This window comes from Azonexus hydrophilus (assembly GCF_001956855.1).
In the GTDB taxonomy this organism is placed as follows: domain Bacteria; phylum Pseudomonadota; class Gammaproteobacteria; order Burkholderiales; family Rhodocyclaceae; genus Azonexus; species Azonexus hydrophilus_A.
In genome coordinates this window covers 172,078-398,426 of sequence record NZ_MTHD01000002.1, presented here as the reverse complement: position 1 = coordinate 398,426, position 226,349 = coordinate 172,078, and the positions used below count along the sequence as shown (strand labels likewise).

Genomic DNA, 226,349 nt, shown 5'->3' with positions numbered 1-226,349 from the left:
CCACCCAGCACCCCGACCAGGGAGCCGATCAGTATTTGGGTATTCAGGGACAACCAGGGCATGATGGACTCACAGACTCGCCAGAAGGCCGGTTATTGCACACCCCAGGATGACCGGAATCACCCCGAGCTTGAAACGCAGCAATGCGATCGCCGCCAGCAGCGCGATCAGCGCCGAAAAAATGTCGAAATCCCCGGCAAACCCTGTCGGCCAGAAGACATGATAGGCAAAGAAAAGTGCGAGATTGACGATGACACCGACCACGGCAGCGGTCACCGCGACCAATGGCGCCGTAAACTGCGGCACATCATGCGTACGCTCGACCAGCGGACCACCGGCCAGGATGAACAGGAATGACGGCAGGAAGGTAAACCAGGTCACCAGCACCGCCGCCGCGCATCCCGCCAGGAACAGCGCATCCGGCCCGAAGAATCCCTCGGCGTATGCACCGACAAAACCGACGTAGGCAACCACCATGATCAACGGCCCCGGCGTCGTCTCCCCCAGTGCCAGACCGTCGATCATCTGGGTTGGCGTCAGCCAGGCAAAATGCTCGACCGCTCCCTGATAGACATAAGGCAAAACGGCGTAGGCGCCACCGAAGGTGAGCAATGCCGCCTTGGTGAAGAACAGCGACATCTGGGTCAGCGTATGCTGCCATCCCAGCGTCGCGACGAGCAGTCCGACCGGCACGATCCACAACAGCGCGCCGATCAGCGCGATGATCCCCAGGCGTGGCCAGGAAAAGCGCGCATGCGCCGGCAGCGGGCTATCGTCATCAATCAGCGCAGGCGCACCGGGTTTGCCTGCTGACGCAGCAGATACGCCGCCGACCCGAAAATGCTGCCCGCCCAGCCGGCCGCCGACCCAGCCGGTCAATGCTGCCGCGGCGACGATGGCCGGGAAAGGAATGCCCAGCAACAGGATGGCCAGCAGCGCAACGAGCGCGATCGCCATCAGGCGCCAGTTTTTCAGGGTGCGCGAGCCAATCCGCCAGGCCGCCTGGACGACGACTGCCGTGACGGCCGGCTTGATGCCATAGAACAATCCGGCAACCAGCGTGGTATTCCCGTAGGCGACGTATACCCAGGACAGGATAACCAGGATCAGCAGCGACGGCAGGACGAACAGCACCCCGGCAACAATGCCACCCCAGGTCCGGTGCATCAGCCAGCCGATATAGGTTGCCAGTTGCTGCGCCTCCGGACCGGGCAGCAGCATGCAGTAATTGAGTGCGTGCAGGAAGCGACGTTCGGAGATCCAGCGCCGCCGCTCGACCAGCTCCTGATGCATCAGCGAAATCTGCCCGGCCGGCCCGCCAAAGCTGACGAAACCCAGCTTGAGCCAGAACAGCAGCGCGTCCCGAAAAGGAACGCCAGCCGCCGTGCCAACACCATTGCCATCAAGCTTTTTCCCGGCAGCGATTTCGCTCATGTACCTATTCCCGGATCAGGATCGTTGCGGATTTTATCGCCTTCCCCGGCAAGGCGGACAAAACAAAAGGGCCAATCCGAAGATTGGCCCTTTTGCCTGATTCCATTGGTCGGGGCGGCGGGATTCGAACTCGCGACCCCTTGCACCCCATGCAAGTGCGCTACCAGGCTGCGCTACGCCCCGACAAGCCGAGCATTATATCGTAAATCCAGCCGATTTAAACCGCCAACATCTCGATAATCGCCTTCAATTCGCTACGCAAATCCGTCGTCATTTTATTGTCGGATTCGACGTCGACCGCAGGACGCTCATGCCCTGCGCCATCATCCAGTCGATTGCGCGCACCGCTGATGGTAAAACCCTGATTATAAAGAAGTTCGCGAATCCGGCGCACCAGCAGTACTTCATGATGCTGGTAGTAACGGCGATTACCCCGCCGCTTCACCGGCTTCAGCTGGTTGAATTCCTGCTCCCAGTAGCGCAGCACATGCGGCTTGACGCCACACAACTCGCTGACTTCACCAATGGTGAAGTAGCGCTTGGCGGGGATCGGGGGCAGATCTTCGCTGCCCGGACTCTTAGGCCGCGATTCCATCGAAGGCAAGCTCGACATCGGACTTCAGTTTCTGGCTGGCGTGAAAAGTCACCACACGCCGTGCGGTAATGGGAATTTCTTCACCGGTCTTGGGGTTGCGCCCCGGGCGCTGGGGCTTGTCACGCAACTGGAAGTTGCCGAAACCGGACAGCTTGACGCCATCACCGGTTTCCAGGGCATTGCGGATTTCCTCAAAGAAGGCTTCGACCATGTCTTTGGCTTCGCGCTTGTTGAGTCCCACTTTTTCGAACAGCAGGTCGGCGAGTTCGGCTTTGGTCAGCGTCATCGTTATGTATTCTTTCGTCAGGCTCGCAGTTGGGCGCCGAACGTCTTATCCAGACAGGCGATCACATGCTGCATCGCAACATCCACTTCCGAATCTTGCAAAGTGCGTTGAGTATCTTGCATAACTACCCGTAACGCAAGACTTTTCTTGTTTTCAGGGACGCCCTTTCCGGCGTACACATCGAACAACTGAAGATCGATGACGAGTGCCGGCAGATCCTTTTTCAGACCATCGAACAAGGCCTGCAGCGCAAGGTCGCGATCGACGACAACCGCCAGGTCGCGAACCACTGCCGGGAACTTGGAGACCTCGGCGTAAGCCGGTACGACAACCGCCTTCAGCGCATCGAATGCCAGTTCGAAAAGCACGGGTGCTGCGGTCAACTCGTATTTCTGCACCCATTCCGGATGCAGTTCGCCGATACAACCAATTTCCTTGCCGTCGACCAGGATGCGCGCCGCCCGTCCCGGATGCAGTGCCGGATGGGCGAGCTTCTCGAAACGCAGCGCGGCCGGGGCCAGCAAGGCTTCGATATCGCCCTTGACGTCGAAGAAATCGACCTTGCGGCCATCGCTCGCCCAACCATCCGGCAAGGCACCGCCAAAAGCCAGGCCGGACAGTTTCCACGGCTGGTGGAAGCCCTGCACCGGCTGCGCTGCCGCATCGCGGTGGAAGGTACGACCGACTTCGAACAGGCGAACGCGGTTCTGCTTGCGCTTGAGGTTGGTCACCAGATTGGCAATCAGGCCGCCGAACAGCGTCGACCGCATCACCGCCATCTGGCTGGCAATCGGGTTGGCCAGGCGGATCAGGTCGGCTTCTTCGGTCTTCGCCGCGAAATCGGCTTCCCAGCCCGCTTCGACGAAGGCGAAGTTGACCACTTCCTGGTAGCCGCGGTCGGCCAGCATCTGGCGCACGCGGAATGCCGGACGCTGCGCCTCGCGCTGCAACTGCATCTTCAGGCGGCCACGCGGGGCCGGCGACGGGATGTTGTCGTAACCGTACAGGCGGGCGATTTCCTCGATCAGGTCTTCCTCGATTTCCATGTCGAAGCGCCACGACGGCGGCGTCACCAGGAAATCATCGCCCTGCTGTTCGAACGACAGCGCCAACCCCTTGAACAGGCCAGCGATGCGCTCGGCGCCGAGCGGCAGGCCGAGCACCTTTTCGGCGCGGGCGGTGCGCAGGCGCACCGGCTGACGGACCGGCAATGCCGCCTTGGCTTCGACCACCGGACCGGCTTGGCCGCCACAGATTTCCAGGATCAGTTGCGTGGCGCGCTCGATGGCACGACGCGCGCCGCCGAAATCGACACCGCGCTCGAAGCGATGCGAAGCATCCGAACCAAAGCCGTAGCGACGGGCACGACCGGCGATGGCCTTGGGCGCAAAGAAGGCCGATTCGAGGAACAGCTCGCTGGTTTCCAGCGTGATACCGCTCTCCTCGCCGCCCATGATGCCGGCCATGGCCAGCGGCTTGACGTCGTCGGCAATCATCAGGATATCGGCGTCGACCGCAATCGTCTGCTCGTTCAACAGCAGCAGCTTTTCTTCCGGCTTCGCCAGGCGGGCATGCACCACGCCTTCCAGCTTCGTGTTGTCGAAGGCGTGCAGCGGCTGGCCAAGTTCGAGCATCACGTAATTGGTGATGTCGACCAGCGCCGAAATCGCCCGGATGCCGCTGCGTTCCAGCCGGCGCTTCATCCATTCCGGCGTCGGCGCCTTGGCATTGACGGCCTTGACCACACGCCCGCAATACAGCGGGCAGGCTTCCGGAGCGTCGAGCACGATGGCGCGCATATCGGCGATGGTCGCCGGCACTTCCGGCACCACCGGCAGGCTGGTCGCCGCACCGGTGATAGCACCGACTTCGCGGGCGATACCAAGCAGCGACAGGCAGTCGGCACGGTTCGGCGTCAGCTTCAGCTCGAACTGGTTGTCGTCGAGATCGAGATACTGGCGAATGGACTGACCAACGGGTGCGTCGGCCGGCAGGATCAGCAAACCGGAAGCCTCTTCGGCGATACCCAGTTCCTTGGCCGAACACAGCATGCCCGAGGACTCGATGCCCCGTACCTTGGCAATTTTGATGGTGAAATCGCCAGGCAGTTGAGCGCCAGGCAGCGCGCACGGCACCTTGAGGCCAACGGCGACATTCGGCGCACCACAAACAATGGTGGTCGGCGTGCCGCTGCCAGTATCAACCTTGCAGACGTTCAGGCGATCAGCATCGGGATGCTTGACGACTTCCAGCACATGGGCAACGACCACACTGTCGAAAGCCGGGGCAACCGGGTCCAGCTCCTCGACTTCGAGGCCGGCCATGGTCAGCAGATGGGAAAGCTCCTCACTCGTCAGCTTGGGATCGACGAGGGTACGCAGCCAGGATTCGGAGAATTTCATGCGAATTGCCTCAGGAAACGCAGGTCGCCTTCAAAGAACAGGCGAAGATCATTGACGCCGTAGCGCAACATGGTCAGACGGTCGGGGCCGAAGCCGAAGGCGAAGCCGGTGTATTTTTCCGGATCGATGCCGGCGATCTTCAGCACGTTCGGATGAACCATGCCGCAGCCAGCGATTTCCAGCCAGCGGCCCTTCAGCGCGCCGCTCATGAAGGCAACGTCGATTTCGGCCGACGGTTCGGTGAACGGGAAGAAGGATGGGCGGAAACGCACGGTCAGATCGTCGGTTTCGAAGAAACTCTTGAGGAAATCGGCGATGACACCCTTCAGGTCGGCGAAGGAAACATTCTCGCCAACCCACAGGCCCTCGACCTGATGGAACATCGGCGAATGCGTTGCATCGGAATCGACGCGATAAACACGGCCCGGCGCGATGATGCGGATTTCGGGCATTTTTTCCAGTTGACCGTACTTGGCGACATGCGCCTGCATGTAACGCGCCTGGATCGGACTGGTGTGCGTACGCAGCAGCACCTTGTCGGCCAGTGAGCCGTCCGGGTTCTGCAGGTAGAAGGTGTCGTGCATCGAACGCGCCGGGTGATCCTCGGGCGTGTTCAGCGCAGTGAAATTGTGGAAATCCTCTTCGATTTCCGGGCCGTCGGCGACTTCGAAGCCGATCGAGGCAAACAGCGATTCGATACGCTCCAGCGTCCGCGTCACCGGGTGCAGGCCACCGCGCGCTTCGGCGCGACCGGGTAGCGTGACATCCAGCGCTTCTTCAGCCAGGCGCGCTTCCAGCGCCGCCTTGCGGATCGCCTCACGACGTTCGTTCAGCGCATTTTCGACGGCAGTCTTGGCGACATTGATCGCTGCACCGGCGGTTTTCTTCTCTTCAGGCGGCAACTTGCCCAGCCCCTTCAGGAGCTCGGTGATCTGGCCGCTCTTGCCAAGGAAACGGGCCTTGGCCTGTTCCAGCGCGTCCGGGTCGGAAATGGCGGCGAATGCGGCACGCGCTTCGCTAACGATTTGATCAAGATTGTCCATGGACTTGTACCAAACAAAACTACCGACTAAACCAGCGGAAAAACAGCACCAACAAAAAAGGAGGCTTGCGCCTCCTTTTTTTCTTCAAGCTTTTGCTCAGGCGTCGAGCTTGGCCTTGGCTTGTGCAGCCAGGGCGGCAAAAGCCGGCTGATCGAAGACGGCCAGGTCGGCCAGGACCTTGCGGTCGACTTCGATGTTGGCCTTCTTCAGACCGTTCATGAAGGTGCTGTACTTCATGCCCAGCTCGCGAGCTGCAGCATTGATACGGGCAATCCACAGGGCACGGAACTGACGCTTCCGCTGACGACGGTCACGGTACTGGTATTGACCGGCCTTCATCACCGCCTGTTTGGCGATGCGGTATACGTTCTTGCGACGACCACGGTAACCCTTGGCCAGTGCGAGGACTTTCTTGTGACGGGCGCGAGCCGTTACACCACGTTTAACTCTGGACATATGCTATCTCCTTACGCGTACGGCAACATGGCGCGCACGGATGCGACGTCACGCTCGTTGACTGCTGCGGCACCGCGGAGGTGACGCTTCACTTTGGTGGTCTTCTTCGTCAGGATGTGACGCTTGAAGGCCTGACCACGCTTGATGGAACCACCAGCGCGGACCGAAAAGCGCTTTTTGGCGCCGCTCTTGGTCTTCATCTTGGGCATTTTGATGCTCCTTAATGTCATGCCGTCAGGTGGTTCCCGGCGGGAACGCTTGTACTACCCGAAAGCACTAATAACTGCTTTTACAACACTTACACTACTTGCTTCTTCTTGGCCGGCGCGATGATCATGATCATCTGGCGCCCTTCCATCTTCGGCATCTGTTCGACCGCACCGATGGCGTCGACATCTGTCTTGATCCGTTCCAGCTGGCGCATGCCGAATTCCTGATGCGCCATTTCGCGGCCCCGGAAGCGCAGGGTCACCTTGACCTTGTCGCCCTCTTCCAGGAAACGCGTCATGTTCCTGAGCTTGATCTGGTAATCGTTTTCGTCGGTACCCGGGCGCAGTTTGATTTCCTTGACCTGCACCTGTTTCTGCTTCAGCTTGGCTTCGTGTGCGCGCTTTTGTTCCTGGTACTTGAACTTGCCGTAGTCCATGATGCGGCAGACCGGCGGTTTCGCCGTCGGCGCGATCTCGACCAGGTCAACCCCGGCTTCTTCTGCCATCTGCAACGCAGCACGAATGCTGACTATGCCAAGCTGTTCACCTTCCACACCCTGGAGACGAATCTCCGGCACTGTAATCTCATCGTTTAAACGATGGGCCTTGTTCTGAGCGATGGTAAAACCCCCGAAATATCAATAATTAAGCCGTGCCACTACGCGCCGCGACTTCCTCATGAAGTCGCCCGACCAGAGCCTCAACAGTCATCTGTCCGAGATCCTGACCACCGCGTGTACGCACGGCTACCAGTCCGTCCGCCTTTTCCTTGTCGCCTACAACAAGCTGATAAGGCAGCCGGTTCAAGCTATGTTCGCGGATTTTATAGGTAATTTTCTCGTTGCGCAAATCCGCTTCAGCCCGGAAGCCCGCCCGGTGCAGCTTTTGCGCAACATCCGCCGCATAATCCGCCTGCTTTTCCGAAATATTCAGCACCACGGCCTGTACCGGCGCCAGCCACAGCGGCAAGGCCCCGGCAAAGTTCTCGATCAGGATGCCGATGAAACGCTCGAGCGAACCAAGGATCGCCCGGTGCAGCATTACCGGCACCTTGCGCTCGTCGTTGCCGGCAACATACTCGGCGCCGAGACGACCCGGCATCGAGAAATCGACCTGCATCGTGCCGCACTGCCAGGAACGGCCGATCGCATCCTTGATGTGGAATTCGATCTTCGGGCCATAGAAGGCGCCCTCGCCCGGCAACTCCGTCCATTCCAGACCGGAAGCGCGCAGACCGCAACGCAGCGCATCCTCGGCCTTGTCCCAGACTTCATCGGAACCGACACGACTTTCCGGGCGCAAGGCCAGCTTGACGGCGACGTCGTTGAAGCCGAAATCGGCATAGACCTGCTTGACCAGCGCATTGAACGCCGTGACTTCGGACTCGATCTGGTCTTCGGTACAGAAGATGTGACCATCATCCTGGACGAAGCCGCGCACGCGCATCAGGCCATGCAAGGCGCCGGTCGGCTCGTTGCGGTGGCAGGAGCCGAATTCGCCGTAGCGCAGCGGCAGTTCGCGATAGGAACGCAGATCCGAATTGAAGACCTGCACGTGCCCCGGGCAATTCATCGGCTTGACCGCGTAGTCGCGGTTTTCCGACGAGGTCGTGAACATGTTGTCCTTGTAATGCTCCCAGTGCCCCGACTTTTCCCACAGGGACTTGTCGAGGATCTGCGGGCAACGGACTTCCTGATAGCCGTTGTCGCGGTACACCTTGCGCATGTACTGCTCGACTTCCTGCCACACCGACCAGCCCTTGGGATGCCAGAAGACCAGACCGGGGGCCTCGTCCTGCATGTGGAACAGGTCGAACTGCTTGCCGAGGCGGCGGTGGTCGCGCTTTTCCGCCTCTTCGAGCATGTGCAGGTAGGCATCGAGGTCTTCCTTCTTCGCCCAGGCGGTGCCGTAGATGCGCTGCAACTGTTCGTTGCGATGATCGCCGCGCCAGTAGGCACCGGCCACCTTCATCAGCTTGAACACCTTGAGCTTGCCGGTCGACGGCACGTGCGGACCACGGCACAGATCGATGAAATCGCCCTCGCGGTACAGCGACACCTGCTGATCGGCAGGAATTGCTGCAATCAGCTCGGCCTTGTATTTCTCGCCCTGACCGAGGAAGAAATTCACTGCATCGTCGCGATTCCAGACTTCGCGCGTCACCGGAATATCCTTCTTCGCCAGTTCGCCCATGCGCTTTTCGATGGCCACCAGATCTTCCGGGGTGAACGGACGCTTGTAGGCAAAATCGTAGTAGAAGCCGTTTTCGACGACCGGACCGATGGTCACCTGGGCTTCCGGAAACAGTTCCTTGACCGCATAGGCCAGCAGATGCGACGTCGAATGACGGATCAACTCCAGTGCGTCGGCATCGCGATCGGTGACGATGGCCAACTCGACATCTTCCTCGATGCGGAACGAAGTATCGACCAGCTGGCCATTGACCTTGCCGGCCAGCGCGGCACGCGCCAGGCCGGCGCCGATGCTGGCCGCCACCTCGGCGATGGTGACCGGCTGCTCGAAGGAACGGATGGAACCATCAGGAAGCTTGATATCTGGCATGACAGGATTCTCTGGACGAAAAAAAAGTGCGGGCTGAGCCGCACTTTTTTTGAATGAACGAAAGCCGACTCGATTAGAGTTTCTGAACTGCAGTGCAAGTTCGGAAAGTGATCAAAACGACTCCGTCAGGAATTTGGTAGGCGGTATTGGAATCGAACCAACGACCTCCACGATGTCAACGTGGCGCTCTAACCAACTGAGCTAACCGCCTGAAGAAGCGCGCATTATAGACGCCCCAAGGGATTTGTCAACATTCCGCGCCAAGTTTTTTGATCCGAAGTAACATTCACCCCTCCTGAGCCAATACAGAAGCCCACGATGGAATCACGCCTGACCGAACTGGAAATCAAGATCAGCTTCACTGAAGACCAGCTGGAGGAACTGAACAAGGTGGTCTATCGCCAGCAGCAACAGATCGACCGGCTGATCGGCGAAGTGCGCGCCCTGCGCGACCAGGTCGTCAACAATGACCAGCCGCAGGAGCAGCGCAACCTGCGCGACGAAATCCCGCCGCATTACTGAACATGGCAAGCACCATCTATTACCACGCCGACTGCCTCGACGGCTTCGGCGCAGCCTTCGCCGCCTGGCGGCACTTCGGCGACGCCGCCACCTACCGCCCGCTGCATCATGGCGAACGCTGGCTGGCCGATGAAATCCGCGGTCGCGACGTATACATACTGGATTTTTCGTTCACGCCGGAAATTCTCGGCGAAATGGCCGAACTCGCCGCCTCGGTCACCCAGCTTGACCACCACGCCTCGGCCATGCGGCACTGGGCCGGGCAATTGCAGGGGCAAACCGGCGGCATGCGGCGCTACCACGATGCCGCCCGCGCGCTCGACATCCGCTTCCACATGGAACAATCCGGCGCCCGGCTGGCCTGGGAGCATTTTCATGGCGAACAGGCCATGCCCCTGTTGCTGCAGCACATCGAAGACCAGGATCTGTGGCGTTTTGCCTTGGCACACACCCGCGCCTTCTGCCGGCAGTTGCGCCTGCAACCTTTCGATTTTTCCGGCTGGCAGACACTGGTCGCAGCAACGACCGACGCCAACACAGCGCGCTATCGCGAGATGGTGCTGCAGGGCGAAGCGATCGATCAATTCTTCCGCATCGAATCCGCCCGTCTCGCCGACAGCCAGCTGTTGTGTCGCGCCCGCCTGCGCGGCGAGCCGGTCGATGCCGTACAAGCCCGGCGCCACAACCAGGAGATCATCAGCGACGCCAGCGGTACCTGGCTGGTTTGCGAGGGGCTGGCGGTCAACGCAAATGGCCTGTTCGCTTCCGAACTGGGCAACCTGCTGGCGGAAAAATCGGGAAGTTTTGGGATGATCTGGCAGATATCCGCCGACGGCGACGCCAAGATCTCGCTGCGCTCGAACGGTGACTACGACGTCGCGGCCATCGCCGTTCGCTACGGCGGCGGCGGCCATCGCAATGCCGCCGGCTTTCGCCTGCCGGCCGGGCAGTTCCTTGCGGAAGTGCTGGACCTGGTGCCCAGGAAGGGACTCGAACCCCCACGTATTGCTACGCCAGAACCTAAATCTGGTGCGTCTACCAATTTCGCCACCTGGGCGGGCGGGGCGCATTCTAACACCGAGCAGGATTAACGCCCATGCCTGTCGATCATTACGAAAATTTCCCCGTCGCCTCGCTGCTCGTGCCGGCGCGCATGCGCCAGCCGATCGAGGTCATCTACCGTTTCGCGCGCAGTGCCGACGATATCGCCGATGAAGGCGACGCGACGCCGGCGCAGCGCCTGGCCGACCTCGCCGCCTACCAGGCCGAACTGGACCGGATCGCTGCCGGCGACACGCCGCAGACGCCGCTGTTCGTCGAACTGGCCCGGGTGATAGCGGCGCACGCGCTGCCGATCCAGCTGTTCCGCGACCTGCTCGATGCCTTCGCCCAGGATGTGGTCAAGAAGCGCTACGCCGATTACCCCGAACTGATCGATTACTGCCGGCGCTCGGCCAACCCGGTCGGCCGCCTGGTGCTGCACCTGTTCGGGCGCACCGAGTGCGAACACCTGGAACAATCCGACTGCATCTGCTCGGCGCTGCAACTGATCAACTTCTGGCAGGATGTTGCGGTCGACTGGCAAAAAGACCGGGTTTACCTGCCGCAAACGGATTTCCCGCACTTTCGCGTCAGCGAGGAAGACATCGCCCAGCAGCGTTGTTCGGCCAACTGGGCGGCGTTGATGGATTTCCAGATCGACCGCGCGCAGGCGCTGATGCTGCGCGGCGCGCCGCTGGTCCATGCCCTGCCCGGCCGCCTCGGCTGGGAAATCCGCCTGACCGTGCAGGGCGGCCTGCGCATCCTCGAGCGCATCCGCCAGGTCCGTGGCGATGTCTTCCGGCACCGGCCGACGCTGAAAAAGGCGGACTGGCTCGTGCTGCTCGCCCGTTCCTTTAGAATGTGAGCCCATGAGCCCAGACCAATACTGCCAGGAGAAGTGCGCCAAGAGCGGCTCCTCCTTCTACTACAGCTTCCTCTTCCTGCCGCCCGAGCGCCGGCAGGCGATCATGGCCCTTTACGCCTTCTGCCGCGAAGTCGACGACATCGTCGATGAATGCAGCGATATCTCGCTGGCGTCGACCAAGCTCGTCTGGTGGCGCATGGAAGTCGAGCGCATCGCCGAAAAGCAGGCCACGCATCCGGTCGGCCTGGCGCTACAGGCGGTCGCTCCGGGCATCAACCTGCCGAAGGAGCAGTTGCTGGAAATCATCGACGGCATGGAGATGGACCTGCAACAGTCGCGCTACCTCGACTTCAAGGGCCTGTCGCTGTACTGCTACCGCGTTGCCAGCGTCGTCGGCCTGCTCGCCGCCGAGATTTTCGGCACCGAGGACCGGCAGACGCAGAAGTACGCGCACGATCTCGGCATGGCCTTCCAGCTCACCAACATCATCCGCGACGTTGGCGAAGACGCGCGGCGCGGCCGCATCTACCTGCCGATGGACGAACTCAAGCAGTTCAACGTGCCCGCCGCCGACATCCTCAACGCCAAGTATTCGGACAACTTCACGGCGCTGATGCAGTTCCAGTACGAGCGCGCCGAGCGTTATTACGATCAGGCTTTTTCGCTGCTACCGGCGGTTGACCGCAAAAATCAGCGCCCGGGCCTGATCATGGCGGCGATCTACCGGACGCTGCTGGCCGAAATCCGCGACGAAAACTTCCAGGTCCTGCACCAGCGCATTTCGCTGCCGGCAACGCGCAAGCTGTGGCTGGCGACGAAGACCTGGATCAAGGGCTGAGGTGATACGCGTCGCGGTCATCGGCGCCGGCTGGGCCGGGCTGGCTGCGGCCGTCGAACTGACCGGGCACGGTGCTGCCGTGACGTTGTTCGAAGCCGGCCGTGTAGCAGGCGGCCGGGCGCGTTCGGTGGAAATCGACGGACGCAGGCTCGACAACGGCCAGCACATCCTGCTCGGCGCCTATCGCGAAACGCTGGCGCTGATGCGCAAGGTCGGCGCCGATCCTGAATTGCTGTTCGAGCGCCGGCCGCTGCAGGTCGTTGGCCCCGGCGGTTTCCGGCTGACCCTGCCGAAGTTGCCGGCACCGCTCAATGTCGCCTGGGGGCTACTTGGCGCTGCTGCGGTCGACCTGCCGGAAAAGCTGAAAACCGCGCTGTGGATGCAGGGTATCAAATGGCGCGGCTTTCGCCTGACGCGCGACGAGAGCGTCGCCGACTGGCTCGATGCCGCCGGCCAGACCGGCGTCCTGCGCCAACAATTGTGGGAACCGCTCTGCCTGGCCGCACTGAACACGCCAGCCGAACGCGCTTCGGCGCAACTGTTCGCCAATGTGCTGCGCGACAGCCTGGGCAGTTCGCGCCGCACCGACACCGATCTGCTGCTGCCACGCGTACCTTTCGGCGAACTGCTGCCGGAACCGGCCTGCCGCTGGCTGGCGGCGAATGGTGCAACGCTGCGCTTCGGCCAACGGGTACGCACCGTGGACGCCGGCTGCGTCGATGGCGAAGTCTTCGACGCCGTCATTGTCGCCGTCGCGCCGCAACATCTCGGCGCACTGCTGCCGGAAATCGCTGCCGATTTCGCTTACGAGCCGATCATCACGGTCTACCTGCAGGTTCCGGCAAAAACCGGGCTGCCCTTCCCTTTACTGCACCTCGGCGGCAACACCGGCGCCTGGGCGGTCGACCGTGGACACGGCCTGTTCGGCTGCGCGATCAGCGGCCACGGCGACTGGGAAGCGCTGTCCGACGACGCCCTGGCCGCCGCCATGGAAGCCGCGCTCGGCCTGGGCAAGGCGGACTGGCACAAGGTGGTGCGGGAGAAACGGGCAACTTTTTCCTGTCGACCGCAACAGCCACGGCCCGATCACCGCAGCGCCGATCCGCGTGTCTTCCTTGCCGGCGACCATACCTGGGCCGACTACCCGGCGACGCTCGAAGGCGCCGTCAGGAGCGGCCTGCGCGCCGCCCGCGCCGTCTATCCGGCCAGCCGGCCCGACTGAATCCGCAGCACGCGGCCACAGCGGGCGGCGATCGCCTCGTCGTGGGTGACCAGGATCAGCGTCGTGCCCTGCTTCGCGTTCAGGTCGAACATCATCTCGATCACCTGCGCACCGGTCGCCGCGTCGAGGTTGCCGGTCGGCTCGTCGGCCAGCACCAGCCGTGGTTCCGGCGCGAAGGCACGGGCCAGTGCAACGCGCTGCTGCTCGCCGCCGGACAGGTGTTTCGGATAATGCTTCAGGCGGTGACCAAGGCCGACGCGTTCCAGCCAGTCGCCGGCAATCCGGGCGGCTGCCTTGTTGCCGGCCAGTTCCAGCGGCAGCATGACGTTTTCCAGTGCGGTCAGCGACGGCAGCAACTGGAAGGACTGGAAGACGAAGCCGAGCAAGCGGCCGCGCTGCACGGCGCGCGCATCCTCGTCGAGCGTGGCCAGCGACAGGCCGTCAAGGCGGATTTCGCCGGCCGATGGAACGTCCAGCCCGGCCAGCAGTCCGAGCAAGGTGGATTTGCCCGAACCGGAAGCGCCAACGATGGCCACCGTCTCGCCGGGCATGACCGCGAAGGAAATATCCTGCAGAATCGTCAACGGCTCGCCGCCGTTATCGACGGTCTTGCCCAATCCCGTTACATCAACTACTGGTTTTTCTGCCATGCGGCTTGTCCTTGTGCTGTTTTCGCTGTGCTTCCTTGCCCCGTCGGCCGTCGCCGCCAAGACCATCCTGGTGCTCGGCGACTCGCTGTCCGCCGGTTACGGCATCCGTCCGGAACAGGCCTGGCCGTCGCTGCTGACGCAACGACTGGCCGAAAGACGCATCGATTATACCGTCGCCAACCTGTCGATCTCCGGCGAAACCACGGCCGGCGGGCGTTCCCGGCTGGCTGCCGCGCTCGCCACGCACCAGCCGGCGGTCGTCGTCCTCGCCCTCGGCGCCAATGACGGCCTGCGCGGCCTGAGCATCGAGCAGATGCGCGGCAACCTGGAAGCCATGATCAGCGCCGCGCAGAAAGCCGGGGCCCGGGTACTGGTGGCCGGCATGCGCCTGCCACCGAACTACGGACCGTATGCCGACCAGTTCGTTCAGAGCTTTGCCGATATTGCAAAAACAAAGAAGACCGCCCTGCTGCCCTTCCTGCTCGAACCGGTGGCGACCCGCCCCGAACTGTTCCAGGCCGACCGCCTGCACCCGACGGCGGAAGCCCAGCCGCTGCTGCTCGAACACGTCTGGCCGAAGCTGCAACCGCTGCTCAGATAGGCCGGATGGCGACGATGGCCTGGCGCATGCAGGGTTTCGGCATCTCGGCGTAGCCTTCGGCAAAGGCGATTTCATGCAGGCCGGCGGCAGCGGCAATTTCCCGCAGTTCCCCCGGGGCAAGCAGGAAATCGGGATTCGACGGCTTGCCGTAGGCCGCGTTGCCGAGCATGAAGGTTTCGTAAATCAGCACCCCACCCGGCGCCAGCATGGCCAGTGCATCAGGCAGACGCGGCCGCCACAGGTAGTTGGTGACGACGATGCCGGCAAAGTGCTGGCCAGCCAGCGGCCAGTCGTCGCCCTCGAGATCGAGGCAGGCGGTTTCGATGCCGGGCACACCGGCCAGCGTGGAAAGTGCCTCGCTATTGCGGTCGACCGCAAGAATGGCGAGATTCTGCCCGGCCAGCAGCCGGGCGTGGCGGCCGCTGCCGCAGGCCAGATCAAGCACGCGGCCGGATGCCGGCAGGTGTGAACAGTAATGTTCGACCCACGACGAAGGGCGTATGATTTCGGGCAATTCATTCACGGAGCGTGTCATGTCGGGAACAGTGATCGTCAGGGAGAACGGGCTGGGAAGATACCAGCAGGAAGTCATTGCCGGCCAGCACAGTTTGCTCGCCGACGAGCCGGTCGACATGGGTGGCAACGACGCCGGTCCGGCGCCTTTCGATTTCCTGATGGCCGGCCTCGGCGCCTGTACGTCGATGACGCTGCGCATGTACGCCGAACGCAAGGGCCTGGCGCTGCGCAATGTCAGGGTCGAACTGGCGCACGCCAAGGTCGAGATCGATGGCGTCGCCCGCGACTGCATCCGCCGCAACATCACGCTGGACGGTGACTTGACCCCGGAACAGCGGCAGCGCCTGCTGGAAATCGCCAACAAATGCCCGGTACACAGGGCGCTGTCGCAATCCTTCCAGCTCGATTGCGAACTTGCCGACTAAGTGAAATCCGCAAGTAATAACCCACCCTTCCACGTGGTATTGCCAGCACCGGTGTGAGAAAATATTGCACCGCACAATCAACGTAGAATAACAGCCTGAAAAGAGACGAATCATGTTGGAACAGCATTATCTGACTGCGCTTTTCGAACCGAAATCGGTTGCCGTGATCGGCGCCTCCGACCGTGAGAACTCGGTCGGCAACATCATCTTCAAGAACATCCTCGGTTCGGGCTACAAGGGGCGCCTCTACGCGATCAACCCGAAACACGAGACGATCCAGGGCCAGCCGGCCTACAAGTCGATCGAGGAAATCGGCGCCCGCGTCGAGATGGCCGTCATCGCCACCCGCCCGCAGACCGTGCCGCAGATCATCGAACAGTGCGGGCGCAGCGGCGTGCGCAACGTCATCGTCATCGCCTCGGGTTTTTCCGAAGCCGGCCACATCGGGGCGGCGCTCGAACGCAAGGTCATGGAGATTGCCCGTTCCTACAACGTGCGCGTCCTTGGCCCCAACTGTCTGGGCATCATCCGCCCGGAACTCGGCCTCAACGCCACCTTCACCAAGATCACCGCCGATCCGGGCAACCTCGCCCTGGTTTCCCAGTCCGGCGCCATGTGTTCGGCCGTGCTCGACTGGGCGAAGGCCAACCAGGTCGGTTTCTCGTCGGTGATCTCGCTGGGCATGACCGCCGACGTCGATTTCGGTGAAATCCTCGATTACCTGATCTACGACAGCCGCACCCACTACATCCTGATGTACGTGGAAGGCATCCGCAACGCCCGCCGTTTCATGAGCGCGCTGCGTTCCGCTGCCCGCATCAAGCCGATCATCCTGCTCAAGGCCGGTCGCCACGAAGCGGGTTCGCAGGCCGCCACGGCCCACTCCGGCATGGCCGCGATTTCGGATACCGTCTTCGACGCCGCCGTGCGCCGCGCCGGCGTCGTTCGCGTCAAGAACGTCGGCCAGCTGTTCTATGCAGCCAAGGCCCTGGCCTCCAAGTTCCGTCCGCAGGGAGATCGCCTGGCCATCATCACCAATGGTGGCGGCCCGGGTGCCATGGCTGCCGACCGTGCCGGCGACCTCGGCATCCCGCTGGCACAGCTGTCTACGGAAACCATGGGCAACCTGAACAAGGTGCTGCCGACCAACTGGTCACACAGCAATCCGGTCGACATCGGCGGCGACGCAACGCCGGAACGCTACCGCGACGCGCTGCTGTCGATCTCGCAGGACCCGAATGTAGACAGCACGCTGGTCATGCTGTCGCCGCAGGCCATGACCGATCCGCTTGGCGTCGCCCAGGCCATCATCTCGATTTCGGACAAGCTGAACCGGCGCATCATCTGCTGCTGGATGGGCGAAGCGCAGGTTGCCGAGGCCCGCAAGCTGCTCGAAGACAGCGGCATTCCGGCGTTCCGCATGCCGGAAACCGCGATCGAACTGTTCCATCACATTTCCAAGTACTACCGCAACCAGAAGCTGCTGCTGCAGACACCCGAACCGACGCGCCAGCACGGCCGGCCGGAAACCGAAGGCGCCAAGATGCTGATCGAGGCGCTGCTCGCCGAACGACGCAAGGTGCTCTCGGAAATGGAATCGAAGGCCATCCTGCGCGCCTTCAAGGTGCCGGTCGCCCAGACCATGGTCGCCCGCACCGCCACCGAAGCCCTGCTGCTGGCCGAACAGATCGGTTTCCCGGTGGCGATGAAGGTCGATTCGCCGGAACTGCCGCACAAGTCCGATGCCGGCGGCGTCCGCCTGAACATCCAGAATGCACCAGCGGTGCGCAACGCCTATCACGACATCATCGACACCGTGCAGAAGCGCCACCCGACGGCGAAGATCAACGGCGTCTCGATCGAACCCTTCCTGTCGCGTCCGCACGGCCGCGAAATCATGATCGGCGTCATCCGCGACCCGATCTTCGGGCCGGTCATCACCTTCGGCGCCGGTGGTTTCGACAACGAAATCTTCAGCGACCGTTCGGTCGCACTACCGCCGCTGAACAAGTTCCTGGCCAAGGACCTGATCGAATCGACGCGTACATCGAAGATCCTCGACCAGTTCCACAACATGCCGCCGGTCGACCGCGAAGCGATCAAGGAAGTACTGCTGTGCATCTCCGAAATGGTCTGCGAACTGCCGTGGATCATCGAGCTGGACATCAACCCGCTGATCGTAGATGAGCACGGCGCCATCGCCGCCGATGCCCGCATCGTCATCGACCACGCCGCCAACAGCTCCGGCGACCGCTATGCGCACATGGCGATCTACCCCTACCCGGTGCACCTGATCCAGGACTGGACGATGAATGACGGCAAGGTCGTCACCATCCGCCCGATCCGTCCGGAAGACGCCGACATGGAGCAGGAGTTCGTCAAGGCCATGTCCGACGAATCGCGCTACTACCGGTTCATGGACACGCTGCGCGAACTGACGCAGACGATGCTGGTCCGCTTTACACAGATCGACTATGACCGGGAAATGGCGCTGGTCGCCACGCTGCCTGATCCGGAATCCGGCAAGGAAAGCCAGATCGGCGTCGCCCGCTATGTCCTCAATCCGGACGGCGAATCGGTCGAATTCGCACTCGCCGTCGGTGACGACTGGCAAAAATGCGGCGTCGGCCGCAAGCTGATGACGGCACTGATCGACTGCGCCCGGATGAAGGGCTATCGCGCCGTCGTCGGCGACGTGCTGTCGACCAACAGCAAGATGTTCCGCCTGATGACCAGCCTCGGCTTCACCATCCACCCGCACCCGGACGACACCGCCGTCAAGCGTGTGGTCAAGCCGCTGACGGGCTGAGTTTCACCCGGGCACAAAAAAGCCGAGGTCGATGCCTCGGCTTTTTTACGTCCGGCGCGCTTTATTCGCCGAAGAAATTCACGTCGTAAGGGTACGGCTTCTGCGCCACCTTCGACTCGGCATTGCGCGACGTTGCATCGGTTTCCTGCTTTTTGTCCCACCACAAGGCGCGACCGGCCTTCTGGTCTTCAACCCACTCAGGGTTCTTGGCAAGCTGCTCGTTGATCCACTGCGTGTGATCGGATACGTATCCGCTATTGACGACACCCATTTGCAACATCCTCAGGCTGGTTCCAGACAAGCGCGAATTCTAGCATGGCAGCACAGGCCGGCAGGCGTAGTCCGGGCGGTGATATTTGTCATTTTCCCGAGGTCGACCGCAATAATTGCGCAACAATTTGATCAAGATCACTTGCCAAATATCAGTTCTTTCTTATAATCCGCCGCTGGCAAGCCTGCGATTGCGGGATGTTCCGGCTTGGGGAGGCTGGACTCCCGAGCATGAAACACTGGAGATCACATGAAACGTCATGTGCCCTTGTTCGCCGGCCTGTGCCTGTCGTTCTGCGCCTTCATCGCGCAGGCCGCCGACATTCCGGTTTCGCCCGCCCTCGCCGCAACGGCGAAGGTGCCATCCGGATCCACCACCGACCACAGCCAGCTGGAAGCCCTGAAGGGCCCGTTCAAGACCGGCCCGGAAGTCACCAAGGCCTGCCTCAGTTGCCATAACCTGGCCTCCCACCAGGTCATGAAGAGCATTCACTGGACCTGGGAAGCCACCAGCAAGACCACAGGCAAGACGCTCGGCAAGAAATGGGCGGCCAACAACTTCTGTGGCTCGCCGCTTTCCAACGAAGCACGATGCACCAGTTGTCACGCCGGCTACGGCTGGACCGACAAGAATTACGACTTCACGCAACAGGAAAATGTCGACTGCCTGGCCTGCCACGACACAACCGGCGGCTATCGCAAATTCAGCACCAATGCCGGCCATCCGCTGTACGAGGACCGTGAATTCGAGCCGATGGAAGGACCACCGGGCAAGAAACAGTTCAAGGCTCCCGACCTGACCAAGATCGCGCAACATGTCGGCAAGCCCGGTCGCAGCAACTGCGGCAACTGCCATTTCAATGGCGGCGGCGGTGATGCGGTCAAGCACGGCGACCTCGACACCTCGTTGAAGAATCCGTCGCGCGAACTCGACGTGCATATGGCCAAGGACGGCGCCAACATGGTCTGCTCCGACTGCCACACCTTCAACGCGCACCAGCCCTCGGGCAGCCGTTACGCGGTCAATCCCAAGGACCAGCACGGCTTCGACCTGCCCAAGGACGACCACAACCGTGCCACCTGCGAATCCTGTCACAGCCAGGCGCCGCACAAGCAGGCCAAGATCAACAACCACGCCAACAAGGTCGCCTGCCAGACCTGCCACATCCCGGAATTCGCCCGGGGCGGCGTCGCCACCAAGATGCTCTGGGACTGGTCCACCGCCGGCAAGATGGGGACCGACGGCAAGCCGCTGTTCATCAAGGACGACCACGGCCACCTGAAGTACTCGGCCGCCAAGGGCGACTTCGAATACGGTGAGAATGTCCGGCCCGAGTACAAGTGGTACAACGGCACCGTCGAACAGGTCTCGATCGTCGACAAGCTGGACAAGTACATCAGCGCCGATGGCGTCCTCGAACTGAACCGCATCCAGGGTTCGGCCAGCGACGAAAACGCCCGTATCTGGCCGTTTAAGGTCATGCGCGGCAAGCAGGCCTACGACCCGGTCAACAACACGCTGGTGGTCAACCACGTGTACGGTGACGACGATACGGCGTTCTGGAAAAACTACGACTACGCCAAGGCGATCCAGTCGGGCATGGAAACCGCCGGACTGCCCTACAGCGGCAAGTTCGATTTCATCGAGACGCGGATGAACTGGTTCACCACCCACATGGTGGCGCCCAAGGAAAAAGCCGTGCCCTGCGCCGAATGCCATACCCGTGGCGAAACCGGCCGGCTGGCGGCGATCACCGACATCTATCTGCCCGGTCGTGACCGCAATCCGTGGGTCGACCTGCTCGGTGGTCTGGCCATCGTCGGCGCCATCGGCGGCGGCCTGATCCACGGCCTGGTCCGCATCATCACCCGTCGCAAGGAGAATTCACAATGAGCGCCGAACGCATCTACATCTACAAGCGCTACGAGCGCTTCTGGCACTGGTCACAGGCGCTGCTGATCATCGGCATGATGATCACCGGTTTCGAGGTCCATGGCAGCTATGCGCTGATCGGTTTCCAGAAGGCGGTCCAGCTGCATACGCTGGCCGCCTGGACACTGCTGACGCTGTGGGCATTCACGATCTTCTGGCAATTCACCACCGGTGAATGGCGCCAGTACCTGCCGTCACTGAAGAACGTGCTGGCGATGGTCAATTATTACGTGATCGGGATTTTCCGCGATGCCCCGCACCCCTTCCGCAAGACCGTGGTACAGAAGCACAATCCGCTGCAACGCCTGGCCTACCTCGCGCTGCTCGCCTTCATCTCGCCGCTGATCTGGATATCCGGGCTGTTTTACCTGTTCTACGGCAACTGGCCGGCGCTTGGCATCGACCAGTACCTCAGCCTGGAATGGGTCGCCATCGCCCATACGGCCGGTGCCTTCATGATCACGGCCTTCTTCTTCATCCACGTCTACCTGACGACCACCGGCCACACGGTCTTCGCCCACATCAAGGCGATGATCACTGGCTGGGAAGAGGTCGACGAGCATCCGAAGAAGCACTGAGCCGGGCAAATTACTTGCGTGTTTAGGGCGGGGAGTTCCCCGCCCTTTTTTTGCCCAGACGAAACGCCGGAGCATGCCGGCGTGACGATTACAGCAGTTCGGCCGGAATGTTGCCGCCGTTTTCTGCCAGTTTCTGCAGGACCGTCTTGTGCAGCCACATGTTCATCCGGGCCGAATCACCCATGTTGTCGGCAGGACAGCCCAGTTCGGCCGCCAGTTCCTTGCGGGCAGCCAGGCTGCTGTCGAGACCGAGCAGCTTGAGCAGGTCGACGATCGAGACCTTCCAGTTGAGCTTTTCCGGATTGGCCTTGGCCAGCGCTTCCAGTTTGGCCACGACATCGACGACGGTGATCGCCACCGGCGCAGCGGCGACAGGTGCCTCGACGGCGACCGGTGCGGCGGCGACCTCGGCGACGACTTCCGGTTTGTCATCGCCAAAACCGAGTTTGGCCAGAATGTTGCTGAAGATTCCCATGGTCTTTCCTTTGCAAGCGATTGAAAAAGCGGCATCCGGATACGCTCCGGATGCACAGCCATGCTAAAGGCAAGCCTTGACGGAATGTGTGAATTTATATGAAGGCTGTTTTACAAATGCCTATTTCAGCGCCCCCTGCAGGCTCTGGGCATCGCAGGCGAACACCGCCTCACCCAGTTTTCCCGCACTGACCGGCAACAGCGTCACACAGTCCTTTTTCCGGGGAAAGGCAGCCAGATCGGCCTCCTCGCGGCCGAGCACGATCGGATAGGGCTTGTCGCGCAGCTTCGGCAGTGCAAACATCCGCGTGATCAGGCCCGGCATCTTGTGGATATCGGCCAGGTAGATCCGCTTCGTCTGCTGCAGCCAGTCTTTCGGCTGCGCATCCAGCCAGCCGGTGACCAGACCTGCCCCGCCATTGTCGGCAGCAAAGACGACCTGGCGCAGATCGGCAGGAACAACGGCAGGCTTGTCGTGCTGGTCCTTGAGCGTCAGCGCCGGCAGCGCATCGCCGGCACGCAGCGGGGTGGTCTGGGCCTGCGCGCTCAGCGAGCAGGCAACGAACAGCAAAGGCAGTAAGGTTTTGGCTTGCATGGCTACTCCTTGAAGGGGATGGTCAGGGTATATGATCAGCTGCGGATCAGGTGATCGAATGCGCTGAGCGAAGCCGTCGCGCCGGCGCCCATGGCGATGATGATCTGCTTGTACGGCACCGTCGTGCAGTCGCCGGCGGCGAATACGCCAGGCACCGAGGTGTGGCCCTTGGCGTCGATGACGATCTCGCCGAACTTCGACAGCTCGACCGTGCCCTTGAGCCAGTCGGTGTTCGGCAGCAGGCCGATCTGGACAAAGATGCCTTCGAGTTCGACGCGCTTTTCCTCACCACTGACGCGATCCTTGTACACCAGCCCGTTGACCTTCTGGCCGTCGCCGGTGACTTCCGTGGTTTGCGCCGACTTGATCACGGTGACGTTGGCCAGGCTGTAGAGCTTCTTCTGCAGCACGGCGTCGGCGCGCAGGGTGTCGGCGAATTCGAGCAGCGTCACGTGGCCGACGATGCCGGCCAGGTCGATCGCCGCTTCAACGCCGGAGTTGCCGCCGCCGATCACCGCCACGCGCTTGCCCTTGAACAGCGGGCCGTCGCAGTGCGGGCAGAAGCACACGCCCTTGGCCTTGTATTCCTTCTCGCCGGGCACGTTCATCTCGCGCCAGCGGGCGCCGGTAGCCAGAATCACCGACTTCGACTTCAGCGAAGCACCGTTTTCCAGCTGCACTTCAACCAGGCCGCCTTCCTCGGCCGCCGGGATCAGCTTGGCGGCGCGCTGCAGGTTCATCACGTCGACCTCGTAGGCCTTGACGTGCTGTTCCAGTGCGGCGACCAGCTTCGGTCCTTCGGTTTCCTTGACCGAGATGAAGTTCTCGATGCCCAGCGTATCCATCACCTGACCGCCGAAACGCTCGGCCAGCACGCCGGTGCGGATGCCCTTGCGCGCCGCGTAGATGGCAGCCGCGGCACCAGCCGGGCCACCGCCGACGACGAGCACGTCGAAGGCGGCCTTGGCAGCCAGTTCCTCGGCCGCACGGGCGGCGGCGCCGGTGTCGACCTTGGCCAGGATTTCCTCGATCAGCATGCGTCCGGCGCCGAATTCCTCACCGTTCAGGTAGGTCGTCGGTACGGCCATGATCTGCCGTTCATTGACCCGATCCTGGAACATCGCGCCATCGGTCATCGTGCTCGTCACGTTCGGGTTGAGCACGGCCATCAGGTTCAGCGCCTGCACGACGTCGGGACAGTTGTGGCAGGACAGTGAAATGAAGGTTTCGAAATTGAAATTGCCTTCGAGCCCCTTGATCTGATCGATCACCGCCTGCTCGACCTTGGGCGGATGGCCGCCGGTCTGCAGCAGTGCCAGCACCAGCGAGGTGAATTCGTGGCCCATCGGCAGGCCCGCGAAACGGATACGCGGCGCTTCGCCGGGGATGCCGATGGCGAAGGACGGGCACAGTTCGCTGCCATTGTCCTCGCGCAGGCTGACCTTGGTCGAGCAGTCGAGAATGTCGTTGAGCAGGGAACGCATTTCCTCGCCCTTGGCGCTGTCGTCCAGCGTCGCGACCAGTTCGATCGGGCGTTGCAGGCGTTCGAGATAGGCCTTGAGTTGGATCTTGATGGCGGCGTCGAGCATGATGTTCTCCCTGGCAATAAGTGAATTTGACGAATCAGGGAGCATGTTAGAAAGCCCGGATCGATTGATCCAATTGATTAAGCAAATTTCATCGATACGGAATTGCTATAACAAACCCGCCATCTTCAAGCGCCGGTACAAGGTGCGCTCAGACAGACCCAGTTGCTGCGCCAGGGCCTTGCGGCTGCCTTTGAAATTGCGGGCGAGCGTGGCGAAATCCGGGGGCGGCGGTTTTTGGGCAAATATTGCGGTCGACCGTGAAAATTCGACATTTTCGCTGGCCGGCAGATGTTCGCGCTGGATCTCGTCGCCATCGCAGAGCAGACAGGCGCGTTCAAGGAGGTTGCGCAGTTCGCGCACGTTGCCCGGATACGGGTAGCCGACCAGCCAGGCCTGCGCCGCTGCCGACAGCGTCAGCTTGCGTCCGCCGGCAACTCGGGCAAGCAGCGCCTCGGCCAGCAGCAGCACGTCGTCGCCGCGCTCGCGCAGTGGCGGCAGGAAGATCGGGAAGATGTTCAGCCGGTAGAACAGATCCTGGCGGAAGCTGCCGGTCTCGACCATCTCGGCCAGCGGCCGGTGCGTCGCCGAGATGATGCGGATCTCGGCCTTGCGCAGCTCCGGCGAACCGACCCGGCGGTAGGTGCCGGTTTCGAGCAGGCGCAGCAGCTTGACCTGGATCGACAGCGGAATGTCGCCGACCTCGTCGAGGAACAGCGTGCCGCCGGCTGCCGCCTCGACCAGCCCGGTCTTGCGCGCGGTGGCGCCGGTGAAGGCGCCGCGCTCATGGCCGAACAGTTCGCTCTCGAACAGCGTTTCCGGCAATCCCGAGCAGTCGACCGCAACAAAGGGCTGATCGGCGCGCTTGCTGATCCGGTGGATGGCGCCAGCGACCAGTTCCTTGCCGGTGCCCGATTCACCCTGCAGGAGCACGGCGGCGTCGGACGGCGCGACGCGGGCGACCATTTCCATCATCCGCACAAAGGCCGGCGAACGGCCGATCAGCCCCTGCGCGTGAGCCTGGCTGCGGGCCCCGGGCAGCGGTTCGAGCTTCTCGATGTAATAGACGATCTCGCCACTGGCATCGCGGATCGGCGACAGTTCGATGTTCTCGAAGCTCTCGCCACGCGGCGTGTGGTGCAGGTGCAGCACGCGCTCGCGCTGGCCGGAGCGCAGGCTGCGCTGCAGCGGGCAGAACTCGCCGGCCTGGTCGCAGGGCACATCGTAGCGGTGCGAGACCTCGTAGCACTTGCGCCCGACGACATCCTGCTGATCCAGCCAGTTGGCGCGGTAAGCGTCGTTGGCGGCAATGATCCGGTAGTTGCGGTCGCACAGGATGTGCGGCTCGGGTAGGGTCTGCAGGAAGGAAACCAGTTCGCTGAGTTGGGGGCTGTCTGCCACGTTGTTGTCTGCCATTTTACTGCCACCTTCTGCCATCAATCACTGCCACACGCTGCCACAGATGGCAGAAAAAAGCCAGAAATCGACCTGCGACGTAATGTCGCAGGATTTGAAATCAATGCCTTGGCGCAACTTTTCGCCCCCGGCGATGCTGGCACGGCTCTTGATAAGTAAACGCTGTTATTCAACCACAGGAGCCTGCCATGGACCGACGCGACCGCCGACTCAGACGCGAACTGATCCTTCTCGTCATCGCCAAGCTGATCGTCCTGACGGCGATCTGGTGGCTGTTCATCCGCGACGCGCGGGTCGCTGTCGACGACACGACCGCCGCCCGCCATTTCACCACCGCCCAGCAAGGAGAAACCGATGCTCAGTGAAGAGCTCGTCGACCTGTCCCGTCTGCAGTTCGCGATCACCGCGATGTACCACTTCCTGTTCGTGCCGCTGACCATCGGCATGACCTGGATCCTCGTCATCATGGAATCCGCGTATGTCATGACCGGCAAGACCATCTACAAGGACATGACCCGCTTCTGGGGCAAGCTGTTCGGCATCAATTTCGCGCTCGGCGTGACCACCGGCATCACCATGGAGTTCCAGTTCGGCACTAACTGGGCCTACTACTCGCACTACGTCGGTGACATCTTCGGCGCGCCGCTGGCGATCGAGGGGCTGATGGCCTTCTTCCTGGAATCGACCTTCATCGGCCTGTTCTTCTTCGGCTGGGACCGCCTGTCGCGCAAGCAGCATCTGCTCGTCACCATCCTCATGGCCGTCGGCACCAACCTGTCGGCGCTGTGGATCCTGATCGCCAACGGCTGGATGCAGAACCCGGTCGGCGCCGAGTTCAGCTACGTGACCATGCGCATGGAAATGGTCGATTTCTGGGCCGTGCTGTTCAACCCGGACGCCCAGGCCAAGTTCGTCCATACCGTGTCGGCCGGCTACGTTACCGGCGCCATGTTCGTGCTGTCGATCTCGGCCTTCTACTTGCTGCGCGGCCGCAATGTCGACTTCGCCCGCAAGAGCTTCCGCATCGCTGCCGCCTTCGGCTTCGCATCGATCTGCTCGGTCATCGTGCTCGGCGATGAATCCGGCTACACCGTCGGCGAAGCCCAGCAGACCAAGCTTGCCGCGATGGAGGCGATGTGGGAAACCGAACCGGCACCGGCCGGCTTCAACATCATCGCCATCCCCAACGAAGCCGAGATGAAGAACGACTTCGCCATCGAAATCCCGTGGGTCATGGGCATCATCGGCACCCGTTCGCTCGACAAGCAGATTCCCGGCATCAAGGAAATCCGCGAGAAGAACCGCGAACGCATCCTGTCCGGCCAGATCGCCGTCGGCGCCCTGGAAAAGCTGCGCAAGAACCCGGCAGACGCCGAGACCAAGGCACTGTTCGAACAGCACGTTGCCGACCTCGGCTTCGGTCTGCTGCTGAAGAAGTACGTCGTCGATGTCGGCACCGCGACGCCGGAAATCATTGAAAAAGCCGTCGCCGACACCATCCCGCGCGTCGCTCCGCTGTTCTGGACCTTCCGCCTGATGGTCGCCTTCGGCTTCCTGATGCTGGCCTTGTTCGGCGCCGCGCTGTGGTACTCGGTCAAGGGCAATTTCGCCGAGAAGCGCTGGCTACTGCACAGCGCACTGTGGATGCTGCCGATCCCGTGGATTTCCTGCGAACTCGGCTGGTTCGTCGCCGAATACGGCCGTCAGCCCTGGACCATCTACGGCGTGCTGCCGACCCACATGTCGGTATCGACGCTGTCGGTCGGCAACCTGTACGGCTCGCTGGCCGGCTTCATCGGCTTCTACACGCTGCTGCTGGTGGTCGAGATGTACCTGATGGTGCGCTTCGCCAAACAGGGACCGGGCAGCCTCGGCACCGGCCGCTACGACAACGAAACCGCACACGCTCACGCCTGAGGAAAGCATCATGATCTTCGATTACCCAACGCTGAAACTCATCTGGTGGCTGCTGGTCGGCGTCCTGCTGGTCGGCTTCGCCATCATGGACGGCCACGACATGGGCGTCGGCACGCTGCTGCCCTTCGTCGGCAAGGACGACGTCGAGCGCCGCGTCGTCATCAACACCGTCGGCCCGCACTGGGACGGCAACCAGGTCTGGTTCATCACTGGCGGCGGCGCCATCTTCGCTGCCTGGCCACTGGTTTACGCAACCGCTTTCTCCGGCTTCTACTGGGCGATGCTGGCCGTGCTCTGGGCGCTGTTCTTCCGCCCGGTCGGCTTCGACTACCGGAGCAAGATCGCCAACCCGACCTGGCGCAACACCTGGGACTGGGGCCTGTTCGTCGGCGGCGCCGTGCCACCGCTGATCTTCGGCGTCGCCTTCGGCAACCTGTTTCAGGGCGTGCCCTTCAGCTTCGCCGACAACCTGATGTCGACCTACACCGGCAGCTTCTGGGCCCTGCTCAATCCCTTCGCCCTGCTCTGCGGCGTCGTGTCGACGGCGATGATCACCTTCCACGGCGCGGTGTACCTGATGCACCGCACCGAGGGTGCCATCCAGCGCCGCACCCAGGTTGCCATGCTGGCTTTCGGCAGCCTTCTGCTGGCGACCTTCTCGGTGGCCGGCATCTGGCTGTGGCAGGGCATTGACGGTTTTGCCATCGTTTCTGCGGTCGACCCCGCTGCGCTGCCCAATCCGCTGGACAAGGAAGTCATCCGCCAACCGGGCGCCTGGCTTGCCAATTACGGCAAGTATCCGCTGACCATGGCGCTGCCGGCGCTGGCTTATGCCGGCACGGCGGCGGCCATGCTGCTGGCAGTCAATGGCGCGACGCTGGCCGCCTTCGTCGCCTCGTCGCTGGCCATCGTCGGGGTGATCGGCACCGCCGGTGTCTCGCTGTTCCCGTTCATCATGCCGTCGTCGACCGACCTGCGCGCCAGCCTCACCGTCTGGGACAGCGTTTCCAGCCACCTGACGTTGAACATCATGCTCTGGGCGACGCTGATCTTCATGCCGATCATCATTGCCTACACCGGCTGGGCCTACAAGGTGATGGCCGGCAAGGTCACCGCTGCCTACATCCGTGAAAACGACCATGCCGCTTATTAAAGGAGATGCACATGTCCGAATGCCTTTGCTCGGGTGAATCCTTCACCGTCTGTGACAGCCCGGCCCGCCGCCAGTGGATGATGGCCACTGTCGGCGCCGGCGGCGCGCTGGCACTGACCGCCATCGTGCCCTTCGTCAGCAGCCTGATGCCGTCCGATCGCGCGCTCGCCGCCGGCGCGCCGGTCGAAGTCGATATCGGCAATCTGGCCCCGGGCGACATGATCGTCGTCGAATGGCGCGGCAAGCCGGTGTGGATACTCAACCGCACGCCGGAAATGCTCGCTGCGCTGAAAAAGGCCGAGCCAATGCTGGCCGATCCCGGCTCGGCCGTCGCTTCGCAGCAGCCGGCCTACGCCGCCAACGAAACGCGCTCGCGGGTGCCGGAAATGCTGGTCGCCGTCGGCATCTGCACCCATCTCGGCTGCTCGCCGTCGAACGTGTTCACGCCCGGTGATCCAGCGCTCGGCGCTGACTGGCCGGGCGGCTTCTTCTGCCCGTGCCACGGCTCGACCTTCGACTTCGCCGGCCGCGTGTTCAAGAACAAGCCGGCCCCGACCAACCTGGAAATCCCGCCGCACCAGTATCTGACGGATACCCGCCTGATCATCGGCAGCGACGAATTCGACAAGACCTGAAAGGAAAACATCATGTGGTATTTCGCCTGGGTACTCGGCATCGGCTTCGCCGTGCTGCTCGCCATCCTCAACACGCTGTGGGGCGACTTCGAGGAAGAACGCAATGGGCGCTGACGCCCTGCCCGAGCCGGCGGCAGGACCCGGCCTGGCCTGGCTGCCACTGACCATCGCCCTGCTGATCCTGGTGGTGATGACCGTCCTCCCCGGCATCGCCACCGATGCCGCCGGCCACGCCGACCACACGGCGGCGATGCTGCTGTTCTGGTCGATGAGCGCCGGCTTCGTCCGCGGCGTCGGCTTCGTTCCGCTGCACTGGCTGCCGCGCTGGCTGCTCTCCGCCACCGCCTGTGTCGCCGCCCTCACCCTGGCCGTCATCCGTCTGGACAGCATCGGCCACTCATTCCTTCCTATTTGAGGCACATCATGCAAATCGCCATCACCAGCCAGAATCGCAAGACGATCACCGAACACGCGGGCAAGTGCCGCAAGTTCTGGCTTTACGACATCGACGCCGACCGCATTGCCGGCAAGCGCCTGGTCGAACTGCCAATTGAACAGAGCTTCCATGCCAGCCACGCCGGCCTGCCCGACGCACTGGCCGGGATCAACGTGCTTATCACCGGCGGCATGGGCAGCAATCTGTTCCGCCGTTTGATCGACCTCGGCGTGCAACTCCTGCTCGCCTGCGAAGAAGACCCCGACCGCGCCATTGCCGATTTTCTCGCCGGCTGCCTGCTGACGCGCAGTCTCGTTTTCGCCTGCGACGACGAACACCACTCCCACTGAGCCAAGGACCCAGCCATGAAACAGAGCCTGTTCAACGACAAATACCCGGTTTTCGTCGCCGAGATCGGCAAAAACGAAACCAGCTTCCAGTCCGTCCCGGCGCTGGTCGATTACTACAAGGCCAAGATCGCCGAAAACCCGAAGGTGCATTTCATCGCCGTCTTCGACCACCTTGCGCACACGACGAAAATCGGCGGCGAGATCATGCCGGGCCTCGTCGCCGCCGTCGATATCGTCTTCTGCTTCGGCTTCGCCATTCCGAATCCGCAGGTCCTCGCCGTCCGCCCGCGCTCGATCGGCATCGCCGACCTCGGCGAAAAATTCGTCATCAGCTTCATGGAAGCCCCGATGCAGCCCGCCAACCAGGCCATGGAAGCCTGGACGCTGGCACTGAGAAACGTCTAGGCAAATCCACCTCCGCCTTCACGCCTTGGCCCGGTTTCGTACCGGGCATTTTTTTGCCGATCTTGCGGTCGACCGCAAGATTTTCGCAATTTCCACTGAGCGACTCACGCAGCGCCGAAAACCATAGCCAGTCCCTATCGAGAAAATCTGCTTAATCAATTAGCTAATCCATAGCTAACTATCTACCATCAGTTTGTCGTCACTATCAACGCGGCATAAACAGGAGAGAAAAATGACTATGGATGGAAATCACAAGGCATCTGGCGGGCAATGCCCGGTAATGCACGGCGGCGCCACGTCGGCAAGCACGGCGAGCATGGATTGGTGGCCCAAGGCCCTGAACCTCGACATCCTGCATCAGCACGACAGCAAGACCAACCCGATGGGTGCCGGTTTCAACTACCGGGAAGAACTGAAGAAACTCGACGTCGCCGCACTGAAGAACGACGTCAAGGCGCTGATGACCGACAGCCAGCCCTGGTGGCCGGCCGACTGGGGCCACTACGGCGGCCTGATGATCCGCATGGCCTGGCACTCGGCCGGCACCTATCGCATTGCCGACGGTCGTGGCGGTGGCGGCAAGGGCAACCAGCGCTTCGCACCGCTGAACTCCTGGCCCGACAACGTGAACCTCGACAAGGCCCGCCGCCTGCTGTGGCCGATCAAGAAAAAATACGGTAACAAGATCAGCTGGGCCGACCTGATGATTCTCGCCGGCAACATGGCTTACGAATCGATGGGTCTGAAGACCTTCGGATTCGCCTTTGGCCGCGAAGACATCTGGCATCCGGAAAAGGACATTTACTGGGGTTCGGAAAAGGAATGGCTGGCCCCGACCGGCGCCGCCGGCAGCCGCTACTCCGGCGAACGCGATCTGGAAAACCCGCTGGCCGCCGTGATGATGGGCCTGATCTACGTCAACCCGGAAGGCGTCGACGGCAAGCCAGATCCGCTCAAGACCGCCCACGACATGCGTGTCACCTTCGCCCGCATGGCCATGAACGACGAAGAAACCGTCGCCCTGACGGCCGGCGGACATACTGTCGGCAAGGCGCACGGCAATGGCAGCGCGGCCAATCTCGGCCCGGCGCCCGAGGCCGCCGAACTGGCTGAACAAGGCATGGGCTGGAACAATCACAGCAGCCGTGGCATCGGCCGCGACACCGTGACCAGCGGCATCGAAGGCGCCTGGACGACACATCCGACGCAGTGGGACAACGGCTATTTCGACCTGCTGCTTGGTTACGACTGGTGGCTGACCAAATCCCCGGCCGGTGCCCACCAGTGGGAGCCGATCAACATCCGCGAAGAAGACATGCCGGTCGACGTCGAAGATCCCTCGATCCGCTGCAAGCCGATGATGACCGACGCCGACATGGCCCTGAAGTTCGACCCCGAGTACCGCAAGATCTCCGAGCGCTTCCATCAGGACCCAGCCTACTTCTCGGAAGTCTTCGCCCGTGCCTGGTTCAAGCTGACCCATCGCGACATGGGACCGAAAGCCCGTTATATCGGCCCGGATGTGCCGCAGGAAGACCTGATCTGGCAGGACCCGGTGCCGGCAGGCAATGCGGATTACGACGTCGCAGCCGTCAAGGCGAAGATCGCTGCCTGCGGCCTGAGCATCAGCGACATGGTGGCGACCGCCTGGGACAGCGCCCGGACCTTCCGCAACTCCGACAAGCGCGGCGGTGCCAACGGTGCACGCATCCGCCTGGCCCCGCAAAAGGACTGGGAAGGCAATGAGCCAGCCCGCCTGGCCAAGGTACTGGCCGTCCTCGAAGGGATTGCGGCACAGACCGGCGCCAGCATCGCCGACGTCATCGTGCTCGCTGGCAATGTCGGTGTCGAACAGGCCGCCAAGGCCGCCGGTTTCGATGTAGTCGTGCCCTTCGCGCCCGGACGTGGCGAAGCCACGCAGGAGATGACCGATGTCGAATCCTTCGCAGTGCTCGAACCCGTCGCCGACGGTTTCCGTAACTGGCTGAAGAAGGATTACGTCGTCAGCGCCGAGGAATTGCTGCTCGACCGCAGCCAGTTGCTGGGGCTGACCGCACACGAAATGACCGCGCTCGTCGGCGGCATGCGGGTGCTCGGCACCAACCACGGTGGCAACCGGCACGGCGTGTTCACCAATCGCGTCGGCACCCTGAGCAACGACTTCTTCGTCAACCTGACGGACATGGCCTACACGTGGAAACCGGTCGGGCGCAATCTGTACGAAATCTGCGACCGAAGCACCGGTGTGGCCCAATGGACCGCTACCCGGGTCGATCTGGTCTTTGGTTCGAACTCGGTGCTGCGCGCCTACGCCGAGGTCTATGCCCAGGATGACAACCAGGAGAAATTCGTCCGTGACTTCGTCGCCGCCTGGGCGAAGGTCATGAACGCCGACCGCTTCGACCTGGCCTGATTCAACCGGCCAAAGAAAATCCCCGTCCCGGAAACAATTTCCGGGGCGGGGATTTTTTCATCCGGATCAGCCGACCTTCTTGCCGAACAGGCGATCCGTCAGCTTCACATACCAGGCCGCCGACTGCACCTGGATGATGTAGGCCAGCGTGATCACCAGCGCGGCATCCGAGCCGGCCGCACCGAAAGCGTTCATCGCCAGCGCCAGCGCGATCGACAGGTTGCGCATCACCGTGCCATAGACCAGCGCAATGGCGTCACCGCGTGGCAGCAAGGCTTTGGCGACAACACTGCTGAGCAGGTAGTTGATCCCGTACAGCGCCAGCAGCGGCCAGGCCAGGTGCAGCAGTTCTTCCGGCCGGGCCAGCAGTTGTTCGGCCTTGAGCGCCATGGCGACAAAGACGATGCCGAGCACGCCGAGCGTCGAGAACGGCGGGAAACGCGGCGCCCATTCGCTCTGGAAAGCTTTCTGGCCGTATTTCTTCAACAACCGGGACTGCGTCAGATGGCCGGCAAGCATCGGCAGGAAAACGATGAAGACGATCTGCAGGAAGACCGCCCACAGATCAACCGGTACCGTCGCCCCCATCAGCCACTGGACGTAGAACGGCGTCGCCAGCGAACCGAGGATCAGGCCGAGCACCGTCATCTTGACCGCCGCCCCGAGGTTACCGCCGGCAAAACCGGTCCACGAGATGGTCATGCCCGAGGTCGGCAGCAGCGCCGCCAGCAGCAGGCCGATGGCGTAGTACGGCTGATCAGGGAAGAAGAAGCGGCCGAGCGCGAAGGCGACAAAGGGAATGATCGCGAAGTTGATCACCTGCGCCAGCACCTGTGCCTTGCCGTCGCCGCCTTCGAGCACCTTGGCCAGTTTCAGGCTGACCATCATCGGATAGACCATCAGGAAGGTCAGCGGCACGATCAGCGACTTCATCCAGGCGCTCGGCGCCAGCAGGCCGGCCAGGAAACCGAGCAGCATGGTCACCGGAATGGCCAGGATCAGATTTTTCGACAACAGGGAGAGCAGGCTGAGCATGGCCGGTCCACATAGCAATATAAGAGTTCAATTATAAACCGGGCGAATACATTCCGGAACCCTGGCAGCAGCCGACAAAAAAGTACTGTACATAACAACAGCCATGCACTAATCTACAGACACTGTTCGTTTATCCAGTACATCACGCAAGGAGAATCACATGAAGCAACTGCAAAAATGGTTCGACCTCATCGCCGGCATTTCCGAGGAAGAACAAAAGCGTCTGGCCATGGCCCATGCCATCTTCGGCGACCGTGGTCCCGACCTCTCCGCATTGGCCAAACCAGCCTGCTGGCGTCGTCCCTGTCACGTCCAGTTGCGTCGCGGCTGAGCGGCAGGAGCGATACGCTTTCCCCACTGCCGTTGAGGCAGTTGTCGCCGGCTGCGGCATAATGGCGCCTTGGCAGAACAAAAGCGCCGACAGCGGCCATCACACTCCGGGGAAAAGCACTCATGAAGCGTATCGACATCGACGAAGCCATACGCCTGCACAACAAATGGCGTCGCCAGTTTCTCAATGCATTTGCCGGTGGCAGCTATGCCGACATGCCGCTCTCGGAGCATCGCAGCTGCACCCTTGGCGCTACCTTTGCCGCTTGCCGGTGCACCGCCGGAACACCGGAAATCCCGGCCAGCCTGCATGCCCTGCATGACCGTTTTCATGATCTGGCCAACGAGGTCGTCGAGTTGAGCCAGAACGGTCTTGGCGACTCGGCCGACCTGTTGCTGCCGGAACTCAACGAAGTCGAGCACCAGTTGGTGGCAGCCCTCGACGAATTGCGCGAGCAACTGCCCGCCTGATCGGCGTCGTTCCCGGCTAAACCAGGGCGGTGCGCCAGAGCGCCAGACCGATCCACAGCAGGAAGAGCAGGACGAAGCACAGTACGCCCGCCAGCACTGGCCGTTCGCGCCCTGGCAGCAGGCTGCCGGCCAGCCGGCGCGGGGCCCTGGTGATCAGCGCGAACAGGCGATAGATCGGATTGCTGTCGCGACGATTGCCGGCGAACACAGCCATCAGCGCCAGTCCGATCAGACTGAGGCCGAGCATTTCGACAATGGCGCGCAACGCGCTGATCAGGAAAAGCAGCACGCCGCCCTACTCTTCCGTTTCGTATTCAGTATCGAGCGCCTGCATGCGCCGGCTGTAGTGAACGATGATCCCGAGATAGCACAGCAGAATCCCCTGAGCAGCGAAATAAAAGCCGAAGGGGAAACCGAAGAACGAAAACTCGTTCAATTCGCGGGCAAACCAGCTGACGCCGAAAGTCAGGATGACCCAGACGACCAGCAACCACGCGGTCAGCCAGCGCGTCTTGCGCCAATAGGGAGAAATTCCGCTCATGGCCCCTCCACCTGATTACCAGGTCGCCGGATGCGTTCAAGAAACGCCGCGGCCTGCGGTGACGGCCGGGTCAGCAGGCTGACGGCAATATTGGTGGCAAACCCTGCGGCAATGCCGAACACGCCAGCCGATGTCGACTGCAGGTGGAACCAGGGATCGAGCCGGCCACCGTCGAAACCCAGCCAGGAATAACCGCCGAATTCGAGGCGCAGGATGTAGTACAGCGTCAGCAGCAGACCGACCAACATGCCGGCAATGGCCCCGGCGCGGGTTGCCCGCACCCAGAAAATCCCCAGCACCAATGCCGGAAAAAAGGCCGAACCGGCGATCGAGAAAGCCCAGGCGACCATCGACAGGATGGTGCCGGGTTTTTGTGCGGCCACCGTCGCGGCAAAGACTGCAACAACCAGCAACAGCGACTTGGCGATGACCAGCCGGAACTGGGTGGACGACTGCGGCCGGAAGACCCGGTAATAAACATCGTGCGACAGCGCGCTGGTGATCGTCAGCAACAGGCCATCGGCAGTCGACAGGGCCGCCGCCAGCGCACCGGCGGCAACCAGGCCGGAAACCACGTAGGGCATGCCGGCGATTTCCGGCGTGGCGAGCACAATGACGTCCGGATTCAGTGCCAGTTCGGCAAACTGCAGGATACCGTCGCCATTGATGTCCTCGATCGACACCAGGCCGACCTTGGTCCACGCCGCGACCCAGCCGGGCAACTTGGCAATCGGGATGCCGGCCAGATTGGAGAGCACTTCAAACTTGGCGAAAACCGCGTAGGCCGGTGCGGTGACGTACAGGATGGTGATGAACAGCAGCGACCAGAATACCGACTGGCGAGCCTGCGCGACCGTCGGTGTCGTGTAGTAGCGCATCAGCACATGCGGCAGCGCGGCGGTGCCGATGGTCAGGCAGAAGATCAGCGCCAGGAAATTGATCCGCTGTGCATCGCGTTCCTCGACGCTACTCCCGGGAAAGGGTTCGGCGTGATGAATTGGCGGTTTGCTGCGGTCGACCGCAAGAAACATCTCTTTTTCCCAGCGCTCGCGGGCCTGTTCCGGATCCTGCGGTAACTCGCGCCGCTGCCGCTCCAGCGCGACGATTTCGCGCATCTGGACATCACTGGATTTCAATTCGTTGATCTGGATCGACAGCCGTTCGCGTTCCTGCGTCAGCGAATGCGGCAACTGCATGATCTTCTGCGCATACAGATCGGCCCGTTCGCGGTAAAGCTCGCGCACCTCGAGCTCGCTCGGCGCATCGAACAACTGGTGTTCGAGCTTGGTCACCTGCTCCAGCACCTGGCCGTAAACCATCTGTGGCACCGGAACGCCGGTAACGTTGTACGACAGGATGGCAACCGGCGTGATGTAGGCGACGATCAGGATCAGGTATTGCGCAACCTGCGTCCATGTCACCGCCCGCATGCCGCCGAGGAAGGAACAGACGAGGATGCCGGCGAGACCGACGAAAACACCGACCTCGAACTGCAGGCTGACGAAGCGGCTGGTGATGACGCCGACGCCGTAGATCTGCGCCACGACATAGACGAAGGACGCCAGGATCGCCGCGAACACGGCAATCAGCCGGATCGTGTTGCCGCCGTAGCGGGCGCAGAGAAAGTCGGGAATCGTGTACTGGCCGAAGCGGCGCAGGTAGGGCGCGAGCAGCAAGGCCACCAGCACGAAGCCGCCGGTCCAGCCGATGACGTAGGCCAGCCCCTGGAAACCCTGCAGATAAAGCGTCCCGGCCAGGCCCATGAAGGACGCCGCGCTCATCCAGTCGGCGCCGGTCGCCATGCCGTTGAAGAAGGCCGGAATCCGCCGCCCCGCCACGTAGTACTCGGAAACGTCGGTGGTCCGGCTGAAGACGCCAATGGTGGCGTACATCGTCACGGTGAATACCAGGAAGGCGTAGCCAACCCAGCGCGGCGGCATGCCGTTGCGTTCCAGCAACGCCAGGAGAAGGACGAACAGCGCGAATACCCCTGTGTAATAGAGGTAGTAGCGCTGCAGCCGGGTCAGCGAGGAGAGCATCCGGGCGTCAGCGGGTACGACGCAGGAGGCTGCTTGCCTTCGATTCGCCGATCAGCTCGTCGACGTTGTCCACGCCCTTGGCATGGGCGCGGACGACCAGCATCTGCAGCAGTCTGGCGAGCAGCATGTTGTTCTCGCTCGGACTGCGCCGGCCCTCGCCGACATCGAGGCCGAAGGCAGTCAACCAGTCATCGAGCGGCATCGGCTTGTGGCTTTTCTCGCTGAACATCGCCGGCAGCAGCCAGGCGAGATCTACCCAGCGCGGCTGGAAGGCGATACCCAGACGCTTCTTCAGCAACTGCTGCAGGAAGGTGCTGACGAAGGCGACATGGTAGGAAACCAGCGGCGACTTGCCGATGAACAGCAAAAATGCCGCCAGTTGGCGGTCGACCGCAGCATCGTCTGCGGTCGACTGCGTCAGATCGACATAAATGCTCTGCTGCGGCGACACGATGCCCTGGTGCATCACCGTCGCGGCAATGCCGGTGAGGTGGTCGCTCTCGGGATTCATGCCGTCGCTGGCGATGTCGACGACGACGTAGCGGGTCAGAAAATGTGACGACTCCAGCCCGGCGGACTCGCCTTCGATCCAGGTCGTCACGGCAGCCTTGACGTCGGCCGGGAGATTTTCGTTCGGACCTTCCCCGAACAGGAATTTCTTGATGCCGAACATGATCAGTGATTCACCTGGTAGTCGAGCTTCAGGCGCGACTGAATCTTGCGCGCCTGACGGAAGGATTCCTTGAGGATGCGGCGGTCGAGCTCGTTGAGCTTTTCCGGATCGATCAGGTTGTCACCCTGGCGACCCGGCTCACCTTCCAGGTACTGGTGCTGCAGGCGCAGCAACTGGATGAAGTTGAGGCCGTCGAGCACGGCGTTGATTTCCTCGCCCTTGATGTTCATCTTCTGTGCCGACAGGCGCAGACGCTGGATGGTGTTGGTGCCATGCACACCTGCCGCCAGCGCGTAGATACGGGCAACGTCGACGAAGATGCGCGAGCCGTACTTCTTGAGGTCGATCTTGCCCGGGAAATCGGCTTCCAGATCGGTGACGAAATCGCGGATCTTGCCCAGCGGCGGTCCGACTTCCAGCGCATTGCGCGCCATCGCCTGCAGGAAGATCGGCGTCGCCGAGGCCTGCGACAACAGGTGCCGGCGCATGCTGTCGGACAACTCGCTCTTGCCGTAGAGCGGCCGGAAATCGAAGAAGATCGTTGCATTGAGCAAAGCCACCGGCTCCGGCGTACGGATCCACTTGCTGAACTGTGCGCGCCACTCGTCCAGCGTCAGGCACCACTGCGGGTTGCTGGCCATGATGTTGCCCTTGCACAGCGGGAAACCGACCTTGTCCAGATCCTTGTTGGTATCCAGCGCAAAGGCCAGGAAGCGCTGCTTCAGGGCTTCCTGATCGCCGCCCTCGGGCACCAGATAGACGATGCCGTTATCCTGGTCGGTACTGAAGGTCTGCTCATCGCGGCCTTCCGAACCAAAGGCCAGCCAGCACCAGTCGATGCCGGAGAAATCGTGATTTTCCAGGTTGAGCTGGATGACGCGCCGGGTCAGTGCGTCGTTGAGTGCCGAGATGAACTGCGTCAGCTGCTCGGCACCGATACCCTGGGCCAGCATGTTGAACGACAGCTGACGGACATCGGCGGCCGAGGCCTTGAGCGCCTCGACATCCGGCGCCGACTCGATGGCCTGGCGGATCTGGCGCAGGCCGACGCGCTGCAGCGCGAACAGGTCACGCTCGGAAACAACGCCACTCAAACGACCATGGTGATCGGTAACGAGCACGTGGCGGATGCCGTGCGTGGCCATCGCCAACATCGCATCGTAGGCCGTCGCATGCTCGTTGAGGGTGAACGGCGCCGCCGACATCGCCTGGCTGATCGGCGAATTCAGGGGCAGATCGGCGAGCACGACACGGTCGAGCAGATCGCTGCGGGTGAAGATGCCAACCGGCTTCTGCTCGGCATCGGCCACCACCATCGAACCGATGCCCAGTTGCGACATCGATTCCAGCGCGGTGCGCAGCGGCGTTTCCGGCAGCACCGAGGTCGGGTTGCGGGCGCCGATACCGACCAGCGGCGAGTTCAGCGTCTGCTGCTCGCTCGCCTTCTGCGCGAACTGGGCCTGCAGTTGCCGGCGCGACTGGTCGAGCAGGCTGGCGATGTACTGCGTGCAGAACAGGTTGAATTCCGGGCTGGTCGACATCAGCGTCAGGTAGTCTTCCGCCGGCAGGTGATAGCAGAAGGTATCCTCGACCGCCGTGTAGATGTTGGTCGACGGCCGGCCAGCGGTCACCGCGCCGATCGGAAAGCTCTCGCCCGCCCCCAGGCTGAGGATGGAATATTCGGTGACGGTCACTTCGCCGGCCTGACGCGCCTGCACCTTGCCCGACTCGATCAGGTAGAAGAAACGGACATTGCCCGAATCCGGCCCGACAATCAGGCTGCCGGCCGGGTAGAAGGCGATGTGTGCCTTCTCGGCAAACAGCTGCAACGCCGCCGGCGTCATCTTGTTGAATGGCGCGTGCTTGGCCAGGAAAGCCTGCGTGTTGCCCGCCGCCCGGTGTCGTCCTTCCTCGCGCAGCATCGCCTCCACCTGACCCACGTCGACACCGCCATTGCTCCCGCTGTTTTCTTGTTGTGCGTTCACGGCAAACCCTTCCTGATTGACAGTCATAAAGAATAGTTTAACTTGAGTCGCTGCTGCAGACGCCGGGCCTGACGCAGCGATTCCTTGAGGATGACACGATCCATGTCGTGCAGATCGGCCGGCTTGAAACCCGCCGCCTCGGCACCGTTTTCCGTTGCCGCCTGGGCGGCCAGACGCAGACTCAGGATGTGCCCGAGCGCCGCTTGCGCAGCAGCGATTTCCCGTGGCTGCATGCCGGCGGCAACGCCAGCCTCGTGCAGGCGGTCGAAGGAATTGACCGACGGCGTGCCGACCGCCAGCGACAGGATGCGCGCGACATCGACAAAAATCCGGCTGCCCAGCTTTTTCAAATCCACCGTTTCCGCATCGTCGACCGCAACATCACCAAGAAAACCGAGCGGCGGGCTGACCTGCAGCGCGTTGATCGACATCAGGTGCAGGAAGGCCGGCGTATCGACGGTCAGGCGCAGGATCTCGGCACGCAGCGCAGCCCCCAGCGCGGCATCGCCGTAGAGCGGGCGCAGGTCGAAGAAGATGGTCGCATTGAGCAGCGCCGTCGGGTCCGGGCAGCGAACCCAGTCAAAGAACTTTCCGCGCCATTCATCGTAGGACAGGCACCACTGCGGGTTGCCGGCCATGATCTCGCCCGGGCACAGCGTGAAACCGCAGGCCGCCAGTTGCTCGTTGGCCGCCTGGGCGAAAGGCAAGAACATGCCACGCAATGCCTGCGCCTCGGCGATACCGCTGGCGGCAAAAACCAACCCGTTGTCCTGATCGCTGACCAGCGTCTGCTCGTCACGGCCCTCCGACCCCATTGCCAGCCAGCACCACTCGGTCGGCGGCAGACGGTGACGGCGGGCGACCAGTTCGACGACGCGTCCGGTCAACCGGTCGTTGAGCCGGGAAATCAGCCGCGTCGCCGTTTCACCGGACAGACCGATCGCCGGCAAGGTGCGCAGGAAATCGTGCAGCCGCGCGGCCAGCGCCGGCGCCCGTGCCAGATCGTCGAGCGCCGCCAGATCGCCGGCCATCGCGGTCAGTTCGGCACACGGCAAGGCCGGCAGCGGCAATGCGTCCATGTCAGTACTTGATGCGGGCGAAATAGGTTTTTTCCGCTGCTTCCAGCGCCTGACGGACGGTGACGATGCCCTTCTCCTCGAGCAACGGCAGCAGCTTCAGGAAGACCTCGCCGGTCGCGACGGCATCTTCCAGCGCATTGTGCCGGGTGCCGATCGAGATGCCGAGCCGTTCCAGGATGACGTCGAGCTTGTGCGATTCCTGGTTGGGATGAACGACCGCCGACAGCAGCAGCGTATCGAGCACCGGCTGGGTGAAGCGCAGGCCGGTGCGATCTTCCTTCAGTTGCAGGAAGCGCATGTCGAAAGCGGCGTTGTGCGCGATCAGCACGGTTTCCTCGCAGAAGGCGTGGAAGGCCGGCAGCACGATGTCGATGTTCGGCTGGCCACGGACCATGTCTTCGGTGATGCCGTGGATCGGAATCGACTCCGGCTTCAGCGGCCGCTCGGGATCGACGATCTGGTTGAAGACTTCCTGCTTGAGCAGCCGGTTGTTGACGATGCGGGCAGCACCGATCTGGATGATTTCGTCGCCCTTCGACGGCTCCAGCCCGGTGGTTTCGGTGTCGAACACGGTGTAGGTCAGTTCGGACAGCTTGCGGTCGAGGTCGATCGACTTGTCCTCGAACTTGAACAGGTCGAAGTCGTAGTACTCCGGCCGACCGGTGCTGCGCCGTTCGTCGTGGATCTCGGCTTCGGGAATGGCCACCGGCAGCACGAAGCGGAAGAAGGCGCGGTGCGCTGCCTTTTCGCGCTGGTACCAGATTTCACCACCATGGCGGTCGATGACATCGCGCAAGGACAGCGACGAGGTCTCGCCGAGCGCCTGCATGGTTTCCATTTCCCAGGTATAGAAAGTCTCGGAGGAAATCGCCTGGCCGACCCAGATCAGGTCGAGGTAGGCCAGCTTGCCTTCGCAGACGGTACGGAAGCGCAGGTCGCGGATCTGGTAGTGATCCTGCAGCCGCTCGGCGATGAAGACCAGCGCGAACACCAGCGAGAAGCTGTCGGCCTTGATCCACAGGCTTTCGTCGACTTCCTCGGTCTTCGTCGGCAGTTTCAGCTTGTCCTCGATGCGGCGCTGGGCGGCGCTGATGATGTCCATCGCCAGCACATCCTCAAGCGGCCAGCGCGTCTTCATCGAGTCGGAAAAATCATGCATGGTCTGGTCGAGACGTTGACTCATGCGCGCCGCCTCGTCATCGACGACCTTGACGAAACGCTCGCGCAACTCCGCATCCATTTCCGGGTAATCGATCAGGTTGGCGACCGCCGCCCGGATGCTGCCGAGCGCCGCCCGGCTGCCTTCGGTCAGCGAATGCAGCGCCTGGTCGCGGCGCGCTTCTTCTTCCAGCGTGCGCGTGATGTTGTCCACGGTCAGCACGTAGCCGGTCATCTGCCGCTCGCCCTCTTCCTGCGCAGCAGCCAGCACCGGCACCATCTGCACGCGCAGCAACTGGCCACCGCGTGTCGTCGTGACGAAATTGGCCAGCGCCGATTTGCCGCTGATCAGGCGCTGGCGGATGATTTCCTGCGAATGCTCGACCTGGTTCTTTTCCAGGATCGAAAAGATCGAGCGGCCGAGTCCGATCAGTGCACCGCCAGCGACCGTCGTCGGGCCCTGCGACAAGGCCTTGAACTGCAGCCGGGCGCGGTTGTTGTAAAGCAGGATGCGGCCGTCGAGATTGCATACGACCACGGCCTGAGCCAGTTCCGACATCAGCGCCGCCAGCCGGTTCTTCTCTTCCTCGACCGAGGCATTGGCCTGGGCGATGCGCGAATCGACATCGTCCATCAGCATGTCGCGCTGCGCCGCCAGATCGTTGGCGGCCTGCGCCAGTTGCTGTACTTCCGGCGGACCGTCGAGCCTGACCCGGAAATTGCGGTTGGCGCTGAGCATCAGGCGCAGTTGTTCGGCCATCCCGAGCAGGCCTTCGACGTACTGCTTGAACAGTTTGTGCAGCACGGCGACGCCGATGCCGAAACCGAAAATCGTCATCATCGTACCGATCGGCAGCCGCGACATCAGCAGCTCGAGCAGCATGTTGCGCTCGGTTTCCTCCATGCCGGCCCAGACCAGCAGCGAGGTGACGACGAAAGGTCCGGTCATCAGCAGACCGAGGACAATAATGGCGAGCAGAAAGCGGACTTTGGCCTTCATGGCAGCTACCCCGTGCAAGTATTTTTTTGCCGAAAACGGCGTCGACCGTAATAACCGGACCGGCGCACCGGCCGGCAAACGGAATCAGGCCAGGCCGAGCATGTCCTTGACCTTGACGACCAGTTCCTTGGTCGAGAACGGTTTGGTCACGTAGGCGTCGGCACCGATCGCCAGCCCCTTGGCGACTTCGGTATCGCGGCCCTTGGCGGTCAGCATGACGATCAGCAGACCGGCACGGTCCGGGTCGGCACGCAAGGCCTCGCACACCTCGAAGCCGGATTTCTTCGGCATCATCACGTCAAGCAGCAGCAGATCGGGATTGAATTCGGCCACCTTGGCCAGAGCCTCGTCACCATCAGTGGCGACCGCAACCTCGAAGCCTTCCTTCTTCATCAGGAACTCAAGCGAGATGACGATGTTGGGTTCGTCATCGACAATCAGTATTTTTTTTGACATCTGGTTTAGTCTCCCATCCTTATGCTTCCGGTCCCGGCAAGGGGACCGTGAAAATGAAGGTGGCACCGGCACCCGGCGCACTTTCTACCCAAAGCTTACCACCAAAATACTCGACGATTTGCCGGCTGATTGGCAGTCCCAGACCGGTGCCCTGCGGCTTGTCGGTCATCGTGTTTCCGCCCTGGCGGAATTTCTCGAAAATGACGCCACACTCCTCGGCAGTCAGGCCGGGACCGTTGTCGGCAACCGTTACGCGCACCGCCTTTTCGTCGGCCGAAACACCGACGCGGACACGTCCCTTGCCGCCGCCCGGCACGAACTTGACGGCGTTCGACAGCAGGTTGACGACAACCTGGGTCAGCCGGTCCCGATCGGCCTGTACCGGCGGCAACCGGTCCGCCAGATCGCTGTCGAGATGCACGCCTTTTTCGTGGAACAACTGTTCCAGCGCGTTCATCGACTCACGTACCACTTCGCTGACATCGACATCGGCAGTCGTCCATTCGGCACGCCCGGATTCGAGCTTGGCCATGTCCAGAATCTGGTTGATCAGGCGGGTCAGGCGCTCGGTCTCGCTGACGATGATGCCGAGGAAACGCCGGCGTTCTTCGAGTTCCAGCTTCGGGTCCTCGTGCAGCATTTCCGACAGCGCACGGATCGAGGTCAGCGGCGTGCGCAACTCGTGCGTCACCGTCGAGATGAAATCGTCCTTCATCCGGTCCAGTTCGCGCAGCCGTTCGTTGGCCTCGCGCAACTCGCCGGTGGCCACTTCCAGCGCTTGCTGCTTGGCCTCCAGTTCGCGGCTGTAAGCGCGCACCTGGGTGGCCTCGTCGAGGATGTCGAGCACTTCCTCGAGGCCGAGATCCTCCTCGCGGGTGACGCTGGAAACCATCGCCCGCGCGCTCGCCGAACCGATGGCCCCGGCCAGTTCACCCTCGGCAAAATGCACGAATTCCGCGTCCGGCGGCAGGCCGTGCCAGTCGCGCTGGCCCCGGCTGCGCGCGTAGGCTGCCAGTTGCTGGCGCGCCCGGGCCGGTCCGAGAAAACGTTCAAGCAGATCGACCAGCTCCTTGAGCGACGCATTGCCGCGCCACAAGCGGGCATCCGGCGCCCGTTGCGCATGCCGGAAAACATCGACGAAACGCTCGGCCTGGCCGGCCTCCAGCGCATCGGGCACAGTACTCAAGGAAACCACGACATAGGCGCCAATGTTGGCCAGCATGCTCCACCACAGGCAATGCGAAATCTCGTCCAGCCCGGTCAGGCCGAACAGCGCCTGGGCGCGCAGCCACTCGATGCCGAACAGGCCGTGCTCGACGAAGCCGTTGCCGATCCAGCCCGAGCGGGCAAAGGACGGCAGCAGCAGCGTGTACAACCACACCGAGAAACCGGCGAGCAGACCGGCCAGCGCACCGGCCCGCGTCGCCTGCTTCCAGTACATGCCGCCAAACAAGGCCGGCGCGAACTGGGCGACGGCGGCAAACGAAATCAACCCGATACCGACCAGCGCATAGGCTTCGCCGGCGGCCTTGAAATAGACATAGCCGAGCAGCAGGATGAGCACGATGGCGACCCGGCGAATGCCGATCAGCAGCCCGGACAGGTCGCCGCGTTTTTCCATTTTCAGCCAGGTCGACCGCAACAATGCCGGCATCACCAGGTCGTTGCAGATCATCGTGGACAGCGCGATGGTTTCGACGATGACCATCCCGGTCGCTGCCGACAAACCGCCGATGAAGACGAACAGCGCCAGTGATTCGGCCCCTTGCGACAGCGGCAGCGTTAGCACGAAGGTATCGGGATTCGCCCCCTGCCCGCTGAAATGCATCAGGCCACCGAGCGCCACCGGCAACACGAAGATGTTGATCAGCAGCAGATACAGCGGGAACAACCAGACCGCGCGCTTGAGGTGCGATTCGTCGACGTTCTCGACGACCATCACCTGGAACTGGCGCGGCAGGAAAACGATGGCCAGCGCCGACAGCAGGATCATCGCCGCCCAGGTGCCGGCACGCGAAGCATCCAGTTCAAGCAGCCCGGCCAGTTCCGGATGGGCTGCCGCACGCCGGAACAGGTCGGAAAACCCGTCGAACATGCCGTAGGTGACGAACACGCCGACAGCGATGAAGGCCACGAGCTTGACCACCGATTCGAAGGCGACGGCAGCAACCATGCCTTCGTGGCGCTCAGTCGCATCCAGGTGGCGGGTGCCGAACAGGATCGTGAACAGTGCCAGCACCGCCGCCACCAGCAGCGTCGAATCGATGCCCCACAGGTGGATGGCATGCCCCGGCTGGTCGAACAGCACATCCAGGCTGGCGGCCACGGCTTTCAGCTGGAGCGCGATGTAAGGCACGATGCCGATCACCGCGATCACCGTCACCAGTCCGGCCAGCAACTGACTCTTGCCGTAACGCGAGGCGATGAAGTCGGCAATGGACGTGATGCGCTGCGCCTTGGCAATGCGGATCATCTTGACGATGACGCCGACGCACAGCAGCATCAGCGTCGGCCCGAGGTAGATGGTCAGGAAGGACAGCCCGCCCGAGGTGGCCCGGCCGACGCTGCCAAAAAACGTCCACGACGTGCAGTACACCGCCAGCGACAACGCATAGACGTTGGCCGAAATGATCGAACGGCCGGCATCGGCGCGGGCATCACCAAAACGGGCGACGGCAAACAGCACACCGATGTAGGTGGCGGACAGCAACACGATGAACCAGCCGGACAGCATGCTACTTGCTCCGCCGCTCGGCCACCCGGGCCGCCAGCAGGATGAGGCCGCCCCAGACGCCGAACAGGTAGAGCACGACAACCGGGATATCGGCCAGCGTGCCCCCCGGCAAACCAAGGATCGGATAGGTCAGCAAGGGAATGCCGAACAGGCACAGTGCCGTCAGGCGCTGCCGCGTTGGACTGCCTCGTTTCACCGGACCCCCTGCAAAAAAATGAAAACGGCCGGCACGCCAAGCGTGCCAGCCGTTGTTGGCATGCAGTCTGATGCGACCACACGGGAGGCCACCTTATGGGCGACCATTGTCTCCTCCTTGCCCTTTTTGTCTGTCGAAGCAAGCTGGCAAGCGTGCTGCTCCGTGAAATGTTGCGGTCGACCGCCGGCCGACCGCAAATACTGCTTAGCCCTTCAACTGCTCCAGAATCGCCGGATTCTCAAGCGTCGAGGTGTCCTGCGTCAGTTCCTCGCCCTTGGCCAGGCCACGCAGCAGACGGCGCATGATCTTGCCCGAACGGGTCTTCGGCAGGTTGTCGCCGAAGCGGATGTCCTTCGGCTTGGCGATCGGACCGATCTCCTTGCCCACCCAATCCGACAGTTCCTTGATCATCTTCTTGGCATCGTCGCCGGTCGGGCGCTGGCCCTTGAGGACGACGAAGGCAACGATGGCTTCACCGGTCAGGTCGTCCGGACGGCCGACCACGGCAGCCTCGGCAACCAGCGGATTGGCAACCAGCGCGGATTCGATTTCCATCGTACCCATGCGGTGACCGGAAACGTTCAGCACGTCATCGATACGGCCGGTGATGGTGAAGTAGCCGGTGTCCTTGTCGCGGATCGCGCCGTCGCCTGCCAGGTAGTACTTGCCCTGGAAGTCGGCCGGGTAGTAGGACTTGATGTAGCGTTCGTCGTCGTTCCAGATCGTGCGGATCATCGACGGCCACGGCTTCTTGCACACCAGGATACCGCCCTGGCCCCACGGCAGGTCGGCGCCGGTCTCATCGACCACGGCGAACTGGATACCCGGGAAGGGCAGCGTGCAGGAACCCGGCACCAGCGGGGTTGCGCCCGGCAGCGGGGTGATCATGTGACCACCGGTTTCGGTCTGCCAGAAGGTATCGACGATCGGGCAGCGGTCGCCGCCGACGTTGTGGTGGTACCACTCCCAGGCCGCCGGATTGATCGGCTCGCCGACCGAACCGAGGAGACGCAGCGAAGACAGGTCGAAGCTCTTCGGATGCACTTCCGGCTTGGTGTCGGAGGCCTTGATCAGCGAACGGATGGCGGTCGGCGCGGTGTAGAAGATGCTGACCTTGTGATCCTGGATCATCTTCCAGAAACGGCCGGCATCCGGGTAGGTCGGCACGCCTTCGAAGACGACTTCGGTAGCGCCGCAGGCCAGCGGGCCGTAGGTGATGTAGGTGTGGCCGGTAACCCAGCCGATGTCGGCCGTGCACCAGAAGACATCGTTCGGCTTGATGTCGAAGGTCCATTGCATGGTCATGATGGCGTGCAGCAGGTAACCACCGGTGGAGTGCTGGACGCCCTTCGGCTTGCCAGTGGAGCCCGACGTGTAGAGCAGGAACAGCGGGTGTTCTGCACCAACCCATTCCGGTTCGCAGGTTTCCGGCTGATTGGCCAGACCGTCGTGCAGCCATTCGTCGCGACCGGCAACCATGTTGCACTCGACGCCGGTGCGCTTGAAGACGACGACGCCCTTCAGCGTGTCGCAACCGCCCATGGCGATGGCTTCATCGGCGATGGTCTTCAGCGGCAGGGCCTTGCCACCGCGGAACTGGCCGTCGGAGGTGATCAGCAGGGTGGCGCCGGCATCGTTGATGCGGTCGCGCAGTGCCTGGGCGGAGAAGCCGCCGAACACGATGGAGTGCGGTGCGCCGATACGGGCACAGGCCTGCATGGCGACGATGCCTTCGACGGTCATCGGCATGTAGATAACGACGCGGTCACCCTTCTGCACGCCCTTGGCACGCAGCAGGTTGGCCATCTTGCAGACCTTGGTCAGCATCTCCTTGTAGGTGACCTTGGTCACGTCGCCATTGTCGGCTTCGAAGATGATGGCGACCTTGTCGCCGAGACCGGCTTCGACCTGACGGTCGAGGCAGTTGTAGGAAACATTGAGCTTGCCGTCGGCAAACCACTTGAAGAACGGAGCGTTGGACTCATCCAGCACCTGGGTGAAGGGTTCCTTCCAGGTGATCAGTTCGCGGGCCCGCTTGGCCCAGAAACCTTCGTAGTCGGCTTCTGCTTCCGCGCACAGCGCCTTGTAGGCGTCCATCCCCGAAACCGCCGCGTTCTTGACGATTTCGTCAGACGGATAATAAAACTGCACGGACTCATTCGACATATTCTTCTCCTCTGCGGTACTTCGCATTTATGTTGAAACAACCGATCGGGCCTCGGGGCAGAACCCCGGGATGTAACCAAGCCGTACGCGCCAAAACCACTTGCTCCCTGGTCCAGCGTCAAGCCAGCATTACACGACGATAATCTTACAAAGGCCTTACGAAATCACGCTGCGGCGCAGCAATTCGGCATATCGAAGCAGGCCGGCCGGCGCATGCTAAACTTGCCGCCCCGAAATGCCCTCGCCTCGCGCATGAATCCGAACAAGCTCCTGCCGACATTCCTCTTCGCCAGCCGCTGGCTGCAGGCTCCGTTGTATCTCGGGCTGGTCATCGCCCAGGCATTTTTTGTCTGGATGTTCATGATCGAGCTGACACATCTGGTGCACAGCTTCTTCTCCGGCAGCCCGATCACCGAAGCCGACGTCATGTTGATCGTGCTCGGCCTGATCGACATCGTCATGATCGCCAACCTGCTGATCATGGTCATCGTCGGCGGCTATGAAACCTTCGTTTCCCGGCTCCATCTCGACGAGCATCCCGACCAGCCGGAATGGCTCAACCACGTCAATGCCGGCGTGCTCAAGATCAAGCTGTCGACAGCCATCATCGGCATCTCGTCGATCCATTTGCTGAAGAGTTTCATCAATGCCGGCAACCTGCCGGAACACACCCTGCTCTGGCAGGTAGTGATCCACCTGGTCTTCATCATTTCCGCGCTGGCCATGGCCTGGGTGGACAAGATCATGACCCAGACCCTCATTCTTCAACACAACAACCACTGACCCGGAGTTGCGCATGACCGCCATCAAGCAGGAAGACCTGATCCAGTCCGTCGCCGATGCCTTCCAGTACATCAGCTACTACCATCCGCTCGATTACATCAAGGCGCTGGGCGAAGCCTATGACCGCGAGGAATCCCCCGCCGCCAAGGACGCCATCGCCCAGATCCTGACCAACTCGCGGATGTCGGCCGAAGGCCATCGCCCGATCTGTCAGGACACCGGCATCGGCATGGTCTTCATCAAGGTCGGCATGCAAGTCACCTGGCCGGATGCCACGATGAGCATCCAGGAAATGATCAATGAAGGCGTGCGTCGCGCCTACGGCAACCCGGACAATCCGCTGCGCGCCTCGGTGCTGGCCGACCCCGCCGGTGCCCGCAAGAACACCAAGGACAACACCCCGGCCGTGGTGCATTTCGAGATCGTCGAAGGCCATCACGTTGAAGTGATCTGTGCCGCCAAGGGCGGCGGTTCGGAAGCCAAGTCCAAGTTCGCCATGCTCAACCCGTCCGACGACCTGGTCGACTGGGTCTTGAAGAAGATCCCGGAAATGGGCGCCGGCTGGTGCCCGCCCGGCATCATCGGCATCGGCATCGGCGGCACGCCGGAAAAGGCGATGCTGCTGGCCAAGGAATCGATCATGGCTCCGGTCGACATCCACGAACTGAAGGCCAAGGCTGCGACCGGTGCGACATTGACCCGTCCGGAACAACTGCGCCTCGAACTGATGGAAAAGATCAACGCCCTCGGCGTCGGCGCCCAGGGCCTCGGTGGTCTGACCACCGTGCTCGACGTCAAGGTGCTGGATTACCCCTGCCACGCCGCCAACCTGCCGGTTGCGCTGGTGCCGAACTGCGCCGCGACCCGCCACTGCCATTTCCACCTCGATGGCTCCGGCCCGGCCAAGCTCGAAGTGCCGAAGCTCGAAGACTGGCCGGCCGTGACCTGGACACCGGACCTCAAGTCGGCCACCCGCGTCGATCTGAACACGCTGACCAAGGAAGAAGTCGCCGCCTGGAAACCGGGCCAGAAACTGCTGCTGAACGGCAAGATGCTGACCGGCCGTGACGCCGCGCACAAGCGCATTGCCGACATGCTGGCCAAGGGCGAAAAGCTGCCGGTCGACTTCACCAACCGCGTCATTTACTACGTCGGCCCGGTTGATCCGGTGCGTGACGAAGTCGTCGGACCGGCCGGCCCGACCACCGGCACCCGCATGGACAAGTTCACCCGCATGATGCTGGAACAGACCGGCCTGATCTCGATGATCGGCAAGTCCGAACGCGGCCCGGTTGCCATCGAGGCGATCAAGGACAACAAGTCGGCCTACCTGATGGCCGTCGGCGGTGCCGCCTACCTGGTCGCCAAGGCCATCAAGTCGGCCAAGGTCGTCGGCTTTGCCGACCTGGGCATGGAAGCCATCTACGAGTTCGACGTCGAGAACATGCCGGTGACCGTTGCCGTCGATTCCTCCGGCGTCAGCGTCCATGAAACCGGCCCGAAGGAATGGCAGGTCAAGATCGGCAAGATCCCGGTCAAGACTGCCTGATTTACTGCCGCGCCAGCAAAAGCCGTCCGTCACCCGGACGGCTTTTTTCATTGTTGCTGCGGTCGACCGCAAAATTTCGTAACAATTCGTCGCACAACAGCTGATGGAAAAACGGCGGTGGTGAACAAACATACGGATCACCCAATTTCTCACTGGAGATCCGCATGTCCCTCAACCGGCTGAAACTCACCGTTGCCGCCGTCGCCGTCTCGGCAGCCATCGGCGGTGCCTATGCCCTCGGTCAGAACCCGTCCGGCAATGCCCCGGCAGCCGTGCCACCACCTGTTGCCGTCGCCGCCCCTGTCGTCACGCCTGCTATCGTCCCGACACCGGCCGGCTATCCGGACATGCGCAGCATCGTCGCCGCCAACGCCCCGGCCGTCGTCAACATCAGCGTCACCGGCAACCGCAAGACCGCAATGAGCGGCCCGCAGATCGACCCGGACGATCCCTTCTTCCAGTTCTTCCGCCAGTTCCGCGGCATGATTCCGCAGGACAACACGCCGACGCGCGGCCTCGGCTCCGGCTTCATCATCACCGCCGACGGTACCATCCTGACCAACGCGCATGTCGTGGCCGACGCCGAGGAAGTCATCGTCAAGCTCAACGACAAACGCGAATTCACCGCCAAAATCCTCGGCCTCGATCCGGCAAGCGACGTCGCCGTCCTGAAGATCGACGGCAAGAATCTGCCCACCGTACGCATCGGCAACTCCAAGGCCACCCAGGTCGGCGACTGGGTCCTGGCCATCGGCTCGCCCTTCGGCTTCGAATCCAGCGCCAGCGCCGGCATCGTCTCGGCCAAGTCGCGCAGCCTGCCGGACGGCAGCTACGTGCCCTTCCTGCAGACCGACGTCGCGGTCAACCCCGGCAATTCCGGCGGCCCGCTGTTCAACCTGCAGGGCGAAGTGATCGGCATCAACTCGCAGATCTACTCGCGCAGCGGCGGCTACCAGGGCCTCTCGTTCGCCATTCCGGTCGAAGTCGCGATGGGCGTCGAACGCCAGATCGTCGCCCACGGCAAGGTCGAGCGCGGTCGCCTTGGCGTCGCCATCCAGGAAATCAACCAGTCGCTGGCTGACAGCTTCGGCCTCCCCCGCCCTGCCGGCGCACTGGTCTCATCCGTCGACAAGGACGGCCCCGCCGCCCGCGCCGGCCTCGAAGCTGGCGACGTCATCGTCGGCATCGACGGTCAGACGGTCGAAGCATCCGGCGAACTGCCCGCCATCGTCGCCGCCAAGCGCCCGAACGAATCCATCCGCCTGCAGGTCTGGCGCAACAAGGCAATGCGCGAGATCCCGGTGAAGCTCGGCGCCTTCCAGGAAGAAAAACTCGCCGCCGCAGAACCCCCGGATGCCGACCGCGGTCGCCTCGGCGTCGCCGTCCGCCCGCTGACGCCGGAAGAAAAGCGCGGCAGCGGCATCGATGCCGGCCTGCTCGTCGAGCGCGCCGGCGGCCCCGCCGCCCGTGCCGGCATCCGGCCCGGCGACGTGATCCTGGCGGTCAATGGCGAAGCCGTCGGCAGTGCCGAAAAACTGCGCGCCCTGCTCGCCAAATCCGGCAAGAAAGCCGCCTTGCTGGTCGAACGCGGCGACACCCGCCTGTTTGTTCCGGTCGACCTCGGCTGAAAGGCAAAAACCGGGGCCAACGCAACGTTGGCCCCGGTTTTATTCAAGCATCAACGACTGACTAGCCGGCACTGAGCGCGATAGTGCTGCTCCGAACTGCTCGACAAGCGCATCGTTGCAGCAACATTCCGCTCGCAATCATCCGCCATGAATCGCGTGCCCTGGTAGCAAACCACCTTGCGATGCGCCTCCTGAGCAGGCGACAGACCAGAAGTTGCCGTCACCTTCATCAGGCATCCGCTGACATCACGACCACCACCCTGAACTTGCCTCGAAACCGGCACTGACTCGACCTGTCGCGAATTCTCCGCACGCACGACAAAAGCCTTCTGACGGTTCAGATCGTCAATCGCAGCCTGCCTCTGACTCGGCGAAATCTGCTCCTGCTGCTGCACCGACACAGTCTTCGCCCGTTCATCGCAAGGCGTGCTGGAAATGAGCACCTTGCCATCGGGCATCCTGCACTTGTAGGCATTGGCCAGTGCATGCTGGCAGCCGACAAGCGCCAGAGCAATCAGCAATCGCTGGATCATGTTCTTGAATGTCATAGCCCGCGATCATGCACCAGCGACATGAAGGCGGCAAGCGGGAGCATCTCTGAAGAAGACTGAATGGCCGCAGTCAGGCAAAGGCGTCGAAAGATGACAAGTGGCAGCGAGGCAGGCACAATCTTTTCGTCATTAACAGGTGTGCCGCGCATGACCGCCATCCATTCTCGTGAATATTGCCAGGAATCAGCCAAGCACCTGCACCGGCCGACGCTCCAGACTGCCACCTCATCGAGGGTGCCAGCTTATGCGGCAATAACGCCGTCCACTTTACGTTGGGCCGCAAGGTGAAAACTATGGTTAAGCAAGCCGCAATCGCCGTCGGAAAGCTTCTCGCTCTGTACTTGGCGATCCCGTTTCTTTGGGTCGATCTAGTCCTAATGTATACGGCGATACCGCGCTTCCTCTTCATTGAAAGAGCGTTTGTCCTTTCCGTACTTCTCGTTGTCTTGGGTGCTGCGGCTATATCGATACGCTTAGGCTCAAAGCTGCCAATGCTATTCGCTGTGCTTTGCCTAACGTATAGCTCGGTCTTCCTGGTCGCCCCCCTCTACTCCGTAGCACTGGTCGGTTTATTGATAGTGGCTGCTGCAATACACTTTGTTCATGCTAATCGCGTTACCAAACCACTGCTTGCGCCCATTCCAATGGTCGCCGGCGCATGGATATTCCTAACCCTGATCTATTTGCCATCTTCGCTCTGTTGGGCAAATTACGCTACCGACCGAATGGGTTATTTCGCGTCAGCTATTGAGGGCATCGGGTCGCTTAAGGTCCAGTCTATTCAAGCTCTGATAGTGGTACCGTTACTGGTTATGTATTTTCTTGCAAAGAAGGGTCATATCCGCCTCTTGGTATGGGCACGGTCGTTGCGCCCCAACCTATCATTACACCGGACGCTGCGCGATAAAGCCGCGCATCGCCGGTGAATTCAGACGTTGCCCCCAATTTCCCCTCAAAAACGGCGCCATTTTCCCCGCGCTATTTTCCTTTTTTTATCCGTATCCAGGGTCGACCGCAAAAATCCGGCATTTTCCCGCCACCGCACGCGCCCCTCAACACCTGACGGACTTACGCCAGCTTCTGCTTTTGATCTGCATGGTCCGCTCCGCTGTCGCAGCCGATTGATGCCATGCGGCAGCGCTCAAAGTACTCCAGGCATGCGGGCTCGGTGAGCGGCGGGCTGTAGAGATAGCCCTGAAAAACGTCGCAGCCCATGTTGATCAGGGCCTGCATTTGTTCGCGGGTTTCGACGAACTCGGCGACGACTTCGACCTGCCGTGCCTTGCCGAGCGCACAGATGGCCCGAATGATGTCGGCGTTGGCCGGGTTGCCTTGCAGGTCGCGGGTCAGCGAGCCGTCGATCTTGATCGAGTGGATGCCGAAGCGGCGCAGGTGCAGCAGGGACGAGTAGCCCATGCCGAAGTCGTCCATCGACAGGCGCACGCCGTTTTCCGACAGCGCCTGCAGCGTGGTATTGGTTGATGCTTCGTCCGGGATCGCCTGCGATTCGGTGATTTCGATTTCGATCTCGTGGCAGTTCAGGCCGTGAGCCTGCAGGGTCAGGGCCAGTTGCCCGGCAAATCCGGGGTCGGCGAGTTGGGATGGGGAAACGTTGATCGCCAGGGTCAGTTCGCCATGACCAAGGGCATTCCAGCGGGCTTTCGCGGCACACGCGGTGTTGATTACCCAGTAGCCGAGTTCGCGGATGCAGCCGCCATCTTCGGCAAGGTTGACTGCCACCTGAGCGGGAATCGGACCGAATTTACGGCTGTTCCAGCGCACCAGCGCCTCCAGGCCGACCAGCGCCCCTGCCCGGTCATGCTTGGGTTGGTAGCACATGGACAGCGCACCTTTGCGAATGTCGGCGCGCAGGGCGGCGAGCAGTATCCGACCCATGATGCCGAGTTCGTCGCGACGCCTGATCACCATCGCCCGCACCGGCGCCTCGGTTCTCACTGCTTCGATCACTTCGCCGAGCAGGCGGGCGTGACTGGCTGCCCGCCCTGCTTCTGCACGGCGCACGAAGGGCAGATAGAACAGGGTTGCCAGCCCGATTTCCATGACCTGCCAGAGCACCCCGCGCCAGGAACCACTGAGCAGCCAGCCGGATATCAGCGGCGGCGTCGTCCACGGGATGCTGACTGCCTGCAATTCGAACAGGCCGCCGTTGACGGCGAACAGCGTCAGCAGGCCGAGGGCCAGCGGCACCAGGATGAAGGGCACGAGATAGCGCGGTGACAGCACGACCGGCAGGCCGAAAAGGATCACTTCGTTGATGTTGAACATCGACGGCAGCAGACCGAGCCTGGCGATCCGCCACTGCGCCCCGCCCGCTGCCGCCAGGCGGATGGCCACGATCAGGCCGAGCGTGGCCCCGCTGCCACCGAGCAGGACGAATGAGTCGACCAGCGGCCGCCAGGCCAGTTGCCCATCCGGCGCCAAACCGGGTGCAACGAAGAAATCGCCGGCATAAAGGTCGAGCAGATGCCCGCCGTGAACGCCAATGGACCAGAAGGCCTGGTTGACCAGGATGGCGACACTGGTTGCGAGGTATTCACCGAGCACCGATACCGCCAGCCAGTCGGCGAGCACGGCGAGGACGGGCGCCAGCAATGACAGCCCTGACAAGGCGCTGGCCAGCAGCAGGATGAAGATGCCGCAGAAGATCACCGGGGTACAGAAACGCAGGGCGTGGATCAGTGACTTGTCGGCATCCACCGGCACATCGACGAACATCAGCCAGCGCTGCCCGGCGGACCAGCGCAGCAGTTCGGCAGTGCCCAAGCCGACGATGATGCCGAGCAACATCGCCTCGTAGCCCATCGCGCCGCCCCCGCCCAGCGACAGCCCCATGGAACACAGCATGAAATTGACCAGCGCGGCGGCACCAACCATCATCGGTGGCGGATTGTCATCGGGATCCTGAAGGCTCGGCAGACGGGGTACCAGATGCAGCGCTACCACCACCGCCAGGGCCAGGCCGAAAACACCGTGGCTGGCCGCGATGATCTGTTCCAGGCTGGCTTCCCAACTGGCGGCAAAGGAGGCACTGGGATACAGCCAGTCAAGGCCGCCGGGAAAATGTCTGAGCAGCGTCGCGGCAACGCCGAACAGCGTCAGGGGCAGCAAGGAGACAAATGCGTCCCGGATCGACAGCAGCCATAGCCCCAACCGGATTTTCATCGCCCCGCACCCTTGTCATCAGGCGCGTTGTGCGCCTGTCATCTGAAGCGGGGAATTATCCGCTTGCGACAGGGCAGCAAACAAGTCTTTCCTTGCTTTCCGGCACCCGGAACAGGGCGATGGTGCTGTCAATCATTGGAAAATCGCAGCGCTGCATGTACAGTCCGCAGCTTTGCCGTTATCCGAGCCATCATGAAACAAGCCAAGCGCAGAACCCGCTATCCGGAAATTTCCTTTCCCGCCGAACTCGATGCCATCGTCGACGCCGAGGTTCAGGAGAAGGGTTACAGCAACAATACCGAGGCCATGAAGGCGTTTACCGCTTACCTTCACCGGGCGGTAGCGTTCGAGCAGAAGCAGCGTTACGGCCGCCAGTAAAAAAGGCCAACACCGGGTTGGCCCTTGCTGTTCCGGTCACGACCGCGCTGATTTCAGTTCAATTTGTCCGGTCGACCGCAACATTGCTTGAATTTCTTGCCGCTGCCACACGGACAGGGATCGTTGCGGCCTGACTTCGGTTCTTCGTGCTGAACAGTCACCCCGCCCCGTTTGGCCCGCCAGAAGTTGTAGAGCGTTTGCACGATGACCGGCAGGTTTTCCTGGATATCGGCCATCAGGCGGGCTTCCTCGGCCGGCAGGAACCAGCGTTCGCCGTTCTTTTCGGCGTCTTCCTTGAGCATGCCGTTGAGCATGAACATCGGTTCGAGCAGTTCCGACAGGTCGTCTGCATGCTTGCCGGCCAGTTCGTACCAGTCACCGCCAAGCCCTGCGCCATACACGTAGGCATCGGCCCAGGCGGCGAAATCGTACTCTTCGGAGTTTTCGTCAACCGGATAGAGCAGCGGCGACATGGTTTCGTCGGCGAGCAGCGACTTGGCGATATCGTTGTTCAGGCGCATCAGCAACTCGACCGTTTCCCCGACCAGCGCGTTGTCGCCCTTGTCGGCACCGGCCCCCAGCACCTCCGGCAGCCAGACACCCGGCTGGATCGGTTCCGGGCTGCTGACGACAGCGCAGATCAGCGCCTGGGCTTCGTCGAGGCGCATCGCTTCCTCGCCGAAAATCTCCGCCTCGAGCAATTCTTCAAGCCGATCGAGATCGGCCTCGGTCAATGGATTCGGGTTCATGGGCTGTTCCTTGGCAATGGGCGAATGATAGCCCAGTTTCGCGCTCACAGAACTTGGCCCCTCCCCCCGCTCAGAATCGGTATCCGGCACTCGCCCAGAATTGCGGACTCCGGTCACGCGTGTCGGACTGCGGCTCGCCGCCATGACTACGCCAGGCGACATTTGCATCAAGGTTCCAGTTGTCACGCGTGTAACGCAGACCGATGCCCTCGCCGCTGATCGAACGATGATTCGGACTGGCCGGCGCTGTCAGGCCGGCGTTCCTGGCATTGAGCCGGACACGGCCGCTGTCATGGAAGATATAAGGGCTGTAGGCACCCATGTTGTAGCGCACTTCCAGTTGCACCAGCCAGCCTTCATCGCCGTTGCCTTCGCCGGAAGGATAAGCGCGCACGCCGTTGGCACCGCCAAGGCTGAAACCTTCCGAGCTGTCGAGGTTGTCGCCCGCCCACTGCGACGAAACACGGCCGAACAGCACCAGATTGGCCACCGGCGTAGCCTGGACCCGGGCGATGTCGAGATTGACCTTGTCGAAACTGCCGCGTGTGTCCTGACGACTGGTGCGGTCGGTGTTTTCCAGCGCATTGCCCAGTTTCAGGTGTCCCGCCGTATAACTGAGGCTGCCGTAGGTGATGCCGCCGCCCCACAAAGCGTCGCGACGATCGAAGTTGAGTGCGATGGGCAGGCTGTCGCTGGATTTGCTGTCATCCGTACCAGCCACCTTCTGCCGGTCGTTGAGCCGTTTGTGCTGATAGGTCGCAGCAAGCGTCAGGTTGGCTTTTTGCGAACGGATGATCGGGTAGGTAAAACCCACGGTGCTGACCTTTGCCGTACCTCTGGCACCAAGGTTGGCAAAATCCTTGGCCAGTTCGTAGTAGGTATGCGCGTAACCGACATTGGCACGCAAGCCGCTGCTCCCTAACGGCAGGCTGTAGCCGACACTGCCCAGCCACATGTCTTCGCTCGAATAGAGCAGGCGCGCCGTCACCTGGTCGCCAAAGAGGAAGGGACTGTCCCATTGCAGGTTGGCCCGGGCACGGTATTCACCGGTATAGCGATTGCCATGGTTGTCGAGCCCGACATCGCCGCTGAAGCCCGGTGTACGTTCGACCCGCACGTCGAGATCACCGGTACCCACCTCCTGCCCCGGGCGGATGATCGGTGCCGCCTTGATGCCCGGCTGATCATCGAGAATCAGGGTGGCCCGCTCGAGCGGTGCCGAAGAAATCACTTCACCAGGACGCAATGGCGCCAGAAAACCCTGGGCGGCATCCGCCCGCTCGCCAGCGGCGCTCACCTTGCCATAGCGGCCCTCGACAACCTCGATGCGCAGCTTGCCTCCAGCCATTGATTGCTGAGGAATGAACGCCCGGGCAAACGGGTAGCCATTGGCCCGGTAATGCGCCGAGACACGCTCGGCCAAGCCGCGCAGGCCGGCCAGATCGTAGGATTTGCCAGCAAAGTCGCCAAGCGTGGCAAGCAGTTCGGTTTCATTGAAAATGCTGGCCCCGGAAAAACTGACGCTGGACAGCGTCACCTCGACACCGCCCGGCAAGGCCTGAACAGTTGCCGGCGCCTGCACATCGATGGCGGGACCAGTGCGTGGCAGTTGTGGTGCCGGTTGCTGCTGTTGCAGGATCTGACCGGCATCGGGCTGTTGCTGAGCAAGTGCGATTCCAGGGAAAGCCGCAGCAAACGAAGCGGCCAGAAGGGAAAAGCGGAAAGTCGTCATAACGATGAATTCCTGTTGTTATTTGTTATTGGTTGGCATCATTCTGGCGATTCTGGCCGAGCGCACCCAGTGCCACATCCGGCAGATTCAGGCCACCATTTACGACGAAAACACGCATGAAACCAAACGGATCCCGACCACCGGAATCCGCAGAACCGGGTAGACCATTGCCTTGACCGCCAGCGCCGTTCCCGCTGCCACCTTGGCTGTTACCTGAACCTGAATCCGTTGTTCCCCCGCCTAGTCCAGTCGTCAAAGTTGTGCCATTACCTGCCGTTGGCCCAGATACCTGGACAAATGCCAAACCGCCATTGACATCAAAGACCGGCAATGTGCCCTGATTGGAAAGAACGACTGTTGGCGGTGGCGCAACCGGAGAAACCAGATTCGACGGCACGGTAGTGTTCACCACGGGCGGCAACACGGTACTCTGGACGCTTGAAATGGCCGTATCTTGAGGAATCGTATTGGTCGTGGTCGTGGTCGTGGCCGCGGTGCCGAGAATGGTCGCTATATCGCGGTTATCCAGTATGGTCTTGTAAGTAAAGCTCTTGGAGGCACCCGCTGCCATGGTACCGGCGTTGTAGATGATACCGATGCCAGCGTCGGCAGTTGCCGAGTTGCCCTTGCTCAAGGCGTTGGCGGCAGTAACCATGGCATTCATGTCAGAACCGCTGAAGAAAGCGCCACCATGGCCAACCTGGGTCGACGCGTCACTGGACGAATAGAGAATCTTTGCCGTCTTGTTTCCAGAAGCGGTGTAGTAGGCGCCACTCGCCGCACTGGTCGCACTCACGACGTTCGCCGCATCACCGGCAGCCAAGGTTAGCTCGATTTTCTGGGTATTGCTAAAGCCCCCGCCCCCATCCTTGTCGACCGTATTATCCGGATCAAAGCTTCGGGCAAACCGCACCCCATCAAGAGAAGCTGCATCCACGTTAGTCAGGGTCACCGTATTGGTGAATTCCAACTCATCGGGTTTGAGGGCGATTGCCTGCTCAATCTTGAGCTTGCTTTCCTGTACTGCCGAGTACTTCAGCGTAATCGTCCCATCGGCTCCCAATGCTTCGAAAGCAAAGGTGCCTGAGTTTGCGGCTGTTGCAAAGTTGGTGGCAGTACCGGAGGCACCGGTAAAGAAACTGGAAAACTGCTCTGCAGGGGTTCCCGGCAGGAAGTAGTCAACCCTCAGGTCCGCGCCAACCCCAAAGCCATCTGCGTCACCGACCATGCCGATACCACTGCCTGATGAACGCCCGAAGAACAGAGAAGGCACGTTTGATGTACCAAACTTCCCAGACTGACTCCCACCGCTCGTGCAATTCGCAATGGCCGCTGCGGAGGAACCGCACATTCCCAATTCAATGTATTTATTTCCGAGGAAGAAATTACCACCGACGATCGCATAGCGCGTGCTATTGGCATCACTTCCCTTGCGCCACTGAACCGAGGGTGATGTCACTGTCCCGGTTGCCGTATAGGTACTGTTTCCACCGTCTCCCGTAGCCTGACCGTAAAGGAAGATCACGCCCCCTACGGAGGCATGGCCATGGTTGATGTTGGCATTAACGCTAATGTTGTTGTCGGCCCGAAGCGTCAGCGTTTTGTCCGTGACCCAGGTCACGTCATCGGACACGGTGATATTACCTTCTGTGCCACTCTCGCCCGCAGCAGTATCAGGGGTGTTACCGCCAGCGGTGGAAATCGTGACATTGGTCGTACCCAGCGCAGTTTCAATAGCACCGACCAGACCGTTGGCCGTGCTGATCTCGATGTCCACTGGGTCGATCAACCAGTCTGCTGCAATAACAGTAGCACCGGGCATTACGGCAAACTCCTTGCCCGACGTCTCGATAAAGCCGCCTTCCGCCTTGAGCGTGCCACCAATATTCATTTGGCCGTCATGGGCAAACAGGATGATCTCGCCCTTCTCGCCGGTTGTCAGCGTCTGCGCCTCGATCAGGCCGGTGTTGTTGATGACGCTGCTAGCCAGGTTGTTGGCGGCCTGTGAGGTGAGCCACACCACGCCGCCGTCGGCCTTGATGACGCCGCCGTTCTGGATCAGGGTTTCCAGCGCGTCGTTTTCGATCTGCAGTTTGACCGGGCCGCCCATGTCGAGCGTGACCTTGCTACCAGCGCCAAGCAAGACGTTGCCGCCGTTGGCGGTGAGCGTGCCATCGTTGGTGATCTTGGCAGCGATCAGGGCAATGGTGCCCCCCGGTGCGGCGGTGATGTTGCCCTGGTTGATGATGGCGTTGCTGCTCGTACCTTCGAATTTGTAATTGCCGGCCATGAAGTCGGCGTTGCCGATGTTCAATGTGGAAGCGACGAGACCGCCCACATCGACCTGTGCGCCGGGTGCAAACAAGACACCATTCGGGTTGACCAGGAAGACCTGGCCGGTTGCCGTGAGCCTGCCGTAGATCTGGCTGGCGTTGGTATCAAGGACGCGGTTCAGCGCGACGCCACCGGCAGGCTGTTCGAAGTGCACATGGGCAGCGCTGCCGATGTTGAAGGTCTGCCAGTCGATCGCGGTACGCTGCGTGGTCTGGTTGATGTCCATGCGGCTGCCACTGCTGCTGATGGTAGCGGCGCCATCGGTCACCACGCCCCCTGTCGGCAAGGCATCGGCAGCAGGCGCTGCCTGGACGGGCAGTGCCAGCACCAGCATGGTACCGGCGGCAAAGGAGGAAAGCGTCAAGCCGCGTCGTGCCAGACGGGCCGCCTTGCCGGAAGTACCCTTGCCCTGTCCGCTGGCAACCTCAGAGACTGCCTGCCAGGAAGCCTTCGCGGCATTCCAGATCACCCTGAAAATACGATTCATCGACCCGTTGCTTTTCATACTCCGCTCCTCGATTCTGTTTTTTTGGCCTCGCACAGGAAGATTGAAGGCCTTTAACTGCTAAGGGTATAAAAGACAAGGGCGAAAAGGCTCTCAAAAACTCTCACAAATGAGAGCATCAAAAATCAGGATATCGGCAACAATACGGTTATCCGTGTCCCTTTGCCCGGCTGACTGTCGATCTCGATACTGCCTTCATGCAGTTCGGCGATACGCTTGGCCAGCGGCAGCCCAAGCCCCAGGCCAGTATTGGGTGGAGAGTTTTTGCCGCGCATGAACTTGTCGAAGACATGCGGCAGTTCTGCTTCAGAAATGCCACATCCCCGATCACTGACGATCACACGCAAAAACTTGTTTTCATTCACGAAGTCGACACTGACCGAACTCTTCGCCGGCGAGTATTTCAAGGCATTGGAAAGCAGATTGCCGAACAGTATCTGCAGCAGTACCGGGTCACCAAGCATGACTGTTTCCGGTGCCGGGCAATGGAACAATACCTCGCGTTCGGGACCCTCCAGCAACAACTGCCCTCGCAGGCTGGCGATCAGGTCAACAACAGCGACAGCCTCCTTTTCGAGCGGCAGATCGGTCTCGAGCCGGCTGTCAGCCACGCATTTTTCCAGCATGTCACCAAGACGGCGCGTCGCCTGACGGATATTGCCGCAGCGACTCGCTGCCTCGTCCGGCAGGGTCGGCAACATGGATATCGAGCGCGCCGAGGCGTCGATCACGGCCAGTGGCGTACGGAATTCGTGGGAGATCAGGCGCACGAACAGGCGCTGCTGCTCGGCCACGCGATGTTCGCTGGCAAGCGCGGCCTCCAGGGCCTGAGTACGCTGGGCAACCTCGCGGTTCAAGCCCTCGGTTGCTCGCCTGTCTGCGGCCAGCGCCTGCTCGCGAGCCAGGTCGTAGGCCCGCTTGGCAGCAAGCACCCGGTCGTTCACGGTCATCTGCATCAGGACCATGTGCAGCAGACTGCCGACCAGCGGCATGACGGGGCCGAGTGCCGGATCGGGCAACCAGCCGAGATTGCCGAGAACGGAAAACACCCCGCCCAGGAGTAGCACACCGAAAGCCAGAAGATAGAAACGGGCGCCGCGGTTGCCGCGAATGGACAGCCAGGCGGCCAGACCAATGTTGATCGCCATCTCGACGAGGAAGAGCTTCCACAACCAGGGCTTCAGGCTGTCGGAAAACCCCAGCGGCACAACCAGCACCCCCAGAGCACAGATGAACAGCACAGCGCGTACGTAGACGCGATCAATGCCCGGCGCACTGTCCCACAAGGCAACAATCTCACGGAACAACAAGGCGATGGTCAGCATGACCAGTGGATGAAGGAGCGAAATCCACGCTTCGACCCGTAATGGTTCGGCCGGCATCACGATGAAATGCAGCATTCCCTCGACCAGAAACATCATCCCGGCAAAAACGAGCAGATTGAGGCTGTAGATCAGATATAGGCGTTCGCGCAGATACGCGGCCATCAGCAGGTTGATCAGGATGATGACGACGATGGCGATGGCAAAGCCACTGACCAGCACCATGTCGAGTGCCGCATTGCTGGCGAAAGCCGAAGGTTGCCAGAGGGTCAGACGGGCGGCGCTGCTTGAGGTCGTGTGAATGCGTACAAAATATTCGCTGCCCCCCGGTGCGATATCCAGAACAAAAACGCTGTTGCGATTGCGGACCTCGCGCCCGGCCCAGGGACGATTGTCGCCCTGTTCGATACGCTGCCAGCCATCCGGTGCGCGCCGGAACAGATCGACTTCATCCAGTGCCGGTCGCCGAACCTCCAGCCACCATGTCGAAGGTACATCGGAAGCCCGGTCGACACTGAAACGCAACCAGATCGTTCCCGGGACATAACCCAGGCCGTCGTTGCGATTGATGGTTTCAAACTTTCCGTCACGAGCCAGTCGCAGCACGTCGTCAAACGTGCGTTCATTGCTGGCGTCGTAGTAACGTTGCAGCTTTCCCAACAGCGGTTGACGCCCCTGTTCGGCGACCAGTTCAAGCGAAATTTCGTCAGCGAAAGCTGGTGGCATCAGCCAGGCAAGCATGAACAGCCATGGCCAAAGCAAGACAAAACGCCGGAGACAGGGTTGAATTTTCATCATCGGATGGATGATAGCCGAGCCATTGCTATACTGTGTTCCCGCTTGAAAACAGGCTTGGCAGCGCCATGCAGGAACATATCCGGCTTTTCAACATTGCCATTGTCGAGGACGAACCCGTCCTGCGCGAGGAACTCGCCTTTCAGCTACGCCAGTTCGGCCACTCGGTGGACACCTTCGCGTCGGCCGGGCAGTTTTATCGGCACCTGGCAGTCAGCCGCGTTGCCGTCACCATTCTCGACATCGGCCTACCCGATGAAGACGGCCTGTCCATCTGCCGCCACCTGCGCGCCCACGACAAACAGATGGGCATCGTTTTCGTCACGGCACGCAGCCAGCGACAGGATCGCCTGCAGGGCCTGGAAGGCGGCGCCGATGCCTACCTGGTCAAGCCGGTCGATCTGGATGAGTTGATCCTGACGCTGAATCGCCTGCGCGATCGTTTCGATGGTGCCGGCGATACGAAAACGGCCGGCTGTAATGCAACGACGGGCGACTGGCAACTCAACCTGGACACCGCTGGCCTGATCGCTCCCAACGGCAGCCGCGCCGCACTGACGCTGAACGAACTGCAGTTGATGCGCCTGCTCCATGCCCGCGCCCCGCTGCCATGCTCGCCGACGGAGCTGGGTCTTGCCATGGGCATACTGCCCGACGAATTCGACAAACACCGCATCGAGGTCGTGATCAGCCGTCTGCGCACCAAGATTGTCCGGATCACGGGCATGAATATTCCGATTCGCGCGCATCGCGGTCAGGGGTACAGCCTGAGCGACGACAGCCGGACCGAGAGCCGGGTCTAAAGCCCCCGCGCCCAGGCCGGGCGCAGCGGCGCCTGGCCGGCAATCGCCTGGCGTACCTGCGCCAGCATCCGCGCCTTGTCGGCGCCGAGCGTGCCCTTGAGGACCAGCCAGTTCGATGCGTGATCGGAGCGGAAGACGGTGCGCTTCAGTTCCAGGCCGGACAGGAACTGCTCCATCTCGACGAAGAGTTCATGCTGTTCCAGCGGCTCCCAGCCGGGGAAGCCGGCGCGCAGGCGCTGTTCGCCGAGCGGGAAGCTGACCACCAGCGTCGCCAGGTATTCCGGTTGCGTGGCATTGGCCAGCCGGGCCGAGTTCTCGGCATGCTGGCGCGACAGGGCCTTGCCGCCGAGGCCGTTGAGGATCATCACCGAACGCGTGATGCCGGCGGCGCCGAGCTTGTTCAGCGCGTCGACGGTGGTTTCGAAGGTTTCGCCCTTGTCGACCGCAGCAAGTACCGCGTCGTCGCCGGATTCGGCGCCGACGTAGACCATCTTCAGGCCGGCGGCTGCCAGTTCGTCGATTTCCTGCTGACTTTTCTTGCGCAGGTTGCGCGGCAGGCAGTAGCTGGAAATCCGGCGCACCGCCGGCAGGTGGGTGCGGATCGCATCGAGTACGGTCAACAGCCGCTTGGTCGGCAAAACCAGCGCATCGCCATCGGCCAGGAAGACCCGGCGGATATCGTCGCCGTAACGTTCGCCGGTGACGCGGATGCTCTCCAGCACCTCGGCTTCGTCGCGGGCGCGGAATTTCTTCTGCGGCGCTGTGTACATCTCGCAGAAGGTGCATTTGTTCCAGGAACAGCCGTCGGTCACCGGCAGGATCAGCGACTCGGCCTCGCTCGGCGGCCGATACACCGGCTCGACGTAGCGGATCGGTATCATGCGCCGCCGACCTTGGCGAGGAAGGCCGCCGGCACGGCTGCCTTGGCCCGCGCCGCGTAATCGAAGAAGACGATGCCGTGCTTGCCACGCGCCACTTCGCGGCCGCTGGCCTTGTCCGACAGGCGCCAGAGCAGATCGCAGCCGTGTTGATGGAAATCGCCGGCAGCGAATTCGGCCAGCAGCGTTTCGCCGTGAAAAGCTTCCGAACGGTACTGTGCGGCGACGTCGGCAACGATGACACCGACGCCTTCGACGTCGAGCTCGGAGTAACCGAGCGAGCGGAAGAAGCGGACGCGCGCTTCCGAGACCAGCATCAGCAGTGCGGCATTGTCGAGATGGTTGCCGTAGTTGATGTGGTTGATGTAGATGGGCACTTCGGTGGCAAAGACGAAGTTTGTCGGCAGTTCGATCTTGATGCGGGCCATGGCGATTCGTGGGCGAAAAAGGAAAACCGCATTCTAGGCCCGTCGACCGCAATCCGTCGCGCCGGTCTCAGGCGGAATTGCCGGCCATTGGCGGAATCAGGTGATCGGCATGGATCACGTGCTCGACAATGATGTGCAGCAGGTCGCGGGTGATGTCGGCGACCGTCTTCGGACCATTCTCGCCGATCTGGTTCATGCTCAGCGCGACGACCCGTTCGAGCAAACGCGAATGCTCCTGGAAATGCGCCAGGCGCTGCGCCTCGGGCATGTCGAGGCGACGCATCAGCAATTCTTCGGTTTCAAAATGCTGCGCCAGCAGGCGGTAGAAGACCTGGAGAAAACTGGTTCCGGTCTCCGAACCGAGTGCCGTTCGGGGATCGCGTACGAGTCGGTCACCGAGTTCGGCAATCGCCCGATGTTGCTCGTCAATAACCGGAATCCCGGTTTCCAGGTCGGCGCTCCAGAAAGAAGTCGCGGACTGGCTGTTGTACTCCTCCACCGCAGGTGGTCTCCGTAAAAGTCATGAACAGGACAATCGATGAAACAGCAATCAGCGTGCACCTCGGCCGGCGCTTGTGCAATCCGTGAAAATACTTAGGACAGATGACCCCGGCCTACTTGCCCAGCAGTCCCTTGAGCTTGTCGCCCAGTTTTTCCTTGAGCTTCTCGCTGGCCTTTTCCTTCAACTCCGCCTTTTTCTCGTCGAGCTTCGCCTTCGCCACCTCTTCCAGCAGCTTGTCCACTTCCAGCGAATAGGAGAGCTTGTCGAACGGACCGCGCAGGCGCAACGGGATGGTGATGCCGCGCAGGTCGTCGAGCTCCTTGCCCTGCTGGCCGGTGCTGGTATTGACCACGGTGATCTTGGCCAGATAGTCGATGCGCGAGTTGCCGATATCGATATCGCCGGCGCCACCCAGCCGCAGGAATGGCGATTTCATGGCCAGGTCGTCGTTGCTGGCGACGCCGCCGACAATGCGGAAACTTGCGGTCAACTCGGAAAAATCGGTCTTTTCCGTACCATCCGCTGCCGCCGAAGTATTCTGCCGGCCGCGCAAGGCGGCCTTGGCGTCGCGCAGCATCTTGGCAACATTGACGCCGCGCACGGCGCCGTCGCGCAGATCCAGCGCCGCCTGCCCGGCCAGCCCGCGTTTGAGCGCATCGGCGGTAGCACCGCGCGTGGTCAGATCGAGCGACAGCGAACCACGGCCTTCCAGCGGCTCCTTCTGCAGCAGATCCTTGAGCAACGGCTGGATATTGATGCCTTCGAGGTTTTGCCGGACGCTGAACGCATTGCTGCCGGCATTGACGCCCAGGCTGCCATTCAGGCTGCCGCCGTAGAGTTTCGCCTGCAGCGGCGCCACATCAAGACGGCCGCCGGCCGCGATGATGCGGGCGTCCAGTGCCGAAACCTTCAACCCGCGCGCCTGCAACTGGCCGATCGCCAGCTTGCCGCGGAAGTTCAGGCCCTGCAGTGCCGACAGGTCGATTTTCCCGGCATCCTTGTTGCTGGCGGGGGCTGCCGGACCGGCCGGCGCCTCGGCCTTGGCGACCGGCGCAACCGGTGCCACCGCTGCCGGCGCCGGCACCAGATAGCGGTCGACATTCAACTGGTCGATGGCCAGATCGAAATTGAAAAACAGCGGCGTGAAGCGGTCGACCGCAAGTTTCAGCGCAATCTTCGATTCATCGAGCCGGGTATCCAGCGTCAGGTCGGCGCTGGATTTGGCCAGATCGAGCGCCAGGTTGCCGGCCAACGGCAGCTTCAGCCTGTGCATCGGCAGACTCGGGCTGTCCACATCGAGCGCGCCGGTGAAGCGGCTTTCCAGACGTTTGTCGGCCAGCCGGATCGCCGGCAGTTCGATGGCGAAAGCGAAGCTGTCGGCACCGCTGCTGCCCTTGAGCGCCAGTTTCAGCGCATCGACGGACAGCGTGCCAAGCGCGGTGTCGGCGATCAGGCGGGCGGTGGAAAAATCGAGCGCAGAGAGTTTCGTCGTCTTGCCGGCGACCTCGTCCTGCCAGGTAAAACGGGCATTGCGCAGCGCCAGGGCGGCGATATCGACATGCAGGAACTGGCTGGTTTCCGCCGTGACCGGGCTGGCCGCAGGCTTGGGCTCGACCTGCGCGGCGGCCTGCTTGGAAGCCTTTTCGCTCCCCAGCAGATCGTCGATGTTCAGCGTGCCGTCACGGCGCTTGATCAGTGTCAGGTCCAGTCCATCGACTTCGATCTCGCGTGCTGCCAGTCGGCCGGTCAGCAGCGGCATCACCGCCACGGCAAGGCGCAGCGATTCGATGGCGGCAAAGCCGGTCTTGCCGTCGGCCTCGGACAGCTTCACGCCCCCCGCCCGCACGGCCACGTCGGGCCAGACCGACAGGCCGACCGGGCCGTCGATGGTCAGCGTCCGCCCGGTCTTTTCGGCAACCTGGGCAATGATCTGCTGTTTCAGCATGGCTTCGTCGACGACGGCGTAGAGCACGGCGATGCCGATACCAATCAGCACCACCAGCGAAGCGACGATAAGGACAAGACGGCGGATGATCTTCATGCGGAGGACTCCCGGGCAGTGGCACCACAGGCGTGGCAGAAACGGGCGAAGGCGCTCTTGCGCTCGTTGCAGGCATGACAATGGTCAAACAGGCAGATGCCGCAATGCGGGCAGAAATCGATGGCGGTGTTGGTCAGGTCGACGCTGCGCTCGCATCCGGGACAGACCTTCTTGCCCAGTCGCGCCAGCGCCACGTCGTAGGACAGTTCCTTGCGCCGCTCGACATCGGGCATCGCCTCGGCCAGCTTCTGCTTTTCCAGGTAACGGTTCAGCGCGATGATCGCGTAGCGGCCGACCAGCACCGTCAGCGCGATGCCGACGACGTAGCGCACCCAACCGCCGTAACTCGGAATATAGGGCACCAGTTCGACGAAGAAGGCGAATAGCGCGAAATAAATGAAACCCCAGACAAACGGCCACCAGGTGCTCTTGCGCTTCTTCGCGAACAGCCAGCCGGCGACGCCTAGCAGTGGCAGCGTCAGCAACAGCCGGTAGCCGAAGACGCGCAATTCCTGGCTGCGCATTTCCTCGTGGTATTTTTCCGTGGCGACTTCGCGCATTTCGCGCAGCGTTTCCTCCGCCCGCGCTGCCGCCTGTTGCTGGTCGAGCAGCGCCTGCTGCTGCGCCTGGACGGCGGCCAGCGCCTGCCGTTCGCTGGCTTTCAGGGCATCGAGTGCGGCCGTGCGGGCAATCAGCTCGGCGTCCTGTTCGGCCCGCTGCGTCGCACTGCGCGTTGCCAGCCAGTTGTTGAAGGTGTCTCTTGCGGTCGACGCGTCGGAACGGGCGGAATTCAGTTTCAGTTGCGCCTGATCGTGCGCATCCTGAGCGACCTGGCGGGCTGCCTGCGCCGCCTCGATCTCGCCGCGCAACTTGCCGGCGACGGCCTGATCGAGAAAGCTGTCCACGGTCAGCCGCTGCTCGACCCGCGGCAGGTTCTCGACGATATTGCCGCCCAGCCCGATCAGGAAACTGGCAAACACCACGGCCACGATCCACAGGCCAAAGCGGAACCAGCGTTCCGACCAGCGCAATGCCTTGCTCATGTCGTCATCCTCGCACAGGGTTGAAGACGTCATGTTACCCGCGATTGACTTCGCTTTCGTGATCCCTACAATCGCGACCAGCCATGATGCCGAACACTACTTTCACGCTGCGCCCGATGCTGGCCGACGATCTGCCGGCGATACTCGCCGTCCAGCGCCAGTGCTATCTGCCGGAAATGAACGAGGATGGCGCCACCTGGTGCGGTCGACTGGCCGCCGCGCCCGATTTTGCCTGGGTCGGCGAGCGCGACGGGAGCGTCTGCGCCTATCTGGCGACCTATCCGTCGCAACAGGGCAAGATCACGCCGCTGGGTGGCGATTTCATCGTCGCCGAAGCCGCCGACTGCCTGTATTTTCACGATCTGGCAGTGGCGCCCGCCGCCGCTGGCAGCGGGCTTGGTGCTCAGCTGGTCGGACATGCGCTCGCTGCCGCCCGCCAGCAGGGACTGGCGCAAGCAGCGCTGGTCTGCGTGCAGCAGGCCTTCGCTTTCTGGCAGCGCAACGGGTTTGTCGAACAAACGGCGCTGACGGCGGCCGGCCAGGCAGCGCTGGCCACCTATCCGGGGCCGGCACGCTACATGTTGCGGTCGACCGCCTGAAAACTCAGATTTCGCTGATTACCGATGCTGCCGGCAGCCGGGATTTCGGCAACTTGGCATTGAAGTCCTGCTCGCTGCTGTAGCCAAGCGCAGTCAGAACGACACAGCGCAGCCCTTGCGCCTCCAGATCCAGCGCAGCATCGATGGCGGCAGCGTCGATACCTTCCATCGGGCAGGCGTCGATACCGAGTGCGGCGGCACCAAAGAGCAAGGAGCCGAGGGCAATGTAGATCTGTTTTTCTGTCCACCGCGGCAGATCGTTCAACTGGTCGCGGTGCAGTGTCGTGTAGAAGACGCGGGAATTGTGCTGGGTTTCCTTTGCCTCCGGCGTGGCGAAGCGACCGTCGCGCTCTTCCTGCTCCACCAGCGCCTGCAGGTGGGCATCTTCGAGGTCGCGGCGAACGCAGAGGACAACAACGTGCGAGGCATTGCGCACCTTGGGTGCGTTGTATTCGAAACGACCGGCCAGCGTCGTGGCGATCTTTTCCTTGCCTTCGACGCTGCTGGCGATGATGTAGTGCCAGGGCTGCGAATTGACCGACGACGGGGCGAAGCGCAACAGCGTCTTCAGTTGCTCGATGGCGGCGGGATCGATCTTGCGCGCCGGATCGAAGGCCTTGCAGGTACGACGGGAAGTGGCGATTTCAGCAATGTTCATGCGGGAACTCCGGAATGGAAACGACAACAGGATTGAGCACAGGCCGCGAGACGGAGAGGAAGTTCCCCGGCCGGCAATTCAGGGGCAAAGATTACTCGTCCAGTGCAAACAATTCCATGCCGGATTTCCCTACACCAACAGCGCAGGCGCCGTGCTCGCCGACGACGCGATAGCACAGGTTGCCGACATGAACCTCGACCCCTTCGAGCAGCAGTTCCTGGGCAACCAGGCGGGATTGCTGTGACAGTTCGATCTTGTGCGCCAGTTCATCCTGCTCCTCGCGCATCGCCGCAATCGCGGCTGACAACTGGGCGGCAGTCGCCCTCGCCTTTTCCAGCATGTCGGGCCGCAGACGCCCCGGGTTCTTGCTGGAAAAATCGAGCAGCTTGGCGATTTCGAGCAACTGGGTTTCCTTTTCATCGCGGGCCTTGCTCATCTGCAGCAGTTGCTTGTGCATCAGCGGATTGACGCCGATTGCACAGTATGTAAGCACGCGGTTGGGTGAGCCGACGACCTTGCCGGTGATCGACAGCGTCGCCTGCAGGTGGCCGCCGATGATGTGGCCACGGCGCTTGCCGCCGATGCGGATGTGGTTGATCGCCGTCAGCTCGCACTGCATCGCGGTGTCGTCGATGAAAATGCTGTCGCCAGCCTCGACCTTCGCCTGCTGCGCGTAAGCCGCATGAAAACTGGCACCACAGCGGATATGGCAGTCCTCGCTGGTCTTGCGCCCGAGCGAGCCCATCGCACCGCCCTTGACGACGATGCTGCCTCCGGCTTCCAGCGTCCCCATGTCGACGACGCCACCGACCTCGATATCGCCGCTGGCGCGCACCGTCATGCCGGTACAGACGTCACCGCGGATTACCACGCTGCCATCGAAATCGATGTTGCCGGTTGCGGTCGACACCTTGTCGACGCGATAAACCGGCTCGACCATCATGCCGCCGGCGACGACGACCGGCTGCCCGGTGATTGCGGCAACCAGCAGATCGGGATTGGCCGGGTCGAAGGCAGTGCCTGGCAAGGAGGTCGCGTACATCACGGCTTTGCCGGGTTGGGGCGGAATCGTTTCGCCCAGCAGGCTCTTGCCTGGTTTGCCGTCGGTTGGCGGATGTCGCAGCATCAACCAGTCACCGGCGTGCACGACGAAAATGTCGCCGAGATCACGGTAATCGGTATGACCACTGTCATCGACCTTGGGTCGGCGATCGCGCACTTCCGGAATCAACGACTCCAGCCAGCCGTCGACACCATGCTCCGGCGGCACACCGCGCGCCACGACGACGTTTTCGGCGACGCCGGCAGCAACCGCGGCAGCGATGGCATCCAGCAGGATGCCGTCGCCGATGCCATTGTCGGCCAGCAGCGCCAGCACCGCCTCACGACTGACCGGCACCCCGCCCTCCGCCGGAACAATGTTCAACAAGGCTTCGACGGCATCCGGTGAAATCTCGATCGTCAGCGTGGCGTCGATGCATTCGGCAATGGCAATCGAACACGCCGTCCCGGCATTGTAATTGGCGAGCAGGCCGATGGCCGCTTGCGGCAGGTAGCGCAGCGCGGCATACCCCTGCCCGGCCAGGTATTCACGCAGGCGAGGCTCGTTGATGGTCGGTGCGCCCGGGTCCGGGACTACCGACGCAATCAGCTTTTTCGTCTCTTCGTCCAGACGCAATTGCAGGCCTTGCCCGATGTCTTCTTGTCCGTCCATCTCTCTCCCCCGCTCCCCACGGTTGATACTGCAGCGTTCATCCGCTGATCGGCAAACGTCTTTTCGGACACAATACGCCATTTTTGCGAAAAATGGGAACGTGCAAAATCCAACGCGACGGCCGACTCAGGCGCTAAAATCCCGCAGCCCTGCCGCACTTCTGCGGTCGACCCTGCATTTCAGCCGATTTTCACCACGATGACCGATTACTCCGCCGCCTCGATCCGCGTATTAAAAGACCTCGAACCCGTCAAGGAACGCCCCGGGATGTACACCAGGACGACCTGCCCGACGCACATCGTCCAGGAAGTCATCGACAATTCCGCCGACGAGGCGCTGGCCGGCTACGCGAAGAAGATCTCGGTGCGCATCGACGGCAACGGCATCATCGAGGTTTCCGACAACGGCCGTGGCATCCCGGTCGAGATTCACCCCGAAGAAGGCCGGCCGGCGGTCGAACTGGTGTTTTGCAAGCTGCACGCCGGCGGCAAATTCAACAAGAAGGAATCGGGCAACGCCTACCGTTTCTCCGGCGGCCTGCACGGCGTCGGTGTTTCAGTGACCAATGCGCTGTCGACGCGCCTCGAAGTCGAGATCAAGCGCGGCGGTGGCGTGCACAAAATCGTTTTCGCCGACGGTTTCGTCATCGAACCGCTGACCCGCATCGGCGATGTCGGCCAGCGCAACACCGGCACCACGGTACGCATCGCGCCCGACCCGAAGTATTTCGATTCGCCGAAGGTGAATCTTGGGCAACTGGAGCATCTGCTGCGCTCGAAGGCGGTACTGATGCCCAATGTCACTGTCGAACTGGACATTGAAGGCCAGGAGAAGAAAACCTGGTGCTACCAGAACGGCATGGCCGATTACCTCAACGAAATGATGGTCGGCACGCCGGTGGCGCCGATCTTTGTCGGCGAGAAGTACGTCACCACGGCCAACGGTTTCGCCGTCGGCGAAGGCGCCACCTGGGCGCTGGCCTGGTTCGAGGAAGGCGGCGGCAAGCCGGAATCCTACGTCAACCTGATCCCGACGCTCGACGGCGGCACGCACGAAGCCGGGCTGAAAGCCGGCGTGTTCGAGGCGGTCAAGGCCTTCGCCGAACACCACGCGATCCTGCCAGCGAAAGTGAAGCTGGCGCAGGAAGACGTCTGCGGCAAGATGACCTATCTGCTCTCGGCCAAGGTACTCGACCCGCAATTCCAGGGCCAGACCAAGGAAAAACTGACCAGCCGCGACGCCTACAAGCTGGTCACGCAGATGGTGCGCGACCCGTTCGAGCTGTGGCTGAACAGCCACGCCGATTTCGGCAGGAAGATCGCCGAACTGGCGGTCAAGGCGGCGCAGAACCGGCTGAAATCGACGCAGAAGGTGGAAAAGAAGAAGTCTTCGGGGATTGCCACGCTGCCCGGCAAGCTGACCGACTGCGAATCCGATGACATCGGCCGCAACGAACTCTTCTTGGTCGAGGGCGATTCCGCCGGCGGCTCGGCCAAACAGGGCCGCGACAAGGAAACCCAGGCGGTGTTGCCGCTGCGCGGCAAGGTGCTGAACACCTGGGAGGTCGACCGCGGCCAGTTGTTCAAGAACAACGAAGTACACGACATTTCCGTCGCCGTCGGCGTCGACCCGCACGGCATCGAGCAGATCGACAGCATCGACGTGTCCGGCCTGCGCTACGGCCGGATCATCGTTATGTCCGATGCCGACGTCGACGGCTCGCACATCCAGGTGCTCTTGTTCACGCTCTTCCTCAAGCACTTCCCGGCGCTGGTCGAACGCGGCCACATCCACGTCGCCCAGCCACCGCTGTTCCGCGTCGATGTCGAGGCGCGCGGCCATACGCGCAAGATCTACTGCCTCGACGAGAACGAGAAGGTCCAGACGCTGCACAAGCTGCGCGAGGAAGGCATTTCGGAAAACAAGATCAGCGTTTCCCGCTTCAAGGGTCTCGGCGAAATGAACCCGGACCAGTTGTGGGAAACCACGCTGTGCCCGGACACCCGCCGCCTGGTGCCGTTCCGGGCCAGCCGCCAGATGATCGAGGAAATGACCGCCACCTTCACGCTGCTGATGGGCAAAGGCGAAGCCGCCGGCCGCCGGGCGTGGATGGAGAAGGACGGCGGACTGGTCGAAACCGACGTCTGAGCGGACGACTCAGCGCTTGCCCGTGACCGGGCCGGCGCCGTAGTCGCGGGCGTATTGCGCGCTGGCCTCGTCGAGCATCTGGGCAATCCGTTCGCTGCTCGTCGCGACATTGCGCGCCGCCTGGCCGTCCTTGCGGACAGCCGGGTCCAGCTGACTGATCGCGATATCGAAAAATATCCACTGGTTGCGGGCGAGCGCGATGGCCTGCCGGCTGGCGGCCGAATTCTCGCGCGCGGCATCGAGTTCGCCGAGGCCGGTGGCGAATTCCCGGCGTGCCTGCTCGACATCCAGCCGCACGCCCTGCGAACGGTCGCCGGCCTGAATCTGCAGATACAGGCGAGCCAGGCGCTGGCCGAGCATGTTCAGCCGCGTCGACAAATCGAGCAGACGTCCGCCCGACACTTCGGCCTGGGACTCGATCTGCAACACCAGCTTGCCGCTGGCGATCATCAGATCATCAGCCAGCTGGTTGATCCGCTCGTCCCGCGTTGCTGCCGGCGTCCGCAGCAGGACTTCCCGCAGTTCCAGCCAGACCGTTGCACAGCGCAGGTAGGCGCGTCGTGTTTCCGGCTTCTGCGCGTAACCGGCGAGGCGTCCAAACAAGGCATCGACGCTGTCGCTGCCGCTCTGCACATCGCGCCGGGCACGCACGGCATCGATTCCCATGGCTCCCTGCAGGTGCAGTTTGGCCAGACGCTGCGACTGCGTGCGCAGGCTGCCCGCCGCCGCGATATCCTGGGCAATCCGGGAAGCATCGGGCGGGGTACCCTGGGCAATGGCCGCGTGTGACAGGAACAACGCGACAGACAGCAGGCAGATGCTGGACAGTATCCGGATTCGGGACATCGGGGAAACAACAAATGGCAAGGGAATGGCATTAACGCACGCAGGGATTGCGCGCTTGTTACAAAAACACCGAGGAATCGTACGCATGCCCCCTCCTCTTCACCGCCTGCGTCACCTATCATTGGCGCCACCATGAGTCACGCCAAGAATCACCTGCCCGCCAGCAGCCGCCGTGCCCTGCTGGCCGCTGCCGCATTACTGCTCGCCGGCTGTTCGGTCCTGCAGCCCGCCAGGCCCGAACCACCGCCACCACTCCCCCTCGCCGCCAAGAAGCCGAAGATCGGCCTCGCGCTCGGCGGCGGCGCGGCGCGCGGTTTCGCCCATATCGGCGTGATCAAGATGCTGGAATCGCAGGGCATCGTGCCCGACTACATCGTCGGCACCAGTGCCGGCGCCGTAGTCGGCTCGCTGTATGCAGGTGGTTTCGACGCCTTTGCCATGCAGAAGCTGGCAATCCAGCTCGACGAGACGCTGTTTGCCGACTGGACGCTGCGCGGCAGCCCCGGGCTGCTCAAGGGCGAGGCCCTGCAGTCCTTCGTCAACCAGCACCTGAAACGGCTGCCGCTGGAAAAACTGCGCATCCCGTTCGGCACGGTCGCGACCGACCTCAACAGTGGCGAGCGGGTCGTCTTCCGCAGCGGCGACACCGGCATGGCCGTACGCGCTTCGGCGGCCGTGCCCGGCGTTTTCCAGTCGGTGCAGATCAATGGCAAGAGCTACGTCGATGGCGGACTGGTCAGTCCGGTACCGGTTGTCGCGGCGCGCGAGATGGGGGCCGATTTCATCATCGCCGTCGACATCTCGGCGATTGCCGAAGGTCAGCCGGTGGACAGCCTGAGCGCCATCCTGTGGCAAACGACGACGATCATGGGCAGCGTCATCGGCAAGCATGAACTGGCCAGTGCCGACATCGTCATCCGGCCGCGCCTGCCCTACGTCAAGTCCTGGGATTTCACCGCCCGCCACGACGCCATGCTCGAAGGCGAACGCGCCGCGCTGGCCGCACTCCCTGCCATCAAGCAGAAATTGGGGCGTTGAGGGCGTCGACCGTGACAATCCGTACCGTGCACATGCCGAAGTACCCGGAATGCTGGCAAAGCTGCGGCTCCTGCGCCAGCGGCGACGTCTTCATCCTGGAAGTGCTGGTCCAGCCGGGCGATGTACTGAATTTCGACGACAACATCCTGACGCTGGAAACCGGCAAGGTGGCGCTGGATATTCCCAGCCCATGGGCCGGACGCGTTGTCGAAATCCACGTCACGGCCGGCGACAACGTCGCCGAGGGCGCGCCGCTGATCACGCTGGAATGCGACTGATCCCCGGCTGACCGGCTATCATCGGGCCTGACGATTTTCCGGGAGTGCCAGACCGTGTCCGAACCCAGAATCAATCTTGCCCTGCAAGGTGGCGGCGCCCACGGCGCCTTCACCTGGGGCGTGCTCGATGCATTGCTCGAAGACGGCCGCTGTGATTTCGAAGGTGTCAGCGGCACCAGCGCCGGCGCGATGAATGCCGTCTGCCTCGCCCACGGCCTGCTGGCCGGTGGCCGGGACGGTGCCCGTCAGGCGCTGAGCGACTTCTGGCTGGCGATTGCCGATTCGGCCCCGTTCCAGAGCAAAGCTGCCGCCAGCGCCAGCATGGCACCGGCACTGAAGATGATGCTGCAGTGGGCCGACCACCTGACGCCGGAACAGCTCAACCCGTTCGATCTCAACCCGCTGCGCGACATCATCGAGCAACAGATAGACTTCGCCCGCCTGCGTGCGGAAAGCCCGGTCAAGCTGTTCATCGCCGCCACCCACGCCAATTCCGGCAAGCTGCGGCTGTTCCACAATCACGAACTGTCGGTCGACGCCCTGCTCGCCTCGGCCTGCCTGCCGACCATCCACCGCACCATCCACATCGACGGCCAGCCCTACTGGGACGGCGGCTACAGCGCCAATCCGGCAGTATTCCCGCTGGTCTACCAATGCACGTCAGCGGACATCCTGCTCGTCCTGCTGACGCCGCTGCGTTATAGCGAAACGCCGGACACCGCGACCGAAATCCGCGAACGCCTGCGCGAACTCGCCTTCAACTCGACTTTCCTGCGTGAAATGCGCATGTTTGCCCATCTGCGCGAACAAATCGGCGAAACCACGCTGCCCGCCTGGCTGCTCGACCGCCTGCCGGTTGCCCGGCTGGAGCGCCGTTTCAGCCAGCTACGCTTTCATGCGATCTGCGCCGACAGCGCCTTGGGCGATCTACCTGCCGACAGCAAACTTGCGGTCAACCGTCCGTTTTTCGAAAAATTGCGCGACCAGGGACGCGAGCATGCGCAGCGCTGGCTCGACACGCATCGCGCTGCCATCGGCCGGCGTTCAACCCTGGATCTGGGCAAGCTCTTTTATTGACGAGGCGGATTGCTGCGGGCGGCAAACGCCACGCCGCAAGGCACGATCAGGCAAATTTCTGCTGATGTGCAGCGACGGCCTTCAGGCGTGCCTGCTTGAGCCGAAGCTGAACCGATTCCGACAGCGCCTCGCCGTCGTCCTGCACCTGGTTCAGCGCGTGGGCTTCAACAGCCTTGAGCCGGGCCATCAGCAAACGAAACCTGACGTGCTCGGAAAGCCCCTGTGAGTCATCCTCGGCAGCGATGACTTCGGCCACCACCTTGGGACGGCTGTAAGAACGGTGAAAGTCGAGTTCGCCCAGCGAACCCTGACTGTCATCCTTCTGATCGTATGAACGCTCGGACGACGTACCGGTCTGCGTACCGGTAACCAGCACCTGCAGCTGGCGTCGCTCGGTGCGCGACAGCATCATCGTCGGTGCCGGCTTCTTCTTGGCCAGACGTTGCTTCCTGGCCGACTTCGCCCGGGCGATCGGATCGCTCGGTTTCAGGACTTCGATCACCGGCGCAGGCACCGGAATGGCAGACACGATCACGCCCGGTGCCATCTCGGAGGCATCGATGATCGACGGCAGGTCTTCGCTCATCGTTTCCGATGCGAAAGCCCCTACCGGCGAAAATGCAGCCAAAGCCGCGACCAGAATCCAGCGCATTCAGATAACCAGAAAAAACCAATGCGTTATTTTAGCAGGACTTTTCCGGAAAATCTCAATGCCAATGCGTTAACAAACAGCCCCCTGCCGCCTGCCGACCCGGTTGATCCACAGCGACAACATGATCACACTGCCGCCCAGGGCGATCTTCGCCAGATCGGCATCGCGATTCCAGATCAGCAGATTCACCAGCAACCCCAGCGGCACATGCAGCTCGTTCATCACCGCAAGCGTGCCGGCATCGACCTGGGTACTGCCCTTGACCCACCAGAATAAGCCGAGGGCCGTGGCAAACAGGCCCATCCACAGCAGCACGCCCCATTGCACAGCCGTCTGCGGCAGACGGCCGGCGTCGCCAAAAATCAGGAAGGATGGCAACACCAGCACCAGCGCACCCAGGAAAAAATGGCCAAAAAAACGGTACAGCGGCAACTCGGTCGGATATTGCACCAGCAGGCGACGACACAGCACCTGCCCGGCAGCGAAAGTGGCATTGGCCAGCTGCAGCAACAGGAAGCCCCAGAGGAAATCGCCGGCAAGCGGCTGAAAACGGATCAGGACCCCACCGCCGACCGCAACGGCAGCGGCAAGCAGCGCCCAGCGATTGAAACGGCCGACCAGCGCGTCTTCGAGCAAGGTGACGTAGATCGGGGTAAGCACGGTGAACAGCAGAACCTCCGGCACCGTCAGCACGCTGAAGCTGCGGTAAAGGCACAGATAGGTCACGCCAAACTGCAAGGCCCCGGCCAGCCAGAAGCCGGCAATCAGCCGTGATGGCAGCCCCCGCCAGCAGATCATCGGCAGGAAGACCAGCGCGGCAACGGCAACGCGGGCCAGAACAGCAAAATCGCTATCGACCTGCCCGGCCAGATACTGGCCGATGAGGCTGAAGGAAAACGCCCACAACAGATTGACGACAAGCAGGTAGTTCATGAATGGCGTGTTTCGACAAAGGGGCGAATGATAAATGCTGGCGCCGGGCGCGTCCTAACCCAGTTGCAGTTCCGCCTGCACCTTTTCTGCCGGCTTCTCCGCTTCGACCAGCGGCAACAAGCCGGATGCCCGCACGCCGAGCAGGCGGATGCGCTGTTGCAGCGGAATGCGCTTGAGGCACTGGCCGGCCGCCTGGCGGATCGCCATGGCTTCGGCGAGCGGCGTCGGCAAGGTGATGTCCCGGGTGACACTGCTGAAATCGGCAAAGCGCAGCTTGACGCCGATGGTGCGCGCGACAAAGCCCTTGCGCGCCAGATCCTCGGCAACGCGCTGGCACAGCGCGGTAAAGAAAGCCGACAGTTCCGGCCGGTCGCGGACGACATCAAGGTCACGCTCGAAGGTACTTTCGCGACTGATCGACTTGGGATCGCGCTCGGTGACGATGGGACGCTCGTCGATGCCGTGGGCCACCTGATGCAGCCAGCGACCGCTGCTCCGGCCGAAGTGGCGGACCAGTTGCTCGACCGGCACTGCCGCCAGATCACCGACCGTCGTGACCCCCATCCGCCCCAACCGTTCGGCCGCCTTCGGACCGATACCGTTGATCTTGCGCGCCGGCAGCGGCCAGATCCGCCCGGGAATTTCGTCCATGCCGAGAATGGTGATGCCGTCCGGCTTGTCGAGATCGGAGCAGATCTTGGCCAGCAGCTTGTTCGGCGTGATGCCGATGGAACAGCTCAGACCGGTGGCGGCCACAACTGCCTGCTTGATACGTCGGGCCAGCGCCAGGCTTTCTTCCGCAATGTCGCTGAGATCGATGTAGATCTCGTCGATGCCCCGATCCTCGATCATCGGGGCAACCGTCGCGACAGCGGCCTTGAAGCGACGAGAGTAATCACGGTAAGCATCGAAGTTCGCCGGCAGCAGGATGGCGTCGGGTGCCAGTTGCGCAGCCTTCATCAGGCCCATGCCGGAAAAGACACCGAGCGCGCGCGCTTCGTAGGTCGACGTGGTGATCACGCCACGCCCGGCGTAGTCGCGCAGACGGGCAAATTTCCTCGTGCCGTCGGCCTGCGGACGCGGCTGGTCCACCCGGCGACCACCAACGACCACCGGCTGTCCGCGCAGTTCGGGATAATGCAGCAACTCGACCGAGGCAAAAAAAGCATCCATGTCGAGATGGGCAATTCGACGATTACTGTTCATATCAACAGTATAGCGCTTCAAAACAGCGGATAGCCACGCCCGGAGCACCATGAAAACTCCCGGCAAATGCTTGAAAGCTTGACCACAGTGACATTGTCATGATGCAATCGCCATTCCGTCGTCATCATGACTCCAGCAATGTCCAGCCTGAACCCCTTCGCTGCCCTGCTCTCGCAACACGCCCGCCTGCTGGAGATCACGACAGCCCTGCCGGAGGCGGCGCTGCTGGTTGAACGTTTTTCCGGGCGCGAAGCGGTCAATGAACTGTTCCGTTTCGAAATCGATTGCATCTCCACCAGCGCAACGCTCGAACCGCAGGCGCTGACCGGCGAGGAAATCACCCTGCGCCTGTTGCAGGCCGACGGCAGCAAGCGCGTCTGGCACGGCTACGTCACCGAAGCACTGCAACTGGGGGCCGATGGCGGTCTTGCCCGCTACCGGCTGATCATGGAACCGTGGCTCGCCTTCCTGCGCCTGCGCTGCGACAACCATGTCTTCCAGGACAAGAACGTCATCGGGATTCTCGAGCAGGTGTTCAGCGACTACACGCAAGCCAACTGGGCGCAGAGTGTGAGCCAGCGCTTGCGCCATTACAGCCTGTCGATGCAGTATCGCGAAACCGACCTCGACTATCTCCGCCGCCTGCTCGCCGAGGAAGGCCTGTCCTTCCGTTTCAGCCACGACCAAAGCGCGACGGCCGGCGATGATGCAACGCATGCACGCCATCGCCTGGAGATTTTTGATCGCGACAGCGAGTTACCGACACTGGCGCAGCCGGTCCTGCGTTTTCACCGGAACAACGCCACCGAAGCCAGCGACACCATCCAGACCTGGCAGGAAAGCCGCACCGCCCTGCCCAACGCCGTCACCGTCGCCGGCTGGGATTACAAGACACTGATCGCCACCGGCGCCGAAACCTCTTCCGCGCTCGACAACGGCGAGGTGCCACGCATGGAAATCCATGATGCCGCCCGCCCCTACCGCTTCACCGACGGCGACGCCGCCCGTCGCCATGCAGATCAGCGCCTGGCGGCCTGGGAATCAGCCTACCGCCGCTTTGCCGGTGACAGTACGGTACGCCAGGCCGCTGCAGGCCAGGTCTTCACGCTGGCCCAGCATGAGGAATACACCGCCGACGACGCCCGCTTCACGATTCTTGCGGTCGACCATCACGGCGCCAACAATCTCGGCACTCAGGCGGCGAAGCTGCTCGGCAGCACCGATGTCGAGGCCGGCACCTACCGCAACTGCCTGGCCGCACAGCCGGCCGTGCTGCCGCTCGTCCCGCTGCCGCTGGACAAACCCGTCGCCTTGCCCCAGATCGCCCTGGTCGTCGGCCTCGACGATAGCGTCCTGACTACCGAACGTGACCACCGGGTCAAGATCCAGTTCCCCTGGCAACGCGGCGACACCCCCAATGCCGGCGGGCTGTCAGCGACTGCGCCCGGCAAACGCGGCAATGCCCCGGGCAACGAACAGTCGGGCACCTGGGTGCGCGTTGCCGAATGGCTTTCCGGCCCCAACTGGGGCAGCCATTTCCTGCCACGCATCGGCACCGAGGTACTTATCGATTTTCTCGATGGCGACATCGACCGCCCGGTCATCGCCGGCCAGTTGCATAACGGCGCCGACCTGCCACCTTTCTCCGCCGGCCACGAAGCCAGCGCCAATCATCCCGGCGTGCTGTCCGGCTGGATGAGCCACAATTTCGAGGCCGGGCACAACCAGTGGGTCATCGACGATGCTGCCGGTCAATTGCGCACCCGGTTGTCAAGTAGCGAGAACGCCAGCCAGCTGGCGCTCGGCCACCTGATTCACCAGCAGCCCGAATCGGCCACCCGCGGCAGCTGGCGTGGCAGCGGCTTCGAACTGCGTACCGACGCCTGGCTCGCCGTGCGCGCCGGTGAAGGCATCCTGATTTCCAGCACCGCCCGTCCCAATGGCGTCTCCAGCCAGATGGACATCGCCGAGGCAGTGGCCCAGATGCGTGCCGGCGAAGAAACCGCCACTGCACTCAGCAACGCCGCCCGGGCGCAGCAAGCCCTGCCACTCCAGGCCAACGACAGGCAGCGTGATTTCATTATTGCGGTCGACCCGCAAAAAAACGGCAAATTCACTGCCCCGGTCAGCACTCAGGAAGCGAAGAAAACCCAGCCGGGCAGCCGCACCCCGGGCGACCCGACCGAGCGCTTCGCCGAAGCCGCAATTCTCGCCGAAAGCCCCAGCGACATCGCCCTGGCCAGCCCCGCCAGCACCCTGCTCTTCGCCGGCGCCAACCTGCACGCCACCATCCAGCAGGACTTCCACATCGCCACCGCCCACACCCTGGCCATCACCGTCGGCGAAGCCGTCAGCTGGTTCAGCCACGCCGGCGGCATCAAGAGCATCGCCCAGGCCGGCAGCCACACCATCCAGGCCCACACCGACCAGCTCGAAATCCTCGCCGATCAGTCCGTCACGATTACCAGTTCGAACGACGAAATCCACATCCTCGCCAACCAGCAGATCCGCCTCGTCGGCGGAAAATCTTCAGTCACCCTTGAAGGCGCCAACATCACCTTCGCCTGTCCGGGAACATTCTCGGTGAAGGGGAGTAACAACGCGTTTGTCGGGCCGGGGAGAGGGGCGGCGGTGATGGAGGGGTTGCCGGATTCGCGGGTGAAGATGTATGACGAACAGGCTCGCGCCATCAATTCGCTGACTGGAGAAGCCATCCCGGATTTGCCTTACAAGATTGAGACGGGCGATGGTGATGTGTTCTATGGCCTCACCGACTTCGAAGGGAAGACCATGCGTATAGCGACGATGAATCCCGAACAGATCAAGGTGTACTGGGGAGAGTTACCGCCAGAAGGATTGCGGCATGGATAAGTCAAAGCCGTTTCAGCCATTGACCAATGATCGTCGTGGCAGCGTTGCCGATGACAAGCTAACGCCGTCATCGGAAATGCATATTCTGGTAGGAGGGCCCTATACTTTGGATCGAACCGAGCATCGATACGGCCACACGGCAATTCGCGTCAAGACAAGGGGCTCAGACACTATCTATGACTTTGGCAGGTATGGGCGGGTTACTGGTGACTTTGGTGCTGAGGGAGAGGGCATTCTGCGTGTCTGGTCTAATTTCTCACTGTATATTGCGGGCGAGAATGCCACTGGCAGGCGAACTTCCGGCTTTGTTTTTTTGATTTTTGATCACCAGGCATCGGCAATCAACAATTACTACAAGTCCATTATTGATGGGGCTACTCCACGTCCAGAGGCGGAGAGGGGGCGTAATGGTCTTAAGGTTTATCGTCTAAAAGCGAACTATCAGGCCCTTGGCTACAACTGCACGACTCTCAGCTTGGATGGGGCTGAAAAGGCCATTCCGAATTTTGAAGAGGGTAGTTCATCGTTTATCAAACCGGACGCTGTTATGACCCTCAGCGAACGATTGGCAATGAGAACAGTGGGCGGAGGAACCCCCACAAGGATGTTTTTACCAGCAAATCTCGAAACGTTTCTTTCGACAAAGCCAGTACAAAAACCTGCGCGCATCGATACCTATGGCGGCACAAAATAAGGCTTTCAATCATGGAAGATAGAGGTTTTTTCCATTATGTGGTCATAGCTGCCCTTGCTTTCTGTTTCGGCACATTTTTGACCTATCAAATTATCAAGGAGCAATCCATGCCTCTCGTTCACAAGCTTCAAGCTCCGCTACTATTCAATGGCTCAGGTGCTGAGAACCATCAATACATATTACCTGCGGGAACCAGTCTTTATTTCGACCAAGCGTTTCCTGAGGGATTCGTGCGGTACAAGGTTTATTTCAATGTTGAAGGGGTTCGTCTTGATTCCCAAGAGGCAACAGATAAATTCTGGCTCGACCCACTAACAGCTTTTCCTCCAGATCAGGGCGAGGTAAAAAAGCTGTTGACTGGATATCCACTTGGCAAAAGTGAACTCGCTGCAATTTTGAAATCTAGCTATCTAACGAAGGATGAGATTCGAGAGCTTCTGCTGGAGTACAGCAAATAGTCTTCAACACCCTATGAAATTACACGCCAAATCACTGCTGAATAGCTGGCTTTCCCTGTTTGAATCGCCGCCGGCGCCGAAACTTTTTTCGCTCTCGACGAGGCCGCGCCCTGCGCGTTGATGCAGCATTCCGGTGGACCGCAATCCAACGCCGCAACAGCGAACTGTCGATGTTGATGGCAGTTGGTGCGCCAGCAAGGGCGGTTCACCCAGCAAAAACCATCCAGACTTTGCACATTCGCAGGTGATGGCATACAGTATCAATGTATCCCTGTCAGTCGACAGTCGATAGCGTATTTTCCAGTCAGAGGCAATCATGTCTACCGCCATCAATTCAAGCACTTCCAGCCAGGAAGCCTATCGGAACCAGCGTGCCGAAAGGTCGATGACTTCGCTGACCAGCAGTCTCAAGTCGGCTGAAAAAATGGCATCGGCCATCGGTGCCGATACTTCGGGTTTGCAAAGTGCCTTGCAGAAGGTTTCCGGTGGACAGGCGCAGGGCAGCACGTCATCCACCAAGGTCACGCTGAGCCCCGAGGGCGTCGCCAGGGCGCAGTCGGAAAATACCCAGCGCAGCGCTTCCGCAGGTTCCAGCGCCACGACTTCACGGCCGGAAAGACAGCAATTTGCCTCGGTTGATGAAGCCATTGCCTATGGCACCAGTCGCGCTGCGGAACAGGCTTCTGCCAGGACGACGAGACAGACGGCTGCAAACGACAACGCCACCACGACAGAACCGGCACGCAGCACGACAGCCAGCAATCGCAGCGAACGCAAGCAGTTCGCCTCGATCGACGAGGCCCTCGCCTACGGTGCCAGCCGGGCTGCAGAACAGGCTGGCAGCGTACGCCAGACAGGCAATGAAACAACAGCCAGCAATCAGGCATCGAGCACCAGCGAAGCCAGCAATCGGTCGACGCGTCGCCAGTTCAATTCCGTGGAAGATGCGATTTCCTACGGTACCCAGCGCGCACTTGAGCAGTACAACAAGCAGAAACAGGCATCGGCTGGCGTGTAAAACGGCAAGCGCCGCCTGGTTTCTCGCTTTTCACCGGAAAGCGGTCCCTTTGCAGGACCGCTTTTTTTATGCTCGCCAGCCATCCCGGCTTGCGCCGAACCCAGGCTGGCACAGGTAAACTGTCGGCCATGACTGTCGCTTTCCCTGCCTGCCCCCGCATCCTGTCGCTCATCCCGCCGATGACGCAATTGAACACGCCCTACCCGGCAACGGCGTATCTGACCGGTTTCCTGCGTTCGCGTGGTTTCGTCGCCGAGCAGGCGGACCTGGCACTGGCTCTGGTCCTCGATCTGCTGTCACCGGCCGGACTGCCGAAGATCAGGGCGGCGGCCGAGGCGATTCCCGGCAAGAAGCGCTCGCCGACGCTGAAGACCTTCCTCAATCAGTTCGACCGCTACCTCGCCACGATCGGCCCGGCGATCGCGCTGCTGCAGGGACGTGACGGCTCGATTGCGCACCGCATCTGCACCCGCGCCTTCCTACCGGAAGGCCCGCGTTTTGCCGCGCTCGACAATTACGTCGACGACGACGGTGGCGACCCGCTGGCCTGGGCTTTCGGCGCCCTGGGTGTGCAGGACCGGGCACGGCACCTGGCAACGCTGTATCTCAACGACCTGTCCGACGTGCTGCGCGAAGCCGTCGACACGCGCTTCGAATTCGTCCGCTACGCCGAGTCGCTGGCGCAGAGCCAGGCCAGTTTCGAGCCGCTGGCCAGCGCGCTGGCCGCGCCCAGGACGTTGGTCGATGAAACGCTGGAAAAACTGGCAATTGCTGCGGTCGACCGCAACAATCCGGATATTTTGCTGATTTCCGTCCCCTTCCCCGGCTCGGTCTATGCAGCCTTCCGCATTGCCCGGACGATCAAGCGCAAGTACCCCCGCATCGTCACCGTACTGGGCGGCGGTTACGTCAATACCGAATTGCGCGAACTGGCCGAACCCCGGGTCTTCGATCATTTCGATTACGTCACGCTCGACGATGGCGAGACGCCGTTGTTGGCGCTGTTCGAACACCTGTCCGGCAAGCGCCCGCGGCTCAACCTCGTCCGCACCTTCACCCGGGTCGATGGCGAAGTCCGTTATTTCAACTGCGGCGAACCGGACATTCCCTTCGACGAGGTCGGTACGCCGACCTGGGATGGCCTGCCGCTCGACCGTTACCTGTCACTGCTCGACATGCTCAATCCGATGCACCGGCTGTGGTCGGACGGGCACTGGAACAAGCTCACCGTGGCCCATGGCTGCTACTGGAAGAAATGCAGCTTCTGTGACGTCAGCCTCGACTACATATCGCGCTTCGAAGCGGCCAGCGCCACGACGCTGGTCGACCGGATCGAGCGCATCATCGACGAAACCGGCCATACCGGCTTCCATTTTGTCGATGAAGCCGCGCCGCCCAAAGCCCTGCGCGCCATGGCCGAAGAGTTGCAACGGCGCAACCTGGCGATCTCGTGGTGGGGCAACATCCGCTTCGAGAAGTCGTTCACGCCGGAACTCTGCCTGCAACTGGCCGACAGCGGCTGCATCGCCATATCCGGCGGTCTGGAAGTGGCCTCGGATCGTCTGCTGCAACTGATGAAGAAAGGCGTCTCGGTCGATCAGGTTGCCCGTGTCACCCGCGCCTTCACCGATGCCGGGATACTGGTCCATGCCTACCTGATGTACGGCTTCCCGACGCAAACACAGCATGACACTGTCGACGCGCTGGAATACGTGCGCCAGCTATTTGCCGAAGGCTGCATCCAGTCCGGTTACTTCCACCGTTTTGCCTGCACCGTGCATTCGCCGGTCGGCCTCAACCCGGGCGAATACGGTATCCGCCTCAAGCCCTTGCCGGCGGGGAAGTTTGCCCGCAACGACGTCGAATTCATCGATCCGACCGGCGTCGACCACAGCAGTCTCGGCCGGGCCTTGAACAAGGCGCTGTACAACTACATGCATGGCATCGGTCTAGATGACGATGTTCGCGCATGGTTCGACGAACGCGTGCCACGGCCACGGGTCGGACGCAATTTCATCGCCAAGGCACTGAGCGGCACACAACAATGATGTTTCGTTTCTCCCTGAACAGCCTGACCACCCGCATCATCATCCTCGGCACCGTGCTGCTGCTGGTCGGCGCGCTCGGCCGCGTCGTCTTCCTGACTGATTACCTGCGCAAGGACGTCACCGAACTGACCTCAGCCCAGCTACTGACCATTGCCAATTATGTCGCGCAGGATGTCGACCGCGACATCATCGTCCGCCGCGATTTTCTGGCGCACGTGGCAAAGACCTTTCCACTGGCACTGCTGGGCAAGCCACAAGCCTTGCAAGCCTGGCTGGGTGAACGCCACGACCTGAACCCGCTGTTCTCACGCGGCCTGGTCGTGCTCGATACCAACGGCGTGGTGATTTCCGATTACCCCGCGCTGCCGGAACGTGTCGGCAGCAGCGCCAGCGATCGCGATTACTTCCAGCAAGCCTTGCGTGGCAAAGCTGCCATCGGCCAACCCATCCTGGGGCGCGCCGCCGGAATCCCGGTCCTGCCGATGGCTGAACCCTTGCGCGACGATACCGGCAAGGTCCGGGCAGTCCTGGTTGGAATTTCGGCTCTGCAGTCCGCCAATTTCATGGAAGCCCTGTACAGCACACGCATCGGCCACAGCGGCGGACTGTTGCTGATTTCTCCGCGACATGGTTTGTTCGTCGGCTCGTCCGACCCGGGCATGATCCTGGCGAAAACGCCACCAGCTGGCGTCAACAAATTGCATGACCTGACCATGGAAGGTTTCCGGGGAACAGGCATCACCATCAACGCCAAAGGCATTGAAGAACTGGCGGCCACCGCCTCGGTCCCGAGTGCCGACTGGGTCGTCGTCGCCCGCCTGCCGACAACTGAAGCCTTCACCCCGGTCGCCCGGCTGCGTCAATTCGTCCTGCGCAACACCGCCATCATCCTGCCGATTTTCGTCATCTTCATGATCCTGATGATGCGCCACCTGATGCGGCCGCTGATGGATACCGCCCGCCGCGCCGACCGGATGACGCTGGGCGAAATTCCGCTGGAGTCGCTGCCTGTCGTCAGGAAGGACGAAGTCGGCCATCTCACGGCAGCCTTCAACCGGGTACTGGGAAAACTCCTCGAAAGCCGCGCCGAGCTGACCCACATCGCGCACCACGACCTGCTCACAGGCCTGCCCAACCGCAAGCTGCTCGCCGACCGGATGAAGCTCGCCCTGGCGCGCGCTCAGCGCAGCCACGGCAAGGTCGCCGTGCTTTTCCTCGATCTCGACGGCTTCAAGCCGATCAACGACCGCTTCGGTCACGAATCCGGCGACCTGGCCCTGTGCGAAGTGACCCGCCGGCTGACCTCGGTCATCCGCCGGGAAGACACACTGGCCCGTGTCGGCGGCGACGAATTCGTCATCCTGCTGTCGGATCTCGGCGCGGCCCCCGAAGCTGCTGTGACATCTGTCGCCAACAAATGCCTCGCCGTCTTCGAACGCCCCTTCCTGCTACCGCATCAGTCGTGCCAACTGGCCACCTCCATTGGCATCGCACTAGGCGATGGCGACAGCGACCAGGACCGTCTGCTGATTGCTGCCGATCAGGCGATGTACCGGGCCAAGGAAGCCGGCCGCGGCCGGTTCTGCTGGGCCTGACGCCAGCCTGCTGTCAGCCGATCACCCCGACGACATTCAGGAAGATGATCACGATCGCCACCGGCGAGAGATAGCGGACGACGTTGTACCACAGCACGAAGACCCGGCTGCCCATGCGGATTTCGTCGAACACGTGGGCGCGTTTCATCGTCCAGCCGGCAAACAGCGCGATCAGCAGGCCGGCCAGCGGCATCATGATCTTGGTCGTCAGCGTGTCGAGGAAATCGAACAGGCCCAGGCCGAACAGCGTGAAGCCGCTCCAGTCGTTGAACGACAGCGCGACCGCGATGCCGAGCAGCCAGACGCCGCTGCACAGCACGACGACAGCCTGCTTGCGGCCCATGTCGAAACGCTCGTTGAGCAGCGAAACGCCCGGTTCAAGCAGCGAGATCGCCGAGGTCCAGGCAGCAAAAACGACCAGCACGAAGAACAGCAGGCCGACGGCATGGCCGCCCGGCATCTGCGAGAAGGCCAGCGGCAGCGTCTGCAGGATCAGGCCGGGACCGGCCGCCGGCTCGAGGCCTTGGGCGAAAACGATGGAGAAGATGGCGAGGCCGGCGAGCAGTGCGACCAGCGTATCGGCGCCGGCGATGGCCAGGCCGGTGCGCGGGATCGAAACGTCGCGCTCAAGGTAGGAGCCGTAGGTGATGATCGCGCCCATGCCCAGGCTGAGCGTGAAGAAGGCGTGGCCCATGGCGGCGAAGAGGACGCTACGGTTGATCGCTGACGGGTCGAAATGGAACAGGAAGCGCCAGGCCGCTGGCAGGTCGGCTGCCACCGCGCCGTAACCGACGAGGAAGACGAGGATGCCGAACAGCGCCGGCATCATGATCTTGTTGGCGCGCTCGATGCCGCCGGTGACGCCGCCGAGCACGACCAGTGCCGACATCGCCATGAACACGGTGTGCCAGAAAATCAGCCGGCCCGGGCTGGCGAGCAGCGCGCCGAAGGCCTCGGCGAAGGCTTCCTTGGGCAGTGCCTTGAAGCCTTCGGCAGCCTGCCAGGTGTAGTCAAGCACCCAGCCGGCGACGACGCTGTAGAACGACAGGATGAGGAAGGCGCCGACGATGCCGATGTAGCCGATCACCTGCCACAGCCGGGTGGCGCCGGCTTCGTCGGCGAGCACGCGCATGCTGCCGACCGGGCTGCCCTGGCCGCGCCGGCCGAGCATGCTTTCAGCCATCAGCAACGGCACGCCGATGCCGAGGATGCAGCACAGGTAAACCAGCACGAAGGCGCTGCCGCCGTTGCTGCCGGTCATGTAGGGGAATTTCCAGATATTGCCGAGGCCGACCGCCGAACCGACGGTGACCAGGAAAAATGCCCAGCGGCCCGACCAGTGGGCGCGCGCCGTTTGCGCTTGTTCAGACATCCTGCTCTCCCTGTACTTGATTGCCGGAGCAACCCGGTCTTTTCGGAAAAGTCCGCGATTCTACGCCGCCGGTTGAGGCGCCGTAGCTAGGGATTTCACCTAGGGCAGGAGTCGCCGCCGGGACAAATCGGTTAACATCGCGCTCGCTTGCCGCCAATTGCCGATTGCCATGACTGACCAGCTCAACCTCTTCGATCCGAACAACCCGACCGCCGCCGAAGCCGGCGATGCCCAACAGCCGCCGCTGCCGCCCGCCGCCAGCGGCCCGGCCGACGACATTCCCTCGCCCGCCGACTACGCCGCTCGCCGCTACCTAGAGTACGCGATGAGCGTGGTCACCGGCCGCGCGCTGCCGTCGAATGCCGACGGCCAGAAGCCGGTACAGCGCCGCATCCTCTACGCCATGCACCGGATGGGGCTGTACAAGAGCCCGAAGCACGTCAAATCGGCGCGCGTCGTCGGTGACGTCATTGGTAAATATCACCCGCACGGCGACTCCTCGGTATACGACGCGATGGTACGCATGGCGCAGGACTGGAGCCTGCGCTACCCGGTGGTCGACGGCCAGGGCAACTTCGGCTCGCGCGATGGCGACAACGCCGCCGCCATGCGTTACACGGAAACCCGGCTGACGCCGATCGCCGAACTGCTGCTGGCTGAACTCGACGAAGGCACCGTCGACTGGAAACCGAACTACGACGGCGTCAATGACGAACCCTGCCTGCTCCCGGCCCGCCTGCCCTTCGCGCTGCTCAACGGCGCCTCCGGCATCGCCGTCGGCATGGCCACCGAAATCCCGTCGCACAACCTGCGCGAAATCGCCAATGCTGCGGTCAACCTGATCCGCAACCCGGATTTCAGCGAAGACGAAGTCCTGGCGCTGGTGCCAGGCCCGGATTACCCGGGCGGCGCGCAGATCATCTCGACCGCCGAGGAAATCGCCGCAACCTACCGCAGCGGTCGCGGCAGCCTGCGCGTGCGCGCCAAGTGGAAGATCGAAAACCTGGCGCGCGGCCAGTGGCGGCTGGTCATCACCGAACTGCCACCGGGCGTATCCACCGCCACAGTGATGTCCGAGATCGAAGCCTGCTCCAACCCGGTGGCCAAGGAAAAGGCCGGCAAGAAAGTGTTCACGCCGGAACAGCTCAACCTCAAGGGCGCCTTCCTGTCGGCCATTGGCGAATCCGGCGTGCGCGACGAATCGGGCAAGGAACACGACGTGCGCCTGGTCATCGAACCAGCCAGCTCGCGCCAGGGTCAGGACGACCTGATCCGCCTGCTGCTCGCCCACACCAGCCTGGAAACCAACGCCTCGATCAACCTGACGGTGCTCGGCCTGAACGGCACGCCGCGCCAGGGCACGCTCTACGACATGATCGCGGAATGGTGCCGTTTCCGGCTGTCGACCGTGGAAAAACGCACGCGCCACCGGCTGGCCGCCGCCGAACGACGCATCCACATCCTCGAAGGCCGGCAGGCGATCCTGCTCGACATCGACAAGGTGATCAAAGTCATCCGCGAATCGGACGACCCCAAGGCCGACCTGATCGCCCACTTCAAGCTGTCCGACATCCAGGCCGAAGACATCCTGGAAATCCGCCTGCGCCAACTGGCAAGGCTGGAAGGCATCAAGATCGGCGAAGAACTGGCGAAACTGCGCGAAGAAGCCGCCGGCCTGAACAAGCTGCTCGATTCCGAAAGCGAACTGCGCGCCTGCGTCGCTGCCGAAATCGAAGCCGACGCGAAGAAATACGGCGACGACCGGCGGACGCTGATCGAAGCCGACGCCAAGGTGACGATGTCCGATGCCAAGAACGTCTCGATCCCGGACGAACCGACCACGCTGATCGTCTCGAAACACGGCTGGCTGCGCTCGCGCACCGGCCACAACGTCGACCCGACGCAACTGACGTTCCGCTCCGGCGACAGCCTGCTCGCCTGCCTGCCCTGCCGCACTGTCGATCAACTGATCCTGCTCGACACCAAGGGCCGCGCTTACTCGATCGCCGCCTCCGACATCCCCGGCGGCAAGGGCGACGGCGTACCGGCCACCTCGCTGGTCGATTTCCAGGACGGCGGCAAGACGGTGCTCGCCTGGCCAGTCTCCGCCGACAAGCTGTACCTGGTCGCCGGCGAAGGCGGCTACGGCTTCCGCGTCAAGGGCGAGGACTTCATCGCCCGTGGCAAGGCCGGCAAGGCCTTCCTGACGCTGGACGACGGCGAATCGCCGGCCATCTTCCAGCCTGCTCCGGCCGACGGCGAAATCGCGGTATTCACCAAGGACGGCCGCGCGCTGGTCTTCCCGCTCGAAGAAATCCGTCTGCTCGCCAAGGGCCGCGGCCTCAAGCTGATTGACGCGGCACCGGGCAAGACGGCGCTGGAAACCATCGAAGCCGTGGTCGACGGCGTCGCCGGCAAACTCAAGGGCGAACGCCTGGAAATCTGCCGGGGAAATCGTGGTGGCAAGGGCAAACCGGCAAAGGCACCACGCAAGTAAGCAGTCATTCCCGGATCACCAGGAAGACACTGACCGTCATTGCGAGCGCAGCGCGGCAATCCAGAAAAATGCCTGGATCGCCACGGGGCTCCGCCCCTCGCGATGACGATTAAACCGATCTGACCCTTGCGATGACGGTCAGCCAGCGCTTGCCAAGCTTTCTGCGGTCGACATCCCGTTTTTACCAAAAACCACCGGTCGACCGCAATACGCTAATCAAGCCGCAAGTCGTGCGTTAATTGGCGCTCCGCCAGGGCTTTCGCATGGACATGACGGGCGCGCAAGCGGGTGTCGGTGAGCAGCAGCCCCAGCGTTTCACCGATCACCATGATCACGCCGAGCACCGGCAGCACCAGCATCAGGCCGGGCACACCGGCAACGGCGCCGCCGACGAAGATCATCAGCACGGTCAGCAGCGGGTGCATTTTCAGGCTCTTGCCGACGGTCAGCGGCATGAAGACGAAGTCGTCGAGCAGGCGGACGAACAGGAAGAGCGCGATGGCGGCGTAGGCGACGCCCGGCTGGCCGGGAAAATCGGTGGCGGCTACCAGTACCACCAGCAGGCAGCCAATGATCGAGCCGATATACGGCACCCAGGCCAGCACGGCCGTTACCAGGCCCAGCGTCAGCGCGCCGGAAATGCCGATAGCCCAGAGTCCGGCGGCGAGGCAGACGGTATCGAGCAAGGTCAGTTGCAGCAAGCCGACAAAATACTGCCGCGCCGTGCGGTCGACTTCGTCCATGACGTACAGGCTGCGTTCGAAATAGGCATTGGGCACCGCGCGCAGCAGGAAGCGGCGAAAGCGCCAGCCGTCACGGAGCATGAAAAAAGCCAGGAAAGGCGCCAGCATCAGCGACGGCGACCAGGCCACGATGCCCATGGCCAGCCCCGGCAGGTATTTCTCGGCAAAATGCTCGAAAAAGCCGCCCAGTTGCAACTCAAGCATCTCGCGCGCCGACGACTGCGCGATGAAACCGAAGCGCTGTTCGAGATCGCTCATCGCGCCGGCGAGCAGACGGATGCCGCCGCCGAGATAACGCATTGCCGAATCCTGCCAGGCTATGGCTTCGCCGAAAAAGGCCGGAAAGGCAAGGACTGCACCGGCCAGGAAAACCCCGAAGGCGAGCAGGCTGACCCAGGCTGCGGCCCGGTCGTGCGAAACGCCGCGCAGCAGCAATTGCAGCTTGAGCGGCATCAGCACGTAATAGATGATCAGCGCCAGGATGAAGGGAACGACCAGCCAGAGGATTTTCTGGAACAGGAAAAGCACGACGCAGGTGGCGCCAATGTTCGCCGCCCAGACCAGCGGCCCCGCCCGGTACGGCAAGCCTGAGGCCGTCACGACAGGCTCTTGCCGATCGGTGACGCGGCAACCATCTGGCGCAATCGCCGGCCGATATGGCGCGCCAGTTGCAACGCGATGCGCGAGGCGATACGGGCATGGGATTCCATCAGGCGCTCGAAGTCGCTGCGCGACAGGACGATCAGGGTCACCGGCTCGAGCGCCCGGGCCTGTGCCGAGCGCGGGCTGTCGTCGAGCAGGCCGAGTTCGCCGAAGAAACTGCCAGGCGTCAGTTCGGCCAGTGGCGTTTCGAAACGTCCCGGCAGGCAGATGGCGACCTTGCCGCTGGCCACGACATAAAGCGCCTGGCCCTCCTCGCCTTCGTCGAAGATCACCTCGCCGGCGAGGAAACTGCGTTCCTGGACGAAGGCATCGACGATGCGCAACTCGCGCGCCCCAAGATCACGAAACAACTCGGTGCTGGCCAGTTGATGCCCATCCCCCGCCAGCTCATGCTTCCTGCCCAGCCATTTCATTTGCCGCCCCCGGAAAATCCTGATGGAATTCTAGCGCAGTCGGGCAAGCCACAAAAACAAAAAGCCGGAGCGCGAGCCCCGGCTTTTCTTGATGCTGATCCGGAAAGTGGATCAGGCAGCTTTCTTGGCAGCAGCCTTCGGGGCAGCAGCGGTGGTGGCCTTGATGGTTGCCTGGGTGGCAGCGCTCACGCTGGCTTCGGCAACTTCAGCAGCCTGCTTGGCAACCTTGTTCAGGCCGTCAAAGGCTTCGTTGGCAGACTTCATCGCGGTCTTGACGGCAGCGACGGCCACTTCGGAACCAGCCGGTGCGGAGGCCAGGGCCTTTTCGACCATGCCGGAAACCTTGGCATTGGTGTCAGCAACGTGGACTTCGACTTCCTTGGCGATCTTTTCCTTGGCGTCGGTCGCGATGGCGATGACGTTACGCGAGTATTCCATGCCCTTTTCGATCGACGGGGCAGCGATGCCCTTCTGCAGATCAACGAACGACTGGATGTCCTTGGCGCCGAGCAGGGCGTTCAGGTTGGAAGCGTAGGCTTCGAACAGCGAGCGCGAAGCGGCCAGGTTCAGAACAGCCAGACGCTCGATGCCATCGAAAGCGGTGTTGGCAAAAGACACGGCGAAGTTGAGGCCGGACTTGGTGAATTCTTCAGGTTTGATGGTCATGTCAATATCTCCAGAGGGTTGGGTAATCAGCACACCAGTCAAATGGTGCAGTGCAGCATGTACGTATTCTACACACCCGGAGAATCAGGTCAACACAATTTTGTGCAGTGCAACAATTTCTTCACATAACGAAACATTGCGCAACTCAGCGCGGCTCGTTGTCGAGAATTTCCGTGTCGTCCGGAGCGTAGGCCGGCGAACAGCAACAGAGTATCCGCAACGGCACCGGCCAGGTATTGTGCAGCGCATGCGGCGTCCCCGGCGGGATCAGGATGGTGTCGCCAACGGCGATCGGAAAACGCTGGTCGCCGAGGATCATCGTCCCCTGCCCGGCCGTGACGTGGTACAGCTCCTCGGTGACCCGGTGACAGTGCAGCAAGGTTCGCTGGCCGCTATACACTGTCGCCTCGGCGAGGCTCTGGGCCTTGTTGCCATGCTGCAGGGGATGCATCAGTTCACGGATCTCCGAGCCATCCTTGGCAGTGATCACGGGAACATCGTCGTAAGCGCTCAGGTTCTTGTTCATGGTGCCATCGGTCAAATAAGCCCCGAAACGGGCTTGGCCGAGCATCCTAGCAAATCGCTGTTTCATTGATCCACCAATATCGTGAAAATCCGTTCCACCCATCCCTGACAACCCGCCATGCCAGCCAAGCCGACCAAACCGTGGTTCCTGTATCTGCTCGAATGCACCAACGGGAGCATCTACACCGGGATCACGACCGACGTTCAGGCACGTTTCGAAGCCCACCGGTGCGGCAAGGGCGCACGCTACACGCGGGCCCATCCGCCGGTAGAATTACTGGCCTGGCAGAAGCACCCTGATCGCTCGGCCGCCGCCAGCGCCGAATGGCGGGTCAAGAAACTCTCGCCCGTACAAAAACGTCAACTTGCCCGGAGCCTCGCCATGCAGATCCAGTTCTCCCCGGCCATCCAGCTGCTTCATGAAACACGGCATGCCGTGCTGTGCACGCACTCGACCCAGTTGCCCGGTTTTCCCTATGGCACGGCGGTGCCGCTGGTGCTCGACGAGCGGCAACGGCCACTGCTGCTGATCAGCGCGCTGGCCGAGCACACCAAAAACCTGCTCGCCGACAACCGTGCCAGCCTGGCAGTCGTCGAGGCCGGCAAGGACAACGTGCAGGATGCCGCGCGCATCACGCTGGTCGGACGCTGCGAGAGATTCGCGGCGACGCCGGAACTGGTCGCCCGTTATCTCCGCTACCTGCCCGACGCCGGACAATATCTGCAGCTCGATTTCATGTTCTTCCGGCTGGTCCCGGAGCGCGCCCGTTTCATCGGCGGCATCGGCCGCATGGGCTGGCTGGAAGGTGCGGACTGGCAAACCGTGGCAGGACTGACAGCAGACGAGGAAGAACGCCTGCTGGAAGAATCGGCGCCGCTACTGCCAGCGCAGGTCCGCATCCTGGGCATCGATGCCTTCGGCGTCGATATCGAGCACGCCGGGCGGCGCAGTCGCCAGCAATTTGCCGAGGCCTGCACGTTCGATGAAATCAGGGAGGCGCTACCGGTGCTGCTCGCCACCCTCTGATTAATTTATCACCACAAGGAGTGAAGCGACGATGCAATGGATTGCCGCGCTACGCTCGCAATGACCAAACCAAATTAATCAGCGTCTCCCTATATCTTGAAGCGGCCGACGATTTCCTGCATGCGGTGAGCCGTCTGGTCCATGCTGCTGGCAGCCTGCGATGTCTCGTGGGCAATCGCACTGGCCTCCTCGGACTGGGTCGCAATCTGTTCGATCTTGACGGCAACATCGGTTGATGCGGTCGACTGCTCGCGCAAGCCATTATCGACTTCGCGCACCACCTCAGCCACCTGCTGGGCCATCTGCCGCAACTGCGCAATCGACTCACCTGCCTGCTGCGCCAGTTCGACACTGCTGTCGGCCAGTTCGACGCCTTGCGCCACGCCGCTCACGACATGCCCGGTTGATTGCTGGATGGCCGCAACCATGCTGCTGATTTCACCGGTCGATACTGCAGTCCGTTCGGCAAGCTTGCGCACCTCGTCTGCCACCACGGCAAAACCCCGACCGGTTTCACCGGCCCGGGCCGCTTCGATGGCAGCGTTGAGCGCCAGCAGGTTGGTCTGGTCGGCGATGTCGCGGATCACGGCTACGATGCTGGATATCTTTTCGGACTCCAGCTTCAGTTCCTGGATCTGGTTCGCCGCATTGCGTACGACGCCAGCGACCTGGTTGATCTGCCCGATCAGCGCACTGATCGACTGATTGCCCAGTTCGGCCTGTTCGTCGGACGCATTGGCAAGACGCGAGGCCTCGTTGGTATTGTCCGAAACGTGATTGATCGAAACCGTCAGTTCCTCGACATTGGCAGCAATCGCCGAAGCGGCACTGCTCTGCACCGAGGCTGACTGGTCGATCAGGCTGACCGCATGATTCAGCGACTTCGACGCTTCGAGTATCTGCTCGGCGCTGGTCAGGGTTTCGCCCATGGCGGAACGCAACGACTGCTGCATGTCCCCGACCGCACCGACCAGCTTGCCAACCTCGTCCTGCCCAACCCGGGGCAATTCACCCCGCAAATCACCAGTCGCGATGCGGCGGGCGGCAACAACCGCAGCATCCAGTTGATTGCCCATGCGACGGGCAATCAGATAAGACACGATCAGGGCCAGGACGATACCTGCCACCAGCGCCGAAACGCCACCGACGAAGGCCGTATTGACCTGGGCCCGGGCACTGGCCGACGCGTGATCGGCACCATCGCGGTTCAGCTTTGCCAGTTCATCCGTCCTGTCACGCAAGGCATTGGCGGTGGCAACCCACTCGGTCCGGCGCAACTGCTGCGCACCTTCTTCATCGCCGGCGGTCGCCAGGGCAATCGCCTTCTCGACAGCGGACTTGTAGCCACCAACTGCCTTCACGGCCTCCTGATAGATCTGCCGCTCCTGCTCCGAGCTGATCAGCTTCTCATAAGCCTTCAGCGCCTCCTGCAGTGACTCATCGAGCTTGCCGAGACTGCTGGCAATCTTGGCCTTTTCCTCGGCGCTTCCCGGCAACATGTATTCCAGACTGCGCACCCGATAACGCAAGCGCAACTGACTGATTTCTCCGACCGCCTGGACTGCTGGCAGCCAGTTGCCCGCAATTTCTTCCGTATTCTTGCCGACGGACTGGATCTGGGTGATGCAGATGATTACTGCGACTATCAATACCCCGCCACTGGCGAGAAAATTGATCAAAAGCTTGTAGCGCAGCGAAAGATTGTCGAACCAGCTCATGATTGCCCCCCAATTCATACAGCCGATAAAGATGTCAAAAATAATAATCCAAAAAATATCCTTATTGGCAATTAATTATTTATCAGGAAAACCCCAGCGATAGCTGTGAGAAAGGCTGATGCACCGCTTCCAGATCGACTCTCAGGGACATGCGAGACAACGGCTGGGTCATGGCCGAAAAATCATCCACGGGAAACACCGGATGATCGCCCAGCCAGAAAACTGCCTCGTCACGACTCAAAATCAGCGGCATTCGCTCGTTGACCGCAGCAAGCGTTTCATTGGCTGCAATCGTCAGGATTGCACAAGTCGTTCCCGCCAGAGGATGCCGATCAAACACACCGGCAAACAGGAAGGGCTTGCCCGCGACATCGGAACAGCGCGCCCATCGCCGGCTGCCGCTGGCATCGGTGCGCCATTCGAAAAAGGCCGTCGCCGGAATCAGGCAACGTTTTTCCTTGAGCAGGCGGCCGTAGAACGGCCTGGACTCCAGACCCTCGGCACGAAGACTGACCACCGGTACGCGCGGCGCCTGCTCGAGGAAACTCCCCACCAGACCCCAGCGGGCCAGTTCCCCGGAAAACCTGCCCGCGGTTCCGGTCACAACCGAAACATGCGCGGCCGGCTGGATCTCTTCCTGGCGGACGATCCTGCCCTGCAGGCAATGAAGCGCCGGGAAATGCCTGACCAGCATCCCCGCCGTTGCCTTGAGTTCATAGCAACCACACATGCCTGCTCCCCGACCAATATACTGTTATTTTATACAGTACATCGACAGCATACAAGCGAGACCTTGGTTAATCCGAGCTGGCCGTCATTACGAGCGAAGCGCGGCAAGCCCGCAGCGCCCTAGCGCTCCATTCTGCCTAAACCGCCCCCCATGCCGCCTCCGGGACCACCCCGTCCACCAGGGCGCCCGCCGGGCTGATCTCCGGATTCCTTGCCTGCGCTGGCACCAAGGCCGGAATAAAGCGCCGGCACAGTTGCCGCAAGCATTTCATCGGCAATTTTCTTCTGCCGATCGTCAAGCGCCTGATACAAGGCGCTGGCAGCGTCCAGAATATCTTCCATCGCCGACAGGCGATTGCGCACCACATCCGCCTTACCGGCAATCTGCTGCACAGCGGTCTGCCGGGCACGATACGACGGCAATTTCATCTGATCTGCCAGCAACGCGCCGACCTTCTCCTGGTAGCGGTCCCAGAATACGGTCTGTGCCGGATTCAAGCGCAAGGCTTCGCCCGTCAGGCGCAACTGCTCCTGGCCAAGTTCGGTCACCGAACCAACGCTCAGTCCCGTTTCCGGACCGCCCCGTCCCGCGCCTTCGCCCGGACCACCGCGCCCCATCGGCGCGCACGCGGCAGAACAAAGAACCGCAATCAATAAAGGAACAAACAGTTTTTTTGACATGACACCACCACAGGAAAGACGAAAAACGGATTTTCGCCCTACCTCGCGTCAAGCCATGTTAAGCCAAGGTAAATGTTTGCTCGTGCCGCGACGACACCTTGCTAGCAATCGTCGTCCACGTAGGCAGAACAGCGGCCGACCGGCGACAAACCAGCAACCTTGCCGAAGCTTGCCGTCTTGCGGGCAATCGACATCGCATCCTTGGCCAGAATGGGCGCCCCTCGATGAATATGGACCAGCACGCTGTTTCCCGAGCGCGAGCGCACCTGCGCCACCCAGTGATTACTAGCAATTTCCGTCTGATTCTGCGAACTCATGGAAGTCTCCCAACAGGAGGCGCAATTGTCGAACATAAAGGAATGACAGACTGTATGGGTACGTAACCGCAGGTTACGCTTGGGAAGTGCTCACTGATTCGTCGCTGCGAGAAGCCAATCCCGTCCCTCTGCGTTGCCACGCTGCGCTCTCAATGACGCCATGGTGAAGCAAGCAGGCAGCGCAGGAAAACAAAAAGCCCGATTTCTCGGGCCTTGATGTTTTCGATGGTGGGCGGTACTGGGATCGAACCAGTGACCCCTGCCGTGTGAAGGCAGTGCTCTACCCCTGAGCTAACCGCCCATCGAAGAAGGCGCGCATTTAACCATAACTCGCAGGGCAGGTCAAACGCCGGTCGGCTAGAATATCGGACTTCGTTCCACATAGATACCTGATTCCATGAAGCCAGTCCGTACCCGTTTTGCTCCCAGCCCCACCGGCTACCTGCACATCGGCGGTGCCCGCACCGCACTGTTCTCCTGGGCCTATGCCCGTCGCCACGGCGGCACCTTCGTGTTGCGCATCGAGGATACCGACGTCGCCCGGTCGACACCGGAGGCCGTGCAGGCAATCATCGACGGCATGAACTGGCTGGAACTGACGCACGACGAAGGCCCGTTCTACCAGATGCAGCGGATGGAGCGCTACAAGGAAGTGATCCAGCAGATGCTGGCCGCCGGCACCGCTTACCACTGCTACACGACGCGCGAAGAACTGGATGCGCTGCGTGCAGAGCAGGAAGCCAAGAAGGAAAAGCCGCGCTACGACGGTCGCTGGCGCCCCGAGGCAGGCAAGACGCTGCCGACGCCGCCGGCCGATGTGCCGCCGGTGATCCGCTTCAAGAACCCGAAGGATGGCGTCGTCGCCTGGGATGATGCGGTCAAGGGCCGCATCGAGATCGCCAATGCCGAACTCGACGACCTGATCATCGCCCGCGCCGACGGCACGCCGACCTACAATTTCTGCGTCTGCGTGGACGACTGGGACATGGGCATCACCCACGTCATCCGCGGCGACGACCACGTCAACAACACGCCGCGCCAGATCAACATCCTCGCCGCGCTGGGCGCCGAAGTGCCGATCTACGCCCACCTGTCGATGATCCTCGGCGACGACGGCGCCAAGCTCTCGAAGCGCCACGGCGCGGTGTCGGTGATGCAGTACGACGAAGACGGCTACCTGCCGGAAGCGGTCATCAACTACCTTGCCCGCCTCGGCTGGTCGCACGGTGACGATGAGGTCTTCTCGCGCCAGCAGTTCGTCGAATGGTTCGGCCTCGACCACATCACTGCTTCGGCCGCCCAGTTCAATACCGAAAAGCTGCAGTGGCTGAACCAGCATTACATGAAGCAGTTGCCGGCGGCCGAGCTGGCCGCCAAGGTCGCCCCGCGCCTCGCCGCGCGCGGTGTCGATGTGGCCGGAGGGCCGAGCCTGGAAAAAGCCGTCGCCCTGTACGTCGACCGCAGCAATACGCTCAACGTCCTGGCGGATGCCGTCGAGGTCTTCTACACGACGGTGACGCCGAATCCGGAACTGCTCGCCCAGCATCTGGCGGAAGAAGCCCGGCCGGCAATTGCCGATTTCGCCGCCGGCATCGCTACCGTGGACTGGGAGATCCCGGCCATCGCCGCGCTGATCAAGGAGACGGTCGGCAAGCATGGCCTGAAGATGCCCAAACTGGCAATGCCGCTGCGTGTTCTGCTGACCGGCCAGGCGCAGACCCCGTCGGTCGATGCGGTGATCGAACTGATCGGTCGCGAGGGTGTTCTGGCAGCCCTGAAAAAAAATCCCTGAAATTCGCGAAAGGCCCTTTACAAGGGGAAAGTCGATCCCTATAATGCGGCCTTCTTTCGAGCGGGGGTATAGCTCAGCTGGGAGAGCGCTTGCATGGCATGCAAGAGGTCCGCGGTTCGATCCCGCGTACCTCCACCAAGTGTTCGAAAGAAAAGGAAGTCCAGGGTCCCCATCGTCTAGAGGCCTAGGACACTACCCTTTCACGGTAGGTACCGGGGTTCGAATCCCCGTGGGGACGCCAAGAATTTGCAGTAAGCACAGGTTCAAGTGCGGAGTGGTAGTTCAGTTGGTTAGAATACCGGCCTGTCACGCCGGGGGTCGCGGGTTCGAGCCCCGTCCACTCCGCCAGTTTTAAGCAGGATCGTTTTGAACGGTTCTGGAAGAAGGTTCGGCTGTTCTCCATTGGGGGTATAGCTCAGCTGGGAGAGCGCTTGCATGGCATGCAAGAGGTCCGCGGTTCGATCCCGCGTACCTCCACCAGACAACCGAACCAGTAAGTTTTTTGCAGTCCGGGTCCCCATCGTCTAGAGGCCTAGGACACTACCCTTTCACGGTAGGTACCGGGGTTCGAATCCCCGTGGGGACGCCAGTAATCTGGCAGCAGCACAGCTTTAAGTGCGGAGTGGTAGTTCAGTTGGTTAGAATACCGGCCTGTCACGCCGGGGGTCGCGGGTTCGAGCCCCGTCCACTCCGCCAACCCTTTTCAAGAAACCAGCTTCGGCTGGTTTCTTGTTTTCTGGGTTCACAAACTGACGATCCCATCCTGCTCGGTTATAATTGCGCGCTTTGCCGAACCCGTTCGCGCCTGGAGCATCGGTCAATGTCGCTTCCTGAAGTTCAGCCGCTGTATCGCCGTCTTGCCGGACTGATCGTCGGGATTGCTGCGCTCGCCACAGGCCTTCCGGCCAATGCCGACCTGGAATTGCACCCGCGTCTGCAAACCTCGATTCCCAGCCACTTTCCAGCCATTTCCGCCGACGGGCTGAGCATCCAGGAAATCACCGCACCGCCCGAACTGCCGCTGACCATCGACCTGACCCTGCGTTCAACCGACCTCTGGGAACGTCTGCGCAACGGTTTCGCGATGACCAACCTGAACAGCGACCTGGTCCTGCACTACCAGCAGTGGTACCAGAACCGCCCGGAAGCCTTGCGCCGGATGATCGAGCGCAGCCGCCCCTACCTGCACCACATCGTCGAAGAACTGGAAAACCGGGGCATGCCGACCGAACTGGCCTTGCTGCCGATGGTCGAGAGTTCCTTCAATCCGATGGCACATTCACCGGCAGCGGCCTCCGGCCTGTGGCAGTTCATCCCGGCCACCGGCAAGCGCTTCAAGCTGGAACAGAACTGGTGGCAGGACGAGCGCCGGGATGTCATGGCCTCGACCAGTGCCGCGCTCGACTACCTGCAGACCATCTACGACATGCACGGCGACTGGCACCTGGCGCTGGCTTCGTACAACTGGGGCGAAGGTGCAGTGAAGCGGGCAATCGAGAAGAACGAAGCGCGCGGCCTGCCGACCGATTACCCGAACCTGACGATGCCGAACGAAACCCGGCACTACGTCCCCAAGCTGCAGGCACTGAAGAACATTCTCGGCAACCCGGAAACCTTCGCCCGGCTCGGCCTGCCGTTCATCCCGAACGAGACCTATCTGGTCACCGCGGCGGCATCGCGGCCGATGGATGTCAAGACGGCGGCCCGCCTGGCCAACATGAGCCTGGAAGAATTCCGCCACCTGAATCCCTCGCACAACCGGCCGATCATCAAGCCGGATACGCCGGTCATCCTGCCGGCTGACCGCCTCGAAACCTTCAATGAAAACCTCGCCAACCACCACGCGCCGCTGACCCAGTGGCAGGCCTACGCGGTCAAGTCGGCCGAACGGGTAGGCGACATCGCCGCCCGGCTGGGCGTTTCCAGCAGCGAACTGATCCAGGCCAACGGCCTGCCCGGCAATGTCCGCCTGGCCGCCGGCTCGAAGCTGCTGGTCCCGGGCAACGGTAATTCGGAAAGCATGCAGCGCATGCTCGGCATGGAATCCTCACCGGCCATCATCCAGCCGGAACCGAAGAAATCCCGCGGCAAGAAGAAACTGAGCGCGAAGAAAAGCAGTGGCAAGAACACCGCCAAGGGTAGCCGTCCCACGGCCAAGAACACCAAGGCAACGGCCAGCAAGAAAATAGCGGCCAAGAAACCCGTCAAGAAGAAATAAGCAGGTTCATGCCACCCAGTGGCAGTTGACCGCATGCGTCGCCGACACGGCCGTGCGCTCCGGGTAACGCTCACGGCACACAGCCGTCGCCTTCGGGCAACGCGGATGGAAATGGCAACCCGTCGGCGGACTGGCCGGTGACGGCGTCTCGCCGCCAAGGCGGATGCGCCCTTCCCCACCATCCAGGCGCGGCACTGGCACCGCCGACAGCAAGGCCTGCGTATACGGATGACGCGGGTTCTCCAGCACCTCCTCCGCCCGCCCCTGTTCGACGATACGCCCGAGATACATCACCGCGACATCGTGCGCCAGGTATTCGACAACGGCGAAATTGTGCGTGATGAACAGGTAGGCAACGCCCAGTTCGGCCTGTAGTTGCTTCAACAGGTTGAGTATCTGCGCCTGCACCGAAACATCGAGCGCCGAGGTCGGCTCGTCGCAGACCAGCAGTTCCGGCTGCACGGCCAGCGCGCGGGCAATCGCGATGCGCTGGCGCTGACCGCCGGAAAACTCGTGCGGATAGCGGTCGACCGCATCATCGGGCAGACCGACCTGCTGCAGCAACGCCCTCACCGCCGCCGGCGCCTGACCGGCCGGTGCCGCAGCCAACGCACCGATACCCTCGGCAATGATCTCGCCGATGCGCAGGCGCGGATTGAGCGAAGCGAAGGGGTCCTGAAAAATCATCTGCAGATGCCGGCGCACCGCACGCAACCGGCGCCCGCGCAGCCCGACCAGTTCCTCGCCGGCCAGGCGGACGCTGCCGGAGGTCGGCGGGATCAACTGCAGCAGCGCCTTGCCGACCGTCGTCTTGCCGCAGCCGGATTCGCCGACCAGCGCCAGCGTGCGCCCCGGCGAAATCGTCAGCGAAACGCCGTCGACCGCAAAAACGTGGCCGACGGTGCGCTGCAGGATGCCTTTACGGATCGGGAAATGCACCTTGAGATCACTGACCGTCAGCAGTTCGCTTTTTTCCGAAATCTTACGGTCGACCGTGAAATCCGGTGATTTTTCAGCCGCCGCCGTCGTGCCCTGCCAGTGACAACGAACCGCGTGACCCGGCGTCGCCTCGCGCCATTCCGGCGAGCGCTCGCGGCACACCGGCATCACCTGCGGGCAGCGTTCGGCGAAGCGGCAGCCGGCCGGCATCGCCGCCAGCGATGGCACCTGACCGGGAATCGTCGTCAGCACCGTACCGCGCCGCGAGACTTCCGGCAGCGCGGCGAACAAGGCCTGCGTGTACGGGTGACGTGGTGTCGTGAAGAAGTCCTCGCGGCTCGCCACCTCGACCAGCTCGCCGGCGTACATGACGCCGATGCGGTGGGCCATGCGGGCGACGACGCCGAGGTCGTGAGTAATCAGCAACATGCCCATGCCGCGGTCGACCTGCAATTTGGCCAATAAATCGAGGATCTGTGCCTGCACGGTGACGTCGAGCGCGGTCGTCGGCTCGTCGGCGATCAGCAGTTCCGGCTCGCCGGCCAGCGCGATGGCGATCATCACCCGCTGCTTCATGCCGCCGGACAACTGGAACGGATATTCGTCGAGGCGGCGTTCCGGATCGGCAATACCGACTTGGCGCAGCAGGTCGAGCATGCGCTCGCGCGCCGCCGCACCGGCAAGGCCGAGATGGCGTTCGAGCACTTCGCCGATCTGGCGACCGACGGTGAGCACCGGGTTCAGGCTGGTCGCCGGCTCCTGGAAGATCATCGCCATGCGCCGCCCGCGCCAGCCGCGCATGTCGGCTTCCGCCAGCGCCAGCAGATCCTCGCCGTCAAGGCTGACCGAACCGCCGACAATGCGCCCGGCCGCCGGCAACAGCCGCATCAACCCCTGCGCGGTGGCCGACTTGCCGCAACCGGATTCGCCGAGCAGTGCAAAGGTTTCGCCGCGCGAAATGGTGAAGGAAATGCCGTCGACCGCAAGCAGCGTACGCCGACCGGCGGCAAAACCCAGACGGAGATCGGTCACTTCCAACATCATGCCACCCTCGGGTCGAATGCGTCGCGCACGGCGTCGGCGAACAGGTTGGCGGCGAGCACCAGGATGAACATGGCGCTGAACGCGGCGACCAGCGACCACCAGACGACCGGCTCGCGGCCGAGTTCCATGCGCGCGTTGTTGATCATCGTGCCGAAGCTGGTCATCGTCGGGTCGACGCCGATGCCGACGTAGGACAGCACAGCTTCGGCCAGCACCAGCCCGGAGAAATCCATGACCAGCGCGATGATGACGATGTGCATCAGGTTGGGCAGGATGTGGCGCAGGATGATCCGCCAGTTCGACACGCCAAAGGCCTGCGCCGCCTGGATGTATTCGAGTTCGCGCAGCTTCAGCGTCTCGCCGCGCAGCAGACGACAGAGGCCGGTCCAGCTGGTGATGCCGAGGATGAAACAGAGCGCCAGCAGGCGCAGGTCGGCACGCTCGGCGGCGGTGGCGAACCATTCGGGATGGCTGTCGATGACCACCTGCATCATCAGCACCGCAGCGGCAATCAGCAGCACGCCGGGGATCGAGTTGAGGACGGTGTACAGGTACTGGATCAGGTCGTCGACCCAGCCGCGGAAATAACCGGCGACGATGCCCAGCAGCACGGCCACCGGCAGCATCACCAGCGTCGTCACCAGGCCGATGATCAGCGCCGTGCGCACGCTCTTGAAGATCTGGTAAAGCACGTCCTGGCCGACCTTGTCGGTGCCGAAGACATGGTACTGGCCGGCCAGTGCGAACAACGGCACCAGCACCAGCAAGATGACCGCCAGCGTCGCCAGCACCGCGTTCCAGGCAAAAGCCGTCTCGCCGCGCCAGACGGCCCGCCAGCCGCCGCAACGCAGCGCCACGACACCGGCCAGCGCCAGCCAGCCAAGCGTCACCAGCGCGACGCTGCGGAATGCCGTCACGCCGACGTCGTCGGCCAGCGTCGCCGGATCGTCCAGATGCGCTCCGCCGAACTTCAGCCGCGGAAACTCGCGCACCGTGCCCAGCCCCGGCCGGTCGACGGTTTCCTTGGCGTAGAGATGCGTTGCGAACGGCGCCGAATAGGTCTTTTCATTTTCCGTGCGCAGCGGCCCGACCAGCGCGTCGAGCACCGACAGCACCTCGATTGCGTACTGCGTCTTGTCGCCCGGCTTGCCGTCGAGCGCGACGCGGTAATGCAGCGAATCGAGCAGGCCGACGCAGAGGAAGGCCAGCAGCACCGTCGCCGACGCCATGCCGGCGCGGCTGGCGCCAACGCGGCGCCAGGCGGCAAGCAGCGGCGGGCTTCTGGCGATCAGCACGCCGACGCCGATGCCACTGGCCAGCAACAGCCAGACCAGCACATCGGACCACAGGACGACGATCTGGAAACCCATCATGAGAAACGGATCCGCGGATCGACCAGAGTGTAGGAAATGTCGGTCAGGATCAGGCCGACGATGTACAGCACCGAGCCGATGAAGACCATCGAGCGGACGACGGCGAAATCCTGCGCCTGGATCGCGTCGATGGTGTAGCTGCCCAGCCCGGGAATGCCGAAGAACGATTCGGTCAGCAGCGAGCCCATGAACAGCAGCGGAATGACGACGACGACGCCGGTCAGGATCGGGATCAACGCGTTGCGCAGGATGTGGCGGAAGAACACGATGGTTTCCGGCAGCCCCTTGGCGCGGGCGGTACGCACATAATCCTTCGAGACTTCTTCAAGGAAGATCGTCCGGTACCAGCGCGTCGACGAACCGATGCCGGAAAGGACGCCGATGAATACCGGCAGGATCAGGAAACGCCAGGCGTCGAGGCCGTCGCCGAAGCCGGAAATCGGCACCAGTTTCCACACCTTGGCGATCAGGTACTGGCCGCCGATGATGTAGAACAGCCCGGATATCGACATCGCCGCAACACAGAGCACGACGCCCCAGAAATCGAAAGCGGTGGCGCGGAAGAAGGCCAGGATCAGCGCCAGGCTGACGGTCACGAACAGCCCGAGGATGAAGGTCGGCAGCGCGATGGCCAGCGACGGCCCCATGCGCGCGCCGATTTCGCGGGCGATGTCGCGGCCGTCCTCGGCACGGCCGAATTCGCCGACGAACATGCGCGCCGATTTCTCGAAGAAGATCGTCTCGGTCACCGTCGACAGCCCGGGCGCGGCGGAATTGATGAACAGCGGCTTGTCGTAGCCGCGCTCGGCCTTCCACTTCTCGATCGCCTCCGGCGTCACGCGCTTGATGCCCAGTTGCATGCGCGCCATGTCATCCGGCGTGTTCACGATGAAGAACAGCGCGAATGTGATGAGGTTGACGCCGATCAGGATCGGGATGGCGTACAACAGGCGGCGGACGATGTAGGCAAGCATTGGGGCGGATTATGGCAGAAGTCGCCGCCGTGGCGATCCCCTGCCCGCCCGTGTCAGCGCAGGCCGGCCTGTTTCAGGTCGGCAAGAAAGCGGGCGTAGATCGTCGCCAGCGCCCGCTCGGTGGCCTGGACATGCGCGCCGAGACCGTCGGCGCCGGCATTTTCCTCAGCGGCGTAGCGCCGGCTGAAGACTTCCTCGCGCCCCCGCACCAGCCGCAATTCCAGCGTCACGCTGGCGCTGGCCGCGGCGCCCTTGCCCAGCCGGTCGAAACGCAGCACCCGGCCCTCGATCCGCTGTTCGGCAAAATCCTGCTGCGAACTGCCGAGCGACGCCGCCAGATGCTCGCGCACCAGTTGCGCCGGCGGGTACAGCCACAGGTGATAGTGATACTGCCGGGAAGCCCGTGGCTCGCCCGCATCACCGTACACCAGCGGGCGTTCGGCGTAGATGCTGTCAGCCTCGAAGCGGCCGATGGCCGGCGCTGCCGTGACACCGGGCACGGGCTGGGCCTGCAGCCGGTAGAAGGTTTCGGCGGGGGCCGGCGGCACGGTGCCGCATGCGGTCAACCCCGCGAAAATGGCAAAAACCAGCGCAAGACGGCGGCTCATGGCTTTTCTCCTGAATCATCCTGCGGCGGCCGGCTCTGGATCAGTGCCGCCGGATTGTTGCGGATTGCCCGGCTGAATTCGTTCAGGTTGCGCCCGGCAGCTTCCAGTTGATACAGCAGCGCATCGGCCCGGCGCAGCGATTGCTGCAGATCCTGACCGCTGCCGGCGACGATCAGCCGCGAATCCTTCAACAGCCCTTCCAGCTCACGGCTGGTGCCGAGGATTTCCTGCGACAACTGGGCCAGCTTGAGCGAGGCTTCGTGGCCGTTCTTCAGCATCGCTTCCAGATGCTGGCGGTTGTCGTTGCTGAACATCTGATCGACGCGGCCGGCCGTGGCGTTCAGCCGGGTCATCGCCTGGCGCAGTTCCTGCAGCGTGGGCGGCAGGTTTTCTTCCAGGCTGCCGCCAACGCGGTCGACGCGCCGGTTGACCTGTTCGAGCAACGGCCGGATGCCTTCGTCGGCCAGCGCGCGCAGATCGCCGGCCAGCCCGGCCACGGTGTCCATCAGGTTGCCACTGGCCTCGCCGGGGATCTCGCTGCCGGCCGCCAGCAACTCGGCCGCCTCGCCGCTGCGGATATCGACCAGCGGCGCCGCGAGCAGGCCCGGCGAAGTGATGCGCGCCCGGCTGTCGGTCGGAATCGCCAGGGCTTCGCGCAACTGCAGCGTTACCCGATAGACGTTGCGCCCGTCCTGGCGCAGCGGCTCGATGCGTTCGATGTTGCCGATCTGGTAACCGTCCAGCGTCACCATCGAGCCGGCCTTGATGCCGGCGACGTTGGCGAAGTGCGTGACGTAGGGCGCGCCCGCCGCCGTCTGGCCGGTGATCCGGTACAGCCCGTACAGCAGCACGATGCCCATGGTCAGCACAAAGCCGCCGACGAGCAGGTAATTGAGGTTGTCGCGTTTCATGCTCGGATGATCTCCCGGGTCAGTCTTTCCAGGTATTCGTCAGGGTTGACCGCATCATTGCGCGGCGTCCGGTCGAGCAGCGAGCGGATGCGCGGATGCTCGCTGGCGCGCACGGCGGCAGCGGTGTCGGACATCAGGATGCGGCCCTGATCGAGGACGGTGATGCGGTCGGCGATCTTGAAGGCACTTTCCAGTTCGTGGGTGACGACGACGATGGTCATGTTCATCGCGTCGCGCAGCGTCAGGATCAGTTCATCCAGTTCGGCCGACACCACCGGGTCGAGACCGGCCGACGGCTCGTCGAAAAACAGCAGTTTCGGGTCCATGACGATGGCCCGCGCCAAGGCCGCGCGCTTGATCATGCCGCCCGACAGCTCGGCCGGCATCATGTCCTCGAAACCGGCCAGATTGACCACTTCAAGCTTCATCCGGCTCATGATGCGGATGGTGTTGTCGTCGAGCCGGGTGTGCTCGCGCAGTGGCAGTTCGACGTTCTCGCCGACCGTCATCGAATTGAACAGCGCCCCGCCCTGGAAGGCGACGCCCATGTTCTTGCGCAGGTCGAACATCTGGTCGGCGGACAGTTTCGTGATGTCCTGGCCGAGCAGCTTGATGCTGCCCGAAGTCGGCCTGTGCAAGCCGAGCAGGTGGCGTAGCAGCGTGCTCTTGCCGGAACCGCTGCCGCCCATGATGACCATGATCTCGCCTTGACGGGCGGTGAAATTGACGTCGTCGAGGATCTTGCGCGGGCCGTAGTGGGTGACCAGGCGCTCGACCTCGATGGCGTATCCGTTGGGCATCTGGCTGTTCATTCAGCGACTCGTGAAGAAGGAGAAAACCATGTCCACGAGAATGATCGCAATGCAGCACAGCACCACCGAACGCGTCGTCGCCCGGCCCACGCCCTCGGCCCCGGCGGCGACGTTGAAGCCGTTGCTGGCGCCGATCAGCGTGATGACGACGGCGAACAGCAGGCTCTTGGCCAGGCCTTCGAGCACATCGCCGGCGCTCAACACGGCGAAAGTCCGGTCGAAAAAGATGTTGACCGGAAGCCCCATGTCGCCGGCGCAGTACAGCGCGGCACCGAGCAGCGCCAGCAGGTCGGCCATCACTGTCAGCGCCGGCAGCGTCAGCAGCATCGCGGCCAGGATCGGCGCCACCAGGTAACGCACCGGGTTGATGCCGATGACGCGCAGGGCGTCGATTTCTTGCGAAATCTGCATCGTCCCGATACGTGCGGCGATCGCCGAGCCGGAACGGCCGGCGACGAAAATGCCGGTGATCAGCGGGCCGAACTCGCGCGTCACCGAAAAGGCGACACCGATCACCACCTGTTCTTCGGCGCCGAAAGTGCGCAAGGTATAGACGCCCTGAATCGCCAGCATCATGCCGGTGGCAAAAGCCGCCAGCCCGACCACCGGAATGGCGGCGACGCCAACGCCGATGGCTTCCTTGAAAATCGCCCCCAGACGCACCGGCTGCCGCCGCCAGCGGCCGAACAACAACCAGTAGCAGGCTTCGACGAACAGCGCGGCGATGTAGCCGACCTCGGCCAGCGCCGCCGCCGAACGTCGGCCCAGCGCCTCGACGCGGGCGAGCAGGAAGTCAGCCGCCACCGGCCAGCGCCTCGTCGAGCGAGGCGTACAGCGTGAATACCTTGTCCAGGCGCGCCAGCCGCAGCACGTTCAGCACCGGCTGGGCCACCGCCACCAGCGCAAAGCGGCTGCCCTGCTTGCGTGCCGTCTGGAAGGCCTCGACCAGACAGGCAACGCCGGAACTGTCCATGTAGCGGACGGCCGACAGGTCGACCAGCAGCGCCGACTTCGGCTGCAGCGCGTCAAGCAGCGCCTTGCGCACCTGCGGCGAGGCATGCATGTCCACTTCGCCGGCGATCCCCAGCCAGTCGAAATCCCCCGACTTTCGCGATGTAATCTCCACACCATCCCTCATGCGATACGTTTGCTGATCTGCAGCAAGTTGCCATAGCCCGCCGGTGCCGGCAGGTAATCGATGCCGTCGCTCAACTGGCGCATGAAATGCACCCCCAGCCCCCCCGGGCGAAGATCGTCCAGCGCCCGCGGACAGAGGTCGTCCAGCCCGGCGGGCCGGGCATTGTCGAGCACATGTACATGCAGCATGCCGCCATCCTGCAGCAGGCGCAAGCGGAAGACGGCATCCGGTGCGTAAGCGTAGCCGTGCTGGATGACATTCATGCACGCCTCATTGACCGCCAGCACCAGGTCGCCAGTCGCGCGCTCGCTCATGCCGGCGCCCCGGCAGGCGGCGTCGAGCGCAGCCCGCACTTCCGCCAGCGCCGCCGTCTGCGCCGGAAACTCGCGGTCGAAGATTGGCATCATCGCTGGCCTCACCGACCGATCGCCAGCAAGGTCAGATCGTCGCGCAAACGCCGGCCGCCAGCTTGCAGGGTCGCTGCCACCGCCGCCAGTTGCTCGCTTGCGGTCGACCGCGCGTGGGCATCGAAAATGGCCTGCAAGCCGTCCAGCCCCAGCATCGTGCCGTCTTCGCGATAACCCTCGGTGACACCGTCGGTGAACACGAACAGGCGCCCGTCGCCGAGCCGGAAGGAAACGATCTCGTAGCCCATGCCCGGCAGCACGCCGAGCGGTGGGCCGGCCAGCTCGAATTCCTCGTAACGGCCGTCGGCATGGCGCAGCAGCGGCGGCTGGTGGCCGGCGTTGGCCAGCCGGACTTCGCCGCTGGCCGGATCGAAGGTACCCAGCACCATGGTCACGAACATGCCGTACAGCGCCGTCTCGGCAATCTCGTCGTTGAGCGTTGCCAGCAGCCGGCCGATGTCGTCCTCGCGCTTGCCCAGACAGCGGAACAGGCTGATCGTCTTGGCCATCAGCAGCGCCGCGTTCATGCCCTTGCCGGAAACGTCGCCCAGGCCCCAGACGATGCGGCCGTCGGGCAGCGCAAAGAAATCGTAGAAATCGCCGGAGACTTCCAGCGCCGGCAGGTTGATGCCGCACACCGGAAATTCGCCGATCGGTGCTTGCGGCAGCAGGCCGCGCTGGATCTCGCGGGCCAGATCGAGTTCGCGGCGCAGGCGTTCCTGCTCGACCAGTGCCTCGGCCATGCGCGCATTGTGCACGGCCAGCGAAACGACACCGGCCAGCGCCTGCAGCAACTGCTGGTCAGCATCGTCGAAACAGGCGTTGGCGGCGCGCTTGTTGATCACCTCCAGCGCCCCCAGCATCCGCCCCTTGACCTGCAACGGCGCGCACAGAATGGAACGCGTCTGGAAACCGGTCAGCTCGTCGATTTTCTTCGAAAAATCACCGTCGACCGCAACATCGCGCACCATCTGCGCCTGCCCGGTACTCACCGCCCGCCCGACGATCCCCTGCCCGGCCGCCACCGACAGGCCGCGAATATCGACCGCGCCGGCACAGGCCTGACAGGTCAGCGTCGTCGCTTCGGCATTGAGCAGAAAAATCGATGCCGCCTCGACCTCCATGTACACCATGATCTGGGCGATGGCGTTGTCCAGCGTTTCCGCCATCGACAGCGACGCCGCAAAATCCTGGCTGATGCTGGCCAGCCAGTGGATGTCGCCGACCGAATCGGGCAGCAGGGCGGAAGATGGGGTACTCACGACAGATCAGGCTCCGGCAGCAGGGATCATTGCTCCCCGGCAATGTAATCCGAAGCCCGGCACGAAGGCAAAAAAAACCCCGCCGGAATCGGCGGGGCAAGATTGGCGTGATGCCAGAGGAGATTCGTCAAGTCAGTGATGGGCCGTGGCTGGCTGCGGCGTGTGGGCGATGTCCGGGGCCGGCGCATCGTCGAGGACCAGTTCCGGGTGATCGGCTTCGTCGATCGTTTCGTTGTTGAGCACGGCGCTCATCCGTTCCTGGTCGAGCGCGCCGCACCACTTGGCGACGACCAGCGTGGCGACGCTGTTGCCAACGAAGTTGGTCAGCGCCCGTGCTTCCGACATGAAGCGGTCGATGCCGAGGATCAGCGCCAGGCCGGCAACCGGTACGGTGCCAACGGCCGACAGCGTCGCTGCGAGGACAATGAAGCCGCTGCCGGTGACACCGGCAGCGCCTTTCGAGGTCAGCAGCAGGATCAGCAGCAGCGTGATCTGCTGACCGAGATCCATCGGCGTGTTGGTCGCCTGGGCAATGAAGACTGCAGCCATCGTCAGGTAGATCGAGGTGCCGTCGAGGTTGAACGAGTAACCGGTGGGGACGACCAGACCGACCACCGACTTCTGCGCGCCGGCATTTTCCATCTTGGCCATCAGGCGCGGCAGCGCCGACTCCGACGACGAGGTGCCAAGCACCAGGAACAGTTCTTCCTTGATGTACTTGATCAGCTTCCAGATCGAGAAGCCGTGGGCGGCAGCAATCGAGCCGAGGACACCGAAGACGAACAGCACGCAGGTCAGGTAAAAGGCGCCCATCAGGCTGGCCAGCTGGGCCAGGCTGCCGAGCCCGTGCTTGCCGATGGTGTAGGCCATGGCACCGAAGGCGCCGACCGGGGCGACCTTCATGATCACGCCGACGATGCGGAAGAAGACGTGCGACAGACGCTCGATGAAGTCGAACACCGGCTTGCCGCGTTCGCCAAAGGCGTGCAGTGCATAGCCGAAGAGGATCGAGAAGAACAGCACCTGCAGCATGTCGCCCTTGGCGAAGGCATCGACAACACTGGTCGGGATGATGTTCATCAGGAACTGCGTCGTCGTCTGCATCTGGCCGGGCGCCGCGTACTTGTCGATGGCCGAGGTGTCGAGCGTCGCCGGATCGACGTTCATGCCGACGCCGGGTGCCCAGACATTGACGACGACCAGGCCGATGACCAGGGCGATGGAACTGACGATTTCGAAGTAGAGCACGGCCAGACCACCGGTCTTGCCGACCTTCTTCATGTCTTCCATGCCGGCGATGCCGACAACGATGGTGCAGAAGATGATCGGCGCGATGATCATCTTGATCAGCTTGATGAAACCGTCGCCCAGCGGCTTCATCGCCGCGCCGGTTTCCGGATAGAAGTGCCCGAGCAGAACGCCGATCGTGATCGCGATCAGCACCTGGACGTAAAGGCTCTGGAATATCTTCTTCACTGCTTCCCCCTGATGTTTTTGGACATGGCGGGGAACCCATTCCCGGCCAATGGGCGGCGAGTATGGTGACAAGGCGATTGTTGCGGAATTGTGGCTTTCCGAATTGTGGTTAACCACAGTCATCCCAGCAGGCCATGGTCTATAATCCCGGCGCTTCTTCTTCCGCCACCCGCCAATGTCCGACGCCCGCACCGCCCGCTCAGCCCGCATGCCGATCCCGGCAGGTGGTGGCGCGTCCGTGCAGCTCGCCTTCAAGGTCACGGGGTCACCCGCCGTACTTTCCATGGCCGTGCGGGCGCGGCCAGGGCACTAGCCCGGCCTCCCCGCACGGCACCTTGCCCGGCGCCCACTCCGGCGCGCCGTTCAACGTGCAGTCCTGGCCGCGGCAACGCCGCAAATCCCTTTGCAAACGGCATCCACTGCCGCCACGACTGCCATCCAGCCACCGTTCCCGCAGGTTCGGTGGCGCAAGGTCATCGTGGAGACATCATGGAACTCACCAAGAGCCTGATCAAGGCAAAGCGCCCCTGCACCGACGGTTTTCGCTGGTTCGTCCGGCATTACGCCGAGCAGGGTCATTACCAGGAACTGCTTGACGCGCTCGTCGCCGACGGCCGCAGCGACGACGCCTGCTGGCTGCTCGACCAGTTCGGACCGACCGACGCCTTGCGGGTCGTCGATGCACTCGACGCCGAGGTTGTTGTCTTTGCCGGTACGCTCAAGGTCCTCGGCAATGTCGAGGCCGGCAGCCTGCTGCGCGTCGGCCGCAGCTTGCGTGCCGGCGGCGGCATCCGTGTCGATGGCGAGCTGCGGGTCGGCGAAGACCTGCGCGCCGAAGGCGGTATCCGCTGCGGCGGCAAGCTCGATGTCGGCGGCGAGCTGCGCGCCGGCTGGGGCGTCGAGGCTGCCGGGCCGCTGCGCTGCGGCGGGCGTATCCGGGTCAACTGGGATCTGCGTTGTGGCTCCCGCCTCGAAGCTGCCGACAACATCAGCGTCGGCCTCGACCTGCTGGCTGGCGGCGACGTGGTCTGCCGTAAAGGCCTGCAGGCCGGCGGCAGCATCACGGCCGAAGCCGGCCTGAAAACGGCCCAGGGCATCGTCGCCGCTGCCGCGATCGTCGTTGGCCATCACCTCGAAGCTGGCTGGGGCATCCGTGCCGGCGCTGGCATCGAGGCCGGCGGTACGATCCGCACCGGCGAAAGCCTGGTGGCTGGCGAAACGATCCGGGCCGGCAACGGCTACGGCATCTTCGCCGGGCTCGACGTTCCGCTCGCCGACTGGAAACAGAGCGCCCGCGTCTGCGCGGCGGCCCGCCCGGCACAGCTGATCAGCGGCTGCTGGATCGGCCGCGACGCATGCTGAGGGAGGAATCGCCATGGCATACGCCCTTGCCCTCCCCGGCCTGTCCTTCGCTTTCTGGCCGACGGCCGAACTGCGCATCGATGTCGACCTGCCGCCGGCCAGCCTCGAAGCCGAGCTGGCCGCCCTCGAACGGCGGCTGCGCACGCCGGGTGACAGCCTGTACGACTGCGCAACCCAGCCGGCGCCGCTACCCGGGCTGCATTTCCGCTACCGCGAAGCCGACGGCGAGCATTTTGTCTACGTCGTCGCCAGCGCCAGCGGCAGCCTTGTCGGCTACACCGTCTTCAACCGGCTGATCGAGGTCGACCGGCGTTGCGACCGCCACGTCCGTTCGCCGCATTCCAAGTACGCGCCGGCCTGGCAGGGACGCGGCATCGCCAGCGCAGTCTACGCCTGGGCGCTGGCGCAGGGCATCTGCCTGGTCAGCGGCGCCCGCCAGTCGCCGGCCGCCTTTGCCCTGTGGCAGTCGCTCGGCCGCCGCCAGCCACTGCATTACATCGAGATCCGCGACAAGCGCATCCACGATCTCGGTTGCACGATCGACGACGCGGTGCGCGACCGGCTGACGACACGGATGTTCCTCGCCGGCACCGGATGGACGCCGGCGCACCTGCGGCAGGCCGGCGTCATCCACGACGACGCCTGAGCCCTTCAAAAACCCGGGCGGACGCTGTCGACCAGATCGTGCAGCGCCGCCCGTAATCCGCTTTCGGCGCACCCGAGCAGGATGCCGTCTTCAAGCGCATCGCGCAGCATCTGCGTCAGCTCGCGGTAGTTGTCGTCGAGCACGCGGATCTTCTCGACGCAGGCCAGCGGCCGGCCGTCGGCGCGCAGCCAGAGCGGCGGCGCGAGTTCGTCGGGCAGTTTCATCGCAACGCGAAACTGCTGCGCTCGCCGACGCGTACCGCCGGGTCGTCGGCAGCAGCGACCGCGAAGCGGATCGGGACGATGCCGGGCAACTGTTCGCCGACCGGGGCCGAGACGGTGATCGAGACTGGCGTCAGGCTGCCGGCGGCGACGGCGAATTCGCTGTCGCCGACGATTTTCAGGGTCAACGGGCCGTCGACCGTAACAATGAAACGACGCGGCCGGTCGGCGATGTTGGCAAGCTTCAGCGTGTAGGCGTTCTCGATCTGCCCATCGGCGGTTTCGCGGGCGAGCGCGCCACGGTCGCGCAACACGTCGACGCGCAGCAGCGAGCGCTGGTCGAGCGTCCATGCCGTGAGGCCGGCGACCACCACCAGCACGCCGGCGTAGACCGCCAGCCGTGGCCGCCACAGCATGCCCGGTGCGGCCACCCGGCCGGCCAGTTCGTTCTCCGAGGCGAAGCGGATCAGCCCGCGCGGGGCGCCGATCTTGTCCATCACCTGATCGCAGGCGTCGATGCACAGGCCGCAGTTGATGCACTGGTATTGCAGCCCGTCGCGGATATCGATGCCGGTCGGGCAGACCTCGACGCAGATGCCGCAGTCGATGCAGTCGCCGGTCGTCCCGGCCTGACGGCGCAGGCTGCGCGGTTCGCCGCGCGGGTGGTCGTAGGCGACATTGCGCGTCGCCGGATCGAACATGACGCCCTGGAAACGCGAGTAGGGGCACATGTGCTGGCACACCGCCTCGCGCGCCAGGCCGGCCTGGATGTAGGTGAAGGCAGCATAGAAGATCAGCCAGAAGGCTTCCCAGGGGCCGGTGCTCAGCGTCGCGACGGTCGGCAGCAACTCGCGGATCGGCGTGAAGTAGCCGACGAAGGTGATTGCCGTCCACCCGGCCAGCACCGCCCAGATGCCGTGCTTCAGCAGCCGCAGCCCGAGTTTCTGCGCATCCATCGGCCGCTGGTCCAGTTTCAGCCGGGCCAGGTGATCGCCCTCGACCCGCGCCTCGATCCAGCTGAAGATCATCGTATATACCGTCTGCGGGCAGGCAAAGCCGCAGAACAGCCGGCCGGCCAGCGCCGTCGTCAGGAACAATGCGGTGGCTGCGGTGATCAGCGCGAAGGCCAGCAGCAGCGCGTCCTGCGGCCAAAGCACGAGGTCGAAGAAATAGAGTTTTTCGTGCGCGATGTCGAACAGCACCGCCTGGCGCACCGCGCCGTTGCTCTCCCAGGGCAGCCAGCACAGGCCGTAGAAAATGATCTGGGTGAACCAGACCATGCCCCAGCGCAGCTGGTTGAACCGGCCTTCGACCTCGCGGGCGTGGATTTTTCCCTGCCTGCGATACAACTCCAGCTTCGCTTCGCGAACCTTGCTGACCGGCTTGCCCATGCTTCTGTTCCTCGATGATTGATGCCCGTCAGTAGAGCACCGGCGAGAAAACAGGGACAGTTTCAGCTTGATCGATTTTCAACAGGCACAGATTTATTTGCGGTCAACGGCTGTACCGCGGGCAAATCCACGCATCTGTCCCTGTGATTAATCTGCCGTGCTGGAACAATGGCGGCATCGAATACGAGAAGGTAGCGGAATCATGGAGATGACCATCCCCGCAAGCGGGCGTGAGCCAGCAGCGGACAGCGGCGGGCGGATTCCCGGCAACAAGGGGATCTGGGTCGGCATCTGCTGCGAATTTGTCGAGTTCCTGGTGCTCTTTGCCGTCTATTTCGTGGCCCGCGCCCATTTTCCCGACGCCTTCTCGGCCGGCGCAGAAAAGCTCTCCCGCCTCGCCGGCACCTGCATCACGCTGCTGATGGTCAGCAGCAGTTTCCTCATCGCCTGCTCGGTCGCCAGCATGCGCGCCGGCAAGCGGCGGCAGTCGCTGTGGTGGCTGATCGCCGGGCTGGTCGTCGCCCTCGGCTATCCGGTCGCCAAGTTCCTGGAAATCCGCTGGAACCTGGCCAACGGCATCGACGGCGAAGCGGGCATTTTCTTCACGGTCTATTACTACCTGACCTTCAACCACCTGGTCCATGCCATGTGGGGCATCCTCGGCATGCTCTGGGTACTCGCCCGCCACCTTGCCGGCGCCTACGATGCCGGCGATCACGCCGGGCTGGAAGCGCTGGCCAGCTACTGGCACGCCACCGACATCATCTGGCTGATCATCTTCCCGTTTTTCTACGTCCTGGCCTGAACCATGAACACACCACCCTGCACTCCCTCGACCCGCTTGCTGCCGCTGGCCGGCGTCTGGCTGATGCTGGTCGTGCTGACGCTGCTCAGCCCTGGCCTCGGCGACTGGCTGCACGGCAGCACCGCGCTGCCCTGGCTGGTGGCCGCCATCATCTGGCTGAAGGGCTGGCTGATCTGCCGCCATTTCATCGAATCCGGGCTGACCCATCCTTTCATCCGCCGGGTACTCGACGGCTTCATCCTGGTCACCCCGGTTGCGCTGGTCCTGATCGCCCTCTTCGGCCCGCAGTTTGCCCGCTGGGCGACGCTATGACTGCGCCGCGACCAGCCGGCCGAGCGTTGCCACCGCCTGTTGCCGGGCTTCCGAATCGGGATGGCCGAAGTTCAGGCGCAGGTGGTGGCGAAATTCGCGCTTGGCCGAGAAGATCGGCCCCGGTGCCACGCTGATGCCCAGTGCCAGCGCCTCCTTGTGCAGGCGCAGCGCATCGACCCGGGGCGGCAGTTCCAGCCACAGGAAATAGCCGCCCTGCGGCCGGGCCAGCCGGGTGCCCTCGGGGAAATGCTGCTCGACCGCCGCCACCAGCCCCGCCTCCTGTTCGGCCAGCTTGCGCCGCAACTGGCGCAGATGGCTGTCGAAACCGCCGTGGCGCAGATAGTCGGCGAGCGCGATCTGCACCGGTACGCTGGTCGCCAGACTGAACGACAGCTTCTGCCGCCGGATCGCCTCGGCGTAACGCCCGGCCGCCACCCAGCCAAGCCGGTAACCCGGCGCCAGGCATTTGGAAAACGACGACACATGCATGACCAGCCCGTCGCCATCCTCGGCCTTGCTGCACAGCGGCGCCTGGCGGTCGAAATGCAGTTCGGCGTAGACATCGTCCTCGATCAGCGGCACCTGGTAGCGACGCAACAGGCCGAGCAGTTCCCTCTTGCGCGCATCGGCCAGCAGGCTGCCGGTCGGGTTGGCGAAATTGAGCATGAACAGGCAGGCCTTGACCGGATGCTGGCGCAGCGCTTCTTCCAGCGCCGACAGGCTGACGCCCTCGCGCGGATGGCTGGGAATTTCGATGACGCGCAAACCGAGCCGTTCGCTCGCCTGCAGACCGGCGTAGAAAGTCGGCGACTCGATGGCGATCAGGTCGCCCGGCCGGGTCACCGCCTGCAGGCAGAGGTTCAGCCCTTCCATCGCGCCGGCGGTAACGACGATCTCCTGCGGCGACACCGACGCCCCCTGCGCCAGATAGCGCAACGCTATCTGCCGACGCAGTTCCTCGTTGCCCGGCGGCAGGTCGCTCAAGGTCGATTGCGGATCGAGCCGGCGCGCCGCGTTGGCCAGAAAACGCCCGAGCTTGTCGAAGGGAAACAGTCCGGCCGCCGGAAAACTGGAACCGAGCGGCACGATGCCGGGATCGCGCACGCTGTCGAGAATCTGGAAGATGAAGTCGCTGACCTGCAGTTCGGTCGCGCCGCCGGCCGGATGCGTCATCATCGGCTCCGGCAGTTTCTGGCCGAGACGCGCCCGGACGAAATACCCGGATTTCGGCCGCGCCTCGATCAGCCCGCGACTTTCGAGCAGGTAATAAGCCTGGGTAACGGTGATCGGGCTGATGGCGTGCGTGCGGCACGCCTTGCGCACCGAGGGCAGACGATCGCCCGGACGCAGCACACCGTCGCTGATCAGCTTTTCCGTCTGCGCCGCAATGTCCTGGTAGAGACTCATGGGCCGGATGTTAACAGTTCCGGCCAGCGCCGGCCTTCGCCTGGATCAAGTTACGGAAATGCACTGGCTGCGTGGTGCGTCCTGACGGATTCGAACCATCGACCTCCACGATGTCAACGTGGCGCTCTAACCAACTGAGCTAAGGACGCACGCTGAAAATCTGGAGCGGCAGAAGAGTCTCGAACTCTCGACCTATACCTTGGCAAGGTATCGCTCTACCAACTGAGCTACTGCCGCATTCTTGTGTGCTTCAAGAGCCGCGCATTATACGGATTCGGGAAAAATTGCCAAGACCCTTCGTGGGTGGGCGTCGACAAAATTTTGACGGGAAAAATCGGGGAATTTTGCGGTCGACCGTAAAAATCCGCAAAAACCGGGAAATGGCGCAAGGCTTGCCGACATCGCGGACAGGCGAAGTACGCTTGGCTCGGGTAAGCTGCGCAGCCGCGAAACATCAACGCACTTCAGTCGAAAACCCCGAAAAGGGGTCACGGAGCAACCATGTCTTTACTTTCAGAACTTGCTGATCTCGCCCATCTGGAGTCGATGAGCGATTACACGGTCAGGAACCCGCACCAGGGCTGGGCCGTCCTGAGCGTGTTCGGCCCCACATCCGAAACCTGTGTCGCGGGATTCTGGAAGTTTCAGCGAGGATGCGACGAAGGCGAAGCCATTGAGCGCTTCCTGAACCGCTATCCAGGCCGCGTGGAACTGGCGCTCGCCTCCGTGGAAGAAGTCGGCCTGGAATACATGGGGACCCCAGTGCAGGGGAAGAACGTCCTGGTCGTGCGCCCGATTTCTCGCGTTTGAATTGGCTTTTGGACAGTTTCCGGAGAACGTCGCGTTTCGTCCGTAATCCCTGTCAGGCAACAACAGACTGACAACGGGCCTTTGGGTTTCGTAGCCCACTGACTCCTGATCGGCGAGGCTGTGTGAAAACTCTCTCGCTATGTACCTCGATTGCCGGTTTCGCATCGTGATACCCTTGCGACATTCCCGATTTGCCAGAGGAACAGTGTATGCATATCAACACAGTTGCCGGCGGGAGCGGCAAAAAAGTCTGCTATCTCGCTCAGCAACTGACGGTCGGTATCTCGCTGCTGGCTTTGCTGAGCACCGCTGCTCTAGCGCGTGATGAAGGCTACTATCCAGTGCGCGAATTGCTCGTCACTGGTGAGACCGTTGTCGGCGAAAAGATTCAATACCCTACCACCGGTGCGCCCAAGATCACCGTTGCCGTGGTGACGATTGCCCCCAACTCCCAAGCCGGCTTTCATCGCCACCAGGTACCGCTAGTAGCCTACATTCTCGAAGGCGAACTCACCGTCGATTACGGTGAAAAAGGTGTGAAAACCTTCCGCCAGGGCGATGCAGTAGTCGAAGCGATGAATGTGCCACATCGCGGCATGAATCTAGGTAGTGGTGTCGTCAAGCTTCTGGCCGTGTATGTCGGTGCGGAAGGTTCGGCCAACGCAACGCTGGAGAGGTAACCCCGGCCGAAACCGGCTTGACCGGGGGCGGCTAAAGATCGGCCAGAAAGCGGCCTCACGCGCTGTGACCGCTGAGCGGGGCTAGATTTCCGTCTGCTCGGATAACCGGTTATTCAATCGGCGCGAACCCGTAGTAGGAACCATAGGCCGACGGTGCCGGCGCATAGGCGGCAACCTTGATCGCATCAGCCAGGGTGACTTGGTTGGTGAGGCCGTCGATGCCGTCGGTTTCCCTCAGCCACCGCTCTTCGACTTCCATTTCGCTCAGGCCGTTGAGGCACAGGTTCCTGTCGAATCGCTCGGAACGGTACTCAAAAGCCATGTCATGGGCGATAAACAGGGTATGAATACAGGCTGTGATCAAGGTTTCGTCTACCGGGTCGGCACCCATCACCCGGGTGCCACAGAAAGGGCAATGTACCGGGGTGTAGTAAAAGGTCTTGAGCTGGTTACGCTGAATGGTGTTGATCATGGTCATGCTGTTCTCCGTGTCGTTTTGAAACGGCCGGGTCCTGATGCTACCGGCCCGCCGCTAGCGTCTCATCGCTCGATTAATTGATGGCGCTGAAGGTCCGAGTGGGAAAGTCCGGCCAGTTCGCCAACCACCCGGTTGATACCCCGGCCCAGTAGCCACCAAGCATTGCCGTAGGGCAGGACGGAAATACCCGACTCGGCGCACAGGCGTTCCGCCAGGGCGCGTTGCTTTTCTATGTTCATTTATTCTTTTCTAGGTTTGCCCGGACATCGACAGACGCCGATCCGGGTACTTCATGCCGGCAATGCGTGCCGGCATGAAGTAGCTGACAGTTACGCCGATGCGGCGGTCAGCGAGAACGCCTGCAGAATCAGGCGATCTGAATGTTGCTTGCTTGTTTGCCCTTGGGGCCGGTGGTGATGTCGAAGCTCACCCGCTGGCCTTCAGCCAGCGTCTTGAAACCATTGGATTGAATTGCGGAAAAGTGAGCGAAGAGATCTTCGCCGCCGTCTTCAGGTGAAATGAAGCCAAAACCCTTGGAATCGTTAAACCACTTTACGCTACCTGTTGCCATATCTTTAATCTCCGAAAATTACGGGGCGGAATGCCCCTGGATGGGGCGAGATCAAGAGGGCGAGGCAAAAATGGGGGAATGGCGCCGCACAAACGCGGGTACTAGACCAACAAAATAACTACACAACCAGAAATCGCTGCAGTGCACGATACGCGGCATGGCGCTATATAGCAAACTGAATCTCTCAAGAATTGGTTTTCGCCCATTTTCACGGTCGACCGCAAAACTCCCCCAATTTCCGGCCAAGCCTCAGTCGCCTGCGCAGCGGATATTTCCCACCTTGCCCGGGAGGCCAATCCGTGTTGGGATGTCACAATGATATCCATCCAGCGCTTGCCATGAAGGAAAGAGCCCTGCCCGGCCGACGACACACCGGAAGAAACGACACGATGAATCGACTGTTCCAACTGTTCCGCCGCCTTGCCGGCATCTGCCTCATCGTCATGAGTACCGGCGCGAGTGCCGACGACGCTGCCCGCCAGCGCGCCATTGAACTGCTGGATTACCTCGATGCCGGCCGCTACAGCGAAGCCACGGCGATGTTTACGCCACGCCTGGTCGAGGCGTTGCCGGCCGGGCGCCTTCATGTCTTCTGGGCGTCGCTGCCGGCGCTGTACGGTCAGCCGCTGCGGCGTGGCCGGCCGGTTGATGAGGAATTCCTCAGCGGCTACAAGGTGCGCATCGGGCTGGAATTCGAACAGGCGATGCTGGTCGCCGAAATCACGATCAACAGCCAGCAGCAGATCGGCAGCTTCATGCTGCTGCCGGACGACAGCCCGGCACCGCTGGTGAAGAACGCACGTTTTGCCGAAACCGCGTTCGACGTGCCGCTGCAACGCGGCAGCCTGCCGGCCACGCTGACCCGTCCGAACGGCCCGGGGCCGTTCCCCGGCGTGGTGCTGGTCCACGGTTCCGGCCCGCATGACCGGGACGAAAGCATCGGCCCCAACCGACCCTTCCGCGATCTGGCGCATGGCCTGGCCGCGCGCGGCATCGCCGTGCTGCGTTACGAGAAACGCAGCCGTGTCCGTCCCGGCGACTACGCCGGCGATTTCAGCGTCGACGACGAAACCACCGACGATGCCGTCGCCGCGCTGCAGCTGCTCGCTGGCACGCCGGGAATCGGCCCGGTCTTCATCTTCGGCCACAGCCAGGGCGGCATGCTGGCGCCGCGTATCGCCCGCCGTGCCGGCATAGCCGCCGGCGCCATCCTGTGGGCGGCGCCGGCCCGGCCAGTCGGCAGCGCGCTGATCGAGCAACTCGGGCGCATTGCGGCGATGGATGGCAACACCAGCGCCGACGAGCAAAAGACCATCGATCAGATCGCGCAGGGTCTGGCCCGCATCCGCCAGGGCGACAACCCGCCCCGCGCCGAAGCCCCGCTGCAACTGCCCGCCACCTACTGGCGCAGCCTGGACGACATTCTTGCGGTCGACGAGGCAAAACAGGCAAAAATCCCGCTGCTGATACTGCACGGCGGCCGCGATTACCAGGTAACCGACACCGACTGGCAGACATGGCGCGACGCCTTCGCCGACGATCCACGGGCGACGCTGAAGCGCTATTCCGCGCTCAACCATCTCGGCATCGCCGGCAGCGGCCGGAGCACACCCGACGAATACCTGAGCTCAGGCCAGGTCGATGCCGGCCTGATTGAAGACAGCGCGAGCTGGATCATGAAGATCGTGGCTGAACGGAAGTAAACGACAACCGTAGAACCGGCCGGCTTGTGCTTAAATGTCTGCCTTCGCGCAAGACAGCAGCAACACCCATGGCAATCGAAATCGAACGCAAATTCCTGCTCGCCCAACTCCCTGATCTCTCGGAAACGCCCGGTGAAATCATCGTTCAGGGGTATGTCGCCAAGGAGCCCGAGGCGATGACCACGCGGGTGCGCATCCGCGCCGAACAGGCCTTCATCACGCTGAAAGGTCCGAGCAACGGCCTCAGTCGCGACGAATACGAATACCCGATCCCGCTGCGCGACGCCGAGGAAATCCTCGGGCGCTACTGCCGCGGGCGCATCGTCTGCAAGACGCGCCATCTCGTCGACCACGCCGGCATGACCTGGGAAATCGACGTTTTTGCGGGCCGGCACGCCGGCCTTGTCGTCGCCGAAATCGAACTGCCTGCGGAAAGCCACCCGCTCGAACTGCCGCCGTGGCTGGGCGCCGAGGTCACCGACGACAAACGTTTCGGCAACTTCGCCCTGGCCATGATCGACGGCACGCCCGACAGCCGGTGGTGGCTCGCGGAAGGCCTCGTCCCGGCCACCCAGGCGGCCTGCTGCTGCCGCTACTTCGGCCAGTTGTCATGCTGCGAACAAGCCAGCAGCGACCTTGCCGCCACGGAAACCTGCGGATGAAGATCTACCTCGCCGGCCCCGACGTTTTCCGTCCCGATGCCCTGGCCTGGGCCGAACAGGCCCGCGCGCTGCTGCAACGGCACGGCCACCACGCGCTGATCCCGCTCGACAACACCGAGACCACGGCCGCCGGCATCTACCGGGCCAACATCGCGCTGATCGCAGAGGCCGATGCGGTCATCGCCAACCTGAACCCGTTCCGCGGCTGCGAACCCGATTCGGGCACGGCCTTTGAAGTCGGCTACGCCATCGCCAGCAAAAAAACCGTCATCGGCTACCTTGACGACGACCGCCCGCAGATTGAAAAACTCGCCGGCAGCGTCGACGCCCAGGGCATGAGCATCGAAAACTTCGGCCTGCCGATCAACCTGATGCTCGGCATCCCCTGCCGGATCGTGCGCGGATCGCTCACCGATGCGCTGGCGCTGCTGGATGGCGACTGATCAGTCAGCACTGGCAAACGCATAGCCCGCCTTGCTGCGCTTTGCCCGGTACATGGCCTTGTCGGCCATGTCGAGGAGCGCCCCCGACGTCGTGCCGTCTTTGGGAAAGACCGAGATGCCGATACTCGGGTTGATGCTCAGGCTGATGTCGATGTCCCGCACCCGAATGGCACAGGGCACCTGTACCGCATTGATGATTTTTTCTGCGACGGTGGCAATGTCGTGTTCGCTCTCGGCGCCCATCAGGATATACAGGAATTCGTCGCCACCATAACGGCAGACCGTGTCATCGTCCCGCGTGGTTTCCTTGAGCCGGCCGGCAACCGTTTGCAGCACGACATCGCCGACGTCGTGCCCGTACGTATCGTTGATCATCTTGAAATCATCCAGATCCAGGAACATCACCGAAAAATGAAGGCCATTCCGGTTGGCCACGGCCAACCCATGTTCCAGTCGATCGCTGAACAATGCGCGGTTGGGCAGGCCGGTCAAAGGGTCATGAAGCGAGGCGTGGCGCGCGTCGTCGCCCTGTTTGCTCACGCTGAGCAGGTGGGCCTCAAGGATATGCCGCTCCCTGACCTCCTCCTTCAACTCGCTATTGACCGCCGACAGGACCTCGGATGCGTCCTGTACCTTGGTCTCGACGGCCTCGCTTTTTTCGATGGCATTTTCAACCCCGGGGGAAACGTCCCCGTCCTGCAGTTCGCGCTTCAGTTCGGTATTGACCGACGACAGGTCGTCTGCGCATTCCTCGACGATATCCCTGACACGCTCGCTCTTGCCCAAGACCTGGGTCAGCGAATCGGCGGAGCGAGGGGTTTTCAAGGACGGCGCGGGTGGATTGTTTGTCATGGCTTCATGGCTCCTGATGTTCGGTGAAGCAAGCTCGCCGCAGCCGGGTGGAATCCGGGCGAACCGGCCCACCATCAGACTAGCCGGCAGTTCGACAAGCGGTCTGTGCGCTATCGAACCAAGAACGAAATCGCCCGTCAGGACACAGACCGCCAGGGCCCTCGGCGCAGTACACTCCAGTTGTCGCCATCACACCGGAAATCATCATGCGCCTCCTGCCCGTCCTGCTTCTTGCTGCCTTCGCCCTGCCGGCAGCCGCTGAGGAAATCGGTTGCACGACCACCGAATGGAAACTGATCGGTGCCAATCACCGCGTCTGCGTCTATGCCTACGACGATCCGAAGATTCCCGGCGTCACCTGCCATGTCAGCCAGGCCCGCACCGGCGGCATCAAGGGCAGCCTCGGGCTGGCCGAGGACCCTTCGCAGTTTTCCATCGCCTGCCGCCAGATCGGTCCGATCGTCGTGCCGGAAAAGCTGCCGACGCGGGAGGTCGTGTTCAGCGAAGACACCTCGCTGCTATTCAAGGAAACGCAGATTCACCGTCTTTACGACGCCAAACGCAAGGTCCTGGTCTATCTCGGCATCAGCCGCAAGATCATTGCCGGCGCGCCGAGCAACGCGATATCGACGGTGCCGGTCCAGCCCTGGCCGGCGAACCGGGCGCCCTGAGCGAGGTATTTGCGCACCCATCGGGTGCCCGCGACGCACCCGATGGGTGCTGCCCTGCCGCGCCGGCGAGCCACTGAGGGCTTTCCTGCGGATGGAACAATACTTGCGTGAAACAAGGCAGGTACAGAACCGGACCGGGAGGACAGCATGAATGGCGAACTCAACGAAGAAACGATGTTCTGGATACGCCTCGCCGCGTTTGCGAACCTGTCCGAACAGATCCTGTGCACCGGCGCCAGCGTCGATGACGCCGAGGAACTGCTGTTCGGCTGGCAGCTGCCGGGCAAGCTGCCATCGCGCTTCGCCTGCCTGACTGGCGGTGTCGCAAACGCGACAGTCAGGGTTTGAAGCCTGGCTGTCCGATTTACCTGCCGCGCAGTTTATTTGCCCGCTTTTTTGTCGCTATCCGGTACGAACTTCAGCACATTGCCATTGATGCAGTAGCGCTTGCCGGTCGGCGGCGGGCCGTCGTCAAAAACGTGGCCGAGGTGGATGCCGGAACTGGCGCTGCGCACTTCAACGCGGCGCATGCCGTGGCCGACGTCGACATGCTCGGTAATCGCGCCGGGTAATGGATTGAAGAAGCTGGGCCAGCCGGTGCCGCTCTCGAACTTGGTGTCGCTGCGGAACAGCGCCGCGCCAGTGATGGGGTCGACGAAGGTTCCGGGGCGTTTTTCATCAAGATGTGAACCGGTGCCGGGACGTTCGGTGCCCTGCTCGAAGGCGATCTTCTGTTGTGCCGGCGTCAGCAGGTGGAACCCGAGCCATTGCCAGAAGCGGGGTTTTTCGCCGTTGTAGCCGGTGTAGCGCGAGACTTCCTTGCCCTTTTCGAAGAGCACGATGGTCGGCGTCGCGAACAGTGCCTTTTCCAGCGCCCAGCCGACCGGCGGTTCCGGGTTCAGCGTGCGGGCAACGGCGACCGGCGACTGCCAGTGATCGAGCACGTCGGCCTTGAATTTGCGACAGAAGGCGCAATCGTCGCTCTCGAAAACGATCAGCTGGCGTTCGAAGTTGAGCGCCTTGGCTTCGAGTCGCGGCGCCTTCGCTGCAGCTTGCGGCATCGCCGTGCTGGCGCCGGCAACCGGGTACTTGACGCCGGTACCGCCGAGGCCGCAATAGCCGTTCGGATTCTTGACCAGGTAATCCTGGTGGTATTCCTCGGCCGTGAAATACTTTTGCAGCGGCGCGATTTCGGTGGTGATGGCGCCATGACCGGCGGCCTTCAGCGCGCCCTGGTAGACGTCACGGGTCTTCAGCGCAACGGCCTGCTGGGCATCGCTGTTGGTATAGACGGCGCTGCGGTAATTGGTGCCGACATCGTTGCCCTGACGGTTGCCCTGCGTCGGGTTATGGCTTTCCCAGAACTGGATCAGCACCTTTTCCAGATCGACCTTGGCCGGGTCGAAGGTGACCTTGACCACTTCGGCGTGGTTGCGCTGGGTCGTCTTGCCCCATTGCAGCATCTTTTCGTGAGCCAGCACCGCATCGTAGGTACCGGCGATCTCGCCGTTGGCGTAGCCGCTTTCGACATCGAGCACGCCGGGAATGGCCGCCATGCGCCGCTCGGCGCCCCAGAAACAGCCCATGCCGAGCACGACGCTGTCGGTAACGGCCGGCATCACCGGCTTGGCAGCCTTGGCGGCGGCCTCGCCGTCGGAACAGCCGGCGATCAGAAAACTGCTGGATAGGGTCAAGATCAATCCTTGAATGAGTTTACGGGGTGACATTGCTTGCCTTTCGCTGGCACGGGATAGCGGTCGAATCACTGCGACTCGCCGCTACCGCTGCTCCGGGGTGGACTGACAGGATGCTCAGTGGTTCCCGTTAGTCGGCGAAGCAGTCGATTCCTTACAGCCGACACGATACGTCAATCCCAGGCCAGCGCCCCGCCCGTCTGGTACTCGGTGACCCGCGTCTCGAAGAAATTCTTCTCCTTGCGCAGATTGGCCTGCTCGTCGAGCCAGGGCAGCACGTTTTCGGCGCCTGGGAAAGGTTCCTCGACACCGACCTGTCTGGCCCGCCGGTTGGCGACAAAACAGAATTGCTGGACGTGCAGTTCGGCGTTGTAGCCAAGGATCGGTTCGCGCAGGATGTAACCGGCGTAGGCGCGCTCGGCGGCTTCGGCTTCGTCCCACAGTTCGCGCAGCGCCTGCGGGTCGAGCGTCAGGTTTTCTTCCTTGAGCAGTTCGCGCACGACGCGGATGCCGAAGGCGCAGTGCAGGACTTCGTCGCGCATGATGTACTGCAGCTGCTCGGCGGCGCCCTTCATCAGGCCGCGCCGTTGCAGCGCGAAGATCGGCGTGAAGCCGTTGTAGAACCAGCAGCCTTCGAAGATCACCGCGAAGAAGAAATAGGACAGCGCGAATTCGTGCAGGTTGGCGCGGTTTTCCAGGTCGAAGTCGGCGCGCATGACGCGCTCCAGCCGGCGGTTGGCGAGCGCGATCTTGCCGTGGATTTCGGGCACGACGCGGTAGCGGTTGTAGATTTCCTGCTGGTCGAGACCGATGCTTTCGATGCAGTGCTGGTAGGTCCAGGTGTGCAGCGCTTCTTCATAAACCTGGCGGGCCTGGTAGATCTGCAGTTCGGGCGCGGTCATCTTCTCCATCACCGCCAGACCGATGTTGCGCATGGCCAGGATGTCGGAAGTGGTCAGGTAGGCCAGCACGTTCTCGAAAACGTGGCGCTCGGCCGGGCTGAGCTTGTGGTGGTAGTCGTGCACGTCCTGCGCCATGCTGATTTCGAGCGGCGTCCAGTGGTTGCGGTTGGCCTTGAGGAAAAACTCCCAGGCCCAGGGGTACTTGAACGGCGCCAGCTGGTTGATATCGGCCTTGCCATTGACGATGCGCTTGTCGGCGGCGTTGATCGGCGCCAGCGACGGTGTCGCGGGAATGTTGCGGTCAACCGCGGTTTTTGCCGGTTTTCCGGCGTCGACCGCAACAGCGGGCACCGGGTTTTCCTGGGCGGGCGTCTCCCAGTCGTCGAAACGGAAGGCTGCGTTCATGTTGTGCTACTCCACGAGAAATGGGACGCCCGGTAGTGCCGACGGCCCGCTGGTTCAGGGACGGACTTCACGGAAGCGCTGACGGCGATCCCAGTCCACGTAAAAAATGCCACCGGCCGGCGCGCTGAAGCTGAACAGCCGTTGGCCATCGACCGACACGGCGCTGACGCCGGTCGAGAAATCGAGTTCGGGTTCCTTGCCGCCGCGATTGACGGCGATCAGCGGCAGGCCGGTTTCCCGGCTGCGCTGTTCCCAGACGTCGCCCGGGCCCATGCCGTCGACCGGCGGCCAGTTGGCTGGCGACAGCAGTATCTGGGCGCCGCGTCCGGCGAGCTGGGCGGCGGTGTCAGGACGCCAGGCGTCGGCGCAGATCAGCGTGCCGACCTGGATGCCGTCGACGGTAAACGGCCGGCCGTCACCGCCGGCCACCGACCACGCCTCGGCGCGGCCGACCGGGCGCTGCTTGCGGTAGGCGCCGAGGATGTTGCCGGCGCGATCGATGGCGGCGACGCTGTTGTGCAGCCTGCCGCTACCCTTCTCGCGCTCGGCGAAGCCAACGAAGAGTGCGATGCCGTTGTCGCGGGCAATCGCCGCCAGCGTGTGCATCCAGGCATCGGGGAAAGGCGCGATCCAGTCGGTACCAACGCGCTTGGCGAAGTTGTAGCCGGTTTCGGCCAGTTCCGGCGTCACCACCCAGTCGGCGCCCTGGCGTGCCGCAGCGCGGATGCCGGCCTCAATGCGGGCGCGGTTGCCGGCGATGTCGCCGGGCACCGGGTCGAGGTGGAGCAAGGCGATGCGCAGGTCGCCGGCGGCCTTGGCCGGGCCGCCGGCGGCATCGGGGAAACGTTTGGCGCCGGGCAGGAAATAGCCGTTCTGCTTGCCCAGCGCTTCGATCACCGCGGCGTGGGCGGCCTTGCCGATCAGCTCGCCGATGCGGCTGTGGCCGCCGGTGTAACTGGCGCGCGGCGCCGCCGTGCCGGAAACGACGATGATGCTGTCGGTACCAGTGCCGGTCGCCTGCACGCCCGGGGTGTAGGTGCTTTCCACCTTGAGGTCTTCGAGCGCCGCCGTCTTGCCTTCGGTGACGGTGATCAGCGCGCGGGCCAGCGCCGCGTCGCTGAGTTCGATGTTGGTCAGCACCAGGATGTTGATGGTGCCGGCCGGCTTGCCGTCCTCATCGAGGCCTTCGATATGGCTGCCGCTGTCGACGCCGGTGCGGATCGCATTGCTGCGAGCGCCGGCGGTGGCCAGCACGGTGACAATCAGCGGGCCGTGGCTGCGCGTGACAACGGCCAGGTTGTCCATGTCGGCAGCCGTCGCCATCTGCGCCACCGCCGCGTGGGCGACGCCCAGCCGGTCGGCCAGCGCATCGCGCACGCCCTCGCTGTAGGCCTTGCCGGCGGCGCCGAGCTTGACCCAGAGCAGCGGATGCCCGGCGTGGTTGATCGCGGCGCGGGCGTCGACCAGGCCATCGCTGGTCGACAGCGCGCGGCGCGGCGTCGGGAAGCGGACCAGCAGCGTCTTCTCCCAGAAGCCGTCGCGCTCGCCGTAGAGGAGTTCAGCACTCGCCGTCACCGCTTCGGGCAGAAGCGGCACGGCGGGTCTTTCGGCCAGCGCAGGCAGGGCCAGCAACAGGCAGGCAGCCTGGGCGAGGTAACGAAGCAATCTGGATTTCATCATCGGATTCCGGTCAGGCGAAAAACCGCAAGCTTACTGGCAGGCTTCGCATTCGGGATCGTCGATGGCACAGAATTTCGGCGCCTCTTCCGTCACGACGGCATCATCCCGCCCACCCGCCTTCTCGGCCTGGCTGGCGCCCAGCGTGCGCAGGTAGTAGGTCGTCTTCAAGCCGCGCAGCCAGGCCAGTTTGTAGATCTCGTCGAGTTTCTTGCCGGAAGGCAACGCCAGATAGAGGTTCAGCGACTGCGCCTGGTCTATCCATTTCTGCCGGCGCGCCGCCGCTTCGATCAGCCACACCGGGTCGATCTCGAAGGCGGTGGCGTAGCGCGCCTTGAGCTCTTCCGGCACGCGCTCGATGCGGGCCAGCGAGCCGTCGAAGTACTTGAGGTCGGAGACCATCACTTCGTCCCACAGGTCGAGCGCTTTCAGGTCGCGGACCAGCGCGTCGTTGACGACGGTGAACTCGCCGGAGAGGTTCGATTTGACATAGATGTTCTGGTAAGTCGGCTCGATGCTGGCCGAGACGCCGACGATGTTGGAAATGGTCGCCGTCGGTGCAATCGCCACGCAGTTGGAATTGCGCATGCCGTAGCGGCCGATGCGTTCGCGCAGAGCGTCCCAGTCCAGACTGGCATCGCGGTTAACTTCCAGATGCCCGCCCCGCCCTGCCTCCAGCAAGCCGATCGAATCCAGCGGCAAAATGCCCTGATCCCACAGGCTGCCGGTGAAACTCGAATAACGGCCGCGCTCGCGGGCCAGTTCGCTCGAAGCCCAGTAGGCGTGATAGCAGACGGCTTCCATGGTCTTGTCGGCGAACTCGACTGCTGCGGTCGACGCGTACGGCAGGCCGATTTCGTACAGGCAATCGGCAAAACCCATGATGCCGAGGCCGACCGGACGATGACGCAAATTGGCGTTGCGCGCCTTGGGCGTCGCGTAGAAATTGATGTCGACGACGTTGTCGAGCATGCGCAGCGCGGTGGTCACGGTGCGCGCCAGCTTTTCCTGATCGAGCTGGCCGTCCTTCAGGTGCGCCAGCAGATTGACCGAGCCGAGGTTGCAGACGGCGGTTTCAGCATCCGAGGTATTGAGCGTGATCTCGGTGCACAGGTTGGACGAATGCACGACGCCGACATGCTGCTGCGGCGAGCGCAGGTTGCAGGCATCCTTGAAGGTGATCCACGGATGGCCGGTTTCGAACAGCATGGTCAGCATCTTGCGCCACAGTTGCACGGCCGGGATTTTCTTGTGCAGCTTGAGTTGCCCGGCAGCGGCCTGAGCCTCGTAGCCAACGTAAGCCGCTGCAAAGGCAGCACCGAACTTTTCGTGCAGATCGGGCACGTCGACCGGTGAGAACAGCGTCCATTCAGCGTTTTCCATGACGCGTTGCATGAACAGGTCGGGAATCCAGTTGGCGGTGTTCATGTCGTGCGTGCGGCGGCGCTCGTCGCCGGTGTTCTTGCGCAGGTCGAGGAATTCCTCGATGTCGAGGTGCCAGGTTTCGAGATAGGCACAGACCGCGCCCTTGCGTTTGCCGCCCTGGTTCACGGCGACCGCCGTGTCGTTGACCACTTTCAGGAAAGGAATGACGCCCTGGCTCTGGCCGTTGGTGCCCTTGATCCGGCTGCCCAGCGAACGCACCGGCGTCCAGTCGTTGCCGAGGCCGCCGGCGTATTTCTGCAACAGGGCGTTTTCCTTGATCGACTGGTAGATGCCCTCGAGATCGTCGGCCACCGTCGTCAGATAACACGACGACAATTGCGAATGCAGCGTGCCGCTGTTGAACAGCGTCGGCGTCGAACACATGAAATCGAAGCTGGAAATCAGGTCGTAGAACTCGATGGCGCGCGCTTCGCGGTCGATTTCGTTGAGCGCCAGGCCCATCGCGACACGCATGAAGAAAATCTGCGGCAGTTCGATGCGACGGCCTTCGATGTGCAGGAAGTAACGGTCGTACAGCGTCTGCAGGCCGAGATAGCCGAACTGCAGGTCGCGCTCGGGTTTCAGGGCGGCAGCGAGGCGCGGCAGGTCGTAGCTGGCGAGACGCGGGTCGAGCAGTTCGGCGGCAATGCCCTGCTTGATGAAAACGGGCAGATATTCGGCGTTGACCGATGAAAGCTCGTCTAGCGTCACCGCCCGGCCGAGCACTTCGCGGCCCAGGCTGGCCAGCAACAGGCGGGCGGTGACCTGGTTGTAGGCCGGCTCGCGCTCGACCAGCGTGCGCGCGGCGAGGATCAGCGCCTGGTAGACGTCGGCCAGCGGAACGCCGTCGTAGAGGTTCTTCAGGGCACTTTCATAGATCGTCCTGGCCGACACCACATCGCCGAGACCGAAGCAGGCGGCTTCGCAATTCTTCAGCAGCAGTGCGCGGTCGAGCGGCAGGCGCACGCCGTTGTCGAGCACATGCAGTTCGGCAACGCTGATTTCCTCGATCTGGCTGGCCGCCCGCTCGGCCGCACGGCGTTCGCGATAGAGCACGTAGGCCCGCGCCACGTCGTGCTCGCCAGCGCGCATCAGCGCCAGTTCGACCTGGTCCTGGATGTCCTCGATATGCACCGTGCCGCCATCGGGCATACGCCGCGTCAGAGAACGGACGACAGTCTGCGTCAGCCGGGCAACGACCTCGCGGATGCGCGACGACACCGCGCTCTGACTGCCTTCGACAGCGAGAAAGGCCTTGCTCAGCGCGACGGCGATCTTGTCGGCATCGAAAGCGACGAGCGCGCCGTTGCGACGGATAACCTGCAGCGCGGCAATCGCAAACTCGTTAGCAGCGGAATGAACGTGAACGACGGACTGAGCGGTGGGTGACAAGGCGATTCTCCGTATCGGGGGGCGGAGAACCGGGAACTTGCGCGGCCGGCAGACGCGTACCGACACCACCGGAAACCACCCGGCAGACACGCGATACGACGAGGCAACAGCAGGAAACCACGCAACAACCTCTCGTCAGGGACACCCCGCCCCAAAATCAATGAAAAGGACACATTGAGGCAGGTCTCCTGGCTCTCGGCTCAACGCGTTTCACCCGCCTTCCCGGACGCATCCAGTGGCATGAGTTGGCGAAACGCTCGCCGATTACAGTTGCGGGGGCAGCCCCGGAATTCAGGTCAAAGACCTGGCACCGGATTCCCTTTCAATCCCCTTGCGGGGAACCTTCAATGGCTCGGAGTTTATGCGGACCGGCTAGCAACGGTCAACAAGCGATCACTACATGCAGTAAAAATATTACGCTCAACGACTATATGTAGTGAAAAATCACTTCGGCCACAAGATCATCTGCGTGCACCGAAACAGCGCCAGCTTGCGCCCGCTGGCCTCGTCGGTGACAACGGCATCCCATACCTGAGTCGTACGCCCAAGGTGCTGTGCCGTGGCAACGCAGGCGACGACGCCCTCGGTGACGGTACCGAGATGATTGCTCTTCAGTTCGATTGTCGTGAATGACTGCGCCCCCGCCGGCAGGTGGGCGATCGTCGCGTAGCCGCAACTGGTATCTGCCAGCGCGACAATACTGGCCGCGTGCAGAAAATCATTCGGTGCGATATGCAGCTTGCGGACAGGCATCCGGCTTAGCAAGCGGTTCTCACTCAATTCGGTCACTTCGATGCCCAGATAGCCTGGCAGGTATTCCTGTCCACGTTCATTGAGGGCATCAATCCTGATTTCCTGACGTAACTTGCTCATCTTTTTTGTCTCCATTGGGTCGTGTGTTTCATGCGGCCTGCACTACCGGGCGAACCACCGGTGCCTCGCGGATCGGCAGGTTGATCAGCGCAGCGGCAGCCGCCAGCAGCATGTCGGCATACCACATCCAGCCAAAATCGCCGAATTGCGAGATCGTCACCCCACCCAGCCAGGCGCCAAGGAAGCCACCGATCTGGTGCGACAGCAGCGTCAAGCCGAATAGCGTACCGAGATAGCGGGTACCGAAGAGTTTGCTGACGATGGCAGCCGTCGGCGGCACTGTCGCCAGCCATGTGAAGCCAAGGCCAGCGGCGAACAGGTAAAAGGTCATGTCGGTGCGCGGTGCCATCAGGTAGAGCGCGATCAGCACTGCGCGCGAGCCGTACATCATCGCCAGAACGTACTTGCTGCGGTATTTGGCGATACAGGCACCGGCATAGAGGCTGCCGAAAATGTTGGTCAGACCGATGATCGCCAGCGACCAACTAGCCACCGATGGCGGCAGCCCGCACAGGTTGACCTCGCCGGGCAGGTGGGTAACGAGAAAAGCGATATGAAAGCCACAGGTAAAAAACCCTGCATGCAACAACAAATAGCTTCGGTCCTTCATCGCCGTGACGACAGCATGACGCAAACCATTGTCACCCTCGACCTGCGGGTGCGGCGCAGCAGCCTTGCCGGTCAGCTTGAAGACCAGAGGCAGCGTCGCCAGCGATATGATCGCCATCGTCCACAAACTGCCTACCCAGCCGACAGTCTGGATCAGCTTTTGCGTGATCGGCGCAAAAATGAACTGGCCAAAGGAACCACCTGCATTGATCACGCCCGATGCGGTGCCACGCGACTCGATCGGCAAACGCTGGGCCGCCGCACCAATCAACACCGAAAAACTGCCGGCACCGGACCCCATCGAAGCCAGTAAACCAAAGGTCAGTGCCAAACCGAAAGCCCCTTGCACGAAAGGTGTCACCGCACAGCCCACGGCCAGGATCAGCAGACCCGCCGCCAGCACCGGACGCGGACCGTAACGATCGGCCACCGCGCCGGCAACCGGCTGGACAGCGCCCCAGGCAAACTGTCCGATGGCCAGTGCGAAACTGATGGAGGCCACGCCGAAGCCGGTTGAAGCATCCATCGGGGCGATGAGCAAACCGAAGGACTGGCGCGTCCCCATGGTCACCATCAGGATGCCGGCAGCGGCAAGCGTCACCAGTAGCACGTCGGGGCGTTGCAACGATCTGAACATCTCATTCTCCTTGTTACGCCGGATTATTTCTGGCGTGAGCGCCACATGACAACTGATATTATTTACGCAATGAAATAGATTTTCTTCATCATGAACCAGCACCCACCACTCAATTCACTGATCGCTTTCGATGCGGCCATGCGCACGAACAGCTTCGCCCTGGCGGCCAAGGCCCTGTACGTGACCCCCGGCGCGATCGGCCAGCAGATTCGCAATCTGGAAGCATGGCTTGGCGTTGCGCTGTTCATCCGACGCATCCGTCAGGTACAGCCGACACCCGAGGCCTTGACTTACTGGAAGCGCATTCAGCCAGCCTTGACCCAGATCCGCGATGCCAGCAACAGCTTGCGTCACAGCCGGCGTGTCGGTGTCTGGCTGTCGATGCCACCAACCTTTGCCGCCAAATGGTTCACCCGGCACATGGCGGATTTCCTCACGCGCCACCCGGATACCGAACTGCATCTCAACTCGTCGACGGCGCTGGTCGACTTCGAACATGAACAGGTAGACCTGGCCATCCGCCATTTTGACGGCAGGGCCCCGGAGCTTGATACCACCCTGCTTTTTCCGGACGACGCCCGCGTCTATTGCAGCCCCGGCTACGCGCAGCGCCTGTGCCTGGAACGACCGGAAGACATCTGCCACGGCACATTGCTCAATACGACCCTTCACCCGCACTGGACAAACTGGCTGAGCAACTTCGCCAACCTTGCCCCCGAACAGAGCAGGCTGATTCCAGCCATTCACTTCGACCAGGCGCTGCTGGCCATCGATGCCGCCTGTCACAATCAGGGACTGGTACTGAGCAGTCGCCTCCTCACCACCGAGGAAATCGCCGGCAACAGACTGATCGAACCCTTCCCCCTGCGCCTGCCACTCAACACCGGTTATTACCTCGTCCATCCAAAACGTTCGCAGCTACGTCCCGGCGCTGAAAATTTCAAAATCTGGCTGCTTGAACAATTTCGCGAAAACACTGCCCCGGATACAGCAACCGTAAGCCTTCCGCTATAATCCGCCGCGTTACAGGTGCCGCCGATGGGTTTTTCCACGGCGGTTAAACGGGAAAGCGGTGCATCCCCCACAGGGACCATTCCGCTGCTGCCCCCGCAACGGTAAGCAAGTGCGGGCGCGTCACTAGGCCACTGGGTTCATCCCGGGAAGGCGACGCGTCAAGACTTGCGAGCCCGGATACCGGCCTGCGACATCACACGAAAGTGCCACGGGGTGGTGGCGCCGGCTGTTGCAGCCTGTCCATTCCCCCTGCACTTTTTTCATCGCACACCGGCATGCGGGGACGCTGCCGGCAAGGGGAAAATCAATGCAAATCCGCCTCAAACCCGTGGCTGCCTTGCTGCTGCCGCTATTCGCCGGCAGCCTGCATGCCGAAGCCAGACTCGACACCATTGTCGTCACGGCCAGCCGTTTCGAATCGGCGCAACAGGAAAACCCAATCGCCGCGCAGATCATCACCGCCGACGAAATCCGCAACAGTTCGGCGACCAACGTTTCCGAGGTCCTCAACAAGCTCGGTGGCGTCCACAGCCGCATCAACTTCGTCGGCACGCCGGACTCGCCGCTCGACCTGCGCGGTTTCGGCATGACCGGCGAGCAGAACACGCTGGTCCTGGTCGACGGCCAGCGCATTTCCGAAAACGAACTGGCGACCGCCCGGCTCTCGGCCATTCCGCTCGACAGCATCGAGCGCATCGAAATTCTCCGCGGCGCCGGCGCCGTGCTCTACGGCAGCGGCGCCAGCGGTGGCACGATCAACATCATCACCCGGACGGCGATCAATGCACCGCTTTCCGGCAATGTGTCGACGCGCGTCGGCAGCCACGATCTGCGCGACATCCGCGGCGGCTTCCGCGCCGGCGGTGAAATGTGGGGCCTGCGCCTGAACACGCAGCGTTTCCGCACCGACAACTATCGCGACAACAACCGTTCGGAACTCGATACCGCCAGCGGCGAACTGCGTTTCGGCAACCGCAACGGCTTCGTCGCCCTCGGTTTCAATGTCGACGACCAGAAATCGCGCCTGCCGGGCGCCCGCACCGAAGCGCTGCTGCATAGCGACCGCCGCGGCGCAACGACACCCGACGATTACCTGAACAGCAAGAGTCAGCGCTTTTCCCTGCGGGGCGAAAAACGCCTCGGCGAGCTGACGCTGGCGCTGGATATCGGCCGCCGCGACAAGCGCGCCGACATGTACAACAATTCAGCCTGGGGCAGCACGCTGGCCAGGACCGATGTCGGCGTCACCACGGTGTCGCCGCGCCTGCTCTGGCAGACCGGCTTCGATCAGGTTGTCAACAGCCTGACCGTCGGTGCCGACTGGAGCCACTGGTCGTACGACAACGACACGGCGGCAACCGGTTTCATGAGCGCGCTGGACGAATCGGGCAAGCAGAAGAACCGCGCCTTCTACCTGCGCAACGACGTGCACCTCACCGCCACCGGCACCCGCATCAGCATCGGTGGCCGCAAGGAAAACGTCCGCCAGACCCAGCACGAACGGCTGGTGCCACGCGACGCTGCCGAGAAACACGCCCTGTCGGCCTACGAGCTGGCGTTGCAGCAGGAACTCGGCGCCGGCTTCTCGGCGTATGGCCGGCTCGGCCGCAGTTTCCGCGTCGCCAATATCGACGAGAACCGCTGCTGGAGCGCGCCCTGCCCGACACTGCTCAAGCCGCAGCGCTCGCACGACCGCGAAATCGGCGCCCGCTGGCAGGGCGGCAAGGCCAGCCTGGGGGTCAGCCTGTTCGAGATGGACATCGACGACGAGATCCACTACAACCACCTCAGCTTCTCGAACATCAACCTGTCGCCGACGCGCCATCGCGGCCTCGAACTGGAAGGCCGGCTGCTGATCGGCGACTCGCTCGACATCGCCGCCCGCTACACGCGCACCCAGGCGCGTTTCCGCCAGGGTATCTATGGCGGCGTCGATGTCAGCGGCAACGACGTGCCGCTGGTACCGAAGGATCGCGTCTCGCTGACTCTCGGCTGGCAGGTCTTCGCCGCCACCCGGATCGGCCTGAACCTCAGTTACACCGGCCGTCAGCGCTACGACAACGATCAGGCCAACCGCTTCCGCCAGATGCCGGCCTACACCGTCGCCGACATCAAGATCGCGCACGACCTCGGCGACTGGCGTCTGGCGCTCGGCGTGAACAACCTGTTCGACCGGAAGTTCTACTCCTACGGCATCGTCAACGGCACCTACACGTCGTTCAACGCCTATCCCGAGGATCGCCGCAACGCCTACGTCAGCGCCGAATACCGGTTCTGACCGGTGCCGGGAAAGCCGCCCCGGCGAGGGCGGCGATTTCGGCTACTTTCTTGCGGTCGACCGCAGCAGTCATGAGAAAATGCCGTGCATGACTGCCCTCGCCTTTGTCGACCTCGAAACCACCGGCGCCACCGCCACCAGCGACCGCATCACCGAAATCGGCATCGTCGAAGTCGATGCCGACGGCACCGTGCGCGAGTGGCAGCAACTGGTCAATCCGGGCACGCGCATCTCGCCCTTCATCGAAAACCTGACCGGCATCAGCAATGCCATGGTCGCCGATGCACCGCCGTTTGCCGAAGTCGCCGAAGAAGTCCTGCGCCGCTTGCGCGGGCGGCTGTTCATCGCCCACAACGCGCGTTTCGACTACGGTTTCCTGAAGAACGAATTCAAGCGCACCGGCGTCGATTTCCGCGCCCCGGTGCTGTGCACCGTCAAGCTGTCGCGCACGCTCTACCCGGAGTTCAAGCGCCACAGCCTGGACAGCCTGATCGAGCGCCACAGCCTGATCGCCAATGGCCGCCACCGGGCGCTGGCCGATGCGCAACTGATCCACCAATTCTGGCAAAAAATCCACGTCGACCGCAGCAGCGCCGACATCGACGCCGCGCTGAAGACGCTCAACACCCACCCCAGCCTGCCGCCGCACCTCGACGCATCGATCATCGACGAGTTGCCGGAAACACCCGGCGTTTATCTCTTCTACGGCGAAGCCAGCGAGCACGGCGACCTGCCGCTGTACATCGGCAAGGGCAAGAACATCCGCAGCCGGGTCCTGTCGCATTTTTCCGCCGACCATCGTTCGGCGCGCGAGATGACGCTGGCGCAACAGACCCGGCGCATCGACTGGATCGAGACCGCCGGCGAGATCGGCGCGCTGCTGCGCGAAGCGGCGCTGGTCAAGACCATGCAGCCGACGCAGAACCGCCAGTTGCGGCGCAACGACGAGGTATGCACGTGGACGCTGGTCGACGCCGGCGACGGCTGGCTGCGCCCGGGACTCAGCCTGGCCGGCGAGATCGGTTTCGGCATCGACAGCGCCTGCTACGGGCTGTTCAAGAACGCCCGCGAAGCGACCCAGACTTTGCGCAAGCTGGTCGAAGCGCACCAGCTATGCGACATCCTCAGCGGGCTCGACCGCCAGGTCGGCGACAAGCCCTGTTTCGGCCACCAGACGCGGCGCTGCAAGGGCGGCTGTGTCGGCAAGGAGCCGCTGGCCAAACACAGCATGCGGCTGCTCGGTGCGATGGTGACGCTGAAACTCGCCAGCTGGCCCTTCCCCGGCCCGGCCGTCATCCGCGAAGGCGACGAAGCCCACTTGATCGACGCCTGGCGCTACCTCGGCACGGCCCGCAGCGACGACGAACTGCACGCCCTGCTCGACACGCAGCGCCCGCCCTTCGACCGCGACACCTACAAGATATTGTGCAAGCACATCGGCAGCATGCGGCCCGTCAGCGGCTAGGCCGGCAGCTTCGGCATCCGCGACGGCTGGTGAATTGCGACATAATGCGACCCATCCATTCACCGTCCTCTCAACGCTTGCATTCATGCCGGGCCTTTTCCGCACCTTCCTGTTCCTGCTGGCACTGATCCTGCCGCTCACCGGCCTGGCAGCCACCGGACAGGCCGTGCCGCTCGCCGTGCTGATCGACGCAAACGGTCAGGAAAGCATCGACAGTATCAGCAGCCCGGCACGCATCAATGATTTTCGCGATCTTCGCCATGGTTTTTCGGGGGGCTATACACGCAAGGTGCACTGGTTCCGCTTCACGCTGCAGGCACCTGCCGCTGACGATGGCAGTTCAGGACCGCTGGTATCCTGGCTTGAAATCCACCCCTCCTACCTCGACGATATCCGGCTTTATCAACCGGACCCGCATCGCCCCGGGCAGTTCACCGAACAACGCGCCGGCGACACCTTGCCATTCTCGAGCCGGGAAATTCCTTATCGCAGCTTTGTACTACCGGTGGAATTTCCCGACCAGCAGCCCCTGACCCTGTACCTGCGCCTGGAAACCAGCAGCAGCTCCCTGCTAATTCTTCGCCAGTGGAGCCCGGCGGATTTTCATGCCTCCGAAGCAGGCGAGTACGGACTGCTGGGGATCTATTACGGTGTAGTGCTGACGATTTTCATCATCAATCTCTGGCAGGGACTGTGGCGCTCCATCCCCTTGCACCGCGCCTATCTCTTCTACGTCGGCAGCGGCCTGCTGCTGGTCTTCAGCCTGAACGGCTTCGCGGCGCAATACCTGCTCCCCGAGCATCCATGGCTGAGCAATCTCGGCCCGTCACTGGGCACACTGCTGACCGGCGTCTCGGGTGCCTTGTTCTACCGCCTGGTTCTTGACATCGACCAGCGGACGCCGCTACTCAACCTGATCTATCGCAGCGTCCAGTGGTTTTCCATAATCTGTCTGCCAACACCGTTTTTCGACCTGTACACGGAAATCGCAACACCGCTGGTCTATGGCCTGTTGCTGATCTCGGTCACCGGCATGTTCCGCAGCGTGCAGCTCTGGCATCGCGGACTGCCGGGCGGCTACTTGCTGATCACCGCCCACACCACAGTCCTGCTCGGCTCGCTGTCGGTCACATTGACCCTGCTCGGCATCCTGCCCGGCGACTTCTGGATGATCAACGGATTCCAGATCGGCTCGCTATTCACCATCCTGTCCCTGGCACTGGTTCTGGTGCAGCGGGTCCGCGCCATCGATCAGGAAAACCGGCTGTCCCGCGAGCGTATCCAGCTGGCGGAAATGCGCGGCGCACAGGAACGCCTGGCCCGGCGCGAGCAGAGCCGTTTCATCGCCACGCTGTCCCACGAGGTCCGGACACCGCTGGCGATCATCGACGGTGCCGCACAGTCGCTTGGCTATCTGCTGAACAGTAACGACCCCAACGTGCTGCGCCGGCTGGAACGCATCCGGCGTGGCGTCTCGCGCATGGGGGCACTTACCGAACAGTTCCTGGACAAGGACCGGGTAGACGACGAAACGCTGACCATCCGCCCGGTACCGATGGACGCAAGCATTCTGTGCCAGGAAACCGTTGCCCAACTGGATGCCGAACACCGGATACTGACCCGGATCCACGGCACCACCCGCCTGCAGGCTGACCCGCTGCTGCTGCAGGTTGCCTTGCGCAACCTGCTGAACAACGCCTTGAAATATGCACCACCGGCAAGCCATGTTCATCTTGAACTGGAAGGCGACGACACTCTGCTGCGCTTCACGGTTCGCAACCAGGGGCCGGCCATCCCGCCCGCGATGCGGGATGCGATTTTTGACAGTTATGTCCGTGGACCGCAGGATGACAGTGTTCCCGGCGCAGGACTGGGGCTGTATCTGGTTCGCCGCATCGCTGAACTGCATGGCGGCAGCGTCCGCCTTGAAACGGGAGAGGATGACGAAATCGCGTTCACTCTGGAAATCCCCGTCCCTCCCCGGGAGCCCGAGCAATGATCCGGATTGCCGTCGTGGAAGACAATCAGGATCTGCTGGATGAAGACGGCTTGAGCATCGCTGCGCGCTTGCGCCAGCGCCATCCCAACCTGGGCATCGTGATGCTGACTGCCCAGATCACACTGAACGACCGCATCACTGGTCACCGCCAGGGTGCCGACAACTACCTGTGCAAACCCGTCGCCATGGAAGAGCTGATTGCCGTCATCGAGGCCAGGACACGCGGCCCGCTGCCGGAGATGGCGCCCTCCCGGTATTGGCAGTTCGACACCAGCCAGCTTTGCCTCAATACCTCGGACAACCAGTCGATCACCCTGACCAGCGCTGAGGCCGTGCTGATCAGGCGGCTGGCGAGCAGCAGCGGCCAGCAGGCGCACCGGGCGGATATTGTGGAAGCGCTCGGCTCCGGATCATCGCCCGCTTCGCCGGGATAAATGCACCGTTTTTTCCTTCTGTCAGAACGCCAGCGATCAACTGGATAGCACGCCCGCGGCTGTTTCCGGTAAGGTATCCACCTCACCCGAAAAACGGAATTCGAATGCGCCTGCAAGCAGTGATCCTGTGCATCACCTGTCTGACAGGATTGCCATCCGTTGCCCGCGCACTCGACAGCGCGGTACCTGCCATCGATTTCAGCGCCGAGGAGCGCGCCTACATCGATCAGAAGCGTGCCATCACGATGTGCGTCGATCCCGACTGGGAACCCTTCGAGCGTATTGACGAAAACGGGCAGCACGAAGGAATAGCCGCCGACCTGGTACAACGGGTCGCACAACGCACTGGCCTGAAAATCGAACTTCTGCCCACCCGCACCTGGGACGAGAGCATCACCGCCTCCAAAGCCGGACGCTGCCAGATCATGAGTTTCCTCAACAAGACGCCGGCACGCGATCAATGGCTGAGCTTCACCGACCCGATCTTTCTCGACCCGAACATCATCATTGCCCGCGAGGAACACCCCTACATCGGCGATATCCGCGGACTGAGCAATGAAAGCATCGCATTGCCCCGAGGCACGATGGTCGAGGAACACGTACGCCGGGACTATCCCAACCTGCGGATCATCCTCACCAACAACGAACCGGAAGCCGTCGCCCTCGTTTCCGAGCGCAAGGCCGACCTGACCGTCCGTTCGCTGATCGTTGCCGCCTACGCCATCCGCAAGGAAGGCCTGTTCAATCTCAAGATCGCCGGCCAGGTACCGGAGTTGAGCAACCAGCTGCGCATCGGCATCATCAGCTCCGAGCCAGTCCTGCGCGACATCCTGGACAAGGGGGTAAAAACGCTCACGGCACAGGACAGGGAAATGATCGCCAACCGCCATGTACCGATCACCATACAACAGGGTTTTGATTACGGACTGCTCTGGAAACTGGTGATCGCCACCCTGATCGCAGCACTGTTTGCTGGCTACTGGATGCGCAAGCTCAGCCTGCTCAACCGGGAACTGGAACGTCTCTCCGTTACCGACAAGCTCACGGGGATATTCAACCGCCTGAAAATCGACGAAGTGCTGGAAAGCGAAATCCAGCGCTCGCAGCGTTACGTTCATCCGTTCAGCATCATCCTGCTCGACATCGACCACTTCAAGCGCGTGAACGACACCCATGGACACCAGGCCGGCGACCGTATCCTCGTCGAAATCGCCGCACTGCTGCAAACCAGCAGCCGTGAAACCGACATCGTCGGCCGCTGGGGCGGCGAGGAATTCATGATCATCTGCCCGCACACCGACGAATCCGGCGCCCGCAGCCTTGCCGAAAACCTGCGCAAGGCAATCGAAGGCCATGATTTCACGACTATCGGCCGGCAGAGCGCCAGCTTCGGCATCGCCACCTACCGTACCGGCGACCATCCCAACGATCTTGTCGCCCGTGCCGACCGGGCGCTCTACAGCGCCAAGAATGCTGGCCGCAACCGGGTTGTAGGTGAATAAAAACGGGCAATTCCTGAGAATTGCCCGTTTCAGTGCTTATCCATTCACCGAATTCCACCGCCAGGAAAAACCTTCCGGGAAATTCGACAGGTGGAAGAACTGCAGTCATTCACCCCAGTTCGAATATTTCTCGCAAATCTTGTTGATCTCCTTGCCCTTCTTGCTCTCGGCAAACTTGGCCAGATCACCGGAAAACTCTTCCGGGGTTTCATTCCATACGCATTCGCAGAAAGCCTGGGCTTTGGTCTGTCCGGCTATCGGGCTTTTTGCCTCCCCGCCTTCGTAGTTTTTATTCGAGCTGGCAATACACTTTTTATACTGCTTGTCATCCTTCGGAACATCGTTGTAATCGCCCTTGGCATGAGAAACACCGATCGAGGCAGAAAAGGCCAGGGCAATAACGGATATAACAATTGATTTTTTCATAAAATATCCAAAATGATTTTCAAGCAATCAGGAAACTTCTACCCCCGGCGAAAAATCCACCGCACTGCACCAGCAACAACAACTGCAAAATCAAATATCGGTTTTCCCGGAACTTCCCATGGCCAGACGCAGCGCGCTGACCTCTTCGCGCAGGTTCTTCAACTCGGCAACAATGCTCGCCGACTCGTCATGCGCGACAGCACGCAACTCGTCATTCACTTCCTGCTTTTCCTCATCGTGAAGCGACTGCATCGCATTGACGATCACGGCAATGAACAGGTTCAGCATGGTGAAGGTGGCAATCAGGATGAAAGGCACGAAGTACAACCATGCCAGCGGGAATTTCTCCATCACCGGCCGAACGATACCCATCGACCAGCTTTCCAGGGTCATGACCTGGAACAGCGTGTAAAACGAAGCGCCAATCGTTCCGAACCACTCGGGAAAATCGGCCCCGAACATCTTCGTCGAAATGACTGCAGCAACGTAGAACAGCAGCGCCTGCAACCCCGCAATCATGCCCAGTCCGGGCAATGACGAAAGCAGCGCGGAAACGATCATTTTCAGGCGTGGAACAACGGTAATCAGCCGCAACACGCGCAGCACACGCAAGGAGCGCAGCACCGCCAGGCCCGGACTGGTCGGCGCCAGGGCGATGGCAACTACCGCGAGATCGAAGAGACTCCAGCCATCACGAAAGAACGATCCGCGCCGGTAGGCAATCCTGACAACCAGTTCGGCGACAAAAACGCTCAGGATGCAACCATCGATCAAGCCCAGAATGGCACCATAGGTGGCCACGATGGACGGCGAAGTATCCAGGCCAAGCGTAATTGCGTTGATGATGATCAGGATCATGATGAACTTTTGTACCGGGCCACTCTCGACCCAGGTACCCGCCCGCTCAACCATGCCGGGTGATTGTTCGCTTGCTGAACTCACTTGAATTTCCTTGATGAATAATGAAAAAAAGGAATCCGGCCAGAGAATGCCATACTCATTCAAGCGCGGAGCATCCGGAGTGTAACCGAGAAGATCAAGTTATTTGATCAAAATCAAAACAAATAAAAACCCGGAAATAATTATTTTAAACACATACAACAAAAGCATATTTTCGAAATCAGACAAGCCAAATTCGCATATTAAAACCCCCCGTAGAAACGCAAAAAGCCCACTTCGAAAAGTGGGCTTTTTGCTTGAATCTATGGCTCGCCAACTCATACACTTCAGAGAACTGGCGCCTTGCCTTTATTTTCTGACAAAAATGAGCAATGCGGCCACAATTATAAATTTCGTGCTTACCGTACAAAATTTATAAAAATTAACCGTTACTTTTCCGTCTTCGGCAATTTTCCAGACTTAGGATTTTTCTCAGGAATAGTAGAAGACAAATTTGTCATTTGCTGAGAAGCCTCCTCGTCTAATTGAAACCGGTTAAGTATGCCGAGTAGTTTTTTCCTCTCGCGTGGACTTATATCTTCCAATAGTTGAGGCTCTGAGTTTTTTGCTGCAGTCAAAATTAGGTTCGCATACTCAACTGCCCGAATTGTCGGCATCGTTAAAAGGTGCGAAGCTTTTCTTTGCTCTTTACGATCACCATTTCCCGGGTATGCAATTGTGTGAAATAGTGTTTTAGTAATTGGATAACCGAGAAACATTTGGCTAATTCCGTCAACATAGTACTCGGGTGATGTTAATCTGCCGTTTAATTGAAATTTTTCAGCAACTAAAATATCATAGTTTGTGCTGTTATCCATATTATTCATCCAAATATTTGAATTCAAAAACCGGCGTTTCGGTTAACACAGTGCAAGCATCTAGCGCCATCACAACATCTAACGAATTGTTAATGCTCGAAAAATCAACCTCTGTATAACAGTTAGCCCCCCTATTGCCAATCAACGCTTTGCAGTAGAAAGAATCTTCCCGTTCATCGAAAAATTCAATAGAAGATATTTCCTCAGCATAAGGTGCTGCTTCAAAATTTTCTGGGGAAGTATCCCAGACAGAAGGCACAAACTTAGAAAACGGAAGGTAACGAACAAATAGAGCAACATCAAACACCTTGCTAACCGATAAAAGCGAGCGGATGCTATACCGACCGTACGATGGATCTTCTAATCTAGAAACAGTTGTTTGAGTTGTTCCTAGTTTTTTGGCAAAATCTTTCTGAGACCAGCCGCGTTGCTGACGAATAATTCGTATTTGATGAGCTAGTCCATTAACCAGTTCTGCTTCGACATAAGCCTCTCGTACGCTTGCGTCATGAATATCATGGAAAGTGCTTTCCATTAATTTTGAGAGGCACACTACTGGCTTGACCTCTCTCAACTTGGCCTCGTCTTTTTTCAGCGGTTTCGATAGCTTCACTTGGGTCATAAATATCTTGCTTATGGGTAGCCCACAAAAGAATAGTAAACTCTTTTAAACCAAGCCCAAAAAAACCGAGGGGCCGGTGCTGTACGTTGTTTGCCTCAAATCGAATTTCATATATATCTTTAACGCCCTTCAGTTTCCTAGCATGCGGCTTCTTCCAGTCGATCTTTGGAGTGTTAGCTAAATATCGCAACCTAGTTTTCAAATTAATTATCGCTATAGCACTCTGACAGTCGACCTCTTTCTGGGCGCTTCGTTCCGTTGGCGACACGTAGACTCTGAAAGCCCACCCAAGTGTATCGCAATTTTGCGATACATTGGGGTTCATTGCAGCAGGTACTGATTTAGGACTTCGTTTGCTCAAACTAACCCCCTCCCCACCCAAGTAACACGGGGGGCTATGGATACATTGAAAACCGCAGTCTATGACACTGCCTTCTTTGACACAATCAAAACGACATATCGACTAGGCATCAACGCCGTGCGCAGCACGGCAGCGGAGCGACGCGCTCCGCACGGCGTTGATGCCGACCAGAATCGTTTGACATGGCAAAAAGCAGAGCGTACATTGCGCGAATGTTTAACAACATTTGATCGGTGTTCTCATGAAAGCATCCAACCTTCACGACGCATGGGCATCGCCTGACAACACGCGCCTAACACCCAAGCAGTTCTCCTTTCGGTTGCCTATCCACGTCGCTGCAAAGATTGCTGCGTTGTGCGAGATGTACCCGCAAAAAAGCCGTACCCAGATCATTGCCGACCTTCTCACTTCAGCTCTTGATGAACTGGAGCAAAATCTCCCAGAAGCGATTGGTCATCCTCTGCCACCAGAGGAAGAACACCACGAACGCTTCGTGGCTGAACACCTGGGCGAAGCGTACGAACCACTTTTTTATCTGGGCGGCCCTCGCGGCACTTTTCGTTCGCTGGCCAACAAACATTTCTTTGAACTAGAGGGAGAGCTTGGCAACGAAAAGCCTGAACCTTTATTCAAAGACCAGTATGTGACCGAACAACAATTCAAGAAGTGAAGCGATGAACGTTCAATTCCTTCTTTTCGGCCACGACACCATCGAGTGCGCGTATTACCTCGCGGCACTGTCCGATTGCTCGCTCGACTTCACCCGTCTGACCGTTGAAAAGGAATCCCTGCGCCTTGCCAAGATTCGCCATCCCAAGGCAATCAAGCTGGGTTCGGAAACCTTCCTGCTGGCGTCCCACGGTACCGGCAGCGGTTATCCCTTCCTGATTGAGAACGATGCCTTCAGTATCCAGTTCGGCGAATTCAACAAACCGAATTTCTTTGTCACCTACCGCAGCTTCGCACTGTGGCAATACGGGGCATCGGCACTGCATCGGCGCTTTCTCGATTGGGCGGCATCAGTTGGCTATACGACTTTCATGCCGGAACACCTGTCACGGGTTGATTTCACGTTCGACTATCAAATCCCGGCCATCGATTTCAACGAAGACAACTTCGTCAGCGCGACGACCAAGGACAAGCAGTTCCGCAAAAACCGGAAGGTGCAGACGTTCGGATTCGGCGAAGGTGATGTCGTCTTGCGGGTCTATAACAAGGTCGATGAGATTCAGGAGAAGAGCGCTAAAACGTGGTTCTTCGATCTCTGGCAGTGTTCAGAAAACGTCTGGCGCATTGAATGGCAGATTCGCAAGGCGTGGCTGCGTACCTTCGGCATTCAGACCTTTGCCGACCTGGAAGAACGCCAGGGCGATTTGCTGCGGGTACTGGTCCATGACCATACAACCCTGCGCATTCAAACTGACGATAGCAACCGTTCGCGCTGGCCAGTGCATCCGGTGTGGGCAGACTTGCAGGAACGGGTTCGCCAAATGGCTGGTCTCGGTGTCGTTCGGGAACTGGATACGCTCGCGCTATTGGAAGAGCGTGAAACCCGGATGGCGATCAGCGTCTATGGCTACCTGAAACGCCTTGGCGCCATTCACGGTATCAAACGCAAGACGCCCGAAATCGGCTTCGATGAAAGTTTCGCACTGCTGCGCAAAAAACTGGATCGGATTCACGACGATCTGACCTGGGAAACCGATGTGCGGCGGCGCTATGACGAAATGAGGCTTGGGCAATGGTGAATCCACTGACCGAGGCCATCATGCGTCTTTTGATGCAGCGGGTTAGCCGCATCCTCGACACGGCGGCGGTTGGTATGCCGTCGCCTCATCAGCATCAAGCCTACAGAAAAGTTGTTCTCGATGAATTTGGAAACCAGAGCTTCCTACCGGAATTGGAGGCGCTGGTGCAGCAACACGGCATGGACAGGAACGGGCGGGCCAAGACCGCAGGAAAGGGGGTGCCACGATGAGTGAGCAAACAATCCACGATCCACCTGATTCTGCCTGATGCGCTTGTGCCGTCAGTACCCAGTGAAGCCGAAATCGAATTGATTGCCTCAATGCTCGGCGAACTGCTGGTGTTGGTGCTGCGGCTGGACGATAGCGAGGACGATTGAGCAAACAAAGTGCCGCATTCGGCATGCAGACCAATTCAGGTAATCAGCATGGCCTGTCAAGGATGGTGTAACCACCGCAAGGCTGCCTTGACAGGCCATGATGATTGCCTATAACCCCTGCATGTCGTATGCGGCGGGGTATATACGGAGGACGATATGGCAGTTGCTCTTTATGCACGGGTTTCAACGGTCAAACAGGCTGACAAGGACTTGTCGATTCCTGACCAGCTGCGGCAGATGCAGGAATGGTGCAAGGGCCATGGCTATCTGATTGGTGAGACGTATATCGAGGCTGGTGCATCGGCCACCGATGACCGGCGCCCGGTGTTTCAGGAAATGATTGCCGAAGCGACCAAAACTCCGGCGCCCTTTGAAGCGATCATCGTTCATAGCTTGTCGCGCTTCTTCCGGGACTCGCTGGAATTCGCCTTGTATGAACGCAAATTAAAACGTGCCGGGGTGAAGCTGGTTTCGATCACGCAGCAGACCAGCGACGATCCTTCCGGCGAGATGGCCCGTAAAATCTTCTCGATCTTCGATGAGTACCAGAGCAAGGAAAACGGCAAGCACACGTTGCGGGCGATGAAAGAAAACGCCCGGCAAGGCTTCTGGAATGGTTCGCGCCCGCCCTTTGGTTACAAGACCATTGAAGCGGAGAAGCTGGGCAACAAGGGCAAGCGCAAGCAGCAACTGGCGATTGACCCGGCTGAGTCCGCAGTCGTGCGGCAAATCTTCGATCTGTATCTGAACGGCAAGGGTCATGGCCCGATGGGCACCAAGCAGATCGCCAGCTATCTGAACGAGGCTGGCCGGAAGCATCGCAATGCTTCATGGACACGTTCGCGGGTCCATGAAGTGCTGTCGAACGCTACCTATGTTGGCGACTACTACTTCAACCGGATGGAGAACAAATCCCGCCGGTTGAAACCGGAATCGGAGTGGATTCTGCTGAAAGTCGATCCGATCATCGATGTGCAGACCTTTCAGGAAGTGAAAGGCCGCAAGGCTTCCCGTGCCTTCGATCAGGTGCCGTCCAGAACGCTGACCAGCGAAACGCTGCTGACCGGGATGATCAAGTGCGGTTGCTGCGGTGCGGGCATGACCACGGCCACCGGCAAGGGTGGGCAATATCGTTACTACAAGTGCAACACGCGCATTGCCAAGCACATCCAGCAGTGCAGCAATCCAGCGGTGCCGATGGACAAGATGGATACCGCTGTACTCGATGCCCTGGCAGATAAGCTATTCACACCGGACCGGGTCAAACAGATTCTGGCGCGGCTGCAAACGCAGATCAAAGCCACGCAGGCAAAGGACGAACAGGGCGTGAAGGCGTTGCAGGTTGAACTGAGCGAGTTGCAACAGGCCAGCGAACGACTCTTTGAAGCTGTGGAAAAAGGCATCCTGCCGCTGGATGAACTACTCCAGCAGCGTAGCCGGCGACTGCAAACACGGCGCCAGGAGGTGCTGACCGAAATCGCCTCGCACAAACGCCGTGCCGACATGCCGGCCATTCGTCCGCGTCAGGTGGAACTGTTCTGCAAGGCACTGAAAGAGAAACTGCACGACCGCGACAGCGGCTTTGCCAAGGCGTATCTGCGTCAGATCATTGGCGAGATTCGTGTCACCGGCAACGAAGCCGTTGTCACGGGCAACAGTCTTGCACTGGCAATGGCTGTCGCAGATACAAAAAAGGGCACTTCTGTTGAAGTGCCCAAATCTGTATTCGGTTGGCTCCCCGACCTGGGCTCGAACCAGGGACCTACGGATTAACAGAATCAACAGTCAATCCATAAAATTATATAAATCAGCACCTTACAACACTCGCAAATGTGATTTGTAGCCAAAAAAAGCCCAGAGCAACCTGGACTTGATGGCTTGTAGCTACGATTCAGCTACGCTTGCTATTTCGCCTCGTCCCATCAACAACTCTTGCTTCAAAGAGCACAGAAGAGGAGAATCGATAATGCATTTTGGGTAAATCCTTTATCCATCACTGTGTGCTGCTGTAAATACCAGAAACTCTAGCCAGCTTGATCTTGTTCGGCAACTTCTAAACAGAGTAATTATGTCAAATATATACAGAACAGAAAACCGTATTGTATTTGAAGGTGAATTCACTATTCTTGATTTACACCGCCCCCTGGCTGCAATTCATCACGCGGTGCAAACTGATGGTTACCAAGATGTCGAGTTTGATTTTAGCAAATGCACAGCTGCGCTCCCCGCTCCTATGCTGGCCTTATGCGCACAAGTCGCTAGACTTCAATATGCACAGATAGGAACGCAGCTAGCCCTCCCAGATAATGACAAAATAAAAAGATTGTTTTTAAATTCAAACTGGGCAAACATTATTTCTCCAAAGCAATACGACATATCAAACTTTCGTGGTCACACACAAGTCCCGGCTACTCAGTACAAAACAACAGACGAGCAGTTTAAGGCTGTCAATAGAATTGCCAATGCCATTCTTGGCGCGATTCCTGATTTAGAGAGAAACGATTTTGCAGCTCTTGAATGGTCAATAAACGAGTTAACAGATAACGTTTTAGTTCATTCTCAGTCGCCTGTCGGTGGCTTTGTTCAGGTCTCGACATTTAAAAGTAAGGCCAAGCGCCTTCTATTCATGGTTGCCGACGCTGGAGTTGGGATTCCAACCTCGCTACGTGAGGGATTCAAAGATATTACATCTGATGCAGATGCATTGGATCGGGCAATCCGTGAGGGGGTCACTAGAGATAAGTCGTTAGGACAAGGCAATGGGTTATTTGGAAGCTATCAGATATGCAGTGGAAGCGGCGGAAAGTTCCAATTGGAATCTGGCTATGGAAAACTTTCTTATAACGAACGTAACGGCCTTCGGATAAATTCAGAAAAAATCCCCTATGAGGGCACATTGGTTGTTGCTGAAATCAATTTCTCTGTTCCACATTTACTGGAAGAAGCACTAAGATTTGGCGGAAAGAAATACTCGCCTTTGGATCATATTGAAAAATATTACGAACATCCTATTGAGGATTCAATTGTTTTTAGGGTGTCAGATGAAACAAATTCTTTTGGTAGCCGTATAGCTGGGACGCCGCTTCGGAAGAAGTTACTAAACCTGGCGAAGATGTGCCCCAACTATCCTGTTGTCATTGATTTTTCAGATGTCGCTCTCATTTCAAGTAGCTTCGCAGACGAGTTAATTGCAAAACTATTTGTTGAGGTTGGAGCCATATCATTTATGAGCCGTTTTAAATTTAGCGGAGTCTCTAGCACGGTTAAATCGCTAATTGATCGAGCAATCGCTCAGCGTGTGGCGGTTGGTACCACAGATTAATTTGAAACAGCCAAAACAGAGGAAGATTAATTAATAATCATATTTTGTGCGATTATGTATATCATTAATTTATCGTTTGATGTCTCACTTTTAAATTTGCACAAATTTCCGTGGCAAAAATTCAGACCACTATTCAATTTAAGTTAGCAAGAATACCTCCTGCTGACCTTCGATTTTTACTGGAAGCATTGCCGCGCTTAGAGATCGAAGAGGCAGAAATGCGTTCTATACTGATCGAAAGGCGTGCCGATCTTTTTGCCAGCGATTGCTTACCTGCCTCTTGGAGCCATCTTTACGAGCTTCCATTCCCTGAACATGTCTCAAAAATCGCAGGTGATTTTGATGCCCTTCATGCAATCAAGGCATATAGTTCGGCACAACGCCCTATTCAGGTGCTTGCGTCTTACATCCAGCAATTGGATGAAGATGACTCAGAACTTACTCCAGAAGAGAAAGAAAAACTCCGTCCAAATCTGGCCTTGATATTCGGCTTGGTCACTTCACTCTTGAAGTCCTTGCAATCTTTGATGGCCTATGGAACCTACCTAAATGATTTAGTCGCCCAGGTTCGGCAAGGAAATCGGCAAGGGGATACTGCATTATTTAAAGCGGTCAAAATTGATCCAAGCGCGATGAGTGCACCTTCTATTTCCGCCAGAATTAGCCGTGCCGTACTCGAAGATGATCAAACCTTTCTCTCTGCGTTAAAACGAGCCATCAACGCACCACTGTCAAAGCAGCACCAGGCCAATGCAGACAAGATTAGGTTCGTTCTACAAGTCCTCCAGGAATCGAAGGTTGAACGCTTAAACGACGACGAATTGCACGATTTGTTCGTAAGGCAACTAGCCCTTTACTCGGCACCCAGCAAAGCAGACGTAGGTGATGCTGCGAAGGGGATACGAGCCATTGCTGGCCGCATGAAAAGGGCGAAATCAACCACTTAAAACTCGTATTTTTGCGTAGTCGGCGCAGGTCGCATCGATCTATTTAATCCATATCCGTTCCAGGTGCATTCGCTCCTGGCGATTCCAAAAGGAAAACGGATATGTCGAAGTATCAACAGAGTGGCCGCGATGGCCTGAACGAACTGCAAACGCAAAACCAGACCGCCGCTTCACGCAGCCCCGCCCGCACCGGGCAGCGGAGCGACCGGGCGGACGGGGACCGTGAAGCGGCGGAACCTGCCTTTAAGGGTGCGCCCCTTAGTAACACAGCACCCTATAACAGCAATTCAGGGAAAGAATGGTTCAAACCCCTTCGTTGGGGGGTAGATAGTCTTTATCTCTCCTACCCTGGGGAACTGTCCCGTGAAGTCGATAATCGTCTCAAGGAACTGAAGCAACTCGCCCAGTCCAAGACGCCCGGCGAGGTTGCCAAAGCCCAGTTGCCCCTGGCCGGTCATATCTTCGAGGTCAAGGAAAAAGGGGCGTCCCTGTTTCCCTACATCCTGGAAGACGGCGCCTTTCGCATTCAGCTATCGCGCCCAGGCCACAAGGCACCAATGGCCTATGTGAAGGTTTCGGCCAAGTTCCTGGCCCACGCCGGCCCAGTCGAAGCTGAACGCCAGCTCTACGCCTTGCTCTCGGAGCTGGGAGAACTCAAGGAATCCGCCAACGTCAGCCGGATTGACCTGTTTGCCGATTTCCAAAGCTCATTCGACATGGAAGGCTGGGATCGTCATGCCTGGGTCACTCGGGCCTCGTCGATCAACGCCTATGCCGTATCCGGTCAATTCTCCGGCTGGTCGGTCGGCTTGGGCGGGGTGATCTCTGCCAGGCTCTACAACAAGCTCTTGGAGATCGTCGTCAGCGGTAAGGAATGGATCATTCCCCTCTGGCAAAAGGCGGGTTGGGATGGCTCCGGTTTGGTCTGGCGCCAGGAGTTCGAGATCAAGCGCGATGTATTGACCCAGAAAGGCCTATCCAAGCTCCCAGAGGTGATGAAACACCTCGATGGCCTATGGAGCTATGCAACGACCGAATGGCTACGCCTGACGCTACCCAATGCCGACGATAAGACACGCTCCCGCTGGCAGATTCATCCCCTATGGCTGTTCGTATCTTCCATCGATTGGGAAGGCACTGGCGGCCCTCTGGCAAAGCGTTTCACTCCGGCCAGAAGCCCGAACGACGACAAGCTGTTCCAGATCGGTTACAGCGCGATTCTGTCCTACATGGCCAAGCACGGCTTCCCGGCCTCGGAGTTGTACGAAGGCTGCGAGGACTTCCTGGCAAGTGCCTATGCCTATCACGAGCAGAAGGCATTTGACCTGGGGCTTCCCTTCGAGGATTTCATCGCGGAAAAGCTCGCCTTGAAACATCGCCAGTACAACACCGGGATCAACGATCCTGAACAGGAAGCCAAGCGCCAGGCCAAGGAAGTGGAAGATCAGGCCAAGGCGTACCGGAAGGCCTCGGGGGGCTGAGATGGAAACGCTCACCCTGCAACAGGCTGCCGCATTCCTGAAGATTCACCCGGTCACGCTGCAAGAAAAAGCACGGGCTGGGGAGATTCCTGGGGCCAAGGTCGGGAAGTGCTGGGTCTTCCTGGAAATTGACCTGGTGGAATTTATCCGGTCACAATACCGGCGGCGAGTGTTGCAGGGTGCGCATGAAAGGAACATCGCATGTCACTCTACAAACGCAAAGACTCGTCCGTCTGGTGGGTCAAAATCGTCATCGATGGACGAAAGGTACAACGCAGCACTGGGACTGACGACAAAATCAAAGCCCAGGAATTCCACGACCGGCTAAAAGCCCAGATGTGGGAGCAGAATCGCCTGGGGGTCAAAGCCCGGCGATCCTGGAAGGAAGCGGTAGTTCGCTGGCTGGAGGAAACTTCGGAGAAGGCCACGCACCACGAGGACAAGCGCAAGTTGATCTGGCTTGATGGCTACCTCGGGGAGCTGATGCTTGATGAGGTCACCCTGGACGTGATCGACAGCATCAGGGCGGCCAAGCTCAAGGAAGCGGCCAAGGCCACGACGAACCGTTATTTGGCACTGATTCGCTCGATTCTCCTTCGCGCCAGGGATGAATGGGAATGGATCGACAAGGTGCCGAAGGTTAGGCTCTTTAAAGAATCTGCAAGCCGTGAACGTTCTCTGACTAGAGAGCAGGCGGGCAAGCTGTTGGCGGAATTGCCGCAACACCTGCGAGACTTGGTTTTGTTCTCGCTGGCAACGGGATTACGCCAAGGCAATGTCCTCAAGCTCGAATGGTCACAGATCAACCTGGAACAGCGCCATGCGTGGGTACATGCCTGGCAATCGAAGAACCGGCGCCCCATTGCCATTCCGTTGAATGAGGCGGCCTATTCGGTCCTGATTCGGCAAAAGGGAAAGCACGAAAGCAGGGTCTTTACGTTTCGGGGCAAGCCGTTGGAGTCGGCCAATACCCGCGCCTGGCACAAAGCCTTGAAGCGGGCAGAGATCGACAACTTCCGCTGGCATGATCTGAGGCATACCTGGGCAACGTGGCAGCGACAGGCTGGAACACCGACGCATGAGCTTCAACGCTTGGGCGGTTGGCGGACCGGGGCAATGGTGGAGCGTTATGCTCACCTGGCGCCCGATCATCTGGCGGAAGCGGCTTCACGGTTGAATTCCGTTCTAGGTGGCTACGAATTAGCTACGGTGGCCTAGAAAAGCAAAAAGCCCACTCCGAAAAGTGGGCTAAGTGCTTGAATCTATGGCTCCTCGACCTGGGCTCGAACCAGGGACCTACGGATTAACAGTCCGGCGCTCTACCGACTGAGCTATCGAGGAATTTCGCTGCCGAAGCGGCGAAGGCGCGCATTATAGACGCAAAAACCGCGATCGGCCCAGACTTTTTCTGGCCGTCCCGTCATGCAGCCAGTGCTGGCGCAATCACCACCTGATTGCGTCCCTGAGCCTTGGCCGCGTACATCGCCCGGTCGCCGCGCCGCATCAGCGACGACAGGCTCTCGCCCGTGTTCTCGATGATGGCCACGCCGATGCTCACTGTCGGCGTCACCAAGCCTTCGTGCAGTTCGCAACGCAGCCGTTCCACCGCAACGCGCAGACGTTCGGCTGCCGCCCCGGCCTCGTCGAGCCCCGTTTCCGGCATCAGGATGGCGAACTCCTCCCCGCCCAGACGGGCCAGGCAATCGTTGCCGCGCACGCTTTCGGCACACACCGCGGCAACTGCCTTGAGCACCTCGTCGCCCGCCAGATGACCATAGGTATCGTTGACCGGTTTGAAGTGATCGATATCCACCATCAACAGCGCCAGCGGATGACGGTAACGCGTCGCCCGCTGCAACTCCTCCTCGCCGGTTTCGATGAAATGGCGGCGATTGGCCAGCCCGGTCAGCGCATCGCGCTTGACCTGACGCTCCAGCTCGCTGATCAACTGGTCATTGCGCTGGCGCAGCACCAGCGCCTCCAGGGTACTGGCATGGATCTTCAGGCCGACCAGCAGCATCAGCGCAATGTAGAGCAGCCCCAGCGCGGTCAGGCCGACGCTGAACAGACTGCCATCCAGCAACGGCGGCCCCACCAGCGCCACCGCCGGCGCCACCAGATCGGACAGCAGCAGGCGGCGGTGCGGATTGCTCATCACCACGGTCAGCGAGATCAGACCCACATGCACCAGCATGACGAACATCAGGCTGCTCAGATCGCCCGGCTGATAAGCCCAGACCACGATGGAAGACCACATCGCCATGTGCGCCCCGTGCGCCAGCGCAATCCGCCGCGCCCAGCGCCCTGCGTCTTCTGCCGGCGCGCGGCGGAAGCGCAGATACACGCTCACATAGACCGCGATCACCACCAGTTCCACGCCCGCCCACAGCAGCGCCTGCCCTACCGGCACCCACAAGGTCAGCAGCGCTGCCACCACGACAGTTAATGGCGGCGCCAGATAACGGTCGTGCAGATGATTGTCGACATACAGTCGCAGTTGATGCCAGCGCACACTGGCGCCATTTGCCTCTTCCATGCCCCTCCCCGAGTGGCCACGCCAACAGCAGCCAGGGTTCATGGTAGCGCACAAGGCCCCGGGCCATCATTACGCCGGGGAATTCCCCTGACAAAATCCAGGCTCGGGACTATCCTTCGGATACCGGACCACCCCAGATCCCGACGCCCATGCTCCCGCGTTTCCTGACCTCCGTGCTGATCCTGCTGGGCTTTTCCGGGCCGATATCGGCGCGCACGCTGAGCGTGGAACTTGAGGTGCTGCATGTCGCCGGACAGTTGAGCCAGGCCGAGTTGAATGCCCTGCTGGCCAGCCCCCGGTTGTACATCGAAGCGCACTATCAGCCAACCCGGCTGATCGCGGGCGAGACGGCGCGCCGCGAGAAGATCATGCCCATCGGCAGCAAGCTGTTTGCCATTGGCCAGATCACGACCCGGCAAGGCACGCAGATCGAACGCCAGGGGCGCAGCTTGCGTGTGCGTATAGACGACACGCATCCCGCCCATGCCAGTTACCGGCTGAATGCGCTGCGACTGGCGGTACCCATTGCACCGGCGCCGGGTCGGCCGCAGCCGGATATGGAGGTCTGGCTGGCCAACCCCGTGGCGCGCCAGGGCGCGCATGAGCAGGCACTCCTGAGCAGGAATTCCGCCTTCGATCTCGGGCTGCGCCTGCGCTATCGCTGGGACGACGCGCCGGGCGAGCATGTGCCGGTGCCGCTGTCCTGCCACGACGACATCCAGGCGCTGGGCAAGGGGCAGTATCGCTTCCGGCAGGAACCGCGCCTGCTGCGCCTGTTCGGCAGCATCGATTTCGGCAGCAGCGGCCAGAAAATACCGGCCGGTGCCCGCCGCTTCATGCTGACGCCCCCCTACCCCGCGCCGCTGACCGGCTGGCAGCTCGTTGACCAGCAACTGGTACAACTGCGTGTCGATGGCAAGACGCTCGAATCCTTGAGCCTGCATGCCGAGCGCCAGGGCAGCGATGGTTGCCGCTACATGCGCAACCTTGATGCCTGGTTTGCCGACGGCCAGTTGGTTAAATTGAAGCGTTCCGGCCACGGGCTGCACACCAGCACCTGCGAAGAACCCGCCGCCAGTGAACCGACCACCGAAATCCACTGGAACGACGACGGTACGCTGGCCCGCTTCGTCGAAAGCAGCACGCTCGCCACCCGCGTCTGGGACGCCTTCCGCGCCAGCAACCCGGCCTGTACGGCAGATCAGTCACCACCGCCGGGCAGCGCGGAAATTGCCGCCCTGCGCGACGAAGTCGACCGCCTGCGGTCCGCATTCCTGCAAGGGAGCAAGCCATGATCCCGGCTTTTGATGAAATGCACCCGGTGCTGTGGATCATCGTCGCCATCCTGGTTGCGGTCGACGTTTTCCTGTTGCGCCGGCTGTTTGACCGCTGGCAGCAATACACCCAGGCCAGACGCTGGCCGCGGCTGACCGTTCAGGCCGACAAGGTGCAACTGGTGCGGGTCGCCTACGAACGGGAAGGCAGCCCGACCTCGCGCCAGGAGTATTACGAAGCAGTTTTCGACTACCGCTACCAGGTTGCCGGGCGTGATTATCAGAAGCAGACGGTACAGCAGGTTGCCACCCAGCAGGAAGCCGACGCCATCAAGGCCGAAGCAAGAATTTCCTTCCTCTACAACCCGGCCGATCCGGCACAGACACTCGATGCACCGCCCGGGCCGGCAGCCGTGATCGGCACCGTGATCGGCCTGCTGATCTTCAACAGCATGATCTTCGGCCTGCTCGCCAATGTGCAGGACTTCCTCAACCTGGACAGCTACTGAAAGCGCGCCCGCATGGAATCATCGTCACCCCTGCTGTTGCTGGTCGGCCTTGTCTTCATCCTGATCGGCCTGATCTTCGTGCCGGTGGCGATCAAGAAGCTTCGCACCGACCGGGCCAGCCGCAGCTGGCCGCAGACCACCGCCACGCTGGAACGCACCGAGGTGATGAAGCACGTCGTCGACCGCATGCACAAGGAAAACGGCCCGACCCAGCGCATCAGCTACAGCGCACTGCTCAGCTACCGCTATGAAATCAATGGCCAGTCCTACACCGCGCAGCATGGCGAAGCAGCAGACGACACCAGCCACGCCGCACGCCTGGCCGCCGCCCACCAGATCGGTGAAACGCGCAGCATCTACTACAATCCACAAGCCCCGGAGCACTACCTGATCGAACTGGAACCCAGCTACAGCGGCCTGTACTGGCTGCTGCCGGCACTGGCTTTCGCCGGCTTCGGCAGCCTGGTCATCTGGGTCGGCGGCAGCGCATCCTAAAAACACATACACACTGGAGACAAAATGAGCGTCAAGATCATCGGCCTGATCCGCCTGAAAGACCCGGCGGCCTTCGAAACCTACCGCAGCCAGGTCGGCGCCACGGTAGAACGCTACCGGGGCAGCATCGTCGCCCGTGGTGCGGTCGACAAGACCTGGTGGAACGAATTGCCCTGCGCCCCGTTCGAGGCCTACGTCGAACTCAGCTTCCCGAGCGCCGAAGACGCCGACCGCTGGGCCACCAGTCCGGAATATCAGGCGCTTGTGCCGGTGCGGACGGCGGCGATGGATTTGATGTTGTTTCGGGTTGTTGGGTAGGGTGAAGGGCGCTGAAATTCGTGGGGAGAATAGTCTGCAATCGGCCAAGAGCAGACCCACGGATACCCTTACGCTAAGCAGACGTTTCGCCGATGCAGTTGTCTGGCATATTGATGTTGTTATACTGACAGCCAAAATCCCAAGTGACTAAAAATTATGGATTTAAGACAACAATTCCGGTGTCAGCAATATCAATTGTTATACGGACCCCAGTGTCCGTGTAAACACTGTTAGGCCACATAGTCCTGCTATGCGTTTTCCCATGCGAACAAGTCGAGGAGGCTTTCTTCCAGACACCTACGATGTGGCGCATGACCTCTGCTTTGTGGTGCACGACATCCTGGCGCAATTGCTTAAGTCTGGAGAAGAAGGTGGATTCTTTCGCACCACTATTACCTTCAATGATGAGGCAGATCGCGTTTCTTTCGAGCAAGCCGAAGATATATTTGATTGGCTCGAAGAGACCCAACGGTTGAATGACCGAACATCTATTCTGACTACGACAGTATTCCCCGCGATACTGTCTGACATGCTTCACTGTATTTATGAAGCGCTAGAGTCCTCGCGTAAGGCCAAGCTAAATGTCACCTACATGCTGGTGCGCAAGCCAATTCAAGAGAGCCTGTTTCTTCTCGAAACCATTGTGGTCAATCCCAACGACTTCGCAGCGAAGCTAGCCGTCGATCCACTGAAATTGCGAGGCGAAAAGGCTGGCGGTCTTGATGCGCATACCCGCCGTATCCAGCAGGTGCTGGAGAAACTAGGCGAGGAAGGTCGATTCAGCGCCGAATACATAGCCCAACTTCGCTACAACAAGAGCGAAGAGGACGGGTTCGACGGAATCTGCAATCTGGCGATGCACCTGTTCACTGAACATAGGGCAATTCGAACGACGCCATTGAACATCAACTTCATATTCTCTGGCTGGGATGAAAAGTGCACGCAGTGGGCATATCTCTATAGTCGATTACCGTACTTACTGATCTACACACATTGCGTCGTCGAACACTTGTGTGAGCGGATTGCTCCAACGCACCCCACATACCTCAACGACATGCAACGCAGAATTGCCGCTCTGGCTGTTCTTTGGAGAGAACAGATGGAGCCGGCCTATGTAGCTGAGCCGATCGACAAGCTCGTTTCGTACAATCGCGACTGGCTAATTGGGCATTGCCTCAGCGCAGGGTATCCCGCACCAAGTGAGTCGGATTTCGTGAAGATGGCATTTACGGGAGCATTCCCGCGAGAAGGAAAGATGAAGGTGCTGCTGCGAAATCTCCGTTACAGACTTAGAGCTGCACTGAATCGTCGTTCAGCTCGTAGAGTCCGCCAATGACTCGCTCCTGTGGCCCAAACATCATTCCACCGGACGCTGCGCGATAGAGCCGCGCAGCGTCCGGTGGATTCAAACGTTAGGAATTTTGTTCCCTCAGTTCGCATATGCCTGAAAAAATTGACAGCCATTTAAGTACCCCATTGCCGCAGAAGCTTTATCACTACACATCGACGGAATCTTTTCGTTGCATTGTGGAATACAACAAGTTGTGGGCAACAGACGCCTTTTACATGAACGACAACCAAGAAATTCTTCATGCACTAGAGCTATGCCAAGAAGTATGTAGATCAATGGTGAAAGGCGCATCCGATCGTGAACGTGAGTTTCTTGAAAAGCTATTCAACGAGCTGCATTTCCAAAAAACCAACCAAACCCATGTCTTCACGGTCAGCTTTTCTGAAAGCAGAGACCAACTTAGTCAGTGGCGTGCTTATACAAGAAACGGTGGCTATGCCCTAGCATTTAAGGGTGGTGCGTTATCGCATGTTGCAAATGGCCAAGGCTATCTTATTGCCAAGTGCATATATGAAGAGACGCTCAAGAAAGAGCTTATTAACGAATTCATATCAAACAAGCTACATGAATCCACAACTGCGCCAGACATTGATCTGTTGGCGGTCATAGCAGCAAATGACTTTTTGATAATTGCTGCCATGATGAAGCATCAAGGATTTTCAGAGGAAAAAGAGTGGAGACTAATTTCCACCACCAGCCGAGATGACCCGAGTCAAATCAAGTATCGAAGCGTTGCACGATATTTAATTCCCTATCTTGAAGTTAGTGTTTCTCCGAAGGTAATGCCAAGGATTGACTCAAGAAGGTTTATTGGTATCGATGAGGTTTTAGTTGGGCCTGCGCCAGAACCAGAGCTTTCTTGGAGATCGTGTATGCAACTACTAATCGATCGTGATATCTACTTCGAGCAGATCACTCCGTCGGGAACTCCATATCGTGCAAATTAATTGCTACTCCTTCTGGCGGTAAAACATTCCTAACAATTCGGTCCCTTCACGTCAAACGTTGGGTGCCTTCAACCATCTGCACTTAAACTCTAGTGAAATATGGCTAATCGATATACCGAGTTCCTTGTTGCCGCGACCAATTCTGCACCTAGATCGCTTCCTGAGTCTATTCGTCAGGTGGGTAATTTATCTTCTGGTTTTTGTCGCAGTTGGCTTTCCAATGAGATTCCCGACGCGCTTACTACGAGCGAAGAAGCCTTTCAACTTTTTGATCATATTCAGAATGAACTTCTCCGCCATCGGGACGAAAAATCAAAGTTGCCTGGATGGTCATCCGACCCGTTTAAGGTAGCGCTAGACGTAACCGTCGGTGATTTACTCGATCCTGCCACTCCAACCGATAAAGCGTTCTTTCAGTCGTGCTCTCCCGGTGCAGGAGCCTTGCTGCTAGGTGCATCTCCAGCCCCGCTAACCTTGGCAGCAGCGCTGAACAAGCTTAAGCATCGCAGTACGAACGCTGTTAACTTCACAGCCTCGGCCTCTGGCGCGCATGTTTTGTACATCTTTACAAATGCCGGCATGGGCAAGCCAGACACGATTTCCGCCTTCGATGTTCATGTTTTTTGTAGCGCATGCAAAACCGCTGCTGGAGCCATATGACGCCCAACCCATCAATCCACCGGACGCTGCGCGATAAAGCCGCGCACCGCCGGTGATTTCAAACGCTCGGCGTCACGAGGACTTTGATGAACTCAACCGTATTTCTAACTGTGCTGTCCGGCGTCATTACCTTTGTAATTGGTCAATTGGTTTTGAAGTTGGTGATAGACCCAGTTCAAGAATTGAAGAAGACAATCGCGCAAATCTCCCACTCCATGATTGAGCGTGCGAATGTAATCGCTAATCCGGGCGTGCCCAATGATGAAGTAATGAACGAGACATCAAGGCATTTTCGCCAGCTATCGTCACAATTGCATGCACATCTCTATCTAATCCCACTGTTCAACGTGACTGCAAAAATCTTCCGACTTCCCACTAAGGAAAAGATATTGGCAGCCTCAAGCTCGTTGATCGGTCTTTCAAATAGCATTCTCCGCCCGAGTACCACCGAGCATATCCATAATCACAACGCGAAGCGCGTGGAGAACGTTTGTGACTCATTAGGTATATATATAGCGGAGGGCGGTCGTGTTCCTAAGAATCAAGCGTGACGCTGAACCCAAACGTTCGAAAGTCCGCCTCCAGAAGTTGGCTACTTCTGCTTTGGGTCGATTGCCGCCACTGCAATAATCAACAAGCGCCGTATGAATAAACTGAGCAAAGCAGCAGAAATGCAGCAAAAACCTTCAGACAGCAAAAAGCCCACTCAAAAGTGGGCTTTTTGCTTGAATCTATGGCTCGCCAGTTCAGACAGTTCTGAGGACTGGAAATTTGATTTTTTGATCCAGCAAGGCGCGCCCGGAGCGATGAATCTGGGCACTGGATGATTGATATACGCTTGCCCGCTTTTGCAGCCAAATCAAACTGAGGGCTTATTTAGAGCGGCGGGGCGTGGCAAACCTGCGCCCTTAAGTCCAGCCTCATGAAAAGTAATTTCAGCGCGCCTAACTGCGGCTTGATGAACCACTGCAAAATAAGATTCAAAGGTTTCATCAGGTACAGCAGTCCAATCCTCAACGCCAGTCGATCTCACAAGGTCAAAAACAGCAAAATACTTTGATGAGTAATCAACAATTTTCGATTCTGTGTTTGGAATAGACAAGGCAGCTTTGTACTCAAGCTCAATTGTAAAAGAGGTTGGTTTCTCCAAATCATCAAGACCGACAGAAAATCCACTTGATGTGTCTGTCTTTAATTGAACTGGCTTACCAGCCTCTTCTGAGGGTGGTGGCATCGCTACGAAATTTTCGCTCACCAACCGCATCTGATTAAGGCGAAGATCAACAAAGACATTAGAAGCGGCGTTGTCTACGTTTGCGTGGGTTGCATTCATTTTCTACTCCTAATTAACCAGCGCAAGACCACCTATGGATGAGTATTTAATTGATGCATTACCCAATTTTTTATAGCTAGTTTGCTCCCTAAGAGCTTCTACTAAGCCTGTCATGTTTTCCTCACCAAAAACGTCCAATTCAATTGGCTGAGAATACCCACACCCAACGTCATATAGCTTACGAGAGGGGCGTAAATTTACGCTGTTTTCAACCCAAGCTAATATCTGGTCAGCAATCTCAACACAAGCAGTTTCTTGAGTAACAACAAGGTGCTGATCCTGGCGAACATGCCATTCGTTTCCAAAAAAGCTCAACATCACCCTGTCTGGAAGCTTCTTGCCGCATCCATCAACGTATGCAATTAGCTCGCTAACAGTCATATTAGGCTCATAACGAGCTGCAAAACGAGTTCTAATAGTTATATCGGCAAATTTAGGTACCGGGTCAGATTTTTTTTCCCATCTTGCTACTGTTTGGGCATCACGATCCAACAAAAGACCTAGCTCGGCTTGAGAAAAACCTAGCCCGCGACGAAGAAAACGCAAATCCCAGCCACGCAATGGCTCATTTTTCCTTAACACCAAGCCTCTGATACATTGCTCCAACTGGTCGGGTAATTCATATTCACGCTCAACCCCTTCAGATGTCGAAAATTCTCGATATCCATTAACCAGATATAAATTTTGGTAGGCAAAGTGTATATATCGGATCATTTTAATTAGTTTGAATCAATAACGGTAATTACGACAACATTTTCATCAGGCCTTAAGCTGGCAACTACCTGCATGGTGTCTCCATCAATTACGGCTTGCATATTAAATTTGTATTCAACAACCCCATTCCGATTTGGTAGTGAGGGCCGCTCAACGAAAAACCCGCTAGACAAACAATCTCTAACTTGGCTCCTGTCGAAGCCACGTTCTGCCATCCGTTCCTCAGCGTGCACAGTGAACCGTATACGGTTCCTACGTACCAACGCCCTCACGTCCTGCAATACTTCAAAATCGGATAGAGACTTGTATGAAGACATGCTAATTATAGCTGAGTTCCGTCAGACATCTATCAAAATGATAGGTCATTGATAGGGTGTGTCTCGCCCCCGTCCAAGTAACACGGGGGGCTATGGATACATGGAAAATTAGAATAGGACAGCAGAGTACGCCAAGTGCATCGATTGCTCAAGATGCCACCCTGCCAAGGCCGCACGCCCCGAGCGGGCGCGCGGCCGTACGGCCTTGGCAGGGTGGCATTAGTCGGCATTCGTTGACATGGGTTACTTCGTGGGTTACGTTTACGCAACTCATAACATCGAAGGACTCATCATGGACTACGAAAACGACGAACCCAGCAAGGCTAAATTTCTTGCCTCATTGCTTCATGGCAGCGGATCGATGGACGCCATCTCTTCCACCGTTCAGCGTAGTCACCGCTTTCCGTTACATCTGATGCTCCAAATTGAAAACATGGCTGAACAAGCCGGTGTTCCGGTTTCGTTGATCATCAACCAGTTGCTGGAGTGCGGGCTGGAAGCTGTTTCCAAGGAACTGACGGAAGAACAAATAAAAGCAATCATCGCTATCAGACCAGAACAGCTGGAACGAAAAACAGCCACACAACACACCACGGTCAAGAACGTCCGAAAGTCGTCAGTCAAGGTGGAACGCAGCAAGTAAGGTGCTGAGATGAAATTCCTCCTCTTCGGCCACGACACCATCGAGTGCGCGTATTACCTCGCGGCACTGTCCGATTGTTCGCTCGACTTCACCCGTCTGGCCGTTGAAAAGGAATCCCTGCGCCTTGCCAAGATTCGCCATCCCAAGGCAATCAAGCTGGGTTCGGAAACCTTCCTGCTGGCGTCCCACGGTACCGGCAGCGGTTATCCCTTCCTGATTGAGAACGAGGCCTTCAGTATCCAGTTCGGCGAATTCAACAAACCGAATTTCTTTGTCACTTACCGCAGCTTCGCACTGTGGCAATACGGGGCATCGGCACTGCATCGGCGCTTTCTCGATTGGGCGGCATCAGTTGGCTATACGACTTTCATGCCGGAACGCCTGTCACGGGTTGATTTCACGTTCGACTATCAAATCCCGGCCATCGATTTCAACGAAGACAACTTCGTCAGCGCAACGACCAAGGACAAGCAGTTCCGCAAAAATCGGAAGGTGCAGACCTTTGGCTTTGGCGAGGGTGATGTTGTCTTGCGGGTCTATAACAAGGTCGATGAGATTCAGGAGAAGAGCGCTAAAACGTGGTTCTTCGACCTCTGGCAGTGTTCGGAGAATGTCTGGCGCATTGAATGGCAGATTCGCAAGGCTTGGCTGCGCACCTTCGGCATTCAGACCTTTGCCGACATGGAAGAACGTCAGGGCGATTTGCTGCGGGTACTGGTCCATGACCATACAACCCTGCGCATTCAAACTGACGATAGCAACCGTTCGCGCTGGCCAGTGCATCCGGTGTGGGCAGACTTGCAGGCACGGGTTCGCCAAATGGCTGGCCTTGGTGTCGTTCGAGAACTGGATACACTCGCGCTATTGGAAGAGCGTGAAACCCGGATGGCGATCAGCGTCTATGGCTACCTGAAACGCCTCGGCGCCATTCACGGTATCAAACGCAAGACGCCCGAAATCGGCTTCGATGAAAGCTTCGCACTGCTGCGCAAAAAGCTGGATCGGATTCACGACGATCTGACCTGGGAAACCGATGTGCGGCGGCGCTACGACGAAATGAGGCTCGGGCAATGGTAAATCCGCTGACCGAAGACGTTATGCGTCTGTTGATGCCGCGGATTAGCCGCATTCTCGACACGGCAGCAGTCGGCATGCCTTCGGCGCATCAGTTTCAAGCCTACAGAAAAGTTGTTCTCGATGAATTTGGAAACCAGAGCTTCCTACCGGAATTGGAGGCGCTGGTGCAGCAACACGGCATGGACAGGAACGGGCGGGCCAAGACCGCAGGAAAGGGGGTGCCACGATGAGTGAGCAAACAATCCACGATCCACCTGACTCTGCCTGATGCGCTTGTGCCGTCAGTACCCAGTGAAGCCGAAATCGAATTGATTGCCTCAATGCTCGGCGAACTGCTGGTGTTGGTGCTGCGGCTGGACGATAGCGAGGACGATTGAGCAAACAAAGAGCCGCATTCGGCATGCAGACCAATTCAGGTAATCAGCATGGCCTGTCAAGGATGGTGTAACCACCGCAAGGCTGCCTTGACAGGCCATGCTGATTGCCTATAACCCCTGCATGTCGTATGCGGCGGGGTATATACGGAGGACGATATGGCAGTTGCTCTTTATGCACGGGTTTCAACGGTCAAACAGGCTGACAAGGACTTGTCGATTCCTGACCAGCTGCGGCAGATGCAGGAATGGTGCAAGGGCCATGGCTATCTGATTGGTGAGACGTATATCGAGGCTGGTGCATCGGCCACCGATGACCGGCGCCCGGTGTTTCAGGAAATGATTGCCGAAGCGACCAAAACTCCGGCGCCCTTTGAAGCGATCATCGTTCATAGCTTGTCGCGCTTCTTCCGGGATTCGCTGGAATTCGCCTTGTATGAACGCAAGTTGAAACGTGCCGGGGTGAAGCTGGTTTCGATCACGCAGCAGACCAGCGACGATCCCTCCGGCGAGATGGCCCGTAAAATCTTCTCGATCTTCGATGAGTACCAGAGCAAGGAAAACGGCAAGCACACGCTGCGGGCGATGAAGGAGAACGCCCGGCAAGGCTTCTGGAATGGTTCCCGCCCGCCGTTCGGCTACAAGACCGTCGAGGCGGAAAAGTTGGGCAACAAGGGCAAGCGCAAACAGCAACTGGCGATTGATCCAGCGGAATCTGCACAGGTGCGGCAAATCTTCGATCTGTATCTGAACGGCAAGGGGCATGGCCCGATGGGCGCGAAACAGATTGCCAGCTACCTGAACGAAACGGGGCGGAAGCATCGCAATGCTTCATGGACACGTTCGCGGGTCCATGAAGTGCTGTCGAACGCTACCTATGTCGGCGACTACTACTTCAACCGGATGGAGAACAAATCCCGCCAGTTGAAACCGGAATCGGAGTGGATTCTGCTGAAAGTCGATCCGATCATTGATGTGCAGACCTTTCAGGAGGTGAAATCGCGCAAGGCTTCCCGTGCCTTCGATCAGGTGCCGTCCAGAACGCTGACCAGCGAAACACTGCTGACCGGGATGATCAAGTGCGGTTGCTGCGGTGCGGGCATGACCACGGCCACCGGCAAGGGTGGGCAATATCGTTACTACAAGTGCAACACACGCATTGCCAAGCACATCCAGCAGTGCAGCAATCCAGCGGTGCCGATGGACAAGATGGATAGCGCCGTAATCGATGCCCTGGCAGATAAGCTATTCACACCGGACCGGGTCAAACAGATTCTGGCGCGGCTGCAAACGCAGATCAAAGCCACGCAGGCAAAGGACGAACACGGCGTGAAGGCGTTGCAGGTTGAACTGAGCGAGTTGCAACAGGCCAGCGAACGACTCTTTGAAGCCGTGGAAAAAGGCATCCTGCCGCTGGATGAACTACTCCAGCAGCGTAGCAGGCGACTGCAAACACGGCGCCAGGAGGTGCTGACCGAAATCGCCTCGCACAAACGCCGTGCCGACATGCCGGCCATTCGTCCGCGTCAGGTGGAACTGTTCTGCAAGGCACTGAAAGAGAAACTGCACGACCGCAACAGCGGCTTTGCCAAGGCGTATCTGCGTCAGATCATTGGCGAGATTCGTGTCACCGGCAACGAAGCGGTTGTCACGGGCAACAGTCTTGCACTGGCAATGGCTGTCGCGGACACAAAAAAGGGCACTTCTGTTGAAGTGCCCAAATCTGTATTCGGTTGGCTCCCCGACCTGGGCTCGAACCAGGGACCTACGGATTAACAGTCCGGCGCTCTACCGACTGAGCTATCGAGGAAAAGTCTCGCCCTGCGGCGAGAGGCGCGGATTATAACCAGCTTTTCGGAAAAGGCCTAGTGGTCGGCGTCTTCGTCGGCCGACCTGGTTTTTTCGGAATTTTCCGGGTTGACCGCAGCAGACTGGGCCAGTTGCCTGGCGCGGGCTTCGCGCAGCGTTGGCGTTTCCAGCGTAATGCGGCCGAGGGTGCCGGTGCGGTAATCGTTGAGCAGGATGCCAGCGGCTTTTTCGATGTCGAGTTCGCCACCACGACCCTTGATGATGCAGCCGCGTTTTCTGGCGATGCCTTCGAGGATGGCGACGGCATCCATGCCTTGCAGGTCAAAGCCGTAGCGGGCCTGGAGCAGCGCCGGGTAGTGTTCGAGCAGGTAGCCGGCGAGCCAGGTGGCGACTTCGTCGTCGATGTAGGCATTGACGCCGACGGAGTGGCTGGCGGCCATCATCAGGCCGTCGATCGGGTGGTCGATCTTGGGCCAGAGCATGCCCGGGGTATCGTAGAGCGTGAGGCGCGAGCTGATGTCGATGCGCTGCTGGCTCTTGGTGACAGCCGGCTGGTCGCCGACGGCGGCAACCCTTTTCTTGACCATGGCGTTCATCAGCGTCGATTTGCCGACGTTGGGGATGCCCATGATCATCAGGCGCAGCGGTTTGACGGCGTCGCAGCGGTGCGGCGCGAGTTTCTGCGCGAGGCCGGGGATGCGGGCGACATCGCTGGCTTTCTTGCACGAAATGGCGACCGCCTTGACGCCGGGTTGCGCGTCAAAATAGGCCAGCCAGGCCTTGGTCGCTTCCGGGTCGGCGAGGTCGGCCTTGTTCAGCAGCTTGAGGCAGGGGCGCTGCCGGAAGGTGCGCAACTGGTGGATCATCGGGTTGCTGGAGGCTTGCGGCAGGCGGGCGTCGAGCACTTCGACGACGACATCGGCCATGGCCAGCGTCTCGCCCGCTTTTTTGCGGGCCTGGGTCATGTGACCGGGGAACCATTGGATGGACATTTTTGCTTTCTGTTCTATCTTGACTGTTTTTCAGGCACCGGAGACTTCCCAGCGGCCGCCCTTGTTCGGGCCGATGCGGCGCAAACGTCCTTGCGCCTTGAGTCGGGCAACCTGTTTTTCGACTGCGCGCACGCTGAGGTTAAGGCACTTTGCTAGTTCCGCAAGTGTCAGCATCGAATGTTCCGCCAAAAGACCCAGAATCTTGTCAGCAGTTTTTACCGAACTTTCTACCGAACTTTCTACCGAACTGTTCGGTGAACCGTCCTGCAGAAGTTCATCAGACCAGCTCATTTCCAGCACGGTGTATTCCTGCGGATCGAAAGATTCGCGCAGTTGCAGGCCGTGGCCCAAAGCCTGCCAGCCGTGGACGATGCGCGACATACCCGAACCGGCGCGTTCACCCAGGCCGATCATCAGGAACATCTGCTGCAGCGTGCGATTGCGGCAATCGCTGATACCACCTTGCAGAGCCTGACTAGGCGAAATGCGCAGTGCCCCCGGATTGCGGAAGGTGAAGCCGGCCGGTTCCTTGACCACCTGGACGGAAACGCGCCCGCTGTAATCGGCATGCACCAGCGCATTGACCAGTGCCTCGCGCAGCGCCTTGTGCGTGGGCGTATCGTCCTGGCGCGTGTCACCCTGCAGCACGAAGGGCACTTTCACCTCGGCGGTCAGCTTGATGACCACGCGGCGGTAAAAGTCGAACAGGTTACCGGACCAACTACCGTCCGGCACCAGCCGATCCAGCCACTGCACGGTTTCGGCGTAGTCACGCGGGCGTTCCTGGTAATCGACAAAGTACAGCGGCAGCGCTTCAGCAATCGCCGGCCATTGCCCGAACATCAGCAGCCCGGCCTGAGTCAGACCGCTTTCTCCACTGGCACGGTCCTCGCGCCAGCCACCGAGCATTTGCAGAAAAGCCTGATCATCGAGCGCCAGCCAGGGATGATCCGGTTTGTCGGCGCGAAAAATGTTGCGGTAGGCCTTGAGGCTGTCCGCATTCAGGTCACGCAGACCGAAATTCGGCAGGATGCGCGTATCCCGGCTGTCTTCAACCTGCTCGGCCAGCATCCGCTTGATGTCTTCATCGGCCAATGCGCGGTCGCCGTCGTTCAACCGGCGCCAGGTGTTGCCGAAGGGATTGGTCGTCAGATGAACCGGCCGCTGCTGCCGGCTGGCCCGTGGCACGCGGATCGCCAACAGGGTCTTGCCGGCGATGTCGATTTCCTCGACATCGGCGTCAGTCAGCAGGTTGCTGCTGACCTTTTGCCGATTGTTCAAATTGTTGAACAGTTCGCTGCGCACTTTGGCCGGGTTCTCGATCCCGGCCAGTTCAAAACCCTCCCGCCGCTCACGGATGCCCAGCAGGATGATGCCGCCTTCGGTGTTGGCAAAGGCGCTGTAGGTCGGCCAGAAATCCTCCGGCAAACGCCCCTTGCCATCGTGCCCGCCAGCCAGTTTGCATTCGACAACGGCCGATTCCCGCAATGAACTAAGTTCATCGGGAAGCCGTTCCAGAATCGTAACCGGATGATCGCGCACGGGCCTGTCTCGTCAGCCGCCGGTAACCGGCGGAAAGAAGGCGATTTCGTCGCCGTCGCGGATGGGGGCGTCGGCCTTGGCCATGTCCTGGTTGACGGCGCAGCGCAGGTTTTTGGCGGTGGCCAGGGCGTCCCTGCCCTGCCCGATCAGCCAGTCTCGCAACTGGCCGACGGTAGCGATGCCGTCCGGCAACTCGACGGTCTCGCCGGCGGTGCCGAAGGCTTCGCGCAGGCTGGCGAAGTAGAGGATGTTCACGCTCATGCGAGCAACTCCGTAAAGGGGATGAAACGCACCGTGTCGCCGGGTTGCACGGCGCAGCCGGGCGGGTTGAGCACGAGACCGTCGCTCCAGCACAGCGAGGTGACGACGGCCGAACCCTGGTTGGGGTAGAGCTCGACGTGGCCGGCGTCGTTGATGCGGGCGCGCAGGAATTCGAGGCGGCTGTCGGGCCGGCTCCAGACAAAGTCGGCGGTCAGCGGCAGGGCTTTCGGCACGACCTTGTCCACGCCCTGCAGGCGCAGGATGAAGGGGCGGACCAGCATCAGGCAGGTGACGAAGGCGGCGACCGGGTTGCCCGGCAGGCCGATGAACCAGGCCGTGCTGCCTTCCGGTTTATTGACTTCGCCGAAAGCCAGCGGCTTGCCCGGCTTGATGGCGATCTTCCACATGTCGAGCCGGCCTTCGGCTTCGACTGCGGGTTTGACGTGGTCTTCCTCACCGACCGAGACGCCGCCGCTGGTGACGATCAGGTCGTTGTCGGCAGCGGCGCGGCGCAGCGCGTCACGAGTGGCGTCGAGGCAATCGGGCACGCTGCCGAGGTCGCGCACTTCGCAGCCCAGGCCTTCGAGCAGCGCGCGCAGCGCGTAGCGGTTGGAGTTGTAGATGGCGCCGGGCGGCAGCGGCTCGCCGGGCTGAACCAATTCATCGCCAGTGAAGAACATGCCGACGCGCACGCGGCGATGCACCGGCAGTTCGGGCAGGCCGGCCGAGGCGGCAAGCGCGATTTCCTGGGCGCGCAGGCGGATGCCGGCGGACAGGATTTCGCTGCCGGTGGCGATGTCCTCGCCGCTGCGGCGGATGTTCTCGCCATCACGCGGGACGTGGTTGATGACGACGCTGTCGCCGACGGCTTCGCAGCGTTCCTGCATGATCACTGCGTCACAGCCCGGCGGCACCGGCGCGCCGGTGAAGATGCGGGCGGCGGTGCCGGCTTGCAGTTCGCTGCCGACCGTGCCGGCGGGAATGCGCTGGCTGACCGGCAGCGTGACGCCGACTTGCGCTACATCTGCCAGGCGCACGGCGTAACCGTCCATCGCCGAATTGTCGAGCGGCGGCACGTTGACCGTGGATACCTGCGCCTGCGCCAGCACGCGGCCGGCGGCGGCGGTGATCGGCACATGGCGGGTTTCGGCTACCGGGCGGGCGGCGGCGAGCAGTTGGGCAAGTGCTTGTTCGTAACTGAGCATGGTCAGACCTTGAGTTCGCAATGGCGGATGATGAAATCGGCCACCGTGGCAATGTCGTTGAGCGGCAGCACCGGAATCGGTGCGGCAATGGCTTCGTCGCAGGCGACGGCGACGATATCGTCGCGCTCACCGAACAGCGGCGCTTTGCCGTTGGCCGGCCGGTGGACTTCCAGCTTGGGTACCGGTTCCTGCTTGAATCCTTCGACCAGCACCAGGTCGCACGGCGCCAGACGGGTCAGCAGGTCGGCCAGTTGCGGTTCGGGCTCGTCGCGGCATTCGTGCATCAGCGCCCAGCGCGTGCCGCAGGCGAGCATGACTTCGGCGGCGCCGGCTTCGCGGTGGCGGTACGAATCCTTGCCCGGTTTGTCGATGTCGAATCCGTGATGCGCGTGCTTGATCACCGAAACTTTCAGGCCGCGCGCGATCAGCGCCGGAATCAGCTTTTCCAGCAGCGTCGTTTTGCCGGAGCCGGACCAGCCGGCGATGCCAAAAACTTTCATGGACGGATTCTACCTGTTCAAGCCGGAAACACCGGCGCGAAACCGCCGCCGGGGGTACGGAAATTGGTCGTTTGTCCCTGGTACAGGCGGGCGGCGACGCACTGGATGTGCCCGTCGTAGACAAAGCAGCGGAAGTCGGCCTTCATCGTCTGTGGCTCGCCGTTGACGATGACTTCGTGCTCGGACGGCGGCGCGATTTCCTGGGCGATGTAGTGGCCGGCGAGGATTTCGTCGAACACGCGCTTGGTCAGCTTGTCGCCGCGATAGGCAGCACGGCTGCCGAAGCCGGTGGGCGGCTTGAAAAACCAGCGCTTGCGCTCGGCCCACAGCGTTTCGGCTTGCGCCGGGTCGACGGCGATGGTGCGCGGCACGCCGGCCAGCAAAATCTGCTGCGTTGCGCGGTCGACCGCAAGATCAGCCAGTTTTTGCGGATCGGACAGCAGCATCAGGTGGCGCTTGTCGGCGTGCGTCGCGTGCGCTGCCGGGTGCGGCGTCAGGACAACGCCGCCGGCCGCGAAAACCTCGCGAATATTGCGGTCGACCGCAACATCGAGGTAAAAATCAGTCAGCCGGTTGTAGATCAGGTCAATGGGCTTGCCGTCGTGCAGCAGGCGATTGCCGTCGCGGACGAAATCGGCGGGATCGGCAATCACCGCATCAATGCCGTTGGCGATAAACAGATCGCGGAAGAGTTCGAACTCCGGCGCCAGGAACTGCCCGGCCGGCGCTTCATCGACGATGGCGATGCGCGTCAATGGGGCATCACCGCGCTCCAGCCGCCATTCGGCGCGGAACATGTCGAGGATCTCGGCAACGAAGCCGGCGGCTTCATCGGCGTGGCCGTGCGCGGCGAGCAGGTAGGCATTGAGCAGACCACCACCGGCATTGGTGTTGATTTCGATCAGTTTCGGGCCGTCGACCGTGAGATGGAAGTCGTAGCCCATGAACACGCTGCGCGCAGCGACCGGCCAGCGCGCGCTTTCCGGCGCCCGGGCGAGCACGTCGGCACGGAAGGCGGGCAAGGCCAGCACCGTCTCGATGGCGCCGACCAGCTCGGCCATGGCCGCAAGCTGCGCTTTATCGACGCGGATATCGGCGGCAGAAAACAATTGCGGCTGGCGCGCGGCCAGCAAGTCGAAGGTGGTTTTCATCGGTTGGCGAAGAAATCGAGGACAACCTGCAGTTCGCGCGTGCGCTTCATCGGCGGCAGACTCTGCCAGACACGGCGGCCGTAGGGTTTGGTGATCAGGCGCGGGTCGCAGATCATCAGCACGCCCTTGTCGGCCTCGTCGCGGATCAGCCGGCCGGCGCCCTGCTTGACGTTGATCACCGCGCGCGGCAGCTGGTATTCCATGAAGGCGTTGCGGCCCTGCTTCTTCATTTCGTCGATGCGCGCCGACAACACCGGGTCGTCGGGCGGCGCGAACGGGATCTTGTCGATGACGACCAGCGACAGCGCTTCGCCGCGCACATCGACGCCTTCCCAGAAACTCTGGCTGCCGACCAGGATCGCCGCGCCATGATGGCGGAAGCGCTGCAGCAGATCGTTCTTGCTGCCCTCGCCCTGGACCAGCAGCGGCATGTCGAGGCCTTCGTCCTCAAGTTTGGCCTTGAGCAGTTCGTGCGTGCGGCGCATCGCGCGCAGGCTGGTGCACAGGAAGAAGGCGCCGCCGCCGGCTGCTTTGACCGCCGGCCAGGCGGCGTCGACGACGGCTTCGGTATAGGCCCAGTCGTTCGGGTCGGGCATGCCCAGCGGCGCGTAGAGCACGGCCTGCTCGCCGTAGTCGAACGGGCTGTGCCAGCAGGCGGAATCAGGGTCGCCGAGGCCCAGTTCGGCGCAGTAGTGATGAAACTTGCCCTGCACGGCGAGGGTCGCCGAGGTGAAGATCCAGGCGCGCGGGTGACCGCCCATCTGCTTGCGGAAGATGTTGGCGACGTCGAGCGGCGTCGCGTTCAACTGCAGCGAATGGGTGAAGGCTTCGGCCCAGTAAACATAGCCGGCATCGACCGGGTTCTGCCACTGGGTCAGGCGCTGCACCAGTTCGGTGGCGCGCTGCCAGCATTTCTCCAAACCTTCTGCGCGCTCGGCCTGGGTTTCCAGGATGGCGGCGAACTTGGCGATTTCTTCCAGCAGCCCCTGCAGCGCCGGGGCGAATTCGGGCTTTTCCAGCAACTGGGCGGCGGCAAAGCGGCCGCTGTCGAGGCCGACCGCCAGGCGCAGATCCTTGGCCGCCTTTTCCAGCGACTTGCTGGCAACCGGCAGGTCGAGACAATCGCGCGCGTTGGTCAGCGCTTCGGTGCGGGCATCACGGGCGAGATCGAGGAATTGTGCGGTCGACACGCTTTCGCCGAAGAAAAGCGTCGCCACTTCCGGCAACTGGTGCGCCTCGTCGAAGATCACCGTGTTGCAGGCCGGCAGCAGTTCGGCCATGCCTTCATCGCGCAACATCACGTCGGCGAAGAAGAGATGGTGATTGACCACGACCAGGTCGGCCGCCATCGCCTCCTTGCGCGCCTGCATGACGAAGCATTCCTTGTAGTCCGGGCAGTCCTGGCCGAGACAGTTGTCGCGCGTCGAAGTGACATGCTGCCAGACCGGCGAATTCTCGTTGACCTCGACGCACTCGGCCTTGTCGCCGCTCTGCGTGGTTTTGGCGAAGACCGAGATGCGGCGGGCGTCGGCGGCGTCCTCGCGGGTCAGGAAACGGCCGTCGGCCAGCGCCCGTTGCAGATGGTAGGGACAGACATAGTTGGCGCGGCCCTTGAGCAGCGCAATCCTGACCGGCGCTTTGAGGACATCGCGCACCAGCGGCAGATCCTTGTTGAACAACTGGTCCTGCAGCGTCTTGGTACCAGTCGACACGATCACCTTGCCGTTCGACTTCAGCGCCGGCACCAGGTAGGCGAAGGTTTTGCCGGTGCCGGTACCGGCTTCGGCGATGAACACCGCGTTGTTCCTGATCGCCTCGGCGATGCGCTCGGCCATCTCGAGCTGCTGGCCGCGCACGCGATAACCGTTGATGGCACGGGCGAACGGGCCGTCGGGCGAGAAGATTTCCGGAAGGGTAGACAAGATGCGGTTTTCGGGGGGAGTTGAGGCAGCGGATGCGGCCCGCGGCATCTTAACAGAAGCCGGGAACGGCGGCCGAAACCGTCGTGCTGCACTGCGGCATCAAAAATCAATAACACGAGAAAACAACGACAGGACGCCATGTTACGAATTGTTGCAGCGCACAATTAATTGACAGCAAATGTTCTGGATCATGATAAATTGCAGCCAGAACAACAACAGCCCGAAAAGCGTCCGGAAAGGAAGATCAGCCATGCGCCAAATCGCCAAAACCGCTCTCGCCCCAGCCCTCCCGGAAAACGCCCCGGCCCCGACGCGACACGCACACCCGGATATGGCCCGCAGCTCGCTCACTGACGCCCGGCCCGGCAACAGCCGCTGGCCGGCCCGCCTCGACCTGCTGCAGAGCCTGAGCGGCCTGGTGCTGGCGCTGTTTCTCGTCGCCCACATGTTTTTTGTCGCGACCATCCTGATCAGCCACGAGCTTTTCTACAACGTTGCCCGCTTCTTCGAGGCCGGATGGCTGTTCGGCGAACCGCAACCGGTGCTGGTGTCGATGGTTGCCTCCGGCGTTACCGGCTTGCTGGTCGCCCATGCCTGGCTGGCGATGCGCAAGTTTCCCGGCGGTTTTCGCCAGTACCGCGCTTTTTCCGCACACCGGAGCCGGCTGCGCCATGGCGATACCAGCCTGTGGTGGCTGCAGGTGGTGACCGGCTTTGCACTGTTTTTCCTGACCACCATCCATCTGTACGACATGGTCAGCCAGCCCCAGTTGATCGGCCCGTATGAATCCGCCGACCGCGTGTGGACCGGCGGCATGTGGCCGATCTACCTGGCGCTGCTGTTCGCTGCCGAAGTCCATGGCGGTATCGGCCTGTACCGGCTGGCGGTCAAATGGGGCTGGTTCGTCGGTGACGACGCCAATGCCGGACGCCGTCGCCTGCGCCACATCCGCCACGCGTTCAGCGCCTTTTTCATCACCCTCGGTCTGGTCACGCTGCTGGCCTATATCGACCTCGGCCGTGCCCACGCCGAACTGGCCGGCGAGCGCTACGTGCCGCCGGGCCATGTTGCGGTCGACCACGGAAAGCACTGAAAAATGGAAATCATCCATAGCGACGTCCTCGTCATCGGCGGCGGACTGGCCGGCCTGCGCGCCGGCCTGGCAGCGCAGAAGCGCGGCCAGCAGGTGATCATCCTCAGCCTGGTGCCGCCCAAGCGTTCGCATTCGGCCGCTGCCCAGGGCGGCATGCAGGCCAGCCTGGCCAATGCCCTGAAGGGCGCCGGCGACAACGAGGACGTGCATTTCGAAGACACCGTGCGCGGCAGCGACTGGGGCAACGACCAGGAAGTCGCACGCATGTTCACCCACGTGGCACCCAAGGCGGTACGCGAACTGGCGGCCTGGGGCGTGCCATGGAACCGCGTCGAGGCCGGCGAACGTACCGTGATCATCGACGGCAAGCCGGTAACGCTGACGGAAAGCGCCGATGCCCACGGCCTGATCACCGCCCGCGATTTTGGCGGCACGCGCAAATGGCGCACCTGCTACGTCGCCGACGGCACCGGCCACGCCATGCTGTACGCGGTCAGCGACCAGACCATCGCCGCCGGCATTCCGGTGCATGAGCGGCGCGAGGCGGTGGCGCTGATCCACGACGGCGAACGCTGCCACGGCGCCATCGTCCGCAACCTGATCGACGGCAAGCTGACGGCCTATGTCGCCAAAGCCACCTGTATTGCCACCGGCGGTTTCGGCCGGCTCTACCAGGCGACCACCAACGCCGTCATCAACGAAGGCATCGGCGCCGCCATCGCGCTGGACACCGGCGTCGTGCCGCTGGCCAACATGGAAGCGATCCAGTTCCACCCGACCGCGATCTTCCCCGCCGGCATCCTGGTTACCGAAGGTTGCCGGGGCGACGGCGGCCTGCTGCGCGATGTCGACGGCCACCGCTTCATGCCCGACTACGAGCCGGAAAAGAAGGAACTGGCATCGCGTGATGTCGTCTCGCGGCGCATGGAAGCGCACATCAAGGCTGGCAAGGGCGCCAGCAACCGTTTCGGCCAGCATCTGTGGCTGGACATCACGCTGCTCGGCGCCGCCCACATCAACCACAAGCTGCGCGAAGTGAAGGAAATCTGCCAGTACTTCCTCGGCATCGACCCGGCCAAGCAGTGGATTCCGGTGCGCCCGGCCCAGCATTACTCGATGGGCGGCATCCGCACCGACGCCCACGGCGCGGCGCGCGGCCTCAAGGGTCTGTTTGCCTGCGGCGAAGCGGCCTGCTGGGACCTGCACGGTTTCAACCGGCTGGGCGGCAACTCGGTCGCTGAAACCGTGGTTTCCGGAATGATCGTCGGCGCAGCCATCGCCGATTTCTGTGCCTCGCCGGACGGCGAACTGACGGTGTCGACGGCGCTGATCCGCCAGTGTTTCGAGCGCGCGCAGGCGGAGTTTGGCGCGATCACCAATCATCATGGCAAGGAAAGCGCCAGCCTGCTGCTGCGCGAAATGCAGGCGACGATGACCGCCCAGGTCGGCATCGTCCGCCACGGTGAAGCCATGAATGCTGCGGTCAACACGCTGCAAAGCCTGCTTTTGCGCAGCCGCGACCTCGGCCTTTCCGGCCGGCGCGGCGGCGCCGACCCCGAACTGACGCTGGCCTGGCGCCTGCAGAAGATGCTCAAGCTGGCGCTGTGCGTCAGCTACGGCGCCTTGCAGCGCACGGAAAGCCGCGGCGCGCACTTCCGCGAGGATTACCCGCAGCGCAACGACGCCGACTGGCTCAAGCGCACCCTGGCAAGCTGGCCCGACGCCGGGCAGACGCTGCCGACACTGGCCTACGAGCCGCTCGACATCGCCCGCATGGAACTGCCGCCCGGCTGGCGCGGCTACGGCACGCGCGATGCCATCGAACATCCGCTGACCGCGGGCCGCCAGGCCGAAGTCGACGCCACCCGTGCCGCCCTGGCCGGCAGCGACCGGCACGCCGTGCAAGCCGCGCTGATGCCTTTCCGCCACCTGCTGCCGGCGCACTTGCGCGGGGACAATGCACGCCTTGGAGAGAACGCATGATCACGCTGTTCCGCAAACCGAAACCGGGCGCGGCGCCGCGTCGCCTGACCCTGCACATCCTGCGCTGCAACCCGGCCGATCCGGCGAGCAAGCCTTATCTGCAAGCCTTCGAGCTGGAAGAAGCGGAAGGCATGACGCTGTTCATCGCGCTCAATGAAATCCGCGCGACGCAAGATCCCTCGCTGCAGTTCGACTTCGTCTGCCGCGCCGGCATCTGCGGCAGTTGCGCAATGCTGGTCGACGGCCGCCCGGCACTCGCCTGCCGCACGCTGACGCGCGACTACGGCAGCGACATCACCCTCGCCCCGCTGCCCTTCTTCGAGTTGATCGGCGATCTGTCGGTGAATACCGGCAAGTGGATGCGCGGCACCGCCGAACGCCTGCAAACCTGGATCGCGCAAAGCGAAGCCGTCGACCTCGACGCGCTCGAAGCGCGCATGGAACCGGCACTGGCCGAAGCCATCTACGAACTCGACCGCTGCATCGAGTGCGGCTGCTGCATCGCCGGCTGCGGCACGGCGCAGATGAACGAAAACTTCGTCGGCGCCGTCGGCCTCAACAAGATCGCCCGCTTCCGCCTCGATCCGCGCGACACGCGCAGCGACGCCGACTTCTACGAACTGATCGGCGACGACGACGGCGTCTTCGGCTGCATGAGCCTGCTCGGCTGCCACGACATCTGCCCGAAGGAGTTGCCGCTGCAAACGCAGATCGCCTTCCTGCGCCGCAAGATGGCGGTTGAGGGTCTGCGTTAGAATCTCGCCCCCCACCACCGCACCCGCTGCGGCAACAAAAAGACAATTCATCATGCTGAGTTCCCTCAAGCAGGACTGGTTTTCCAACGTCCGCAATGATCTGCTGGCCGGCCTCGTCGTCGCCCTGGCGCTGATCCCCGAAGCCATCGCTTTTTCCATCATCGCCGGCGTTGACCCCAAGGTCGGGCTTTATGCTTCGTTCTGCATCGCGGTCGTCATCTCCTTCGTCGGCGGTCGGCCGGGGATGATCTCGGCGGCCACCGGGGCGATGGCGCTGGTCATGGTGACGCTGGTCAAACAGCATGGCCTGGAATACCTGCTCGCCGCCACCGTGCTGACCGGCGTGCTGCAGATCATCGCCGGCTGGATCAATCTCGGCGCGCTGATGCGCTTCGTCTCGCGCTCAGTGGTCACCGGCTTCGTCAATGCGCTGGCGATCCTGATCTTCATGGCGCAACTGCCGGAACTGACCAACGTGACCTGGCACGTCTACGCGATGACCGCCGCCGGGCTCGGCATCATTTACCTGTTCCCGTATGTCACCAAGGCCATCCCCTCGCCACTGGTGACCATCGTCGTACTCACCGCAATCGCCCTCTTCCTTGATCTCGACATCCGCACCGTCGGCGACATGGGGCAACTGCCGGACAGCCTGCCGATCTTCCTGGTTCCGGACATTCCGCTCAATCTGGAAACCCTGACCATCATCTTCCCGTACTCGCTGACACTGATGGTCGTCGGCCTGCTCGAATCGCTGATGACGGCGACCATCGTCGATGACCTGACCGACACCAGCAGCAACAAGAACCGCGAATGCGTCGGCCAGGGCGTTGCCAACATCGCTTCCGGCTTCATCGGCGGCATGGCTGGCTGCGCGATGATCGGCCAGTCGGTGATCAACGTGAAGTCGGGCGGGCGCGGCCGGCTGTCGACCTTCTCTGCCGGCGTTTTCCTGCTGGCGCTGCTGATGCTGGTCGGCGACTGGGTGGCGAAGATCCCGATGGCGGCACTGGTTGCAGTGATGATCATGGTTTCGATCGGCACCTTCAACTGGGGGTCGATCCGCAACCTCAAGGATCACCCGGCGAGTTCCAGCGTGGTCATGGTGGCGACCGTGATCGTCACCGTGTTCACCCACGATCTGGCCAAGGGCGTCGGTGTCGGCGTGCTGCTTTCCGGCTTCTTCTTCGCCCACAAGGTGGCGCTGCTGTTCCGCGTCCGCTCGCGCTCGGAAGATGAAGGCCGCGCCCGTGTCTATCAATTCTCCGGCCAGATCTTCTTCGCCTCGGCCGATCGCTTCGTCGCCTCCTTCGACTTCCGCGAAGTCATCGAAAAGGTCGTCATCGACGTCTCGAAGGCGCACTTCTGGGACATCACCGCCGTCAGCGCTCTCGACAAGGTGGTGCTGAAATTCCGCCGCGAAGGTGTCGAGGTCGAGATTATCGGCCTCAACGAAGCCAGTGCGACGATGCTCGACCGCTTCGCCATCCACGACAAGGACGGCGCCGAAAACATGCTCGGCGGCCACTGAGGAGCGCATCATGAATAACGAAAACAAGGTTCTCGCCTGCGTCGACCGCTCGCCGCATTTGGACAACAACATCGCCAACACCGTCGCCGACGCCGCCGCCTGGGCAGCCAGCCGGATGAATGCGCCGCTGGAATTTCTGCACATCCTCGACCGCCACCCGGAAATCGGCTCCAGCGAAGACCACTCCGGCGCCATCGGCTTCGATGCCCAGGAACATCTGCTCAAGGAGCTCGCCGACAAGGACGCCGAAAAGACCAGGGGCATGCGCGAAGCCGGGCGGCTCTTCCTCAACGGCCTGCGCGAACGCGCCATCGCCGCCGGCGTGCTGGCACCGGATACCCGCCAGCGCTACGGCCACCTCGAAGAAAGCCTGGCCGAACAGGAGGCCGGCGTGCGCCTGTTCGTCCTCGGCCGCCGCAGCGAATCGGCCGAAACCACGCAACGTGAGCTCGGCCGCAACGTCGAAAATGTCGTCCGCGCGCTGCACAAGCCGATCCTGACGGTTACCGAGAATTTCAAGGCGCCACAGCACTTCATGATCGCCTTTGACGGCGGCGAAGTCACCAGGCGCGGTGTCGACATGGTTGCCAACAGCCCTCTGCTCAAAGGCATTCCCTGCCTGCTGCTGATGGCCGGCAAGCCTGACCCGGAAGCGCCGAAAAAAATGGAATGGGCGCGGTCGACGCTGGAAAAAGCCGGCTTTTCAGTGAGCAGCGAAATCATCCCGGGCGACACCGAAACGGTCATCGCCCGTAGCATTCAGGAACACAACATCGACCTGCTGCTGATGGGCGCCTTCAATCATTCGCCGCTACGCAAATTGCTCTTCGGCAGCCGCACCAATGAGCTGTTGCGCTCGGCAAAGGTGCCTACGCTGCTGCTGCGTTAGGCGAAACGTCTATCCCGCCTACGGGCGGGATTTCCAGTAGCCAGGCTTCTGGCTCAGATGCATCACCGCCAGCACCTCCAGACATGCCCCGTCTGAACTGTAGAGAACGCCGTAGGGAAAACGTTTCGTCAGGACACGACGTATACCGGGCTGGATTTCTGCCCACGCCAGTGGCAATGCGACGGCACGTCCAATCGCCTGACGAATCTCCTGCGCAAATTCACGACCCAGCCCGGAAGACTTTTCCTCATACCAGTCGATAGCCTGATTAAACTCGGACTCGGCACCAGGGTGAAAAATCACCTTCATCGCGCCAAACGAGCCTCGATCCGCTGAAACACGACATCCGCGGCTACACCGGCAACTTTGCCGGATGCGAGTTCATCACTGCGCTGGCGTGCGCACTCACCCCAAGCCCGGTCGATTTCTGGATTTGTTGCGGCAAAAGTCTGCAACAGGCGGTCAACGACCATCGCCCGCTGTTCCACAGGCAAGTTGCATGCTTCGGCAATCAGTTGTTCAGTATTCATGGTCAATTTCCTCCGGTGCATGCATTTTAGACCGCAAACTGCGCTTCAGCTTAGCAGGAATCAGCCTCAGCGCGGCGCCAGCGCCAGCCACAATGCTGTCGCCAGCAGCATCCAGGCGAAAGCTGCGCGCATGCGGCGTTCCGGCAGTTTGTGCGCGAGCGCGACACCGGCAGCGACGGTGAACATGCCGCCGATTGCCATCGGCAGTCCTAGGCTCCAGTCCACGCGCTGGGCGCCGGCGTAGGCGCTCAGTGCGACCAGCGAACTCGGCGCAACCAGGGCCAGCGCCAGGCTTTGCGCCACGGTCTGGCGTTGGCCGAGCCAGCCGGAGAGCAGCGGCGTGGCGACCAGGCCGCCGCCGATGCCGAGCAAACCCATGCTGCTGCCGCCGGCAACGCCGACCAGCGGCAGCGCGGCCGGGCGCAGCGGCGCGCCGGTGACCGGTTCGCGCCCGCCGCGTCCCTGCCAGAGCAGGCGCAGCGAGAGGATGCCGAGGAAGGCGCAGAACAGGTGGCCGAGCAGTTGCGCGTCAAGCCGTGTGGCGAAATGCGCCAGCAGCCAGGTAGTCAGCGTTGCCGGCAGGGCAATCGACAGCACCGCCCGCCAGCCAACCGGATGCTTGCGGCTGTAACGCCACCAGCCGATAAGCAGGTTCGGCACCATCAGCACCAGCGCCGTGCCCTGCGCCATCGCCTGATCCATGGCGAAAGCGAGGACGAACAGCGGAATGGCAATGATGCCGCCGCCGATGCCGAACAGGCCACCGAAAAAACCGAGGGCAGCGCCGATGGCCAGCGCCAGCGAGAGATCGACAAGGGGAAGCAGGTGGAGCAGAGGCATGGGAATGTTGCGGTCAACGAGGGAAAAGCCATGATATTCAGCACAGCGAAAGATACAATGGCGCAACATTCAATTGATTATTGCGTTTAAAGCACGAATGAACGACGTTCCCGACCTCGCCTTCTTCAGCCTGCTTGCCCGCCAGCCCAGCCTGGCAGCGGCGGCACAGGCACTTGGCATCACGCCGCCGGCGGTCAGCCGCCGGCTGGCGGCGCTGGAACAGCGCCTCGGCGTGCGCCTGCTCAACCGGACGACACGGCGACTGAGCCTGACGCCGGAAGGCGAACGCTATCTGGAAGACGGCGAGCAGATCCTGCGCGACATCGAGCGCCTGGAACGCTCGCTCGGTGAAAGTCGCGAGCAGCCGCAGGGGCTGTTGCGGATCAATGCCGGTTTCGGTTTCGGCCGCCGCCACCTCGGCCCGGCGATTTCGGATTTCGTCCGCGACTGGCCGGACGTCGAGGTCATCCTCCACCTGTCCGACCGCACGCTCGACCTGACCGAGCACGCGCTCGACATCGCCATCCGCTTCGGCCCGCCGCCGGATGCGCGCATCCTCGCCCGCCGCATCGCGCCCAACCGCCGTTTGCTGTGCGCCGCCCCTGCCTATCTCGCCGCCCGCGGCATGCCGCAGGTCCCGCGCGACCTGCAGGCGCATGACTGCATCGTCATCCGCGAGAACGAGCGCGCGTTCAACAACTGGCAACTGACCGACGGCAGCCAGCAGATCACCGTCAAGGTGCGCAGTCCGCTCGCCGTCAATCACGGCGAAATCGCCGTCGACTGGGCGCTGGCCGGGCACGGCATCATCCTGCGCTCGGAATGGGATATCGCCGCCGACCTGCGCAGCGGCCGGCTGATCCGCGTACTGCCCGAGTGGGCCGGCATCTCGGCCGACATCCATGCGCTCTATCCGCAACGTCATCTGCTGTCGGCCAAGGTGCGCGTCTTCCTCGATTTTCTTGAACAACGCTTCGCCGCCTGGCGAGACGACAGCCAAAAGCCAAGCCCATGGTAAGCCGATTGCGGTTACCATTCGCAACAGTCATATTAGCCAACCCTGATTTTCGAACTCCAAGGCCCCATGCCACGATTTTCCTTCGCCAGCCTGCGCCGCCCCGTCGTCCTGATTCCGGTTTTCCTGCTTTTTGCGCTGTTGACCGCAATATTGCTGCGCCCGCTGTTCGGCAAGGCCGTCAGCGTGCTGGTCGCGCAAAATGGCGACATCCGCCAGTCGGTGGTTGCCAGCGGCAAGGTCCGCTCACCGCAACGCAGCGAACTGGCCGCCCAGATATCCGGCCAGGTCCTTGCCGTGCATGTTGCCGAAGGCGCCCGGGTCGCGGCCGGCGACCTGCTGATCGAACTTGACGACCGCGAACCGAAAGCCAGTGTCGCCCAGGCCCGGGCGCAGCTGGCACAAAGCGAACTGCGTCTGCAGCAGTTGCGCCTGCTGGCCGAACCGCTGGCCCGCGAAGCTTCGCGCCAGGCCGAAGCCAACCTGACCCAGGCGCGGCAGCAATTCGCCCGCACCGAAGCGCTGGTCGCCAAGGGCTTCTACAGCACCAACCAACTCGACGACGCCCGGCGTGCCCTGACCGTCGCCGAAAGCCAGCGCCAGGCCAGCCAGCTGCAGGCCGGCAGCAACGCCAGCGGCGGCAGCGACTACCGGCTGGCTGAAGTGGCGGTGGCGCAAGCACGCGCCGGCCTTGAACTGGCGCAAGCGAAACTGGCCTACACGCGCATCCTCGCCCCGCGCCCCGGCACCATCCTCGCCCGCCTGGCCGAACCGGGCGACAGCGTGCAGCCGGGCAAGACGCTGCTCAGCCTGTCGCCGGCCGGCGCTACCGAACTGCTGGTGCAGATCGACGAAAAGAACCTGCGCCTGCTGGCGCTCGACCAGACGGCCCGGGTTTCCGCCGATGCCTGGCCGGATCGCCATTTTCCTGCACGCGTTTCCTACATCAGCCCGGCCGTCGATCCGCAGCGCGGGTCGGTCGAAGTCCGGCTGCACGTAAACAATCCGCCGGATTACCTGAAGCAGGACATGACGGTATCGATCGATATCGAAACCGGCAGCAAACAGGGCGTCATCCTGCTGCCGGCCGAAGGACTGCGCGGCAGCGTGCTGGAACAGTGGGTGCTCGTCGTGCGCGAGGGCCGTGCCGTGCGGCAAGTGGTGCAGACCGGATTGCGCAACGCCGGCCAGGTTGAGATCGTCGCCGGCTTGGCTGCCGGCGACCAGGTGTTGCCTGCCGCCACGGTCGGCGTTGCCGCCGGCGACCGCGTGCGCACCGGCAACTGACGTCCGCCATGCATCCCTGGCTCCCTTTCGAATGGATCGCCGCCACCCGCTTCCTGCGCGAGGGGCGGACGCAGAGCCTGCTGATCATCGTCGGGGTCGGTGTCGGTGTCTCGGTGATCGTCTTCATGTCGGCGCTGCTGTCCGGGCTGCAGTCCAACCTGGTCAAGCGCACGCTCAGCTCGCAGGCGCACCTGGTGCTGCTGCCGCCTGAGGAAATCGCCCGACCGCAGTTCGGCGAAGGCCAGGCGCTGGTGCAGAAGCAGGCGCAGCGTCTGCGGTCGATCGATCAGTGGCAGGCCTTGCGCGGTCGACTGGAAAAATTGCCGGAAATTGCCGCCATCTCGCCGGTCGCTTCCGGCCCGGCCTTTGCCGTGCGCGGCGACGCCAACAAGTCGATCAACCTGATCGGCATCGAACCGGCCAACTACGTTCGCGTCATCGAACTCGACCAGAAAATGGTCGGCGGCGAACTGCGCGTCAATGCCGGTGAAGCGCTGATCGGCATCGAACTGGCACGCGATCTCGGTGCCACGCTGGGCGACAAGCTGCGCATCAACGCCAGCAACGGAGCATCGGATACGCTGACCATCGTCGGCCTGTTCGATCTCGGCAACAAGGCGGCCAACGCCCGCAACGTCTATGTCGGCCTGCGCACCGCGCAAAGCCTGCTCGATCTGGTCGGCGGCGTCTCCAGCATCGACCTAGCATTGCACGACATGTACCAGGCCGAAGCGCTGTCGCAGCGCCTCAACGCCGAAACCGGGCTGATCGCCGACAGCTGGATCAAGACCAACGCCCAGTTCTTCACGGCACTGACCTCGCAGCGTATTTCGAGCAACGTCATCCGCTTCTTCATCGGCCTGTCGGTGGCTTTCGGCATCGCCAGCGTGCTCGTTGTCTCGGTCGTCCAGCGCTCGCGCGAAATCGGCATCCTGCGCGCGATGGGCGCCAGCCGCGGCCAGGTGCTGCGCACCTTCCTGCTTCAGGGCGGCATCGTCGGGCTGCTCGGCTCGCTGCTCGGCTCGGCGCTGGCCTGGTCCTTCCTGGCGCTCTGGCGGACGCTCGCCGTCAATGCCGACGGGACGCCGATGTTCATGATCGAGGTCGAACCCGGCCTGGTCCTGATTGCCGCCGCCGGCGCCACGCTGGTCGGCGTGCTGGCGGCACTGATGCCGGCGCGGCGCGCCGCTTCGCTCGACCCGGTGGTGGCGATCCGTGGCTGAAGCGCTGCCAGCAAACGCCGTCCTGCAACTGGCCGGGCTGAAGAAATCCTATCTGAGCGGCGACAGCGAGCTGGAGGTATTGCACGGCATCGACCTGACGCTGCAGCGCGGCGAGTTCGCGGCGCTGATCGGCCCGTCCGGTTCCGGCAAGAGCACGCTGCTCAACCTGATCGGCCTGCTCGACCGGCCCAGCGCTGGCCAGCTGTTCATCGACGGCGTCGAGACCAGCACCCTGGCCGAAGCCGAAATCACCCGCCTGCGCGGGCAGCGGATCGGCTTCGTCTTCCAGCACCACCTGCTGATCCCGGCGTTCACGGCGCTGGAAAACGTCATGATGCCGCTGCTCATCGACCGTGGCCGTCCGGATGCTGCCATGCGTGCACGCGCCGCCGAACTGCTGGCCGGCGTCGGCCTCTCGGAGCGTGCCGACTACCCGGCGAGCAAGCTCTCCGGCGGCCAGCAGCAGCGCGTTGCCATCGCCCGGGCGCTGGCCATGCGCCCGTCGCTGGTACTCGCCGACGAGCCGACCGGCAACCTCGACACGCACACCGCCGACGACATCTTCGCACTGCTGCGCGAGGTCAACCAGCGCGAGCAGACCACCTTCCTGATCGTCACCCACGACCCACGCCTGGCCGGCCGCTGCGATCGCATCGTCGAACTGGTCGATGGTGACATCGTCAGCGACCGTCCCAATCCTGCGCACCAGCCGGCGGGCTAGCCGGAAAGCGAGGACGGCGCTATCCTCGCCCCCTGACAACCAACACAAGCTGGAGACACCCATGCCCGCCCTGCTGCCCCATCCCGATCCCGACGGCCTGCTCGAATACTCCGTGGTCTACACCGACCGCGCGCTGAATCACATGTCGCAGCAGTTCCAGGGCGTCATGCGCGACATCTCGCGCATCGTCAAGAAGGTCTATAACGCCAAGGCAACGGTCATCGTTCCCGGCAGCGGCACCTTCGGCATGGAAGCGGTGGCCCGCCAGTTCGCGACGCAGCGCAAGGTCATGGTCATCCGCAACGGCTGGTTCAGCTTCCGCTGGACGCAGATTTTCGACATGGGTCACATTCCCTCGGAAAGCACCGTGTTCAAGGCCCGCCAGCAAGGCAGCGGCGCCCAGGCACCGTTTGCGCCGGCACCGATTGAAGAGGTTGTCGCGGCCATCCGCGAACAGCGCCCGGAAGTCGTCTTTGCCCCGCATGTCGAAACCTCGTCCGGGATGATCCTGCCCGATGACTACCTGCGCGCCGTCGGCGCCGCCGTCCGCGCGGTCGATGGCCTGTTCGTGCTCGATTGCATCGCTTCCGGCACCGTCTGGGTGGACATGGCGGCGAACGATGTCGACGTGCTGATCAGCGCCCCGCAAAAGGGCTGGAGCGGTTCGCCGTGCTGCGCGCTGATCGCCCTGGGTGAACGCGCCCGCGCGCACATCGACGCGACCAGCAGCACCAGCTTCGCCTGCGACCTGAAGAAATGGCTGCAGATCATGGAAGCCTACGAAAGCGGCAGCCACGCCTATCACGCGACCATGCCGACCGATGCGCTGGCTGCCGTACACAAAGTCATGCTGGAAACCGAAGCCTACGGCTTCGACAAGGTCTGCGCCGAGCAGTGGGAACTCGGCCGGCGCGTGCGCGCGCTGCTGGTCGAACGCGGTTTCCCCAGCGTCGCCGCCGAAGGTTTCCAGGCGCCGGGTGTGGTCGTCAGCTACACCACCGACCCGGATATCCAGAACGGCCGCAAGTTCCTCGCCAACGGCATGCAGAGCGCCACCGGCGTACCGCTGATGTGCGACGAGCCAGCCGATTTCCGCACCTTCCGCCTTGGCCTGTTCGGCCTCGACAAGCTGCACGACCCGGCTGCCGCCGTGGCCCGCCTGGAACAGACGCTGGCGCGCATGCTGGACTGAAACGAATCCTTACATCTGGAAAACGACAGCTTACGTGGATGTCCGTAGTCTTGCTCCTGTCGCCGGAACACTTCCGGCTCACCCACAGGAGAACACCATGAAGACATTCATCCACACCCCGAAGCGCCTGCTTGCCGTCGCCGGTATCGCCCTCGCCATTCCGTTGAGCGCAATGGCCTTCCAGGGCCAGGGCGGCAAGATGGGCTGCGACGCCAGGGATGGCATGCGCGGTACCAGCATGCACGGCGGTCACGGCATGAAGGGTGACAGCATGGCCATGCTGCGCGGCCTGCATCGCCTTGATCTGAGCGAAGCGCAGGAAGACAAGATTTTCGACATCATGCACGCCCAGGCTCCGGCCATGCGCGATCAGATGAAATCCCTGCGCAAGGCGGAAACGGAACTGAAAACCCTGAAGACGGCCCCGGACTACAGTGAAGCGAAGGCCAGGAAGCTGATCGATGGCATCGCCAGCCAGCGCGCCGCCATGGAAATGTCGCGCCTGCAGGCCGAACGGAAAGTCATGGACGTCCTGACGCCGGAACAGCGCAAGCAACTGGCTGAAATGAAACCGGGCAAGCCAGGCAAGGGCGACGATCGCGGTCCGCGTTCCTGATCGCTGAAGCCTGAAACACGCTACCCGGCAACGGGTAGCGCCGCTGCCGGCCGGTGAATTACTTCTCCGGCGTTTCCGGCGGCACCACCGGGAAACCGGTGAACATCGTGCGGGTCTGCGTCTGCAACTGGTCCTGCATCGACTGGAACATCTTCTTCGACTGGTCCATGTAGGCCGACATCATGTTCTGCATGGCCGGCTGCTGGAAATTCAGGAACTGGTTCCAGAAATCCGCCTGCACCGTAGCCGTATCGCCACCGTACATCGTGCGCGATTGCTCCTGCAGTTTCTGCTGGAAATCGACGAAGGTCTTCATGTTGTTTTCCAGGTACTTCCCGAGCATGTTCTGGGAAGTGCTGCCGTAGAAGCGGATGAATCCCGACAGCAACTCGCAGGAGAACAGCGGCACACCGCCGGTTTCCTCTTCGAGGATGATCTGCAGCAGGATGCTGCGCGTCAGGTCGTCACCGGTCTTGGCGTCGAGAACCTTGAACAACTCGAACTTGAGCACCAGTTCCTTGACATCCCCCAGGGTGATGTAAGCGCTTGTCTTGGTATCGTACAGGCGACGATTGGGGTATTTCTTGATCAGGCGAACCGGTTCGGACATGCTGCGAGCCTCAAGATTGGTTTATGTGCAGTGCAGCATTATAGCGTAAAAAAGGGGCGCCCAAAGGCGCCCCTTGATGGTGCATTGCAAAATTACTGGTAATACAGACCGCCGTTGATGTTCATCGTCGCGCCGGTCATGAAACCAGCCAGTTCGGACGACAGGTAGGCGCAGGCGCCACCGATTTCTTCCGGCTTGGCCAGACGCTTCATCGGCACGGAGTCGACGATGGTCTGCAGAACTTCCGGCTTGATCGCCATGACCATCTTGGTCGCGACGTAGCCCGGGGCGATGGCGTTAACCGTCACGCCCTTGGCGGCCAGTTCGGCAGCCAGAGCCTTGGTGAAGCCGATCACACCAGCCTTGGCAGCGGAGTAGTTGGTCTGACCAGCCTGACCCTTGACGCCGTTGACAGAGGAGATGTTGATGATGCGGCCCCAGCCACGCTCGGCCATCTTGGCGGAGACTTGCTTGGACATGTTGAACAGCGAGGTCAGGTTGGTGGAAATGACGGCATCCCAGCCATCCTTTTCCATCTTGGCGAACATGCGGTCACGGGTGATACCGGCATTGTTCACGAGGATGTCGACCTGGCCGCAAGCGGCTTCGGCTTCAGCAACCATTTTCTGGCAGTCTTCCAGGGAAGAAACGTCACCGGCGACGCAGACGAAATCATTGAAACCGGCGGCGGCCATTTCCTTCAGCCATTCTTCCTTGTTATCGAATTGGGGGTGATAGGAGGCAACCACCTTGTGACCGGCCTTGGCCAGTTCCTGGCAGATGGCGGTACCCAGACCACCCATGGCACCGGTAACGAGAGCGACACGTTGCGTCATAATTATTCCTTCCTTGTTGTTGAAGCGGGGTAAAAAAAACGTCGGTCAATACATGTGTTGACCGCCGTTGATGGAAATATTGGCCCCGGTCACGAACGCCGCTTCATCGGAAGCGAGGTAAGCAACGAGGCCGGCGATTTCTTCGGGCTTGCCGAGGCGACTAACCGGAATTTGCGGCAGGATTTTCGAATCGAGGATGTCCTGCGGGATCGCAGTCACCATCTTGGTGCCAATATAACCCGGCGAGATGGTATTTACTGTGACACCCTGCTTGGCAACTTCCAGCGCCAGCGCTTTGGTGAAGCCATGCATGCCGGCCTTGGCAGCCGAGTAGTTGGTCTGGCCGAAGGCACCCTTCTGACCGTTGACCGAAGAAACATTGATGACACGGCCCCACTTGCGCTCGACCATGCCATCCATGACCTGCTTGGTCATGTTGAAGACGGAATCGAGATTGGTGCTCATGACGGCATCCCAATCGCCCTTCGTCATCTTCCGGAAAGTCATGTCGCGGGTGATGCCGGCGTTGTTGACCAGCACATCGACCGGACCCACCTCGCGGGCAACGGTCTCGACGCAGGCCCGGGCCGAATCGAAATCGGTGACGTCGCAGGGAAAGGCCTTGAAGCCATAGCCCATGTTGTTCATGTTCTTAAGCCATTCATCGACCTTGGTATTGCCCGGTGAATGCGTGGTGACGACCTTGTAGCCCAGCGCCGCCATCTTGATGCAGATGGCTTCGCCCAGGCCGCCCATACCGCCGGTGATCAATGCTACTCGCAACATTTTTTTCTCCTCCTCGGATTATCGGAATCAGACCGCACGTTCCCTGACGTAACGGCCCGGTGCCGGCTCGATGGCTTTGTATTTTGTTGTGCCAATCTTGCGCGCGGCGCGCTGTTCCCCACAGTGCTCCTTGATCCAGTCGGCCCAGTCCAGCCACCAACTGCCCTTCATTTCCGTTGCTGCGGTCAACCACCCTTCGGCATCGGTTTTCACTTCGTCGTTGATCCAGAAACTGCGCTTGTTCTTGCTCGCCGGATTGATCACGCCGGCGATATGGCCCGAGGCGCCGAGCACGAAACGCACCTTGCCCGAGAGAATGCGCGTGCTCTGGAAGGCTGACTGCCAGGGCACGATGTGATCTTCGCGGGTTGCCAGCAGGTAGACCGGCATGTCGAGACTGCCGAGATCGAGCTTTTCGCCGCAGGCAGTCAGACGACCGGGAACACGCAGGTTGTTTTCCAGGTACATGTTGCGCATGTACCAGCAGGCGAACGGCCCCGGCAGATTGGTCGAATCCGAGTTCCAGTACAGCAGGTCGAACGCCTGCGGCTTCTGCCCCTTCAGGTAGTTGCCGGTGACGTAATTCCAGACCAGGTCGTTGGCACGCAGGAAGGAAAAGGTGTTGGCCAGATCGCGGGCCGGCAGCAGCCCCCCCTTGCCGATCGTCGCTTCGCGGGCGGCAATGCCCTGCTCGTCGATGAACAGTCCGATCTCGCCGGTATCCGAAAAGTCGAGCAGCGTGGTCAGCAGGGTCAACGAAGCGACACAGTCATCGCCACGCGCCTTCAGCACGGCCAGCGCCGACGTCAGGATGGTGCCGCCGACACAGAAACCCAATGCATTGACCTGCTTCACCCGGGTTATCTCACGAACCACCCGCAAGGCATCGATGGGACCACGTTCCAGATAATCGTCCCAGCCCAGTTGTCCCTGGTCTTCCTTGGGATTGCGCCAGGAGACGAGAAACACCGTGTTGCCCTGCTCGACCATGTAGCGGATCAGCGAATTGTCCGGCTGCAGGTCCATGATGTAGAACTTGTTGATGCACGGCGGCACGACCAGCAGCGGCCGGGTACCGACCTTCGGCGTCAGCGGGGCGTACTGGATCAGCTGCATCACGTCATTTTCATAAACGACGGCGCCTTCGGTGGTGGCGATATTCTTGCCGACCTCGAACACCGACTCGTCGGTCATCGAGATACGGCCCTTCTCGAAATCCTTGATCAGGTTGTTGATGCCGTCGGTGATGCTCTGGCCCTTGGTCTCCAGCGCCAGCTTGACGAATTCTGGATTCGTCGCGGCAAAGTTGGACGGCGCCATGGCATCGGCAACCTGACGCGCCAGGAAGCGCATCTTTTCCCGGCCCTTGTCATCCTGCGCCGGCAGCACCTCGACCATTTCCTTCAGGTAACGGACGTTGAGCAGATAGGCCTGGTGCAGGTAATCGTAAATCGGGCTTTCACGCCATTCCGGCGCGGCAAAACGGCGGTCGCCGGGTTCCGGTGCTACCTTGAAATCCTGCTCCTGCCCCTTCTGCTTGGCCAGCATGGCCTGCCACAACGACATCTGCTGATCCATGAGCTTTTTCTGCAACGCCGTCAGTGCCTGCGGATCGGCGGGTGGCGGCGGCGTATTGCCGAAAGCCGGGGCGTTCTTGCCGAGATAGTCCATGAACTGCTGCGCCATGCTCTGCCCGGCTTGCATGAACTGCATGGCAGAACCCAGAAAAGCCTCGTTATTGTTCGATCCTTGCGCCATGGGATATTTTTCTCGCTGGTTGTCGGGGGCTGTAGCCGTTGGATTCTGCATACCCGTCCGGGCACTGTCAATGCATAATTACGGCATGTACATCATCGCCATCGGCTGGCTTTACGTCACCCTGCTCATTGCCGCCAACGAAGCGAGCCTGTTTGCCGGCATCGTTTCGTTCGCCTTTTACGGACTCCTGCCCTGCAGCCTGCTGCTCTGGATGAGCGGCAGCAAGGTGCGTCGCCAGCGTCGCGCCTACCGGGAAGCAATGCAGGCCAAGTCAGCTCAGCCAGATCAGGCTGGCCATCCGGCCGGTGACTCCGTCACGGCGGTAGGAGAAGAAACGTCCGTGGTCGGCGACGGTGCACAGCCCGCCGCCGAAGACCGCCCCGACCCCCGCTGACGCCAGCCGCTGCCGCGCCAGCAGCGCGATGTCAGCCAGCCATTTACCCGGCTGGCGAGGCACAAAGGCGACAGCCGCCGCCCCATCGCGGTCTACGAATGCCTGCCGCACCTCGTCGCCGACTTCGAAATTCTGCGGCCCGATGGCTGGCCCGAGCCAGGCCATGACCTGATCGCCGGGCACCTGCATCGCCGCCACCGTATTTTCCAGCACGCCTGCCAGCAAACCACGCCAGCCGGCATGGGCCGCAGCCACCACGCTGCCGGCCCGGTCGCAGAACAGCACCGGCAGGCAATCGGCAGTCATCACCGCGCAGACGACGCCAGGCTGGCGCGAAAACGATACGTCGGCAACGACGGTTTTTGCCACCGTCGCGGCGTCGACCGCAACAATGCCATGCACCTGCTGCAACCATGCCGGCTCGCCCGGCAGATGGCGGCGCAGTTGCGCCCGATTGGCAGCCACCCGTTCCGGCGCATCGCCAACATGGTCACCGAGGTTGAAACTGTCCCACGGCGCCGGGCTGCAGCCACCGGCGCGCAGCGTCTGCCAGGCGCGCACATTGGCCGGTGCCGGCCATTCGGGCAGCAGCAGCTCAGCCGCCATCGCGCAGGGTTTCGATCAGTTCGCGCATGTCTTCAGGCATCGGCACTTCCCACTGCATGTGCCGGCCGCTCAGGGGATGCACCAGGCCGAGACGGGTCGCGTGCAGCGCCTGACGCTTGAACGGCGGCAGGCGCTGATCGTTCTTGCCATAGACCGGATCACCGACCAGCGGGTGGCCGATGGACGCCATATGCACCCGGATCTGGTGCGTCCGCCCGGTTTCCAGCGCACACTCGACCAGCGTGCAGTAAGTAAACAGCTCCAGCCGCCGATACCAGGTCAGGGCCTGCTTGCCACCGCGACTTTCGGGCACGATGGCCATCTTGATCCGGTTCACCGGATGCCTGCCGATCGGCGTATCGACGCCGCCGTCACGGCGGATGACGCCGCTGGCGATGGCCAGATACTGGCGTTTCACAGTCCGCGCCTGCAACTGGCGGACCAGATCGGTTTGCGCTTCCAGCGTCTTGGCAACCACCAGCAGGCCGCTGGTGTCCTTGTCCAGGCGATGCACGATACCGGCACGCGGCACTTCGGCGATACCCGGCACGTGGTGCAGCAAGGCGTTCATCAAGGTGCCGGTCCAGTTGCCGCTGCCGGGATGGACGACCAGTCCGGCCGGTTTGTTGATGACCAGCAGGGTTTCGTCCTCGAACACGATGTCGAGCGGAATGTCTTCCGCCTGTTCGGACAGCACGGCGGCATCTTCCGGCAAGGCGATCAGCAGCTTTTCGCCCCCCATCACCTTGCGCTTCGGCTCACTGGCCAGCACCCCATCGACTTCGACGCAGCCATCGCGCACCCAGGTCTGCAGACGGTTGCGCGAATGCTGCGGCAGCATCTCTGCCAGTGCCTGGTCGAGACGACGACCGGCACAAGCATCCGGAACCGTCAGATTGAGCGGCTCGCTTGGGCTATAATCGCCCGAGTTTTCATAAGGATCGTTCATGATGCGAAGTTTACCCGCATTCCAGTCATTCCCCGCCTACCTTCGTACACTGCTCGCCGTCTTCGCCATCGCGATCTTCGCCGGCTGCAGTTCAAACCCCACTGAACACGACGAGACTGCAGGCTGGTCGGCGGGACGTCTTTACGCTGCCGCCAAGGAAGCGCAGGGCGAAGGCTCGTGGGAAACCGCCACCAAAATGCTGGAAAAACTTGAAGCCCGTTATCCCTACGGCCGCTTCGCCCAGCAGGCGCAACTGGAACTGGCCTACGTTTACTGGAAATCGAACGAGCCCGGCTCGGCACTGGCCGCCGCCGATCGTTTCATCAAACTGCACCCCAATCATCCGGCGGTTGACTATGCCTACTATCTGAAAGGCCTCGTCAATTTCAACGAAGACCTGGGTCTGGTCGGCCACCTGAGCAACCAAGACCTGACCGAACGCGACCCCAAGGCGGCGCGCGAGGCCTTTGATTCGTTCAAGGAACTGGTCACCCGCTTCCCCAACAGCAAATATGCGGCTGACTCGATCAAGCGCATGAACTATCTGGTCAATGCGCTGGCCTCGCTGGAGGTCCACGTCGCCCGCTACTACATGAAGCGCGGCGCCTACATTGCTGCTGCCAACCGCGCCCAGGTGGCTGTCGAGACCTACCCGCAGGCGCCGGCAATCGAAGAGGCGATGTTCATTCTGGTTGCCGCGTACGACAAGCTGGGCATGAATGACCTGCGCGACGATGCCGAGCGGGTGATGAAGAAGAATTTCCCGAACAGCCGTTATTACACGGAAGGCCTGGAACGCAAGGTTCCGTGGTGGAAACTCTGGTAAATGGATGACACGGCCCGCCACCCGGCGGGCTTTTGCTATCCGCCCTGCTTGATGGCCAGCACCGCTTGGTTGCGCAAGGTGCGCAACAGGGAGAGTTCCTTGTCCGGAATCTCGATACCGCCAGCCTCATCCCGGTCAGCGTAGATCAGCGCCACCGGATTGCCCTTGATGTTGAGGGGAAAGAGCACGAATGAACGGGCCGGGACTGCCTTGCGATACCAGTCGGGGATGCGCGCCGCAATCTTCTCGTCATCGATGTCGCTGATCAGGATGTCGGCGCCCTTCGATGTCGCGGCATGGAAGATATCCGGCGTGAAGCTGAGCGGAAAACGGAAGGCGCGGGCAATTTCGTTGGCCTCCGGGCCAAAACCGAAACGCCCCTGCATGGTGCCGGCCTTGGCATCGCGTATACACAGCACGACGCGCTTGAAACCCATCGCCCGGTACATGGTTTCGAGAATGATACGCAGGATGTCGTTCAGCTTGTAACCATCAACCAGCGTATTGCTGATGTCCTGGATTCCTGCGGTCAACACCGCCTGGGCGTCGATTTTCAGAACACCGGTACCGGATGGATCATCCAGCACGCCCGGGACGACCGACTCCTTGAGCAGCGTACCGTTGAACGAATCCGTTTCCGGATCAGGTGCGGTCAGCACCGTTTCGCTGCCACCGTTGGCAAATTGGCGCATCTGCTTGCCGAAGGCAGTCTGCTGGACATTCAGGTGAATGATGCGGGCAAAATCGGCAATTTCCTCGACCGAGCGCTTCACGGTCTGCATTACCTCTTTTTCTTCAAGCGGCAGCGCATCGCGAAAGCGCACCATCGCCTTGGCCATTTCCCGCTCGCGCGCTTCCGGCGTGACCTGGCCGATAACCTCGCAGAGTTCGTTGGCAAAGCCCGAAAGCATGCGCAGACGTTCCTCCTGCGTGCCCGGCTTGCGCACATGCCCGGCCGACAATTTGCGCATCGAGCCGACAATAACCGATGGAAAACCCCACTGACGGGCGATGGCAATCCCCAGGTCCTCGAAGGAGATGCCCAGCACCAGCAGCGATGCCTGGTCGTCAGTGCAGTTCTTCTGCGCCATGACCCGACGGACTTCGTCGGACTCCTCGGGAAAATAGTATTGCGACAGCAGTCGTCCCAGACCGTGGAAAAGCGCGCAGATGAAGGTCTGCTCGAGATCACGCATTTCCGCCGCCGCGCCGATATCCTTGGCCAGGATGCCGGCCAGGTTGGCACGCAGGAACTCCTCCTTCAGCTGGTTGGCATTCGCCTTGTTCTGCAGGTGTTCGAACAGCAGTACCGTGATCGCGATATTGCGCACCGTCTCGAAGCCAAGAACGATGACCGCCCGCGACACCGTGCTGATGCTGCCACCGCCGGCCGGCCGGAAATAGGCCGAATTGACCAGGCGCAACAGCTTGTTGGTCAGCGCGAAATCCCGGAGGATGGAATTCGACAGTTTGTTGACGCTCTCGGTCTCGCTGTTGGCAATCTTGTTGATCGCGCTGACCGATTCGGAGAGGGCTGGAAAGTCGCTCTTGTGGCGCATCCGGCGCAACAGGAAATCGATGGTTGCCTGGCGTCCACCGCTATCGATGGGCCCCTCGTCCTCCGGCTCGAGATAGTTGTCGAGCGCCTCGGCAAACTGCAGGGCACTCTGGAAGCGGATTGCCGGATCGCGCGCCAGCGCCTTGTACAAAATGCCGCTCAGACGGTCGTCGACCGCAACATTCTGTGGCAAGCGCAAATCCTCGCTGGCGATCCGGTGCATGATGCGGAACAGGCTGTCGCCTTCGACTGCCCGCCGGCCGGCGAGCATCTCGAAGAGCACCAGACCGGCCGAAAAAATATCCGAACGCGCACTGCTTTCCCGACGCTCGATGTACTCCGGCGCCATGTAGGCGGGCGTGCCCGAGTATTCCTCTTCATTGTCGGTCGGCGCATCGACATGGGCCGAGATACCGAAATCCATGACCCGCGGCGTGCCGTTTTCATCGAGCAGGATGTTCGATGGCTTGAGATCGCGATGAATGATGCCGCGGGCGTGTGCCTGGGCAATTGCGTCAAGCACTGGTCGCAGGATGCCGATGGCCTTGACCGCCGTCAGCGCGCCGCTCTGGCGCAGGAACTCGGCCAGATTCTGACCGGGAACGTACTCGAAAACCAGGTAAAGGTCGCCACCCTCCTCGCCCGCCTCAAAGATCGGCACGATGTTCGGGTGGCGCATCTTGCCCACCGCCCGCGCTTCATCAAGCAGAACCTGGTTCTGTGCCGGATCGGGCCGGGTGAAATGCAGGGTCTTGATCGCCACCTCGCGCTGCAGTTGCGGATCGAACCCCCGGTAGACGGTGCTCTGTGCCCCACGCCCCAGTTCGCCACGAATCTCGAAGCGACCGATTTTCCTGATCATTTTTCGCAATCTTCTATCCAGGCCAGCCGGGGGATACCGTCGGCACCACCCCAGACGATGGCGTTCTGACCATAATCTTCCGCCAGTGCGAGGGCATCGACAAGCGCTATGTCAGGAATGAAGCAACTTTCCTCGTCCGGCCAGGCTGCATCGTCGGGAACATTCTCCGCCGCATACGGCTCGTAATTGCCTTCGAGCAGGTCGCACTCCAGCGCCGACTGGCGCTCGGCGTTCTTCGCCGGGTCGCTTCGTTCCGACCCCGGGTTGCACGCAGTGATGATGGCAAAGCTAGGCGCACCGGCGGTTTCCAGCCAGTCGGCCAGGCCTGGAGAAGCGCTGTCGATGCGTAACTCGAACTGACCACCGGGCAGGAATACCCGATAAGTCGTCGCCCGGTAGGCCGCTTCCAGTTCACTCGTCTTCGCCATCACCATCCACCAATCCGATCAGTTTTTCCGCGTCGCCGGCCGGCAGGGCCTCGACGTCCTTCAATTTCCTCGACAACTGGCGCGTCCGCGTTTCCGCCCGGACGATACTGTTGCTCGCTTCTTCCAGTTTCTTCTTCGTGTGCGCCAGCGCCTCGCCGAACTTGCCGAACTCGCTCTTCACCGCACCGAGCACCGCCCACACCTCGGCCGAGCGCTGCTCGATGGCCAGCGTCCGGAAACCCATCTGCAGGCTGTTCAGCAACGCCGCCAGTGTCGTCGGTCCGGCCAGGCTGACGCGGTAGTCGCGCTGCAGCGTCTCGGCCAGCCCCGGCCGACGCAGCGCCTCGGCGTACAAGCCCTCGACCGGCAGGTAGAGCAGCGCGAAATCGGTGGTGTGCGGTGGCGCGACGTACTTGTCACGGATACTCTTCGCCTCGTTCTTCAGCCGCGTCTCGATGGCCTTCGCCGCTTCCTCGGCAATGGCCGGATCGCTGGCATCGACCAGCCGCTGGTAGTCCTCGATCGGAAACTTGGCGTCGATCGGCAGCCAGACGACGGCGCCGTCATCCTTGCCCGGCAGGCGGATGGCGAAATCGACGCGCTCGGCGCTACCCGGTCGGGTCGCCACGTTGGCAGCGTACTGGCCGGCGGTCAGCAACTGTTCGAGCAGGGCCGCCAGTTGCACCTCGCCCCAGGTACCGCGCGTCTTGACGTTGGTCAGCACGCGCTTCAGGTCGCCGACGCCGGCGGCCAGGTTCTGCATTTCGCCCAGGCCGCGATGTACCTGCTCCAGCCGGTCGCTGACCAGCTTGAACGATTCGCCGAGGCGCTGCTCGAGCGTCGCATGCAGTTTCTCGTCGACGGTCCGGCGCATTTCCTCAAGCTTCGCGGCATTGTCCGCCTGGATTGCGGTCAACCGCCCTTCAACGCTGTTTTTCAGACGCTCGAAGCGCTCGTCGAGACCCAGGGAAAAGCGGCTCAGCTCGCGAGCGAAGGCTTCCAGCCGCTCCGCCTGCAGGGTGCCCAACTGCCCCATCTGGGTGCTCACCGCCTGGCCGAGCAGGGTCGCCGACTGCGCCCTTTCCTCGCGATCGCGGAACGACTCCTCGGCATCCTCGCGCCGCCCGCGCGCCAGTTCCTCGCGCAATTCGCGTTCCAGCCGGGCCAGTCCCTTTTCCTGTGCTTCCTGCAGCGCGCGCAGGCCGGCGCTGTCGTCCGTCGTGCGGCTACCGCGCCACAGCAGCGCCACCTGCAGCAGCATGACAACCACCAGACCGGCCGGCAAGGCCAGTGCCATTGTCTCGCTCATCTTTTCATCTCAGGGCGAAGTCGACACGACCGCCACCAGTCGCCGGCCCCTTGGCCGGCACCAGGAAGATCCGCTCGGCCGGTACCTTGCCCTGTTCGATCAGCCACTGCTGAACATTTTCCGCACGCTGGCGGGCCAGTTGCGACAGGTCGCCGTCGGCGGCCGGCAGGTTGGCCAGCATCAGCTTTTCCATTTCATCGACCGGCAGTTCCTTCTGCAGGCCGATGAAATTGCGCGGCTTGGGAAATTTCGCCGCGCGATAGACACGCGTCAGGTAGGTCTTGTATTCCTCGGGCTCGATGCGCAGCATATCCGCCGATTCGACGTCGCCACCCTTCTTCTGCAGATCGGCAAACTTCTCTTTCTGCATCGCCCGCTCGATCGCCACCCGCTTGACACCCTCGCGGTCGATCTCGGGATCGGCCTGGCCGGTGATTTCAAGCTTCAGCGCGCTGCGCTCGTTGAGGGCGCGCGCCAGCGCTTCCAGCTTGCCGAGTGCGGCAGCATCGAGCTGGGTCCGGCCGGCGACGAAGGCCAGGTTGGACAACTCCTCGCCGCCACCGAACATCGAACCGAGCAGTGCAAACGGCGACGTCACGGCCTTGACGAAAAGATTGACGATGACCTTGACGATCAGGCCGCCGACGGAAAACTGAGGATCGTCGAGCGAACCGGAAATCGGCAGCCTGATGTCGATTTCGCCACGATTGTTCCGCAGCAGCGCAATCGCCAGGTTGACCGGCAGGCTGGTCGCATCCGGGCTGTCCACGCGTTCACCGAAGGTGAACTGATCGATGAACAGGTGATTGTCGGCCGTCAGTTGCTTGTTCTCCAGCTTGTAGGCGACGTTCAGCGTCAACTTGCCCTTATCGATCACATAGCCCGCGTACTTGCCGGAATACGGCGAGAAACCGGTCAGATCGACCCCCTTCACCTCGGCCTGCAGATCGAGGTAAGCCTGCGCCGCCAGCGGATTCAGCTTGGCGGTGACCAGCACCGGGGCCGAACCGCCGTAGACGCCACGCAACTCCATGTCGGCCGTCGTCCCCTCGGTCGACGACAGGCCGGTGACGCGACCGCCCAGCTTGCCGACGTTGACGGTGTAATTCGGCTTGACGAAAAAGTCGGAGAAATTGACCGTGCCGTTGTTCAGCGTCACCTTGCCGATGCGGACCGGCACCACCGGCTCGGCCGGCGTCGCCGCAGCGACCGGTGCAGCTTCTGCGGCAACCGGCGTTTCCGCCGGCGGCTTGCGCACGATGTCAGCGACATTGAGGTGCCCGTCCCGATTGAGGATCAGACGCGAGAAGAAATCGCTCAGCGCGATTTCCCGGATATTGACGGCCAGCGGGTCGAGCCGGAAATCGATGCCGGCGAAGTGCAACGACTTCCACTTGAGGAAATCGGCCTTGTTGTCCGGATCGACCGCCAGCAGGTTGCCGAGCGTCGCCGAACCCTTGTAAGCGGCTTTCAACTTATCCTGGTCGAGACTGACCACCACCTCACCCTGGCTTGAAAACAGGCCACGTTGCAGCGTCACATTGAGATACTGGCCGGAATACCCCTGCAAGCCGTTGAGCGGGATCGCCTTGCCATCGACCTTCAGCGTCGCGGCAAACGGCACCGCCTGCAGATCGCCGGCAATTTCCAGGCTGCCCTGCTTGTTGACCGCAGCTTTCAGTATCAGCCTGCCCTTTTCGTTCGGCACGTTGCCGAGCTTCTCGCCGTGGATGCTGAGACCGTCGATCTGCTGCAAGGCCGCTGGTTTTACCGACCTGTCCTCGAAGCGCAGCCCGAGGTCGTCGACATCAAGACGCGCGATCTGGGCCAGCCAGGGACGCGCCTCGCTAGGTTTGCCCTTGCTCGCTGCGGGCTTGAGCTGCGGCGGCGTGAGCCATTCGATGGCACCTGCTGCGTTGCGCGTCACGGCGATGCGCGTTGCCGAGTTGCTCACCTCGGCGACGTCGATGCGCTGCGTCGCCAGGTCGACACGAGCCCCCTTGATGCCCATCTTGCCCACCTGGAAGCGTTCACCGAAATCCAGTTGCCAGGACGCCTCGGTGATTTCCAGCGGCGCCGCCAGCTTGCTGTCCACGCGCCCGACGCGCAGGGCCAGTTCGCGCACCTCGCCGACCACCGGCTGCGCTCCCGAGGTGTCGTTCCAGCGCACCAGGCCATTACTCATGACGAACTCACCAAGCGACCAGCCCAGCGGCGCCGGCGCCTCCGCGGTTTTTTCCGGTGCCGGCACAGCAGCTGTCAGCTTTTGCGCCAGCGCGAGCAAATTCAGTTCGCCAGCACGGTTGACCGCAAGATTCAGGTCGACACCGTCGAGTGCCACCTTGTGCACGGCGACGACGCGGTTGAAGGGATCGATCTGGTCGAGGTCGACGGCCAGCGTTTTCCAGCCAAGCAGCGGCTGCCCTTCCCGGGTCGCCAGCTTGAGCGCCGAAATCTGCGTCTTGCCGATCAGTGCCAGCGAATTGACGCCCCCCGGCAATTCCTTGAAGACTGCCTTCAACTGGGTCGCCAGCAGCGCCGAATCGATGCGCAGCGGAACCACCGCCGGCAGATAGGGCTGCAGAGTGCTCAGGTCGAAATCGTCGAGCACCAGGTTCAATTCGCTCTCGCGGCCGTCGGCAAACGGCGTGGTTCTGCCATCGAGATTGAATTGCGAGCCATTGATGTTGGCCGAGAACATCGGCTGGACAAGAACTTCCGCCTGGTACGGCAGGCTGGAAATGAAAGGCAGGGCGAGATTGATGTCGCTGATCGTATGCACCCGCTCACGCGGTTGGTCGGCAAAAACCACCTTGCCGCCCAGCAACTGGATATTGTTGACAGAGAAACGTGGCGGACCGCTGTCCGGTTCGTCGTCCGGCTGCATCCATTTGTCGAGCAGGTCGGAAATGTCGTAGCGCCCTTCGTCCAGTCGCGTCACCGCGATACGCAGTCCGTCCAGTCGAATCTCGTCGACCACCGCAGCAAACTGGAACAAGGACCGCGCCGACAGATTGACGTACAGGGTATCGAAACCGGCTGCTTCGCCGCCCTCGCCGCGCACCGATACGCCGGCGACAGTCGCCGACAGCGCCAGCGGATTGATGTCGATGCGCTCGATGGCGACTTCACGATGCAGGGCTTTACCGAGTTGGGACAGCAACACCGACTTGAGTACCGGCGGCGCGACAAAAAACCCCAGCAGTACCAGCGCCAGGAAGCCGCCCGCAAGCCACTTTCCGTAACGACGATTGCGCGGTGAATCGACAGCGTCACGAAGCTGTGACATTTTTAACAAAACTGACTTCGACGACTCGGACATGGTAATCTTGGCAAAAAATGGCACGTTGCCAAATCTAGCACAGCACCAGTGTGCAAACAGAGAATCAGCAAGCAATGAAGTGGATTATTGACGATATCAAGCGCGGCTGGGCCCAACTGCAGCGCTGGCAAACCTGGCTGACGATTTTCCTGATCGCCGGTTTCGCTGTGCTGGCCTATCTGGTAGCCAGCTATGCGTTCAAGACAGACTCAGTCCTCTCCTACCTGCGGCTGACCAACGGCCACTGCCGGACAATGAGCAACGGACTGATCATCGCCATGTTCACCGGCATGATCTTCTTCATGCTCACCGCCATGCTCACCATCGGCGAAGCACAGCGCTATTTCCAGTCGCAGCAGCGACGGGCCTATCGCGACGCAGCCCAGGCAATTAAATGGGGAATCTTCTGGGCCTGCTGCGCAATCTGCATTGCCGTCGCCGCTCTGGTATTCTTCAAGGCCAACTGCTACTAGTCAGTTTTGGGAACAACTTAGCCTTTCGGCCTGGAATGAGCAAAAAAAAGCTATCCGTCGTCATCGTGGACGACAACGACATCATGCGCACCGTGCTGCGCGGCATTCTTCGCGGTGACGACTACGAAGTCATCGGCGAAGCCCGCAATGGCGTGCAGGCCGTCGAAGTGGCGCTGCGGATGAAACCGGACATCGTCTGCATGGACGTCATGATGCCGGAAAAAAACGGCCTTGAAGCGATGGCCGAAATCAAGGCCGAGCGACCGGATACCGGATTCATCATGATCACCGGCAGCGCCGACCCGGAAACCGTTCAGGATGCGATCATGTTCGGTGCAGCCGGTTTCATCGTCAAACCCTTCAACGCAGCCAGGGTCCTCGACGCACTGAAGAAACTCCGCTCCCGTCAGAAGCGTTAGAAAACATTGCGCCAGGCGCGCAAGGCCGCAAAAACTGCCGTTTTCGAGGTGTCGACCGCAGCATGCTCGCGCGCCGCTGCGATCACCGCCGGCTGATCGCAGCGCAGGAAGGGATTGGTCGCCTTCTCCTCGGCCAGCGACAACGGCACGGTCGGCAAGCCAGCCGCCCGCCGTTCGGCCACCCGGCGACTGCGCTGCTGCAATGCCGGATTGTCCGGTTCCACGGTCAACGCGAAGGGCAGGTTCATTTGTGTGTATTCGTGGGCGCAGAACACCTGCGTCTGGTCCGGCAAGGCGGCCAGGCGATCCAGCGAATCGATCATCTGGCCAGGCGTACCCTCGAACAGGCGCCCGCAACCGGCACCAAACAGCGTATCGCCGCAAAACAGCGCACCCGGGGCCAGGTAGGCCAGATGGCCGAGCGTGTGTCCAGGCACCGCCAGCACATCGACCGTTTCTCCCAGGACCTCGATCTGCTCGCCACCGCGCAGGGGACGACTGGTCCCTGTGATAGACTCATCGGCCGGCGCGAAGACTTCGCAGCGGTAGCGCGTCAGCAACTCGCCGATGCCACCCTGGTGGTCGGCATGGTGATGTGTCACCAGGATACCGCGCAGGTCGAGACCGTCGGCTTCCAGACGGGTAATGACCGGCGCCGCGTCGCCGGGATCGACGACGAAGGCCTGGCGGTCACGCACCAGCAGCCAGATGTAATTGTCCTTGAATGCGGGAATGAGCGAAATTTCGAACATGCCGGAACTATCGAACCAGTCCGCCCGGATGTCAAATGCCGGTCTCGATGCCTGGCTCGCCTCGCCGCAGGGGCGCTACGTGCTCGACTGGGAAATCCAGCAAATTGACGAGGCGGTCACCGACATCTTCGGCTTCAATGCATTGCAGATCGGCCTGCCCCAGTGCGACCTGCTGCGCGCCAATCGCATGGCACTGCGCGTGCGCATCGGCGAAGGCGACCCGGTCGCCGCCCGCTGCCTGCCGGCGGCACTGCCGATCGCCGCACAGAGCGTCGACCTGGTGGTCCTGCCGCACATTCTCGAATTCGCCGACGACCCGCACCAGATCCTGCGTGAAGTCGAGCGCATCCTGATCCCCGAGGGTCAGTTGATCGTCACCGGCTTCAATCCGTTGTCATTGTGGGGCCTGAAGAAGCAAGCCCGGCGCGGCAAGGGCTTCCCGTGGAATGGCAGCTACCTGTCGCAAACACGGCTCAAGGACTGGCTGAAACTGCTGGGTTTCGACGTCGACCGCGGCAGTTTCGGCTGCTACGCCCCACCCTGCGAACAGCAGAAATGGCTGCAGCGCTGGCGTTTCACCGAAAGCGCCGGCCGCCGCTGGTGGAAATTTTCCGGCGCTGTCTATATGCTGCGCGCCGTCAAACGCGTGCACGGCATGCGCTTGCTCACCCCCAACTGGCGCAAGAAGACTGTCCGCGCCAAAGCCCTGCGCCCGATTGCGCAAAAGGAAAGCCATGGCGACTGAGATCGTCGATATCTACACCGACGGCGCCTGCCGCGGCAATCCCGGCCCCGGCGGCTGGGGCGCCATCCTGCGCGCTGGCGGCCACGAGAAGGAACTGTGGGGTGGCGAAGCCGCCACCACCAACAACCGCATGGAACTGCTGGCCGTCATCCGCGCCCTCGACGCCATGAAGCGCCCGGTCAGCGCCCGCGTGCACAGCGACTCGCAATACGTGCTCAAGGGCATCAGCGAGTGGATCCACGGCTGGAAACGCAACGGCTGGAAGACTGCCGACAAGAAACCGGTAAAGAACGCCGACCTGTGGCAACTGCTCGACGAACAGGCACGCCGGCACACGCTGGAATGGATCTGGGTCAAGGGCCATGCCGGCCACCCGGAGAACGAGCGCGCCGACGCGCTGGCCAATCGCGGCATCGACGAACTGAAGAAGGAAACGGCATGAGACAGATCGTCCTCGATACCGAAACCACCGGCCTCAACCCGCGCGACGGTCATCGCATCATCGAAGTCGCCTGCATCGAGATGGTCAACCGCCGGCTGACCGGTCGCCATCTGCACAAGTACATGCATCCGGAGCGCGACATCGACGCCGGCGCCCAGGCGGTGCACGGCATCACGCTCGAATTCCTCGCCGACAAGCCAAAATTCGCCGACATCGCCGACGAATTCCTGGAATTCATCAACGGCGCCCAGCTGATCATCCACAACGCCCCGTTCGACCTCGGCTTCCTCAACGCCGAGCTCGACCGGCTCGGCCGGGTGCCGGTGGAAACGATCTGCAGTGGCGTCATCGACACGCTGAAGGACGCCAAGGCCCTGCACCCAGGCAAGCGCAACAGCCTTGACGCGCTGTGCGAGCGCTACGAAATCGACAACTCGGGCCGCACGCTGCACGGCGCCCTGCTCGATACCGAACTGCTGGCGGAAGTCTACCTGGCGATGACGCGCGGCCAGAACGCGCTGATGATCGAACCGGACGAAGCCCCGCCGGTGCTGCTTGGTGCCGACGGCAAGGCGCGCCAGCGCAAGCCGCTGCTCGTCCGCCGGGCGACTGCCGAAGAAATCGTCGAACACGAAAGCGTGCTGGCGGCGATCGACAAGGAATCCAAGGGGGCCTGCATCTGGCTGCCCAAACCGGAAACCGGGGCTGCGGCCTGATCCCAGCGATGCTGCCGTTCTCCCTCCTGCTCTGGATCGTCATCGAACTGGTGATCTATTTTTTCCTCGGCCTGAAACTCGCGGGTGCCGACGCGCCTGCGGCCGCAGCGGGCGCGCTGATCACGCTGCTCATCGTCCGTGCCAACCAGAACGCAATCACCTGGCTGTTTGGCTGGAAGTACGCCACTGCGGGGAGCTGGCCGGGACTCTGGCGCAGCCTGCGGGTCATGATCGGCGAGTATTTCGCCTTTCTGCTGACCTTCCTCCTGGTCATTCCATTCGAACGCCTGTGGCTGCCGGCCGACCGCCTGAACGGCAAGGGCCGTGTCGTCCTGCTGGTGCACGGTTACGGTTGCAGTCGCGGTGTCTGGTGGCTGCTGCGCCGACGGCTCGAAGCGGCCGGCTGCACGGTGGCGACGATCAGCCTGTTCCCGCCGTTCACCAGTATGGGAAAAATGGTCCCGCTGCTCCATGATCGGATCGAAGCTGTTTGCCGCGAAACCGGATCAAAACAACTGATACTGCTCGGCCACAGCATGGGCGGCCTGATCTGCCGGTCTTATCTTGCCCGCCACGGACACGCACGGGTCTCGGCACTGATCACGCTGGCCACGCCGAATGCCGGTACCCGGCTGGCCCGCTATGGCATCGGCCAGAACGCCAGGGAAATGCAGGTCGACTCGCTGTGGCTGCGTGACATGGCGGTTGAAAAACCGGGCGTGCCGGCCATCGCGTTCCGCAATCCCTGCGACAATTACGTCATGCCGCAGGACAACCAGCGGCTGCCCGGTGCCCGCAACGTCGATCTGCCACCGGTCGGCCACATCGCCATGCTCTATGATCGCCGTGTTGCAGCGCTCGTCGTCGACGCCTGCAAGGACCTGGAAAACCACCGATGACCGCTCCGCTCGCCATTGCCGACAGCACCCGCGCCCAGGCGCAGGACCTGCTCGATTTCATCGACGCCAGCCCCAGCCCGTGGCATGCCGTCGCCACCTGCAAGACCCGGCTGCAGGCAGCCGGCTTCCAGCGCCTCGAAGAATTCGACCGCTGGCAACTGGAGCCCGGCGGACGCTACTACGTCACCCGTGGCGGCTCGTCGATCATTGCCTTCACCATCGGCAACCAGCCACTGGTGGAAACCGGCCTGACCATGGTCGGTGCCCATACCGATTCCCCCGGGCTGCGGATCAAGCCGAAGCCCGCCGAAGACGCCGCCGGCATGATCCGGCTGGGCGTCGAGGTGTACGGCGGCCCGATCCTTGCGACCTTCGCCGACCGCGACCTGGCGCTGGCTGGCCGGGTCATGGTGCGCAACGCCAGCGGCATCGAAAGCCGGCTGGTGCATATCACCGAACCACTGCTGCGCCTGCCCAGCCTGGCCATCCACATGAACCGCGAGGTCAATGAAAACGGCTTGAAGTTCAACAAGCAGACCGAGCTGCCGCTGCTGCTCGGCGTCTCAACCGACGACCACAAGGCCGACGCGCATTTCCGCCGGCCGCTGGCAGCAGCGCTCGATGTCCCGCCGGAAAGCCTGATGACCTGGGAACTGGCTGCCTGCGATACGCAAAAAGGCAGTTTCTGGGGCGTCGACCGCGAATTTGTTGCCAACGGCCAGCTCGACAACCTGGCCTCCTGCCACGCGGCGCTGACCGCCCTGCTGGCGGTCGAAAAACCGGGGCAAACCTGTCTGGTCGCCCTGTTCGACCACGAAGAAGTCGGCTCGGAAAGCGCCGCCGGCGCTGGCGGCAGTCTGGTCGGCGACGTCCTGCAACGGATCGCCGGCAATTTCGCCCTCGATGCCGAGGACCTGCGCCGCCTGCTGGCCCGCAGCTTCTTCATCAGCGCCGACATGGCACACGCCTGGCACCCGAACTTCCCGGCTGCTTATGAACCCTGCCACCGCGTCCTGGTCAATGCCGGCCCGGTGATCAAGAGCAACGCCAACCAGCGCTACAGTACCGGCGCCGAAACGGCGGCGCTGTTCATGGCCATCTGCGAACAGGCCGGCGTACCTTGCCAGCAATACGCGCATCGCACCGACCTCGGCTGCGGCAGCACCATCGGCCCCATTGTCGCCGCCCGCCTGGGCATCCCCAGCGTCGATGTCGGCTCGCCGATGTGGGCCATGCACAGCATCCGCGAAAGCGCCGGCGTGCTCGACCACAGCTACATGATCGCCGCGCTGACCGGCGCCTTCCGGCTCTAGGCTTCGCTCAGCGCGCGTCGATCCACTGCGCCAGCGCGTCGGCCGCCAGCGGCCGGCTGAACAGGTAGCCCTGCATCACCGGACAGCCACGCTCGGCGAGGAATTGCCGCTGGGTTTCGTTCTCGACCCCTTCGGCAACCACGTCCATGCCGAGGTCGCGCGCCAGTGACAGGGTCGCCATGGCGATCGCCACATCCTCGAGATCGTCCGGCACGTCCTTGACGAAGCTGCGATCCAGCTTCAAGCGGCAAATCGGCAGGCGCTTCAGATAAGACAGACTGGAATAGCCGGTGCCGAAATCGTCCAGCGCCAGCCGGATGCCAAGCTCGCACAACGCATTCATCCGCGCCAGCACTTCCGGTGTCGGCTGCATCAGCGCGCTTTCCGTCAGTTCGAGTTCAAGCCGCTTGGGATCGGCACCAGTCTCGTCAAGAATGCGCCGGACGGTGTCGACAAAAGTGGCCTGACAAAATTGCAGTGCCGAAATATTGACCGCCATCACCAGTTCACGCCCGGCCGCCTGCCACCCGGCCAATTGCCGGCAGGCGGTTGCCAGCACCCAGTCCCCCAGCGGGATGATCAGACCACTTTCCTCGGCCACCGCGATGAACTGAACCGGTTGCAGCATGCCCAGTTCCGGATGCTGCCAGCGCACCAGCGCTTCGCAGCCGAGTACCCGGCCGTCGCCAGCCGCCACCTGCGGCTGGTAGTGCAGCACCAGTTCATTGCGTTCGATGGCCCGCCGCAAGGCGTTTTCCAGCATCAGCCGCTCGAGCGCATGGACGTCCATTTCCGGCTTGAAATAGTGATAAGTGTTGCGCCCCTGATCCTTGGCACAGTACATCGCCACATCGGCGTGCTTGAGCAGCGCACTGACATCGTCGCCATCGCCCGGGAAGACGGCGATGCCGATGCTGGCCGATACCGTCAGTTCGTGCCCTTCGATCAGCATCGGCGCCTGCAACGCACCAATCAGCTTGCGCGCGACCAGCGCCGCGTCTTCCGGATGCTCAAGTGCAGGCAGCAGCACGACGAATTCGTCGCCCCCCAGTCGGGCCAGAAAATCGTTTTCGCGCAGACAGAGATTGAAGCGCCGGGCAACACCGGATAACAACTGGTCACCTACCGGATGCCCGAGTGAATCATTGACCGCCTTGAAATGATCGAGGTCGATGAAGAGGACAGCCAGGCGCTCGGCCAGTCGGGTCGCGTTGCGCAGTTCGAGATGCGCCCGCTCGTTCCACTGGGTGCGGTTCGGCAGGCCGGTCAGCACATCGTAATGGGCGAGGAAGGCAATATGCTCCTCGGCCGCCCTCGCCGCCGTCACATCCTGGGCCGTACCGCGGATACGCAGTCCACCGCCGGCGCAAGGATCGCTCTCGATGCGGAAATGCAACATGCCGGGAATCGGCCCGTCTTCGTCCAGGCGGCAATCGAGCGCCACCTGTCCAGGCTCGGCAGCCAGCTGTTCAAGCGCATTGCGCAATGCCGTGCGATCGTCCGGATGCACGCGCTCGACCAGATCGGGCAAACTGACGACCGTTTCCCGACCCAGTCCCATGATGCTGCGCAGCTCGTCCGAACAGTGGCAAGCCAGCGCATCGGGCAGTTTTTCCCAACTACCGAGGCGGGCAATCCGTTGCGCCTGCAGCAGTTCCTCCTGCTGCTCGACCAGTTTGCGGCCGGCATCGGCCAGTTGCCACGTCCGCTCTTCGACCAGCCGCTCAATGCGACGCGCCCGACCACTGGTCAGCAACAGGAAGGCACCAAGTACCGCCGTGCTCAGCAACCCGACGGCAAGCGTCAGCCAGACCCCCCAGCTGCGCAAGATCGACATGTACTCATCCGTTGCGGCGATCTTCAATTGCCAATGCCGTCCGGCAAAACCCAGCGGTTCCTGCCAGTGCAGGCGACGATCCTGCCAGTCGGCAGCCTCGCAATCAGCCGGCCCGAACAGGCGCTGGAGACCGTCATCATCGACCAGGCAAACCGCCAGGCCGTCGCGTGTCTCACCGGACAATGCGGAAATGAGCACGTCGTCCATCCGGAAAACCCCGGAAACCATACCGATCTGGCGTAATGGCATGCCGGCAAAAACTGCGTGGTAAATGACGACACCGCGCTGCTCACCCTCCTCCTGAACCAGGCGGATCGATCTGGAAGCGATCGGCAAACGGGTTTCCCGGGTACGCAAGGCAGCCTGGGCCGTCTGTTCGAGAAACAGCGGATCAAGACCGATGACGCTGCGGTTGGCCGCCAGTGGTTCGACATGGAGGATCGGCAGGTACTCCGGGCGGGCATCGGCAACAAAGGTACGTCCGGCCGGATCCCGGCCAAGAATGGAAAAATCCGCCATGCCGTTGGCGCGAACGGCAGCCTCGAATGCGGCACGATCGGAATCAGCCACCAACGGGCTCCAGCCGAAATTCTGGGTGCCGGGATAACGTGCCAGCAATGGCGTCACAAACTCGTGCCAGACCTGCGCATCAAGTGCCGGATGAACGGTGGCCAGCCGCTCCAGCGCCAGCATCTGATCCAGCTGTGCGTCGAAGCGCTTGCGCACGAGACTGGCGACATGTTCGGCATCACGGTTCAACTGGGTCTGCAGACGTCGCTCTTCCCAATGCGAAACCTGCATGAAGGTAGCGGCGAGGACGCCAAGCGCAATCAGCATCGGCACCGTCACGGTCAGCCGGCGCGAACGCCATTCGGCTGCCGGCATGCCGAAAAACACCATGAGCAGGGGCACCATGATGAGTACGCCCAGGGTATCGCCGGCCCACCAGTTCATCCAGGTGAATGCGGCATCGCTGCCGGAAACCGCCCCCATCAGCAACAGCGAAAGTGTCCCGGCACTTGGGCTGATCAGCGACCCCACCGGCGCCACGACGAGAACAAATCGGACGATGCTGTCGTGACTGTCCATCGGGTTGTCGCGGCCCAGCAGTCGACAGGCCAGGAAATAGCTGAACCATGCCTGCACGGTAGCCCCCAGGCTCGGCACGAGGAGCATCAGCCAGCGCGTGCTGTCGACCCCGCTCTGCATGGCGGCGAGTGCCTGCACGACAAGCGCGCCGGCAAAAATGCCCGGCAGACTGCGTCGACCGTAAACCAGCATCGCCGCCAGTGCGACACCGGCAGGCGGGAACAGGGGAGCGGCATAGCCGGGGGGCACGGCAATCTGCAACGCCAGCCAGCCGGTCAGTGCGTAAATCAGGGCAAGCAGCAGATTGCCGCGCAGGAAAGCAGACATCAAAAACCTGTAACAATGGTGCAAAATTTCGGGGATTATAAATTCCCCTGCCCGGCTAGCAGATCGGCTGGCTGCAAATAATGCCTGCCGCCCTGCACACCTGCGACAATCTGCCGCAGTGCAGGATAACGCACCAGCCGGAACAAATCACCGATAATCCGCCGATGCCCTTCATCGCACCCACTGCCGACAGCAGGGAATACCTGCTCAACCTGCGCCGCCTGTTCGGCCTGCGCTGGGCCATGCTGGCGCTGATGGCGCTGCTGGTCATGCTCGTCCCCGGACTGCTCGACATCGGTTTGCCGCAGGTCGTCATGCTCGCCATCATTGCCATCGGCGCCCTGCTCAACGCACTGGGACACTGGTATGCCGGGCGCCGGCAGTCAGCAACGGCGAACGAGCTGTGCAGCCAGCTGATCATCGACATCACGACCTTGTCGGCGCTGATCTTCTTCAGTGGCGGAGCCACCAATCCGCTGGTTTCCCTGCTCCTGCCCCCGGTCGCCATCGCCGCCCTCGCCTTGCCCAGGCGCCAGGTGATGCTGATCGGGGTCATCGCCGTCGCTGCCTATTCGGTGCTGATGCTGTTCTACCTGCCGCTGCCCATCGCCGATGCCACCCGCGCGACGCAATTGCACCTGATCGGCATGTGGCTGACCTTCACCGTCTCGGCCTTGCTCATCGGCTGGATCATCCTGCGCATGAGCCAGCTGATCCGCCAGCGCGATGCCGCACTTGCGACAAGCCGGGAACAGGCGCTGCGCGACGAGCGGGTGACTGCGATGGGCACGCTCGCCGCTGGCGCGGCCCACGAACTCGGCACCCCGCTGGCGACGATGGCCCTGCTCGCCGGCGAGCTGGCGCAGGATGCACGCCTGCCGGCGGAAGTCCGCGACGACATCGACCTGCTGCGCCGGCAGATCGCGGCCTGCAAGGAGATCATCAGCGGCCTGTCGCGGCGCGCCGGCGCCGAGCGCCTTGAAAACACCTCGTTGCAGCCGGTCGACCGCTGGCTCGACGAGCTCCGGCAAAAATGGCATGCCCTGCGCCCGCAGCCGGGCAGTCGCCTGGTCATCGGCAGCGACGGCCCAGCCCCGCTGATCGTCGCCGACCCGCGACTCGAACAGGCGCTGCTCAACCTGCTCAACAACGCCGCCAACGCCTGCCCGCAACCGCTGCTGATCCGGCTGGCCTGGAGCAGCAGCCGGATCGACATCGATATTCACGATAGCGGCCCGGGCTTCCCACCGGAGGTGCTGGCGATCTGCGGCCGCCACAAGCTTCCCGCTCACGAAGGCGGCTGCGGCGTCGGCCTGATGCTGACCTGCTCGGCGATCAACCAGCTCGGCGGTACCCTGCATCTGAGCAACCCCGAAACCGGCGGCGCCCTCGCCCGCATCCAGCTCCCCATCGACAGCCAATGACCACGCCCATCCTGATCATCGACGACGACCCAACCTTCAACGCCATCCTGGTACGCACCCTGAGCCGGCGCGGCCACCCGGCAATCGGCGCGGAAAACGGCGAGGACGCGCTGCGCCTGGCCAGCCAGCATCAGGCCGGGCGCGTCGTGCTCGACCTCAACCTGAACGGTGTCTCCGGCCTGTCGCTGATTCCCCAGTTGCTGGCCATCAACCCTCACGCCCGCATCGTCGTGCTGACCGGCTACGGCAGCATCGCCACCGCCGTCGAAGCAGTCAAGCGCGGTGCCACCCAGTATCTTGCCAAACCGGTCGAAATCGAAGCCATCCTCGGCGCCTTCGAAGACGATGCCTTGCCGGACAGTCCGGCAACGCCCGACGAGCCGCTGTCGATGGACCGGCTCGAATGGGAACATATCCAGCGCGTGCTCAACGAACACGCCGGCAATATCTCGGCAACCGCACGCGCATTGAAGATGCATCGACGCACGCTGCAGCGCAAACTCGGCAAGCATCCGGTACGCGCCTGAGACCAATTTACGGATTGTTGAATTCGTCAATCCGTAAAATCCGAAGTATCGATCTCCCGGCACAGTGTTGGAGAATCAAGAAGAGGACCCTTATACTGCCCCTTCCACAGCCTGACCGTGGCCCCCTCACCGCCGCAGTACCGTTTCACCCCCGTGACCTCCGGAACGTGAGCCCATGAGCCTTGCCCTGATCGTTATCCTGCCCTTTCTCGGGGCCATTCTGCCGGCGCTGATGATCCGTGCCGGCCGCAATGCCTGCGCGACCAGCACCTTCACGGTCACGCTGCTGGCCTTCCTGTTGCTGATGACGCATGCGCCGGCAGTGTTCCGCGGCGAGATCGTGCAGATCCGCTGGGAATGGGTCCCGCAACTGGGTCTCAACGTCAATTTCTTCCTCGACGGCCTCGGCTTCTTCTTCGCCGGCCTGATCCTCGGCATCGGCCTCTTGATCATCACCTACGCCCGCTTCTACCTGGCGAAGGAAGACCCGATGGGCAGCTTCTACAGCTACCTGTTGCTGTTCCAGGGCGCCATGGTCGGCATCGTGCTGTCGGACAACATCCTGCTGCTGCTGATTTTCTGGGAACTGACCAGCCTGTCGTCATTCCTGCTCATCGGTTACTGGAAGCACCTGCCGGAAGGTCGCCAGGGCGCCCGCATGGCGCTGACCGTCACCGGTGCCGGCGGCCTGTCGATGATCGCCGGCATGCTGATCCTCGGCAACATTGCCGGCTCCTACGATCTGTCGGTGATCCTGCAGCACAAGGAAGCGATCCAGGCCTCGCCGCTGTATCTGCCGGCGCTGCTGTTGATCCTCGGCGGCTGCTTCACCAAGAGCGCGCAGTTCCCTTTCCATTTCTGGCTGCCGCACGCGATGGCAGCGCCGACGCCGGTGTCCGCCTACCTGCACTCGGCAACCATGGTCAAGGCCGGGCTGTTCCTGATGGCGCGACTGTGGCCGGTACTCGCCGGCACCGACGAATGGTTCTACCTGGTCGCCACGACCGGCCTGATCACCATGGTCATCGGCGCCTGGATCGCGCTGTTCAAGGATGACCTGAAGGGCTTGCTCGCCTTCTCGACAGTCAGCCACCTCGGCCTGATCACCTTCCTGCTCGGCCTCGGTTCGCCAATGGCGGCGGTCGCCGCCGTCTTCCACATCCTCAATCACGCCACCTTCAAGGCAGCACTGTTTATGAACGCTGGCATCGTCGACCATGAAACCGGCACCCGTGACATCAGGAAACTCGGCGGCCTGATGGCGCTGATGCCGATTTCCGGTACGCTGGCGATGATAGCCGCCGCATCGATGGCCGGCGTGCCGCTACTCAACGGTTTCCTGTCGAAGGAAATGATGCTTGAGGAAGCCGCCCACACCGCCTGGCTCGGCCACGACTGGCTGATCCCGGCGCTGGCGACGCTCGGCGCGACCTTCTCGGTGGCATATTCGTTCCGCTACATCGTCCATGTCTGGTTCGGCAAGCCCGCCGGTGAAACACCCCGTCATCCGCACGATCCGCCGTTCGGCATGTGGGGGCCGCCTGCGCTGCTGGTCGTGCTGGTCGTGCTGATCGGTCTGTTCCCGGCAGCCATCGCCGGCCCGCTGGTCGCCACCGTTGCCGGCGCTGTCATTGGCGGCCCGCTGCCCGACTACCATCTGGCGATCTGGCACGGCCTGACACCGGCGCTGGGAATGAGCGCTGTCGCCGTCGTCGTCGGTCTGTCGCTGCTGATGGCCTATACCCGCGTCCGTCGCGGCTGGGCGGCCGGCCCGCACCCCGAGGCCAAGGCGATATTCCAGGGAACGCTCGCTGCCGCCGTCCGGCTGGCCCAGTTCATCACGCATGGCCTGCACAATGGTTCGCTGCAACGTCACCTGGCCTTCACGGTCGGTGCCGCCGTCGTTGTCGGATTTGCCGCCTTCACGGCAGCCACGCATGCCCCGGGCAATCGCGAATTGCTGCCGGCGACACCGGTTGCCGTCGTCGTCTGGTCGCTGCTGGTCGGGGCGACGCTGGCCGTGGTTTTCCTGCATCGCCAGCGGTTGACCGCACTGATTGCCATTGGCGTCGTTGGCATGGTCGTCTCCCTGACCTTCGTCTATCTGTCGGCACCGGACCTGGCGCTGACCCAGATTTCGGTCGAAGTGGTGACCGTCATCCTGATCCTGCTGGCGCTGAATTTCCTGCCCAAGGAAACACCCAGCGAAAGCACTACCGGGCGGCGCCTGCGCGACGGCATCATCGCTGCGCTGGCGGGCATCGGCGTCGGCGGTGCAGCATGGGCCATGACCACGCGCAATGCCGAAACACTGTCCGGCTACTACCTCGAACAATCGGTACCGGGCGGTGGCGGCACCAACGTGGTCAACGTCATCCTGGTCGACTTCCGCGGCTTCGATACTTTCGGCGAGATCATCGTGCTCGGCATTGCCGCACTGGTCATCTACGCCCTGCTCGATGGCGCAACGCATGGCGCGGTCGGCCGCAAACTCGCGGCCTGGGCACCGGACCAGAAGCGCGCCGCCGACCGTCATCCGCTGATGCTGGTGGTGGCAACCCGCGTCATGCTGCCGCTGGCGCTGATGGTCGGCGCCTTCATTTTCCTGCGCGGTCACAATGTTCCCGGCGGCGGTTTCATTGCCGGCCTGGTCGTCGCCATCGCACTGATCATGCAGTACATGGCCAGTGGCTATAGTTGGGCAGCGCAACGGATGAAGGTCGATTACCACGTGTTGATCGGCAGCGGCGTGCTGATCGCTGCCGCTACCGGCATCGTTTCCTGGCTCGCCGAGCACCCCTTCCTGACCAGTACCTTCGGCCACTTCCATCTGCCGATCATCGGCGAGTTTGAACTGGCTTCGGCGATGGCCTTCGATACCGGCGTCTTCCTGACCGTCATCGGTGCCACCATGATGGCCTTGTCGAATCTCTCGCGCATCGGCTGCCTGGCCGAGTCGCTGCCACTGCAGGAGGCGCCGATGGAACCTGACCTGCGCAATGCCAACGAAAAGGCAAGGGAGCACTGACATGGAATTCCTGCTTTCTTCCGCCATCGGCTTGTTGACCGCGGCCGGGGTCTATCTGATCCTGCGCGCCCGCACGTATCCGGTCGTCCTTGGCCTGGCCCTGCTCAGCTACGCCACCAACCTTTTCCTGTTCGCTACCGGTCGCCTGGTGCTCGATCGCCCGCCGGTGATCTCGGCGCTGGCCAACGGCTATACCGATCCGCTGCCACAGGCGCTGGTGCTGACGGCCATCGTCATTTCGTTCGGCATGACTGCGGTCATCGTCGTCATGGCGCTGCGCAGCTATCTCGAAAACGGCAGCGATCACGTCGATGGCGAAACGCACAGCGAGGACCGCTCATGAACCACTGGATCATCGCCCCGATCGTCCTGCCGGCCATCATGGCCCCGATCCTGCTGATGGCGGCCCGCCACGATGTCGTGCTGGCGCGGATCTTTTCGATCGCTTCAAGTGTCGCCCTGCTCGGCATCGCACTGGCGCTGACAACGATGGTCAGCGACGGCATCATCGTCACCTATGCACTCGGCAACTGGATTCCGCCTTTCGGCATCGTCCTCGTCGCCGACCGCCTTTCGGTGCTGATGCTGCTGTTGACCGCAGGACTGGCATTGGCCGTGCTGCTCTTTGCCATCGACGGCAGCGACCGCCAGGGACGCCATTTTCATGCGCTGTTCCAGTTCCAGCTGATGGGCATCAACGGCGCCTTCCTGACCGGCGACTTCTTCAACCTGTTCGTCTTCTTCGAAGTCCTGCTGATCGCCTCCTACGGCCTGATGGTGCATGGCGGCGGCGCCGCCAGAACGCGGGCTGGCGTCCAGTACGTGGCGATCAATCTGGTCGGCTCGACGCTGTTCCTGATCGCTGTCGGCATGATCTACTCGGTGGCCGGCACCTTGAACATGGCCGACCTGGCAATCCGCGTCCCGAAGATCGCTGCCGGCGACCAGGCCTTGCTGCAGAGCGGTGCGCTGTTACTGTTGCTGGTTTTCTGCATCAAGGCCGCGCTGGTGCCGGTGCATTTCTGGCTGCCCGGCACCTACGCCAACGCCCCGGCACCGGTTGCCGCGCTGTTCGCGATCATGACCAAGGTCGGCGCCTATTGCGTGATCCGCCTTTACATCCTGGCCTTTGGCGCCGACGCCGGTGTCGCCAGCTGGCTGGCTGCGCCCTGGCTGCTGCCGGCAGCGCTGGTAACGCTGGTACTGGGCATGACCGGCGTCCTCGCTGCCCGCCGGCTCGGCCAACTGGCCAGCTTTGCGGTGATTGGTTCAATGGGCATGCTGCTCGTCGCCATCGCACTGTTTACACCGGCATCCCTGTCGGCCGCGTTGTACTACCTGCTGCACTCGACGCTGGCCGGCGCCGTGCTGTTCCTGATCGCCGATCTCGTCAGCCGCCGCCGCCCGGGCCAGGACGACGCGATGACCGTCGCCCCGCGCTTTGCCCAGCTGAGCCTGCTCGCCGGTGCCTTCTTCATCGCTGCCATCGCCGCCACCGGCATGCCGCCGCTGTCCGGCTTCATCGGCAAACTGCTGATTCTCGATGCGGCCCGCGACAGCGCCAACCCGGCGCTGATCTGGTCGCTGCTGCTGCTAACCTCGCTGCTCGCAATCATCGGCTTCGGCCGGGCCGGCAGCACGCTGTTCTGGAAGAGCACCGGCGAACCCGGGCATTTCCCCGCCGCGCCGGAAAGCAATACACTGTCGCTGGTCGCCATCGGCCTGCTGCTCGCCGGCAGCGTCGGCCTGACACTGTTTGCCGGACCGCTGACCGCCTATCTCGACGCCACCGCCGAACAGGTCTTCGCCACCCGCCAGTACATCGAGGCGGTACTCGGCAATACGGTACTGGAAGGAGGCATCCTCTGATGGCCCATGCACATGTTTCCGGCGAACAGCCTTCCCTGCTCCGCCGCTGGTTCCCGCACCCGCTGCTCAGCCTGGCGCTGACGCTGATCTGGCTGCTGCTGATCAACAGCTTCTCGGCCGGCGGACTGCTCGTCGGCCTGACCCTGGGCATCGCCATTCCGCGCATGACCAGCGGTTTCTGGCCCGACCGGCCGAACATCCAGCATTACGGCAAAGCCTTTGCCTACGTCCTGCTGGTGATTCGCGACATCGTCGTCGCTAACCTCCAGGTCGCCTTCATCATCCTCTTCCGCCCGCTCGGCAGCCTGCATACCCGCTGGGTCTGCGTACCGCTCGAACTGACCAATCCGGAAGCAATCACCGTCCTCGCCGGCACCATCACGATGACCCCGGGCACCGTCAGCTGCGACCTGTCGGCCGACGGCAAGGCGCTGCTCGTCCATTGCCTCGACGCACCCGATGCCGAAGCCACCATCCGCGACATGAAAGAACGCTACGAATCCCGGCTGAAGGAGATCTTCCCATGATCGAATACGCCATTCTCTATGCCTACGTCGCCATCAGCGCCGGTCTGCTGTTCAACCTGTGGCGGCTTTTTGCCGGCCCGAGCACGGTCGACCGCATCCTTGCCGTGGACACCATGGTCATCAACATCATTGCGCTGATCATCGTTTACGGCATCCAGATGGGCAGCACCATCTACTTCGAGGCGGCGCTGCTGCTGGCCATGTTCGGCTTCGTGTCGACGGTGGCCTACTGCAAGTTCATCCTGCGCGGCAACGTCATCGAATAAAGGAACAACCATGGAATTCTTCAACGAACTACTGGTTTCCGCGCTCATCGTCATCGGTGCCAGCTTTGCCCTGGTCGGCTCCTACGGCATGGTCAAGCTGCCCGACCTGATGAGCCGCCTGCACGCACCGACCAAAGCCACGACGCTGGGTGTCGGCGGCGCCCTGGTCGCCTCGATGGTGTATTTCCTGGCACTCAACGGCACCGTGTCGATCCACGAACTGCTGATCTCGCTGTTTCTCTTCCTGACCGCGCCGATCACCGCGCACTTCCTGGCCAAGGCCTGGATGCACAGCCAGCAGCCGACCGATCTGCCGCGCCCGGAGAAACATGACTGGTCGACCTTCGAAAGCACCGCGCACGGCAACGACAAGGACTGATCATCCGCATCCACGAAAAAAGGCCCGGCGATCACTCGCCGGGCCTTTTGCCGGAAAACCCGTAAAAATCAGTGCTGGCCGTGCTTCATCGGCATCGCCGCCGACATCATCTTCACCACCTTGACGTCCACCTGCTTGCTGCTGCCATCATCGAAGGTCAGCGTGATCGGCACGACCTGGCCTTCGCTCAGCGGCGCCTTCATGTCGATCAGCATCACGTGCAGGCCACCCGGCTGCAACACCGCTTCGCCCTTGGCCGGGACGTCGATGGCCGGCACCTGACGCATGCGCATGACGCCCTTGTCGTTGATGTGCGTGTGCAGTTCGGTCAGGCGGGAAGCCGGATTGTCGGCCTTGACCAGCTTGGCATCCTTGCTGCCGGTATTCCTGAGCACCATGAAGGCACCGGTAGCCTGCGCGTTCGGCGGCGCCAGACGGACGTAGGGCTCATGGACGACGACATCGTCGGCAGCGCCGGCGAATGCTGCGGTCGACAGGCTCAGGGCAGCAAAAAGGAAGGACAGGCGTTTCATGGAGAATGCTCCTCAGGGTTGGTTCAGGTATTGACGAATCAGTGCAGCCACCTGATCGGGTGGCGTGCCATGTGCCATGCGGGCAAGCAGACGGGTATCCGGCCCGACGATGAAGGTTTCAGCCGAGTGATCGACGACATAGGCAGCACCTGCCATTTCCGCGGGCTGTGCCTTGTAGAAGACGCCATAGCGCGTCGCCAGTTCGGCAATCTCCGCCGGGTTGCCGGTGACGCCGACAATGCCGGGATCAAAGAATTCGACGTAGGTTTTCAGATGGTCAACCGTATCGCGCTGCGGATCGACCGAGATGAAGAAAACGGCCAGCCGCGCCCGCTCCTCCGGCGTCAACAACACCATGCCGGCCGTCAGTGCGGTCAGCGTCGTCGGGCAGATATCGGGGCAATAGGTGTAGCCAAAATAGAGCAGACTCAACTTGCCACGGGAATTGCCCAGTGTCACCGGTCCGTCCGCCGACTGCAGCGTGAAGTCGCCGCCGGGCGGCAGCGGACTCACCGCTACCGGCGTCGGCGCCGTATCGGGATGCCAGAACAGCCCCAGGCCAATGACCAGACTGGCCAGCACGGCAACAACGATAATCAGCAGACGCTCGGACATATCACCCTGTAATGAAGCGGAAAGGCACGGCAATGCGCGCATCCTGTGTTTCGACCAGCACCGTCGCCTGCCAAGTCATGTGGCCGGTGATGCACACCGGCAGCGTCACGTCACCGG

The 226,349-nt window shown here is 61.7% G+C and carries 222 protein-coding genes, 14 tRNA genes, 1 pseudogene and 2 riboswitches (2 of these 239 only partly in view); of the genes and pseudogenes, 116 read left to right on the top strand and 121 right to left on the bottom strand.

The window, feature by feature from the left end; translation table 11 throughout:
- The 12 genes from BJN45_RS06445 to BJN45_RS06390 all read right to left on the bottom strand — a co-directional run.
- On the bottom strand, positions 1-62 hold the start of the coding sequence (locus BJN45_RS06445; RefSeq protein ID WP_076093218.1) for a dicarboxylate/amino acid:cation symporter. Its footprint begins 1,195 nt before the window's first position; the window shows 62 of its 1,257 coding nt (coding positions 1-62); the start codon lies at positions 60-62; its stop codon lies off the left edge, out of view.
- Between the two features lie 7 nt (positions 63-69).
- Positions 70-1,434 (bottom strand): chromate efflux transporter, encoded by a 1,365-nt coding sequence (gene chrA / locus BJN45_RS06440; RefSeq protein WP_076093216.1) that lies wholly within the window; start codon positions 1,432-1,434, stop codon positions 70-72.
- A 106-nt stretch (positions 1,435-1,540) separates the two neighbouring features.
- Positions 1,541-1,617 (bottom strand) — tRNA-Pro (locus BJN45_RS06435).
- A gap of 34 nt (positions 1,618-1,651) precedes the next feature.
- A complete protein-coding gene (locus tag BJN45_RS06430; protein WP_076093214.1) occupies positions 1,652-2,029 on the bottom strand; it encodes a MerR family transcriptional regulator in 378 nt (125 codons plus the stop codon).
- Positions 2,013-2,321: an integration host factor subunit alpha gene (locus BJN45_RS06425; RefSeq protein WP_205750560.1), complete on the bottom strand. Its 309-nt coding sequence runs from the start codon at positions 2,319-2,321 to the stop codon at positions 2,013-2,015. Before BJN45_RS06425 ends, BJN45_RS06430 begins: the two co-directional genes overlap by 17 nt.
- Positions 2,322-2,332: 11 nt before the next feature.
- Positions 2,333-4,717 (bottom strand): phenylalanine--tRNA ligase subunit beta, encoded by a 2,385-nt coding sequence (gene pheT / locus BJN45_RS06420; RefSeq protein ID WP_076093212.1) that lies wholly within the window; start codon positions 4,715-4,717, stop codon positions 2,333-2,335.
- Positions 4,714-5,760: a phenylalanine--tRNA ligase subunit alpha gene (gene pheS, locus BJN45_RS06415; RefSeq protein WP_076093210.1), complete on the bottom strand. Its 1,047-nt coding sequence runs from the start codon at positions 5,758-5,760 to the stop codon at positions 4,714-4,716. Before pheS ends, pheT begins: the two co-directional genes overlap by 4 nt.
- Before the next feature lie 96 nt (positions 5,761-5,856).
- On the bottom strand, positions 5,857-6,216 hold the full coding sequence (rplT, locus tag BJN45_RS06410) for a 50S ribosomal protein L20 (protein WP_076093208.1): 360 nt from the start codon (positions 6,214-6,216) through the stop codon (positions 5,857-5,859).
- Positions 6,217-6,227: 11 nt separating this feature from the next.
- Complete coding sequence (rpmI, locus tag BJN45_RS06405) at positions 6,228-6,425, bottom strand: 50S ribosomal protein L35 (RefSeq protein WP_076093206.1); 198 nt, start codon at positions 6,423-6,425, stop codon at positions 6,228-6,230.
- Positions 6,426-6,514: 89 nt separating this feature from the next.
- Positions 6,515-7,045, bottom strand: a complete 531-nt coding sequence (gene infC / locus BJN45_RS06400) for a translation initiation factor IF-3 (protein ID WP_076093204.1) — start codon at positions 7,043-7,045, stop codon at positions 6,515-6,517.
- A 25-nt stretch (positions 7,046-7,070) separates the two neighbouring features.
- On the bottom strand, positions 7,071-8,987 hold the full coding sequence (gene thrS / locus BJN45_RS06395; RefSeq protein WP_076093202.1) for a threonine--tRNA ligase: 1,917 nt from the start codon (positions 8,985-8,987) through the stop codon (positions 7,071-7,073).
- Between the two features lie 134 nt (positions 8,988-9,121).
- A tRNA-Val gene (locus tag BJN45_RS06390) sits at positions 9,122-9,198 on the bottom strand.
- 107 nt (positions 9,199-9,305) lie between these two features.
- Between BJN45_RS06390 and BJN45_RS06385 the strand changes: the two genes are divergently transcribed.
- Both BJN45_RS06385 and BJN45_RS18215 read left to right on the top strand, forming a co-directional pair.
- On the top strand, positions 9,306-9,509 hold the full coding sequence (locus tag BJN45_RS06385; protein WP_076093200.1) for a SlyX family protein: 204 nt from the start codon (positions 9,306-9,308) through the stop codon (positions 9,507-9,509).
- A 2-nt stretch (positions 9,510-9,511) separates the two neighbouring features.
- Positions 9,512-10,423 (top strand): annotated as a pseudogene (locus BJN45_RS18215) (phosphoesterase); the annotation flags it as partial.
- A 58-nt stretch (positions 10,424-10,481) separates the two neighbouring features.
- On the opposite strand, the gene BJN45_RS06375 reads toward BJN45_RS18215, so the two are convergent.
- Positions 10,482-10,566, bottom strand: a tRNA-Leu gene (locus BJN45_RS06375).
- A gap of 39 nt (positions 10,567-10,605) precedes the next feature.
- On the opposite strand from BJN45_RS06375, the gene hpnC reads away from it, so the two are divergent.
- From hpnC to hpnE, 3 genes are read left to right on the top strand one after another with little or no spacing between them, the layout of a single operon-like run.
- Positions 10,606-11,415 carry a squalene synthase HpnC gene (hpnC, locus tag BJN45_RS06370; protein ID WP_076093199.1) on the top strand — a complete coding sequence of 270 codons (810 nt, stop codon included), beginning with the start codon at positions 10,606-10,608 and terminating at the stop codon, positions 11,413-11,415.
- Positions 11,416-11,419: 4 nt separating this feature from the next.
- On the top strand, positions 11,420-12,253 hold the full coding sequence (gene hpnD, locus BJN45_RS06365) for a presqualene diphosphate synthase HpnD (RefSeq protein WP_076093197.1): 834 nt from the start codon (positions 11,420-11,422) through the stop codon (positions 12,251-12,253).
- A 1-nt stretch (position 12,254) separates the two neighbouring features.
- A complete protein-coding gene (gene hpnE, locus BJN45_RS06360) occupies positions 12,255-13,475 on the top strand; it encodes a hydroxysqualene dehydroxylase HpnE (protein ID WP_205750552.1) in 1,221 nt (406 codons plus the stop codon).
- Here the strand turns inward: hpnE and BJN45_RS06355 are convergent.
- Positions 13,451-14,125: an ABC transporter ATP-binding protein gene (locus tag BJN45_RS06355; protein ID WP_076093196.1), complete on the bottom strand. Its 675-nt coding sequence runs from the start codon at positions 14,123-14,125 to the stop codon at positions 13,451-13,453. The genes hpnE and BJN45_RS06355 overlap by 25 nt on opposite strands.
- Here BJN45_RS06355 and BJN45_RS06350 point away from each other — a divergent pair.
- On the top strand, positions 14,124-14,726 hold the full coding sequence (locus BJN45_RS06350; protein WP_076093194.1) for an arylesterase: 603 nt from the start codon (positions 14,124-14,126) through the stop codon (positions 14,724-14,726). The two genes, BJN45_RS06355 and BJN45_RS06350, sit on opposite strands and share 2 nt — an antisense overlap.
- On the opposite strand, the gene BJN45_RS06345 is transcribed toward BJN45_RS06350, so the two are convergent.
- On the bottom strand, positions 14,719-15,249 hold the full coding sequence (locus BJN45_RS06345) for a class I SAM-dependent methyltransferase (protein ID WP_240494508.1): 531 nt from the start codon (positions 15,247-15,249) through the stop codon (positions 14,719-14,721). The two genes, BJN45_RS06350 and BJN45_RS06345, sit on opposite strands and share 8 nt — an antisense overlap.
- Before the next feature lie 10 nt (positions 15,250-15,259).
- On the opposite strand from BJN45_RS06345, the gene BJN45_RS06340 reads away from it, so the two are divergent.
- Positions 15,260-15,667 (top strand): OsmC family protein, encoded by a 408-nt coding sequence (locus BJN45_RS06340; RefSeq protein ID WP_076093190.1) that lies wholly within the window; start codon positions 15,260-15,262, stop codon positions 15,665-15,667.
- Between the two features lie 112 nt (positions 15,668-15,779).
- Entirely contained in the window at positions 15,780-18,476 is a 2,697-nt protein-coding gene (locus BJN45_RS06335) for a bifunctional acetate--CoA ligase family protein/GNAT family N-acetyltransferase (protein ID WP_076093188.1), read from the top strand.
- A gap of 61 nt (positions 18,477-18,537) precedes the next feature.
- Here BJN45_RS06335 and BJN45_RS06330 read toward each other — a convergent pair whose 3' ends face one another.
- Positions 18,538-18,747 (bottom strand): DUF3460 family protein, encoded by a 210-nt coding sequence (locus BJN45_RS06330; RefSeq protein ID WP_076093186.1) that lies wholly within the window; start codon positions 18,745-18,747, stop codon positions 18,538-18,540.
- Between the two features lie 249 nt (positions 18,748-18,996).
- Here BJN45_RS06330 and BJN45_RS06325 point away from each other — a divergent pair, with 249 nt between their 5' ends.
- Both BJN45_RS06325 and BJN45_RS06320 read left to right on the top strand, forming a co-directional pair.
- On the top strand, positions 18,997-20,640 hold the full coding sequence (locus BJN45_RS06325) for a tetrathionate reductase family octaheme c-type cytochrome (protein WP_076093184.1): 1,644 nt from the start codon (positions 18,997-18,999) through the stop codon (positions 20,638-20,640).
- A complete protein-coding gene (locus BJN45_RS06320; protein ID WP_076093182.1) occupies positions 20,637-21,257 on the top strand; it encodes a cytochrome b/b6 domain-containing protein in 621 nt (206 codons plus the stop codon). The genes BJN45_RS06325 and BJN45_RS06320 overlap by 4 nt, the downstream gene beginning before the upstream one ends.
- 88 nt (positions 21,258-21,345) lie before the next feature.
- Here BJN45_RS06320 and BJN45_RS06315 read toward each other — a convergent pair whose 3' ends face one another.
- The 4 genes from BJN45_RS06315 to BJN45_RS06300 all read right to left on the bottom strand — a co-directional run bounded on the left by BJN45_RS06315 (position 21,346) and on the right by BJN45_RS06300 (position 25,328).
- Entirely contained in the window at positions 21,346-21,732 is a 387-nt protein-coding gene (locus BJN45_RS06315; protein ID WP_076093180.1) for a DUF3597 domain-containing protein, read from the bottom strand.
- A 120-nt stretch (positions 21,733-21,852) separates the two neighbouring features.
- Positions 21,853-22,326 carry a hypothetical protein gene (locus tag BJN45_RS06310; protein WP_076093178.1) on the bottom strand — a complete coding sequence of 158 codons (474 nt, stop codon included), beginning with the start codon at positions 22,324-22,326 and terminating at the stop codon, positions 21,853-21,855.
- 35 nt (positions 22,327-22,361) lie between these two features.
- Positions 22,362-23,915, bottom strand: a complete 1,554-nt coding sequence (gene ahpF, locus BJN45_RS06305) for an alkyl hydroperoxide reductase subunit F (protein ID WP_076093176.1) — start codon at positions 23,913-23,915, stop codon at positions 22,362-22,364.
- Between the two features lie 105 nt (positions 23,916-24,020).
- Positions 24,021-25,328 (bottom strand): sigma-54 interaction domain-containing protein, encoded by a 1,308-nt coding sequence (locus tag BJN45_RS06300; protein WP_076094159.1) that lies wholly within the window; start codon positions 25,326-25,328, stop codon positions 24,021-24,023.
- A 188-nt stretch (positions 25,329-25,516) separates the two neighbouring features.
- Between BJN45_RS06300 and cydP the strand changes: the two genes are divergently transcribed.
- The 9 genes from cydP (at position 25,517) to katG (ending at position 32,637) form a co-directional block, all read left to right on the top strand.
- Positions 25,517-25,693: a cytochrome oxidase putative small subunit CydP gene (cydP, locus tag BJN45_RS17770; protein ID WP_170873040.1), complete on the top strand. Its 177-nt coding sequence runs from the start codon at positions 25,517-25,519 to the stop codon at positions 25,691-25,693.
- Positions 25,683-27,245 carry a cytochrome ubiquinol oxidase subunit I gene (locus tag BJN45_RS06295; protein ID WP_076093174.1) on the top strand — a complete coding sequence of 521 codons (1,563 nt, stop codon included), beginning with the start codon at positions 25,683-25,685 and terminating at the stop codon, positions 27,243-27,245. The genes cydP and BJN45_RS06295 overlap by 11 nt, the downstream gene beginning before the upstream one ends.
- 10 nt (positions 27,246-27,255) lie before the next feature.
- The gene (gene cydB, locus BJN45_RS06290; protein ID WP_076093172.1) at positions 27,256-28,398 is read left to right on the top strand and encodes a cytochrome d ubiquinol oxidase subunit II; all 1,143 of its coding nucleotides are present in this window, start codon (positions 27,256-27,258) and stop codon (positions 28,396-28,398) included.
- A gap of 11 nt (positions 28,399-28,409) precedes the next feature.
- Positions 28,410-29,033, top strand: coding sequence for a ubiquinol-cytochrome c reductase iron-sulfur subunit (gene petA, locus BJN45_RS06285; RefSeq protein WP_076094157.1), 624 nt, complete (start codon positions 28,410-28,412; stop codon positions 29,031-29,033).
- 12 nt (positions 29,034-29,045) lie between these two features.
- Positions 29,046-29,147, top strand: coding sequence for a cytochrome bd-I oxidase subunit CydX (gene cydX / locus BJN45_RS06280; RefSeq protein ID WP_028995413.1), 102 nt, complete (start codon positions 29,046-29,048; stop codon positions 29,145-29,147).
- The gene (locus BJN45_RS06275) at positions 29,137-29,448 is read left to right on the top strand and encodes a cyd operon YbgE family protein (RefSeq protein WP_076093170.1); all 312 of its coding nucleotides are present in this window, start codon (positions 29,137-29,139) and stop codon (positions 29,446-29,448) included. Before cydX ends, BJN45_RS06275 begins: the two co-directional genes overlap by 11 nt.
- Positions 29,449-29,456: 8 nt before the next feature.
- Positions 29,457-29,819, top strand: coding sequence for a NifB/NifX family molybdenum-iron cluster-binding protein (locus BJN45_RS06270; RefSeq protein WP_076093168.1), 363 nt, complete (start codon positions 29,457-29,459; stop codon positions 29,817-29,819).
- A 15-nt stretch (positions 29,820-29,834) separates the two neighbouring features.
- A complete protein-coding gene (locus tag BJN45_RS06265) occupies positions 29,835-30,224 on the top strand; it encodes a DUF6858 family protein (protein ID WP_076093166.1) in 390 nt (129 codons plus the stop codon).
- A gap of 238 nt (positions 30,225-30,462) precedes the next feature.
- Positions 30,463-32,637, top strand: a complete 2,175-nt coding sequence (gene katG / locus BJN45_RS06260; protein WP_076093164.1) for a catalase/peroxidase HPI — start codon at positions 30,463-30,465, stop codon at positions 32,635-32,637.
- 66 nt (positions 32,638-32,703) lie between these two features.
- On the opposite strand, the gene BJN45_RS06255 is transcribed toward katG, so the two are convergent.
- Positions 32,704-33,672 carry an arsenic resistance protein gene (locus tag BJN45_RS06255; RefSeq protein WP_076093162.1) on the bottom strand — a complete coding sequence of 323 codons (969 nt, stop codon included), beginning with the start codon at positions 33,670-33,672 and terminating at the stop codon, positions 32,704-32,706.
- Positions 33,673-33,832: 160 nt separating this feature from the next.
- Between BJN45_RS06255 and BJN45_RS17765 the strand changes: the two genes are divergently transcribed.
- Together BJN45_RS17765 and BJN45_RS06250 are read left to right on the top strand one after the other, a co-directional pair.
- On the top strand, positions 33,833-34,003 hold the full coding sequence (locus BJN45_RS17765; protein WP_170873039.1) for a hypothetical protein: 171 nt from the start codon (positions 33,833-33,835) through the stop codon (positions 34,001-34,003).
- Positions 34,004-34,125: 122 nt separating this feature from the next.
- On the top strand, positions 34,126-34,473 hold the full coding sequence (locus tag BJN45_RS06250; protein WP_076093160.1) for a CZB domain-containing protein: 348 nt from the start codon (positions 34,126-34,128) through the stop codon (positions 34,471-34,473).
- 16 nt (positions 34,474-34,489) lie between these two features.
- On the opposite strand, the gene BJN45_RS06245 is transcribed toward BJN45_RS06250, so the two are convergent.
- The 11 genes from BJN45_RS06245 to acs form a co-directional block, all read right to left on the bottom strand.
- Positions 34,490-34,762: a hypothetical protein gene (locus BJN45_RS06245; protein ID WP_139326307.1), complete on the bottom strand. Its 273-nt coding sequence runs from the start codon at positions 34,760-34,762 to the stop codon at positions 34,490-34,492.
- A gap of 6 nt (positions 34,763-34,768) precedes the next feature.
- Positions 34,769-35,014 (bottom strand): DUF4212 domain-containing protein, encoded by a 246-nt coding sequence (locus tag BJN45_RS06240; protein WP_076093159.1) that lies wholly within the window; start codon positions 35,012-35,014, stop codon positions 34,769-34,771.
- Positions 35,011-37,053, bottom strand: a complete 2,043-nt coding sequence (locus BJN45_RS06235; RefSeq protein ID WP_076093157.1) for a sodium:solute symporter family protein — start codon at positions 37,051-37,053, stop codon at positions 35,011-35,013. Before BJN45_RS06235 ends, BJN45_RS06240 begins: the two co-directional genes overlap by 4 nt.
- A gap of 7 nt (positions 37,054-37,060) precedes the next feature.
- Positions 37,061-37,726, bottom strand: coding sequence for a hypothetical protein (locus BJN45_RS06230; RefSeq protein WP_076093155.1), 666 nt, complete (start codon positions 37,724-37,726; stop codon positions 37,061-37,063).
- Between the two features lie 2 nt (positions 37,727-37,728).
- Complete coding sequence (locus BJN45_RS06225; protein ID WP_076094153.1) at positions 37,729-39,648, bottom strand: DUF294 nucleotidyltransferase-like domain-containing protein; 1,920 nt, start codon at positions 39,646-39,648, stop codon at positions 37,729-37,731.
- Positions 39,649-39,734: 86 nt separating this feature from the next.
- Positions 39,735-40,790 (bottom strand): DUF294 nucleotidyltransferase-like domain-containing protein, encoded by a 1,056-nt coding sequence (locus tag BJN45_RS06220; RefSeq protein WP_076093154.1) that lies wholly within the window; start codon positions 40,788-40,790, stop codon positions 39,735-39,737.
- A 1-nt stretch (position 40,791) separates the two neighbouring features.
- Positions 40,792-42,948 (bottom strand): 3'-5' exonuclease, encoded by a 2,157-nt coding sequence (locus tag BJN45_RS06215; RefSeq protein WP_076093152.1) that lies wholly within the window; start codon positions 42,946-42,948, stop codon positions 40,792-40,794.
- Positions 42,949-43,032: 84 nt separating this feature from the next.
- Positions 43,033-43,404 carry a response regulator transcription factor gene (locus BJN45_RS06210; protein ID WP_076093150.1) on the bottom strand — a complete coding sequence of 124 codons (372 nt, stop codon included), beginning with the start codon at positions 43,402-43,404 and terminating at the stop codon, positions 43,033-43,035.
- A 19-nt stretch (positions 43,405-43,423) separates the two neighbouring features.
- Positions 43,424-46,138, bottom strand: coding sequence for a sensor histidine kinase (locus BJN45_RS06205; RefSeq protein ID WP_076093148.1), 2,715 nt, complete (start codon positions 46,136-46,138; stop codon positions 43,424-43,426).
- Position 46,139: 1 nt separating this feature from the next.
- On the bottom strand, positions 46,140-46,334 hold the full coding sequence (locus BJN45_RS06200) for a hypothetical protein (RefSeq protein WP_076093146.1): 195 nt from the start codon (positions 46,332-46,334) through the stop codon (positions 46,140-46,142).
- 204 nt (positions 46,335-46,538) lie between these two features.
- Positions 46,539-48,500, bottom strand: coding sequence for an acetate--CoA ligase (gene acs / locus BJN45_RS06195; protein ID WP_076093144.1), 1,962 nt, complete (start codon positions 48,498-48,500; stop codon positions 46,539-46,541).
- A 252-nt stretch (positions 48,501-48,752) separates the two neighbouring features.
- On the opposite strand from acs, the gene BJN45_RS06190 reads away from it, so the two are divergent.
- From BJN45_RS06190 to BJN45_RS06180, 3 genes are all read left to right on the top strand, one after another.
- Complete coding sequence (locus BJN45_RS06190) at positions 48,753-49,283, top strand: TIGR00645 family protein (RefSeq protein ID WP_083650934.1); 531 nt, start codon at positions 48,753-48,755, stop codon at positions 49,281-49,283.
- A gap of 13 nt (positions 49,284-49,296) precedes the next feature.
- Positions 49,297-50,832 carry a fumarate hydratase gene (locus tag BJN45_RS06185; RefSeq protein WP_076093140.1) on the top strand — a complete coding sequence of 512 codons (1,536 nt, stop codon included), beginning with the start codon at positions 49,297-49,299 and terminating at the stop codon, positions 50,830-50,832.
- A gap of 164 nt (positions 50,833-50,996) precedes the next feature.
- Entirely contained in the window at positions 50,997-52,460 is a 1,464-nt protein-coding gene (locus BJN45_RS06180; protein WP_076093138.1) for a Do family serine endopeptidase, read from the top strand.
- 50 nt (positions 52,461-52,510) lie between these two features.
- Here BJN45_RS06180 and BJN45_RS06175 read toward each other — a convergent pair whose 3' ends face one another.
- Entirely contained in the window at positions 52,511-53,008 is a 498-nt protein-coding gene (locus tag BJN45_RS06175) for a DUF4124 domain-containing protein (protein WP_076093136.1), read from the bottom strand.
- A complete protein-coding gene (locus BJN45_RS17620; protein WP_139326306.1) occupies positions 53,005-53,202 on the bottom strand; it encodes a hypothetical protein in 198 nt (65 codons plus the stop codon). The genes BJN45_RS06175 and BJN45_RS17620 overlap by 4 nt, the downstream gene beginning before the upstream one ends.
- A 102-nt stretch (positions 53,203-53,304) precedes the next feature.
- Here BJN45_RS17620 and BJN45_RS06170 point away from each other — a divergent pair, with 102 nt between their 5' ends.
- Positions 53,305-53,937 (top strand): hypothetical protein, encoded by a 633-nt coding sequence (locus BJN45_RS06170; RefSeq protein WP_076093134.1) that lies wholly within the window; start codon positions 53,305-53,307, stop codon positions 53,935-53,937.
- A gap of 142 nt (positions 53,938-54,079) precedes the next feature.
- On the opposite strand, the gene BJN45_RS06165 is transcribed toward BJN45_RS06170, so the two are convergent.
- Entirely contained in the window at positions 54,080-56,194 is a 2,115-nt protein-coding gene (locus BJN45_RS06165; protein WP_083650932.1) for an EAL domain-containing protein, read from the bottom strand.
- A gap of 192 nt (positions 56,195-56,386) precedes the next feature.
- Here BJN45_RS06165 and BJN45_RS06160 point away from each other — a divergent pair, with 192 nt between their 5' ends.
- Complete coding sequence (locus BJN45_RS06160) at positions 56,387-56,572, top strand: hypothetical protein (protein ID WP_076093130.1); 186 nt, start codon at positions 56,387-56,389, stop codon at positions 56,570-56,572.
- A gap of 53 nt (positions 56,573-56,625) precedes the next feature.
- Here BJN45_RS06160 and BJN45_RS06155 read toward each other — a convergent pair whose 3' ends face one another.
- From BJN45_RS06155 to BJN45_RS06140, 4 genes are all read right to left on the bottom strand, one after another.
- The gene (locus BJN45_RS06155; RefSeq protein WP_076094151.1) at positions 56,626-57,321 is read right to left on the bottom strand and encodes a YecA family protein; all 696 of its coding nucleotides are present in this window, start codon (positions 57,319-57,321) and stop codon (positions 56,626-56,628) included.
- Positions 57,322-57,391: 70 nt separating this feature from the next.
- A complete protein-coding gene (locus BJN45_RS06150) occupies positions 57,392-59,053 on the bottom strand; it encodes a ShlB/FhaC/HecB family hemolysin secretion/activation protein (RefSeq protein WP_076093128.1) in 1,662 nt (553 codons plus the stop codon).
- A gap of 25 nt (positions 59,054-59,078) precedes the next feature.
- The gene (locus BJN45_RS06145) at positions 59,079-61,892 is read right to left on the bottom strand and encodes a filamentous hemagglutinin N-terminal domain-containing protein (protein ID WP_076093126.1); all 2,814 of its coding nucleotides are present in this window, start codon (positions 61,890-61,892) and stop codon (positions 59,079-59,081) included.
- 125 nt (positions 61,893-62,017) lie between these two features.
- The gene (locus BJN45_RS06140) at positions 62,018-63,976 is read right to left on the bottom strand and encodes a sensor histidine kinase (RefSeq protein WP_076093124.1); all 1,959 of its coding nucleotides are present in this window, start codon (positions 63,974-63,976) and stop codon (positions 62,018-62,020) included.
- Positions 63,977-64,077: 101 nt separating this feature from the next.
- On the opposite strand from BJN45_RS06140, the gene BJN45_RS06135 reads away from it, so the two are divergent.
- Complete coding sequence (locus tag BJN45_RS06135; protein ID WP_139326305.1) at positions 64,078-64,812, top strand: response regulator transcription factor; 735 nt, start codon at positions 64,078-64,080, stop codon at positions 64,810-64,812.
- Here the strand turns inward: BJN45_RS06135 and BJN45_RS06130 are convergent.
- From BJN45_RS06130 to BJN45_RS06110, 5 genes are all read right to left on the bottom strand, one after another.
- Entirely contained in the window at positions 64,809-65,693 is an 885-nt protein-coding gene (locus BJN45_RS06130) for a radical SAM protein (protein ID WP_076093122.1), read from the bottom strand. The two genes, BJN45_RS06135 and BJN45_RS06130, sit on opposite strands and share 4 nt — an antisense overlap.
- Positions 65,690-66,118: an acyl-CoA thioesterase gene (locus BJN45_RS06125; protein WP_076093120.1), complete on the bottom strand. Its 429-nt coding sequence runs from the start codon at positions 66,116-66,118 to the stop codon at positions 65,690-65,692. Before BJN45_RS06125 ends, BJN45_RS06130 begins: the two co-directional genes overlap by 4 nt.
- 67 nt (positions 66,119-66,185) lie before the next feature.
- Positions 66,186-66,617 carry a bacteriohemerythrin gene (locus BJN45_RS06120; RefSeq protein WP_076093118.1) on the bottom strand — a complete coding sequence of 144 codons (432 nt, stop codon included), beginning with the start codon at positions 66,615-66,617 and terminating at the stop codon, positions 66,186-66,188.
- Positions 66,618-66,732: 115 nt separating this feature from the next.
- Entirely contained in the window at positions 66,733-68,661 is a 1,929-nt protein-coding gene (locus BJN45_RS06115; protein WP_076093116.1) for an AsmA family protein, read from the bottom strand.
- Entirely contained in the window at positions 68,658-69,737 is a 1,080-nt protein-coding gene (locus BJN45_RS06110; RefSeq protein WP_240494507.1) for a zinc ribbon domain-containing protein, read from the bottom strand. The genes BJN45_RS06115 and BJN45_RS06110 overlap by 4 nt, the downstream gene beginning before the upstream one ends.
- A gap of 50 nt (positions 69,738-69,787) precedes the next feature.
- Here BJN45_RS06110 and BJN45_RS06105 point away from each other — a divergent pair, with 50 nt between their 5' ends.
- Complete coding sequence (locus BJN45_RS06105) at positions 69,788-70,303, top strand: GNAT family N-acetyltransferase (protein WP_088179047.1); 516 nt, start codon at positions 69,788-69,790, stop codon at positions 70,301-70,303.
- A 4-nt stretch (positions 70,304-70,307) separates the two neighbouring features.
- On the opposite strand, the gene nfsB is transcribed toward BJN45_RS06105, so the two are convergent.
- Positions 70,308-70,961, bottom strand: a complete 654-nt coding sequence (nfsB, locus tag BJN45_RS06100) for an oxygen-insensitive NAD(P)H nitroreductase (RefSeq protein ID WP_076093112.1) — start codon at positions 70,959-70,961, stop codon at positions 70,308-70,310.
- 91 nt (positions 70,962-71,052) lie between these two features.
- Positions 71,053-72,675 (bottom strand): DUF342 domain-containing protein, encoded by a 1,623-nt coding sequence (locus tag BJN45_RS06095; RefSeq protein ID WP_076093110.1) that lies wholly within the window; start codon positions 72,673-72,675, stop codon positions 71,053-71,055.
- Positions 72,676-72,873: 198 nt separating this feature from the next.
- On the opposite strand from BJN45_RS06095, the gene parE reads away from it, so the two are divergent.
- Positions 72,874-74,823, top strand: a complete 1,950-nt coding sequence (gene parE / locus BJN45_RS06090; protein ID WP_076093108.1) for a DNA topoisomerase IV subunit B — start codon at positions 72,874-72,876, stop codon at positions 74,821-74,823.
- 9 nt (positions 74,824-74,832) lie between these two features.
- Here the strand turns inward: parE and BJN45_RS06085 are convergent, their stop codons facing one another.
- Positions 74,833-75,669 carry a type IV pili methyl-accepting chemotaxis transducer N-terminal domain-containing protein gene (locus BJN45_RS06085; protein WP_076093106.1) on the bottom strand — a complete coding sequence of 279 codons (837 nt, stop codon included), beginning with the start codon at positions 75,667-75,669 and terminating at the stop codon, positions 74,833-74,835.
- Positions 75,670-75,801: 132 nt separating this feature from the next.
- On the opposite strand from BJN45_RS06085, the gene BJN45_RS06080 reads away from it, so the two are divergent.
- Genes BJN45_RS06080 through BJN45_RS06070 form a run of 3 tightly spaced genes read left to right on the top strand, consistent with a single transcriptional unit; the run spans position 75,802 to position 78,062 of the window.
- Entirely contained in the window at positions 75,802-76,707 is a 906-nt protein-coding gene (locus BJN45_RS06080) for a patatin-like phospholipase family protein (protein WP_076093104.1), read from the top strand.
- An 11-nt stretch (positions 76,708-76,718) separates the two neighbouring features.
- Positions 76,719-76,985 carry a biotin/lipoyl-containing protein gene (locus tag BJN45_RS06075; protein ID WP_240494506.1) on the top strand — a complete coding sequence of 89 codons (267 nt, stop codon included), beginning with the start codon at positions 76,719-76,721 and terminating at the stop codon, positions 76,983-76,985.
- Between the two features lie 54 nt (positions 76,986-77,039).
- Positions 77,040-78,062, top strand: a complete 1,023-nt coding sequence (locus BJN45_RS06070; protein ID WP_088179046.1) for a patatin-like phospholipase family protein — start codon at positions 77,040-77,042, stop codon at positions 78,060-78,062.
- A 46-nt stretch (positions 78,063-78,108) separates the two neighbouring features.
- Here BJN45_RS06070 and BJN45_RS06065 read toward each other — a convergent pair whose 3' ends face one another.
- The 3 genes from BJN45_RS06065 to dinB all read right to left on the bottom strand — a co-directional run bounded on the left by BJN45_RS06065 (position 78,109) and on the right by dinB (position 80,853).
- Complete coding sequence (locus tag BJN45_RS06065) at positions 78,109-78,648, bottom strand: hypothetical protein (RefSeq protein WP_139326304.1); 540 nt, start codon at positions 78,646-78,648, stop codon at positions 78,109-78,111.
- Between the two features lie 135 nt (positions 78,649-78,783).
- On the bottom strand, positions 78,784-79,647 hold the full coding sequence (locus BJN45_RS06060; RefSeq protein ID WP_076093097.1) for an EamA family transporter: 864 nt from the start codon (positions 79,645-79,647) through the stop codon (positions 78,784-78,786).
- Positions 79,648-79,701: 54 nt separating this feature from the next.
- Entirely contained in the window at positions 79,702-80,853 is a 1,152-nt protein-coding gene (gene dinB, locus BJN45_RS06055) for a DNA polymerase IV (RefSeq protein WP_076093095.1), read from the bottom strand.
- A 138-nt stretch (positions 80,854-80,991) separates the two neighbouring features.
- Here dinB and BJN45_RS06050 point away from each other — a divergent pair, with 138 nt between their 5' ends.
- From BJN45_RS06050 to BJN45_RS06025, 6 genes are all read left to right on the top strand, one after another.
- Positions 80,992-83,724 carry a type VI secretion system Vgr family protein gene (locus BJN45_RS06050; RefSeq protein ID WP_240494505.1) on the top strand — a complete coding sequence of 911 codons (2,733 nt, stop codon included), beginning with the start codon at positions 80,992-80,994 and terminating at the stop codon, positions 83,722-83,724.
- Positions 83,717-84,418, top strand: coding sequence for a hypothetical protein (locus tag BJN45_RS06045; RefSeq protein WP_076093091.1), 702 nt, complete (start codon positions 83,717-83,719; stop codon positions 84,416-84,418). Before BJN45_RS06050 ends, BJN45_RS06045 begins: the two co-directional genes overlap by 8 nt.
- 11 nt (positions 84,419-84,429) lie before the next feature.
- Complete coding sequence (locus tag BJN45_RS06040) at positions 84,430-84,876, top strand: hypothetical protein (RefSeq protein ID WP_205750551.1); 447 nt, start codon at positions 84,430-84,432, stop codon at positions 84,874-84,876.
- A gap of 316 nt (positions 84,877-85,192) precedes the next feature.
- Positions 85,193-85,894, top strand: a complete 702-nt coding sequence (locus BJN45_RS06035) for a hypothetical protein (RefSeq protein WP_076093089.1) — start codon at positions 85,193-85,195, stop codon at positions 85,892-85,894.
- 128 nt (positions 85,895-86,022) lie between these two features.
- Positions 86,023-87,942 carry a B12-binding domain-containing radical SAM protein gene (locus tag BJN45_RS06030; protein ID WP_076094144.1) on the top strand — a complete coding sequence of 640 codons (1,920 nt, stop codon included), beginning with the start codon at positions 86,023-86,025 and terminating at the stop codon, positions 87,940-87,942.
- Complete coding sequence (locus tag BJN45_RS06025; protein ID WP_076093087.1) at positions 87,939-89,537, top strand: GGDEF domain-containing protein; 1,599 nt, start codon at positions 87,939-87,941, stop codon at positions 89,535-89,537. The genes BJN45_RS06030 and BJN45_RS06025 overlap by 4 nt, the downstream gene beginning before the upstream one ends.
- Before the next feature lie 13 nt (positions 89,538-89,550).
- On the opposite strand, the gene BJN45_RS06020 is transcribed toward BJN45_RS06025, so the two are convergent.
- Positions 89,551-90,909 (bottom strand): sodium-dependent transporter, encoded by a 1,359-nt coding sequence (locus BJN45_RS06020; protein WP_076093085.1) that lies wholly within the window; start codon positions 90,907-90,909, stop codon positions 89,551-89,553.
- 169 nt (positions 90,910-91,078) lie between these two features.
- Between BJN45_RS06020 and parC the strand changes: the two genes are divergently transcribed.
- Entirely contained in the window at positions 91,079-93,406 is a 2,328-nt protein-coding gene (parC, locus tag BJN45_RS06015; RefSeq protein ID WP_076094142.1) for a DNA topoisomerase IV subunit A, read from the top strand.
- A gap of 212 nt (positions 93,407-93,618) precedes the next feature.
- On the opposite strand, the gene BJN45_RS06010 is transcribed toward parC, so the two are convergent.
- The 4 genes from BJN45_RS06010 to BJN45_RS05995 form a co-directional block, all read right to left on the bottom strand.
- Positions 93,619-94,749: an AI-2E family transporter gene (locus BJN45_RS06010; protein ID WP_205750550.1), complete on the bottom strand. Its 1,131-nt coding sequence runs from the start codon at positions 94,747-94,749 to the stop codon at positions 93,619-93,621.
- Positions 94,746-95,225: a cyclic nucleotide-binding domain-containing protein gene (locus BJN45_RS06005; protein ID WP_076093083.1), complete on the bottom strand. Its 480-nt coding sequence runs from the start codon at positions 95,223-95,225 to the stop codon at positions 94,746-94,748. The genes BJN45_RS06010 and BJN45_RS06005 overlap by 4 nt, the downstream gene beginning before the upstream one ends.
- A gap of 111 nt (positions 95,226-95,336) precedes the next feature.
- Complete coding sequence (locus BJN45_RS06000) at positions 95,337-95,891, bottom strand: phasin family protein (RefSeq protein WP_076093081.1); 555 nt, start codon at positions 95,889-95,891, stop codon at positions 95,337-95,339.
- A gap of 145 nt (positions 95,892-96,036) precedes the next feature.
- Positions 96,037-96,417 (bottom strand): cupin domain-containing protein, encoded by a 381-nt coding sequence (locus BJN45_RS05995; protein ID WP_076094139.1) that lies wholly within the window; start codon positions 96,415-96,417, stop codon positions 96,037-96,039.
- A gap of 117 nt (positions 96,418-96,534) precedes the next feature.
- On the opposite strand from BJN45_RS05995, the gene BJN45_RS05985 reads away from it, so the two are divergent.
- A complete protein-coding gene (locus tag BJN45_RS05985) occupies positions 96,535-97,443 on the top strand; it encodes a GIY-YIG nuclease family protein (protein WP_083650914.1) in 909 nt (302 codons plus the stop codon).
- Positions 97,444-97,532: 89 nt separating this feature from the next.
- On the opposite strand, the gene BJN45_RS05980 is transcribed toward BJN45_RS05985, so the two are convergent.
- The 5 genes from BJN45_RS05980 to BJN45_RS05965 all read right to left on the bottom strand — a co-directional run bounded on the left by BJN45_RS05980 (position 97,533) and on the right by BJN45_RS05965 (position 101,189).
- Complete coding sequence (locus BJN45_RS05980) at positions 97,533-99,161, bottom strand: methyl-accepting chemotaxis protein (protein WP_083650911.1); 1,629 nt, start codon at positions 99,159-99,161, stop codon at positions 97,533-97,535.
- A gap of 82 nt (positions 99,162-99,243) precedes the next feature.
- The gene (locus BJN45_RS05975) at positions 99,244-99,891 is read right to left on the bottom strand and encodes an SOS response-associated peptidase (protein WP_076093079.1); all 648 of its coding nucleotides are present in this window, start codon (positions 99,889-99,891) and stop codon (positions 99,244-99,246) included.
- A 119-nt stretch (positions 99,892-100,010) separates the two neighbouring features.
- A complete protein-coding gene (locus tag BJN45_RS05970; protein WP_088179045.1) occupies positions 100,011-100,571 on the bottom strand; it encodes a Spy/CpxP family protein refolding chaperone in 561 nt (186 codons plus the stop codon).
- A gap of 101 nt (positions 100,572-100,672) precedes the next feature.
- Positions 100,673-100,888 carry a hypothetical protein gene (locus tag BJN45_RS17615; RefSeq protein WP_139326303.1) on the bottom strand — a complete coding sequence of 72 codons (216 nt, stop codon included), beginning with the start codon at positions 100,886-100,888 and terminating at the stop codon, positions 100,673-100,675.
- 226 nt (positions 100,889-101,114) lie between these two features.
- Positions 101,115-101,189: transfer RNA gene (locus BJN45_RS05965), tRNA-Val, on the bottom strand.
- Between the two features lie 96 nt (positions 101,190-101,285).
- Here BJN45_RS05965 and gltX point away from each other — a divergent pair.
- The 8 genes from gltX (at position 101,286) to BJN45_RS05925 (ending at position 104,898) form a co-directional block, all read left to right on the top strand.
- Positions 101,286-102,680, top strand: coding sequence for a glutamate--tRNA ligase (gene gltX, locus BJN45_RS05960; RefSeq protein ID WP_076093077.1), 1,395 nt, complete (start codon positions 101,286-101,288; stop codon positions 102,678-102,680).
- A gap of 62 nt (positions 102,681-102,742) precedes the next feature.
- Positions 102,743-102,818 (top strand) — tRNA-Ala (locus BJN45_RS05955).
- 27 nt (positions 102,819-102,845) lie between these two features.
- Positions 102,846-102,921: transfer RNA gene (locus BJN45_RS05950), tRNA-Glu, on the top strand.
- Between the two features lie 30 nt (positions 102,922-102,951).
- Positions 102,952-103,028 (top strand) — tRNA-Asp (locus BJN45_RS05945).
- Positions 103,029-103,084: 56 nt separating this feature from the next.
- Positions 103,085-103,160, top strand: a tRNA-Ala gene (locus BJN45_RS05940).
- Between the two features lie 33 nt (positions 103,161-103,193).
- Positions 103,194-103,269, top strand: a tRNA-Glu gene (locus BJN45_RS05935).
- A 30-nt stretch (positions 103,270-103,299) separates the two neighbouring features.
- Positions 103,300-103,376 (top strand) — tRNA-Asp (locus BJN45_RS05930).
- A gap of 124 nt (positions 103,377-103,500) precedes the next feature.
- Positions 103,501-104,898 carry a transglycosylase SLT domain-containing protein gene (locus BJN45_RS05925; protein WP_076093075.1) on the top strand — a complete coding sequence of 466 codons (1,398 nt, stop codon included), beginning with the start codon at positions 103,501-103,503 and terminating at the stop codon, positions 104,896-104,898.
- Positions 104,899-104,904: 6 nt separating this feature from the next.
- Here the strand turns inward: BJN45_RS05925 and BJN45_RS05920 are convergent, their stop codons facing one another.
- The 11 genes from BJN45_RS05920 to BJN45_RS05870 form a co-directional block, all read right to left on the bottom strand.
- Entirely contained in the window at positions 104,905-106,878 is a 1,974-nt protein-coding gene (locus tag BJN45_RS05920; RefSeq protein WP_170873059.1) for an ABC transporter ATP-binding protein, read from the bottom strand.
- Positions 106,878-108,251, bottom strand: a complete 1,374-nt coding sequence (locus tag BJN45_RS05915; protein WP_076094125.1) for an ABC transporter permease — start codon at positions 108,249-108,251, stop codon at positions 106,878-106,880. Before BJN45_RS05915 ends, BJN45_RS05920 begins: the two co-directional genes overlap by 1 nt.
- Entirely contained in the window at positions 108,251-109,228 is a 978-nt protein-coding gene (locus BJN45_RS05910; RefSeq protein WP_076093071.1) for an ABC transporter permease, read from the bottom strand. Before BJN45_RS05910 ends, BJN45_RS05915 begins: the two co-directional genes overlap by 1 nt.
- Before the next feature lie 53 nt (positions 109,229-109,281).
- Entirely contained in the window at positions 109,282-109,836 is a 555-nt protein-coding gene (locus BJN45_RS05905; protein ID WP_076093069.1) for an ABC-type transport auxiliary lipoprotein family protein, read from the bottom strand.
- Positions 109,833-110,747: an MlaD family protein gene (locus tag BJN45_RS05900; RefSeq protein WP_076093067.1), complete on the bottom strand. Its 915-nt coding sequence runs from the start codon at positions 110,745-110,747 to the stop codon at positions 109,833-109,835. Before BJN45_RS05900 ends, BJN45_RS05905 begins: the two co-directional genes overlap by 4 nt.
- On the bottom strand, positions 110,744-111,559 hold the full coding sequence (locus tag BJN45_RS05895; protein ID WP_076093065.1) for an ABC transporter ATP-binding protein: 816 nt from the start codon (positions 111,557-111,559) through the stop codon (positions 110,744-110,746). Before BJN45_RS05895 ends, BJN45_RS05900 begins: the two co-directional genes overlap by 4 nt.
- Positions 111,560-112,363 (bottom strand): MlaE family ABC transporter permease, encoded by an 804-nt coding sequence (locus BJN45_RS05890; RefSeq protein WP_076093063.1) that lies wholly within the window; start codon positions 112,361-112,363, stop codon positions 111,560-111,562.
- On the bottom strand, positions 112,353-112,697 hold the full coding sequence (locus tag BJN45_RS05885; RefSeq protein ID WP_076093061.1) for an STAS domain-containing protein: 345 nt from the start codon (positions 112,695-112,697) through the stop codon (positions 112,353-112,355). Before BJN45_RS05885 ends, BJN45_RS05890 begins: the two co-directional genes overlap by 11 nt.
- Positions 112,694-113,104 carry an ATP-binding protein gene (locus BJN45_RS05880; protein WP_083650903.1) on the bottom strand — a complete coding sequence of 137 codons (411 nt, stop codon included), beginning with the start codon at positions 113,102-113,104 and terminating at the stop codon, positions 112,694-112,696. The genes BJN45_RS05885 and BJN45_RS05880 overlap by 4 nt, the downstream gene beginning before the upstream one ends.
- 8 nt (positions 113,105-113,112) lie before the next feature.
- Positions 113,113-114,366: a PP2C family protein-serine/threonine phosphatase gene (locus BJN45_RS05875; protein ID WP_076093059.1), complete on the bottom strand. Its 1,254-nt coding sequence runs from the start codon at positions 114,364-114,366 to the stop codon at positions 113,113-113,115.
- A 132-nt stretch (positions 114,367-114,498) separates the two neighbouring features.
- Positions 114,499-115,842, bottom strand: coding sequence for a dicarboxylate/amino acid:cation symporter (locus BJN45_RS05870; protein ID WP_076093057.1), 1,344 nt, complete (start codon positions 115,840-115,842; stop codon positions 114,499-114,501).
- 489 nt (positions 115,843-116,331) lie between these two features.
- Here BJN45_RS05870 and BJN45_RS05865 point away from each other — a divergent pair, with 489 nt between their 5' ends.
- Together BJN45_RS05865 and BJN45_RS05860 are read left to right on the top strand one after the other, a co-directional pair.
- Entirely contained in the window at positions 116,332-117,204 is an 873-nt protein-coding gene (locus tag BJN45_RS05865; protein ID WP_076093055.1) for a hypothetical protein, read from the top strand.
- Positions 117,205-117,217: 13 nt separating this feature from the next.
- Positions 117,218-117,850, top strand: a complete 633-nt coding sequence (locus BJN45_RS05860) for a GNAT family N-acetyltransferase (RefSeq protein WP_076093053.1) — start codon at positions 117,218-117,220, stop codon at positions 117,848-117,850.
- A 5-nt stretch (positions 117,851-117,855) separates the two neighbouring features.
- Here BJN45_RS05860 and BJN45_RS05855 read toward each other — a convergent pair whose 3' ends face one another.
- The gene (locus tag BJN45_RS05855; RefSeq protein WP_076093051.1) at positions 117,856-118,074 is read right to left on the bottom strand and encodes a hypothetical protein; all 219 of its coding nucleotides are present in this window, start codon (positions 118,072-118,074) and stop codon (positions 117,856-117,858) included.
- Complete coding sequence (ccoG, locus tag BJN45_RS05850) at positions 118,071-119,462, bottom strand: cytochrome c oxidase accessory protein CcoG (protein WP_076093049.1); 1,392 nt, start codon at positions 119,460-119,462, stop codon at positions 118,071-118,073. The genes BJN45_RS05855 and ccoG overlap by 4 nt, the downstream gene beginning before the upstream one ends.
- Positions 119,463-119,670: 208 nt before the next feature.
- Here ccoG and BJN45_RS05845 point away from each other — a divergent pair, with 208 nt between their 5' ends.
- A complete protein-coding gene (locus BJN45_RS05845) occupies positions 119,671-120,267 on the top strand; it encodes a cytochrome c oxidase subunit 3 family protein (RefSeq protein ID WP_076094121.1) in 597 nt (198 codons plus the stop codon).
- Positions 120,268-120,270: 3 nt separating this feature from the next.
- On the top strand, positions 120,271-120,579 hold the full coding sequence (locus tag BJN45_RS05840; protein ID WP_076093047.1) for a hypothetical protein: 309 nt from the start codon (positions 120,271-120,273) through the stop codon (positions 120,577-120,579).
- Here the strand turns inward: BJN45_RS05840 and BJN45_RS05835 are convergent.
- The 3 genes from BJN45_RS05835 to BJN45_RS05825 form a co-directional block, all read right to left on the bottom strand.
- A complete protein-coding gene (locus BJN45_RS05835; protein ID WP_076093045.1) occupies positions 120,574-121,986 on the bottom strand; it encodes a PLP-dependent aminotransferase family protein in 1,413 nt (470 codons plus the stop codon). The genes BJN45_RS05840 and BJN45_RS05835 overlap by 6 nt on opposite strands.
- A 72-nt stretch (positions 121,987-122,058) precedes the next feature.
- Positions 122,059-122,135: transfer RNA gene (locus tag BJN45_RS05830), tRNA-Val, on the bottom strand.
- Between the two features lie 12 nt (positions 122,136-122,147).
- Positions 122,148-122,223 (bottom strand) — tRNA-Gly (locus BJN45_RS05825).
- A gap of 264 nt (positions 122,224-122,487) precedes the next feature.
- Here BJN45_RS05825 and BJN45_RS05820 point away from each other — a divergent pair.
- Both BJN45_RS05820 and BJN45_RS05815 read left to right on the top strand, forming a co-directional pair.
- A complete protein-coding gene (locus tag BJN45_RS05820) occupies positions 122,488-122,796 on the top strand; it encodes a hypothetical protein (protein WP_139326301.1) in 309 nt (102 codons plus the stop codon).
- 209 nt (positions 122,797-123,005) lie between these two features.
- A complete protein-coding gene (locus BJN45_RS05815; protein WP_076093041.1) occupies positions 123,006-123,476 on the top strand; it encodes a cupin domain-containing protein in 471 nt (156 codons plus the stop codon).
- A gap of 109 nt (positions 123,477-123,585) precedes the next feature.
- On the opposite strand, the gene BJN45_RS05810 is transcribed toward BJN45_RS05815, so the two are convergent.
- The 3 genes from BJN45_RS05810 to BJN45_RS05805 form a co-directional block, all read right to left on the bottom strand.
- Positions 123,586-123,948, bottom strand: coding sequence for a hypothetical protein (locus BJN45_RS05810; RefSeq protein WP_076094119.1), 363 nt, complete (start codon positions 123,946-123,948; stop codon positions 123,586-123,588).
- A 68-nt stretch (positions 123,949-124,016) separates the two neighbouring features.
- A complete protein-coding gene (locus tag BJN45_RS17760; protein ID WP_170873038.1) occupies positions 124,017-124,193 on the bottom strand; it encodes a hypothetical protein in 177 nt (58 codons plus the stop codon).
- A gap of 128 nt (positions 124,194-124,321) precedes the next feature.
- Entirely contained in the window at positions 124,322-124,525 is a 204-nt protein-coding gene (locus BJN45_RS05805; RefSeq protein WP_076093039.1) for a cold-shock protein, read from the bottom strand.
- Between the two features lie 389 nt (positions 124,526-124,914).
- Here BJN45_RS05805 and BJN45_RS05800 point away from each other — a divergent pair, with 389 nt between their 5' ends.
- From BJN45_RS05800 to BJN45_RS05790, 3 genes are all read left to right on the top strand, one after another.
- Entirely contained in the window at positions 124,915-126,228 is a 1,314-nt protein-coding gene (locus BJN45_RS05800) for an alpha/beta hydrolase (protein ID WP_170873037.1), read from the top strand.
- 68 nt (positions 126,229-126,296) lie between these two features.
- Complete coding sequence (locus BJN45_RS05795) at positions 126,297-126,890, top strand: CYTH domain-containing protein (RefSeq protein ID WP_076093037.1); 594 nt, start codon at positions 126,297-126,299, stop codon at positions 126,888-126,890.
- On the top strand, positions 126,887-127,333 hold the full coding sequence (locus BJN45_RS05790; protein ID WP_076093035.1) for a nucleoside 2-deoxyribosyltransferase: 447 nt from the start codon (positions 126,887-126,889) through the stop codon (positions 127,331-127,333). Before BJN45_RS05795 ends, BJN45_RS05790 begins: the two co-directional genes overlap by 4 nt.
- On the opposite strand, the gene BJN45_RS05785 is transcribed toward BJN45_RS05790, so the two are convergent.
- Entirely contained in the window at positions 127,334-128,260 is a 927-nt protein-coding gene (locus BJN45_RS05785; RefSeq protein ID WP_205750549.1) for a GGDEF domain-containing protein, read from the bottom strand. It lies immediately after the preceding gene.
- A gap of 131 nt (positions 128,261-128,391) precedes the next feature.
- Here BJN45_RS05785 and BJN45_RS05780 point away from each other — a divergent pair, with 131 nt between their 5' ends.
- Positions 128,392-128,856 carry a CreA family protein gene (locus BJN45_RS05780; RefSeq protein WP_076093031.1) on the top strand — a complete coding sequence of 155 codons (465 nt, stop codon included), beginning with the start codon at positions 128,392-128,394 and terminating at the stop codon, positions 128,854-128,856.
- Positions 128,857-129,003: 147 nt separating this feature from the next.
- A complete protein-coding gene (locus BJN45_RS05775) occupies positions 129,004-129,204 on the top strand; it encodes a hypothetical protein (RefSeq protein WP_076093029.1) in 201 nt (66 codons plus the stop codon).
- Positions 129,205-129,236: 32 nt separating this feature from the next.
- Here the strand turns inward: BJN45_RS05775 and msrA are convergent, their stop codons facing one another.
- The 6 genes from msrA to BJN45_RS05740 form a co-directional block, all read right to left on the bottom strand.
- Positions 129,237-130,550 (bottom strand): peptide-methionine (S)-S-oxide reductase MsrA, encoded by a 1,314-nt coding sequence (gene msrA, locus BJN45_RS05770; RefSeq protein ID WP_205750548.1) that lies wholly within the window; start codon positions 130,548-130,550, stop codon positions 129,237-129,239.
- A gap of 173 nt (positions 130,551-130,723) precedes the next feature.
- Entirely contained in the window at positions 130,724-131,857 is a 1,134-nt protein-coding gene (locus BJN45_RS05765; protein ID WP_076093027.1) for a ribonucleotide-diphosphate reductase subunit beta, read from the bottom strand.
- 54 nt (positions 131,858-131,911) lie between these two features.
- Positions 131,912-133,537, bottom strand: a complete 1,626-nt coding sequence (locus BJN45_RS17755) for an adenosylcobinamide amidohydrolase (RefSeq protein ID WP_170873036.1) — start codon at positions 133,535-133,537, stop codon at positions 131,912-131,914.
- 30 nt (positions 133,538-133,567) lie between these two features.
- Complete coding sequence (locus BJN45_RS05750; RefSeq protein WP_076093025.1) at positions 133,568-136,351, bottom strand: ribonucleoside-diphosphate reductase subunit alpha; 2,784 nt, start codon at positions 136,349-136,351, stop codon at positions 133,568-133,570.
- Between the two features lie 161 nt (positions 136,352-136,512).
- A riboswitch (cobalamin riboswitch) is annotated at positions 136,513-136,713 on the bottom strand.
- Between the two features lie 82 nt (positions 136,714-136,795).
- Positions 136,796-137,224 (bottom strand): PaaI family thioesterase, encoded by a 429-nt coding sequence (locus tag BJN45_RS05745; RefSeq protein ID WP_076094111.1) that lies wholly within the window; start codon positions 137,222-137,224, stop codon positions 136,796-136,798.
- A gap of 28 nt (positions 137,225-137,252) precedes the next feature.
- A complete protein-coding gene (locus BJN45_RS05740) occupies positions 137,253-138,470 on the bottom strand; it encodes an MFS transporter (RefSeq protein WP_076093023.1) in 1,218 nt (405 codons plus the stop codon).
- 90 nt (positions 138,471-138,560) lie between these two features.
- On the opposite strand from BJN45_RS05740, the gene BJN45_RS05735 reads away from it, so the two are divergent.
- From BJN45_RS05735 to BJN45_RS05710, 6 genes are all read left to right on the top strand, one after another.
- On the top strand, positions 138,561-139,484 hold the full coding sequence (locus BJN45_RS05735; protein WP_076093020.1) for a LysR substrate-binding domain-containing protein: 924 nt from the start codon (positions 138,561-138,563) through the stop codon (positions 139,482-139,484).
- Positions 139,481-139,687, top strand: a riboswitch (cobalamin riboswitch). (Overlaps the previous gene by 4 nt.)
- A 104-nt stretch (positions 139,688-139,791) precedes the next feature.
- Entirely contained in the window at positions 139,792-141,762 is a 1,971-nt protein-coding gene (locus BJN45_RS05730) for a TonB-dependent receptor family protein (protein ID WP_076093018.1), read from the top strand.
- A gap of 88 nt (positions 141,763-141,850) precedes the next feature.
- Positions 141,851-143,227 carry a 3'-5' exonuclease family protein gene (locus tag BJN45_RS05725; RefSeq protein ID WP_076094109.1) on the top strand — a complete coding sequence of 459 codons (1,377 nt, stop codon included), beginning with the start codon at positions 141,851-141,853 and terminating at the stop codon, positions 143,225-143,227.
- A gap of 85 nt (positions 143,228-143,312) precedes the next feature.
- Complete coding sequence (locus BJN45_RS05720; RefSeq protein WP_076093016.1) at positions 143,313-145,226, top strand: sensor histidine kinase; 1,914 nt, start codon at positions 143,313-143,315, stop codon at positions 145,224-145,226.
- Positions 145,223-145,660: a response regulator transcription factor gene (locus BJN45_RS05715; RefSeq protein ID WP_076093015.1), complete on the top strand. Its 438-nt coding sequence runs from the start codon at positions 145,223-145,225 to the stop codon at positions 145,658-145,660. The genes BJN45_RS05720 and BJN45_RS05715 overlap by 4 nt, the downstream gene beginning before the upstream one ends.
- A 104-nt stretch (positions 145,661-145,764) precedes the next feature.
- A complete protein-coding gene (locus tag BJN45_RS05710; protein ID WP_083650887.1) occupies positions 145,765-147,162 on the top strand; it encodes a diguanylate cyclase in 1,398 nt (465 codons plus the stop codon).
- A gap of 105 nt (positions 147,163-147,267) precedes the next feature.
- On the opposite strand, the gene BJN45_RS05705 is transcribed toward BJN45_RS05710, so the two are convergent.
- The 4 genes from BJN45_RS05705 to BJN45_RS05695 form a co-directional block, all read right to left on the bottom strand.
- The gene (locus BJN45_RS05705; RefSeq protein ID WP_076093013.1) at positions 147,268-147,588 is read right to left on the bottom strand and encodes a hypothetical protein; all 321 of its coding nucleotides are present in this window, start codon (positions 147,586-147,588) and stop codon (positions 147,268-147,270) included.
- A gap of 90 nt (positions 147,589-147,678) precedes the next feature.
- Positions 147,679-148,530, bottom strand: a complete 852-nt coding sequence (locus BJN45_RS05700; RefSeq protein ID WP_240494504.1) for an ion transporter — start codon at positions 148,528-148,530, stop codon at positions 147,679-147,681.
- A gap of 386 nt (positions 148,531-148,916) precedes the next feature.
- Positions 148,917-149,345 (bottom strand): hypothetical protein, encoded by a 429-nt coding sequence (locus BJN45_RS17610; RefSeq protein ID WP_139326300.1) that lies wholly within the window; start codon positions 149,343-149,345, stop codon positions 148,917-148,919.
- A gap of 1 nt (position 149,346) precedes the next feature.
- Entirely contained in the window at positions 149,347-149,967 is a 621-nt protein-coding gene (locus BJN45_RS05695) for a helix-turn-helix domain-containing protein (RefSeq protein ID WP_076093009.1), read from the bottom strand.
- 602 nt (positions 149,968-150,569) lie between these two features.
- On the opposite strand from BJN45_RS05695, the gene BJN45_RS17545 reads away from it, so the two are divergent.
- The 10 genes from BJN45_RS17545 to BJN45_RS05650 all read left to right on the top strand — a co-directional run bounded on the left by BJN45_RS17545 (position 150,570) and on the right by BJN45_RS05650 (position 159,421).
- Complete coding sequence (locus BJN45_RS17545; protein ID WP_076093007.1) at positions 150,570-150,998, top strand: hypothetical protein; 429 nt, start codon at positions 150,570-150,572, stop codon at positions 150,996-150,998.
- Positions 150,999-151,002: 4 nt separating this feature from the next.
- Positions 151,003-152,076, top strand: coding sequence for a hypothetical protein (locus BJN45_RS05685; RefSeq protein ID WP_076093005.1), 1,074 nt, complete (start codon positions 151,003-151,005; stop codon positions 152,074-152,076).
- Complete coding sequence (locus BJN45_RS05680) at positions 152,070-152,306, top strand: hypothetical protein (RefSeq protein ID WP_076093003.1); 237 nt, start codon at positions 152,070-152,072, stop codon at positions 152,304-152,306. The genes BJN45_RS05685 and BJN45_RS05680 overlap by 7 nt, the downstream gene beginning before the upstream one ends.
- Positions 152,307-152,453, top strand: a complete 147-nt coding sequence (locus tag BJN45_RS17750; protein ID WP_170873035.1) for a hypothetical protein — start codon at positions 152,307-152,309, stop codon at positions 152,451-152,453.
- Between the two features lie 156 nt (positions 152,454-152,609).
- Positions 152,610-154,226, top strand: coding sequence for a recombinase family protein (locus BJN45_RS05675; protein ID WP_076093001.1), 1,617 nt, complete (start codon positions 152,610-152,612; stop codon positions 154,224-154,226).
- A gap of 295 nt (positions 154,227-154,521) precedes the next feature.
- Complete coding sequence (locus BJN45_RS05670; RefSeq protein ID WP_076092999.1) at positions 154,522-155,775, top strand: STAS-like domain-containing protein; 1,254 nt, start codon at positions 154,522-154,524, stop codon at positions 155,773-155,775.
- A 110-nt stretch (positions 155,776-155,885) separates the two neighbouring features.
- Positions 155,886-156,722: a hypothetical protein gene (locus BJN45_RS05665; RefSeq protein ID WP_139326299.1), complete on the top strand. Its 837-nt coding sequence runs from the start codon at positions 155,886-155,888 to the stop codon at positions 156,720-156,722.
- Between the two features lie 101 nt (positions 156,723-156,823).
- Positions 156,824-158,203 (top strand): replication initiation factor, encoded by a 1,380-nt coding sequence (locus BJN45_RS05660; protein WP_088179044.1) that lies wholly within the window; start codon positions 156,824-156,826, stop codon positions 158,201-158,203.
- Position 158,204: 1 nt separating this feature from the next.
- Complete coding sequence (locus BJN45_RS18255; RefSeq protein ID WP_076092995.1) at positions 158,205-158,531, top strand: helix-turn-helix domain-containing protein; 327 nt, start codon at positions 158,205-158,207, stop codon at positions 158,529-158,531.
- Complete coding sequence (locus BJN45_RS05650; protein ID WP_430793418.1) at positions 158,450-159,421, top strand: tyrosine-type recombinase/integrase; 972 nt, start codon at positions 158,450-158,452, stop codon at positions 159,419-159,421. Before BJN45_RS18255 ends, BJN45_RS05650 begins: the two co-directional genes overlap by 82 nt.
- A 47-nt stretch (positions 159,422-159,468) precedes the next feature.
- Here the strand turns inward: BJN45_RS05650 and BJN45_RS05645 are convergent.
- Positions 159,469-159,544, bottom strand: a tRNA-Asn gene (locus BJN45_RS05645).
- Positions 159,545-159,623: 79 nt separating this feature from the next.
- Entirely contained in the window at positions 159,624-160,739 is a 1,116-nt protein-coding gene (locus tag BJN45_RS05640) for a GGDEF domain-containing protein (protein ID WP_076092991.1), read from the bottom strand.
- 149 nt (positions 160,740-160,888) lie between these two features.
- Here BJN45_RS05640 and BJN45_RS05635 point away from each other — a divergent pair, with 149 nt between their 5' ends.
- The 9 genes from BJN45_RS05635 to BJN45_RS17600 all read left to right on the top strand — a co-directional run bounded on the left by BJN45_RS05635 (position 160,889) and on the right by BJN45_RS17600 (position 167,120).
- Complete coding sequence (locus tag BJN45_RS05635) at positions 160,889-162,034, top strand: hypothetical protein (protein WP_076092989.1); 1,146 nt, start codon at positions 160,889-160,891, stop codon at positions 162,032-162,034.
- Positions 162,031-162,522, top strand: a complete 492-nt coding sequence (locus BJN45_RS05630) for a DUF3592 domain-containing protein (protein ID WP_076092987.1) — start codon at positions 162,031-162,033, stop codon at positions 162,520-162,522. The genes BJN45_RS05635 and BJN45_RS05630 overlap by 4 nt, the downstream gene beginning before the upstream one ends.
- Positions 162,523-162,534: 12 nt before the next feature.
- Complete coding sequence (locus tag BJN45_RS05625; protein ID WP_076092985.1) at positions 162,535-163,017, top strand: DUF3592 domain-containing protein; 483 nt, start codon at positions 162,535-162,537, stop codon at positions 163,015-163,017.
- Positions 163,018-163,041: 24 nt separating this feature from the next.
- Positions 163,042-163,335: a DUF1330 domain-containing protein gene (locus tag BJN45_RS05620; protein WP_076092983.1), complete on the top strand. Its 294-nt coding sequence runs from the start codon at positions 163,042-163,044 to the stop codon at positions 163,333-163,335.
- A 250-nt stretch (positions 163,336-163,585) separates the two neighbouring features.
- Positions 163,586-164,671 (top strand): hypothetical protein, encoded by a 1,086-nt coding sequence (locus BJN45_RS05615; RefSeq protein WP_139326298.1) that lies wholly within the window; start codon positions 163,586-163,588, stop codon positions 164,669-164,671.
- Between the two features lie 230 nt (positions 164,672-164,901).
- Entirely contained in the window at positions 164,902-165,633 is a 732-nt protein-coding gene (locus tag BJN45_RS05610) for a DUF2971 domain-containing protein (RefSeq protein WP_170873034.1), read from the top strand.
- A gap of 99 nt (positions 165,634-165,732) precedes the next feature.
- Positions 165,733-166,293 carry a hypothetical protein gene (locus BJN45_RS17605; RefSeq protein ID WP_139326297.1) on the top strand — a complete coding sequence of 187 codons (561 nt, stop codon included), beginning with the start codon at positions 165,733-165,735 and terminating at the stop codon, positions 166,291-166,293.
- 86 nt (positions 166,294-166,379) lie between these two features.
- Positions 166,380-166,844 (top strand): hypothetical protein, encoded by a 465-nt coding sequence (locus BJN45_RS05605; protein ID WP_076092977.1) that lies wholly within the window; start codon positions 166,380-166,382, stop codon positions 166,842-166,844.
- Positions 166,845-166,937: 93 nt separating this feature from the next.
- Complete coding sequence (locus tag BJN45_RS17600; RefSeq protein WP_139326296.1) at positions 166,938-167,120, top strand: hypothetical protein; 183 nt, start codon at positions 166,938-166,940, stop codon at positions 167,118-167,120.
- 32 nt (positions 167,121-167,152) lie between these two features.
- Here the strand turns inward: BJN45_RS17600 and BJN45_RS17595 are convergent, their stop codons facing one another.
- The 3 genes from BJN45_RS17595 to BJN45_RS18250 are packed head-to-tail and all read right to left on the bottom strand — an operon-like array spanning position 167,153 to position 168,657.
- On the bottom strand, positions 167,153-167,626 hold the full coding sequence (locus BJN45_RS17595) for a hypothetical protein (RefSeq protein WP_139326295.1): 474 nt from the start codon (positions 167,624-167,626) through the stop codon (positions 167,153-167,155).
- 9 nt (positions 167,627-167,635) lie between these two features.
- Positions 167,636-168,340 carry a hypothetical protein gene (locus BJN45_RS17590; RefSeq protein ID WP_139326294.1) on the bottom strand — a complete coding sequence of 235 codons (705 nt, stop codon included), beginning with the start codon at positions 168,338-168,340 and terminating at the stop codon, positions 167,636-167,638.
- Positions 168,341-168,345: 5 nt separating this feature from the next.
- Positions 168,346-168,657 (bottom strand): DUF4258 domain-containing protein, encoded by a 312-nt coding sequence (locus BJN45_RS18250; RefSeq protein WP_076092975.1) that lies wholly within the window; start codon positions 168,655-168,657, stop codon positions 168,346-168,348.
- A gap of 292 nt (positions 168,658-168,949) precedes the next feature.
- On the opposite strand from BJN45_RS18250, the gene BJN45_RS05595 reads away from it, so the two are divergent.
- The 5 genes from BJN45_RS05595 to BJN45_RS18245 all read left to right on the top strand — a co-directional run bounded on the left by BJN45_RS05595 (position 168,950) and on the right by BJN45_RS18245 (position 172,527).
- Positions 168,950-169,300, top strand: a complete 351-nt coding sequence (locus tag BJN45_RS05595) for a hypothetical protein (protein WP_139326293.1) — start codon at positions 168,950-168,952, stop codon at positions 169,298-169,300.
- A gap of 9 nt (positions 169,301-169,309) precedes the next feature.
- On the top strand, positions 169,310-170,377 hold the full coding sequence (locus BJN45_RS05590; RefSeq protein ID WP_076092971.1) for a phage/plasmid replication domain-containing protein: 1,068 nt from the start codon (positions 169,310-169,312) through the stop codon (positions 170,375-170,377).
- Positions 170,378-170,397: 20 nt separating this feature from the next.
- Positions 170,398-170,607 carry a hypothetical protein gene (locus tag BJN45_RS05585; protein ID WP_076092970.1) on the top strand — a complete coding sequence of 70 codons (210 nt, stop codon included), beginning with the start codon at positions 170,398-170,400 and terminating at the stop codon, positions 170,605-170,607.
- Complete coding sequence (locus BJN45_RS17745; protein WP_170873032.1) at positions 170,608-170,754, top strand: hypothetical protein; 147 nt, start codon at positions 170,608-170,610, stop codon at positions 170,752-170,754. It abuts the gene before it with no gap.
- A 156-nt stretch (positions 170,755-170,910) separates the two neighbouring features.
- Positions 170,911-172,527, top strand: coding sequence for a recombinase family protein (locus BJN45_RS18245; protein ID WP_430793417.1), 1,617 nt, complete (start codon positions 170,911-170,913; stop codon positions 172,525-172,527).
- Here the strand turns inward: BJN45_RS18245 and BJN45_RS05565 are convergent.
- The 8 genes from BJN45_RS05565 to BJN45_RS05530 form a co-directional block, all read right to left on the bottom strand.
- A tRNA-Asn gene (locus BJN45_RS05565) sits at positions 172,486-172,561 on the bottom strand. The two genes, BJN45_RS18245 and BJN45_RS05565, sit on opposite strands and share 42 nt — an antisense overlap.
- Positions 172,562-172,616: 55 nt before the next feature.
- Complete coding sequence (ylqF, locus tag BJN45_RS05560; RefSeq protein WP_076092969.1) at positions 172,617-173,552, bottom strand: ribosome biogenesis GTPase YlqF; 936 nt, start codon at positions 173,550-173,552, stop codon at positions 172,617-172,619.
- Positions 173,553-173,582: 30 nt separating this feature from the next.
- On the bottom strand, positions 173,583-175,094 hold the full coding sequence (locus BJN45_RS18145; protein WP_205750547.1) for an RNA-binding domain-containing protein: 1,512 nt from the start codon (positions 175,092-175,094) through the stop codon (positions 173,583-173,585).
- A 12-nt stretch (positions 175,095-175,106) separates the two neighbouring features.
- Positions 175,107-175,355, bottom strand: coding sequence for a molybdopterin converting factor subunit 1 (gene moaD, locus BJN45_RS05550; protein WP_076092968.1), 249 nt, complete (start codon positions 175,353-175,355; stop codon positions 175,107-175,109).
- Positions 175,352-176,560 (bottom strand): molybdopterin molybdotransferase MoeA, encoded by a 1,209-nt coding sequence (locus BJN45_RS05545; RefSeq protein WP_076092967.1) that lies wholly within the window; start codon positions 176,558-176,560, stop codon positions 175,352-175,354. Before BJN45_RS05545 ends, moaD begins: the two co-directional genes overlap by 4 nt.
- A gap of 2 nt (positions 176,561-176,562) precedes the next feature.
- Complete coding sequence (mobB, locus tag BJN45_RS05540) at positions 176,563-177,060, bottom strand: molybdopterin-guanine dinucleotide biosynthesis protein B (RefSeq protein ID WP_076092966.1); 498 nt, start codon at positions 177,058-177,060, stop codon at positions 176,563-176,565.
- 17 nt (positions 177,061-177,077) lie between these two features.
- Positions 177,078-178,211, bottom strand: a complete 1,134-nt coding sequence (locus BJN45_RS05535; RefSeq protein WP_076092965.1) for a hypothetical protein — start codon at positions 178,209-178,211, stop codon at positions 177,078-177,080.
- Complete coding sequence (locus tag BJN45_RS05530; RefSeq protein WP_076094100.1) at positions 178,208-180,133, bottom strand: ATP-dependent DNA helicase; 1,926 nt, start codon at positions 180,131-180,133, stop codon at positions 178,208-178,210. Before BJN45_RS05530 ends, BJN45_RS05535 begins: the two co-directional genes overlap by 4 nt.
- A gap of 250 nt (positions 180,134-180,383) precedes the next feature.
- Between BJN45_RS05530 and BJN45_RS05525 the strand changes: the two genes are divergently transcribed.
- The 5 genes from BJN45_RS05525 to BJN45_RS05505 are packed head-to-tail and all read left to right on the top strand — an operon-like array spanning position 180,384 to position 186,384.
- A complete protein-coding gene (locus tag BJN45_RS05525) occupies positions 180,384-181,226 on the top strand; it encodes a fumarate reductase cytochrome b subunit (protein WP_240494502.1) in 843 nt (280 codons plus the stop codon).
- Positions 181,227-181,229: 3 nt separating this feature from the next.
- Positions 181,230-183,209 carry a fumarate reductase flavoprotein subunit gene (locus BJN45_RS05520; protein ID WP_076092964.1) on the top strand — a complete coding sequence of 660 codons (1,980 nt, stop codon included), beginning with the start codon at positions 181,230-181,232 and terminating at the stop codon, positions 183,207-183,209.
- Complete coding sequence (locus BJN45_RS05515; RefSeq protein WP_076092963.1) at positions 183,206-183,964, top strand: fumarate reductase iron-sulfur subunit; 759 nt, start codon at positions 183,206-183,208, stop codon at positions 183,962-183,964. Before BJN45_RS05520 ends, BJN45_RS05515 begins: the two co-directional genes overlap by 4 nt.
- Before the next feature lie 55 nt (positions 183,965-184,019).
- Positions 184,020-185,495 carry a SulP family inorganic anion transporter gene (locus tag BJN45_RS05510; protein WP_430793416.1) on the top strand — a complete coding sequence of 492 codons (1,476 nt, stop codon included), beginning with the start codon at positions 184,020-184,022 and terminating at the stop codon, positions 185,493-185,495.
- 10 nt (positions 185,496-185,505) lie between these two features.
- Complete coding sequence (locus BJN45_RS05505; protein ID WP_076092940.1) at positions 185,506-186,384, top strand: universal stress protein; 879 nt, start codon at positions 185,506-185,508, stop codon at positions 186,382-186,384.
- 18 nt (positions 186,385-186,402) lie between these two features.
- On the opposite strand, the gene BJN45_RS05500 is transcribed toward BJN45_RS05505, so the two are convergent.
- From BJN45_RS05500 to BJN45_RS05490, 3 genes are all read right to left on the bottom strand, one after another.
- Positions 186,403-186,693 carry a type II toxin-antitoxin system RelE/ParE family toxin gene (locus tag BJN45_RS05500; protein ID WP_076092938.1) on the bottom strand — a complete coding sequence of 97 codons (291 nt, stop codon included), beginning with the start codon at positions 186,691-186,693 and terminating at the stop codon, positions 186,403-186,405.
- On the bottom strand, positions 186,690-186,914 hold the full coding sequence (locus BJN45_RS05495) for an addiction module protein (RefSeq protein WP_076092936.1): 225 nt from the start codon (positions 186,912-186,914) through the stop codon (positions 186,690-186,692). The genes BJN45_RS05500 and BJN45_RS05495 overlap by 4 nt, the downstream gene beginning before the upstream one ends.
- 66 nt (positions 186,915-186,980) lie before the next feature.
- Positions 186,981-187,754 (bottom strand): sulfite exporter TauE/SafE family protein, encoded by a 774-nt coding sequence (locus BJN45_RS05490; protein ID WP_076092934.1) that lies wholly within the window; start codon positions 187,752-187,754, stop codon positions 186,981-186,983.
- A gap of 97 nt (positions 187,755-187,851) precedes the next feature.
- Here BJN45_RS05490 and BJN45_RS05485 point away from each other — a divergent pair, with 97 nt between their 5' ends.
- The 6 genes from BJN45_RS05485 to BJN45_RS05460 all read left to right on the top strand — a co-directional run bounded on the left by BJN45_RS05485 (position 187,852) and on the right by BJN45_RS05460 (position 193,808).
- The gene (locus BJN45_RS05485) at positions 187,852-188,772 is read left to right on the top strand and encodes a LysR family transcriptional regulator (RefSeq protein ID WP_076092932.1); all 921 of its coding nucleotides are present in this window, start codon (positions 187,852-187,854) and stop codon (positions 188,770-188,772) included.
- A 66-nt stretch (positions 188,773-188,838) separates the two neighbouring features.
- Positions 188,839-190,056, top strand: a complete 1,218-nt coding sequence (locus BJN45_RS05480; RefSeq protein WP_076092930.1) for an efflux RND transporter periplasmic adaptor subunit — start codon at positions 188,839-188,841, stop codon at positions 190,054-190,056.
- 8 nt (positions 190,057-190,064) lie between these two features.
- A complete protein-coding gene (locus tag BJN45_RS05475) occupies positions 190,065-191,279 on the top strand; it encodes an ABC transporter permease (RefSeq protein ID WP_076092928.1) in 1,215 nt (404 codons plus the stop codon).
- Positions 191,272-192,000, top strand: coding sequence for an ABC transporter ATP-binding protein (locus BJN45_RS05470; protein ID WP_240494501.1), 729 nt, complete (start codon positions 191,272-191,274; stop codon positions 191,998-192,000). Before BJN45_RS05475 ends, BJN45_RS05470 begins: the two co-directional genes overlap by 8 nt.
- A 61-nt stretch (positions 192,001-192,061) precedes the next feature.
- Positions 192,062-193,192: an aminotransferase class V-fold PLP-dependent enzyme gene (locus BJN45_RS05465; protein WP_076092926.1), complete on the top strand. Its 1,131-nt coding sequence runs from the start codon at positions 192,062-192,064 to the stop codon at positions 193,190-193,192.
- A gap of 97 nt (positions 193,193-193,289) precedes the next feature.
- Positions 193,290-193,808 (top strand): Spy/CpxP family protein refolding chaperone, encoded by a 519-nt coding sequence (locus BJN45_RS05460; protein WP_076092924.1) that lies wholly within the window; start codon positions 193,290-193,292, stop codon positions 193,806-193,808.
- Positions 193,809-193,866: 58 nt separating this feature from the next.
- On the opposite strand, the gene phaR is transcribed toward BJN45_RS05460, so the two are convergent.
- From phaR to rluD, 6 genes are all read right to left on the bottom strand, one after another.
- The gene (gene phaR / locus BJN45_RS05455; protein ID WP_076092922.1) at positions 193,867-194,418 is read right to left on the bottom strand and encodes a polyhydroxyalkanoate synthesis repressor PhaR; all 552 of its coding nucleotides are present in this window, start codon (positions 194,416-194,418) and stop codon (positions 193,867-193,869) included.
- Positions 194,419-194,510: 92 nt separating this feature from the next.
- Positions 194,511-195,254 (bottom strand): acetoacetyl-CoA reductase, encoded by a 744-nt coding sequence (gene phbB, locus BJN45_RS05450; protein WP_076092920.1) that lies wholly within the window; start codon positions 195,252-195,254, stop codon positions 194,511-194,513.
- A 45-nt stretch (positions 195,255-195,299) separates the two neighbouring features.
- A complete protein-coding gene (phbB, locus tag BJN45_RS05445) occupies positions 195,300-196,040 on the bottom strand; it encodes an acetoacetyl-CoA reductase (RefSeq protein ID WP_076092918.1) in 741 nt (246 codons plus the stop codon).
- A 27-nt stretch (positions 196,041-196,067) separates the two neighbouring features.
- The gene (phaC, locus tag BJN45_RS05440) at positions 196,068-197,798 is read right to left on the bottom strand and encodes a class I poly(R)-hydroxyalkanoic acid synthase (RefSeq protein ID WP_076092916.1); all 1,731 of its coding nucleotides are present in this window, start codon (positions 197,796-197,798) and stop codon (positions 196,068-196,070) included.
- Positions 197,799-198,069: 271 nt separating this feature from the next.
- Positions 198,070-198,798 carry a peptidoglycan editing factor PgeF gene (gene pgeF / locus BJN45_RS05435; protein WP_076092914.1) on the bottom strand — a complete coding sequence of 243 codons (729 nt, stop codon included), beginning with the start codon at positions 198,796-198,798 and terminating at the stop codon, positions 198,070-198,072.
- Positions 198,788-199,747 (bottom strand): 23S rRNA pseudouridine(1911/1915/1917) synthase RluD, encoded by a 960-nt coding sequence (gene rluD, locus BJN45_RS05430; RefSeq protein ID WP_076092912.1) that lies wholly within the window; start codon positions 199,745-199,747, stop codon positions 198,788-198,790. Before rluD ends, pgeF begins: the two co-directional genes overlap by 11 nt.
- Here rluD and BJN45_RS05425 point away from each other — a divergent pair.
- Positions 199,746-200,573 carry an outer membrane protein assembly factor BamD gene (locus BJN45_RS05425; protein ID WP_240494499.1) on the top strand — a complete coding sequence of 276 codons (828 nt, stop codon included), beginning with the start codon at positions 199,746-199,748 and terminating at the stop codon, positions 200,571-200,573. The two genes, rluD and BJN45_RS05425, sit on opposite strands and share 2 nt — an antisense overlap.
- Positions 200,574-200,608: 35 nt before the next feature.
- Here the strand turns inward: BJN45_RS05425 and BJN45_RS05420 are convergent, their stop codons facing one another.
- Genes BJN45_RS05420 through BJN45_RS05405 form a run of 4 tightly spaced genes read right to left on the bottom strand, consistent with a single transcriptional unit; the run spans position 200,609 to position 208,019 of the window.
- The gene (locus BJN45_RS05420) at positions 200,609-202,993 is read right to left on the bottom strand and encodes a serine/threonine protein kinase (protein ID WP_076092910.1); all 2,385 of its coding nucleotides are present in this window, start codon (positions 202,991-202,993) and stop codon (positions 200,609-200,611) included.
- Positions 202,990-203,421, bottom strand: a complete 432-nt coding sequence (locus BJN45_RS05415) for a DUF3293 domain-containing protein (RefSeq protein ID WP_170873031.1) — start codon at positions 203,419-203,421, stop codon at positions 202,990-202,992. Before BJN45_RS05415 ends, BJN45_RS05420 begins: the two co-directional genes overlap by 4 nt.
- Positions 203,405-204,730, bottom strand: coding sequence for a DNA recombination protein RmuC (locus BJN45_RS05410; protein ID WP_083650878.1), 1,326 nt, complete (start codon positions 204,728-204,730; stop codon positions 203,405-203,407). Before BJN45_RS05410 ends, BJN45_RS05415 begins: the two co-directional genes overlap by 17 nt.
- A gap of 4 nt (positions 204,731-204,734) precedes the next feature.
- Positions 204,735-208,019: a DUF748 domain-containing protein gene (locus BJN45_RS05405; protein WP_076092908.1), complete on the bottom strand. Its 3,285-nt coding sequence runs from the start codon at positions 208,017-208,019 to the stop codon at positions 204,735-204,737.
- Positions 208,020-208,126: 107 nt separating this feature from the next.
- Here BJN45_RS05405 and BJN45_RS05400 point away from each other — a divergent pair, with 107 nt between their 5' ends.
- Complete coding sequence (locus BJN45_RS05400) at positions 208,127-208,525, top strand: hypothetical protein (RefSeq protein ID WP_076092906.1); 399 nt, start codon at positions 208,127-208,129, stop codon at positions 208,523-208,525.
- Between the two features lie 35 nt (positions 208,526-208,560).
- On the top strand, positions 208,561-208,944 hold the full coding sequence (locus BJN45_RS05395; protein ID WP_076092904.1) for a response regulator transcription factor: 384 nt from the start codon (positions 208,561-208,563) through the stop codon (positions 208,942-208,944).
- Here the strand turns inward: BJN45_RS05395 and gloB are convergent.
- Positions 208,941-209,696, bottom strand: a complete 756-nt coding sequence (gloB, locus tag BJN45_RS05390; protein WP_076092902.1) for a hydroxyacylglutathione hydrolase — start codon at positions 209,694-209,696, stop codon at positions 208,941-208,943. The genes BJN45_RS05395 and gloB overlap by 4 nt on opposite strands.
- A gap of 28 nt (positions 209,697-209,724) precedes the next feature.
- Here gloB and BJN45_RS05385 point away from each other — a divergent pair, with 28 nt between their 5' ends.
- The 5 genes from BJN45_RS05385 to BJN45_RS05365 are packed head-to-tail and all read left to right on the top strand — an operon-like array spanning position 209,725 to position 213,811.
- Positions 209,725-210,441, top strand: coding sequence for a class I SAM-dependent methyltransferase (locus BJN45_RS05385; RefSeq protein WP_076094088.1), 717 nt, complete (start codon positions 209,725-209,727; stop codon positions 210,439-210,441).
- Positions 210,431-210,883, top strand: coding sequence for a ribonuclease HI (gene rnhA, locus BJN45_RS05380; RefSeq protein WP_076092900.1), 453 nt, complete (start codon positions 210,431-210,433; stop codon positions 210,881-210,883). The genes BJN45_RS05385 and rnhA overlap by 11 nt, the downstream gene beginning before the upstream one ends.
- Entirely contained in the window at positions 210,880-211,599 is a 720-nt protein-coding gene (gene dnaQ / locus BJN45_RS05375) for a DNA polymerase III subunit epsilon (protein WP_076092898.1), read from the top strand. Before rnhA ends, dnaQ begins: the two co-directional genes overlap by 4 nt.
- A gap of 8 nt (positions 211,600-211,607) precedes the next feature.
- The gene (locus BJN45_RS05370) at positions 211,608-212,498 is read left to right on the top strand and encodes an alpha/beta fold hydrolase (protein WP_076092896.1); all 891 of its coding nucleotides are present in this window, start codon (positions 211,608-211,610) and stop codon (positions 212,496-212,498) included.
- Positions 212,495-213,811: a M18 family aminopeptidase gene (locus BJN45_RS05365; RefSeq protein ID WP_076092894.1), complete on the top strand. Its 1,317-nt coding sequence runs from the start codon at positions 212,495-212,497 to the stop codon at positions 213,809-213,811. The genes BJN45_RS05370 and BJN45_RS05365 overlap by 4 nt, the downstream gene beginning before the upstream one ends.
- A 7-nt stretch (positions 213,812-213,818) precedes the next feature.
- Here BJN45_RS05365 and BJN45_RS05360 read toward each other — a convergent pair whose 3' ends face one another.
- The gene (locus BJN45_RS05360; RefSeq protein ID WP_076092892.1) at positions 213,819-217,064 is read right to left on the bottom strand and encodes an EAL domain-containing protein; all 3,246 of its coding nucleotides are present in this window, start codon (positions 217,062-217,064) and stop codon (positions 213,819-213,821) included.
- Positions 217,065-217,144: 80 nt separating this feature from the next.
- Between BJN45_RS05360 and BJN45_RS05355 the strand changes: the two genes are divergently transcribed.
- The 8 genes from BJN45_RS05355 to BJN45_RS05320 all read left to right on the top strand — a co-directional run bounded on the left by BJN45_RS05355 (position 217,145) and on the right by BJN45_RS05320 (position 225,084).
- Complete coding sequence (locus tag BJN45_RS05355; RefSeq protein WP_083650873.1) at positions 217,145-218,488, top strand: ATP-binding protein; 1,344 nt, start codon at positions 217,145-217,147, stop codon at positions 218,486-218,488.
- Positions 218,485-219,015: a response regulator transcription factor gene (locus tag BJN45_RS05350; RefSeq protein WP_076092890.1), complete on the top strand. Its 531-nt coding sequence runs from the start codon at positions 218,485-218,487 to the stop codon at positions 219,013-219,015. The genes BJN45_RS05355 and BJN45_RS05350 overlap by 4 nt, the downstream gene beginning before the upstream one ends.
- A 175-nt stretch (positions 219,016-219,190) precedes the next feature.
- Positions 219,191-222,043: a monovalent cation/H+ antiporter subunit A gene (locus BJN45_RS05345; RefSeq protein WP_076092888.1), complete on the top strand. Its 2,853-nt coding sequence runs from the start codon at positions 219,191-219,193 to the stop codon at positions 222,041-222,043.
- A 1-nt stretch (position 222,044) separates the two neighbouring features.
- Positions 222,045-222,386 carry a Na+/H+ antiporter subunit C gene (locus BJN45_RS05340; protein WP_076092886.1) on the top strand — a complete coding sequence of 114 codons (342 nt, stop codon included), beginning with the start codon at positions 222,045-222,047 and terminating at the stop codon, positions 222,384-222,386.
- The gene (locus BJN45_RS05335; protein WP_076092884.1) at positions 222,383-223,912 is read left to right on the top strand and encodes a monovalent cation/H+ antiporter subunit D; all 1,530 of its coding nucleotides are present in this window, start codon (positions 222,383-222,385) and stop codon (positions 223,910-223,912) included. Before BJN45_RS05340 ends, BJN45_RS05335 begins: the two co-directional genes overlap by 4 nt.
- Positions 223,912-224,439 (top strand): Na+/H+ antiporter subunit E, encoded by a 528-nt coding sequence (locus BJN45_RS05330; RefSeq protein ID WP_076092882.1) that lies wholly within the window; start codon positions 223,912-223,914, stop codon positions 224,437-224,439. Before BJN45_RS05335 ends, BJN45_RS05330 begins: the two co-directional genes overlap by 1 nt.
- Positions 224,436-224,705: a K+/H+ antiporter subunit F gene (locus BJN45_RS05325; protein WP_076092880.1), complete on the top strand. Its 270-nt coding sequence runs from the start codon at positions 224,436-224,438 to the stop codon at positions 224,703-224,705. Before BJN45_RS05330 ends, BJN45_RS05325 begins: the two co-directional genes overlap by 4 nt.
- Positions 224,706-224,715: 10 nt before the next feature.
- Positions 224,716-225,084, top strand: a complete 369-nt coding sequence (locus tag BJN45_RS05320; protein ID WP_076092878.1) for a Na+/H+ antiporter subunit G — start codon at positions 224,716-224,718, stop codon at positions 225,082-225,084.
- A 68-nt stretch (positions 225,085-225,152) separates the two neighbouring features.
- On the opposite strand, the gene BJN45_RS05315 is transcribed toward BJN45_RS05320, so the two are convergent.
- The 3 genes in view from BJN45_RS05315 to BJN45_RS05305 are tightly spaced (at most 12 nt apart) and all read right to left on the bottom strand, a layout consistent with a single transcriptional unit that may run on beyond the window.
- Entirely contained in the window at positions 225,153-225,617 is a 465-nt protein-coding gene (locus BJN45_RS05315; protein ID WP_076092876.1) for a copper chaperone PCu(A)C, read from the bottom strand.
- Positions 225,618-225,629: 12 nt separating this feature from the next.
- Positions 225,630-226,232, bottom strand: coding sequence for an SCO family protein (locus BJN45_RS05310; RefSeq protein ID WP_076092874.1), 603 nt, complete (start codon positions 226,230-226,232; stop codon positions 225,630-225,632).
- A gap of 1 nt (position 226,233) precedes the next feature.
- Positions 226,234-226,349: the 3' end of a hypothetical protein gene (locus BJN45_RS05305; protein ID WP_076092872.1), read on the bottom strand. It continues 340 nt past the right edge of the window; the window shows 116 of its 456 coding nt (coding positions 341-456); its start codon lies off the right edge, out of view; its stop codon occupies positions 226,234-226,236.

Coding starts and splice junctions, on each gene's coding strand:
- chrA (WP_076093216.1), bottom strand. CDS start 1,434: ATGAGCGAAATCGCTGCCGGGAAAAAGCTTGATGGCAATGGTGTTGGC.
- BJN45_RS06430 (WP_076093214.1), bottom strand. CDS start 2,029: ATGGAATCGCGGCCTAAGAGTCCGGGCAGCGAAGATCTGCCCCCGATC.
- pheT (WP_076093212.1), bottom strand. CDS start 4,717: ATGAAATTCTCCGAATCCTGGCTGCGTACCCTCGTCGATCCCAAGCTG.
- pheS (WP_076093210.1), bottom strand. CDS start 5,760: ATGGACAATCTTGATCAAATCGTTAGCGAAGCGCGTGCCGCATTCGCC.
- rplT (WP_076093208.1), bottom strand. CDS start 6,216: ATGTCCAGAGTTAAACGTGGTGTAACGGCTCGCGCCCGTCACAAGAAA.
- rpmI (WP_076093206.1), bottom strand. CDS start 6,425: ATGCCCAAGATGAAGACCAAGAGCGGCGCCAAAAAGCGCTTTTCGGTC.
- thrS (WP_076093202.1), bottom strand. CDS start 8,987: ATGCCAGATATCAAGCTTCCTGATGGTTCCATCCGTTCCTTCGAGCAG.
- BJN45_RS06385 (WP_076093200.1), top strand. CDS start 9,306: ATGGAATCACGCCTGACCGAACTGGAAATCAAGATCAGCTTCACTGAA.
- hpnC (WP_076093199.1), top strand. CDS start 10,606: ATGCCTGTCGATCATTACGAAAATTTCCCCGTCGCCTCGCTGCTCGTG.
- hpnD (WP_076093197.1), top strand. CDS start 11,420: ATGAGCCCAGACCAATACTGCCAGGAGAAGTGCGCCAAGAGCGGCTCC.
- BJN45_RS06350 (WP_076093194.1), top strand. CDS start 14,124: ATGCGGCTTGTCCTTGTGCTGTTTTCGCTGTGCTTCCTTGCCCCGTCG.
- BJN45_RS06355 (WP_076093196.1), bottom strand. CDS start 14,125: ATGGCAGAAAAACCAGTAGTTGATGTAACGGGATTGGGCAAGACCGTC.
- BJN45_RS06340 (WP_076093190.1), top strand. CDS start 15,260: ATGTCGGGAACAGTGATCGTCAGGGAGAACGGGCTGGGAAGATACCAG.
- BJN45_RS06335 (WP_076093188.1), top strand. CDS start 15,780: ATGTTGGAACAGCATTATCTGACTGCGCTTTTCGAACCGAAATCGGTT.
- BJN45_RS06330 (WP_076093186.1), bottom strand. CDS start 18,747: ATGGGTGTCGTCAATAGCGGATACGTATCCGATCACACGCAGTGGATC.
- BJN45_RS06325 (WP_076093184.1), top strand. CDS start 18,997: ATGAAACGTCATGTGCCCTTGTTCGCCGGCCTGTGCCTGTCGTTCTGC.
- BJN45_RS06320 (WP_076093182.1), top strand. CDS start 20,637: ATGAGCGCCGAACGCATCTACATCTACAAGCGCTACGAGCGCTTCTGG.
- BJN45_RS06315 (WP_076093180.1), bottom strand. CDS start 21,732: ATGGGAATCTTCAGCAACATTCTGGCCAAACTCGGTTTTGGCGATGAC.
- BJN45_RS06310 (WP_076093178.1), bottom strand. CDS start 22,326: ATGCAAGCCAAAACCTTACTGCCTTTGCTGTTCGTTGCCTGCTCGCTG.
- ahpF (WP_076093176.1), bottom strand. CDS start 23,915: ATGCTCGACGCCGCCATCAAGATCCAACTCAAGGCCTATCTCGAACGC.
- BJN45_RS06300 (WP_076094159.1), bottom strand. CDS start 25,328: ATGGCAGACAACAACGTGGCAGACAGCCCCCAACTCAGCGAACTGGTT.
- cydP (WP_170873040.1), top strand. CDS start 25,517: ATGGACCGACGCGACCGCCGACTCAGACGCGAACTGATCCTTCTCGTC.
- BJN45_RS06295 (WP_076093174.1), top strand. CDS start 25,683: ATGCTCAGTGAAGAGCTCGTCGACCTGTCCCGTCTGCAGTTCGCGATC.
- cydB (WP_076093172.1), top strand. CDS start 27,256: ATGATCTTCGATTACCCAACGCTGAAACTCATCTGGTGGCTGCTGGTC.
- petA (WP_076094157.1), top strand. CDS start 28,410: ATGTCCGAATGCCTTTGCTCGGGTGAATCCTTCACCGTCTGTGACAGC.
- cydX (WP_028995413.1), top strand. CDS start 29,046: ATGTGGTATTTCGCCTGGGTACTCGGCATCGGCTTCGCCGTGCTGCTC.
- BJN45_RS06275 (WP_076093170.1), top strand. CDS start 29,137: ATGGGCGCTGACGCCCTGCCCGAGCCGGCGGCAGGACCCGGCCTGGCC.
- BJN45_RS06270 (WP_076093168.1), top strand. CDS start 29,457: ATGCAAATCGCCATCACCAGCCAGAATCGCAAGACGATCACCGAACAC.
- BJN45_RS06265 (WP_076093166.1), top strand. CDS start 29,835: ATGAAACAGAGCCTGTTCAACGACAAATACCCGGTTTTCGTCGCCGAG.
- katG (WP_076093164.1), top strand. CDS start 30,463: ATGGATGGAAATCACAAGGCATCTGGCGGGCAATGCCCGGTAATGCAC.
- BJN45_RS06255 (WP_076093162.1), bottom strand. CDS start 33,672: ATGCTCAGCCTGCTCTCCCTGTTGTCGAAAAATCTGATCCTGGCCATT.
- BJN45_RS17765 (WP_170873039.1), top strand. CDS start 33,833: ATGAAGCAACTGCAAAAATGGTTCGACCTCATCGCCGGCATTTCCGAG.
- BJN45_RS06250 (WP_076093160.1), top strand. CDS start 34,126: ATGAAGCGTATCGACATCGACGAAGCCATACGCCTGCACAACAAATGG.
- BJN45_RS06240 (WP_076093159.1), bottom strand. CDS start 35,014: ATGAGCGGAATTTCTCCCTATTGGCGCAAGACGCGCTGGCTGACCGCG.
- BJN45_RS06235 (WP_076093157.1), bottom strand. CDS start 37,053: ATGCTCTCCTCGCTGACCCGGCTGCAGCGCTACTACCTCTATTACACA.
- BJN45_RS06230 (WP_076093155.1), bottom strand. CDS start 37,726: ATGTTCGGCATCAAGAAATTCCTGTTCGGGGAAGGTCCGAACGAAAAT.
- BJN45_RS06225 (WP_076094153.1), bottom strand. CDS start 39,648: ATGCTGCGCGAGGAAGGACGACACCGGGCGGCGGGCAACACGCAGGCT.
- BJN45_RS06220 (WP_076093154.1), bottom strand. CDS start 40,790: ATGGACGCATTGCCGCTGCCGGCCTTGCCGTGTGCCGAACTGACCGCG.
- BJN45_RS06215 (WP_076093152.1), bottom strand. CDS start 42,948: ATGAAGGCCAAAGTCCGCTTTCTGCTCGCCATTATTGTCCTCGGTCTG.
- BJN45_RS06210 (WP_076093150.1), bottom strand. CDS start 43,404: ATGTCAAAAAAAATACTGATTGTCGATGACGAACCCAACATCGTCATC.
- BJN45_RS06205 (WP_076093148.1), bottom strand. CDS start 46,138: ATGCTGTCCGGCTGGTTCATCGTGTTGCTGTCCGCCACCTACATCGGT.
- acs (WP_076093144.1), bottom strand. CDS start 48,500: ATGTCGAATGAGTCCGTGCAGTTTTATTATCCGTCTGACGAAATCGTC.
- BJN45_RS06190 (WP_083650934.1), top strand. CDS start 48,753: ATGAATCCGAACAAGCTCCTGCCGACATTCCTCTTCGCCAGCCGCTGG.
- BJN45_RS06185 (WP_076093140.1), top strand. CDS start 49,297: ATGACCGCCATCAAGCAGGAAGACCTGATCCAGTCCGTCGCCGATGCC.
- BJN45_RS06180 (WP_076093138.1), top strand. CDS start 50,997: ATGTCCCTCAACCGGCTGAAACTCACCGTTGCCGCCGTCGCCGTCTCG.
- BJN45_RS06175 (WP_076093136.1), bottom strand. CDS start 53,008: ATGACATTCAAGAACATGATCCAGCGATTGCTGATTGCTCTGGCGCTT.
- BJN45_RS06170 (WP_076093134.1), top strand. CDS start 53,305: ATGGTTAAGCAAGCCGCAATCGCCGTCGGAAAGCTTCTCGCTCTGTAC.
- BJN45_RS06165 (WP_083650932.1), bottom strand. CDS start 56,194: ATGAAAATCCGGTTGGGGCTATGGCTGCTGTCGATCCGGGACGCATTT.
- BJN45_RS06160 (WP_076093130.1), top strand. CDS start 56,387: ATGAAACAAGCCAAGCGCAGAACCCGCTATCCGGAAATTTCCTTTCCC.
- BJN45_RS06155 (WP_076094151.1), bottom strand. CDS start 57,321: ATGAACCCGAATCCATTGACCGAGGCCGATCTCGATCGGCTTGAAGAA.
- BJN45_RS06150 (WP_076093128.1), bottom strand. CDS start 59,053: ATGACGACTTTCCGCTTTTCCCTTCTGGCCGCTTCGTTTGCTGCGGCT.
- BJN45_RS06145 (WP_076093126.1), bottom strand. CDS start 61,892: ATGAAAAGCAACGGGTCGATGAATCGTATTTTCAGGGTGATCTGGAAT.
- BJN45_RS06135 (WP_139326305.1), top strand. CDS start 64,078: ATGCAGGAACATATCCGGCTTTTCAACATTGCCATTGTCGAGGACGAA.
- BJN45_RS06130 (WP_076093122.1), bottom strand. CDS start 65,693: ATGATACCGATCCGCTACGTCGAGCCGGTGTATCGGCCGCCGAGCGAG.
- BJN45_RS06125 (WP_076093120.1), bottom strand. CDS start 66,118: ATGGCCCGCATCAAGATCGAACTGCCGACAAACTTCGTCTTTGCCACC.
- BJN45_RS06115 (WP_076093116.1), bottom strand. CDS start 68,661: ATGAAGATCATCCGCCGTCTTGTCCTTATCGTCGCTTCGCTGGTGGTG.
- BJN45_RS06110 (WP_240494507.1), bottom strand. CDS start 69,737: ATGACGTCTTCAACCCTGTGCGAGGATGACGACATGAGCAAGGCATTG.
- BJN45_RS06105 (WP_088179047.1), top strand. CDS start 69,788: ATGATGCCGAACACTACTTTCACGCTGCGCCCGATGCTGGCCGACGAT.
- nfsB (WP_076093112.1), bottom strand. CDS start 70,961: ATGAACATTGCTGAAATCGCCACTTCCCGTCGTACCTGCAAGGCCTTC.
- BJN45_RS06095 (WP_076093110.1), bottom strand. CDS start 72,675: ATGGACGGACAAGAAGACATCGGGCAAGGCCTGCAATTGCGTCTGGAC.
- parE (WP_076093108.1), top strand. CDS start 72,874: ATGACCGATTACTCCGCCGCCTCGATCCGCGTATTAAAAGACCTCGAA.
- BJN45_RS06085 (WP_076093106.1), bottom strand. CDS start 75,669: ATGTCCCGAATCCGGATACTGTCCAGCATCTGCCTGCTGTCTGTCGCG.
- BJN45_RS06080 (WP_076093104.1), top strand. CDS start 75,802: ATGAGTCACGCCAAGAATCACCTGCCCGCCAGCAGCCGCCGTGCCCTG.
- BJN45_RS06065 (WP_139326304.1), bottom strand. CDS start 78,648: ATGAGCGAAGACCTGCCGTCGATCATCGATGCCTCCGAGATGGCACCG.
- BJN45_RS06060 (WP_076093097.1), bottom strand. CDS start 79,647: ATGAACTACCTGCTTGTCGTCAATCTGTTGTGGGCGTTTTCCTTCAGC.
- dinB (WP_076093095.1), bottom strand. CDS start 80,853: ATGAACAGTAATCGTCGAATTGCCCATCTCGACATGGATGCTTTTTTT.
- BJN45_RS06050 (WP_240494505.1), top strand. CDS start 80,992: ATGTCCAGCCTGAACCCCTTCGCTGCCCTGCTCTCGCAACACGCCCGC.
- BJN45_RS06045 (WP_076093091.1), top strand. CDS start 83,717: ATGGATAAGTCAAAGCCGTTTCAGCCATTGACCAATGATCGTCGTGGC.
- BJN45_RS06040 (WP_205750551.1), top strand. CDS start 84,430: ATGGAAGATAGAGGTTTTTTCCATTATGTGGTCATAGCTGCCCTTGCT.
- BJN45_RS06035 (WP_076093089.1), top strand. CDS start 85,193: ATGTCTACCGCCATCAATTCAAGCACTTCCAGCCAGGAAGCCTATCGG.
- BJN45_RS06030 (WP_076094144.1), top strand. CDS start 86,023: ATGACTGTCGCTTTCCCTGCCTGCCCCCGCATCCTGTCGCTCATCCCG.
- BJN45_RS06025 (WP_076093087.1), top strand. CDS start 87,939: ATGATGTTTCGTTTCTCCCTGAACAGCCTGACCACCCGCATCATCATC.
- BJN45_RS06020 (WP_076093085.1), bottom strand. CDS start 90,909: ATGTCTGAACAAGCGCAAACGGCGCGCGCCCACTGGTCGGGCCGCTGG.
- parC (WP_076094142.1), top strand. CDS start 91,079: ATGACTGACCAGCTCAACCTCTTCGATCCGAACAACCCGACCGCCGCC.
- BJN45_RS06005 (WP_076093083.1), bottom strand. CDS start 95,225: ATGAAATGGCTGGGCAGGAAGCATGAGCTGGCGGGGGATGGGCATCAA.
- BJN45_RS06000 (WP_076093081.1), bottom strand. CDS start 95,891: ATGACCATCAAACCTGAAGAATTCACCAAGTCCGGCCTCAACTTCGCC.
- BJN45_RS05995 (WP_076094139.1), bottom strand. CDS start 96,417: ATGAACAAGAACCTGAGCGCTTACGACGATGTTCCCGTGATCACTGCC.
- BJN45_RS05985 (WP_083650914.1), top strand. CDS start 96,535: ATGCCAGCCAAGCCGACCAAACCGTGGTTCCTGTATCTGCTCGAATGC.
- BJN45_RS05980 (WP_083650911.1), bottom strand. CDS start 99,161: ATGAGCTGGTTCGACAATCTTTCGCTGCGCTACAAGCTTTTGATCAAT.
- BJN45_RS05975 (WP_076093079.1), bottom strand. CDS start 99,891: ATGTGTGGTTGCTATGAACTCAAGGCAACGGCGGGGATGCTGGTCAGG.
- BJN45_RS05970 (WP_088179045.1), bottom strand. CDS start 100,571: ATGTCAAAAAAACTGTTTGTTCCTTTATTGATTGCGGTTCTTTGTTCT.
- BJN45_RS17615 (WP_139326303.1), bottom strand. CDS start 100,888: ATGAGTTCGCAGAATCAGACGGAAATTGCTAGTAATCACTGGGTGGCG.
- gltX (WP_076093077.1), top strand. CDS start 101,286: ATGAAGCCAGTCCGTACCCGTTTTGCTCCCAGCCCCACCGGCTACCTG.
- BJN45_RS05925 (WP_076093075.1), top strand. CDS start 103,501: ATGTCGCTTCCTGAAGTTCAGCCGCTGTATCGCCGTCTTGCCGGACTG.
- BJN45_RS05920 (WP_170873059.1), bottom strand. CDS start 106,878: ATGTTGGAAGTGACCGATCTCCGTCTGGGTTTTGCCGCCGGTCGGCGT.
- BJN45_RS05915 (WP_076094125.1), bottom strand. CDS start 108,251: ATGGGTTTCCAGATCGTCGTCCTGTGGTCCGATGTGCTGGTCTGGCTG.
- BJN45_RS05910 (WP_076093071.1), bottom strand. CDS start 109,228: ATGCTTGCCTACATCGTCCGCCGCCTGTTGTACGCCATCCCGATCCTG.
- BJN45_RS05905 (WP_076093069.1), bottom strand. CDS start 109,836: ATGAGCCGCCGTCTTGCGCTGGTTTTTGCCATTTTCGCGGGGTTGACC.
- BJN45_RS05900 (WP_076093067.1), bottom strand. CDS start 110,747: ATGAAACGCGACAACCTCAATTACCTGCTCGTCGGCGGCTTTGTGCTG.
- BJN45_RS05895 (WP_076093065.1), bottom strand. CDS start 111,559: ATGAACAGCCAGATGCCCAACGGATACGCCATCGAGGTCGAGCGCCTG.
- BJN45_RS05885 (WP_076093061.1), bottom strand. CDS start 112,697: ATGAGGGATGGTGTGGAGATTACATCGCGAAAGTCGGGGGATTTCGAC.
- BJN45_RS05880 (WP_083650903.1), bottom strand. CDS start 113,104: ATGATGCCAATCTTCGACCGCGAGTTTCCGGCGCAGACGGCGGCGCTG.
- BJN45_RS05865 (WP_076093055.1), top strand. CDS start 116,332: ATGGAACTCACCAAGAGCCTGATCAAGGCAAAGCGCCCCTGCACCGAC.
- BJN45_RS05860 (WP_076093053.1), top strand. CDS start 117,218: ATGGCATACGCCCTTGCCCTCCCCGGCCTGTCCTTCGCTTTCTGGCCG.
- BJN45_RS05855 (WP_076093051.1), bottom strand. CDS start 118,074: ATGAAACTGCCCGACGAACTCGCGCCGCCGCTCTGGCTGCGCGCCGAC.
- ccoG (WP_076093049.1), bottom strand. CDS start 119,462: ATGGGCAAGCCGGTCAGCAAGGTTCGCGAAGCGAAGCTGGAGTTGTAT.
- BJN45_RS05845 (WP_076094121.1), top strand. CDS start 119,671: ATGACCATCCCCGCAAGCGGGCGTGAGCCAGCAGCGGACAGCGGCGGG.
- BJN45_RS05840 (WP_076093047.1), top strand. CDS start 120,271: ATGAACACACCACCCTGCACTCCCTCGACCCGCTTGCTGCCGCTGGCC.
- BJN45_RS05835 (WP_076093045.1), bottom strand. CDS start 121,986: ATGAGTCTCTACCAGGACATTGCGGCGCAGACGGAAAAGCTGATCAGC.
- BJN45_RS05820 (WP_139326301.1), top strand. CDS start 122,488: ATGTCTTTACTTTCAGAACTTGCTGATCTCGCCCATCTGGAGTCGATG.
- BJN45_RS05815 (WP_076093041.1), top strand. CDS start 123,006: ATGCATATCAACACAGTTGCCGGCGGGAGCGGCAAAAAAGTCTGCTAT.
- BJN45_RS05810 (WP_076094119.1), bottom strand. CDS start 123,948: ATGATCAACACCATTCAGCGTAACCAGCTCAAGACCTTTTACTACACC.
- BJN45_RS17760 (WP_170873038.1), bottom strand. CDS start 124,193: ATGAACATAGAAAAGCAACGCGCCCTGGCGGAACGCCTGTGCGCCGAG.
- BJN45_RS05805 (WP_076093039.1), bottom strand. CDS start 124,525: ATGGCAACAGGTAGCGTAAAGTGGTTTAACGATTCCAAGGGTTTTGGC.
- BJN45_RS05800 (WP_170873037.1), top strand. CDS start 124,915: ATGAATCGACTGTTCCAACTGTTCCGCCGCCTTGCCGGCATCTGCCTC.
- BJN45_RS05795 (WP_076093037.1), top strand. CDS start 126,297: ATGGCAATCGAAATCGAACGCAAATTCCTGCTCGCCCAACTCCCTGAT.
- BJN45_RS05790 (WP_076093035.1), top strand. CDS start 126,887: ATGAAGATCTACCTCGCCGGCCCCGACGTTTTCCGTCCCGATGCCCTG.
- BJN45_RS05785 (WP_205750549.1), bottom strand. CDS start 128,260: ATGGTGGGCCGGTTCGCCCGGATTCCACCCGGCTGCGGCGAGCTTGCT.
- BJN45_RS05780 (WP_076093031.1), top strand. CDS start 128,392: ATGCGCCTCCTGCCCGTCCTGCTTCTTGCTGCCTTCGCCCTGCCGGCA.
- BJN45_RS05775 (WP_076093029.1), top strand. CDS start 129,004: ATGAATGGCGAACTCAACGAAGAAACGATGTTCTGGATACGCCTCGCC.
- BJN45_RS05765 (WP_076093027.1), bottom strand. CDS start 131,857: ATGAACGCAGCCTTCCGTTTCGACGACTGGGAGACGCCCGCCCAGGAA.
- BJN45_RS17755 (WP_170873036.1), bottom strand. CDS start 133,537: ATGATGAAATCCAGATTGCTTCGTTACCTCGCCCAGGCTGCCTGCCTG.
- BJN45_RS05745 (WP_076094111.1), bottom strand. CDS start 137,224: ATGAGCAAGTTACGTCAGGAAATCAGGATTGATGCCCTCAATGAACGT.
- BJN45_RS05740 (WP_076093023.1), bottom strand. CDS start 138,470: ATGTTCAGATCGTTGCAACGCCCCGACGTGCTACTGGTGACGCTTGCC.
- BJN45_RS05735 (WP_076093020.1), top strand. CDS start 138,561: ATGAACCAGCACCCACCACTCAATTCACTGATCGCTTTCGATGCGGCC.
- BJN45_RS05730 (WP_076093018.1), top strand. CDS start 139,792: ATGCAAATCCGCCTCAAACCCGTGGCTGCCTTGCTGCTGCCGCTATTC.
- BJN45_RS05725 (WP_076094109.1), top strand. CDS start 141,851: ATGACTGCCCTCGCCTTTGTCGACCTCGAAACCACCGGCGCCACCGCC.
- BJN45_RS05720 (WP_076093016.1), top strand. CDS start 143,313: ATGCCGGGCCTTTTCCGCACCTTCCTGTTCCTGCTGGCACTGATCCTG.
- BJN45_RS05715 (WP_076093015.1), top strand. CDS start 145,223: ATGATCCGGATTGCCGTCGTGGAAGACAATCAGGATCTGCTGGATGAA.
- BJN45_RS05710 (WP_083650887.1), top strand. CDS start 145,765: ATGCGCCTGCAAGCAGTGATCCTGTGCATCACCTGTCTGACAGGATTG.
- BJN45_RS05705 (WP_076093013.1), bottom strand. CDS start 147,588: ATGAAAAAATCAATTGTTATATCCGTTATTGCCCTGGCCTTTTCTGCC.
- BJN45_RS17610 (WP_139326300.1), bottom strand. CDS start 149,345: ATGGATAACAGCACAAACTATGATATTTTAGTTGCTGAAAAATTTCAA.
- BJN45_RS05695 (WP_076093009.1), bottom strand. CDS start 149,967: ATGACCCAAGTGAAGCTATCGAAACCGCTGAAAAAAGACGAGGCCAAG.
- BJN45_RS17545 (WP_076093007.1), top strand. CDS start 150,570: ATGAAAGCATCCAACCTTCACGACGCATGGGCATCGCCTGACAACACG.
- BJN45_RS05685 (WP_076093005.1), top strand. CDS start 151,003: ATGAACGTTCAATTCCTTCTTTTCGGCCACGACACCATCGAGTGCGCG.
- BJN45_RS05680 (WP_076093003.1), top strand. CDS start 152,070: ATGGTGAATCCACTGACCGAGGCCATCATGCGTCTTTTGATGCAGCGG.
- BJN45_RS05675 (WP_076093001.1), top strand. CDS start 152,610: ATGGCAGTTGCTCTTTATGCACGGGTTTCAACGGTCAAACAGGCTGAC.
- BJN45_RS05670 (WP_076092999.1), top strand. CDS start 154,522: ATGTCAAATATATACAGAACAGAAAACCGTATTGTATTTGAAGGTGAA.
- BJN45_RS05660 (WP_088179044.1), top strand. CDS start 156,824: ATGTCGAAGTATCAACAGAGTGGCCGCGATGGCCTGAACGAACTGCAA.
- BJN45_RS18255 (WP_076092995.1), top strand. CDS start 158,205: ATGGAAACGCTCACCCTGCAACAGGCTGCCGCATTCCTGAAGATTCAC.
- BJN45_RS05640 (WP_076092991.1), bottom strand. CDS start 160,739: ATGGAAGAGGCAAATGGCGCCAGTGTGCGCTGGCATCAACTGCGACTG.
- BJN45_RS05635 (WP_076092989.1), top strand. CDS start 160,889: ATGCTCCCGCGTTTCCTGACCTCCGTGCTGATCCTGCTGGGCTTTTCC.
- BJN45_RS05630 (WP_076092987.1), top strand. CDS start 162,031: ATGATCCCGGCTTTTGATGAAATGCACCCGGTGCTGTGGATCATCGTC.
- BJN45_RS05625 (WP_076092985.1), top strand. CDS start 162,535: ATGGAATCATCGTCACCCCTGCTGTTGCTGGTCGGCCTTGTCTTCATC.
- BJN45_RS05620 (WP_076092983.1), top strand. CDS start 163,042: ATGAGCGTCAAGATCATCGGCCTGATCCGCCTGAAAGACCCGGCGGCC.
- BJN45_RS05615 (WP_139326298.1), top strand. CDS start 163,586: ATGCGTTTTCCCATGCGAACAAGTCGAGGAGGCTTTCTTCCAGACACC.
- BJN45_RS05610 (WP_170873034.1), top strand. CDS start 164,902: ATGAACGACAACCAAGAAATTCTTCATGCACTAGAGCTATGCCAAGAA.
- BJN45_RS17605 (WP_139326297.1), top strand. CDS start 165,733: ATGGCTAATCGATATACCGAGTTCCTTGTTGCCGCGACCAATTCTGCA.
- BJN45_RS05605 (WP_076092977.1), top strand. CDS start 166,380: ATGAACTCAACCGTATTTCTAACTGTGCTGTCCGGCGTCATTACCTTT.
- BJN45_RS17600 (WP_139326296.1), top strand. CDS start 166,938: ATGAATAAACTGAGCAAAGCAGCAGAAATGCAGCAAAAACCTTCAGAC.
- BJN45_RS17595 (WP_139326295.1), bottom strand. CDS start 167,626: ATGAATGCAACCCACGCAAACGTAGACAACGCCGCTTCTAATGTCTTT.
- BJN45_RS17590 (WP_139326294.1), bottom strand. CDS start 168,340: ATGATCCGATATATACACTTTGCCTACCAAAATTTATATCTGGTTAAT.
- BJN45_RS18250 (WP_076092975.1), bottom strand. CDS start 168,657: ATGTCTTCATACAAGTCTCTATCCGATTTTGAAGTATTGCAGGACGTG.
- BJN45_RS05595 (WP_139326293.1), top strand. CDS start 168,950: ATGGACTACGAAAACGACGAACCCAGCAAGGCTAAATTTCTTGCCTCA.
- BJN45_RS05590 (WP_076092971.1), top strand. CDS start 169,310: ATGAAATTCCTCCTCTTCGGCCACGACACCATCGAGTGCGCGTATTAC.
- BJN45_RS05585 (WP_076092970.1), top strand. CDS start 170,398: ATGCGTCTGTTGATGCCGCGGATTAGCCGCATTCTCGACACGGCAGCA.
- BJN45_RS18245 (WP_430793417.1), top strand. CDS start 170,911: ATGGCAGTTGCTCTTTATGCACGGGTTTCAACGGTCAAACAGGCTGAC.
- ylqF (WP_076092969.1), bottom strand. CDS start 173,552: ATGTCCATCCAATGGTTCCCCGGTCACATGACCCAGGCCCGCAAAAAA.
- moaD (WP_076092968.1), bottom strand. CDS start 175,355: ATGAGCGTGAACATCCTCTACTTCGCCAGCCTGCGCGAAGCCTTCGGC.
- BJN45_RS05545 (WP_076092967.1), bottom strand. CDS start 176,560: ATGCTCAGTTACGAACAAGCACTTGCCCAACTGCTCGCCGCCGCCCGC.
- mobB (WP_076092966.1), bottom strand. CDS start 177,060: ATGAAAGTTTTTGGCATCGCCGGCTGGTCCGGCTCCGGCAAAACGACG.
- BJN45_RS05535 (WP_076092965.1), bottom strand. CDS start 178,211: ATGAAAACCACCTTCGACTTGCTGGCCGCGCGCCAGCCGCAATTGTTT.
- BJN45_RS05525 (WP_240494502.1), top strand. CDS start 180,384: ATGCGCCAAATCGCCAAAACCGCTCTCGCCCCAGCCCTCCCGGAAAAC.
- BJN45_RS05520 (WP_076092964.1), top strand. CDS start 181,230: ATGGAAATCATCCATAGCGACGTCCTCGTCATCGGCGGCGGACTGGCC.
- BJN45_RS05515 (WP_076092963.1), top strand. CDS start 183,206: ATGATCACGCTGTTCCGCAAACCGAAACCGGGCGCGGCGCCGCGTCGC.
- BJN45_RS05505 (WP_076092940.1), top strand. CDS start 185,506: ATGAATAACGAAAACAAGGTTCTCGCCTGCGTCGACCGCTCGCCGCAT.
- BJN45_RS05500 (WP_076092938.1), bottom strand. CDS start 186,693: ATGAAGGTGATTTTTCACCCTGGTGCCGAGTCCGAGTTTAATCAGGCT.
- BJN45_RS05495 (WP_076092936.1), bottom strand. CDS start 186,914: ATGAATACTGAACAACTGATTGCCGAAGCATGCAACTTGCCTGTGGAA.
- BJN45_RS05490 (WP_076092934.1), bottom strand. CDS start 187,754: ATGCCTCTGCTCCACCTGCTTCCCCTTGTCGATCTCTCGCTGGCGCTG.
- BJN45_RS05485 (WP_076092932.1), top strand. CDS start 187,852: ATGAACGACGTTCCCGACCTCGCCTTCTTCAGCCTGCTTGCCCGCCAG.
- BJN45_RS05480 (WP_076092930.1), top strand. CDS start 188,839: ATGCCACGATTTTCCTTCGCCAGCCTGCGCCGCCCCGTCGTCCTGATT.
- BJN45_RS05475 (WP_076092928.1), top strand. CDS start 190,065: ATGCATCCCTGGCTCCCTTTCGAATGGATCGCCGCCACCCGCTTCCTG.
- BJN45_RS05465 (WP_076092926.1), top strand. CDS start 192,062: ATGCCCGCCCTGCTGCCCCATCCCGATCCCGACGGCCTGCTCGAATAC.
- BJN45_RS05460 (WP_076092924.1), top strand. CDS start 193,290: ATGAAGACATTCATCCACACCCCGAAGCGCCTGCTTGCCGTCGCCGGT.
- phaR (WP_076092922.1), bottom strand. CDS start 194,418: ATGTCCGAACCGGTTCGCCTGATCAAGAAATACCCCAATCGTCGCCTG.
- phbB (WP_076092920.1), bottom strand. CDS start 195,254: ATGACGCAACGTGTCGCTCTCGTTACCGGTGCCATGGGTGGTCTGGGT.
- phbB (WP_076092918.1), bottom strand. CDS start 196,040: ATGTTGCGAGTAGCATTGATCACCGGCGGTATGGGCGGCCTGGGCGAA.
- phaC (WP_076092916.1), bottom strand. CDS start 197,798: ATGGCGCAAGGATCGAACAATAACGAGGCTTTTCTGGGTTCTGCCATG.
- pgeF (WP_076092914.1), bottom strand. CDS start 198,798: ATGGCGGCTGAGCTGCTGCTGCCCGAATGGCCGGCACCGGCCAATGTG.
- BJN45_RS05425 (WP_240494499.1), top strand. CDS start 199,746: ATGATGCGAAGTTTACCCGCATTCCAGTCATTCCCCGCCTACCTTCGT.
- rluD (WP_076092912.1), bottom strand. CDS start 199,747: ATGAACGATCCTTATGAAAACTCGGGCGATTATAGCCCAAGCGAGCCG.
- BJN45_RS05420 (WP_076092910.1), bottom strand. CDS start 202,993: ATGATCAGGAAAATCGGTCGCTTCGAGATTCGTGGCGAACTGGGGCGT.
- BJN45_RS05415 (WP_170873031.1), bottom strand. CDS start 203,421: ATGGCGAAGACGAGTGAACTGGAAGCGGCCTACCGGGCGACGACTTAT.
- BJN45_RS05410 (WP_083650878.1), bottom strand. CDS start 204,730: ATGAGCGAGACAATGGCACTGGCCTTGCCGGCCGGTCTGGTGGTTGTC.
- BJN45_RS05405 (WP_076092908.1), bottom strand. CDS start 208,019: ATGTCACAGCTTCGTGACGCTGTCGATTCACCGCGCAATCGTCGTTAC.
- BJN45_RS05400 (WP_076092906.1), top strand. CDS start 208,127: ATGAAGTGGATTATTGACGATATCAAGCGCGGCTGGGCCCAACTGCAG.
- BJN45_RS05395 (WP_076092904.1), top strand. CDS start 208,561: ATGAGCAAAAAAAAGCTATCCGTCGTCATCGTGGACGACAACGACATC.
- gloB (WP_076092902.1), bottom strand. CDS start 209,696: ATGTTCGAAATTTCGCTCATTCCCGCATTCAAGGACAATTACATCTGG.
- BJN45_RS05385 (WP_076094088.1), top strand. CDS start 209,725: ATGTCAAATGCCGGTCTCGATGCCTGGCTCGCCTCGCCGCAGGGGCGC.
- rnhA (WP_076092900.1), top strand. CDS start 210,431: ATGGCGACTGAGATCGTCGATATCTACACCGACGGCGCCTGCCGCGGC.
- dnaQ (WP_076092898.1), top strand. CDS start 210,880: ATGAGACAGATCGTCCTCGATACCGAAACCACCGGCCTCAACCCGCGC.
- BJN45_RS05370 (WP_076092896.1), top strand. CDS start 211,608: ATGCTGCCGTTCTCCCTCCTGCTCTGGATCGTCATCGAACTGGTGATC.
- BJN45_RS05365 (WP_076092894.1), top strand. CDS start 212,495: ATGACCGCTCCGCTCGCCATTGCCGACAGCACCCGCGCCCAGGCGCAG.
- BJN45_RS05360 (WP_076092892.1), bottom strand. CDS start 217,064: ATGTCTGCTTTCCTGCGCGGCAATCTGCTGCTTGCCCTGATTTACGCA.
- BJN45_RS05355 (WP_083650873.1), top strand. CDS start 217,145: ATGCCTGCCGCCCTGCACACCTGCGACAATCTGCCGCAGTGCAGGATA.
- BJN45_RS05350 (WP_076092890.1), top strand. CDS start 218,485: ATGACCACGCCCATCCTGATCATCGACGACGACCCAACCTTCAACGCC.
- BJN45_RS05345 (WP_076092888.1), top strand. CDS start 219,191: ATGAGCCTTGCCCTGATCGTTATCCTGCCCTTTCTCGGGGCCATTCTG.
- BJN45_RS05340 (WP_076092886.1), top strand. CDS start 222,045: ATGGAATTCCTGCTTTCTTCCGCCATCGGCTTGTTGACCGCGGCCGGG.
- BJN45_RS05335 (WP_076092884.1), top strand. CDS start 222,383: ATGAACCACTGGATCATCGCCCCGATCGTCCTGCCGGCCATCATGGCC.
- BJN45_RS05330 (WP_076092882.1), top strand. CDS start 223,912: ATGGCCCATGCACATGTTTCCGGCGAACAGCCTTCCCTGCTCCGCCGC.
- BJN45_RS05325 (WP_076092880.1), top strand. CDS start 224,436: ATGATCGAATACGCCATTCTCTATGCCTACGTCGCCATCAGCGCCGGT.
- BJN45_RS05320 (WP_076092878.1), top strand. CDS start 224,716: ATGGAATTCTTCAACGAACTACTGGTTTCCGCGCTCATCGTCATCGGT.
- BJN45_RS05315 (WP_076092876.1), bottom strand. CDS start 225,617: ATGAAACGCCTGTCCTTCCTTTTTGCTGCCCTGAGCCTGTCGACCGCA.
- BJN45_RS05310 (WP_076092874.1), bottom strand. CDS start 226,232: ATGTCCGAGCGTCTGCTGATTATCGTTGTTGCCGTGCTGGCCAGTCTG.